The sequence below is a fragment of the Pseudomonas sp. NPDC087342 genome (genome assembly GCF_044744265.1).
Taxonomy (GTDB): Bacteria; Pseudomonadota; Gammaproteobacteria; order Pseudomonadales; family Pseudomonadaceae; genus Aquipseudomonas; species Aquipseudomonas nunensis.
Map to the genome: position 1 here is coordinate 1,102,446 of NZ_JBIUXZ010000001.1, position 230,686 is coordinate 1,333,131.

The 230,686-nt window shown below is 60.0% G+C and carries 196 protein-coding genes, 1 tRNA gene and 4 pseudogenes (1 of these 201 running past the window's edge); 131 read left to right on the plus strand and 70 right to left on the minus strand.

Annotation, left to right across the window (positions count from 1 at the left end; translation table 11 throughout):
- Positions 1 to 925 (plus strand): ATP-binding cassette domain-containing protein (locus ACIOYV_RS05015; RefSeq protein ID WP_401321383.1); only part of this gene is annotated, 925 nt, incomplete at its 5' end.
- 267 nt (positions 926 to 1,192) lie between these two features.
- Positions 1,193 to 2,380 (plus strand): MFS transporter, encoded by a 1,188-nt coding sequence (locus ACIOYV_RS05020; protein WP_401321386.1) that lies wholly within the window; start codon positions 1,193 to 1,195, stop codon positions 2,378 to 2,380.
- A gap of 127 nt (positions 2,381 to 2,507) precedes the next feature.
- On the opposite strand, the gene ACIOYV_RS05025 is transcribed toward ACIOYV_RS05020, so the two are convergent.
- Both ACIOYV_RS05025 and ACIOYV_RS05030 read right to left on the minus strand, forming a co-directional pair.
- Positions 2,508 to 3,545 carry a dienelactone hydrolase gene (locus ACIOYV_RS05025; protein ID WP_163910021.1) on the minus strand — a complete coding sequence of 346 codons (1,038 nt, stop codon included), beginning with the start codon at positions 3,543 to 3,545 and terminating at the stop codon, positions 2,508 to 2,510.
- 263 nt (positions 3,546 to 3,808) lie between these two features.
- Positions 3,809 to 4,420, minus strand: a complete 612-nt coding sequence (locus ACIOYV_RS05030) for an FMN-dependent NADH-azoreductase (RefSeq protein WP_401321390.1) — start codon at positions 4,418 to 4,420, stop codon at positions 3,809 to 3,811.
- Positions 4,421 to 4,550: 130 nt separating this feature from the next.
- On the opposite strand from ACIOYV_RS05030, the gene ACIOYV_RS05035 reads away from it, so the two are divergent.
- Positions 4,551 to 5,459 carry a LysR substrate-binding domain-containing protein gene (locus ACIOYV_RS05035; protein WP_290026322.1) on the plus strand — a complete coding sequence of 303 codons (909 nt, stop codon included), beginning with the start codon at positions 4,551 to 4,553 and terminating at the stop codon, positions 5,457 to 5,459.
- Positions 5,456 to 5,815 carry an MmcQ/YjbR family DNA-binding protein gene (locus tag ACIOYV_RS05040; RefSeq protein WP_054614846.1) on the plus strand — a complete coding sequence of 120 codons (360 nt, stop codon included), beginning with the start codon at positions 5,456 to 5,458 and terminating at the stop codon, positions 5,813 to 5,815. The genes ACIOYV_RS05035 and ACIOYV_RS05040 overlap by 4 nt, the downstream gene beginning before the upstream one ends.
- Positions 5,816 to 5,997: 182 nt before the next feature.
- Here ACIOYV_RS05040 and ACIOYV_RS05045 read toward each other — a convergent pair whose 3' ends face one another.
- Together ACIOYV_RS05045 and ACIOYV_RS05050 are read right to left on the minus strand one after the other, a co-directional pair.
- Positions 5,998 to 6,426 carry a DUF1294 domain-containing protein gene (locus ACIOYV_RS05045; protein ID WP_401321393.1) on the minus strand — a complete coding sequence of 143 codons (429 nt, stop codon included), beginning with the start codon at positions 6,424 to 6,426 and terminating at the stop codon, positions 5,998 to 6,000.
- A complete protein-coding gene (locus ACIOYV_RS05050; protein WP_290026325.1) occupies positions 6,423 to 7,253 on the minus strand; it encodes an undecaprenyl-diphosphate phosphatase in 831 nt (276 codons plus the stop codon). The genes ACIOYV_RS05045 and ACIOYV_RS05050 overlap by 4 nt, the downstream gene beginning before the upstream one ends.
- A gap of 381 nt (positions 7,254 to 7,634) precedes the next feature.
- Here ACIOYV_RS05050 and ACIOYV_RS05055 point away from each other — a divergent pair.
- The 10 genes and pseudogenes from ACIOYV_RS05055 to ACIOYV_RS05100 all read left to right on the plus strand — a co-directional run.
- Positions 7,635 to 8,321 (plus strand): annotated as a pseudogene (locus ACIOYV_RS05055) (cache domain-containing protein); the annotation flags it as partial.
- Between the two features lie 270 nt (positions 8,322 to 8,591).
- Positions 8,592 to 9,179 (plus strand): annotated as a pseudogene (locus ACIOYV_RS05060) (methyl-accepting chemotaxis protein); the annotation flags it as partial.
- 223 nt (positions 9,180 to 9,402) lie between these two features.
- Positions 9,403 to 9,966, plus strand: a complete 564-nt coding sequence (gene pnuC / locus ACIOYV_RS05065) for a nicotinamide riboside transporter PnuC (RefSeq protein ID WP_401321396.1) — start codon at positions 9,403 to 9,405, stop codon at positions 9,964 to 9,966.
- Entirely contained in the window at positions 9,963 to 10,487 is a 525-nt protein-coding gene (locus ACIOYV_RS05070) for an AAA family ATPase (protein WP_401322609.1), read from the plus strand. The genes pnuC and ACIOYV_RS05070 overlap by 4 nt, the downstream gene beginning before the upstream one ends.
- 332 nt (positions 10,488 to 10,819) lie before the next feature.
- Entirely contained in the window at positions 10,820 to 11,257 is a 438-nt protein-coding gene (locus ACIOYV_RS05075) for a hypothetical protein (protein WP_401321399.1), read from the plus strand.
- A gap of 1 nt (position 11,258) precedes the next feature.
- Positions 11,259 to 11,831, plus strand: coding sequence for a hypothetical protein (locus ACIOYV_RS05080; protein WP_054046302.1), 573 nt, complete (start codon positions 11,259 to 11,261; stop codon positions 11,829 to 11,831).
- 56 nt (positions 11,832 to 11,887) lie between these two features.
- Complete coding sequence (locus tag ACIOYV_RS05085; protein WP_401321402.1) at positions 11,888 to 13,174, plus strand: heme utilization protein; 1,287 nt, start codon at positions 11,888 to 11,890, stop codon at positions 13,172 to 13,174.
- Between the two features lie 62 nt (positions 13,175 to 13,236).
- Positions 13,237 to 13,917, plus strand: a complete 681-nt coding sequence (locus tag ACIOYV_RS05090; protein ID WP_054614853.1) for a C39 family peptidase — start codon at positions 13,237 to 13,239, stop codon at positions 13,915 to 13,917.
- A gap of 33 nt (positions 13,918 to 13,950) precedes the next feature.
- Positions 13,951 to 14,772 carry a hypothetical protein gene (locus tag ACIOYV_RS05095; RefSeq protein WP_401321405.1) on the plus strand — a complete coding sequence of 274 codons (822 nt, stop codon included), beginning with the start codon at positions 13,951 to 13,953 and terminating at the stop codon, positions 14,770 to 14,772.
- 46 nt (positions 14,773 to 14,818) lie between these two features.
- Positions 14,819 to 16,099 carry a hypothetical protein gene (locus tag ACIOYV_RS05100; protein ID WP_401321408.1) on the plus strand — a complete coding sequence of 427 codons (1,281 nt, stop codon included), beginning with the start codon at positions 14,819 to 14,821 and terminating at the stop codon, positions 16,097 to 16,099.
- Between the two features lie 169 nt (positions 16,100 to 16,268).
- Here the strand turns inward: ACIOYV_RS05100 and ACIOYV_RS05105 are convergent, their stop codons facing one another.
- Entirely contained in the window at positions 16,269 to 17,594 is a 1,326-nt protein-coding gene (locus ACIOYV_RS05105; RefSeq protein ID WP_054046313.1) for a sigma-54 dependent transcriptional regulator, read from the minus strand.
- 342 nt (positions 17,595 to 17,936) lie between these two features.
- Between ACIOYV_RS05105 and ACIOYV_RS05110 the strand changes: the two genes are divergently transcribed.
- The 3 genes from ACIOYV_RS05110 to nhaB all read left to right on the plus strand — a co-directional run bounded on the left by ACIOYV_RS05110 (position 17,937) and on the right by nhaB (position 21,333).
- Positions 17,937 to 18,203, plus strand: a complete 267-nt coding sequence (locus ACIOYV_RS05110) for a hypothetical protein (protein ID WP_054046315.1) — start codon at positions 17,937 to 17,939, stop codon at positions 18,201 to 18,203.
- Between the two features lie 274 nt (positions 18,204 to 18,477).
- Positions 18,478 to 19,767: a hypothetical protein gene (locus tag ACIOYV_RS05115; protein WP_401321412.1), complete on the plus strand. Its 1,290-nt coding sequence runs from the start codon at positions 18,478 to 18,480 to the stop codon at positions 19,765 to 19,767.
- A gap of 63 nt (positions 19,768 to 19,830) precedes the next feature.
- Positions 19,831 to 21,333, plus strand: coding sequence for a sodium/proton antiporter NhaB (gene nhaB / locus ACIOYV_RS05120; protein ID WP_401321415.1), 1,503 nt, complete (start codon positions 19,831 to 19,833; stop codon positions 21,331 to 21,333).
- Between the two features lie 99 nt (positions 21,334 to 21,432).
- Here nhaB and ACIOYV_RS05125 read toward each other — a convergent pair whose 3' ends face one another.
- The 3 genes from ACIOYV_RS05125 to gnd are packed head-to-tail and all read right to left on the minus strand — an operon-like array spanning position 21,433 to position 24,754.
- Complete coding sequence (locus tag ACIOYV_RS05125) at positions 21,433 to 22,257, minus strand: HAD family hydrolase (RefSeq protein ID WP_401321417.1); 825 nt, start codon at positions 22,255 to 22,257, stop codon at positions 21,433 to 21,435.
- Positions 22,254 to 23,777, minus strand: coding sequence for a glucose-6-phosphate dehydrogenase (gene zwf, locus ACIOYV_RS05130; protein WP_401321420.1), 1,524 nt, complete (start codon positions 23,775 to 23,777; stop codon positions 22,254 to 22,256). The genes ACIOYV_RS05125 and zwf overlap by 4 nt, the downstream gene beginning before the upstream one ends.
- Positions 23,774 to 24,754 (minus strand): phosphogluconate dehydrogenase (NAD(+)-dependent, decarboxylating), encoded by a 981-nt coding sequence (gene gnd / locus ACIOYV_RS05135; protein ID WP_054046325.1) that lies wholly within the window; start codon positions 24,752 to 24,754, stop codon positions 23,774 to 23,776. Before gnd ends, zwf begins: the two co-directional genes overlap by 4 nt.
- Before the next feature lie 273 nt (positions 24,755 to 25,027).
- Between gnd and ACIOYV_RS05140 the strand changes: the two genes are divergently transcribed.
- The 4 genes from ACIOYV_RS05140 to ACIOYV_RS05155 all read left to right on the plus strand — a co-directional run bounded on the left by ACIOYV_RS05140 (position 25,028) and on the right by ACIOYV_RS05155 (position 30,272).
- Positions 25,028 to 25,207, plus strand: coding sequence for a DUF6026 family protein (locus tag ACIOYV_RS05140; protein ID WP_054614859.1), 180 nt, complete (start codon positions 25,028 to 25,030; stop codon positions 25,205 to 25,207).
- Between the two features lie 285 nt (positions 25,208 to 25,492).
- Entirely contained in the window at positions 25,493 to 27,241 is a 1,749-nt protein-coding gene (locus ACIOYV_RS05145) for a phosphoethanolamine transferase CptA (protein WP_401321424.1), read from the plus strand.
- Between the two features lie 298 nt (positions 27,242 to 27,539).
- Positions 27,540 to 29,780 carry a TonB-dependent siderophore receptor gene (locus tag ACIOYV_RS05150; RefSeq protein ID WP_401321427.1) on the plus strand — a complete coding sequence of 747 codons (2,241 nt, stop codon included), beginning with the start codon at positions 27,540 to 27,542 and terminating at the stop codon, positions 29,778 to 29,780.
- Positions 29,781 to 30,065: 285 nt separating this feature from the next.
- Entirely contained in the window at positions 30,066 to 30,272 is a 207-nt protein-coding gene (locus tag ACIOYV_RS05155; RefSeq protein WP_401321429.1) for a hypothetical protein, read from the plus strand.
- An 86-nt stretch (positions 30,273 to 30,358) separates the two neighbouring features.
- Here the strand turns inward: ACIOYV_RS05155 and ACIOYV_RS05160 are convergent, their stop codons facing one another.
- The 5 genes from ACIOYV_RS05160 to ACIOYV_RS05180 all read right to left on the minus strand — a co-directional run bounded on the left by ACIOYV_RS05160 (position 30,359) and on the right by ACIOYV_RS05180 (position 33,965).
- A complete protein-coding gene (locus tag ACIOYV_RS05160) occupies positions 30,359 to 30,850 on the minus strand; it encodes a GNAT family N-acetyltransferase (RefSeq protein WP_401321432.1) in 492 nt (163 codons plus the stop codon).
- Between the two features lie 70 nt (positions 30,851 to 30,920).
- A complete protein-coding gene (locus ACIOYV_RS05165) occupies positions 30,921 to 31,502 on the minus strand; it encodes a DinB family protein (RefSeq protein ID WP_401321435.1) in 582 nt (193 codons plus the stop codon).
- A gap of 18 nt (positions 31,503 to 31,520) precedes the next feature.
- Positions 31,521 to 32,639, minus strand: coding sequence for a cell division protein ZapE (gene zapE, locus ACIOYV_RS05170; protein ID WP_401321438.1), 1,119 nt, complete (start codon positions 32,637 to 32,639; stop codon positions 31,521 to 31,523).
- A 215-nt stretch (positions 32,640 to 32,854) separates the two neighbouring features.
- Positions 32,855 to 33,196, minus strand: a complete 342-nt coding sequence (locus ACIOYV_RS05175; protein WP_054614864.1) for a nuclear transport factor 2 family protein — start codon at positions 33,194 to 33,196, stop codon at positions 32,855 to 32,857.
- Between the two features lie 52 nt (positions 33,197 to 33,248).
- Positions 33,249 to 33,965, minus strand: a complete 717-nt coding sequence (locus tag ACIOYV_RS05180; RefSeq protein WP_401321441.1) for a helix-turn-helix transcriptional regulator — start codon at positions 33,963 to 33,965, stop codon at positions 33,249 to 33,251.
- Positions 33,966 to 34,154: 189 nt separating this feature from the next.
- On the opposite strand from ACIOYV_RS05180, the gene ACIOYV_RS05185 reads away from it, so the two are divergent.
- Positions 34,155 to 35,207: an aldo/keto reductase gene (locus ACIOYV_RS05185; protein WP_401321444.1), complete on the plus strand. Its 1,053-nt coding sequence runs from the start codon at positions 34,155 to 34,157 to the stop codon at positions 35,205 to 35,207.
- A gap of 149 nt (positions 35,208 to 35,356) precedes the next feature.
- On the opposite strand, the gene speB is transcribed toward ACIOYV_RS05185, so the two are convergent.
- Together speB and ACIOYV_RS05195 are read right to left on the minus strand one after the other, a co-directional pair.
- A complete protein-coding gene (gene speB, locus ACIOYV_RS05190; RefSeq protein WP_401321446.1) occupies positions 35,357 to 36,316 on the minus strand; it encodes an agmatinase in 960 nt (319 codons plus the stop codon).
- A gap of 13 nt (positions 36,317 to 36,329) precedes the next feature.
- Positions 36,330 to 37,421 carry a polyamine ABC transporter substrate-binding protein gene (locus tag ACIOYV_RS05195; RefSeq protein WP_401321448.1) on the minus strand — a complete coding sequence of 364 codons (1,092 nt, stop codon included), beginning with the start codon at positions 37,419 to 37,421 and terminating at the stop codon, positions 36,330 to 36,332.
- A 99-nt stretch (positions 37,422 to 37,520) separates the two neighbouring features.
- Here ACIOYV_RS05195 and ACIOYV_RS05200 point away from each other — a divergent pair, with 99 nt between their 5' ends.
- From ACIOYV_RS05200 to ACIOYV_RS05210, 3 genes are all read left to right on the plus strand, one after another.
- Complete coding sequence (locus ACIOYV_RS05200) at positions 37,521 to 38,414, plus strand: LysR family transcriptional regulator (protein WP_401321451.1); 894 nt, start codon at positions 37,521 to 37,523, stop codon at positions 38,412 to 38,414.
- Between the two features lie 224 nt (positions 38,415 to 38,638).
- Positions 38,639 to 40,087: a nucleobase:cation symporter-2 family protein gene (locus ACIOYV_RS05205; protein WP_401321453.1), complete on the plus strand. Its 1,449-nt coding sequence runs from the start codon at positions 38,639 to 38,641 to the stop codon at positions 40,085 to 40,087.
- A gap of 53 nt (positions 40,088 to 40,140) precedes the next feature.
- A complete protein-coding gene (locus ACIOYV_RS05210; protein ID WP_401321455.1) occupies positions 40,141 to 40,797 on the plus strand; it encodes a TetR family transcriptional regulator in 657 nt (218 codons plus the stop codon).
- Between the two features lie 83 nt (positions 40,798 to 40,880).
- On the opposite strand, the gene ACIOYV_RS05215 is transcribed toward ACIOYV_RS05210, so the two are convergent.
- The 4 genes from ACIOYV_RS05215 to ACIOYV_RS05230 form a co-directional block, all read right to left on the minus strand.
- Positions 40,881 to 44,447, minus strand: a complete 3,567-nt coding sequence (locus tag ACIOYV_RS05215; protein ID WP_401321457.1) for a molybdopterin cofactor-binding domain-containing protein — start codon at positions 44,445 to 44,447, stop codon at positions 40,881 to 40,883.
- Between the two features lie 10 nt (positions 44,448 to 44,457).
- A complete protein-coding gene (locus tag ACIOYV_RS05220) occupies positions 44,458 to 44,934 on the minus strand; it encodes a (2Fe-2S)-binding protein (RefSeq protein WP_163909990.1) in 477 nt (158 codons plus the stop codon).
- Between the two features lie 389 nt (positions 44,935 to 45,323).
- Positions 45,324 to 45,806 (minus strand): MarR family winged helix-turn-helix transcriptional regulator, encoded by a 483-nt coding sequence (locus tag ACIOYV_RS05225; protein WP_054046358.1) that lies wholly within the window; start codon positions 45,804 to 45,806, stop codon positions 45,324 to 45,326.
- 193 nt (positions 45,807 to 45,999) lie between these two features.
- Entirely contained in the window at positions 46,000 to 47,052 is a 1,053-nt protein-coding gene (locus ACIOYV_RS05230; RefSeq protein WP_123509603.1) for a 2,5-dihydroxypyridine 5,6-dioxygenase, read from the minus strand.
- Between the two features lie 312 nt (positions 47,053 to 47,364).
- On the opposite strand from ACIOYV_RS05230, the gene ACIOYV_RS05235 reads away from it, so the two are divergent.
- From ACIOYV_RS05235 to ACIOYV_RS05265, 7 genes are all read left to right on the plus strand, one after another.
- A complete protein-coding gene (locus ACIOYV_RS05235) occupies positions 47,365 to 48,513 on the plus strand; it encodes an FAD-dependent monooxygenase (RefSeq protein WP_401321460.1) in 1,149 nt (382 codons plus the stop codon).
- Positions 48,510 to 49,316: an alpha/beta fold hydrolase gene (locus tag ACIOYV_RS05240; protein WP_401321463.1), complete on the plus strand. Its 807-nt coding sequence runs from the start codon at positions 48,510 to 48,512 to the stop codon at positions 49,314 to 49,316. The genes ACIOYV_RS05235 and ACIOYV_RS05240 overlap by 4 nt, the downstream gene beginning before the upstream one ends.
- Positions 49,317 to 49,329: 13 nt before the next feature.
- The gene (locus ACIOYV_RS05245) at positions 49,330 to 50,082 is read left to right on the plus strand and encodes an Asp/Glu racemase (RefSeq protein WP_401321465.1); all 753 of its coding nucleotides are present in this window, start codon (positions 49,330 to 49,332) and stop codon (positions 50,080 to 50,082) included.
- Between the two features lie 12 nt (positions 50,083 to 50,094).
- Entirely contained in the window at positions 50,095 to 50,727 is a 633-nt protein-coding gene (locus ACIOYV_RS05250) for an N-carbamoylsarcosine amidohydrolase (RefSeq protein WP_401321468.1), read from the plus strand.
- 568 nt (positions 50,728 to 51,295) lie between these two features.
- Positions 51,296 to 52,606, plus strand: a complete 1,311-nt coding sequence (locus ACIOYV_RS05255; protein WP_401321470.1) for an MFS transporter — start codon at positions 51,296 to 51,298, stop codon at positions 52,604 to 52,606.
- A 363-nt stretch (positions 52,607 to 52,969) separates the two neighbouring features.
- The gene (locus tag ACIOYV_RS05260) at positions 52,970 to 54,049 is read left to right on the plus strand and encodes a nucleoside hydrolase (protein WP_054046372.1); all 1,080 of its coding nucleotides are present in this window, start codon (positions 52,970 to 52,972) and stop codon (positions 54,047 to 54,049) included.
- Between the two features lie 126 nt (positions 54,050 to 54,175).
- Positions 54,176 to 54,649 (plus strand): LEA type 2 family protein, encoded by a 474-nt coding sequence (locus tag ACIOYV_RS05265; protein WP_163909985.1) that lies wholly within the window; start codon positions 54,176 to 54,178, stop codon positions 54,647 to 54,649.
- A gap of 134 nt (positions 54,650 to 54,783) precedes the next feature.
- On the opposite strand, the gene ACIOYV_RS05270 is transcribed toward ACIOYV_RS05265, so the two are convergent.
- Positions 54,784 to 55,707, minus strand: coding sequence for a carbon-nitrogen hydrolase family protein (locus tag ACIOYV_RS05270; protein WP_401321473.1), 924 nt, complete (start codon positions 55,705 to 55,707; stop codon positions 54,784 to 54,786).
- 85 nt (positions 55,708 to 55,792) lie between these two features.
- On the opposite strand from ACIOYV_RS05270, the gene ACIOYV_RS05275 reads away from it, so the two are divergent.
- Positions 55,793 to 56,710 carry a LysR family transcriptional regulator gene (locus ACIOYV_RS05275; protein ID WP_401321476.1) on the plus strand — a complete coding sequence of 306 codons (918 nt, stop codon included), beginning with the start codon at positions 55,793 to 55,795 and terminating at the stop codon, positions 56,708 to 56,710.
- A gap of 167 nt (positions 56,711 to 56,877) precedes the next feature.
- Here the strand turns inward: ACIOYV_RS05275 and ACIOYV_RS05280 are convergent, their stop codons facing one another.
- Positions 56,878 to 57,129, minus strand: a complete 252-nt coding sequence (locus ACIOYV_RS05280) for a hypothetical protein (RefSeq protein WP_054046380.1) — start codon at positions 57,127 to 57,129, stop codon at positions 56,878 to 56,880.
- 164 nt (positions 57,130 to 57,293) lie between these two features.
- On the opposite strand from ACIOYV_RS05280, the gene ACIOYV_RS05285 reads away from it, so the two are divergent.
- Positions 57,294 to 57,611: a YqjD family protein gene (locus ACIOYV_RS05285; protein ID WP_054046382.1), complete on the plus strand. Its 318-nt coding sequence runs from the start codon at positions 57,294 to 57,296 to the stop codon at positions 57,609 to 57,611.
- A 135-nt stretch (positions 57,612 to 57,746) separates the two neighbouring features.
- Here the strand turns inward: ACIOYV_RS05285 and ACIOYV_RS05290 are convergent, their stop codons facing one another.
- A complete protein-coding gene (locus tag ACIOYV_RS05290; protein WP_401321479.1) occupies positions 57,747 to 58,778 on the minus strand; it encodes an Ldh family oxidoreductase in 1,032 nt (343 codons plus the stop codon).
- A gap of 202 nt (positions 58,779 to 58,980) precedes the next feature.
- On the opposite strand from ACIOYV_RS05290, the gene ACIOYV_RS05295 reads away from it, so the two are divergent.
- Positions 58,981 to 63,759, plus strand: coding sequence for a dermonecrotic toxin domain-containing protein (locus ACIOYV_RS05295; protein WP_401321482.1), 4,779 nt, complete (start codon positions 58,981 to 58,983; stop codon positions 63,757 to 63,759).
- 41 nt (positions 63,760 to 63,800) lie between these two features.
- Here the strand turns inward: ACIOYV_RS05295 and ACIOYV_RS05300 are convergent, their stop codons facing one another.
- Entirely contained in the window at positions 63,801 to 64,070 is a 270-nt protein-coding gene (locus ACIOYV_RS05300; RefSeq protein WP_054046388.1) for a PepSY domain-containing protein, read from the minus strand.
- 152 nt (positions 64,071 to 64,222) lie between these two features.
- Between ACIOYV_RS05300 and ACIOYV_RS05305 the strand changes: the two genes are divergently transcribed.
- A complete protein-coding gene (locus ACIOYV_RS05305; RefSeq protein WP_401321485.1) occupies positions 64,223 to 65,236 on the plus strand; it encodes a FecR family protein in 1,014 nt (337 codons plus the stop codon).
- 60 nt (positions 65,237 to 65,296) lie between these two features.
- On the opposite strand, the gene ACIOYV_RS05310 is transcribed toward ACIOYV_RS05305, so the two are convergent.
- The gene (locus ACIOYV_RS05310; RefSeq protein ID WP_401321487.1) at positions 65,297 to 67,630 is read right to left on the minus strand and encodes an acylase; all 2,334 of its coding nucleotides are present in this window, start codon (positions 67,628 to 67,630) and stop codon (positions 65,297 to 65,299) included.
- A 253-nt stretch (positions 67,631 to 67,883) separates the two neighbouring features.
- On the opposite strand from ACIOYV_RS05310, the gene ACIOYV_RS05315 reads away from it, so the two are divergent.
- Positions 67,884 to 68,288, plus strand: coding sequence for a fe2+ zn2+ uptake regulation protein (locus ACIOYV_RS05315; RefSeq protein WP_401321489.1), 405 nt, complete (start codon positions 67,884 to 67,886; stop codon positions 68,286 to 68,288).
- Here the strand turns inward: ACIOYV_RS05315 and ACIOYV_RS05320 are convergent.
- Positions 68,278 to 68,466 (minus strand): hypothetical protein, encoded by a 189-nt coding sequence (locus ACIOYV_RS05320; RefSeq protein ID WP_163909977.1) that lies wholly within the window; start codon positions 68,464 to 68,466, stop codon positions 68,278 to 68,280. The two genes, ACIOYV_RS05315 and ACIOYV_RS05320, sit on opposite strands and share 11 nt — an antisense overlap.
- Positions 68,467 to 69,048: 582 nt before the next feature.
- Between ACIOYV_RS05320 and ACIOYV_RS05325 the strand changes: the two genes are divergently transcribed.
- From ACIOYV_RS05325 to ACIOYV_RS05345, 5 genes are read left to right on the plus strand one after another with little or no spacing between them, the layout of a single operon-like run.
- Positions 69,049 to 70,272: an MFS transporter gene (locus ACIOYV_RS05325; RefSeq protein ID WP_401321492.1), complete on the plus strand. Its 1,224-nt coding sequence runs from the start codon at positions 69,049 to 69,051 to the stop codon at positions 70,270 to 70,272.
- A 20-nt stretch (positions 70,273 to 70,292) separates the two neighbouring features.
- Positions 70,293 to 71,423, plus strand: coding sequence for an acyl-protein synthase (locus tag ACIOYV_RS05330; RefSeq protein WP_401321494.1), 1,131 nt, complete (start codon positions 70,293 to 70,295; stop codon positions 71,421 to 71,423).
- Between the two features lies 1 nt (position 71,424).
- Positions 71,425 to 73,854 carry an acyl-CoA reductase gene (locus ACIOYV_RS05335; protein ID WP_401321496.1) on the plus strand — a complete coding sequence of 810 codons (2,430 nt, stop codon included), beginning with the start codon at positions 71,425 to 71,427 and terminating at the stop codon, positions 73,852 to 73,854.
- Positions 73,851 to 75,140, plus strand: a complete 1,290-nt coding sequence (locus tag ACIOYV_RS05340) for an AMP-binding protein (RefSeq protein WP_401321499.1) — start codon at positions 73,851 to 73,853, stop codon at positions 75,138 to 75,140. Before ACIOYV_RS05335 ends, ACIOYV_RS05340 begins: the two co-directional genes overlap by 4 nt.
- Positions 75,137 to 76,054 (plus strand): GNAT family N-acetyltransferase, encoded by a 918-nt coding sequence (locus ACIOYV_RS05345; protein ID WP_401321501.1) that lies wholly within the window; start codon positions 75,137 to 75,139, stop codon positions 76,052 to 76,054. The genes ACIOYV_RS05340 and ACIOYV_RS05345 overlap by 4 nt, the downstream gene beginning before the upstream one ends.
- Here ACIOYV_RS05345 and ACIOYV_RS05350 read toward each other — a convergent pair.
- Entirely contained in the window at positions 76,043 to 76,969 is a 927-nt protein-coding gene (locus ACIOYV_RS05350; protein ID WP_401321504.1) for a LysR family transcriptional regulator, read from the minus strand. The two genes, ACIOYV_RS05345 and ACIOYV_RS05350, sit on opposite strands and share 12 nt — an antisense overlap.
- 119 nt (positions 76,970 to 77,088) lie before the next feature.
- On the opposite strand from ACIOYV_RS05350, the gene ACIOYV_RS05355 reads away from it, so the two are divergent.
- Positions 77,089 to 78,084, plus strand: coding sequence for an aldo/keto reductase (locus ACIOYV_RS05355; RefSeq protein WP_401321506.1), 996 nt, complete (start codon positions 77,089 to 77,091; stop codon positions 78,082 to 78,084).
- A gap of 45 nt (positions 78,085 to 78,129) precedes the next feature.
- On the opposite strand, the gene ACIOYV_RS05360 is transcribed toward ACIOYV_RS05355, so the two are convergent.
- Positions 78,130 to 78,648: a hypothetical protein gene (locus ACIOYV_RS05360; RefSeq protein ID WP_054046415.1), complete on the minus strand. Its 519-nt coding sequence runs from the start codon at positions 78,646 to 78,648 to the stop codon at positions 78,130 to 78,132.
- A gap of 386 nt (positions 78,649 to 79,034) precedes the next feature.
- On the opposite strand from ACIOYV_RS05360, the gene ACIOYV_RS05365 reads away from it, so the two are divergent.
- From ACIOYV_RS05365 to ACIOYV_RS05455, 19 genes are all read left to right on the plus strand, one after another.
- The gene (locus tag ACIOYV_RS05365) at positions 79,035 to 81,026 is read left to right on the plus strand and encodes a methyl-accepting chemotaxis protein (protein WP_290025674.1); all 1,992 of its coding nucleotides are present in this window, start codon (positions 79,035 to 79,037) and stop codon (positions 81,024 to 81,026) included.
- Between the two features lie 294 nt (positions 81,027 to 81,320).
- Entirely contained in the window at positions 81,321 to 81,767 is a 447-nt protein-coding gene (locus tag ACIOYV_RS05370) for a DUF411 domain-containing protein (RefSeq protein WP_054046418.1), read from the plus strand.
- Complete coding sequence (locus ACIOYV_RS05375) at positions 81,767 to 82,201, plus strand: YqaA family protein (RefSeq protein WP_401321509.1); 435 nt, start codon at positions 81,767 to 81,769, stop codon at positions 82,199 to 82,201. The genes ACIOYV_RS05370 and ACIOYV_RS05375 overlap by 1 nt, the downstream gene beginning before the upstream one ends.
- A gap of 170 nt (positions 82,202 to 82,371) precedes the next feature.
- Entirely contained in the window at positions 82,372 to 83,394 is a 1,023-nt protein-coding gene (locus ACIOYV_RS05380; protein WP_163909965.1) for an alpha/beta fold hydrolase, read from the plus strand.
- 10 nt (positions 83,395 to 83,404) lie between these two features.
- Positions 83,405 to 84,358 (plus strand): D-2-hydroxyacid dehydrogenase family protein, encoded by a 954-nt coding sequence (locus tag ACIOYV_RS05385; protein WP_401321513.1) that lies wholly within the window; start codon positions 83,405 to 83,407, stop codon positions 84,356 to 84,358.
- Between the two features lie 602 nt (positions 84,359 to 84,960).
- Positions 84,961 to 86,547 (plus strand): glycogen synthase GlgA, encoded by a 1,587-nt coding sequence (gene glgA / locus ACIOYV_RS05390; protein ID WP_054614895.1) that lies wholly within the window; start codon positions 84,961 to 84,963, stop codon positions 86,545 to 86,547.
- 17 nt (positions 86,548 to 86,564) lie between these two features.
- A complete protein-coding gene (gene treZ / locus ACIOYV_RS05395) occupies positions 86,565 to 88,358 on the plus strand; it encodes a malto-oligosyltrehalose trehalohydrolase (RefSeq protein WP_290025682.1) in 1,794 nt (597 codons plus the stop codon).
- The gene (malQ, locus tag ACIOYV_RS05400; protein ID WP_163909962.1) at positions 88,355 to 90,433 is read left to right on the plus strand and encodes a 4-alpha-glucanotransferase; all 2,079 of its coding nucleotides are present in this window, start codon (positions 88,355 to 88,357) and stop codon (positions 90,431 to 90,433) included. Before treZ ends, malQ begins: the two co-directional genes overlap by 4 nt.
- The gene (locus tag ACIOYV_RS05405) at positions 90,430 to 93,225 is read left to right on the plus strand and encodes a malto-oligosyltrehalose synthase (protein WP_401321518.1); all 2,796 of its coding nucleotides are present in this window, start codon (positions 90,430 to 90,432) and stop codon (positions 93,223 to 93,225) included. Before malQ ends, ACIOYV_RS05405 begins: the two co-directional genes overlap by 4 nt.
- Before the next feature lie 21 nt (positions 93,226 to 93,246).
- Positions 93,247 to 93,588, plus strand: coding sequence for a DUF2934 domain-containing protein (locus ACIOYV_RS05410; protein WP_054046434.1), 342 nt, complete (start codon positions 93,247 to 93,249; stop codon positions 93,586 to 93,588).
- A 250-nt stretch (positions 93,589 to 93,838) separates the two neighbouring features.
- Complete coding sequence (gene glgX / locus ACIOYV_RS05415; protein ID WP_054046436.1) at positions 93,839 to 95,998, plus strand: glycogen debranching protein GlgX; 2,160 nt, start codon at positions 93,839 to 93,841, stop codon at positions 95,996 to 95,998.
- 1 nt (position 95,999) lies between these two features.
- Positions 96,000 to 96,989, plus strand: a complete 990-nt coding sequence (locus tag ACIOYV_RS05420; RefSeq protein ID WP_401321521.1) for an acyl-CoA dehydrogenase — start codon at positions 96,000 to 96,002, stop codon at positions 96,987 to 96,989.
- A complete protein-coding gene (locus ACIOYV_RS05425) occupies positions 96,986 to 97,744 on the plus strand; it encodes a PIG-L deacetylase family protein (protein WP_401321523.1) in 759 nt (252 codons plus the stop codon). The genes ACIOYV_RS05420 and ACIOYV_RS05425 overlap by 4 nt, the downstream gene beginning before the upstream one ends.
- The gene (locus ACIOYV_RS05430) at positions 97,741 to 98,340 is read left to right on the plus strand and encodes an SAM-dependent methyltransferase (RefSeq protein ID WP_401321525.1); all 600 of its coding nucleotides are present in this window, start codon (positions 97,741 to 97,743) and stop codon (positions 98,338 to 98,340) included. The genes ACIOYV_RS05425 and ACIOYV_RS05430 overlap by 4 nt, the downstream gene beginning before the upstream one ends.
- Positions 98,337 to 98,996, plus strand: coding sequence for a glycosyltransferase (locus ACIOYV_RS05435; RefSeq protein WP_401321527.1), 660 nt, complete (start codon positions 98,337 to 98,339; stop codon positions 98,994 to 98,996). The genes ACIOYV_RS05430 and ACIOYV_RS05435 overlap by 4 nt, the downstream gene beginning before the upstream one ends.
- Positions 98,997 to 99,175: 179 nt before the next feature.
- Positions 99,176 to 99,934, plus strand: a complete 759-nt coding sequence (locus ACIOYV_RS05440) for a PIG-L deacetylase family protein (RefSeq protein ID WP_401321529.1) — start codon at positions 99,176 to 99,178, stop codon at positions 99,932 to 99,934.
- Between the two features lie 253 nt (positions 99,935 to 100,187).
- The gene (locus ACIOYV_RS05445) at positions 100,188 to 100,952 is read left to right on the plus strand and encodes an endonuclease/exonuclease/phosphatase family protein (protein WP_054047686.1); all 765 of its coding nucleotides are present in this window, start codon (positions 100,188 to 100,190) and stop codon (positions 100,950 to 100,952) included.
- A gap of 150 nt (positions 100,953 to 101,102) precedes the next feature.
- Complete coding sequence (locus ACIOYV_RS05450; RefSeq protein WP_401321532.1) at positions 101,103 to 103,802, plus strand: autotransporter outer membrane beta-barrel domain-containing protein; 2,700 nt, start codon at positions 101,103 to 101,105, stop codon at positions 103,800 to 103,802.
- A gap of 323 nt (positions 103,803 to 104,125) precedes the next feature.
- Entirely contained in the window at positions 104,126 to 105,193 is a 1,068-nt protein-coding gene (locus ACIOYV_RS05455) for an autotransporter domain-containing protein (RefSeq protein WP_401321534.1), read from the plus strand.
- 132 nt (positions 105,194 to 105,325) lie between these two features.
- On the opposite strand, the gene glgB is transcribed toward ACIOYV_RS05455, so the two are convergent.
- From glgB to ACIOYV_RS05470, 3 genes are all read right to left on the minus strand, one after another.
- A complete protein-coding gene (gene glgB / locus ACIOYV_RS05460; protein WP_054614906.1) occupies positions 105,326 to 107,557 on the minus strand; it encodes a 1,4-alpha-glucan branching protein GlgB in 2,232 nt (743 codons plus the stop codon).
- Positions 107,554 to 110,901: a maltose alpha-D-glucosyltransferase gene (treS, locus tag ACIOYV_RS05465; protein ID WP_401321537.1), complete on the minus strand. Its 3,348-nt coding sequence runs from the start codon at positions 110,899 to 110,901 to the stop codon at positions 107,554 to 107,556. The genes glgB and treS overlap by 4 nt, the downstream gene beginning before the upstream one ends.
- Before the next feature lie 178 nt (positions 110,902 to 111,079).
- A complete protein-coding gene (locus ACIOYV_RS05470) occupies positions 111,080 to 113,077 on the minus strand; it encodes an alpha-1,4-glucan--maltose-1-phosphate maltosyltransferase (protein ID WP_401321539.1) in 1,998 nt (665 codons plus the stop codon).
- Positions 113,078 to 113,294: 217 nt separating this feature from the next.
- Here ACIOYV_RS05470 and ACIOYV_RS05475 point away from each other — a divergent pair, with 217 nt between their 5' ends.
- On the plus strand, positions 113,295 to 113,459 hold the full coding sequence (locus tag ACIOYV_RS05475; RefSeq protein ID WP_177331432.1) for a hypothetical protein: 165 nt from the start codon (positions 113,295 to 113,297) through the stop codon (positions 113,457 to 113,459).
- Here ACIOYV_RS05475 and ACIOYV_RS05480 read toward each other — a convergent pair.
- The gene (locus ACIOYV_RS05480; protein WP_163909950.1) at positions 113,449 to 113,955 is read right to left on the minus strand and encodes an MgtC/SapB family protein; all 507 of its coding nucleotides are present in this window, start codon (positions 113,953 to 113,955) and stop codon (positions 113,449 to 113,451) included. The two genes, ACIOYV_RS05475 and ACIOYV_RS05480, sit on opposite strands and share 11 nt — an antisense overlap.
- Positions 113,956 to 114,076: 121 nt before the next feature.
- Between ACIOYV_RS05480 and ACIOYV_RS05485 the strand changes: the two genes are divergently transcribed.
- From ACIOYV_RS05485 to mapR, 3 genes are all read left to right on the plus strand, one after another.
- Positions 114,077 to 114,310 (plus strand): DUF3203 family protein, encoded by a 234-nt coding sequence (locus tag ACIOYV_RS05485; protein WP_054046461.1) that lies wholly within the window; start codon positions 114,077 to 114,079, stop codon positions 114,308 to 114,310.
- A 195-nt stretch (positions 114,311 to 114,505) separates the two neighbouring features.
- Positions 114,506 to 115,936 (plus strand): cytochrome c oxidase accessory protein CcoG, encoded by a 1,431-nt coding sequence (gene ccoG, locus ACIOYV_RS05490; RefSeq protein WP_401321544.1) that lies wholly within the window; start codon positions 114,506 to 114,508, stop codon positions 115,934 to 115,936.
- Positions 115,937 to 116,116: 180 nt separating this feature from the next.
- On the plus strand, positions 116,117 to 117,526 hold the full coding sequence (gene mapR / locus ACIOYV_RS05495; RefSeq protein WP_054046464.1) for a GntR family transcriptional regulator MpaR: 1,410 nt from the start codon (positions 116,117 to 116,119) through the stop codon (positions 117,524 to 117,526).
- Between the two features lie 123 nt (positions 117,527 to 117,649).
- On the opposite strand, the gene ACIOYV_RS05500 is transcribed toward mapR, so the two are convergent.
- The 8 genes from ACIOYV_RS05500 to ACIOYV_RS05535 form a co-directional block, all read right to left on the minus strand.
- Complete coding sequence (locus tag ACIOYV_RS05500) at positions 117,650 to 118,396, minus strand: SDR family oxidoreductase (protein WP_054614910.1); 747 nt, start codon at positions 118,394 to 118,396, stop codon at positions 117,650 to 117,652.
- 184 nt (positions 118,397 to 118,580) lie between these two features.
- Positions 118,581 to 120,662, minus strand: coding sequence for a putative bifunctional diguanylate cyclase/phosphodiesterase (locus tag ACIOYV_RS05505; protein WP_401321547.1), 2,082 nt, complete (start codon positions 120,660 to 120,662; stop codon positions 118,581 to 118,583).
- A gap of 315 nt (positions 120,663 to 120,977) precedes the next feature.
- Positions 120,978 to 122,459 carry an efflux transporter outer membrane subunit gene (locus tag ACIOYV_RS05510; RefSeq protein WP_401321549.1) on the minus strand — a complete coding sequence of 494 codons (1,482 nt, stop codon included), beginning with the start codon at positions 122,457 to 122,459 and terminating at the stop codon, positions 120,978 to 120,980.
- The gene (locus ACIOYV_RS05515) at positions 122,456 to 125,563 is read right to left on the minus strand and encodes an efflux RND transporter permease subunit (RefSeq protein WP_163909944.1); all 3,108 of its coding nucleotides are present in this window, start codon (positions 125,561 to 125,563) and stop codon (positions 122,456 to 122,458) included. The genes ACIOYV_RS05510 and ACIOYV_RS05515 overlap by 4 nt, the downstream gene beginning before the upstream one ends.
- A complete protein-coding gene (locus ACIOYV_RS05520; protein WP_054046474.1) occupies positions 125,560 to 128,664 on the minus strand; it encodes an MdtB/MuxB family multidrug efflux RND transporter permease subunit in 3,105 nt (1,034 codons plus the stop codon). Before ACIOYV_RS05520 ends, ACIOYV_RS05515 begins: the two co-directional genes overlap by 4 nt.
- Positions 128,661 to 129,971: an MdtA/MuxA family multidrug efflux RND transporter periplasmic adaptor subunit gene (locus tag ACIOYV_RS05525; RefSeq protein WP_054046476.1), complete on the minus strand. Its 1,311-nt coding sequence runs from the start codon at positions 129,969 to 129,971 to the stop codon at positions 128,661 to 128,663. The genes ACIOYV_RS05520 and ACIOYV_RS05525 overlap by 4 nt, the downstream gene beginning before the upstream one ends.
- Positions 129,972 to 130,146: 175 nt before the next feature.
- Positions 130,147 to 130,647, minus strand: coding sequence for a thiol peroxidase (tpx, locus tag ACIOYV_RS05530; RefSeq protein ID WP_008030203.1), 501 nt, complete (start codon positions 130,645 to 130,647; stop codon positions 130,147 to 130,149).
- A gap of 232 nt (positions 130,648 to 130,879) precedes the next feature.
- Positions 130,880 to 131,323: a polyketide cyclase gene (locus tag ACIOYV_RS05535; RefSeq protein WP_401321554.1), complete on the minus strand. Its 444-nt coding sequence runs from the start codon at positions 131,321 to 131,323 to the stop codon at positions 130,880 to 130,882.
- A 133-nt stretch (positions 131,324 to 131,456) separates the two neighbouring features.
- Between ACIOYV_RS05535 and ACIOYV_RS05540 the strand changes: the two genes are divergently transcribed.
- The 15 genes from ACIOYV_RS05540 to ACIOYV_RS05610 all read left to right on the plus strand — a co-directional run bounded on the left by ACIOYV_RS05540 (position 131,457) and on the right by ACIOYV_RS05610 (position 149,988).
- The gene (locus tag ACIOYV_RS05540; RefSeq protein WP_054046479.1) at positions 131,457 to 131,882 is read left to right on the plus strand and encodes a YciI family protein; all 426 of its coding nucleotides are present in this window, start codon (positions 131,457 to 131,459) and stop codon (positions 131,880 to 131,882) included.
- Between the two features lie 402 nt (positions 131,883 to 132,284).
- Positions 132,285 to 133,076 carry a hypothetical protein gene (locus ACIOYV_RS05545; RefSeq protein WP_401321557.1) on the plus strand — a complete coding sequence of 264 codons (792 nt, stop codon included), beginning with the start codon at positions 132,285 to 132,287 and terminating at the stop codon, positions 133,074 to 133,076.
- Between the two features lie 10 nt (positions 133,077 to 133,086).
- Positions 133,087 to 134,550: a DUF1254 domain-containing protein gene (locus ACIOYV_RS05550; RefSeq protein ID WP_401321559.1), complete on the plus strand. Its 1,464-nt coding sequence runs from the start codon at positions 133,087 to 133,089 to the stop codon at positions 134,548 to 134,550.
- A gap of 160 nt (positions 134,551 to 134,710) precedes the next feature.
- Complete coding sequence (locus ACIOYV_RS05555) at positions 134,711 to 136,117, plus strand: DUF1254 domain-containing protein (RefSeq protein WP_401321561.1); 1,407 nt, start codon at positions 134,711 to 134,713, stop codon at positions 136,115 to 136,117.
- A gap of 39 nt (positions 136,118 to 136,156) precedes the next feature.
- On the plus strand, positions 136,157 to 137,056 hold the full coding sequence (locus ACIOYV_RS05560) for a transporter (RefSeq protein ID WP_054614920.1): 900 nt from the start codon (positions 136,157 to 136,159) through the stop codon (positions 137,054 to 137,056).
- 28 nt (positions 137,057 to 137,084) lie between these two features.
- On the plus strand, positions 137,085 to 138,122 hold the full coding sequence (locus ACIOYV_RS05565) for a hypothetical protein (RefSeq protein ID WP_401322612.1): 1,038 nt from the start codon (positions 137,085 to 137,087) through the stop codon (positions 138,120 to 138,122).
- Between the two features lie 14 nt (positions 138,123 to 138,136).
- The gene (locus ACIOYV_RS05570; protein ID WP_163909939.1) at positions 138,137 to 139,117 is read left to right on the plus strand and encodes a MoxR family ATPase; all 981 of its coding nucleotides are present in this window, start codon (positions 138,137 to 138,139) and stop codon (positions 139,115 to 139,117) included.
- 8 nt (positions 139,118 to 139,125) lie between these two features.
- Positions 139,126 to 140,064: a DUF58 domain-containing protein gene (locus tag ACIOYV_RS05575; protein WP_401321563.1), complete on the plus strand. Its 939-nt coding sequence runs from the start codon at positions 139,126 to 139,128 to the stop codon at positions 140,062 to 140,064.
- Positions 140,061 to 140,636, plus strand: a complete 576-nt coding sequence (locus tag ACIOYV_RS05580; RefSeq protein ID WP_401321566.1) for a DUF4381 domain-containing protein — start codon at positions 140,061 to 140,063, stop codon at positions 140,634 to 140,636. The genes ACIOYV_RS05575 and ACIOYV_RS05580 overlap by 4 nt, the downstream gene beginning before the upstream one ends.
- Complete coding sequence (locus tag ACIOYV_RS05585) at positions 140,623 to 141,615, plus strand: vWA domain-containing protein (RefSeq protein ID WP_401321569.1); 993 nt, start codon at positions 140,623 to 140,625, stop codon at positions 141,613 to 141,615. The genes ACIOYV_RS05580 and ACIOYV_RS05585 overlap by 14 nt, the downstream gene beginning before the upstream one ends.
- A gap of 1 nt (position 141,616) precedes the next feature.
- On the plus strand, positions 141,617 to 143,200 hold the full coding sequence (locus ACIOYV_RS05590; RefSeq protein ID WP_401321571.1) for a VWA domain-containing protein: 1,584 nt from the start codon (positions 141,617 to 141,619) through the stop codon (positions 143,198 to 143,200).
- Positions 143,197 to 144,606: a hypothetical protein gene (locus ACIOYV_RS05595; protein WP_401321574.1), complete on the plus strand. Its 1,410-nt coding sequence runs from the start codon at positions 143,197 to 143,199 to the stop codon at positions 144,604 to 144,606. Before ACIOYV_RS05590 ends, ACIOYV_RS05595 begins: the two co-directional genes overlap by 4 nt.
- On the plus strand, positions 144,603 to 145,625 hold the full coding sequence (locus ACIOYV_RS05600) for an HAD family hydrolase (RefSeq protein ID WP_401321576.1): 1,023 nt from the start codon (positions 144,603 to 144,605) through the stop codon (positions 145,623 to 145,625). The genes ACIOYV_RS05595 and ACIOYV_RS05600 overlap by 4 nt, the downstream gene beginning before the upstream one ends.
- Positions 145,626 to 145,700: 75 nt before the next feature.
- Positions 145,701 to 147,290, plus strand: a complete 1,590-nt coding sequence (locus tag ACIOYV_RS05605; RefSeq protein ID WP_401321578.1) for an arylsulfatase — start codon at positions 145,701 to 145,703, stop codon at positions 147,288 to 147,290.
- Positions 147,291 to 147,474: 184 nt separating this feature from the next.
- Entirely contained in the window at positions 147,475 to 149,988 is a 2,514-nt protein-coding gene (locus ACIOYV_RS05610; RefSeq protein ID WP_401321580.1) for a fused MFS/spermidine synthase, read from the plus strand.
- A gap of 104 nt (positions 149,989 to 150,092) precedes the next feature.
- Here ACIOYV_RS05610 and ACIOYV_RS05615 read toward each other — a convergent pair whose 3' ends face one another.
- A complete protein-coding gene (locus tag ACIOYV_RS05615; protein WP_401321581.1) occupies positions 150,093 to 150,764 on the minus strand; it encodes a DUF3313 domain-containing protein in 672 nt (223 codons plus the stop codon).
- Between the two features lie 214 nt (positions 150,765 to 150,978).
- On the opposite strand from ACIOYV_RS05615, the gene ACIOYV_RS05620 reads away from it, so the two are divergent.
- A complete protein-coding gene (locus ACIOYV_RS05620) occupies positions 150,979 to 153,339 on the plus strand; it encodes a tetratricopeptide repeat protein (protein ID WP_401321584.1) in 2,361 nt (786 codons plus the stop codon).
- A 160-nt stretch (positions 153,340 to 153,499) separates the two neighbouring features.
- Here the strand turns inward: ACIOYV_RS05620 and ACIOYV_RS05625 are convergent, their stop codons facing one another.
- From ACIOYV_RS05625 to ACIOYV_RS05635, 3 genes are all read right to left on the minus strand, one after another.
- A complete protein-coding gene (locus ACIOYV_RS05625; protein WP_401321586.1) occupies positions 153,500 to 154,468 on the minus strand; it encodes a hypothetical protein in 969 nt (322 codons plus the stop codon).
- A 256-nt stretch (positions 154,469 to 154,724) separates the two neighbouring features.
- The gene (locus ACIOYV_RS05630) at positions 154,725 to 155,204 is read right to left on the minus strand and encodes a DUF934 domain-containing protein (RefSeq protein ID WP_401321589.1); all 480 of its coding nucleotides are present in this window, start codon (positions 155,202 to 155,204) and stop codon (positions 154,725 to 154,727) included.
- Positions 155,201 to 156,874: a nitrite/sulfite reductase gene (locus tag ACIOYV_RS05635; RefSeq protein WP_401321592.1), complete on the minus strand. Its 1,674-nt coding sequence runs from the start codon at positions 156,872 to 156,874 to the stop codon at positions 155,201 to 155,203. Before ACIOYV_RS05635 ends, ACIOYV_RS05630 begins: the two co-directional genes overlap by 4 nt.
- A 395-nt stretch (positions 156,875 to 157,269) precedes the next feature.
- Here ACIOYV_RS05635 and ccoN point away from each other — a divergent pair, with 395 nt between their 5' ends.
- The 4 genes and pseudogenes from ccoN to ACIOYV_RS05655 all read left to right on the plus strand — a co-directional run bounded on the left by ccoN (position 157,270) and on the right by ACIOYV_RS05655 (position 160,748).
- Positions 157,270 to 158,697: a cytochrome-c oxidase, cbb3-type subunit I gene (gene ccoN / locus ACIOYV_RS05640; RefSeq protein WP_401321595.1), complete on the plus strand. Its 1,428-nt coding sequence runs from the start codon at positions 157,270 to 157,272 to the stop codon at positions 158,695 to 158,697.
- A gap of 8 nt (positions 158,698 to 158,705) precedes the next feature.
- Positions 158,706 to 158,927, plus strand: coding sequence for a cbb3-type cytochrome c oxidase subunit 3 (locus tag ACIOYV_RS05645; RefSeq protein WP_401321598.1), 222 nt, complete (start codon positions 158,706 to 158,708; stop codon positions 158,925 to 158,927).
- A gap of 114 nt (positions 158,928 to 159,041) precedes the next feature.
- Positions 159,042 to 159,332, plus strand: a pseudogene (locus ACIOYV_RS05650) (PAAR domain-containing protein); the annotation flags it as partial.
- 1,029 nt (positions 159,333 to 160,361) lie between these two features.
- The gene (locus ACIOYV_RS05655) at positions 160,362 to 160,748 is read left to right on the plus strand and encodes a putative Ig domain-containing protein (RefSeq protein WP_401321600.1); all 387 of its coding nucleotides are present in this window, start codon (positions 160,362 to 160,364) and stop codon (positions 160,746 to 160,748) included.
- Between the two features lie 24 nt (positions 160,749 to 160,772).
- Here the strand turns inward: ACIOYV_RS05655 and ACIOYV_RS05660 are convergent, their stop codons facing one another.
- Entirely contained in the window at positions 160,773 to 161,267 is a 495-nt protein-coding gene (locus ACIOYV_RS05660) for a hypothetical protein (RefSeq protein WP_401321603.1), read from the minus strand.
- Positions 161,268 to 161,337: 70 nt separating this feature from the next.
- Complete coding sequence (locus tag ACIOYV_RS05665; RefSeq protein ID WP_401321605.1) at positions 161,338 to 162,099, minus strand: helix-turn-helix domain-containing protein; 762 nt, start codon at positions 162,097 to 162,099, stop codon at positions 161,338 to 161,340.
- 78 nt (positions 162,100 to 162,177) lie between these two features.
- Here ACIOYV_RS05665 and ACIOYV_RS05670 point away from each other — a divergent pair, with 78 nt between their 5' ends.
- Entirely contained in the window at positions 162,178 to 162,870 is a 693-nt protein-coding gene (locus tag ACIOYV_RS05670) for an aspartate/glutamate racemase family protein (RefSeq protein WP_401321608.1), read from the plus strand.
- Position 162,871: 1 nt separating this feature from the next.
- On the opposite strand, the gene ACIOYV_RS05675 is transcribed toward ACIOYV_RS05670, so the two are convergent.
- From ACIOYV_RS05675 to ACIOYV_RS05695, 5 genes are all read right to left on the minus strand, one after another.
- Complete coding sequence (locus tag ACIOYV_RS05675) at positions 162,872 to 163,393, minus strand: GNAT family N-acetyltransferase (RefSeq protein ID WP_401321610.1); 522 nt, start codon at positions 163,391 to 163,393, stop codon at positions 162,872 to 162,874.
- 433 nt (positions 163,394 to 163,826) lie between these two features.
- Entirely contained in the window at positions 163,827 to 164,807 is a 981-nt protein-coding gene (locus ACIOYV_RS05680) for a LysR family transcriptional regulator (protein WP_401321613.1), read from the minus strand.
- 80 nt (positions 164,808 to 164,887) lie between these two features.
- On the minus strand, positions 164,888 to 166,096 hold the full coding sequence (locus ACIOYV_RS05685) for a DSD1 family PLP-dependent enzyme (RefSeq protein ID WP_401322615.1): 1,209 nt from the start codon (positions 166,094 to 166,096) through the stop codon (positions 164,888 to 164,890).
- Between the two features lie 74 nt (positions 166,097 to 166,170).
- Positions 166,171 to 167,565: a D-arabinono-1,4-lactone oxidase gene (locus ACIOYV_RS05690; protein ID WP_401321616.1), complete on the minus strand. Its 1,395-nt coding sequence runs from the start codon at positions 167,563 to 167,565 to the stop codon at positions 166,171 to 166,173.
- Positions 167,566 to 167,583: 18 nt separating this feature from the next.
- Positions 167,584 to 167,946, minus strand: a complete 363-nt coding sequence (locus ACIOYV_RS05695) for a c-type cytochrome (protein WP_401321619.1) — start codon at positions 167,944 to 167,946, stop codon at positions 167,584 to 167,586.
- Positions 167,947 to 168,317: 371 nt separating this feature from the next.
- Here ACIOYV_RS05695 and ACIOYV_RS05700 point away from each other — a divergent pair, with 371 nt between their 5' ends.
- The gene (locus ACIOYV_RS05700; protein WP_401321622.1) at positions 168,318 to 169,943 is read left to right on the plus strand and encodes an NADP-dependent glyceraldehyde-3-phosphate dehydrogenase; all 1,626 of its coding nucleotides are present in this window, start codon (positions 168,318 to 168,320) and stop codon (positions 169,941 to 169,943) included.
- Between the two features lie 38 nt (positions 169,944 to 169,981).
- Positions 169,982 to 171,019 (plus strand): FUSC family protein, encoded by a 1,038-nt coding sequence (locus tag ACIOYV_RS05705; protein ID WP_401321624.1) that lies wholly within the window; start codon positions 169,982 to 169,984, stop codon positions 171,017 to 171,019.
- Positions 171,020 to 171,022: 3 nt separating this feature from the next.
- Here the strand turns inward: ACIOYV_RS05705 and ACIOYV_RS05710 are convergent, their stop codons facing one another.
- Entirely contained in the window at positions 171,023 to 171,916 is an 894-nt protein-coding gene (locus tag ACIOYV_RS05710) for a DMT family transporter (RefSeq protein WP_401321626.1), read from the minus strand.
- Between the two features lie 134 nt (positions 171,917 to 172,050).
- Between ACIOYV_RS05710 and ACIOYV_RS05715 the strand changes: the two genes are divergently transcribed.
- The 3 genes from ACIOYV_RS05715 (at position 172,051) to ACIOYV_RS05725 (ending at position 173,669) form a co-directional block, all read left to right on the plus strand.
- The gene (locus ACIOYV_RS05715; RefSeq protein ID WP_054046539.1) at positions 172,051 to 172,488 is read left to right on the plus strand and encodes an Lrp/AsnC family transcriptional regulator; all 438 of its coding nucleotides are present in this window, start codon (positions 172,051 to 172,053) and stop codon (positions 172,486 to 172,488) included.
- A 57-nt stretch (positions 172,489 to 172,545) separates the two neighbouring features.
- Positions 172,546 to 172,875, plus strand: coding sequence for a YceK/YidQ family lipoprotein (locus ACIOYV_RS05720; protein ID WP_401321628.1), 330 nt, complete (start codon positions 172,546 to 172,548; stop codon positions 172,873 to 172,875).
- A 107-nt stretch (positions 172,876 to 172,982) separates the two neighbouring features.
- Positions 172,983 to 173,669 (plus strand): hypothetical protein, encoded by a 687-nt coding sequence (locus tag ACIOYV_RS05725; RefSeq protein WP_401321630.1) that lies wholly within the window; start codon positions 172,983 to 172,985, stop codon positions 173,667 to 173,669.
- A 61-nt stretch (positions 173,670 to 173,730) separates the two neighbouring features.
- Here the strand turns inward: ACIOYV_RS05725 and ACIOYV_RS05730 are convergent, their stop codons facing one another.
- Positions 173,731 to 174,402, minus strand: coding sequence for a Bax inhibitor-1/YccA family protein (locus ACIOYV_RS05730; RefSeq protein ID WP_034147218.1), 672 nt, complete (start codon positions 174,400 to 174,402; stop codon positions 173,731 to 173,733).
- Between the two features lie 123 nt (positions 174,403 to 174,525).
- On the opposite strand from ACIOYV_RS05730, the gene ACIOYV_RS05735 reads away from it, so the two are divergent.
- Together ACIOYV_RS05735 and ACIOYV_RS05740 are read left to right on the plus strand one after the other, a co-directional pair.
- A tRNA-Ser gene (locus ACIOYV_RS05735) sits at positions 174,526 to 174,613 on the plus strand.
- A 553-nt stretch (positions 174,614 to 175,166) separates the two neighbouring features.
- Positions 175,167 to 175,292: a hypothetical protein gene (locus ACIOYV_RS05740; RefSeq protein ID WP_401321633.1), complete on the plus strand. Its 126-nt coding sequence runs from the start codon at positions 175,167 to 175,169 to the stop codon at positions 175,290 to 175,292.
- Positions 175,293 to 175,517: 225 nt separating this feature from the next.
- On the opposite strand, the gene ACIOYV_RS05745 is transcribed toward ACIOYV_RS05740, so the two are convergent.
- The gene (locus ACIOYV_RS05745; protein ID WP_401321634.1) at positions 175,518 to 176,336 is read right to left on the minus strand and encodes a putative phage abortive infection protein; all 819 of its coding nucleotides are present in this window, start codon (positions 176,334 to 176,336) and stop codon (positions 175,518 to 175,520) included.
- A 383-nt stretch (positions 176,337 to 176,719) separates the two neighbouring features.
- The gene (locus ACIOYV_RS05750; RefSeq protein WP_401321637.1) at positions 176,720 to 177,808 is read right to left on the minus strand and encodes a GTP pyrophosphokinase family protein; all 1,089 of its coding nucleotides are present in this window, start codon (positions 177,806 to 177,808) and stop codon (positions 176,720 to 176,722) included.
- A 234-nt stretch (positions 177,809 to 178,042) separates the two neighbouring features.
- On the opposite strand from ACIOYV_RS05750, the gene ACIOYV_RS05755 reads away from it, so the two are divergent.
- Positions 178,043 to 178,285, plus strand: coding sequence for a DUF4224 domain-containing protein (locus ACIOYV_RS05755; RefSeq protein ID WP_401322618.1), 243 nt, complete (start codon positions 178,043 to 178,045; stop codon positions 178,283 to 178,285).
- Position 178,286: 1 nt separating this feature from the next.
- Entirely contained in the window at positions 178,287 to 178,610 is a 324-nt protein-coding gene (locus tag ACIOYV_RS05760) for a hypothetical protein (protein ID WP_401321639.1), read from the plus strand.
- Between the two features lie 428 nt (positions 178,611 to 179,038).
- On the opposite strand, the gene ACIOYV_RS05765 is transcribed toward ACIOYV_RS05760, so the two are convergent.
- From ACIOYV_RS05765 to ACIOYV_RS05805, 9 genes are all read right to left on the minus strand, one after another.
- Positions 179,039 to 179,626, minus strand: a complete 588-nt coding sequence (locus ACIOYV_RS05765; RefSeq protein WP_401321642.1) for a peroxidase-related enzyme — start codon at positions 179,624 to 179,626, stop codon at positions 179,039 to 179,041.
- The gene (locus ACIOYV_RS05770) at positions 179,626 to 180,147 is read right to left on the minus strand and encodes a CMD domain-containing protein (RefSeq protein ID WP_401321645.1); all 522 of its coding nucleotides are present in this window, start codon (positions 180,145 to 180,147) and stop codon (positions 179,626 to 179,628) included. The genes ACIOYV_RS05765 and ACIOYV_RS05770 overlap by 1 nt, the downstream gene beginning before the upstream one ends.
- A 67-nt stretch (positions 180,148 to 180,214) precedes the next feature.
- Complete coding sequence (locus ACIOYV_RS05775; protein ID WP_401321647.1) at positions 180,215 to 181,780, minus strand: ABC transporter substrate-binding protein; 1,566 nt, start codon at positions 181,778 to 181,780, stop codon at positions 180,215 to 180,217.
- Between the two features lie 48 nt (positions 181,781 to 181,828).
- Positions 181,829 to 182,842: an ABC transporter ATP-binding protein gene (locus tag ACIOYV_RS05780; protein ID WP_401321649.1), complete on the minus strand. Its 1,014-nt coding sequence runs from the start codon at positions 182,840 to 182,842 to the stop codon at positions 181,829 to 181,831.
- Complete coding sequence (locus tag ACIOYV_RS05785) at positions 182,832 to 183,827, minus strand: ABC transporter ATP-binding protein (protein ID WP_401321652.1); 996 nt, start codon at positions 183,825 to 183,827, stop codon at positions 182,832 to 182,834. Before ACIOYV_RS05785 ends, ACIOYV_RS05780 begins: the two co-directional genes overlap by 11 nt.
- Positions 183,824 to 184,744: an ABC transporter permease gene (locus ACIOYV_RS05790; RefSeq protein ID WP_401321654.1), complete on the minus strand. Its 921-nt coding sequence runs from the start codon at positions 184,742 to 184,744 to the stop codon at positions 183,824 to 183,826. The genes ACIOYV_RS05785 and ACIOYV_RS05790 overlap by 4 nt, the downstream gene beginning before the upstream one ends.
- On the minus strand, positions 184,741 to 185,715 hold the full coding sequence (locus ACIOYV_RS05795; RefSeq protein ID WP_265045383.1) for an ABC transporter permease: 975 nt from the start codon (positions 185,713 to 185,715) through the stop codon (positions 184,741 to 184,743). Before ACIOYV_RS05795 ends, ACIOYV_RS05790 begins: the two co-directional genes overlap by 4 nt.
- A complete protein-coding gene (locus tag ACIOYV_RS05800; protein ID WP_401321657.1) occupies positions 185,712 to 187,172 on the minus strand; it encodes an FAD-dependent oxidoreductase in 1,461 nt (486 codons plus the stop codon). The genes ACIOYV_RS05795 and ACIOYV_RS05800 overlap by 4 nt, the downstream gene beginning before the upstream one ends.
- Positions 187,173 to 187,400: 228 nt before the next feature.
- A complete protein-coding gene (locus ACIOYV_RS05805) occupies positions 187,401 to 188,351 on the minus strand; it encodes a LysR family transcriptional regulator (protein ID WP_401321659.1) in 951 nt (316 codons plus the stop codon).
- 283 nt (positions 188,352 to 188,634) lie between these two features.
- Here ACIOYV_RS05805 and ehuB point away from each other — a divergent pair, with 283 nt between their 5' ends.
- The 5 genes from ehuB to ACIOYV_RS05830 are packed head-to-tail and all read left to right on the plus strand — an operon-like array spanning position 188,635 to position 191,798.
- A complete protein-coding gene (gene ehuB / locus ACIOYV_RS05810; protein ID WP_401321661.1) occupies positions 188,635 to 189,507 on the plus strand; it encodes an ectoine/hydroxyectoine ABC transporter substrate-binding protein EhuB in 873 nt (290 codons plus the stop codon).
- 27 nt (positions 189,508 to 189,534) lie between these two features.
- The gene (locus ACIOYV_RS05815; RefSeq protein ID WP_401321663.1) at positions 189,535 to 189,693 is read left to right on the plus strand and encodes a hypothetical protein; all 159 of its coding nucleotides are present in this window, start codon (positions 189,535 to 189,537) and stop codon (positions 189,691 to 189,693) included.
- Complete coding sequence (ehuC, locus tag ACIOYV_RS05820; protein WP_054614957.1) at positions 189,687 to 190,367, plus strand: ectoine/hydroxyectoine ABC transporter permease subunit EhuC; 681 nt, start codon at positions 189,687 to 189,689, stop codon at positions 190,365 to 190,367. Before ACIOYV_RS05815 ends, ehuC begins: the two co-directional genes overlap by 7 nt.
- Positions 190,364 to 191,014: an ectoine/hydroxyectoine ABC transporter permease subunit EhuD gene (ehuD, locus tag ACIOYV_RS05825; protein WP_401321665.1), complete on the plus strand. Its 651-nt coding sequence runs from the start codon at positions 190,364 to 190,366 to the stop codon at positions 191,012 to 191,014. Before ehuC ends, ehuD begins: the two co-directional genes overlap by 4 nt.
- A complete protein-coding gene (locus ACIOYV_RS05830) occupies positions 191,007 to 191,798 on the plus strand; it encodes an amino acid ABC transporter ATP-binding protein (RefSeq protein ID WP_401321667.1) in 792 nt (263 codons plus the stop codon). The genes ehuD and ACIOYV_RS05830 overlap by 8 nt, the downstream gene beginning before the upstream one ends.
- Before the next feature lie 89 nt (positions 191,799 to 191,887).
- Here the strand turns inward: ACIOYV_RS05830 and ACIOYV_RS05835 are convergent, their stop codons facing one another.
- The gene (locus ACIOYV_RS05835) at positions 191,888 to 192,220 is read right to left on the minus strand and encodes a hypothetical protein (RefSeq protein ID WP_401321669.1); all 333 of its coding nucleotides are present in this window, start codon (positions 192,218 to 192,220) and stop codon (positions 191,888 to 191,890) included.
- 180 nt (positions 192,221 to 192,400) lie between these two features.
- The gene (locus ACIOYV_RS05840; protein WP_401321672.1) at positions 192,401 to 193,285 is read right to left on the minus strand and encodes a LysR family transcriptional regulator; all 885 of its coding nucleotides are present in this window, start codon (positions 193,283 to 193,285) and stop codon (positions 192,401 to 192,403) included.
- Between the two features lie 95 nt (positions 193,286 to 193,380).
- On the opposite strand from ACIOYV_RS05840, the gene ACIOYV_RS05845 reads away from it, so the two are divergent.
- The 8 genes and pseudogenes from ACIOYV_RS05845 (at position 193,381) to ACIOYV_RS05880 (ending at position 201,518) form a co-directional block, all read left to right on the plus strand.
- Complete coding sequence (locus ACIOYV_RS05845) at positions 193,381 to 194,517, plus strand: DSD1 family PLP-dependent enzyme (RefSeq protein ID WP_401321674.1); 1,137 nt, start codon at positions 193,381 to 193,383, stop codon at positions 194,515 to 194,517.
- Positions 194,507 to 194,926, plus strand: coding sequence for a RidA family protein (locus tag ACIOYV_RS05850; RefSeq protein ID WP_401321677.1), 420 nt, complete (start codon positions 194,507 to 194,509; stop codon positions 194,924 to 194,926). The genes ACIOYV_RS05845 and ACIOYV_RS05850 overlap by 11 nt, the downstream gene beginning before the upstream one ends.
- Before the next feature lie 19 nt (positions 194,927 to 194,945).
- Positions 194,946 to 196,130, plus strand: coding sequence for an NAD(P)/FAD-dependent oxidoreductase (locus ACIOYV_RS05855; RefSeq protein ID WP_401321680.1), 1,185 nt, complete (start codon positions 194,946 to 194,948; stop codon positions 196,128 to 196,130).
- 59 nt (positions 196,131 to 196,189) lie between these two features.
- Complete coding sequence (locus ACIOYV_RS05860; RefSeq protein ID WP_401321682.1) at positions 196,190 to 197,047, plus strand: GNAT family N-acetyltransferase; 858 nt, start codon at positions 196,190 to 196,192, stop codon at positions 197,045 to 197,047.
- A 266-nt stretch (positions 197,048 to 197,313) separates the two neighbouring features.
- Positions 197,314 to 198,777, plus strand: a complete 1,464-nt coding sequence (locus tag ACIOYV_RS05865; protein WP_401321684.1) for an aldehyde dehydrogenase family protein — start codon at positions 197,314 to 197,316, stop codon at positions 198,775 to 198,777.
- A gap of 47 nt (positions 198,778 to 198,824) precedes the next feature.
- A pseudogene (locus ACIOYV_RS05870) lies at positions 198,825 to 198,932 on the plus strand (LysR family transcriptional regulator); the annotation flags it as partial.
- A 269-nt stretch (positions 198,933 to 199,201) separates the two neighbouring features.
- Positions 199,202 to 200,101: a glyoxalase gene (locus ACIOYV_RS05875; RefSeq protein WP_401321685.1), complete on the plus strand. Its 900-nt coding sequence runs from the start codon at positions 199,202 to 199,204 to the stop codon at positions 200,099 to 200,101.
- A gap of 4 nt (positions 200,102 to 200,105) precedes the next feature.
- Positions 200,106 to 201,518, plus strand: a complete 1,413-nt coding sequence (locus ACIOYV_RS05880; RefSeq protein WP_401321688.1) for an alginate export family protein — start codon at positions 200,106 to 200,108, stop codon at positions 201,516 to 201,518.
- Between the two features lie 133 nt (positions 201,519 to 201,651).
- On the opposite strand, the gene ACIOYV_RS05885 is transcribed toward ACIOYV_RS05880, so the two are convergent.
- Positions 201,652 to 203,277: a methyl-accepting chemotaxis protein gene (locus ACIOYV_RS05885; RefSeq protein ID WP_401321690.1), complete on the minus strand. Its 1,626-nt coding sequence runs from the start codon at positions 203,275 to 203,277 to the stop codon at positions 201,652 to 201,654.
- Positions 203,278 to 204,775: 1,498 nt separating this feature from the next.
- Here ACIOYV_RS05885 and ACIOYV_RS05890 point away from each other — a divergent pair.
- The 7 genes from ACIOYV_RS05890 to ACIOYV_RS05920 all read left to right on the plus strand — a co-directional run bounded on the left by ACIOYV_RS05890 (position 204,776) and on the right by ACIOYV_RS05920 (position 210,048).
- Positions 204,776 to 205,366 carry an amino acid synthesis family protein gene (locus tag ACIOYV_RS05890; protein WP_401321692.1) on the plus strand — a complete coding sequence of 197 codons (591 nt, stop codon included), beginning with the start codon at positions 204,776 to 204,778 and terminating at the stop codon, positions 205,364 to 205,366.
- A 42-nt stretch (positions 205,367 to 205,408) separates the two neighbouring features.
- Complete coding sequence (locus ACIOYV_RS05895) at positions 205,409 to 206,242, plus strand: alpha/beta fold hydrolase (RefSeq protein WP_401321695.1); 834 nt, start codon at positions 205,409 to 205,411, stop codon at positions 206,240 to 206,242.
- Positions 206,239 to 207,720, plus strand: coding sequence for an aldehyde dehydrogenase (locus tag ACIOYV_RS05900; RefSeq protein ID WP_401321696.1), 1,482 nt, complete (start codon positions 206,239 to 206,241; stop codon positions 207,718 to 207,720). The genes ACIOYV_RS05895 and ACIOYV_RS05900 overlap by 4 nt, the downstream gene beginning before the upstream one ends.
- A gap of 12 nt (positions 207,721 to 207,732) precedes the next feature.
- Positions 207,733 to 208,218, plus strand: coding sequence for a flavin reductase family protein (locus ACIOYV_RS05905; RefSeq protein WP_401321698.1), 486 nt, complete (start codon positions 207,733 to 207,735; stop codon positions 208,216 to 208,218).
- A gap of 33 nt (positions 208,219 to 208,251) precedes the next feature.
- On the plus strand, positions 208,252 to 208,641 hold the full coding sequence (locus ACIOYV_RS05910) for a carboxymuconolactone decarboxylase family protein (protein ID WP_401321701.1): 390 nt from the start codon (positions 208,252 to 208,254) through the stop codon (positions 208,639 to 208,641).
- A gap of 88 nt (positions 208,642 to 208,729) precedes the next feature.
- Positions 208,730 to 209,482 (plus strand): GntR family transcriptional regulator, encoded by a 753-nt coding sequence (locus ACIOYV_RS05915; protein ID WP_401321704.1) that lies wholly within the window; start codon positions 208,730 to 208,732, stop codon positions 209,480 to 209,482.
- Between the two features lie 2 nt (positions 209,483 to 209,484).
- Complete coding sequence (locus ACIOYV_RS05920) at positions 209,485 to 210,048, plus strand: NUDIX hydrolase (protein ID WP_401321705.1); 564 nt, start codon at positions 209,485 to 209,487, stop codon at positions 210,046 to 210,048.
- Between the two features lie 6 nt (positions 210,049 to 210,054).
- Here the strand turns inward: ACIOYV_RS05920 and ACIOYV_RS05925 are convergent, their stop codons facing one another.
- Positions 210,055 to 210,348 (minus strand): DUF1330 domain-containing protein, encoded by a 294-nt coding sequence (locus tag ACIOYV_RS05925; RefSeq protein ID WP_401321708.1) that lies wholly within the window; start codon positions 210,346 to 210,348, stop codon positions 210,055 to 210,057.
- Positions 210,349 to 210,419: 71 nt separating this feature from the next.
- Between ACIOYV_RS05925 and ribBA the strand changes: the two genes are divergently transcribed.
- The 7 genes from ribBA to ACIOYV_RS05960 all read left to right on the plus strand — a co-directional run bounded on the left by ribBA (position 210,420) and on the right by ACIOYV_RS05960 (position 217,811).
- Positions 210,420 to 211,529 (plus strand): bifunctional 3,4-dihydroxy-2-butanone-4-phosphate synthase/GTP cyclohydrolase II, encoded by a 1,110-nt coding sequence (gene ribBA / locus ACIOYV_RS05930; protein ID WP_401321711.1) that lies wholly within the window; start codon positions 210,420 to 210,422, stop codon positions 211,527 to 211,529.
- 250 nt (positions 211,530 to 211,779) lie between these two features.
- A complete protein-coding gene (locus ACIOYV_RS05935; protein ID WP_401321713.1) occupies positions 211,780 to 212,805 on the plus strand; it encodes an ABC transporter substrate-binding protein in 1,026 nt (341 codons plus the stop codon).
- Positions 212,802 to 213,746 (plus strand): ABC transporter permease, encoded by a 945-nt coding sequence (locus tag ACIOYV_RS05940; RefSeq protein WP_401321715.1) that lies wholly within the window; start codon positions 212,802 to 212,804, stop codon positions 213,744 to 213,746. The genes ACIOYV_RS05935 and ACIOYV_RS05940 overlap by 4 nt, the downstream gene beginning before the upstream one ends.
- A gap of 6 nt (positions 213,747 to 213,752) precedes the next feature.
- Positions 213,753 to 214,562: an ABC transporter permease gene (locus ACIOYV_RS05945; protein ID WP_401321718.1), complete on the plus strand. Its 810-nt coding sequence runs from the start codon at positions 213,753 to 213,755 to the stop codon at positions 214,560 to 214,562.
- Positions 214,563 to 214,579: 17 nt separating this feature from the next.
- Positions 214,580 to 215,734: an ABC transporter ATP-binding protein gene (locus ACIOYV_RS05950; protein WP_401321720.1), complete on the plus strand. Its 1,155-nt coding sequence runs from the start codon at positions 214,580 to 214,582 to the stop codon at positions 215,732 to 215,734.
- Positions 215,735 to 216,179: 445 nt separating this feature from the next.
- Positions 216,180 to 216,665 carry a flavin reductase family protein gene (locus ACIOYV_RS05955; protein ID WP_401321723.1) on the plus strand — a complete coding sequence of 162 codons (486 nt, stop codon included), beginning with the start codon at positions 216,180 to 216,182 and terminating at the stop codon, positions 216,663 to 216,665.
- A 102-nt stretch (positions 216,666 to 216,767) separates the two neighbouring features.
- Positions 216,768 to 217,811: an LLM class flavin-dependent oxidoreductase gene (locus ACIOYV_RS05960; protein ID WP_401321725.1), complete on the plus strand. Its 1,044-nt coding sequence runs from the start codon at positions 216,768 to 216,770 to the stop codon at positions 217,809 to 217,811.
- A gap of 144 nt (positions 217,812 to 217,955) precedes the next feature.
- Here ACIOYV_RS05960 and ACIOYV_RS05965 read toward each other — a convergent pair whose 3' ends face one another.
- From ACIOYV_RS05965 to ACIOYV_RS05975, 3 genes are read right to left on the minus strand one after another with little or no spacing between them, the layout of a single operon-like run.
- Positions 217,956 to 218,714 (minus strand): PAS domain-containing protein, encoded by a 759-nt coding sequence (locus ACIOYV_RS05965; protein ID WP_401321728.1) that lies wholly within the window; start codon positions 218,712 to 218,714, stop codon positions 217,956 to 217,958.
- Positions 218,715 to 219,386, minus strand: coding sequence for a response regulator (locus ACIOYV_RS05970; RefSeq protein WP_401321731.1), 672 nt, complete (start codon positions 219,384 to 219,386; stop codon positions 218,715 to 218,717).
- Positions 219,355 to 220,500, minus strand: coding sequence for an ATP-binding protein (locus ACIOYV_RS05975; RefSeq protein ID WP_401321734.1), 1,146 nt, complete (start codon positions 220,498 to 220,500; stop codon positions 219,355 to 219,357). Before ACIOYV_RS05975 ends, ACIOYV_RS05970 begins: the two co-directional genes overlap by 32 nt.
- Before the next feature lie 189 nt (positions 220,501 to 220,689).
- Between ACIOYV_RS05975 and ACIOYV_RS05980 the strand changes: the two genes are divergently transcribed.
- The 8 genes from ACIOYV_RS05980 to ACIOYV_RS06015 form a co-directional block, all read left to right on the plus strand.
- A complete protein-coding gene (locus ACIOYV_RS05980; RefSeq protein ID WP_401321737.1) occupies positions 220,690 to 221,202 on the plus strand; it encodes a dimethylamine monooxygenase subunit DmmA family protein in 513 nt (170 codons plus the stop codon).
- Positions 221,199 to 222,128 carry a PDR/VanB family oxidoreductase gene (locus ACIOYV_RS05985; protein ID WP_401321740.1) on the plus strand — a complete coding sequence of 310 codons (930 nt, stop codon included), beginning with the start codon at positions 221,199 to 221,201 and terminating at the stop codon, positions 222,126 to 222,128. Before ACIOYV_RS05980 ends, ACIOYV_RS05985 begins: the two co-directional genes overlap by 4 nt.
- A 9-nt stretch (positions 222,129 to 222,137) precedes the next feature.
- Positions 222,138 to 223,154 (plus strand): heme-dependent oxidative N-demethylase family protein, encoded by a 1,017-nt coding sequence (locus tag ACIOYV_RS05990; protein ID WP_401321743.1) that lies wholly within the window; start codon positions 222,138 to 222,140, stop codon positions 223,152 to 223,154.
- A gap of 34 nt (positions 223,155 to 223,188) precedes the next feature.
- Positions 223,189 to 224,319, plus strand: coding sequence for an aminomethyltransferase family protein (locus ACIOYV_RS05995; RefSeq protein ID WP_401321746.1), 1,131 nt, complete (start codon positions 223,189 to 223,191; stop codon positions 224,317 to 224,319).
- A 31-nt stretch (positions 224,320 to 224,350) separates the two neighbouring features.
- Positions 224,351 to 225,217, plus strand: a complete 867-nt coding sequence (gene purU, locus ACIOYV_RS06000) for a formyltetrahydrofolate deformylase (RefSeq protein ID WP_401321749.1) — start codon at positions 224,351 to 224,353, stop codon at positions 225,215 to 225,217.
- A 51-nt stretch (positions 225,218 to 225,268) separates the two neighbouring features.
- Entirely contained in the window at positions 225,269 to 226,636 is a 1,368-nt protein-coding gene (locus ACIOYV_RS06005; RefSeq protein ID WP_401321752.1) for an NAD(P)-binding domain-containing protein, read from the plus strand.
- A gap of 15 nt (positions 226,637 to 226,651) precedes the next feature.
- On the plus strand, positions 226,652 to 228,994 hold the full coding sequence (locus ACIOYV_RS06010; protein ID WP_401321755.1) for a DUF1989 domain-containing protein: 2,343 nt from the start codon (positions 226,652 to 226,654) through the stop codon (positions 228,992 to 228,994).
- Positions 228,995 to 229,069: 75 nt separating this feature from the next.
- A protein-coding gene (locus tag ACIOYV_RS06015; RefSeq protein WP_401321758.1) for an APC family permease crosses the window boundary here: on the plus strand, positions 229,070 to 230,686 show its 5' portion. 63 nt of this gene lie beyond the right edge of the window; 1,617 of the gene's 1,680 nt are visible here — the first part of the coding sequence; its start codon is at positions 229,070 to 229,072; the stop codon falls past the right edge of the window.

A 230,686-nucleotide genomic window follows, 5' to 3' on the forward strand; every position in this document is an offset into this window, starting at 1 on the left:
GGCTGACCTGGTTTACGGCGAGCTGCGCCTGTTCCCGGGCAACTACGACGAGTACATGACCGTGGCGACCCAGTCCCGCGAGCAGCTGCTGTCGGACAACGCCAAGAAGAAAGCCCAGATTTCCGAACTGCAATCGTTCGTCAGCCGCTTCTCGGCCAACGCCTCGAAAGCCAAGCAGGCCACGTCCCGCGCCAAGGCGATCGACAAGATCCAGCTGGCCGAGGTCAAGCCTTCGAGCCGTGTGAGCCCGTTCATCCGTTTCGAACAAACCAAGAAGCTGCACCGTCAGGCGGTCATCGTCGAGCGCATGGCCAAAGGCTTCGACGGCAAAACCCTGTTCAAGGACTTCAGCTTCCAGGTTGAAGCCGGCGAGCGCGTTGCGATCATCGGCCCGAACGGTATCGGTAAAACCACCCTGCTGCGCACCCTGGTCAACGAACTGACCCCGGATGCCGGCACCGTGAAGTGGACCGACGCGGCAGAACTGGGCTACTACGCCCAGGACCACGCGCACGATTTCGAAGACGACTGCAACCTGTTCGACTGGATGGGCCAATGGACCCAGGGCGGCGAGCAGATCGTTCGCGGCACCCTCGGCCGGATGCTGTTCTCCAACGACGAGATCCTCAAGTCGGTCAAGGTCATTTCCGGTGGTGAGCAAGGTCGCATGCTTTTCGGCAAGCTGATCCTGCAAAAGCCGAACGTGCTGATCATGGACGAACCGACCAACCACTTGGACATGGAATCCATCGAAGCGCTGAACCTGGCGCTGGAGAACTACCCGGGCACGCTGATCTTCGTCAGCCATGACCGTGAGTTCGTATCGTCGTTGGCCACCCGCATTATCGAACTCAGCCCTAGCGGCGTGATCGACTTCAGCGGTACCTATGACGATTACCTGCGTAGCCAGGGCGTTGTGTTCTAAATAGCGGTTGAAAATGAAAAGCCCTGTCCTGGTGACGGGGCTTTTTGCATTTCAGGGCCGGTGGATGTTCTGGCGCTGACACCTTCGCGGGCAAGCCTCGCTCCTACAGGATTTATGTTTATTATCCGGGCGCCGCGAAACCTGTAGGAGCGAGGCTTGCCCGCGAAGAGGCCTTCAAACACAACGAATATAGTTAGCCTGCTTCCTTTTATTTCCCGCCCACGCCATGATGCAGGTCTCCCACCGCCGCCCGCGAACGAGCCCTTCATGTCTGCGCAGCAACTGCCCCCGCAAAGCTCCATGGCGATCACCCTGCAGATCGTCTCCATCGTTTTCTATACCTTTATTGCCTTCCTCTGCATCGGCCTGCCGATTGCGGTGATCCCGGGGTATGTTCACGAACAGCTGGGTTTCAGCGCGATCATCGCGGGGCTGACCATTGGCTGCCAATACCTGGCCACCCTGCTCAGCCGTCCGATGGCCGGGCGCATGTCGGACAGCGTCGGCACCAAGCGCGCGATTGTCTACGGCTTGTCGGGGATTGTGTTGAGCGGTGTGCTGACGCTGCTGTCGACGTTGTTGCAAAGCTTTCCGTTGCTAAGCCTGTTGATCCTGATCGCTGGCCGGCTGCTATTGGGGATCGCCCAAGGCTTGATCGGCGTCGGCACGATCAGTTGGTGCATGGGCCAGGTCGGCGCCGAGCACACCGCGCGCTCGATTTCCTGGAACGGGATTGTGTCCTATGGCGCCATCGCCATTGGTGCACCGCTGGGCGTGGTGATGGTTGCCGAGTACGGCTTTGAAAGCCTGGGGATTGTCCTGTCGGTGCTGGCGTTGGGCGCGCTGTTGCTGATCCGCAACAAACCGTCGGTGCCGGTGATTCGCGGTGAACGCCTGCCGTTCTGGAACGTGTTCGGGCGCATTGCGCCGTTCGGCGCGAGCCTGAGCCTGGCATCCATCGGCTACGGCACCCTGACCACTTTTATTACCTTGTATTACCTCAACCGTGGCTGGGCCGGCGCGGCGTATTGCCTGACGGTGTTCGGCGTGTGCTTAATTCTGTCGCGGCTGTTGTTCATCTCTGCGATCAGCCGTTTCGGCGGCTTCACCTCGGCCATTGCCTGCATGACCATCGAGACCGTGGGCCTGATTCTGTTGTGGCTGGCACCGTCCACCGGTTACGCGTTGATCGGCGCCGGATTGACCGGGTTTGGCCTGTCGCTGGTGTATCCGGCGCTGGGGGTCGAGGCGATCAAGCAGGTGCCCAATTCCAGTCGCGGCGCGGGGCTGAGTGCTTATGCGGTGTTTTTCGATCTGGCGCTGGCGATTGCCGGACCGCTGATGGGCGCGGTGGCGTTGAACCTGGGGTATTCGTGGATTTTCTTTAGTGCGGCGTTGTTGTCGGTGACCGGACTCGGCTTGACGCTACTGCTGAAACGCCGCGCAATCACCTGACAACCACGATCCACTGTGGGAGCGGGCTTGCTCGCGAATGCGCTGTGTTATTCAACATCAATGTTGACTGACTGGGCCCCTTCGCGAGCAAGCCCGCTCCCACAGGGGGCATGTGGTGTTGATTAGATTACTGATCCGCAGTCTGCATCCCCGCCCGACTCGGTTTGCCCAGCGCATGCGAGAAGAAGCGCCCTGCTTCGGAGATCAAGTTGCGGTGGATGTCTTCGCGATCAACCCCGTCCGCATCGGTGCACAGCGCCGGCATGGCGATGATCTGTTCTTCATTGCACGGCGCCATGAACACGAAGTGCCCTGCCCCGGCCAGCAGCTTGAAGTCCGGCGCAATCGGCAGTTTGCGCGCCAGCGCCGCAGCGTTTTTGTCGAAAGCCACCAGTTTGTCGCCGTCGCCGCTGTACAGCAGCACTGGCACATGCACATCCGCCAACGTATGACGGCCGAACTTGAGGCTCAGCGGCGCCATCAGCAGCAAGGCATGAACACGTGGGTCGGCCACTGGCTGCAGATCATCACGATCGACAATCAACTCGCCCTGGGTGTTGCAGGCATCACGGTCATCCGGGCGTTCCTGGCAATAGCGGCGCAGACGATCCAGATCAGGCGTCGCACCGGACAGGATCAACGCGGTTTCACCGCCCGCCGAGTAACCAATCACCCCGACCTGATCCGCGTTGACGAAAGGCGCCAGCATCGCGTCGCCCAAGGTGGCGGTGATCGCTTCAGAAATTTGCAGGGGCCGGCCGTACAGGTTGCTCAAGGTGCCGAGACGGCTGTGATCCTTGGAGTTGTCGCCGGGATGAATCACCGCGACAACCACAAAACCCTTGCGGGCCAGCGAGGTAGCGAGGTCGTGCAGGGCCAGCGGGGTGCCGACGTTGCCGTGGGACAGCATCAGCATCGGGAAACGGCCGATGGCAACGCGGGCGTCTTCACTGGCTTCGACGGTGTAGCCTTCGAGATTGCTGGTGTGATCCTTGTCGCTGGACGGATAAAAGGCGATGGCGCGCATCGGCTGCAAATCCAGCGGATCGAGGAACGTCATCTCGTGATAACCGACGCCCCAGTGGGAATGCAGGCCAGGCGCAGCGTGCACTGAAATCAGGCTGCTGAGCAGGCACATCAGTAACGTTGCACAAAGACGCACCATGGGATGCCCCACCTTTGTTACTAAACTGAAAAGCCCGTAGTGCTCCGGGATACGGAGAACGCGGCCTTGTGCCAGTGTTGGCGGCCACCAAGGTCATTGCGCAACGGGGACGTTAACCCTCGACTGCATAACCTGGGCCACAACATAAAAAACCTTCAAAAACAAAAAAACTCTGTAACTGATCATTACGATGATCAGAATACAGAGTTTTTCGGGTATTGCCTGAGCCGTTTAGTATTTTTTACGCAGGCCTTACACAGGCCTTATGCCGCGGCGAACAGTTGCTCGCTGATTTGCGTGTGAGCATCGCTCAGGGCTTTGGTGCGCACTTCGTCACCGTAAGCCAGGCCATGGGCGCGGACGAACTCAATATCAGTGATGCCCAGGAAACCGAACAGCAGTTTCAAATAGTCTTCGTGAGCAACACCGGTCGCTTGACCGGCATGCAGGCCGCCAGCAGTCGAAACAATCACCAGTTTCTTGCCACCGCACAGGCCTTCAGGGCCGGCTTCGGTGTAGCGGAAGGTCTGACCGGCAACGGCGATGCGGTCGATCCAGGCCTTGAGTTGGGTTGGAATGGTGAAGTTGTACATCGGCGCGGCAATCACGATGGCATCAGCGGCGATGAATTCGGCCAGGGTCGAAGCGCTCAGCTCGGCTTCGTGCTGTTGTGCGGCGTTGCGCAATTCAGCGCTGGTGCCGGCAGCGACCAGGGTCGTGGCGGAGAAATGGCTGATGGCGTCAGCGGCCAGGTCACGGTAAGTCACGACGGCCGAAGCGTCAGCGGCTTGCCAGGCTTTGACCACATCGCCACTCAGCTTACGGGAGGCCGAGTTGTCACCCAAAATGCTCGAATCGATATGCAACAGTTTCATAAAGGATCTCCAGGTGAGGATCGCCGCTGGGGCGATCTGATGGAGGAGATCCTACAGATGAATCTAATAGCTGATTAGCCCGCAACAATGCGATAGTTCGTCTCACTGATAGAACAATCGAGTTCACGCCATGCAAGACCTGAATGATCTCTACTATTTCGCCAAAGTGGTCGAAGCCGGTGGTTTCGCCGCGGCTGGACGGCTGCTGGGGATTCCCAAGTCGCGGCTTTCGCGGCGTATTGCCGAGTTGGAAGAACGCCTGGGCGCACGACTGCTGCAACGCACCACCCGGCAACTCAAGCTGACGGCCGTGGGCGAGCGTTACTTGCGCCATTGTCAGGCGATGCTGCTGGAAGCGGAGATGGCCGACGAAGCGGTGGCCAGTATGTCCAGCGAGCCTCGGGGAAGATTGCGGGTGTCGTGCCCGGTGGGCCTGGCCCATCACATGTTGCCGACAGTGATCAGCGATTTCCTGGAGAAATACCCGCAGGTCCAGTTGGAAGTCTTGCTGCTCAACCGCCGGGTGGATCTGGTCACTGAAGGTGTCGATGTCGCGCTGCGGGTTCGTGAACTGGGAGATGAAGACCCGTTGCTGGTCACCCGGCGCTTGCGTCAGGCGCAAACGATGATCGTCGCCAGCCCCGCCTTTCTGCATGGCCGGGAGATCAATCACCCGGAAGACCTCAAGGGTTTGCCGGTGCTCGGCGCACTGGAGCCGGACCGCATGGTGCATATCCGCATGCTCGATCAGCACGGCAAAAGCTATGATTTGGCGCTGGAGGCACGGCTGGGCATCGACGACTTTATTGTGCGCCGGGCCTGCGCCCTCGCCGGCCAGGGCTTTACGGTCCTGCCGATGATGTATTGCGAACAGGAAATCGCCGACGGCTCGCTGATCCAATTGTTGCCTGACTGGTCATTGCCTGGCGGCTGGTTGCAAGCGGTGTACCCTCATCGGCGCGGGGTGATGCCGGCGGTACGCGCGTGGCTTGACCATTTGATCGAATCATTCAATGCCTGTGGGGACCGTTTGATATGAAGGCTGGACGCATGAGCGAAGCGGATGTCGCAGACTTTTGCCTGGGGCTGCCCGGTGCGCGGGAAGACTACAAATGGGGCGGCGTGCGAGTGTTTTCGATTGCCGGGAACAAGATGTTTGCACTGCAAAATTTGCGGGGCGACTCCTTGGCGTTCAAGGTCGACAAGGATTTGTTTCTCGGTCATTGCGACCGTCCGGGCATTCACCCGGCGCCGTACCTGGCTCGGGCGCAATGGATCATCATGCAGACGCCCTACCCGCTGGGCGCCGAAGAACTGCAGGCCTTGCTGCAACGCTCCCACCAATTGGTGGTGAGCAAATTGCCCAAGCGCACCCAGGTCGGGTTGCTTCTCTAAAAACTGCCAAGCCTGCGTTCGGCTCATGTAGCAGCTGGCGAAGCCTGCGTTCGGCTGCGAAGCAGTCGTGAATCCAGACGACGCGGTGTATCAGAAAAACCTCGTGCTCAGGTTTTACGACTGCTTCGCAGCCGGACGCTGCCTCGCGGTGCTCGACAGCTGCTACATGGGCCTGTGGGTGTTTAGAAGAGGGTCGTTACATTGGCTCCAAGGAACAACTGGTCGATCCAGAACACCTGGTGCAGCAGCACGATGAGCCAGAACACCAGTTGGAACGAGACTTTGCGGGTCTTGTGTCGAAACACTTGCTGGGCCAGCAACGCACCTGGCCAGCCACCGGCCAGTTGCACTGCGTGCAAGACGTTTTCCGGGGTGCGCCAGGTGTCGGCGCGCGCCTTGCGCTTGTCGCTCCAGTAAAGGAAAAACGCGATCAGGCTGACCACGCCGTAAGCGGCCAGCGCAATCACCGAATTCCCGCGCAGCCACAACATCAACGAGCCATACAACGGCAGCGCGCAGAGGACCGCGAACACCAGCAACTTCAAGCGAGGATGCTGGATCTGCCCTCCGGACGGTTTTCCGGAATTGTTCCGCGCGCTGGAATCACTCATGGCTTGGCGGCAGCCCAATCAACCCAACCGAACTGCCAGGTCGCCAGAATCACCAGGCCGAACGCGATGCGGTACCAGGCAAACGCTGCATAGCTGTGGCTGGCAATGAACTTGAGCAACGCCTTGACCGCGATCATCGCGAAGATAAACGCGGTGATGAAACCGATAGCGAATACCGGAAAGTCTGCTGGCACGAACAGGTGACGGTATTTGAATCCCGAATACACCGCCGCTGCAACCATGGTCGGCATCGCCAGGAAGAACGAGAACTCGGTTGCAGTCTTGCGCGACAGCCCGAACAGCAGGCCGCCAATGATCGTCGAGCCGGAACGCGAGGTCCCCGGGATCATCGCCAGGCATTGGGCCAGGCCGACTTTCAGTGCGTCCTTCCAGGTGATGTCGTCGACCGTTTCGGCATGCACTTCATGCTGACGTTTCTCGGCCCACAGCATGATAATCCCGCCCACGACCAGCGCCGCCGCCACGGTAATCGGGTTAAACAAGTAGTGATGGATCAAGTCGGAAAAGATCACCCCCAACACCACAGCCGGCATAAAGGCGATCAACAGGTTCGCGGTGAACCGGCGCGCGCTCGGCTGAGTCTTCAGGCCAGTCACCACATCGAGGATCTTGCGGCGAAACTCCCAGACCACGGCCAGGATCGCGCCTAACTGGATAATGATGTTGAACGCAATCGCGCGTTCACCACCAAAGTCGAGCAAGTCCGCGACGATAATCTGGTGTCCGGTACTCGAAATGGGCAAAAACTCCGTCAGCCCTTCTACAACTCCTAGAATCAGTGCCTGAAAGGCAGTCCAAAGATCCATCAATCCCCCAAAGACAGTGCGCAAAGGCCTGCCCCGTTAATATTTTTAATACGTCCACCGCGCTGAGCGTAGCTGAAGTCCGGCGCGCACAGGATCCCTACGAAACCGTAAAAATTCCGTGAAAAATCAACTTGGATTCAGGTTTTTCCGCGCGAGGCCGAAATCCTATCAGAGATGCCTGATTAACGCGGCTGCGTTATTGGACTTGCGTCGCATGGTACTGACCGGCAAAGCGTGTTTGGATGCTGGCGGTCGTTTATGACAAGAATAAGAATTCGGAGTGACAGCGTTATGAACAGCTTGCGCAGTGTGTCGATCAGCCGACGCTTGTGGCTCATCTTGATCGTGGCCATCGTGATGTTATTGACCCTGGGCATGCTCATGCTCAAACAGATCCACGATGACCTGTACCACGCCAAAGTGCAGAAAACCCAGCATGTGGTGCAGACCGCCAGTGGCATTCTGACGTACTTCCATGACCTGGAAACCGCCGGAACCCTCACCCGGGAAGCCGCGCAGAAACAGGCGCTGACGGCGGTGCGCGGCTTGCGCTATGACCAGAACGACTACTTCTGGATCAACGACCTGACGCCGGTGATGATCATGCACCCGGCCAACCCGAAACTCGAAGGCCAGAACCTCTCGACGATCCGCGACCCGGACGGTTTTGCGCTCTTCAACGAAATGGTAGTGATCGCCAAGGCCAAGGGCGCCGGCATGGTCGATTACCGGTGGCCGAAACCGGGCGCCAGTGCGCCGGTGGAAAAAACCTCATACGTCAAACTGTTCGAGCCTTGGGGCTGGATCATCGGTTCCGGCGTGTACATCGATGACATGCAGGCCGAGTTCTACGGCCAGGTCTGGAAAGCCTCGTTTATTGGCCTGGCGATTGCGCTGATCATGGCGCTGCTGGTGATCATGATTGCCCGCAGCATCGTGCGGCCGTTGCAGGAAACCGTGAATGCCATGGCCAACATCGCCAGCGGCGAAAGCGACCTGACCCGCAGCCTCGACACCCACGGCCAGGACGAAGTCACGCAACTGGCGCGGCACTTCAATGCCTTTACCGCCAAGTTGCGCCTGGTGGTCGGCCAGTTGCAGGAGTCCGCGAGTGCTCTGGGCCAGTCGTCCAGTGACCTCGGCAACGACGCCGCCCAAGCCCAGCAACGCAGTCAGCAGCAGTCCCAGCAAATGGAACTGGTGGCGACGGCGATCAATGAAGTGACCTACGGCGTGCAGGACGTGGCCAAGAACGCCGAGCACGCGGCCAGCGAAATGCGCGATGCCGAGTCCCAGGCGCAGCAAGGCCAGGTCAACATTGATGGCAGCTTGCAGCAGATCGACAAGCTCTCGGGGACCATTGATCAAGCGGTCGAAGTGATTCGCACCCTGGCCGCCGAAAGCAACCAGATCGGCAGTGTGCTCGAAGTGATTCGCTCGATTGCCGAACAAACCAACCTGCTGGCCCTCAACGCCGCGATTGAAGCCGCCCGGGCCGGCGAACAAGGGCGCGGGTTTGCGGTGGTAGCCGATGAGGTCCGCCTGCTCGCGCAGCGTACCCAGAAGTCCACGGCGGAAATCCAGGCGATGATCGAACGTCTGCAAAACCACTCCGAAGCGGCGGTCAAAGTGATCGGCGACAGCAGTCGCGCGTCGCAACTGACCATCGAACAGGCCGGCCTCGCCGGTGCGAGCCTGAGCGCTATCGGCCAGGCCTTGCGCAACCTGAATGGGCTGAACGCTTCGATTGCCAGCGCCACCCTGCAACAAGCCCATGTGGTGGAAGACATCAACCAGAACGTCACCCAGGCCGCCGGTTTGTCCCACAGCACGGCACTCGCGGCGGAACAGTCGAGCCTGGCCAGTGTTCACCTCAGGGAGTTGAGCGAACAGTTGAACGGGCTGCTCAAGCAATTCCGCGTCTAAACGATCCCCGTAGCAGCTGCCGAGCAGCGCGAGGCTGCGTTCGGCGGCGAAGCCGGCGCAAACCCTGCAATCACGGTCTACCTGATACACCGCGATGGCTGATTTTACGACGGCTTCGCCGCCGAACGCAGCCTCGCGCTGCTCGGCAGCTGCTACGTGGGTTTGCGCTGGCCGGTCCTACGGCTACAATCCGCTCCTCTTTTGACTCCCCCAAGGTACCGCCATGTCCGGGCTTGAACTGTTTGCTGCCGCCCTCGGCGTGATCGCCGTCTGGTTGACGGTCAAACAGAATCCCTGGTGCTGGCCGATCGGCCTGGTGATGGTGCTGCTTTATAGCTGGATCTTCTTTGAGGTGAAGCTGTATTCGGACATGCTCCTGCAGGTGATCTACGCCGCGCTGCAGGTCTATGGCTGGTGGCAATGGACCCGCGCCGGCGATGCCCGTCATGGCCGCCAAGTGACTGAACTGAGTGCGCGTCCAATCCTGCTCGGGTTAGCCGCGGGTGCGGTCGGCAGCCTGCTGCTGGGTGCAGCCATGGCCCATTGGACCGATGCCGCGCAACCCTGGCTCGACGCCGCACTGACCGGTTTCAGCCTGGTGGCGCAGTTATGGATGGCGCAAAAACGTGTGCAATGCTGGCCACTTTGGATCGTCCTGGATGTGATCTTTGTCAGCCTGTTCATTTATAAAGGCCTGTACCTGACCGCCGCTCTCTACGGCTTATTCACGTTGATCGCCGTGCAAGGCTGGCGTGAATGGCGTGCCGATCCGGCGTTGCACGCATGAAAGTGCTGGTGCTTACAGGTCCCGAATCCAGCGGAAAGAGCTGGCTTTCGAGTGAGATTCTCGCCAATTTTGGCGGCATTTTGGTCAATGAGTACGTTCGACACTTTATCGACAGCGAAGCCCGTGAAACTAACTACGATGACATTAATTCCATCGCACATGGCCAACTGGCCTGGGAAGATGAAGCACGGGCGAAACGTCCGTCACTGTTGATTCTCGATACTCATCTTTTGAGCAATATCCTTTGGAGTCGTACCCTGTTTGGCGATTGCCCGACATGGATCGAGCAAGCCTTGCTGGCGCGTCACTACGACCTGCATTTGCTGCTGAGCCCTGAAACCGTGGAGTGGCATGACGACGGTCAGCGTTGCCAACCGCAACTGGCAGAACGCCAGGCGTTTTTCCAGGCCAGTCATGATTGGCTAGACCTGCACCGCCAGCCTTTTCAGGTCCTGCACGGTGATTGGAAGCAGCGTAAAGACTCAGCATTCGAGGTGGTCACGCGCTTGCTCGAAGCCTGACAGAAGCCCCTCCACCCCGCCACAACTGTCCATTTGTGAAACACCCCCTCCTGAGCGGACCCGCGAATTAAAGCGGTCCGTGCACTTGCGAACGAAAATGTTAAACCACTGATACACCCCTCCCTTTCAGCGCCCTGGCAAGCTCTGCTGCCCGCACGGACGCCGTTTTCGCGCGTCTCTGTCTCAGCGGTGTTACATAATTTTTTTTGTTATTTCGAGAAATAAAGTCAACCCACTGGTTTTAAAGGAAAAACCAAAACCGGCACACCTTCTGCTCTCTTCCTCGCAACGCGGATACGGGCCAGCGTTTAATCACAGAAGGAATTGCCGCCGTGGGGAAAATTGATAATCGCATTTATAGCCTCCTGCTGATTGGATGCGCATTGGGCTCAAGTGTCAGTCTGCCTGTCCAGGCTGACAACGGCATCATCACGATCAAACGTGACGTCCAGACGCGCAACGCAACGATTCCGCCGCTGATCCCCGATCCTCACCCCACCACCGTCAACGCCAACCCGTCCAAACAGATCCTCAATCAAACGAACGAGTTGAGCGACGGCGACTTTGCCGGTGTCGCCAGTGGCGCAGGCATCAGTAACCTGGTGACTCAAAACACCAACAACCTGGGCGGCAATATCAGCAACCAGCAGCAACTGTCCAACCTTCCCGGCGGACGTTCGGGCAACTCGGGCAGCGGCATTGCCAACATGGTCAATTCGAACGTCCAGCAAGGCCTGGGTGCTCTGAAAATCATAACGGGAGACCGTTAGAATGAATCGTTCGCTGCTGATTATCGCCATGTTTTGCAGTGCATCGTCCTTTGCCCAATCTCCCGTCATCGACAACGCCGACATCGACAGTTCGGGCGCGCAGTACCAAGGCAACCTCGGGGTCAACCAGGCGGCGGGCGACCAGCAACAACAGGTCAACGCCCGGGCCATCGCCATTGGCAACAACGCCAATGCATCCACACAGATTCGCCAACGGCTGCATTCACCCGCGGACCCCCGCATCGACGCCAGCTCCAGCATTCAGGGTAACGCCTTCAGCAACGGTAACGGCGTGCTGGGCGTCAACCAGAGCGCGGGCGCCAACAACCAGCAGGCCAATGCCCTGCGGATAAGCATCAGTACTCAGCCGCAAAGTATCGACGACAGCGTCCTCCTGCAACAGAACGTGGCGCTGATCAACAACTCCGATCCAACTGACTCCGCACCAGGCTATCGCCGGGTCGCCACAAGCGATCAGGCCTTCACCGGTAGCCGTGGAGTCATTCAGTTGAATCAGAGCGCCGGGGTGGGAAACCGAACGGCCAACACCGTGAGCGTACGGGTCGCGGATTGACCCAAAACAGGTAAAAAAAAACAACACTTAACCTAAAATCAGTACGGAGAATCACCATGAAACCTTCGATGGCAATCAAGCCTCTGGTTTTCGCAATTGCTGCGGTCATGGCTGTTGCTGTACAAGCTGGGCAGCGTGATGACGATCACCATGGTCACCACAATGGCCATAATAACAACGGTCAACACACCCCTCCTCCAACCAGAATCCCTGTGTACGCAACGGCGAATGCTTGGGATACCCAAAGCAGCACCAACAACCGCATCAGCAATAACGGGACGGTCAATGAAGCCGAGATGAACAACTCGGCTACCGGCACCAGCGGCAACGTCGGGGTCAACGTGGCAGCCGGCGACGGCAACCAACAAGACAACGCGGCTGCCATTGCCAACGCCGCCGCTGCCGCTCCCGACAACGCGTTCGTGTTCGGCACTGCCAGCGCCACCGCCGAGGTCACTCAAACCAGCAGCAATAACCGCGTCAACAACTATGGCAGCACTGCTTCTGCCACGATGAGCGGATCGGCTAATGGCGGCAGCGGCAACATGGGTGTCAACGTTGCTGGCGGCGACCTTAACCAACAGAAAAACACCATGGCCATTGCTAACACCAATGCTCCACTGGGTAACGCAACCGCTACTGCCTCTGCCAATCAAAGTGGTCCTGGCTTGACCGTGAATAACGACGCCGACCGTACCTACCGTGTGGATACGCTGACGTTTACTAAGTCGGCGAGCGGCAGTGCCAACTACGCCAAGGCGAGCGCAGCGTCCGGCAGTAAAAGCTCTTCTTCGAGCTTTGACGTGAGCGGTTCGAAAAGCTTCGATGCCAGCGGTTCAAAAAGCTTCGAGAAGAGCAGTTCTTCTAACTCTTCTTTGAATGCTTCGTTGAACGCTACGCTGGATGCTTCCGCCGAGGCTTCGAGAAACGCTTCCTGGGACTATGGCCGTCACCACTCGGGCGAAAGCAGTTCGTCTTCCGATGCTTCTCTGAACGCATCGCTTGATGCAACGCTCAACGTAACGATCGATAAATCGCACGAAAAATCGGGCAGCTCGTCGTTCGATAAATCGTTCGATTCGTCGTTCGAAAAATCGGGCAGCAAATCCCACGAGTCTTCGTATGACAAGGCGAAAGCCTACGCTGAGAGCAGTTCATTTGATCTGAGCAACACCTATTCCTATCAAGTGCTGACTGCAACTGGCTGGGCCAACCCTGTAACCAACACTGCAACCCTGAGCGGTTCGGTGAATGGTGGCAGCGGCAACCTGGGCGTCAACGTGGCTGCTGGTGTGGGCAACCAACAAAGCAACTCGCTGGCCATTTCCAACAACTCGTTCTAATGGCTGTCTTTGGGGCCCCCTCACGGGGGCCTTTTTCAGCAACAACCAGAAGGCGTCCCACCATGCGCATGATTGCCTTGGCATTTTTGCTTTGCGTGGCCAGTGTGAGCGAGGCTGCACGCATGCCGCTTTCCGTCCTGCCGGGCGGTGCGGTGGTGTACAAGCCGATCCAGAGCGTACGCGAACGTAAATTTGAGGACCTGGTTCAACAGAAAACCGACTTCAGTTGCGGCGCAGCTGCCCTGGCGACCGTATTGCGCCAGGCCTATTGGCTGGACGTGACTGAAAATCAGATCATTGAAGGCATGCTGGCCCACTCGGATCAAAATCTTGTCCGCGTCCAGGGCTTCTCCATGCTCGACATGAAGCACTACGTGGAAAGTATTGGCATGCGGGCCCGTGGCTACCGGGTAGCGACGGAAACGTTAAGCGAAATCAAAATTCCGGTCGTAGTACTCATGGATATCCGTGGCTACAAACATTTTGTAGTCCTGCAAAGAGTTCATAAGGGCTGGGTCTATATCGGAGATCCGGTACTCGGTCATAAACGTTTCAGCGTCGACGACTTTGTCAAAGGCTGGAACGGCATCATCTTTGCGGTCATCGGCCAGGGCTACGACAAAAACAATGCGTTGCTCGACCCACCCATGCCTCTGACTGCCAAGAACCGCATCAACAATTTCAACCCGGTGCAAGACGCAGAGTTGATGGATTTCGGATTCATCCAAAGCGACTTCTTCTAATAACAAGGGAGCACGAAGCTCCGGGAGCATCCAATGAAAACTTCAACCTGGCTGGCTGTCGTTTGCCTGGCCGCCAGCCTGCCAACCCAAGCAGAGATATTCAAACCCATTGAATTGAAAGATCAGGAATTGGCGACCCTGCGAGGCCGGTATGTCATGCCGGGACGAATCGTCAGCTTTGGCATCGTCATGACCACTACTTGGCAGAACGCCAACGGTGCGCTGATCGGTGCGACCTCCGCGATGCAAGTCCAGCAAAACACTATCAAGCCGCAGTTCTATGTTTCGATGATCGATGAAAAACCCGCTAGTCCAACGAGCTCGCAAAGCTCCGTCGCAAACACAAACACAAGCACTAATACCAACCTCAACACCAACACCAACACCAACACTAATACCGGGACCGGTATCGTTTCTGGCGGCAACGGCCTCAACAGCACCGAAGGCGTAACTCAAGTCGTGCGCGCTGCGGGCGACAACAACACCGCCTACAACAACGTTGATATCAACGTCGCGAAAGCCAGCCAGGTCAATCAGGCACCGGTAACGCAACCACAGGGCCAGGCATTGACCGCAGGGTCGACGCTGGTCGGCAACAATGAAGCGGGCTCGCTCGCGGTTTCCTCAACCAACTCAGGAGTGCAACTCAACATCGTCGCAAACAACAACCAGGGCAGTACCGTGCAACGCCTGGCCCAGGGTGGACTGATGCAGAACACGACTTTGCTCGGCAGCAGCAACCAGGTGCGCAACCTCACTTCCCTCAATGTCGTGCTGCGTGACAACGTACCGACAGCCGGGGCGTTGAGCGGCAATCTGGACCAGCTCAAAGGTCTTCGCACAATCGGATTCTGATCTACGCTCAGTCTCATCGGATCTAATCAGAAGGGACGGCTAACCCATGCACCGATCGTTAACGTTCAGAGCTATCGTCTGTTTGAGTAGCCTGACCCCGGCGACACTGCTATACGCAGCCCCGGACCCTCAGGTCGAAGCACTAAAACAAGAACTCACGGAGTTGAAACAGCGTTACGAAGCACAACAGAACGCGCTGATGGTCCTTGAGCAGCGCGTTCGCCAAGTCGAAGAAGCACCTGCGACACCGGCTCCCAAACGCCTGACCAAATCCCCAGCCCAGCCGGCCAAGGGTGGCCAGACGGTGGCCGCCGGTGCGCCCGGCACTTCAGGCAGTTCGTACGGCCAATCGCTCAAGGATGATTCGGAGCCAGCACAAAGCGTTTCCAACCTGTATGACGAAGCGAGCGGCTTCTTCGGTGGCGGCAAGTTCAGCCTCGAAACCGGCGTGACCTACACGCACTACGATACCCGCGCGTTAACGCTCAACGGCTTCCTGGCACTGGATTCGATCTTTCTCGGCAACATCAACCTCGACCGCATCAAGGCCGACAACTGGACCCTGGACCTGACCGCCCGCTACAACGTGGCACAGCGCTGGCAGTTCGACATTAACGTCCCCGTGGTTTATCGCGAATCGACGTATTCCTCCGGTGGCGCTGGTGGCGCAGGCCCGGTGACGTCGGATGCAACCGTGACCCGGGACCCGACCATCGGGGACGTGAACGTTGGCGTGGCTTACAAGTTTCTGGATGAGTCAGCCAACTGGCCCGACGCGGTCGCGACACTGCGCGTCAAGGCCCCCACCGGCAAGGACCCTTACGGCATCAAGCTGGTCAGTGACCCGACCAACGATAACCTCTCGGTACCCGAGGACTTGCCTACCGGCAACGGTGTCTGGTCGATCACCCCGGGGATCTCGCTGGTCAAGACCTTCGACCCGGCCGTGCTGTTCGGCACCCTGGCCTACACCTACAACATGCAGGACTCTTTCAGCGATATCAGTCCTCAGGTCGGCTCAAAGGTGAAAGGCGATGTGAAACTGGGTGATTCCTGGCAGGTTGGCGCCGGCATTGCGTTCGCCTTGAACGAGAAGATGAGTATGTCGTTTTCGTTCACCGATCAGTTCGCCCGCAAGAGCAAGATCAAGCCGGACGGTGGCGAGTGGCAATCGATTTCCAACAGCGATTACAACTCGGCCAACTTCAACATCGGCATGACCCTGGCGGCTACGGATAACTTGACAATCGTGCCTAACCTGGCCATTGGCCTGACCGAGGACTCGCCAGACTTTTCCTTCAGCCTGAAATTCCCTTACTACTTCTGATCCATAACAAGCAAAGCCCCGCTGCGACTTAATCGTAGCGGGGCTTTTTTTGGATTGGTCTATGGGAAAAAGATCGCAGCCTCGTTTCACTCGACAGCTGCTACAAGGAGAACGCGCAAACCCGTAGGAGCTGTCGAGTGAAACGAGGCTGCGATCCTTTGATCTTGGTCTAACGTATCTGATGCTTGTGCAACAACCGGTAGAAGGTAGGCCTGGAGATCCCCAACACCTTGGCAGCGATACTCAAGTTATCGCTATGGCGGTTCAGCACATCGCACAAGGCCTGGCGCTCGGCGCGGGTCTTGTAATCTTCCAGCGTGCCCATCGGCGCGGCAATTGTCTGTTGGCTGATCAGCCCCAGGTCCCGCGCTTCGATCTGGCGTCCTTCGGCCAATACCAGCCCGCGACGTACCCGATTGGCCAACTCGCGAACATTGCCCGGCCAGTCATGCTTGCCCATGGCGATCAACGCGTCTTCGCTGAAGCTGCGCGGGCGGCGACCGGTTTCATGGCTATAGAAATGGGAAAAGTGGTTGGCCAGCATCGAGAGGTCACCGTGGCGTTCACGTAGCGGCGCGGTGACCACTTGCAGCACGTTGAGGCGATAGTACAAATCTTCGCGAAAGCGTTTCTTCTCGATGGCCGCCTCCAGGTCGACGTGAGTCGCCGCCAATACCCGCACATCCACCGGAATCGGCGTACTGCCGCCGACATGCTCGATGTGTTTTTCCTGCAGGAAGCGCAGCAGATTGGCTTGCAGTTCCAACGGCAGATCGCCGATTTCATCAAGAAACAGCGTGCCGCCGTTCGCGGCTTCGATCCGCCCGATCTTGCGTTGATGCGCACCGGTGAAGGCGCCTTTCTCGTGGCCAAACAGTTCAGACTGGATCAGATGTTCGGGAATCGCGCCGCAGTTGATTGCCACGAACGGCTTGTTGTGGCGTTGGGATTGCCGGTGCAGGGTGCGGGCGACCAATTCTTTACCGGTGCCGCTTTCGCCGCGGATCAATACCGGCGACTCGGTGGGCGCCAGTTTGCTCAATAACTTGCGCAGCTCGCGGATCGGTTTGCTGTCACCCAGCAACTCGTGTTCCGGCTGATCGATGTGAATCGTGCCCTGCCCGCGCAGCCGCGCCATGCCGAATGCGCGGCCCAGGGTCACCTGGACCCGGGAGACGTCGAACGGCAAGGTATGGAAGTCAAAAAACCATTCGCATACAAAATCCCCGACGTTTTGCAGTCGCAGGACTTCCTGGTTAAGCACGGCAATCCATTCGGTGCCGCTGCGGCTGATCAATTCCTTGACGGCTTCGGGCCGTTCCAGGTGGAACGGCTGCAATCGCAAGAGGCCGACATCGCAGGTCCGATCGGCGGCGTTTTCCAGCGTGCAGCTGTCAACGTCCCATCCTACAGAGCGCAATCCCGGCAAAAGACGATGGCAATCGTCGCAAGGATCAACCACTAACAGACGTCGTAAGGCAGGCGCTTCGATCATGACTGTTCCTTGGCGCCAAATTTAAGGAAATATTATTAAAAACAGTCATTTGGCGGACCTGGCTGTAACATTAGCAAGAATTTGACGGCACCTTGTATCGTTTGATTATAGGAGTCTTAACTAATTAGTTATAAGAAGGAAGTTTGTTAGTTACCTAACGACTGAAGCTTTCAGCCAGCTTTCAAAAACTGCCTGAATATTGAGTATATGAAAGAAAGTTGAATTTTCTTTGGATTGTGTGTGACCCAACCCCCCATTGAGGGCATCAGTACAAGTAACCAGCCGAACGGTAAGCCCAACCGACGGCACATCACTTGATTGGGCATATAGAGAGAAGATCCCATGACCGCCCCGCTCCGTATCAACGAAGCTCTTTTGATTGCCGACCGCGCGTTCAAGCCATTTCAATGCGTGGCTTGGGCCCCACAAGACGGCAACGGCGAACTCTGCCTGAGCGTGATCGACCGCACCAATACCCGCATTGGCCGCGCGCAGATCCCAAGCAGCGCTTATTCCGATCCGGTGCAACTTGAACATCTGCTGGAACAGGCGCGTGCTGCACTCAGCGAAGATGGCTACACGTTGCAATCGTGGTCCATGCCTCATTAATTAAAGATCAAAAGATCGCCGCCTTCGGCAGCGCCTACATTGGAATATGCGTTTCCTTGTAGGAGCTGCCGAAGGCTGCGATCTTTTGCTTTATAAAGGCTCGATTGTTGGCACCCTCTTCAGTGGTTCCAAAAGACACTGTTCTGGCAAAAAGCGACCCTCCGCCTGTTAGTTATGACAGTTGTGCATCCAGGCATTCAGGGATTGAATGTTTCGCATGCACAGTCACCCTCCCGGTTACCGGGATGAGGTCGACTGGCAAGGAGATGCGTGCATGTCAAACCAGACCGCTTTCGCCTGCCCCGCCACGGTAAATTCAGCCGGGCACCTCGATCCGGAATTTGCCGCTGCCGGCAAGACCCAAGTCTATTTCGCCGGCAGTTCCTCAAGCATGGCCAACGGTGTCGCCATCGATCCGCAAGGCCGTTTGCTGGTCGCGGCCAAGGTCGGCACTCATGCGGGCAGCCGCTTTGGCCTGGCCCGCTTGCTGGAGGATGGCTCGGCGGACCTGGGTTTTGGCAACCAGGGCAGCCTGATCGGCCAATTCGCCCTGGGCTTTGAAGCCATGGGCAGCAAGGTGCATGTCTTGCCCTGCGGCTCTATTTTGCTAGCTGGCCTGCACTACGAAGATGCTCACCGTACCCTGCCCGCTCTGGCGCTGTTCGACCCCGAAGGTCAGCCGGTTCGAAGCTTTGGCGACAATGGCCGCCAGGTTGTGCGCCTGCCTGGCGAGCTGTCCCGGGGCTTGCGCGACGACTGGCTGCCACCGGGCGTACCGGGCGCCGAGGCCTGCGATATCGCCGTACAGCCGGACGGTCGAATCCTGCTGGTGGCCAATCATCATTTCGAACTTGCCGATCACGTCGGCCTGCTGATCCGCCTGAATGTCGACGGCAGCCTGGACCGCGATTTCAACGGTCGTGGTTTCGTGGTTGTCAGGCATTTGATGATGAACACCTGGCTTGCCAGCCTGATGCTGCAACAGGACGGGCGAATCCTGGCGGGGGGCTCGATCAATTTCCCTGCCGAAGGTTTGCTGGCACGCTATCACGCCGATGGACGACTGGACGACAGCTTCGCCGTGGATGGTTTCATGACCTTCAAGGCACTGGGGCGCAGCGCTCAGGTCAGCCAGATCGTCCAGCAGGACAATGGCGACTTGCACTGTTTCGGCAGCAGTCGCGACCCGATGCATTGCCTGTCGCTGAAACTGCACAGCAACGGTCGCCCGGACAAGCATTGCAACGGCGGTCAACCGCAACACCTGGAAATCGGCCACAGCGGCAGCCAATGGACCGCCGCCCAGGTTCAGGCGGATGGCAGCGTACTGGCGGTCGGCGCCACGATCGGCGGGGTCGAAGCCGATTTCATCCTGGCCCGCTATCTGCCCCAAGGTACGCTGGATCGCAGCTTTGCCAATGGCCTCGGCTGGGTTCGTACCCGACTGGGCCGCAGCCTGAACACCGCCACTTCCCTGGCCGTGCAGGACAACGGTCGAATTGTCGTCGGCGGTTACTCGCTGGACGGTAACTATCGCGCGGTGGTTGCGCGTTACCTGAGCTGATACGGGTTGATCTTCATCGACGCTTCCGGCAAGTTGCGCGCTTCTTAATACAAGGAGTAGCCGATGTCCGGTTCAATGGCCCAGGCGTTCGCGCATAATTTTCTCGGGCACTCGCCCCGCTGGTACAAGGCGAGCATTGTCGGCTTCCTGATTCTTAACGCGCTGGTGCTGTGGACCGTAGGGCCGGTGGCGGCGGGTTGGTTGCTGGTCCTGGAGTTTATTTTCACCCTGGCCATGGCGCTCAAGTGTTATCCACTGATGCCCGGCGGTCTGTTGCTGATCGAAGCGCTGCTGTTGAAGATGACCACGCCTCAGGCGCTGTACGACGAACTGGTGCACAACTTCCCGGTGATCCTGCTGCTGATGTTTATGGTGGCAGGCATCTACTTCATGAAAGACCTGTTGCTATTTCTGTTCTCGCGCCTGTTGCTCGGGGTGCGCTCCAAAGCATTACTGGCCTTGATGTTCTGTTTTCTGTCAGCGTTTCTCTCGGCGTTTCTAGACGCCTTGACCGTCACGGCGGTGATCATCAGCGCGGCGGTGGGATTTTACTCGGTGTATCACCGCGTCGCCTCGGGCAACGATCCGCGTCAGGACAGCCAATTCAGCGACGATCAGCACCTGCCGACTCTGCACCATGAAGACCTCGAACAATTCCGCGCCTTTCTGCGCAGCCTGCTGATGCATGGCGCCGTGGGCACGGCACTCGGTGGTGTGTGCACGCTGGTTGGCGAGCCGCAGAACCTGTTGATCGGCCATGAGATGGGTTGGCATTTCGCCGAGTTCTTCCTGAAGATCGCCCCGGTTTCATTGCCGGTATTGGCCGCTGGCCTGGTGACCTGCGTGCTGCTGGAAAAGCTGCGCTGGTTCGGTTACGGCACGCTGCTGCCGGACAATGTGCGCGCGGTACTGGCCAACTATGCCGCCGAAGACAATGCCGAACGCACCGCGCGCCAGCGTGCGGCGCTGCTGGTCCAGGGCGCGGCGGCGTTGATCCTGATTGCCGGGCTGGCGTTTCACATTGCAGAAGTCGGGCTGATCGGTTTGATGGTGATCGTGTTGATCACCGCGTTCACCGGCATCACTGACGAACATCGCATTGGCAACGCGTTTAAAGATGCGATGCCGTTCACCGCGCTGCTGGTGGTGTTCTTCGCCGTGGTCGCGGTGATTCATGACCAGCAACTGTTCACGCCGCTGATTCAGTGGGTGCTGGCCCTGCCGGCGGAGCAACAGCCGGGCATGCTGTTTATTGCCAACGGTTTGCTATCGGCGATCAGCGACAACGTGTTTGTGGCGACGATTTACATTACCGAAGTGAAACAGGCGTTTATCGCCGGGCACATGAGCCGCGAGCATTTCGAGACATTGGCGATCGCGATCAATACCGGAACCAATTTACCGAGTGTGGCGACACCGAATGGTCAGGCAGCGTTTCTGTTTTTGCTGACCTCGGCGATTGCACCGCTGATTCGCCTGTCGTATGGGCGGATGGTGTGGATGGCGTTGCCGTATACGGTGGTGATGGGGGTTTTGGGGTGGTATGCGGTGAGTTTCTGGCTTTGAGGCGGCAGGTCTGACGACTTCGCGGGCAAGCCTCGCTCCTACAGGGATCGCGCAACTTCTGTAGGAGCGAGGCTTGCCCGCGAAGAACGATAACGCGGTTTAACGTGCGCTCAGGATGTACCGCTCAATCGCCTGCGCCGCGCCGTCTTCGGTGTTGGCGCCGGTGACCACATCGGCCTGGCGCTTCACCGCTTCTTCCGCCTGCCCCATGGCAATCGACAACCCGGCGCGATGGAACATCGCCGGGTCATTGCCGCCGTCGCCCAGTGCGGCGGTTTGCTCCAGCGGCACGCCGAGAAACTCGGCCAGTGTCGCCAACGCCGCGCCCTTGTTGGCTTGCATCGCGGTCACGTCCAGGTAAATCGGCTGTGAGCGGGACACCTGGGCCTGGCCTTCGACCTTGGGCAGCAACAGCGCTTCGAGTTCGATCAACAGGTCAGTGTTGTTGCTGGTGGCGACTATCTTGTCGATGCGCTCCAGATACGGCTCAAAACTCTCGACCACCACCGGCGGATAACCCAGACCGTGCTGTTCACGAGGCACCATCGGGCCGTTCGGATCTTTGAGCAGCCAGTCGCCACCACTGAACACCCAGATTTCGATGTCCGGCCGATCAGCGAACAGCGCCAGTGCAGTCAGCGCCGCGGTGGCCGGCAAATAATGCGCGACCAGCAAACTGCCGTCCGGGTTGACGATGGTACCGCCGTTGAACGCGGCGGTTGGCAGGTCGACGCCCAGGGCTTCGATCTGCTGCAACATGGCTTTCGGCGGCCGGCCGGTAGCCAGGCTGAACAGCACGCCGGCCTCACGCAATGCGCGAACCGCGTCGATGGTGCGCTGGCTCAAGCTGTGATCGGGCAGCAGCAGGGTGCCGTCCATGTCACTGAGCAGAAAACGGATGGGTTGTTTCAGCGCTTCACTCATCCGAGGCTGTGCCAAACGCGGCCATCGCGGGTCAGCAGGTCTTCGGCGGCTTGTGGGCCGTTCTCACCCGCCGGGTAGCTCTGCACGCTCGCGTCCTGCTGCCAGGCGTCGAGGAACGGTTGCACGGCGCGCCAGCCGTTCTCGATGTTGTCGGCGCGCTGAAACAGCGTCTGGTCGCCAGTCAGGCAATCGTAAATCAGGGTTTCGTAGCCGGTGGACGGCTGCATCTCGAAGAAGTCCTTGTAGGCGAACCCCAGCTCGATGTTGGCCATCTTCAGCGCCGGCCCCGGCCGCTTGGCCAGCAGGTCAAACCACATGCCTTCGTTGGGCTGGATCTGGATTCGCAGATAGGTCGGCTGCAACTCCTCGACTTCGGTGTCGCGGAACTGCGCGTACGGCGCCGGTTTGAAGCAGATGACGATCTCGGTGTCGCGCACGCTCATGCGCTTGCCGGTGCGCAGGTAGAACGGCACGCCGACCCAGCGCCAGTTGTCGATCATGACTTTCAGCGCGACATAGGTTTCGGTGTTGCTGTCCGGCGCCACGTTGCCTTCCTGGCGGTAACCGGCCAATGGCTTGCCATCGACTTCGCCAGCGGCGTATTGGCCGCGCACCGAGTTGGCCCGCGCATCTTCAACCGACCATGGGCGGATCGCGCCGACCACTTTGGCTTTTTCGCCACGTACCGCATCGGCGCCAAACGCGGCCGGCGGCTCCATGGCCACCATCGCCAGCAATTGGAACAGGTGATTGGGCACCATGTCCCGCAAGGCGCCGGTGTGTTCGTAAAAACTGCCACGGGTTTCCACGCCAACGGTTTCGGCGGCGGTGATCTGCACGTGGTCGATGTAATGGTTGTTCCAGAACGCTTCGAACAGGCTGTTGGAGAACCGGCTGACCAGAATGTTCTGCACGGTTTCCTTGCCCAGATAGTGATCGATCCGGTAGATCTGCTTTTCCGACATGACCTTGAGCAAGCAAGCGTTCAAGGCTTCGGCGGTTTGCAGGTCGGAGCCGAACGGTTTTTCGATCACCACCCTTCTGAAAGCTTCCGGGGTTTCTTCGAGCAAACCGGCGCTGCCGAGTCGGCGCACCACTTCACTGAAGAAACGTGGCGCGGTGGCCAGGTAGAACACCGCATTGCCAGTGCCGCTGTCGGCGATTTTTGCCGCCAGGGCTTGATAGGTGCTGTCGTCCAGGAAATCGCCCTGGACGTAGCTGATGCCTTTGGCCAATTTGGCCCACAAGTCCGGATCAAGGGCTGTGTCGCCCTTGCCGATCTTGGCGGCCGCTTCGGTGCGAATGAAGTCTTCGAGCTTCTGCGCGAAGGCTTCATCGCTGATGGCGTTGTGGTCAACGCCGATGATCCGCAGTCCATCGCCAAGCAGGCCGTCGCGACTGAGGTTGTACAGGGCCGGCATCAACAGACGCTTGACCAGATCACCATGGGCACCGAACAGGAACAGCGTGGTCGGTGGTGCGGGTTCTGCCTTGGATTTCCTGCGGATCGTATTACTCATTTTTTCGATGTCTCCACATGGCCGCCGAAGCCGAAGCGCTGGGCCGAGAGAATTTTGTCGCCAAAGGTGCCTTGACCGCGGGAACGGTAGCGCGAGAACAGCGAGTTCGACAGCACCGGCACCGGCACCGATTGCTCCATGGCGGCTTCGATGGTCCAGCGACCTTCACCGCTGTCAGCCACGGAACCCGAGTAACCGTCGAGTTTCGGGTCGCTGGCCAAGGCGTCGGCGGTCAGGTCGAGCAACCAGGACGACACCACGCTGCCACGACGCCAGACTTCGGCAATGTCAGCGACGTTCAGGTCGAAACGCTGGTCTTCCGGCAGGTTTTCGCTGGATTTGGTCTTGAGGATGTCAAAGCCTTCGGCGAAGGCCTGCATCATTCCGTATTCGATGCCGTTATGGATCATCTTCACGAAGTGGCCAGAGCCTGCCGGGCCGGCGTGGATGTAGCCGCGTTCGGCGCGATCGTCGTCGGACTTGCGGTCCTTGGTGCGCGGGATGTCGCCCAGGCCCGGGGCCAGGCTTTCAAACAGCGGATCGAGGCGCTTCACGGTCTCGGCGTCGCCGCCGATCATCATGCAGTAACCGCGCTCCAGGCCCCAGACGCCGCCGGAGGTGCCGACGTCAATGTAGTGCAGGCCTTTTTCCGACAGGGTCTTGGCCCGGCGGATGTCATCTTTATAGAAGGTGTTGCCGCCGTCGATGATGGTATCGCCGGCTTCGAGCAGGTTGCTCAGGGTGTCGATGGTGTCTTCGGTCGGTGCGCCGGCCGGCAGCATGACCCAGATCGCACGCGGTTTAGCCAGGCCTGCGACCAGCGCCGGCAGGTCGGCAACGCCGGTGGAGCCTTCTTTGGCCAGGTTCTCGACGAAGGCGGTATTGCGGTCGTAAACAACGGTGGTATGCCCGTTGAGCATCAGGCGCCGCGCAATATTACCGCCCATGCGGCCCAGTCCAATAATCCCGAGTTGCATGTGCTGATGCTCCTTACTGCAAATAATGTGTGTCAAAGGTTATAGCCCAACGCGACTAATGTGGGTTAGTCCAGAGCGCCGGGATGAAGTTTCCGGGCATTGTGCCCGATTCACACTGATAACGTCGGGAATCGTGTTGAAGACACACCGACCATGAAAAATAAAAAAGTTCCCATCATGGGCAAAAGAAATCAAAATCGGTGCCGATAGTGTTTATGTCGCTCGCAAGAACGGCACAACCACAGTTGATGCAGGCCATTTGCGAGGTGAGCAATGGACACAATCGTTACCGCACGTCCCCCACAAACTCTCTACGTCACGATTCGTCGTGATGAACTGCGCCAATTGAAAGATGAGCGTGACACCTTGAAGACTCAGGTGGCCCAGCTCAGGCAATTGTTGCAGCAACAGGCTCAACTCTCCGGGCAACCGATGCCTTCGCTTAGCGCCTGATTCCCCTCAGCACCCCCGCCATCCCCTGTGGGAGCGGGCTTGTGTGGCGAGGGGGCAAGCCCCCTCGCCACAGAAAAGCACCTTCTCCATATCAGCCCGCTCCCACATGAAAAGCCATCGACGCCTGCGCTTCCTGTCGCGTTCCTGAACGAAACTCACAAAGTTTTCACATCCCTCTAGCGATACTCCCGATCCTTGTGGCTGTTCGGTTCTCGGGCAGCGGTTTCTCGTGGGTTCGTTTGATGACGCCGGTGACTCCATGACGCCGGTGGGAGTACGTACTTAATGGCATTGCTCAAACGCAGCAAAACGTCTGCGACAGGTTTCGATTGGGCCGGTTTCATCTGGCTATTTGTCTTCTTCTGGTACTTCTCCGGCATTACCCAGTTGCTGATCCAACTGACCGGCACCTCCGGTTTCACCGGGTTTCGCCAGGCGTTTGTGATGAGTGCCATCTGGCTGGCGCCGATGCTGCTGTTCCCCAAGCGCACCCGTCTGATGGCCGCGCTGATCGGCGTCGTGCTGTGGGCCTGTTCGATGGCCAGCCTGGGTTACTTCTTCATCTATCAGCAGGAGTTTTCCCAGAGCGTCATCTTCATCATGTTCGAGTCGAACATCTCTGAAGCCGGCGAGTACATGACCCAGTACTTTGCCTGGTGGATGGTGGCGGCGTTCCTCGCTCACACCGCGTTCGCCTACTTCCTGTGGACCCGCTTGCGCCCGGTGTATATGCCGCGCGGAAGAGCGCTGGTCGCTGCGACCGCCATCCTGGTGGCCGTAGTCGGTTATCCGCTGATCAAGCAAACCGCTCGCACCGGCAGCCTTGCCGGCGGTTTCGAGAAATTCGAAACTCGTATCGAGCCAGCCGTGCCTTGGCAGATGGCCGTGGCGTATCACCGTTACCTCGACACCCTGGCCGGCATGCAAGACATGCTCGACAGTGCGAGCAAGATCGCGCCGCTGAAAAACCTCAAGAACACCATGGCCGACCAACCGTCGACCCTGGTGCTGGTGATCGGCGAGTCCACCAACCGTCAGCGCATGAGCCTGTATGGCTACAACCGCGAGACCACGCCGGAACTGGACAAGCTCAAGGATCAACTGGCGGTCTTCAATAACGTCATCACCCCGCGCCCCTACACCATCGAGGCGTTGCAACAGGTGCTGACCTTCGCCGACGAAGAGAACCCGGACCTGTACCTGACGACGCCGTCGCTGGTCAGCATGATGAAACAGGCAGGCTACAAAACCTTCTGGATCACCAACCAGCAGACCATGACCAAGCGCAACACCATGCTCACCACGTTCTCCGAACAGGCTGACGAGCAGGTGTACCTGAACAACAACCGCAACCAGAACGCCGCCCAGTACGATGGCGACGTGATCGAGCCGTTCAACAAGGCGCTGAGTGATCCGGCGGCGCACAAGTTGATCGTCGTGCATCTGCTCGGTACGCACATGAGCTACCAGTACCGTTACCCGCCGACCTTCGACAAGTTCAAGGACCGCACCGGGGTTCCGGCCGGCGTAAAAGACGCCGAAGTGCCGACCTACAACAGCTATGACAACGCGGTGCTGTACAACGACTTCGTGGTGTCGAGCCTGATCAAGGACTACGCCAAGGTCGATCCAAACGGCTTCCTGATGTACCTCTCCGACCACGGCGAAGACGTCTTCGACTCCCCAGGCCACAACACCCTGGGGCGCAACGAAAACAAACCGACGGCGCCGATGTACACCATTCCGTTCATGGCCTGGGCTTCGCCAAAATGGCGTGACACCCACGACTGGAATTTTGCCGCCGACCTGAGCCGCCCTTACAGCAGCTCGCAGTTGATCCACACCTGGGCCGACATGGCAGGCCTGAGTTTCGATGAACTGGACCACAGCAAGAGCCTGGTCAGCGACAGCTTCAAGCCGCGACCGCTGATGATCGGCAACCCGTACGAGCGTCAGCAGCGTCCGCTGATCGACTTCAGCCTGATGAAACCCAAAGCCGCCGTGACGGAAGTGCCAGCGGTCGTCAAGCAGTAACACTGCAATACCCCCTGTAGGAGCAGGCTTGTGTGGCGAGGGGGCTTGCCCCCGTTCGGCTGCGAAGCAGTCGTAGAACCATTCAACGCGTCGTGCCTGTTACATCGCGGTTTCAGGTTTGGGGCCGCTTCGCGACCCAACGGGGGCAAGCCCCCTCGCCACAAGCCCGCTCCCACATTTTTTTGCGCGTTGAAACATCCAGAGATGACAATTATTCTCGTTTAACGCTAAATCCCCCCGCTCCCCTTCGTCTTTGAGCAAACGGAATTTTTCCCTCGAAGACAAGGAGTCGGCTGCGATGTTCGCGCCTATCACCCGTTCCATGACCTTGACCCTTGGGCTGTGCAGTGCAGCCTTGAGCCCGGACTTGCTGGCCGAAACCGATCCCGACAAGGATCCGGCTACCAGTGCCCTGGAACTCGCCAGCACCAGCGTCACCGCCGAAGGCTTGGGCAGCACCACCGAAAATACCGAGTCCTACACCACCGGCGCCATGAGCACCGCCACGCGGCTGAACCTGTCGATCAAGGAAACGCCACAATCGGTGTCCGTGGTCACTCGCCAGCAAATGGACGACTTCAAGCTCGGCACCCTCTCCGAAGCCATGAGCCAGACCACTGGCGTGGTGGTCCAGCACAACGACTCGGACCGCGTCAGCTATTCGTCCCGTGGCTATGAGATCAACAACTTCCAGATCGATGGCATGCTCAACACCTTCGGGCGTATGAAGTCCGATTCCGACACCATCATCTACGACCGCATCGAAGTGGTTCGCGGCGCCACCGGGTTGACCACCGGCGCGGGCGACCCATCGGCCACCATCAACATGGTGCGCAAGCGACCGACCGCGCAATGGCAAGCCCAGACCGGGGTCAGTGGCGGCAGCTATGACGATTACTACAGCTACGTGGATGTTGGCGGCCCGTTGGCGTTCGACGGGCGTTTGCGCGGGCGCAGCGTGCTGGCCTATCGCGACAGTCAGTCGTTCCGCGATCATTACCAGATGCAACGGGAAGTCGGTTATGGCGTGCTGGAAGCCGATCTCACCGACGACACGCTGCTGGCGGTGGGTTACGACTATCAGGATAAACAGGTCCAGGGCACCTCCTGGGGCACGGTGCCGTATTGGAACTCGTCCGGTGGCAAGGCCAACCTGGGGCGTTCGACCCACATGGCGACGTCGTGGAGTTCCTGGCCGCTCAAGGACAAGACCGCTTTCGCCAACCTCGACCAGCAATTGGGCGGCGGCTGGCACCTGAAAGCGGCCTACACCCACCGCGACAGCGATACCGACGGCAAGGTCTACTACGGCGGCGGTGGCTTCCCGAATGACGATCGCAGCGGCATGAGTGCTTACAGCAGCCACATGCTCGGCACGCAGAAAATGGACACCTATGACATCAACGTGGCCGGCCCATACGCGCTGTTCGGGCGGGAACACGAATTGATGTTCGGCTACGGGGAAGCGGAGCGCAGTTCAGAATCACCCCACACCGTGGGCGGCGCCGTGCCTGCGGGCTACGGCAACATCCCCGACTGGAAATACATGGGTGGCATCGCCAAATTTCCCGACACCGTCACCAGCCTCACCGGCGCATCGGACAGCACTCGGCAAAAGGCTGGCTACCTGGCTACGCGCCTGAGCCTGACCGAGCGCTTTCACGCGGTACTCGGCAGCCGATATGGCAGCTGGAAAACCTCGAACAAGAACTACAGCTACGATAAAAACCTGCAACTGACCGGCGTCGAAATCACTGCCCAGCAACAAAGCGATATCTGGACGCCGTACGCCGGGTTGCTCTACGACCTCACGCCCGAGTACACCGTCTACGTCAGCTACACCGACATCTTCAAGCCTCAGGACAATCGCGACGCCAACCGCAAATACCTGGAACCGGTGGTTGGCAGCAACTATGAACTCGGTCTGAAGGGCAGCTTGCTGGAGGAGCGATTGAACGTTGCGACGGCGTTGTTCTGGAGCAAGCAGGATAACGTCGCCGAACTCGACGACTCGGTGCCGCAAGACCCGCTTACCGGCGAGCAGTTCTATAAATCCGGGGGCAAGGGGCAGAAGGTCCAGGGCTTCGAAGTCGAAGTCTCCGGCGAAGTCATGACCGACTGGAACATGACCGCCGGCTACACCTACACCCACGCGGCGAACGGCGATAAGCAGCGCGCGAACACCAATGAGCCGTTGAACATGCTGCGACTGTCTACGGCCTATCGCCTGCCCGGTGACTGGCATGCGCTGACCGTGGGCGGTGCGGTGAACTGGCAGAGTGATATCTGGGGCAATTCCAATCGCCCGATCGGTCGGGACGCCCAGGGAGACCTGATCACCGAAAACGCGAAGATCCGCCAAGGCGCCTACACCGTGGTCAAGTTGATGTCGCGTTATGAGTTCGACAAGCACCTGTCGGCCTCGCTGAACGTGGATAACCTGTTCGACAAAAAGTATTACGACAACGTCGGCTTCTACAACGGCGTGTTCTGGGGCGACCCGCGCACGGTGACGTTGAGCCTAGACTGGAAACTCTGAGCTGTAACCGCAATCTACCGAGGGAGTGAGCTTGCTCACTCTCACAGGGATTGAAGTTGGATGCAGTAGCTGCGTTCACAACAGATCCACTGTGGGAGCGAGCCTGCTCGCGAAGGCGGTGTGTCAGTTGATGGAGATGTTGGCTGACAGACCGTCTTCGCGAGCAGGCTCGCTCCCACACGTTGATTGGCGTTAATTCAGACTTAATAGGGTCTGCCGATACTGCGCCCACGCCCTTTAATCACGGATGAAAGGCACCCCGTCATTCTTAGTGGGAGATACACCATGAAACGAGTCAGCCTGATCTTCGCCGGCCTGCTGCTTGTCGGTTCCGCCAGCGCGTTTGCCGAAGGCGGCGCAGAGCGGATGAAGCATCATTGGGACAACTTTCCGGTCCACACGGCGCAAAGCCAGACCGATCAACGACAAAGCCAAGAGCTGCGGGTCCCGGACGATCAAACCGCGCAAGTGACCGAATATTACAAACCCTGAACCCATGGACCTCTGACGGCCCCTGCTCCGCCGTCAGAGCTGACACTTCGGGCGTCCTGATGGACGCCCTTTTTTATGCCCGGGATTTACAGGGTCTTGATCCAGAACAGCATGCGCCCATGGGCGGGATCAAACATGCCGGGCGCAAAACCGAACTTGGCATACGACGCCTGGGCGACGTCGTTGCCTTCCAGAACTTCGAGGGTGATCTTGCAGCAGCCGCGCTGACGGGCGATGTCTTCGACCTTTTGCAGCATCTTCTGGCTCAGCCCCAAGCCGCGAAACTTTGGCACCACCGCCACATCGTGCACGTTGACCAGTGGCCGGCAGGCAAAGGTCGAAAAGCCTTCAAAGCAATTGACCAGCCCCGCCGGTTCGCCGCCGACGAACGCCACCACGCTGAACGCAAAGGATCGCTTGGCCAATTCCGCCGGCAGTTGCCGCAGGACCTCGGCGTCCAGCGGTTCACCGCCGCCCATCGGGTCTTCGGCGTAGCTGTTCAGCACCAGACAAATGGCCTCGGCATGTACTGGGTTGGTGTAGCTGGCTTGAAGGACAAGTATTTCTGCGGATTCCATTTCCACCCTCGATCACACATCAAATTGGCCACGGACATTAGCGTGGCGTTGTCGCGGCGACAACCGGATCTTAATGTCCCCACACCAATTCTTCAGTCCAACCCAACTCGGCAAAATCCTCTGCCCGCAACCCCGCCTCCCCGGCACAGAAAAACTCGTCCAGTTGCGGCGGTTTGACTGAAGTGCCGCTGAGCATGGCGTGAACCTGCCCACGGTGATGAATCTGGTGTTCAAACAGATGAGAAAGCATGCGCAACCGGCTGTCGTGTTGTGGCGTATCCCGCGCGATGGTCACCATCTGCCCGAGATCCGCGTCACGCAGTTGTTCGCAATAAGCGATCAGCCGTCGGTCCACGCTGGCCTGCTCGTGCTTGAGGTCATCGACGTCCGTGAACGGCTGCTCATCCTTGAAAAACACGTAGCAATCGGGATGCGGTACATCACCGCGCAACTCACGTTCCAGGGCGTCCACGTAGAACCAGTCACAGGTCAGAATGTGGTTGAGGGTCGCACAAATGCTCGGGAAAAAACTGACACGCGGCGCCGCCAATTCCGACGCGCTCAACTGGCCCCAGGCCTTGGCCAGTCGATGGTTGGCCCAGGCATTCTGGTAGGCCATGGTCAGTAAATGGTGAGACAGAGGCTGATTCATCGTCGCTCCTCCTGGTGCTCAAACGTCGGCAAAGCGTTGCAGCTGCATTTCCTGCAAACGGCTGAGGGTGCGGCGGAACGGGAATTCCAGGTAACCCTCGGTGTACAAGGCGTCCATCGGCACCTGGGCTTCGAGGTACAGCGGCACCTTGCGGTCGTAGCATTCGTCCACCAGCGCGATGAAGCGCCGCACGCCGTCGTCATGCACCGACAACTGAGGCAGCTCACGGTCACCGGCCACCACCCGTTCCACCCCGTCTTCCGTGCCCCTGGCAATCCGCCCTTCGCGTTTTTGCGCGCTGAGGTTGGGCACTTCACTCATCAGGATAGCGCTGAAGGTGTCGCACAGGGCCATGAAGTCCATGGCGGCGAAAGGTTGCTCGCACAGGTCGGCGTAGCGACACCAAAGCACCGTGGCGCTGGCCTGCACCACGTGGACGCTGCGGTAGCCGACCTGGATCGGATCAGTTGACACCGACTGGCCAGCGGTCAGGGCCTTGAACGCTTCGGCCAGGCCGCTGGACTGATCGAGTGCCCCGACCCAATACCGCTGCAACGCCGTACCGGGATGCAGGCGATGATCTTCCCCGCCATCCACCGCGATCACTTGCATGTGCTGCTTGATCGCCTCGATGGCCGGGGTAAAACGGTCGCGGTTGAAGCCGTCGGCATACAACTGGTCCGGCGGCTGGTTGGAGGTGCTGACCACCACCACGCCTTCCTCGAACATCACCTGGAACAAGCGGCCGAGAATGATCGCGTCGCCGATGTCGTTGACGAACAGCTCATCGAAACACAACACCCGGACTTCCTGAGCCAACTCTTGGGCCAAGGCTTTGAGCGGGTCGGCGGTGCCGGTCAGTTGGAATGAACGCTGATGCACCCAACCCATAAAATGGTGGAAATGCTGGCGCCGGGCGGGCACCCGCAGGCTTTCGTAGAACTGATCCATTAACCAGGTCTTGCCGCGACCGACTGGCCCCCAAAGGTAAACGCCAGTGATCGACTGATGCCCCTCGTGCAAGGCTTCGTGACACTTTTGCAGGGCCCAGACGGCATGTTCCTGGGCCTCGTCCTGGACGAAGCCCTTCTGTTCAACGGCGTATTGCCAAGCGCTTAACGGGGAGTCGAAAGTCATGAGGGCCGCGCTTCAGGTCTGAAGCCACGCAGTATGCCAGCCGCCCGATTATTTGAAACACCACAAACATCCCCTTGTAGGAGCGAGGCTTGCCCGCGAAGGCGTTGTAACAGCCAACAAAGATGTTGAATGTGAAGGCCCCTTCGCGGGCAAGCCTCGCTCCTACAAGTAAAGGTTCGCCCACAAATACCCGTTCCCACAGGGGTTGGGCAGTGTCAGAGGGAAATGTCCAACCGCGCAATCTTGCCCTGTTCGTTCAGGCGAAAGGTATAGCGCAATTCCAGCGGGCTACCAGGAAACGTCCCGGAAATCAGGTTATGCACCAGCACCTTGCCGGTGCGCAGTTGCACGTCGAGCACTTCGACCCGAGGCTGGTAGCGTTGCGCGGTGTCTTGCATCCATTGGGCGATGGCCTGGGTGCCGACCTGATGCTCGCCTTCATCGAAGACGTTGGCATCCTCAGCGAAAAAACTGGCGACCCGCGAGGTGTCACGGGCATTGGCGGCGGCGATGTAATCGGCGATGGCCGGTGCCAGTGAAGAGGCTGGATTAGACATGTTGAAGGCTCCTTGTTGTTTGATTCTGGAGCCATGTTAAGACACGCCTGTGTCAGTTCTTGTCAGGAGTGAATCGCCCGGTTTCGTCCAGTTGCATCTGCTTGCGCCAGGTGCGCAGCAAGTCGCTACGACGGCCCGGATAGCGATCGCCCTGCTCGCTCGCGGCGGAAATACGGTCCGTGCGAAAGGTCCGGTAGGCACCGCGCAATTCACACCAGGCAACGATGATCCGCACCTCATTGAGAAACCCCAGGGCCAGCGGCCAGATCAGGCGCTGGGTCGGCACCTGATTGGCATCGGCGTAATCGATGTGCAACTTGGCCTGATTACGGATCGCCTGGCGAAACACATTCAACGGTACAGCGTTTTTCGCAAATCCAAATCCCGGCGGGCCGGGCAAGACCGTCGGGTTGTGCAAGGCGTCCAGTGCCTCTGGCGCCAACACGGCGGCAATCTTGGCCAGCGCATCCGCTGCTGCTTTGCTCAGGACCTCATCGCCACGCTGATCGACATAACGTAAACCGAGCACGATGGCTTCGGTTTCGTCGGCGTTGAGCATCAATGGCGGCAGGAACAGACCGCTGCGCAACACGTAGCCGATCCCCGCCTCGCCATAAATCGGCGCGCCGAGAGCCGTCAGTTCGGCGATGTCGCGGTACAGCGTGCGTTCGGAAATCTCCAGTTCGCTGGCCAGGGTTGCGGCGGTCGCCGGACGGCTTTTACCCCGCAGCACTTGCAGCAAGGTCAGTAATCGGGTGGTTCGCGACACGATCGGCACTCAGTGCGGAAAAGTGCCCGCAGCTTAGCAAAGGCTGCTGTCAGAAACTGGCAGGAGCGAAAATGCCAGTGGTCACTCCCTGAAAAAGCGTCTTGACGCTGGATATTACTCGCATCATATTAAATACATGTCGCTGACCATTTATATTTAACCCAAGCGTATTTCCTCAGGAGTGATCCCATGCATTACAAAGTCTTCGGCCGCAAAACCGGCCTGCGGGTTTCGGAACTGGCGTTGGGCGCTGGCAACTTCGGCACCGGTTGGGGCCACGGCGCGGAGCGCGATGAAGCCAAGCGGATTTTCGACGGCTACCTGGAAGCCGGCGGCAACTTCATCGACACCGCCAACGGCTATCAGAACGGTCAGTCCGAAGTGATGCTCAGCGAGTTCATCGCCGCAGAACGGGATCGTCTGGTCATCGCCACCAAATACACGATGGGCACGGATCGGGTCGCGGGCATTTCCTTCACTGGCAACAACCGCAAGAACATGGTTCGCTCCGTGGAAGAGAGTCTGAAGCGGCTGAATACCGATCACATCGATCTGTTCTGGGCGCACATCACCGACGGCGTCACGCCGATGGAAGAAATCCTTCGCGGTTTCGATGATTTGGTGCGCGCCGGCAAGATCCATTACGCCGGGCTGTCGAACTTCCCGGCCTGGCGCATCGCCCGCGCTGACGTGCTGGCCGAAGTGCGCGGTTTCTCGCCGATTGCCGCGATCCAGACCGAATACAGCCTGGCCGAGCGCACCGCCGAACGTGAATTGCTGCCGATGGCTGAAGCTCTGGGCCTTGCCGCAACCCTGTGGTCGCCGCTGGGTGGTGGCTTCCTCACCGGCAAGTACCGCACCAACGACGAGAACAACCGCGCGGCCAAACTCGGCATGTTGATCCACGCCGAGAAAAGCGCCCGGGAAACCGCCCTGCTCGATACTTTGCTGGCGGTCGCTGCAGAACTGGAATCGACCCCGACGCATGTGGCGATTGCCTGGTTGCGTGAGAAAGCCAAGCGTTCGACCACAGCGCTGATTCCGATTCTGGGATCGCGGACGCGTGAGCAACTGGATGCGACGCTGGGGGCATTGGAGGTGGCGTTGAGTGATGAGCAACTCGCGCGGCTGGATGGGTCGAGTGCTGTGGAATTGGGTGTGCCACACGCGATGATTACCGGGTCGGCGGCGCGGTATACCGGGGTTGAGACCCTGGATTTGCCGAAGATTCCGGTGGCCTGAAAAAGCTTCGCGGGCAAGCCTCGCTCCTACAGGGACTGTGGAGATCCTGTAGGAGCGAGGCTTGCCCGCGAAGGCCGCTTAACATTCAACAGAGATGCTGACTGAACCACCGCTTTCGCGAGCAGGCTCGCTCCCACATGGACTGTGTTCTACCTGTCGACTTTGTGTTTGGCTGCATACAGGCACAGCATCTCCATCGCCAATGTCGCCGCCGCCAGCGAGGTAATGTCCGCGCTGTCATACGCCGGCGCGACTTCGACCACGTCCATCCCCACCAGATTGATCCCGCGCAAACCGCCGAGGATTTCCAGCGCCTGCACCGTGCTCAAACCGCCGCACACCGGGGTTCCGGTGCCCGGAGCAAACGCCGGATCCAGGCAGTCGATATCAAACGTCAGGTACACCGGGTTATCGCCAACCCTCGCCCGAATCGCCTCGACAATTGCCTCGCAACCCTGGCGATGCACCTGCCGCGCGTCCAGCACCTGAAAGCCCATGTGATCGTCGTTGGTGGTGCGTAAACCGATCTGCACCGAACGCGACGGATCCACCAGCCCCTCCTTCGCTGCGTGCCAGAACATCGTGCCGTGATCCACACGCTTGCCCTCCTCGTCCGGCCACGTGTCGCTATGAGCGTCGAAGTGGATCAGCGACAACGCGCCATGTTTGCGCGCATGGGCCTTGAGCAGCGGATAGGTGATGAAGTGATCGCCTCCGAACGTGAGCATTGCGCTGCCGGCATTCAATATGTGCTCGGCGTGGCCTTCGATGCTTTCCGGCACCGACTGCGGCGTGCCGTAGTCGAAGTCGCAGTCGCCGTAATCAATCACCGCCAAGTGATCGAACGGGTCGAAAGTCCACGGCCAGTGGCGTTCCCAGGCAATCCCGGTGGAAGCCGCACGAATCCCGCGTGGTCCGAAACGCGCTCCGGGGCGGTTGCTGGTGGCGGTGTCGAACGGCACGCCGCTGACGGCCACATCGACCCCGCGCAAGTCGCGGCTGTAGCGCCGGCGCATGAAACTGGTGATACCGGCATAGGTGCTTTCGGCGGCAGTCCCGTAGAGGCTGTCGCGGGTCATGGCCTGGTCGTTTTGCACAGGGACATCCATGGTGAGTTCCTTATTATTGACGGCTACGGAAAGTGGTCCAGAGACGGGTGCGCTGGCGCATGTCCTTGAGGTTCATGTTTTGGTCGGCGTACAAGCGGTCGCGCACATCGGCGGGAGGGTAAATATCCGGGTTGGTACGCACCGCCTCATCCACCAGCGATGTTGCGGCCTGGTTCGCGTTGGCAAAAAACAGGGTGTTGGTCACCCCTGCGACGGATTCGGGGCGCAGCATGAATTCGACAAACGCCTGCGCTGCTTGCGGGTGCGGCGCGTCTTTAGGGATCGCGAGGTTGTCCTGCCAGACCAGCGTGCCGTCCTTGGGAATGCGGTACGTCACTTCGAACGGCTTGTTGGCTTTTTGCGCCTGGTCGGCGGCGATGCTGGCGTCACCGTTGTAGGCCAACGCCAGGCAAATACTGCCGTTGGCCAAGTCGCTGATCTGCCGGCCAGTGGCGACGTACAGCACATTCGGCTGCAACTGATGCAACAACGCCTCGGCGGCTGTCAGATCGGCCTTGTCGCTGCTGTAGGGATCTTTACCGAGGTAGTGCAGCGCCAGACCGATCACTTCCTGTGGGGAGTCGATTATCGCGATGCCGCAATCTTTCAACTTGCTGGCGTATTCAGGCTTGAACAACAGGTCAAGGCTGTTGAGCGGCACGTCCGGCAGGCGCTTTTTGACTGCCTCGACATTCAACCCCAAACCCAAAGTACCCCAGGTATACGGCACGCCAAAGCGGTTGCCAGGGTCGGTAGCGGCGGCTTTTTTCAGTAAGTCCGGGTCGATGTTCGCGTGGCCCTTGAGGCTGTCGAGGGGAATCGGCTTCAACGCATTGGCGGCAATCCCGCGTGCCATTACGCTGGAAGAAGGCACCACGACGTCATAGCCGCTGCCTCCGGTCAGCAGTTTGGTTTCCAGGACTTCGGAGCTATCGAAGGTGTCGTAACGCACCTGAATGCCGGTTTCCTTCTCGAATTGCTTGATGGCCTCGGGAGCAAAATAATCCTGCCAACTGTAGAGGTTGAGAGTCTTTTCCTCGGCCTGGGCCGACACGGCAACAGCAAGTAACAGCGCGGGAAAACACAGCTTGAAGAGAGGAGCCATGACAAACACCTGACCAGTTGGAGTGGTTGCAGCGTGCGCCCTCGGATACATTGGTGAAATATCAAGTTTGTTAACCTGACTTTATCCTGGAGTAATGTGATGCTCGGCCAACTGCATGATCTGGACCTGCAATTGCTGCGGCTGTTTGTCAGCGTGGTCGAGTGCGGCGGCTTCAGTGCGGCGCAGGGCGAACTGGGGCTGAGCCAGTCGAGCATCAGCCAGCAAATGGCCAAGCTCGAAACCCGCCTCGGTTATCGCCTGTGCAGTCGCGGCAAGGGTGGCTTCCGCATCACGCCCAAGGGCGAGCAACTGCTGATCGCCATCCGTGGACTGTTCGAATCCATCGAAGCCTTTCGTCATCAGTCCAACGGCGTGGCCGGACGGTTGATTGGCGAGGTGCGTTTGGGTTTGTCCGAAGCCCTTGATCAATCGGTGCTGCAACGGGTGGCGGACGCGATCCGACGCTTTCGCGAGCGGGACGAGTCGGTGCGTATCGAGTTGATCAGCGCCATGCCGGGAGAAATGGAGCGGCTGATGCTGCAGCAGCGGCTGGACTTGGCGATCGGCTATTTCTCACAGGTGCAAAGCGCTTTTGACTACCGCGAGTTGTTCACCGAAACCCAGCATTTGTATTGCGCGCCGGGGCATCCGTTGTTCAGCAACGAGGCGCCGGATGATCAGGCGTTGCAGGCCAGCGACCGGGTGGATCATCCGTATCGGTTCTTGCGCAGTGATGAGCCGTTTCAGGGCAAGTTGTGTTCGGCGCGGTCGGAGCAGGTTGAAGGCACGCTTGCGTTTATTTTGTCCGGTAAACATGTCGGATATTTGCCGAGCCACTTTGCTCGTAGCTGGGAGGACAAGGGATTGCTGCGGGCGGTGCGGGTCGGGGAAATGAGTTTTGACGTGGGATTTCACCTGGCCCGGCATCGGGCGCAGGTGCCGGGGGAAGCACAGAAGGCGTTTGAAGAGGATTTGCTGGCGGCGTTTGCTTGAGCACACCGCAAATTCCCCTTGTGGGAGCGAGCTTGCTCGCGATGGCGTCCTATCAGCCAACAATTCTGTTACTGACACACCGCTATCGCGAGCAAGCTCGCTCCCACAGGGGTTTTGCATAGGGGGTTTTGCATAGGGGGTTTGCCACAGGGATTTGTGTCAGGTTGTAAGTTTTCTGGCATCCTGCGCCTCCATTTTCTGACCTGGCCCCTGGCGCTTTCCTCGTGACCCCATCTGAACACGCAAAACCCCAGCCCCGCTCCGACCTGATCTATGGCCTCAACGACCGCCCTCACCTGACCGCCACGGTCTTCGCCGCCCTGCAACACGTGCTCGCCAGTTTCGTCGGCATCATCACCCCGACCCTGATCATGGGCGGCGCGCTGGGGCTGCAAAGCGAAATCCCCTACCTGATCAGCATGGCGCTGTTCGTCTCCGGCTTGGGCACCTTCGTTCAGGCACGGCGCTTCGGCCCGGTGGGTTCCGGTTTGTTGTGCCTGCAAGGCACCAGTTTTTCCTTTATCAGCGTGATCCTCAGCGCCGGGTTCATGGTCAAGGCCCGGGGTGGCGGCACCGATGAGATCCTGTCGACGATCTTCGGCGTGTGCTTTTTCGCTGCGTTTATCGAAGTGGTATTGAGCCAGTTCATCGGCAAGCTGCGAATGCTGATCACCCCAGTGGTCACCGGGACGATCATCACGCTGATGGGCCTGTCGCTGATCAAAGTCGCGATGACCGACATCGCTGGCGGCTTCGGCGTGGCGGACCTCGGCGCCAGCCATCATCTGCTGTTGGCTGCGTTGGTCTTGGGCACCATCATCGTATTGAACCGCGTCGATGTGCCGTTCCTGCGCCTCGGCGCGATCGTGATTGGCCTGACCCTCGGCTACGTGGTCGCCTGGCTGATGGGCGACGTCGATTTCGCCAGCCTGCCCGCCGTGCCGCTGGTGAGCGTGCCGGTGCCGTTCAAGTACGGCTTCAACTTCGATTGGGTGGCGTTTGTGCCGGTGGCAGTGATTTTCCTGGTGTCGCCGCTGGAAGCTGCGGGCGACCTGACCGCCAACTCTATGATTTCCAAACAACCGGTCAAAGGCCCGATCTACATTCGTCGGATCAAATCCGGGCTGCTCGCCGATGGCCTCAACTCGGCGATGGCGGCGGTGTTCAACAGCATGCCGATGGTCACCTTCGCCCAGAACAACGGCGTGATCCAACTCACTGGCGTGGCCAGCCGTTACGTGGCGTTCTTTATTGCCGGCCTGTTGGTGTTGCTGGGCCTGTTCCCAATGATCGGCGCGGTGCTGCAACTGATGCCCAAACCGGTGCTCGGCGGCGCGGAGCTGGTGATGTTTGGCACCGTGGCGGTGGCCGGGATCAAGATCCTCGCCGAAGCCGGACTGCATCGACGCAACATGCTGATCGTGTCGATTTCCCTGGGCATGGGCCTCGGGATCGCGGCGGTGCCGGAAGTGTTGCGCGAATTGCCGCTGGCGCTGCACAACATCTTCGAATCGCCGATCACCGTCGGAGCGCTGTGCGCGATCCTCCTCAACGTGTTCCTGCCGGAAGAATTCATGGAGCTGGAAGAGGATGATTTCGACCCGGAAGCCTCGATCCTGCAAGTCATGGAAAACCCGCAGGCCAGCGAATCGGCGCCAAGCCTGAACCGCTGAAAGGACCGTGCTACATTCGCTACGACTCTGTCTGGCACAAGGTTGACCGCACGTTGAACAAGAAGACCGGTATCCGGGCCGCCCAGGCCCAGCAGACCCGCACACGGATCCTCGAAGCAGCGGTGAAAGTATTCACCCGCGACGGTTATTCCGGGGGGCGGGTCGAAAGCATTTCCCGGGAAGCCGAATCCAACGACCGCATGCTCTATTACTACTTCGGCAGTAAGGAGCAGCTGTTTATCTGCGTGCTGGAACACACCTACGAGCAATTCAACAAGGCCGAAAGCCGATTGAAACTGGACCTGAGCCAGCCGCTGGTGGCGTTGCAGGATTTGGTCGCGTTCGTCTGGCATTACTACGTCAAGCACCCGGAATTCGTCGCGATCCTGAGCAATGAAAACCTGCACAACGGCAAGCACGCGCAGCAGTCCAGCGAATTGCGGCGGTTGTCGGGGGAAGCGGTCGGGGTGTTGCGGCCGATCATTGAAGCGGGTCAGGCCCAGGGCTTGTTTCGCGAGGTGCTGGACATCAAGCATGTGTATTTGATGATTGCCTCGCTGTGTTATTTCTATAACTCCAACCGGCATACGCTGAGTTCGTTTCTGGGGGAGGATTTGGCGGACAAGGGGCAGCAGCAGGATTGGCTGGGGTTTATTCAGGATTTGGTGGTGCGCGGGGTGATGAAGTTGCCCGAGCCGGATTTGCGGTGATTCGGCGGGCCTCTTCGCGGGCAAGCCTCGCTCCTACAGGATGTGCGTACCCCCTGTAGGAGCGAGGCTTGCCCGCGAAGCTCTTAATGGCTCCCCGGATTAGCCCTGAGATACGCGACCTTATGTTCCAACCCTTCCCACCCCGGCGCATTCCCCGCAAACCGGCTCCGCAAATACGCCGCCAATTCCGCCACCTGAGTGTTCGACAGACTGTCCTTGAACCCCGGCATATACCCCAGATCCTTGGTCGCAGGCGTATCGATACCCTGCAAGATCACCTTGATCAAATTGTCCGGCAGATCACTGTGCACATTGGTGTTGGTGGCCAGCGACGGACTCACGCCAAACAATTTCGGCCCCAGGCCATCGGCATGACAGGCCTTGCACGAACCTTCGAACACTCGCTGGCCGTTGCTCAATGAAAGACTGGGCGCCGGGCGCGTGGCTTTCTCCACCACTTGCGCCTCGGCCTGCGCGCCATTGAGTGACGCCAGGTACACCGCCATCGCCCGGATATCATCCTTAGGCAACTTCGCCAATTCCGTGACCACCGGCCCCATCGGCCCGGTCGCCACGCCATGTTCGGCGGAATAACCGGTGCTCAGGTAACCGAACAACTGATCCTCGGTCCACGGTGTCGGCGATTTGGACAACCCATTCAACGCCGGCGCCTCCCAGCCATCAACCATCCCGCCCGCGAGGAATGCAGCACCGCCCTTCTCCGCGCCCATCAAATTGCGCGGCGAATGACACGCCGCGCAGTGACCCAAACCATTGACCAGATACGCGCCGCGATTCCATTGCTCGCTGCGTTCAGGCTGCACGCTGATTTCCCCTTTGCGCAGAAACAACGCATTCCACCCCGCCATCAACGGCCGCAGGTTGAACGGGAAGCGCATGTCGTTGGCTTTCGCCGGTTGACTGACCGGGGCCTGCGACATCAGGTACGCGTACAACGCCTGCATGTCCGCATCGTTGATGTTGCGAAACGCCGTGTAAGGAAACGCCGGGTACAGATTGCGCCCGTCGCGACCAATGCCATCGCGCATCGCCCGTTCGAACGCGGGATAGGACCAACTGCCGATCCCGGTTTTCACGTCGGGTGTGATGTTGCTGCTGTACAGCGTGCCGAACGGCGTCTGCATCGCCAGGCCACCGGCATTGGTCGCGCCGCCGGGCGCGGTGTGGCACACCGCGCAATCGCCGACCGCCGCCAGCAAACGTCCGCGTTCCAGGGTCGCGGCTGACCAAGTGCCGGCGCTCGGCGGGGCAATCGGCGCGATTTCAGCGTGGAATGGCCACGCGGTCGCGGCCATGCCAAGCACTGCGCCGAACGCGGCAAACAGTGAACCGAACAGCCATTTCGAACGCTTGGTCGGGGACTTCGGCGGTTCGTCGCAAGTGCCGGCATTCAGCGCCGCCAAGACCCGTTCCGGTGTGATCGGCAGTTCGCGAAAACGAATCCCGGTGGCGTCGTAGATCGCATTGGCAATCGCCGCCGCGCTCGGCACCGAAGCCGATTCCCCGGCGCCCATCGGTGGCTGATCCTGACGCGGCATCATCAGCACGTCGATCTGCGGCACCTCCGGGAAAGTCAGGATCGGGTAACCGCCCCACTCCTTGCTCGCCACCGTGGATTCTTCGAAGGTCACGCGCTCCTTGAGCACGCGGCTGGTGGACTGGATCACGTTGCCGTGGATCTGATGCTGCACGCCTGCGGGATTGATCATCATCCCCGAGTCATGGCCGATCACCACGCGGGTGACCGAAACATCGCCGGTCGTACGGTCAATCGCCACGTCCGCCACCCACGCCGCCCACGCCGCGCCGAAACCGGGGAACTTGCTGTGGATGTAGCGCGCGTAGGCAAAGCCGCGACCGCGCAATAACTGGTCCTCATTCGGGGTTTGCATCGGGGCGGTGCGCGGGGTCCAGGCCGCGCGTTCGGCGGTGGATTTGACCAGGTCGATGGCGCGCTCGTCGTGCAGATAGCGCAAGCGGTATTCCACCGGATCGACGCCAGCGGCGAAGGCCAGTTCATCGATATACGACTCATGGGCGAAGGTGTTGGGTAGCGCTGAAACCCCGCGCATCCACGAGGCGCGGACGATCGGCGCCATGTCGTTGATGGTCACGCGCATGTGTTCGTAGTCATACGGCGGGATCGAGGTGCGGTCGCCCATTTCGAACATCGCCGCCACCGGCTCGACTCGCCCGGTCAGCAGCAAGGCCAGGGTCGGTGCGCCGTTGGACGGGTAGCTGGTCTGGAAGTCATACGCGGCGACGCTGCCATCGGCGTTCAAGCCGCCATCGACGTCCATCAGTTGCGCAGTGCCTTTGGGTTCCCACAAATGCTCTTGCTCGCGGGTCAGTTGCACCCGCACCGGTTTGCCCACGGCGCGGGACAACAGCAACGCATCGGCGCACACGTCATCGGCGCAGTTGCGCCCATAGCAGCCGGACGCTTCCATGCGAATGATCTCGATGGCTTCTTCTTCGCACTCCAGCAGCCAGGCCAGGTCGGCCCGCAACAGATGTGGATTCTGGCTGCCGGACCACACGCGAGAACCCGACAGCTGATAATCCGCCACTCCACAGGACGGGCCGATCGAACCGTGCATCTGATACGGCCACATATAGGTGCGCGGCATGCGCTGGGCGGCGTTGGCAAGGGCGTCGTCGACGTTGCCCTGATCCAGCACGACCCGCTGCACGCGCGGGTTGTCGCGGATGGCCTGCTCGACATTGTTCAGATCCGGCAGCCCTTGGTTCCAGGCTTTCCAGGTGATTTTCAACGCCTGGGCGGCCTTGATCGCCTGTTCTTCGCGCAACGCCACTACGCCGACGAAATCGCGGATCACCACCACGGCGACGATCCCGGCGATGTGCGCGATGGAGGATTCGTCGACTTCCAGCAGGCTGTTGCCGACGAAATCGCCGCAATCGAGCCCGGCGTACGGCGGACGAATCACCCGGCCGTGGAGCATGTCCGGCACGCGCATGTCGTGGACGTAGGTGAGTTCGCCAGTGGCTTTGGCCGGAATATCCACCCGTGCCGCGCCCTTGCCCACCAGTCGATAGTCGGCGGCGGGTTTCAGCGGCGCGGTGCCGGAGATGCGCAGTTCAACGTGTTCGCCGCTGACCAACTCGGCGTAAGTCGCGGTTCGACCGTCCGGCGCGAGAACCACCCCGGCTTCGATTTCCAAAAGATCAGGCTGCACAGCCCAACGTTCAGCCGCTGTGTTCAGCAGATAGCGCCGCGCTTCAGCAGCGGCATTGCGCAGCGGAATCGCGGAAATCTGCAGCGTCGCACTGGCAATCGTCGCGCCCTGATTCGGCGCGCGCTCAGTGTCGCCGAGCACCATGCACACCTGATCCAGTTGCAGGTCGAGTTCCTCGGCGACGATCTGCGCCAATGAGGTGCGGATGCCGGTGCCGAGGTCGACGTGTCCGTTGAACGCGTACACGCGCCCGTCGTCGCTGATGGCAATGAACAACCCCAATTCCTTGGGCTTGATCAGCGGCGTACCGCCCTTCGCCACCGGGCCGGATGGCGGCAGGATATCGTCGACGATCAGCAGCACGCCGGTCTTGGCCAGCAGTTGGTCGCGGGTTGGTGTGGAGAGCGGGATGGAGTCAGTCATGGTCATTGATCCACCTTCAAGGCATTTGGCGGGCGGCACGCAGCACCGCGCGGAGGATTTCGATGTGGGTGCCGCAGCGGCAGAGGTTGGCCGAGAGTTCGTTGCGGATCTGGGTTTCGCTGGGGTGCGGGATGCGGTCGAGCAAGGCCTTGGTGGTCATGATCATGCCGTTCAGGCAATAGCCGCATTGCGCCGCTTGCTCGTCGATAAAGGCTTGTTGCACCGGGTGCGGATCGGCGCGGGTGCCGAGGCCTTCGAGGGTGACGATGTGCCGATCCACGGCGCCGGCCAGGGGAAACACGCAAGAGCGCGCCGCGACGCCGTCGATGATCACCGTGCACGCGCCGCACTCGCCCAGGCCGCAGCCGTACTTGGGGCCATTGAGGTGCAGGTCATTGCGCAAGATCAGCAATAACGGGGTATCCGCCATGGCGGTGACGGTGGTGGTGAGGCCGTTGACCTCAAGCGCTACGGTGATTTCCTGGCTGCTCATTCGCTTCGCCTGCTAAGTTTGATGAAGTGGCTACTACACCAAAAGGTCGAAAAAAACGTCGCGGGCCGGATGGGTTGTGGCGTCGCGACACACTCGACTGGTGAAGTGGCTACTACATGAAACAAGAGCAAAAACGATGCCAACGGCACATGCAAGGTCTGTAGCAGCTGCCGAGGTACGAGGCTGCGTTCGGCTCATGTAGCAGCTGGCGAAGCCTGCGTTCGGCTCGTGTAGCAGCTGGCGAAGCCTGCGTTCGGCTGCGAAGCAGTCGTGATATCAGCCAGCGCGGTGTTTCAGGAAGACTGTGTGCTCAAATTTCACGACTGCTTCGCAGCCGAACGCAGCCTCGTACCTCGGCAGCTGCTACACAGAGCGCGTTTAGCCTGAGATCAGTCCTGCGGGTCGTCGATCATTTTGCGCAGCAGGAACAGCACCGCAACTCGTTCGGCCGGGTTGAGGTTGCTCAGGGTCAGTTCGGTGATTTTCCCGGCGCAGGGCACGGTTTGCTGCACCAGGCGATCACCCGCTTCGGACAGGCCGACGATGACTTTGCGCCGGTCTTGCGGGTCGGGTTCGAGGGTGATCAGTTCCCGGGCCTTGAGTCGTTCGACGATGCCGCGAATGGTCGCCTGGTCCACGGCGGTGGCCTTGACCAGTTCAGTCAGGGAGCTGGGACCGTGATCGCGCACGGCGCACAGGGTCACGAATTGCACTGCCGTGAGCTGTGAATCACCGACATTCTGCTGAAAAATCGCCATGTGCCGCTGATAGGCCTTGCGCAGCAAATGCCCGACTTGTTCGGAAAAAACATAGGAAGAATCAGGAGTTTCAGGCACGGCGGACTCGAAAGACGATGAGTGGTGGGGAGGCATGATGGACAGGTTGGGGGGCGGACTCAAGGGTGAAGTAAACCTCAAGGCATAGCAAAAACCCTGTGGGAGCGAGCTTGCTCGCGATAGCGGCATCACATTCACCATCAATGTTGACTGATCTATCGCTATCGCGAGCAAGCTCGCTCCCACAGTTGATTGATGTTGCCCTCAGGATTTGAGCCTGTCAGTTGTATCAGCGAACTCGCGAAGCCTCCGGCGCCACCACATCCCCGCCAATCACCACCGCCTGGTCATCCAGGTACACATCGCAATTGCGCAGCGGGATGTCCAAATGGCAGGGGGTTTTGCGCTTGCCGCCGACTTCGGTGTTCGGCCCGGTGGAGAACAGGAAGTTGCCATAGAACGCCCGGGCGTCCATGCACATGCCGTCGTTCTTGTCGTGCAGGCCCATCGCGGTCCACTGGGCTTTTGGCTGCAAGCCCCAGCCGATATGGGAGATGCCGTACACCTCCGGATCATTGAAATACTTCATGTAGTCGCGCAGGTATTCAGCCTCGAAGCCGCCGTGGATCGAGGTGATGAAACCCTTCTCGATCTCCAGGGTGATCTTCTCCCGGGTGTAGGTCTTGAACGGCAGCACGATGTCGCCGATGTCCAGCACCAGCACGCCTTCGGCGGTTTCTTCGTTGGGCCAGGAGAACAGGAAACCGCTGGGCCAATGGTCCCAGCGCCCTGGTTCATCGGCGAAACCGTATTCGGTGACCGCCGGATATTGCCCCAGCGCCGCACGGAAATCGCTGCCGGCGCGTGAGGTGACGTGGATCGAGCGCGCCTGGGTCAGCAGCTTTTCCGCCGCCATCACCCGCACCTTGTCGGCCTCGGTCGGCAGCATTCGCGCCAGCACCTCCGGGGGCTCCACGGCCAATAGGATGCGGGTGCCGGTCTTGAGGATCTGCTCCTGTTCCGGCGAATGCAGCAGCATCATCGTGTCGACAATCAGGTCCGCCGCTTCCAGCGCCCGTTGCGCCGCAATATTGCCGGTCAGCGCGGTGTCGCCGCAGTAGGCGGTCATATCGTTGCCCATGGCCGTCGGGTGGTTGAACGACGGCAATTCCACCGCGTAGACCTTGGCCCCCAGGCGCTGCGCGGCGTCCATCGCGGCGCGCACGGTGCGCGGGTCGGAATAGTGGCTCTTGAGCACGGCGACGCTCTGGGTCGCATCGACCTTCGACAGCTTCAACACGTGCTCGAACATCTGGGTCAGTTCGCAATCGCTTACCGGCATTTTCCTGTCTCCTCAATCGTCTGCTGCGCACCAAGTCGAGGCGCCCTGCCTCACCCTAGTGCATTTTTATAGCGTGTACGCCATTTGTTATCGATAAGACATCAAATGCGAGCGGACTGCAAGTACCAGACCACAACGTTACAAACCCACACAAACCCAACAAACAAAGGTTACATTCGGTGTCATTCGCAAAAAACCGCTTAAAATTAATTTTTACCAGCGGCTCTTTCTTTTTGAAAAATACAGCGTATACACTTTAAAAACCTTGCGGCGACCCAGCCAGCGACCATTCGAAGAAGAGGAACAAGCCCCATGGCCAATACGCAAAAAATCGCCATCGTCGGTGCAGGTCTTGGCGGTGCAGCCGCCGCGACGTTGTTGCAACAAGCCGGGTTCCAGGTGGACATCTACGAACAGGCCCCGGAGTTCTCCCGCCTCGGCGCCGGGATCCACATGGGCCCCAACATCATGAAAATCTTCCGTCGCATGGGCATCGAGCAGCAGCTCGACCTGATGGGCTCGCACCCGGATCACTGGTTCAGCCGTGACGGCTTGAGCGGCGACTACCTGTCGCGCATCCCGCTGGGGGACTTCGCCCGCAAGGAATACGGCGCGTCCTACGTCACCGTGCACCGCGGCGACCTGCATGCCTTGCAGATGTCGACGATCAAACCGGGCACCGTGCACTTCAACAAACGCCTGGAAACCCTCGAAGAAACCGACACCCAGGTGCGCCTGACTTTCGCCGACGGCGAAGTCACCTACGCCGACATCGTCATCGGCGCCGACGGGATCAATTCGAAGATTCGTGAAGAGTTGCTCGGCGCGGAAAAACCGCTGTACAGCGGCTGGGTCGCGCACCGCGCATTGATCCGTGGCGATCAACTGGCCAAGTACGATTTGAAGTTCGAGGACTGCATCAAGTGGTGGACCGAGGACCGGCACATGATGGTCTACTACACCACCGGCAAGCGCGACGAGTACTACTACGTCACCGGCGTGCCGCACCCGGAATGGGATTTCCAGGGCGCGTTCGTCGATAGCAGCCGCGAAGAAATGTTCGAAGCGTTCCAGGGTTATCACCCGACCGTCCAGGCGCTGATCGAGTCCACTGAAAGCGTGACCAAATGGCCGCTGCGCAACCGCAACCCATTGCCGCTGTGGAGCCGGGGTCGCCTGGTGTTGCTCGGCGACGCTTGCCACCCGATGAAACCGCACATGGCCCAGGGCGCCGGCATGGCCATCGAAGATGCCGCGATGCTGACCCGTTGCTTGCAGGAAACCGGTCTCGGCGACTACCGCACCGCGTTCGATCTGTATGAAGCCAACCGCAAGGAACGCGCCTCCCGCGTGCAGTCCGTGTCGAATGCCAACACCTGGCTGCGCACCCAGGAAGATCCGGCCTGGGTCTACGGGTATGACCTGTACGCCCAACCGCTGAAATCGGGGGTGGCCGCGTGAGCACTTTCGTCCATGGCGGCAACGTCCAGGCCAACGGCATTCGCCAGCATTACTTGCGCTACGGAGGCAAAGGCCCGGCGCTGGTGCTGATTCCCGGCATCACCAGTCCGGCGATCACCTGGGGTTTTGTTGCCGAACGCCTCGGCGAGCATTTCGATACTTACGTGCTCGACGTGCGTGGCCGCGGCCTCTCCTCCACCGGCCCGGATCTGGATTACAGCGCTGACACCTGCGCCGACGATATCGGCGCGTTTGCCGAAGCGATGAAGCTCGACAGTTATCACTTGGTCGGCCATTCCATGGGCGCTCGGTTTGCGGTGCGCAGTGCTGTGAAGCATCCGGCGGGCGTGAACCGTCTGGTGCTGATCGACCCGCCTGTGTCCGGCCCCGGTCGTCGTGAATACCCGAGCAAACTGCCGTGGTACGTCGATTCGATCCGCCAGTCGTTGATCGGAATGAACGCCGAGGCGATGCGCGCCTTCTGCGCCACCTGGACCGATGAGCAATTGCAGCTGCGCGCCGAATGGCTGCACACCTGCTACGAACCGGCGATCGTGCGCGCCTTCAACGATTTCCATGACGTGGATTTCCATCAGGACCTGCCAAAACTCCAGCAACCCGCATTGCTGATGATCGCTGGCCGTGGCGGTGTGATCCAGCCCGAGGACGAAGCGGAAATCCTCGACCTGCAACCGAACATTCGCAGCGTCCACGTCGCCAACGCCGGGCACATGATTCCGTGGGATGACCTCGACGGTTTCTTTGCGGCATTCGGCGATTTCCTCGGCCCACGTCTGAATTAACTGGGAGATTTTTATGCTCAAGCCTTACCGCATCGGCCAGATTGTGCCGAGTTCCAACACCACCATGGAAACCGAGATCCCAGCGATGCTCACCGCGCGCCAGTTGATCCGCCCGGAGCGCTTCACCTTTCACTCCAGCCGCATGCGCATGAAGCAAGTACGCAAGGAAGAACTCGCGGCGATGGACGGCGAGTCCGACCGTTGCGCCGTGGAATTGTCTGACGCCAAGGTTGATGTGCTGGGTTATGCCTGTCTGGTGGCGATCATGGCCATGGGGCTCGGTTATCATCGCCAGTCCGAACAGCGGCTGCGCAACGCTACCGCCGACAACGACGCGAATGCCCCGGTGATCACCAGTGCCGGCGCCTTGATCGAAGGGCTGAAAGTCATGGGCGCGAAACGCATCGCCATCGTCGCGCCGTACATGAAACCACTGACCGAACTGGTGGTGGATTACATTCGCGAAGAAGGCTTTGAAGTGGTGGATTGGCGTGCTTTGGAGATCCCCGACAATCTCGCCGTTGCGCAGCACGACCCGGCGAACCTGCCCGGCATCGTCGCTGGCATGAATCTGGAAGGTGTGGATGTGATCGTGCTCTCGGCCTGTGTGCAGATGCAGTCGCTGCCGGTGGTGGCGCAAGTCGAAGCGCAAACCGGCAAACCGGTGCTGACCGCCGCCATCGCCACCACCTACGCCATGCTCAAGGCCCTGGACCTGGAACCGATCGTCCCAGGTGCCGGCGCCCTGCTCTCCGGCGCTTATTAAGAGGTGCGCGACATGAGCGAACAAACCGCCAACGACAACTATCAAGGCGTGTGGGGCCAGCGCATCGGGTTCGGGCAGAAAGCCGCGTTGCTGATGATCGATTTCATGCGCGGCTACACCACAGAAGGCGCGCCGCTGTTTGCGCCCGGCGTGGTCAGCGCGGTGGCTGAAAGTGTTGAGTTGCTGGCCAGCGCCCGGCGCGTTGGCATCCCGGTGGTGCACACCAATATCCGCTACCATCCCGGCCATTTCGCCGATGGCGGGATCTGGGTGAAAAAAGCCCCGGTGATGAAGGACATGATCGAGGGCAATCCCTTGGCGGCGTTTTGCGAAGAGGTGTTGCCTCAGGAAAATGAAGTGGTGATCAGCAAACAATACGCCAGTGCGTTTTTCGGCAGCAGCCTGGCCTCGATGCTGCACGCCCAAGGCATCGACACCGTGGTGCTGGCCGGTTGCTCGACCAGCGGCTGCATCCGGGCGACGGCGGTGGATGCGGTGCAACACGGTTTCCGCACCATCGTCGTGCGCGAGTGCGTCGGCGACCGGCACCCGGCGCCCCACGAGGCCAACCTGTTCGACATCGACAGCAAGTACGGCGATGTCGTCAGCAAACAGGAGGCTATCGCCCACTTCGAAAAAATGTAATGCGTGCCACAAGAACCGCGCCATTTAGAGCGTTGGTCTTGGTAAAAAACTGAGGCCCGCCCCCTGTAGGAGCGAGGCTTGCCCGCGATGGCGATTTCAAGGACGCCTTCGCCAGCAAGCTGTGCTCCTACAAGGTAGGCGACCTGTAGGAGCAAGGCTTGCCCGCGATGGCGATTTCAAGGACGCCTTCGCCAGCAAGCTGTGCTCCTACAAGGTAGGCGACCTGTAGGAGCGAGGCTTGCCCGCGATGGCGATTTCAAGAACGCCTTCGCCAGCAAGCTGTGCTCCTACAAGGTAGGCGACCTGTAGGAGCGAGGCTTGCCCGCGATAGCGATTTCAAGAACGCCTTCGCCAGCAAGCTGTGCTCCTACAAGGTAGGCGACCTGTAGGAGCGAGGCTTGCCCGCGATGGCGATTTCAAGGATGCCTTCGCGAGCAAGCTTCGCTCCTACACAGGGTGTGGGACCTCAGTCTTCTGACACTGCCTTTGGACGTCGCTTTTGCAGCGCGCCAGAGCGCTGGAAAAAGCGGCTGTATAAAAACCATAAGTCACCGCCAGGAGACATCCGATGCCCATTGCGAACGCAGCACCCGCGACCACGGTCGCCGACCCGATTCAAGCGCTGTACCACAAGATCACCTGGAAGCTGATTCCGTTCCTGTGCTTCTGCTACCTGGCCGCGTACCTCGACCGGATCAACATCGGCTTCGCCAAACTGCAGATGCTCGATCAACTGCACTTCAGCGAAACCGCGTTCGGCCTCGGCGCCGGGCTGTTCTTTGTCGGCTATATCCTGTTCGAAGTGCCGAGCAACCTGGTGCTGGAAAAGGTTGGCGCGAAGATCTGGATCGCCCGGATCATGATCACCTGGGGCCTGCTCTCGGCCTGCACCATGCTTGTGACCTCGACCACCCAGTTCTACGTTCTGCGTTTCCTGCTGGGCGCGGCCGAAGCAGGTTTCCTGCCGGGTGTCCTGTATTACCTGACTACCTGGTTTCCGACCTATCGACGCGGCCGCATCATCGCGCTGTTCATGATCGGCCTGCCGCTGTCCAGCGTGATTGGCGGGCCATTGTCCGGTTGGGTGATGAGCCATTTCGACAGCCTCGGCGGTTTGCGTGGCTGGCAGTGGTTGTTCCTGATCGAAGCGGTGCCCAGCGTATTGCTCGGGGTGCTGACGTTCTGGGCGCTGCCGAACAGCTACCAACAAGCCAAGTGGCTCAACGATGATGAGAAAGCCCTGCTGGAACAGGAACTGCGCGCCGACGAAGCGAGTGCCGGCGACAGTAAACACAGCTTTCGCGACGGCTTCTTCAACCTGAAAGTGTGGATGCTCGGTGGTATCGATTTCTCGATTCTGCTCAGCGCCTACGCCATGGGTTTCTGGATGCCGACCTTCATCCGCAACGCCGGGATCGTCGACACCTTCCACATCGGCATTCTCACTGCATTGCCGAGCGTCGCTGCGCTGCTGGGCATGCTGCTGATCGGCGCCAGTTCGGACAAACACCGCGAACGCCGCTGGCACATCATCGTGCCGTTCCTGGTCGGCGCGGCGGCCATGGCCACTGCACCGTTCTTCGTGCACAACGTGGTGGCGACCGTGGTGCTGTTCGCCATTGCTTCGGCGGCGATCATCGGCGCGGTGCCGGTGTTCTTCAGCCTGCCGGCGACCTTCCTCAAAGGCACGGCGGCGGCCACCGGGTTTGCGCTTGCCTGCTCGCTGGCGAACATTGCCGGGTTGGTCAGCAACTCGCTGATGGGTGTGGCGATTGATGTCACCGGCAGCAGCGCCGGGGCGCTGTGGTTCTTTGCCGGGTGTTTGATCCTCAGCAGTTTCCTGGTGATTGCGTTGCCGGCCAAACTGGTAAACCGCTGACACACCAATGCTTTTGTAGGAGCACGGCTTGCCGGCGAAGGCGATTTCAAGGACGCCTTCGCGGGCAAGCCTCGCTCCTACAGGTTTTGCGCCCATCTGTAGGAGCGAAGCTTGCTCGCGAAGGCGATCTCAAGGACGCCATCACCAGCAAGCCTAGCGCCTACAGGTTTTGCGCCCATCTGTAGGAGCGAAGCTTGCTCGCGAAGGCGATCTCAAGGACGCCATCGCCAGCAAGCCTAGCGCCTACAGGTTTTGCGCCCATCTGTAGGAGCGAAGCTTGCTCGCGAAGGCGATCTCAAGGACGCCATCACCAGCAAGCCTAGCTCCTACAAGCGAACATCCCAATTACCCAGGTGAGTATCCATGCAAGGTTTGATCAAACGCTGTGCCCTGCTTGTCGCCGCCGGCCTGTGCGCCGGTTCTTTGCAAGCCGCGGAAAAAGTCATTTTCGACACCGACTTCAACGTCCTGAACGATGACGGCCAGGCCTTCATCATGCTCGCCCAATTACACGCGCAAAAACGCATCGACCTGCTCGGCATGACCCTGGTCAGCGGCAATGCCTGGGTCGATCAGGAACAGGTCGATGCGCTCAAGGCTGTGGAGCGCATGGGTGTGGAAAAGGACATCGGCGTGTATTCCGGCGCGGCGTATCCGCTCCTGCATGACTTCGCCACGTATCCGCAGGAGCAAGCCCTGTTCGGCGCCGGTTGGCCGGGAGCGTTCAAGGCGCCGCGTCCGACCTCCGCCGCGCAATTGGTCGCACCACCGGACGGCCTCGCTACCCACACGAAACTGCGCAAGGAAACCGCCGCGCAGTTCATCGTCGACAGCGTGCGCGCCAATCCGCATGAAGTGACGTTGCTGGCGGTCGGGCCGCTGACCAATATTGCGCTGGCGATCCGTTCCGCGCCGGACATCGTGCCGCTGATCAAACGCATCGTGTACATGGGTGGCGCCCTGGAGATTCCGGGCAACACCACGCCGGCTGCCGAGTTCAACTGGTGGTTCGACCCCGAGGCGGCGAAGATCGTCCTGCGCTCGCCTGTCGAACATGTGATCTTCCCCAATGATGTCTGCGAGAAGGTCACGTTCGATGCGTCGGTTTACAAACGGGTGATCGCGAAACCGGGGGCCATTGCGGACCTGTACAAGCACGAATTCGGCCCGCTGTTCGACAAGGATCCGGCGTATCACAGTTTCACCTGGGACAGCCTGCCGGCGCTGTTCCTGGTGCAACCGGACATCGTCACCGAATCCCGGGATTTGTGGGTCGATGTCGACGCGCAGTTCGGCGCCGATTACGGCCGCGCGCTGGGCTACAAGAAAAGCCCGCCGGTGGGCACGCAAAAAGCCAAAGTGGTGTTCGCCATCGACCAGCAGAAATTCTGGGACGGCTACGTCAACCTCGTGACCTTGCCGACCCCGGTCAAGGGCCGCTGAAACCGCTGGCAATGATGAACAAGTGACAGCCTTGGGCGAACCCCTCACAGTGAACGTGGTCGCACAGGTGAACCGCCAGTTTTTGCCCGATGGCGGTTCAGTCCCTTTTTCTGTCGAGAGCCCTTCATGCGCAGACTTCTTGCCCTGTCCCTTTCACTGCTGTTGCTCTCCCTGAGCGCCTGCGCGCTGTTCCCGAATCGCGATCCGTTGAACATCAATGTGGTTGGCATCGAACCGCTGCAAAGCCAGGATCTGGAAGTGCGTTTCGCAGTGAAGATCCGCGTGCAGAACCCGAATGAAACCGCCATCGACTACAACGGTGTGGCGCTGGATCTGGAAGTCAACGGCCAGCCATTGGCGTCCGGTGTCAGCGATCAATCGGGGACGATCCAGCGGTTTTCCGAAACCGTGCTGACCGTGCCGGTGAGCGTCTCGGCGTTCTCGGTATTGCGCCAGACCCTCGGGCTGAGCCAGACCCAAACCCTCGACAACCTGCCCTACGTGCTGCGCGGCAAACTGGCGGGCGGGTTGTTTGGCACGATGCGGTTTGTGGATACCGGGAAGCTCAGGTTGCCGGGGCCGAGCGCGGCCACCTGGTAATCCCGCCGAGCGGCGTCCCTCGTAGGAGCGAGGCTTGCCCGCGAAGGCGGTGTGTCACCCGACATCAATGTTGGATTGATATTACGCCTTCGCGGGCAAGCCTCGCTCCTACAAGGGTTGTGGCAAGCCATGGGTTATGCGGTGAAGCGCACGCCCGGCTTGGCCTTCTCATCCACACTCAGCTCAAACACATCCGGCCGCGCATAGTGCCCCACCACGTCGAAGTCGTAGCGAGCGCGGATCAGTTCGTCAGTATCGATTTCCGCCGTCAATAACCCGGGCCCACCCCGCAACGGCCCGGCCAACACATCCCCCATCGGCCCGACAATCACACTGCCACCCGCAATCAGCGGCCGATCCGCCGGCCAGTTGGCGATCTCTAAACCCAAGGCTTGCGGCGAATCCTGCACCTGGCACGCGCTGACCACAAAGCAGCGGCCTTCATGGGCGATGTGGCGCATGCTGACCTGCCACATCTCGCGCTCATCCACGGTCGGCGCACACCAGACTTCCACGCCTTTGGCGTACATCGCGGTGCGCAGCAGCGGCATCATGTTTTCCCAGCACACCACCGCCGCGAGGCGCCCGACCTGGCTGTCGATCACCGGCAACGTCGAACCGTCGCCCTTGCCCCAGATCAGCCGTTCGGTGCCGGTCGGCATCAATTTGCGGTGCTTGGCGACCAATCCAGCAGCAGGGTCGAAATACAGCGCGGTGCAATACAACGTGCTGCCCGCGCGCTCGATCACGCCAATCACCAGGTTGGCCCCGGTGCGCGCCGACAGCCCGGCCAACGCTTCGGTTTCGACGCCCGGCACATCGATGGCATTGGCGAAGTACCGCGCAAACGCTTCACGGCCCTCCGGCAGGCGATAGCCCAACTGCGTGCCAAAAGCTTCACCTTTGGGATAACCACCCAGCAGCGCTTCCGGCATCACCACCAGCGCGGCGCCGGACTCGATGATCGCGTTTTCCCAGGCGAGAATCTGCTCCAATGTTTCGCCCTTGCCACCGGGCAAGGCGCCGATTTGCAGGGCGGCAACGATTGACTTGGACATGTCTGTAACTCCGACGGCAATGAGGTGTTGCTGATTTTCCGCCCACGCCGGATCATGAATAAAGCCCCGTTCACTGCTGAATGATATGAACACCATGAATATCGCCGCCGTCGACCTCAATCTGCTCAAAGTCTTCGAAGCCCTGCACGAAGAATCCAGCGCCAGCCGCGCGGCCCTGCGCCTGGGCGTTACGCAATCGGCGGTGAGCGCTGCGTTGCGGCGTTTGCGGGAGTTGTATGGTGATCAGTTGTTTGTACGTACTGGCCGGGGACTGGCGCCGACGCTCAGGGCCAATCAGTTAAAACCGGTGGTCAGTGATGCGCTGAACAAATGTCGGCAGAGCCTGGCGATGATCGACCCGGCCGCCGATCACTACGAAGGACGTTCGGTCACCCTGGGTTTGTCAGATGATTTCGAGATTGCCTACGGGCGGCGACTGATGGAGGAAATCGCTCGTCGCGCACCGAAACTGCGACTGATTTTCCGCCAGACCCACAGCCAGATCGTCGCCCATGCGTTGCTGGATCGCAGTATCGACCTGGCCATTACCGCTGGGGGATTTGCCGAGCGTTTGCTCAGCCGTCAGGTGTTGGGCGAAGGGGGATATTTGTGTTTGGTGGACCCGCTGAGTCTGGCTGAGGGACAGCAAGACATCAGCCTGGACGAGTTCGTCGCGCGGGAACACATTCTGGTGTCGTCGGGTGGTTTTATCGGGATCACCGATGAGGGATTGGCGGCGCTGGGCCTGAGTCGGCGGGTGTGCGCCTCGACCACGCATTTTGCCGCTTTGCCGCATCTGCTCAAGGGCAGTCAGGCGGTGGCGACCATTCCGGCCCACGCCGCGCAAAGCATCGCGGCGCTTACAGGCCTGGCGCTGCAGCCCTGCCCGCTGGCGTTGCCGCGTTACCCGATCGAACTGGGCTGGCGCACCAGCACGCAACTCGATCCGGTGGTATTGAAGGTGCGCGAAGCGATTGTCGCGAGCTTCGACGCGCCCCTGTAAACGACATGCCCTTGTAAACGACACGCCCGTGTAGGAGCGAGGCTTGCCCGCGAAGGCGTCCTTGAGATCGCTATCGCGGGCAAGCCTTGCTCCTACAGGTCGTGGCCTTGAGATCGCCTTCGCGGGCAAGCCTCGCTCCTACAGACAGGGATCGGGGTTATCGGAAATTATTTGGCGGCCATCAAGCGGTTCACTTCGCTGCGCACCATGTTGGCGTATTCGGGCGGTGACAGAAGGTCGAGCTCGGAACGGACCCATTCGGCCCATTTGCCTTTGCGTTTGGCCCGTTCGCCGAACAACCGTGCGGCTTCGCCCTTGGACTTGCCCAGGTTGCTTTGCCAGAGGTCGAACAGACGGGATTTTTCGTCTTCAAGCGCAGCGCGCTCGGCAAGGGGTTTGTCGGCCAGATTGAAGCTCATGGGAAATACCTGCGGCGTAAATAGGCGACATCTTACACTGTAGGAGGATTCCTCCGACCCTGGATTTTTCTCCGGGGTTGAGTCTGCGCGCAAATTCACTGCAACTTTTTCAATCGCCGCAGACTCCATTGTTCACTGCCCACTTACCCGCAAGGAGTTACTCAATGGCCCGCAAAACAGCCGTACAAACCGCCGCAGACCAAATCAAGGACCAGGCATTCAGTGAACTTCAGGCGCTGATCGAAGAATCGGACAAACTGCTCAAGAGCAGCGCGTCACTGGTCGGTGAAGAAGCCGATACGTTGCGTGGGCAAGTCGCCCAGAAGCTGCAACTGGCACTCGAATCCGTCACCAGCGTGCGCGAGCGCACCAAGCCTGCGGTCGATGCCACTGAATCCTACATCGGTGGCCATCCGTGGCAGACCGTAGCGATCTCCGCCGGTTTCGGCCTGGTGGTCGGGTTGCTGCTCGGTCGTCGCTAAACCTTTCGGTTAGCCACATCTCCCTGTGGGAGCGGGCTTGCTCGCGATAGCGGTCGATCAGTCAACATTGATGTTGAATTCAAGGCCGCCATCGCGAGCAAGCTCGCTCCCACAGTTTTTGGACCTCGGAATACTTCAGAGCCCGGCGAGTTCCCGCAGATTCGCCAACACTTCCGGTTCCAACCGAATCCCTTCAGCCGCCGACTTGGCACGCTGATGATGTCGCCGATCCCCCGGCAAACGCTTGAGCCCAACCCCATGCATCTGCCGCACCAGTTCCTGGCTGCGCTCGGCGAAGCTTTGCCCGGCGGCCTTGCTCGGGTCGATCACGATCAGCAATTGACCGGTCCACGGCGTCTTGGCGCCCGGATGGTTCGACCAATCGAACTCGAAAGAGAAATTGCCGCCGGTCAACGCCGCCGCCAACAACTCGACCATCATCGACAACGCCGAACCCTTGTGCCCGCCAAACGGCAGCAATGCACCGCCTTCAAGAATCGCTTTCGGGTCCTGGGTCGGCTGGCCGAGGCTGTCCACGCCCATGCCCGGCGGCAAGCGCTCGCCCTTGCGTGCGGCGATCTGTACGTCGCCATGGGCGATGGCGCTGGTGGCCAGGTCGAAGACAATTGGCTCGCCGTCGGCCCGTGGCGCGGCGAAGGCAATCGGGTTGGTGCCGAACAGCGGACGGTCGGCGCCATGCGGCACTACGCAGGTCATGCTGTTGACCACGCTCAACGCCACCAGGCCTTCATAGGCGAAGGGTTCGACATCCGGCCAGAGCGCGGCGAAGTGATGGGAGTTGCGGATCGCCAGCACGGCAATCCCTGCGCTACGGGCCTTTTCCATCAGCAAGCCGCGGGCAGCGGCGAGCGCGGGCTGGGCAAAGCCGTTGGCGGCATCGACCCGGACAAACCCCGAGGCCACGTCTTCGACCACCGGCACGGCTTGACCATTGACCCAGCCGCTTTTCAGCGTCGACACATAACCGGGAATGCGGAACACACCGTGGCTGTGGGCACCGTCGCGCTCGGCACCGGCGCAGTTGAGGGCCAGGGTCCTGGCAACGTCGGCGGAGGTGCCATGGCGCAGGAAGACATGTTCGAGCAACACAACGAGTGAATCGAAATCAAGGAGTTCGGTGTTCGAACTGACGGGTGTTGCGGTCATCTGAGGCTCCAGTTTTATTATTGAGTTCGGGCTACAGGCTGAAATGGGGTTGTGCGGCAACCCGGTAATACATCGGCGATTAATCGCTGTTCTGGAGGGCTCCTGTCAAGCCTCGGCGACAGGATCGACTCAAGCAATATGTACCGCACCAAGGCTTCGCGCCGGCCTTACTGTTTTTCCTCAACCTAACCGAGGAAAAACCATGACAGCTCCCCCGCTCCCGTATTTTTTTGACGAGGCCGAAACGGCAGCCATCGCCCGGCAACCCGGCGATCGCGAAAAAGCCCTGAACTTCAGCATCGACGACCTCAAGTGGCTGAAGGCGGTTTACCTGGCCACCGACACGGCTCGCGTCGCCCATAAGCCCGGCATGCAGGTGCACAGGCTGATGCTGACACCGGACAAAGGGGCGGCGATTACCCTGGCCGGGGCTTTTTCCATGGGCCGGTTCAACGATGGCGAGGCCACGCTCTACACACCGTGGAAAGGCTTGATCAAATACGCGGACATCAACGACCTCAAAAACACAGTGAAACGTTGGCTCGGCGAAACGGCCGGCAAACGCGAGTTGCTGCGCTATCTGTCCATCGAACAGCGCTGCACTGTCCTGGCCGCCAGCACTCTGAGCGTTTCAACCCAGTCGATCGACGGTGCAGTTTTCCAGGATCAGCAGACCGTGATCGAGCGCAATCAAAACCACAACATCACGACGATGCTGGCCGAACTGATCAAGTGCCCAAGCCTGCGCACCATGCTCGATGACGTGCTCAAGAATGCCCTGGCCCGACGTTTTCCGGGGCTGGACCAGCGTCGCACGCGACTGGACAGCTTTACCGGCAATGCCCCTCAGCGCCAACTGTCCTCACTGTCGCTGAGCGAAGCAGTGCTGCACTACTACCTGAACAACCAGTGGCCGGACGGCGACACCCGGGTTTTCGTCCATCCTGCCCGTAATGCGAACATCTACGCCGACAATCTGGCGTGGGAAGTGGCGATCAAGGAGATCGCGCAAAGCCTGACGCCGCACTTGCGCAGCCTGCTGGACACCTTCTGGAACAGCTCCATGGGCAACGGCCTGGCTCGCTCGGAATTTTTCGCGCAAAGCCTCGGCGACACCTACTGCGTGGACCTCCTGCTCAAACGCCAGCAAGGCATCCTGAGCAGCGAGGAATACCTGCGGCTGATGGACGTCACCCTCGCGGGCACCGACGATCTGCCCGCCTCGAACGATCCCGTGCGGATCGAGAAAGTACGGATCACGGCGCCGCTCAGACACCACGTCGAACCGGCCTGCACCTTGATGATCGGCACCGACAAGGCCAACGCGTTCCTGTACACCCAGACCAGAGGGGTCGAAACCAGCGGCAACCTTGGCCAGATCAAGAACACCTTGCTGGGCATGATGAAAAGCGAGGGCCACGATGACAATCTGTTCAACTTCCTGGCCCTCGAAGAACGTGGCCTGTTTCTGTCACTGGAGGAACAACAACGGCTGATTGTCGGAGCACCGATTGTCGGCCCGGTGTTCGCGCACTTGATGGCGGACGTAGTGGCCAAGCAACGGCAGAACCTGACTTACGCCCTGAGCCGTTACCGTGAAAGCGCCGGTGTTCTGGACCCGCATGCACTGCTCGACAACGCGCTGGATGTACGCGCCCTGATTGATAAACGGCTGCTGCCCGTCGAAGCCAATGGTCGCTGGAGTACCCGCGCCGATCAGCGCTGGAGCGCGCAACCGGCCACCGTGCGCGCGGACTCGGCCAAACAACAGTTGGCGCTGCTGTCCAGCGTCGAAAACTCCCTGGAACAACAACTGCAAAAACACCCGGCCATTCCCGGCGCCGCCACCACGCTCGCGCAGGCTGAAGACGGTGTTCGCGCTTCGCTGGAGCTGCTCAAACCCAAGTTCGCCCATACGCTATCGACGGCGTTACGCAGCGAACTCAAATTGTGCAGCCTTGCCCGCACGCTCGGCAGCGTGGAACAGACGATGGTGCAGAGCGTTCTCGATACACCGGTGCGCCTCAAGCGCGCTGCCCTGAACGGTTTCCTGCCGGATGTATTTAGTCTGGCGCTGAAGACCGACGGCGCTGACCCGTTGAAATTGGCCAGTTGTTTCGCGCTCACCGAACGGGGCGGCCTGGATCCTGAGCATTCCGGCAAAACCGTCCTGTGGACCCCGGCGCTGGGCTTCGAAGCCTTCCCGGCACTGACTCCGATGCGGGCTGAACTCAACCGACGCCTGCTCAGCGAGCATGAGCGCCACGGGTTGCTGGAGAATCTGCTGCGTAGCGAACGCGTCGCTGGCCGCGTCTTTACCCTCGCGCCGCTGCAACTGATTCATGAGGATTTTCTCGAGCACGTGCAACAGCCTCATATTCGGCTGGATAACCACTTCCTCGAGCACGTACTCGCCTCCAACCTGCCCACCCGTCATCGCGCTGATCTGTTGAGCCTGACCGCACTGGCCGTGCCCAAGACCGGCCTGCAACGGGCGACGGCAGTTGCTCAGTCCCTGATCACCCGGCAGAAGCTGCCGGCATGGCTGGCCAATGCGTCGCTGGAAGATCAGATACTGCATACCGAACTGTTGATGCAGTATTTGAACAATGCCGAGGACGACAAGGACTACCTGAGCGGCATTCGTTCCCTGGAGCGCACGGCTCACCATGAACTGCACAAACAGCTCAGGGCCGACAAACACGACATTGACCCGGACACGATTGAAATCCGCATCAGCCCCCGCGCAACGTCCGATGCACAAACGCAAGCCCTGCCGACCTTTGCCTTGATTCACCTGCACGACCTGGACGCACTGAGCTTCAAGTCCGCCTCGCTGACCAATAAGCCGCTGCCTGCCACTCTCGACGAGACCTACGTCAAAAACCTGATCCGCAACCTAAAGCCCGGGGAACATCAGCGCACCGAGCTGAGCAAGGCCTTCGCCGATTCCCATGCCGATGCCGCGACCCGCAAAAAACGCTTCGCCAAGCAATTGCCCTGGCAACTGCTGCATTACGCCCATTCCGAGAAACTCCAGGAACGCTTGAGCGCAAGCGGGTTTGACCTGATTCGGCAAGTCATCGACATGCCCGACGCGATTGCCCGTGACGCGGTGAACGGCAGCAACGCGATTATTCGTCCACTTGAACTGCTAGGCACTCGCCATGAATCGGCGATCAACGTGCCGGGTGTCTACCTGATCGGGCCAAAAAAGGACGCGACCGGGCCGCAAGTGCTGCTGGCGCCGTACAGTTCGGAACACGGGATCAAGGAATATGAAAACGAAAGTGCGCTGCTGAGCGAGCTGAAAACCAACGGCGCGTTGCAGCGTTGGGTGCTCAACTGCCTGACCCCGACAGACCGGGCCCTGTGCAAAACCCGTCTGGCCGGCCCTGCTAGCGTCAAACTCGCCTCCAGTCCCGTCAAAGGGCCGTTGTTCATGCAGTTGTTTAAAGACAACGCCGACCTGTTGGCCCGGTTGCTGGGCTGCCAATCGAGTACCGACGGGCAAAGCGAATGGGCAACCATCAAACGTGTCTTGGGCGAAGACCTGGACCAGGCGCTGACCTTCGTGTCGGGCAAACTGGCCTACCCCGTCACCGTATGGCGCAGCTATCGCGACATCAAGGCGTCGGCTGAAGACCTGCAAGAACATCAATGGGGGGCGGCGTTGAAAGCTTTCATCCGCGGCATGGCGCAGCTGGCCATGTTGCGCGAGTCGATGGACAGTCGCGAGCCTTCGCCACCCGCCTCCGATGCCGTCACGGACTGTGAACGGATCGACATCACCGCCCCCGAACGCACACGGTTGCAACGTCACGAAAGCACCGATGTTGACCTCGGCGCCCTGACGCAGGACAGCAAGCTTGGGCTCTACGCAAACACCGCCACGCAGCAGCATTACGCGCCGATTGACGGCAAGGTCTACCCGATCCAGAAGCGCGGCAGCCGCTGGATCATCCGTGGCGATAAGGTCGATGGGCCATATGCGCTACAAAACGCGTCGAAAAAATGGGTACTGGACACAGAAGCTCAGGCGCCGCGCTATAACCTGCTCCGGCGCTTGAAGACTTGGGACACGGTCAACGCAGGGATGAATGTCCAGGCCGATGGCATGACTGAGATCCGCCAGCTGTTTCCGGTCCGGGCCAGACTGATCGATGAAGGGCTCGACCTGGCAACCACCTACGCCTGGAACAGCTTTCGCAATCTGCAGTTGTTGAAGACCTCGTCCACTCGAACGACGCCGGTCAATTTGTTGATCAGGGAATTTATGGATGTACCTGAAGTGCTGCCCGAACACGTGACGATGATTGAAAAAGTCGTGGAAGAGATCCTCGGGGCGCTGCTCGATCCGACGCTCAGGCAAGAGAAATCCACACGGTTTGTCATCGGCAAGGCCAAGGATGAAGCAGAACACGTTTTGGCGTTTGCGATTCCGAAAGATCAGAGGAACAAGATCTACCTTGCGGAGAAGTTCTTCTTCACCAACTTTGACTTCTACCGTAATTACCTGAAAGACGCCTCTTTCCCGATCAACACCCATGCGCGGGCGACCACGCTGATCCATGAGCTGTCGCACATGATCTGCAAGACCGAGGACATTGCGTACCTGGACGCGTCGCGGCCCTTTGTCGACCTGATGGAAACCACCACCCTGCGAGCGGTAGAACTCAAGAACGCCCTGTCAGACGTTCAGAACAAGGCACTCTCGACTCAAACTCCGCTGACGGAATTGTTCACAGTTTTCAATTTCGAAAACAATACCTGGGAAGATTTTGGCGATACGACGCTTGAGATTACCGAGAGGCCCTTGAGACATGTGTTGAGTTTGACCGGTAAAGATACCCTGGACGAGGCCAGGACGATTTTCATGAGCGATGCAACGGTGAGGCTGGCGGTGCAGTTGGGTAATGCCGATTCGGTGTCCTGGCTGATCAGCCATCTCGGACGTCAGGTCCATACCCGTACGCCATAAAGTAAATGCCAGGGCACTGTGGTTGCAGTGCCCTGAGCGGTTCAGTCCTTCTGATCGCGCAGGATATTCCCCGAAGCGCCATCAATGCGGAACTCATAAACCACGCCATCGGCCTTGCGGCCCTCACCTTTCCAATAACCGTTGTTGTCGGCTTCTACTTCATAGACCTCGACATAACCTGCCTTGGTCTTCGCGGTTTCAATGGCCTTCTCGATCGAGATCCAGCCGGCCCCCGGACGATCAGCCATGGCTGCGCCAGCGCTCAACAACGTTGCAGCAGCAATGACGGCAGCAAAGGTTTTCTTGATCATTTTTTCACTCCATTTGTGGATACTGTGTATTGAGGTCCTATTTTTAGGGCCTTGCGGGGAAAAATAAGTTCCACTTTGATGGGTAATTGCCATGACGGATGTTCTCGATACGTTGCCCTCAAGGTTAGAATGCAGCAAATCAGGATGAGTCAATGACCGAACACACCTTCTCGGAAGCCGAATACGACGCCGTCACCGATGCCGCTGCGCACTGGTGCATGCGTCTGCACGCTATCGACTGCACAGCCGAAGAGCGCCAGGCGTTCGAGCAATGGCATGATGCGCATCCGCTGCATGCATTCGAATACGAAGCCATGCTGGAGATCTGGGACGTTGCCGGCGATTTACCGCGTCCAGAATCCGCCGCCGCGCCTCTGCACGTGCCCCTGCCCAGCAAGCCCTCGACTTCCTGGCGCACCTTCGGCCTCAGCGCCGCAGTCTGTGCCCTGGCGCTGCCGCTGGCGGCGTACACCGGATGGAACCTTGGCTGGTTGCCCAATTCCTATCAGCATTTCGAATCCACTGACAACGTGCGCCAGGTCACCCTGAGCGACGGCAGCCAGGTGGAACTGAACCTGAGCAGTGAGCTGACCTTCAGCAACTACAAGGATGAACGCCGGGTCACGCTGAAAAAAGGTGAAGCCTTCTTCAGCGTCAGCCACGACATGAAACACCCCTTCATCGTCAAGGCAGCCGAAGGCCGGATTCGGGTGACCGGCACCAAGTTCAACGTCTGGCTGTATGAAGATCAGGTGCGTGTGAACCTGATCGAAGGCTCGGTGCTGGTGACCAGCAACGACGCGCTGAACGGCGACGGGCTGCGCCTTGGGCCGTCGATGCAGGCGCGTTTCCGCCACGGCGACTTTATGCCGCAGATCAGTGAAACCTACGCCAACGACAGCTCCCTGGCCTGGCGCAGCGGCAAACTGGTGCTCGATGACCTGCCGCTGAGCGAGGCATTGCCACTGATCAATCGCTACTTGGCCAAACCGGTGATGGTTGCCGATAAAAGCACCGCTTCGATCCGCCTCGGCGGCATCTACAACATCAAGGAAATCAACAATCTGGTGGCGACCCTGCCCCGGGTGTTGCCGGTGTACCTGACTCGCAACGAGAACGGCAACCCGGTGCTCAATGCAATTCCCAGGCAAACGCCAAAAAGCTGAAGGCCGCTACCCCTAAGGGGTGCGGCCTTCATGTTTGCTACAGACAGATAGAGCGGCGTTTTACTGCGTCGCCACCTTCCCGGCTTTCTCATCCGACTCGCGAATGGTCTGCACCTGATACTGCGGATCAGCCTTGATCTGCTGCTCGGTGAATGGCAACACACTCAACTGTTTCTTCGAGAAGGCCAGCGTCTGGTCCCGGGCGTACTTCGACGCCGGATCACTGGACAACGAGAACGCCAGCAAGCCTTGCGCGTGCGGACCTTTTTCATCAAAGGTCACGATTTGCAGGTAACTGGTGCCGCTGACCACTTCCAGCTTGCCGTCGGTTCTCGGCACGCTCTGGATTGCGTTGTAAATCCCTAGCGGGCCAGGCCCACCATGGATCGACGTTTGCTGCCCGCCGCTGCTCACCACTTGAATATCACCCCAACGGGTGTCCGGCGTGAGCCCCATTTTCGTGGTCAATTCAGCCGACGCGAGCATCGCTTCGCGTATCGCTTTGGCGACTTCCGGCCGTTCGAACGCCAGTCCGCTCGGGGTGTGTTGCGCGTCTTTCGGATCGAACGCCACACGCCAGATGTCCGGCGACTGTTGCAGCGTCTGCATGACATTCTGGAAGTGCACCAGTCCCGGACCGCTGTCCAGATTCGCCCGGCCATCCCACGCCTTCAGGCTGGCACACACCGATGCCTGCGCGGCTGCCTCGGCACTGCAGAATTTCAGCAAGTCTGGCAACACCTGCGCCGCCAGATACACCTGATCATCCATCACCATGTGTTGCAGATCCGCGGCGGCCAGCTTCCCGGCCTTGGCCAGCGCACCCAGGCGATCCAGGGCAAATCGCGAACGCAGGCCCAGCGGCTGGCTGTCCTGACTGATCAATGGCGAGAAACCGGTCAGCGGTTGCGCCGGGTTGGCCAGCCACGCGGAATCGTTGGAGTGCTGTACAAAGTCTTTGCGCAGTAATTGCGGCAATTGGTCCGCCGCATAAATGCCTTTTTGCGCGGCGTTCGGATCGATGTCCCAGGCGCAGGCACTGTTGGAGCCATCGAGCACGATCATCTTCAGCCCGATACGCGGATCGCTGCACTTGGCGAGCTTGTCGGCACTCACATTCGGCACCACCGACAGATTCATGTAGAGCGTCTGCCCCTGATCGTCCGCCGCCAAGGTGTTGACCCACGGAATGCCCTGGATCTTGTGCACCGACGCCTGCAAATCCTTGAGGCTGGTGGCGCGGTTCATCGCGTACCACTGCTGCAAGACGCGGTCGTTTTCCAGGTTGGCATCGCGCAGGCTATAGGCGAACTGATTGTCCCAGTCGAGCTTGCCGGGCCATTGCACGATCGGGCCGAACACCGAACTGTAGACCACGTGGGAAACCGGTTTGACCTGGCCATCCGGCTGTTTCACCTGCACCGTCAGGGTCTGTTTATCCAGCGGCAACGACTTGCCATCCAGCAGGTAGCGGGTCGGATCCTTGGGGTCCAGTTGCAGGCGATACAAGGTGAAATGCTTGGACGAATCCACCGTGTGGGTCCAGGCCAGGTGCTGGTTGAAACCGATATTGATCATCGGCAGACCAGGCAACGCGGCGCCCATCACATCCAGTTTGCCGGGAATGGTCAGGTGCATCTGGTAGAAGCGCATCCCGCCGACCCAAGGGAAATGCGGGTTGGCCAGCAACATGCCGCGACCGTTGAACGAGCGCTCGCTGCCGATGGCCACCGCGTTGCTGCCACGGTCCAGCGCGAAACGCTGCTGACGTTCGGCGGCCAGCAGGAACGACTGCGCGCCGCCCACCGCTTGAGCGACCGCCGCCGGTGGCGTGGCGCCGGCCAAGGCTTCGGCAAACTGCCCGACGCCGCCTTCTACCAACAGGCGTCGCGTGAGTTTCACCAGGTCCTCGGCGGCAATCGGGCGCACCCAGTCGCCCTGGCATTGCGCCGGTAAACCCTGGGCCTGACGTTCGGCCAGCGAGCGGTTGTAGCCCGCCACGTAACCGTCGATCAGATCGCGCACTTCCGGGGTTTGCGCCTGCCAGAAACCGGCTACCGCTTGTGGAGTATTCAGCCAGTTGAAAAACAGGTCGCTGGCCGGGTTCGCGCGTTCTTCGAGGGTGAATTGATCCGGGCCGAAATACCGCGAACGCTCGCCGTTGACGGTGACGATCTCGTTGGCCATCAGGCACAGGTTGTCCTGGGCGTAGGCGTAGCCGATGCCGTAACCGAGCCCGCGCTCGTTCTCTGCACGAATGTGCGGCACGCCGAAACTGGTGCGGCGAATATCCACGGACGAAGGTTCCGGCGCACTGCGCGCGCTTGCCGCAACACTCAGCCCCAGCAACACACCTGCAAGACTCAACCGGGTTAACTGCCTGCTAATAATCACGCTCGCTCCTGATGGACATGGCCTGGAAAAATCACACCCGCGTTCTACACGGAATGTGCCTGTCCTCAGGAACGAATAAATCATCAGCAAATTTAGGCGGCGCAACGGTTTGCCGATGCCGAATCACATGGCGATCACATGCCATCGACAAATTTTCTACATCAAAGCCTTCATGATTTGTCGTGCTCGTTCGTCTTAATGATTGAGAGCACCATCACCCTTTCCTGATCAGGCTCTGAAAAGGAGTTTTTGAATGTACAACTCGCAACTGCCAACGGACGGTAGCCATGCGCCAAAAGGTATTTCCATGACCCAGGGTGCAGGGATCTTCGAACAACGGGCCGAGCGCCACGGAAACGAACGAATCAGAGTACTGCTCAAGAGCTTTGGCCTGCGCACCAGCCTGATTCGCCTGAAAGTCATCGACGCCTTGCTGAGCGCCGCCGAAAGCGAGCGCAACCTGGGCGTGCGCGGCGTGCACACGTATTTGCTGGACCTGGATATTCCCCTGTCCTTCCTGAGTGTGCGGGAAGTGTTGAAGCGGTTATGCAGTGAGGGCGTGATCACGCTCAATCCGGACAAAAGCTACAGCCTGCATCCGCAGGCTATTGCCATTCTCTACAGCGAGTCAGCCTCGGGCGCGTCGCTCAAGGCTTGACCTTGCGGCGCATCACGCCGTTGACGACCACGACGATCACGGCCACGCCAATGGCGATGTACTGAAACAGCTTCTCGCTGATGATCCCTGCGTTTTGCAGATACGAAAGGCCGAACATGATCCCCAGGACCAGCAGGGAGATCAGAATCGAGTATTTCAAACGTTGCGACTGGGTCATTGCGGGTTCCTGAATCTTGAAATGTATCCGGTTTGTATCCGTTTGCATGCCAAGCCCCTACCTTCGGGCGGGGATAAACGCCGGCAAACGCAGTCTCATGTTACAGCCGATGAAGAGTTTTGGCTTCATTGCGGCGATAACCATGAGGATTTTGAAATGCTCCGTCGAATCACACTGCTGATTCCCCTGATCGCTCTGCTTTCCTTGAGCGGCTGTATCATTTTCCCCCACGGCGGCTGGCACGGTGACCACCATTACGATCGTGGCGGACCGGGTTATTACCAACATCGGTAGTCCCGACTGTTAAATCCCGTGTAAGACAAAACAACCTTTTTGATTAAACCTGAACAAATGCCCGCCTTGTCGCGGGCATTTTTCGTACAGCGGATTGTTCGCACTTATGTAAGTTTGGATCCATGTCACCCTGGATTTCCCGCCTGCTGCTGACACTCGCAATACATGGCAAACCGTTGAAACCCCCCGTCTCAATCGCTTTATAGAGCGCCGCGCCCTTGATGATTAGTCTTTCGGTACACCGTTACAGGAGCCCCCTCCTCAAACTTTAAGTATCGACAGGAAGTCATGCCTACATCATCCATCACTATCCGTCCTATCCGTTTAACCGGTTTTTGCCTGGCCATCGCAGCCTTCGAACTCCTGACCTATATGGCCAGCGACTTGATCATGCCCGCCATGTTGGGCGTGACCGAGCAGCTTGAGGCCGATCCCGGGCATGTCCCATATGCCTTCACGCTGTATTTGACTGGCGGTGTCCTGCTGCAATGGCTGGTCGGCCCGTTATCCGATCACTATGGGCGTCGTCCGCTGCTGCTCATGGGCAGCGGGCTATTTGCCGTGGCGTGCGGCGCGGCGTATTGGGTGCAGGGCATCGAGGTGTTCAATGGCTTGCGATTGATTCAGGGCATGGGCCTGGGTTTTGTCATCGCGGTCAGTTATCCCGCCTTGCAAGAGGCGTTCTGCGAGGCCGATGCCGTGCGGATCATGGCGTGGCTGGGGAACATCGCCCTGCTATCTCCACTGTTCGGCCCCTTGCTGGGCAGCCTGCTATTGCAGTGGTTGTCGTGGCGCGAAATGTTCCTGGCATTGGGGATCGCCGCCCTCGCCGTCTGGCTGGCTTTGTATGCGTTCATGCCGCAAAGACCCGGCGCCCAAACCAGCGCCAAACCCTTCGACTTGCGCGACACTCTGCACCGCTACGGACTGTTGTTGCGCAACTGGCCGTTCGTGCTGTCGTCCCTCGCCCTGGGGCTGATGAGCTTGCCGCTGATTGCCTGGATCGGCCTTGCGCCACTGCTGTTGATCCACGGCCAGGGTATGTCGTCGTTGCAATACGGGCTCTGGCAGATCCCGGTGTTCGGCGCGGTGATTCTCGGCAATCTGCTGCTCGACCGATTGATTGCCAGGGTGGCGCTGGCGCAGTTGATTCGCTATGCGCTCTGGCCATTTTGCGCGGGGCTCGTTGCCCTGCTGATCGTCGGCTTGTATGGCGCTGCAACGGATTGGTTGGTCGGCTGTCTGGCGCTCTACGCCTTGGGCCTCGGCATGAGCAATGCCGCATTGTACCGGCTGGCGCTGTTTTCCAGCGCGGACAGCAAAGGGCTGGTGTCAGCCATGATCGGCATGATTTCAATCTCGATCATGGGCGGCGCCGGGTCAGTGATCGCGGCGCTCGGTGGCGGCGACAGCCTTGAGTCATTCGCCATCATCGCCAGTATCGCCGGGCTGGCCTGCCTCGTGCCGCTACAACCTTTCCTGCGTCGCTGCCATCTCACGGCCGCCGCCTGATCAAATCAAAAGGACTTTTGATGATTCACCTTCCCTACACCGACGCACTGTGTGCGCTGGCGCAGCCTTACGAGCCGGATTCGGTACCACCGGGGCTGTTCGACCGCGCCATGGCTGAAGTCAGCCTGTTTCATTGCCACCACACCCCTGGCTACGAACGCTGGCTGAACAGCCATGGCCTGGATGAAAAAGCCCTCGAAGCGCTGGATAACTGGTCGCAACTGCCGCCGATCTTCGCCAATTTTTTCAAGCAGCAACTGCTGTTGAGTCCGAGCGGTGAAGACGCGCTGGAGCTTACTTCGTCCGGCACCAGCGGCCAGAAAAGCCGCATGCGTTACGACGCTCGCAGCTTGGCCGCCGCCCAAGGCATGGTCACGCGGATTTTCCAGCACTATGGCTGGGACACCCCGGACACGCCGTGCAACTACCTGTTGCTGAGCTACGAACCTGAAGCCGACAACCGTCTGGGCACCTCTTACACCGACCAGTTTCTGTGCCGTTATGCGCCGGTCAATCAGGTTGTCTATGGCCTGCGTCGTACCGGCACTGGCCATGAGTTCGATCAATTCGGCGTGATCCGTGCCTTGCAGGCGTTCGCCGAACAACAACTGCCCGTGCGCATTTTCGGCTTCCCGGCGTTCCTGTGGCAGGCGTTGCAACGCATGCAGGCGACGGGTATTGCGCCGCTCACATTGCCGGTGGGGTCGTTGGTGTTTCTCGGCGGCGGCTGGAAAAACCATGCGGCGCAGGAGATTCCCCGGACTCATCTGTATGAACGGATCGCGCGGCAACTGGGTATCGATCCGGCCCGCTGTCGCGACGGCTACGGCGCGGTCGAGCACGCGGTGCCCTATATCGAGTGTGCCCATCATCATTTTCATGTACCGGTTTACTCGAAGGTTTTCGTGCGCAATCCATCCGACTTCAGCGTCCAGCCCTACGGCCAACCCGGCCTGTTGGGCTTCGTATCGCCCTATATCTCGTCAAGCCCGGCGCATGCCGTGGTCATGAGCGACCTGGCCACGCTGTACCCCGGCGCGACATGCGGCTGTGGCCTGTCCAGTGACTGGTTCCAGTTGCACGGGCGCGCCGGCACCAGCGCCGGGCGCAGTTGCGCGATGGCTGCGGCCGAATTGATCGGGAGGGTTTGAAATGTTCCTGATCAATGGCCAATTGCACGCCGGACTTTCCCTCGAAAGCGCTCTGGACACCCTGCACCACGCCTTGCCGCGATTGCTGATGTCGCCCATCGACAGCGACACCGTCGTGGCCGCCGCCGCTCGCTTTGCCGAGCAATTGCAGACGCTCGAACTGGATGTGGGCCTGGCGGAGGAGCAACGCCTGGGGCTGATCGATTTCTGCCAGCCTGGGCACCTGATCGACAAACTGCAGCGCGAACTGGGTGTGCAGGCGCGCTCATTGAGGCGCATCGATTACCGACAATCGCGCTTCGAGAGTTGGCACCCGTTGGGGCTGGTGGTGCACATCACGCCAGGCAATGCACCGATGTTGGCATTTTGTGCGGTCCTCGAAAGCCTGCTAGCCGGCAACATCAATTGGCTGCGCCCCAGTTCCAGCGATCAAGGGCAAACAGCGCGCCTGCTGCACGCCCTCGCCCAGTGCGACAGCAGCGGCAGGCTGGCGGACTTTATCGCGGTGTTGCCGGTGGACACCGCACACATCGGGCGCCTCTGTACCCGGGCCGATGGCGTGGCAGCGTGGGGCGGCGAAACCGCGCTCAAGGCCATCCGTCAGCAACTGCCCGGCGGCTGTCGCTGGATCGACTGGGGGCATCGGATCAGTTTCGCGTACCTGAGCCCCGAGGCTGCACAACCGAGTGCGCTCGATACCTTGGTCGATGAAGTCTGTCGTCTGGATCAACAAGCGTGTTCCAGTCCGCAATGGGTGCTGGTGGACAGCGATGACCCGGCCGTTCTGCGGGATCTGGGTGCGCGTCTGGCCGAGGCGTTCGAACGGCGCCATGCGCAGTGGCCGGCGCTGCTGCCCACCGATCAGGAAGCCTCGGAAATCACCACTCGCTGCGCGATGGCCAAACTGGAGCAATGTTTTGCCGGGCACACCGGTGAAGTCTGGACCGGCGCCGGATGGCGGGTGATCTGGGAACATCATCGGACCCTCGCGCCTTCACCGCTGTTTCGCACGTTGGTGCTCAAACCGGTGCCGCAGCCGCTGATTGCCGAAACCATGCTGCCCTGGCGCACGGTTCTGCAAAGCTGTGCCTTGATCTGCCTACCAGCGCAAACCCCGGCGCTGGTACGCAGCCTGATCAATGCCGGCGTCACGCGCATTGCGCCTGCCGGGTCGATCCATGATGGCTACGCCGGTGAGCCTCACGATGGCGTCTATGCGCTGACACGCCTGAGTCGCCGGCTCTCGGTGAGCCTGTCCGCTGGCGTGCTGAGCAGCCATGCGAGCCTTGATGCACTGCCCGCAACCCCGGACATTGCCGGTCTTGCGATCATGGACAAAACCGCGTTCCAGGCCCAACCCATAGACCCCACGGCGCAGTTGTACTTCCGTTCTGGAGGTAGCAGTGGCCCCCCGGCGCTGGCTGGTTTCAGCTACCGCGACTTCCATCGGCAAATGCGCGCAGCGGCTGACGGGCTATTCGCTGCCGGGCTGGATCCGTCGCATGACCGGGTGATGAACCTGTTCTACGGCGGCAACCTTTACGGCGGCTTTTCGAGTTTTTCCTGGATCCTGCAACAGATGGGCGCCACGCATTTCCCCATGGGCGCGCCCCATGACGATGACTTCAGCGAAATCGCGCAAATGATCGTGCAACAACAGGTCAGCGTGTTGATCGGCATGCCGAGCACCCTGCATCGTCTTTTTCTCAGTGAGCAAACGACCCTGCGCGGGTATGCAGGCATTCGCAAAGTGTTTCTCGGTGGCGAGCATACGGGATTGGCCAGCCGCCAATTGATGGAAAGTTGCGGCGTCTCGACGATCCGCTCGGCGATTTACGGCTCCGTCGACGCCGGCCCCTTGGGCCACGCTTGCGCCGCGACCGGCGATGGCATCTTCCATTTGATGTGCGATACCCAACATCTGGAAATCGTCGATCTGGAACAGGACATGCCGGTCCGCAACGAAGAGGTCGGGCGCCTGCTGTTCACCTCACGGGCCCGCCAAGGTCAGAGCGTCCGTCGCTACGAAGTAGGCGACACCGGCCGCTGGGTGACCGGCCCATGTCCGTGTGGATTGAGTTCACCACGCTTCCAGTTGCTGGAGCGCCATGGGCAATGGCTGCGGATCGGCACCGAGTTCATTTCCCCTGCACAGCTCGCTCAATACGCAGGCGTGCCTGTTCAGATGGTGCTCGATCATACAGCCAACGGGGTCGAACGCTTGGTAGTGCGGGCCGAGGCCGACGCTGATCAGGTTCACCAGCAATTGCTTTGCGACACAGCACTTAAAAATGCCGTGGACGCTGCACTGCTGGTGCTGGAAATAAAGACCTGCGCCGCCACTCAATTCGAGCGCAATAAACACAGCGGCAAAATGCCGTTGGTGATCGACCGGCGGCAACGCCCAATAACGGAAAAGGAATTCCAATGAACGAGCTACTTACGCTAGAGCAACTGGTGCAATACCTGCGCGAACACTCGCGTTTTTATAACAAGCACCTTGAACACTTGCCGTTGCAGGGATTTACCTCGGGCGATATCCCCTTGATCGACGGCAACACTTATTGGGCCGGCAGCCACGACCTGGCGCAGTGGCCCGTCCTTACAGCCCCGGTCGACGATGCACTGTTGTTTAAAACCGGGGGCACCACCAGCCAGGGCAAACTGGCGGTCTACACCCACGCGGAATGGCAAACCCTGGTCACGGCATTTGGCAAAAGCCTCTCGGCGCAACTGAACGGCGGTGACCGGGTGGCCAATCTGTTTTTCTCCGGCGACCTGTGCGCCAGCTTCCTGTTTATCCACGACTCGCTGGCCCACGTCAGCGTTCCGATCAGCGAATTCCCCTTCACCGGCAACGCTGATTTTTCAGGGTTGGCGGCGGCAATTCGCGACCATCGAATCAATGTGCTGGCAGGCATCCCGGCGCAGTTGCTGAAGTTCGCGGCTTACCTGACCGAGCACAACCAGGTATTGCTCGGCGTCGACACGCTGCTGTATGGCGGGGAAAGCGTATTTGCCGGGCAACTGACGATCTTCGCCCGAGTCTTTCCGAATGCCCGCGTGACTTCCATCGGCTATGCCAGCGTTGACGCCGGATTGATCGGCGGCAGTGATCGTGACTGTGTCCTGGGTGAACATCGGGTGTTCGACCAGCACACCTTGCTGGAAATCATCGACGAACACAGCGGCGAGATCATCGAAGAATGCGACCGTGTGGGGCTGTTGGTGGTGACCAATCTGAGTCGTCGCCTGATGCCGCTGTTGCGCTACCCGGTGGGCGACCGCGCTTGCTGGCTCGAACCCGTCGCCAGCCCGAGACGCAAGTTCGCCCTCAGAGGCCGCAGCGCCCATAGCCAGCGAGTACGGGTCGGCGTGATGTCGCTGCAGACGGACGAGATACACCAAATTGTCCAGCAGGTAACCGGCGGTGATCAGTGGCAAATACGCATTGAACAGGTGGAATACGTCGACCAATTGAGCGTGAACTGGGTGCCCGACACCGGTGCTTCGGCCATCGAGCACGTGAGTGCTGCGCTGCACGATGCACTGGTCGCCCACTACCCCTCCATCAGCACGTTGAGCCATGACGGCTTGCTGGTTTTCCAGGTCAAGCCGTGTGCCGCCACCGAACTCGCGTTGCATCCGCGCTCGGGCAAACAATTGCGGGTCCTGGACTTGCGGGTATACACGTGCGCGTCGCAGGTCGGGCCATGATTTTCCGCCCCTTCAGGGCCGCCGACGCCCAGGCTGTCAGTCAGCTGTTTCGCCTGGTCTACGGCGAACTTTACGTGCAGCCGGACGTTTATCTGCCGAAGCTGATCACCCAGCACAACGCCGACGGTCGCTGGCAATCCATGCTCGCGGTGCAAGGTTCACAGGTGGTCGGCCACGCGGCGTTGTGTCGCGACAGGCTCCCGACCGCCAGCGCCGAACTGGCCCTCAGCGTGGTGCACCCGGCGGCCCGTGGCCAGAGCATCGCCACTCGCCTGGGCCGCGAGGTGCTGGAACACGCAAGCGCGGTCGCGGGTCGCTGCGTGCTGATCAAGCAAGTCACCCATCACCCGTACACCCAGCGCATGGCGCAAACCCTGGGGTTCCACTGCACCGCAATATTGCCCGACTACGTGCCGTCGCCTTTCGCCGGGGCATCGGCGGAAAGCATCGTGGTCGGTGTCCACCCACTCGACGGCCACGCTTGCCGGCTCCCGGACATTGCCTGGCCGGACAGTTGCCGTGGGTTCATGCTGCATCTGGGTTCGGTGTTTGGCAGCGGCAAGAGCGCGGCGGTTTACCCGGCTCACCCTGTGCACATGCAACAGCATCAGCAAAGGTTCGATGTGGTCATTGAGCGGCTGGACAAACGCTTGCTCGATCAGCTGATTCAACTGCCGGCGGCCTGGCTGATTTCCCTGAGGCTGGCCCTGTCACCGGGCTTTGCCGAGGACTGTCAGCGTTTGAGCATCAAGGATTTTGTGTTCACTGGGGTGATGCCCGCACCCGATCAGGGGCGATGGTTCGCCTTGTTCCATCGCGGTGCCCGTAAAAGGGAGCTGCAACTGCACTGCCCGCACATGCAACGACTGCATGACCACTTGCAAGGGGCCGAGGCCGATCAGTCAGCCGCCTGAATCACTTCGATAAAACTCCTGGCCCGGTTGCGCACAGAGTTCAACCAGCCAATCAACGAATACCCGCACCCGCCGGGATAACTGGCGGTGCGGCGGATACAGCGCCGTCAACGGCATCCCCGGCGGCGGCGCGTCCTTGAGCACCTCGCACAGGCGTCCTTCGCTCAATTGTCGGGCAACGTGATAGTACGGCGCCTGGACCAGACCATAACCGGCCTCACACGCGGCCATGTAGCCGTCGGCGCTGTTGACCGACACCTGCTTGGGCAGATTGACTGCTTGCACCTGCCCCGCCACCACAAACTCAAGCCCGAAGCGCGTGCCGGTGGTCGCGGAGAAATACTCCACCATCTGATGGCCGTGCAGGTCCGCAGGATGCTCGGGCACGCCATGAAGTTTCAAGTACTCGGGGCTGGCGCAGGTCACCTGATCGAGCATGACCAGTGGCCGCGCCACCAGAGAGTCATCCAGCGGCGAGCCACCGCGCAACACGCAATCCACGCCTTCGCGAATCAGGTCAATCGTGCGGTCGTTCAAGCTGATTTCCAGTTCGATCTGCGGATACCGGGCGGTAAATTGCGGCAATGCCGGAATCACGATCAGCCGCCCGATTCCCGCCGGCATGTCGACCCGCAGCAAGCCCTTGGGATTGTGTCGGGCGGCGGAAAACACCGCTTCGGTTTCCTCAAGGTCCGCAAGCAATTGCACGCATCGGGGGTAATAGGCCGCGCCGTCGAGAGTCAGGCTGATATGCCGGGTGGTGCGCTGCAACAGTTGCACCCCCAGGTGCGCCTCTAGTTGCTTGATCAGAATCGTCACCGAAGCACGGGGCATTTGCAGGCTGTCCGCCGCCTTGGCGAAGCCGCCCAGCTCGACGATCCGGGTAAACACGCGCATGGCGTTGAGACGGTCCATGGTTTTGCCGCACCTGCCGATTATTTAGAAATCGTGAATAGTGATAGCAGTTTTAGCCGGTTTATCTTGTTTCTGTCGAGGGGAACAATGGCGACTCACATTTTCAAGGAGCTGAACTCATGCAAACACGTCAACTGGGCAAGAACGGACCACAGGTGAGCGCCATCGGATTGGGCTGCATGGGCATGACCGATTTCTACACTACCGGCACCGATACCCGCGAAGCCACCGCGACCCTGCACCGGGCGCTGGAACTGGGCATTAATCTGCTCGATACCGCCGACATGTACGGCCCGCACACCAATGAAGAACTGATCGGCAAAGCCATTGCCGGCAAGCGCGAGCAGGTGTTCCTGGCCAGCAAGTTCGGCATCGTTCGCGATCCGGCCAACCCGACTGCACGCGGTGTCGATGGCCGTCCGGAATACATTCGCCAGTCCATCGACGGCACTCTCAAGCGCCTCGGCGTGGACACCCTGGATTTGTACTACCAGCACCGGATCGATCCGCAAGTCGCCATCGAGGAAACCGTCGGCGCCATGGCCGAACTGGTGAAGGCCGGCAAGGTGCGTTACCTAGGATTGAGCGAAGCCTCAGCGGCCACACTGGAACGGGCGAACAAGGTGCATCCGATCAGCGCCCTGCAAAGTGAATATTCATTGTGGAGCCGTGACCAGGAAGACAACGGTTGCCTGGCCGCGTGTCAGCGCCTGGGTATCGCGTTTGTGCCTTATAGCCCGTTAGGCCGTGGCTTTTTGACCGGCGCACTGAAAAGCCCGGACGACTTTGCCGCCGACGATTACCGGCGCTTCAGTCCGCGTTTTCAAGGGGAGAATTTCGCGAAAAACCTGCTGCTGGTGCAGCAAGTGCAAACGCTGGCCGCCGACAAAGGCGTGACCGCCGGGCAACTGGCGTTGGCCTGGGTGCTGGCGCAAGGCGAGTTCCTGATCCCGATTCCCGGGACCAAGCAGCGTAAATACCTGGAGGAAAATGTCGCGGCGCTGGAGGTGAAACTGAGCGCCGGCGAGCTGCAAGCGCTGGAGGCTATCTTCCCGGCCCACGCCACGGCCGGCCTGCGTTACCCGGAAGCGGTGATGCAAATGCTCGACCGCTGATTGCGCGACTTCTGCCCCGCTCAGCGCAGTGAGCGGGGCAGACAATCATTTGTCCTTTTTCTTGACCGTAGAACCGTTACCTTCACCGTAGGTTTTCAGGTTCTGCAGCACGTAGATCGCTTTCTTGAACTCAGGCACCAGGTAGTTGGCGTACTTGTTGCCCTTGAGGTTGTTGCTCTGGATCGAATCCAGCTGCGTGGCGAAATAGTCCAGCGCATTGAATTTGGCATCCGGGTCGTTCGGGATACCAAACTTGTCGAATTTGTCGCCAGCGTTGAGCAAGGTCAGCGCGGTCACATCGCCGATGATGCCGTTCTGCTTGAGGAAGGTGCTCATGTTGCCCAGCTGCTTGGCCGAGATGTTCGACGGATCGAAGCCCTTGACCTGTTTGAACAGTTGCAAGCTATCCATTTTCGCCCGATCGAGGATCGTCGGGTTGGTGCCGACCATGGTCAGGATTTCCCGCACCTTGGCGCTCTGGGTCACCGGTTTCGCATTCTCCGAACCCTGGCGCACCAGCAGGCCCGATTTGGCAGTCCAGTTGCCGACCAGACCAATTGTCATGACCGTACTCCTTTCGACTGGAACATAGAAAATCCTTGTTTTGAGCGAGATGATTGCGGGGAAGTATCGGCGTGAAACGACAGTACACCTATTAATATTTCGTCTTTTTACAAATTTCGTACATTTTCGATACAAATCGCCAAGTGCCCGGTTTCATTGGCCTATATGAAATTTTTGATCTTGGTCTAGCCGCTCTATCGATTGTCATTTATTACAGAATCATTGCGTTTGTAGCGGTCTCGACACTCGCCTGATCTTGACCGTCTGTCCCCCTGACTGATTTCTTGTACGCCCGTACTAAAGCTCGCCCCCGCCAGGCCGATAAGCCCTGGATAGCCCCACTTCCAGAACCCAAACAATAAAAACGCAGCACAAGGACCGGTCCCATGCCCGCATTCCGTACCATTCAGGCTCGCTACACGCTGTTTCTGGTCCTGTTCATCCTGCTGCTTTCGGTGCTCACGGTGGTGGGCATCAGCCAGTTGGTCGCGCCGAAACTGCGCCAGACCGAAGAACAGGTGGCCCTCAACCGCATTGCTGAAGTCGCCGAGCAAATCCAGGGCGAACTGAACAAGGTCCAGGCCCAACAACGCAGCATCACCCAGACCATTCCCCTGCTCGACAGCGCCGCCATCGATACGGTGTTGCCCGGTCTGGTGGACCAGTACGGCGAGCTGAAAGTGTTCGGCGGCGGGATCTGGCCATTGCCCGGTCAGCGTGAAGCGGGCCGCAACAAGTTCAGCACCTTCTGGCACCGCGACAGCTCCGGCAAACTGGCGGTGAACACCTTCTGGAACAGTGACGCGGCACCTAACTACTACGACCAGACCTGGTACAAGGGCGGCATGGCCACCCCGCGCGGCCAGTGCGCCTGGGCTGCGGCCTATAAAGATGACGCGAGTGCCGAACCGCGCACCAACTGCGCCATGGCCATCCAGAAAAATGGCGCGGCTTACGGCGTGTCGACCATCGACGTGACCCTGGGCTTCTTCAACGACCTGATCGCGCGCAAGGAAAAAGACCTCGGCGCGGAAATGCTGATCGTCGAGTCTGACGGCAAAATCATCAGCAACAGCTCGCGCATCAGCGGGCCGATCGTGTTGAAAAACATAAGCGAACTGGCCGGCAACTCGCCGTTCGCCAGCCAGGTCAAGGCTGGCCTGCAAAACCGCGACAAGGCCCAGCGCGTCGAATTCGACAACAACGGCGAAGCCAGTACCTTCTTCATGCGCCCGATCGAAGGCACGCCGTGGTACCTCGCCACCGCCCTGCCGACCAAGTTGATCACCGCTCAGCGTGACGATGTGCTGAACACCTTGAGCCTGTTGCAGATCCCGATGGTGATCCTGCTGGTGCTGTTGCAGATCTATGCGATCCGCCAGTTGATCCACCGCATGAAAATCCTCAAGACCAACATTGACGCACTCTCTGCCGGCGACGCCGACCTGACCAAGCGCATCACCATTCGCGCCGAGGACGAACTGGGGGCCATCGGCCATTCGGTCAACGCCTTCATCATCTACTTGCAGAACATGATCGGCGAAGTGACCCAGGCCACCGGCGCCATGGCGTCGAGCCTCGACAACCTGCAACGGACCTCGGAGCACACCAGCCAGATCCTGGTGCGTCACGCTTCGGAAACCGATCAGACCGTTACCGCCATCACCGAAATGAGTTCCACCGCCGACAGCGTGGCGCAGAACGCCGCCGAAACCGCCTCGTTCACCCAGCGCGCCAGCGAACACGCGGATCGCTCGCGGGTGGTGGTCGGTGAAGCCTCCAGCAGCGTGGTCGCGTTGATTGAAGAAGTGGCCAGCGCCACGCATAAAGTCGAAAACATGCAGCAGGATGCACAGCGGATTACCGAGATTCTCGGTGTGATCGGTGCGATTGCCGGGCAAACCAACCTGTTGGCGCTTAACGCTGCGATTGAAGCGGCACGCGCCGGTGAGCAGGGTCGTGGTTTTGCGGTGGTGGCCGATGAAGTCCGCGCCCTCGCCGCCCGGACCCAGGCCAGCACCTCGGAAATCAACGAAATGCTCAAGCGCCTGACCCAGGGCGTGAGCTCCTCGGTGGCCGCGATGGAAAACACCCAGGCCAGCTGCCAGTCCGCCGCCGATGCGACAGCCCGGGTGAACTCCGGCCTGGATGAAATGGCCGGCTCCGTCAGCCACATCAACAGCCTCAGCACGCAGATCGCCACCGCCGCCGAACAGCAAAGCGCAGTGACCGAAGAGATCAACCGCAGCATGGTGCAAATCCGCCACATGGTGGATGAACTGGTGAAAAGCGGTCACGCCAGCGAACTCAATACCCAGCAATTGCTGGAAGCGAATAGCCGGGTGAGCGCAATCATGGGCCGGTTCAAGGTTCGCTGATCCGCGAACCCTCCCTTTGTGGGAGCTCCCCTGTGGGAGCGGGCTCTGTGGCGAGGGGGCTTGCCCCCGTTCGGCGGCGAAGCCGTCGCAAGACCTGGGCGCTGGATTTATCTGAAGAAATGTAGAGGGCTGCTTCGCAGCCCAACGGGGGCAAGCCCCCTCGCCACAGCAAACTCGCTCCCACAGGTTTTGCGCCTACTTTTGCATTACTTCGAAACACTCTCGCCCCGCGCGGTCGGTTAAAGTCGTCAAAATGCGTCTTTTTTTGACCGCCACCCGAGTCGAGATCCTCCCATGCGAACCCACCTGCGTCTGGTCGCCCTGAGCGCCCTGTTCCTCTCCTCCCTGGCCCACGCCGCCGCCCCGATCCCCATCGAAGTCCACCGCGACGCCAACTGCGGTTGCTGCAAAAAATGGATCAGTCACCTGGAAGCCAACGGTTTCAAGGTCGAGGACCATGTCGAAGCCGACATGAGCCAGTTCAAGCAACAGCACGGCGTGCCACCGCGCCTGGCGTCGTGCCACACGGCGCTGATCAACGGCAAATTCGTCGAAGGCCATGTGCCGGCCGAGCAAGTGCTGGCCCTGAGCAAACGTGACGATCTGCTGGGAGTCGCCGCGCCAGGCATGCCCATGGGTTCGCCGGGCATGGAAATGGACGGCATGAGCGACGCCTATCAAATCATCGGCCTGAAAAAGGATGGGACTGACACGGTGGTAGCGGACTACCCCGCCCATTGATGTCCGGCGCACTTATCGGGCTGTTTCTGGCGGCGTTCGGGGCCGCGACGTTATTGCCGTTGCAGTCCGAGGCGGTGCTGGTCGGGTTGTTGCTCAGCCATCGTGATTGGCTCTGGTCGCTGCTGGCGGTCGCGACGCTGGGCAATGTGCTTGGCTCGCTGGTGAACTGGTGGCTGGGTCGCGGCATCGAACGCTTTCGTGAACGGCGCTGGTTTCCGGTCAAGCCACGGCATCTGGAAACAGCGCGAAAACATTATCAGCGCTATGGTCACTGGTCATTGCTGCTCAGTTGGCTGCCGGTGATCGGTGATCCGCTGACCCTGGTCGCTGGCGTGATGCGCGAACCGCTGTGGCGATTTCTGTTGATCGTCAGCCTGGCCAAAGGCGCGCGTTATGCGGTGTTGGCCCTGGCAACCCTCGGCTGGATGAGTTAACCCTGTGGGAGCGAGCCTGCTCGCGAAAGCAGTGCATTAGTCAACATCAGTGTTGCCTGACACTCCCTCTTCGCGAGCAGGCTCACTCCCACATGGATTGCATTGGTTGTATTTAATCTCGCCCTAATCATGCCGATCCAGCATCGACGAATTTCCCATGGAGTCCACCTATGTCCCCTTCCCGCTGGCTGCCCGGCCTGCTGTTGACCGCCGCCCTGCCGATGCTGGCTCATGCCGAAGGTCCGGAGTACGGCCCGGAGCTTCAGGGCTTCGAGTATCCCTACACGGTCAAGCACTTTGCCTTCCAGTCCCAGGGCAAATCCCTGCAAATGGGTTACATGGACGTCGCCGCCCATGGCAAGGCCAACGGGCGCAGCGTGGTGCTGATGCATGGCAAGAATTTCTGCGGCGCCACCTGGGACAGTTCGATCAAGGCCCTGAGCGAGGCCGGTTACCGGGTGATCGCGCCGGACCAGATCGGCTTCTGCACCTCCAGCAAACCGGACAACTATCAATACAGCTTCCAGCAACTGGCGACCAACACCCAGCAGTTGCTCAAAGCGCTGGGCATCCAGAAAGCCACGTTGCTCGGGCACTCCACCGGCGGCATGCTCGCCACCCGTTATGCGTTGCAGTACCCGGAACAAGTCGAGCAACTGGCGCTGGTCAATCCCATCGGCCTGGAAGACTGGAAAGCCCTCGGCGTGCCCTATCGCACGGTTGATCAATGGTATCAACGCGAGCTGAAAGTCAGCGCCGACGGCATCCGCGAATACGAACGCAGCACCTATTACGCCGGACACTGGAAGCCTGAGTTCGACCGTTGGGTCGACATGCTGGCGGGGCTCAGCAAAGGTCCCGGCAAGACTCAGGTGGCATGGAACTCGGCGCTGATCTACGACATGATCTTCACCCAACCGGTGTACTACGAGTTCAAGGACTTGAAGGTGCCGACGCTGTTGCTGATCGGCACCTCCGACACCACCGCCATCGGCAAGGACATCGCGCCACCGGCGGTGAAGGCGAAGATTGGTCACTATGAAGTGCTCGGCAAGCAGGTTGCCCAGCTCATACCACAATCGACGCTGATCGAATTTCCAGGCCTGGGCCATGCGCCCCAGATGGAAGAACCGGCAAAATTCCACCAGGCCTTGCTTGGCTGGCTGACTCAATACAACCCTGTTCGCGGATGAGGTAAGGCTGATGGCAGTGCAGATTGCGGTGATCGATGACTGGCAGGACGTGGCCAGCGGCGTGGTGGATTGGTCGGTGCTGGAAAGCATTGGCCAAGTGAGTTTTCTGCATGACTACCCGGCGGACAACGACACGCTGGCCGAGCGTTTGGGCGGGTTCGAAGTGATTTGCGTGATGCGCGAACGCACACGGTTCGACGCAGACCTGCTGCGCCGTTTGCCGAAACTCAAACTGCTGGTCACCGGCGGCATGCGCAACGCAGCCCTGGACTTTAAAGCGGCCGCGGCGCTGGGCATCCAGGTCAGCGGCACCGACAGCTACAAACACGCCGCCCCGGAACTGACCTGGGCGCTGATCATGGCCGCCACCCGCAACCTGGTGGCCGAAGCCAACGCGTTGCGCGCCGGCCAGTGGCAACAAAGCCTCGGCGGTGACCTGCATGGCAAGACCCTGGCGATCCTCGGCCTGGGCAGCATCGGCCAGCGTGTCGCGCAGTTTGGTCAGGTCTTCGGTATGCGGGTCATCGCCTGGAGCGAAAACCTCACTGCCGAACGCGCCGCTGAAGTGGGCGTGAGCTATGTCAGCAAGCAGGAACTGTTCGAACAGGCCGACGTGCTGTCGGTGCATCTGGTGCTCAGCGAGCGCAGTCGCGGGATCGTCGACGCCCAAGCGCTGGACTGGATGAAACCCACTGCCCTGCTGGTCAACACGGCGCGCGGGCCGATTGTCGATGAAGCGGCGCTGATCAAGGCCTTGCAGAAGAATCGCCTGGCGGGCGCGGCGCTGGATGTATTCGACGAGGAGCCATTGCCCGAACTGCATCCGTTCCGCACGCTGGACAATGTGCTGGCCACGCCGCATGTCGGGTATGTCAGCCGACAGAATTACCAGCAGTTCTTTTCGCAGATGATCGAAGACATACAGGCTTGGGCGGCGGGTGCGCCGGTTCGGTTGTTGAATTAAGACCGCGTTACCGTTCTTCGCGAGCAGGCTCGCTCCCACAGGGATTTCTGGTGACCACACGTTTTGTGTACACCCCCCGGTCCACTGTGGGAGCGAGCCTGCTCGCGAAGAGGCCCTCCGCAACACCAACCCTCTTCAAACATTGCGCACCACAACAGTGCAAAACCCTTTTCCCCCTCGCACACCCATGTGACTCCCACGTGACATTTTGGCCCGTCATTTCAAAAAAACATGCCCTTCGTCGGTGCGTTTGCCCTCCGTATTTGCACGTCCGTACCTCTTTAAACCGATTGTCGAACAATTTTGCCATTTGGTCCGTGCCGCTCTAAGTTCTGGCCTAGACTGATTTTCGCAGGCTGAAACCGGTCGGTCACAAAGCGGGAAAAAACTCGAAACTTTTACCTGTTGTGCAGAGTCCTCTCTAAGACAGGTGCGTTCCGACTGGTGCAATCCTTGCAACAGCCCCTTCACCCTTTGTGCTTTAGCGTATCGGGCAGCCATTGCTCCTTGATGCGTAGCGCGTTTGCGCCCGGCCACAGGATTTGGCCACGAACACCGTTTGTGCCAAGCCTAGAATTAGATCAACAACACGGGAGATTCATATGATCAGTGCGGCTTTAGATATTCAGGGAGAACGTGCTCATCAGCAGGTCGGCGAATCGAGCGCCGTGAATGCCCCGAGCAGCAAGACAGTCAGCGTCCCCGGCACCAAGACGCTGGCACCGGTCGCCAGTCAGAACCCCAACCGGAAGAAAGTCCTGTTTGTCACATCGGAAATCGCCGACCTGGTGAAGACTGGCGGTCTGGGCGACGTTTCTGCAGCGCTACCGCGCGCCATGGCTCATCTGCACGATGTTCGTGTGCTGATCCCCGGTTATCCGCAAGTGCTGCACAGCGAAAACCCGATTCACATCATTGGCGAACTCGGCGGTCATGCCGCATTGCCGCCCTGCAAGATCGGGCGCATGGACATGCCGGACGGCCTGGTCATTTACGTGTTGATCTGCCCCGAACTCTACGAGCGCGAAGGTTCGCCTTACGGCGCCAACAACGGTCGCGACTGGCCGGACAACCATATTCGTTTCGCCCGCCTGGGCCTGGCCGCTGCTGATATCGCCGCCAACCTCGCACAAATTCACTGGTGCCCGGACCTGGTGCACGCCCATGACTGGCCAGCGGGCCTGGCCCCTGCCTACATGCACTGGCGTGGGCAGCGCACGCCGACCCTGTTCACCATCCATAACCTCGCCTATCAGGGCGTGACCAGTCTTGGCTCTTGCCCGGAGCTGGGCATTCCAATGCACGCACTGCAACAGGAAGGCATGGAGTTCTACGGCAAAATGTCGTTCCTCAAGGCCGGCATGGCTTACTCGAGCCATATCACCACGGTCAGCGCCACCTACGCCCAGGAAATCACTACCCCGGACTTCGGCTGCGGCCTCGACGGTTTCCTCGCCGCCAAGACCCAGCAAGGCCTGCTCAGCGGGATTCCCAACGGCATTGACGAGAGCTGGGACGCGGCCACCGACCCGCACCTGTTCTGCCCGTTCACCATCGGTGACTGGGACGGCAAAGCGGTCAACGCCGCCCACGTCCGCGAACTGTTCGGCCTCGAAGACTCCGAAGGCCCGCTGTTTGCCGTGGTCTCGCGACTGGTTTATCAGAAAGGCCTGGACCTCACTGAAGCCGTGGCTGACTACATCGTCGAACACGGCGGCCAGATTGCAATCATCGGCCGTGGCGAGCCGGAAGAAGAACAAGCCATGCGTGAACTGGCCCTGCGTTTCCCAGGCCAGGTTGGCGTGCGTATCGGCTTCAACGAAACCGACGCCCGTCGCATGTTCGCCGGCAGTGATTTCCTGCTGATGCCTTCGCGTTACGAACCTTGCGGCCTGAGCCAGATGTACGCCCAGCGCTTCGGCTCGTTGCCGGTGGCACGCAATACCGGCGGCCTGGCTGACACCATTGAAAACGGTGTGACGGGTTTCCTGTTCGACGAATCCACCGTCGAAAGCTACCGCGAAGCCCTGAGCCGCGCGTTCAAGGTCTTCGCTTTCCCCGATCTGCTTAACGCAATGCGCTGCCGCGCGATGGCCGCACCTTTCAACTGGTGCAAAGCCGTCGAACCCTACGCCGAACTCTACGAAAAACTGGTGGGCAAAGCCTTGGGCAAATCGGGCCACAAATAACTCAGAGGCTTTCAACAATGCCGTTACGGACCCTTGAGACCTGGCCCCACGGCGCAATCATGCTGGACGCTGAACACACGCGTTTTGCCTTGTGGGCGCCAGATGCGTTAAACGTCAGTCTCGAACTGGATGATGGACAATCAATACCGCTACTGCCCCAGGCCGACGGCTGGTTTGTGATCAAGACCCGCTGCCCGGCCGGCACGCGATACCGCTACAACATCGACGCTGAACTGCAAGTGCCGGACCCGGCCTCCCGCGCCCAGGCCGGGGACCTCGACCGCCACAGCGTGGTGGTCGATCCCCTCGCCTATCACTGGCAAAACAGCCACTGGCAGGGGCGGCCGTGGAATGAAGCGGTGATCTACGAATTGCACGTCGGTGCCCTCGGCGGTTTCAGTGAAGTCGAGCAGCACCTGGCGCGCCTGGTCGAATTGGGCATCACCGCTATCGAACTGATGCCGCTGGCGCAATTTCCCGGTGAGCGCAATTGGGGCTACGACGGGGTTCTGCCCTACGCGCCCCAAGCCTCCTACGGTTCCCCCGAACAACTCAAACACCTGATCGACACCGCCCATGGCCATGGTCTGGCGGTGATTCTCGACGTGGTCTACAACCACTTCGGCCCCGACGGCAATTACCTGCATCACTACGCCAAAGGCTTCTTTCGCGAAGACAAACATACCCCGTGGGGCGCGGCCATCGACTTCCGCCGCCGCGAAGTGCGGGAGTTTTTTATTGAAAACGCCTTGATGTGGTTAATGGAATACCGCTTCGACGGTTTGCGCCTGGACGCGGTGCACGCCATCGAAGACCCGGACTTCCTCCAGGAACTGGCGCAGCGAGTGCGCGAGCAGACTGCACCGGGCCGCCACGTCTGGCTGAATGTGGAAAACGAACATAACCAGGCCAGTCTGCTGGAACAAGGATTCGACGCGCAGTGGAACGACGACGGCCATAACGCCTTGCACGTGCTGCTGACCGGCGAAACCGACGCCTACTACGCCGACTACGCCGAGAACCCCACCGAACAACTGGCACGCTGCCTGAGCGAAGGCTTTGTGTTCCAGGGCCACATCAATCGTCACGGCGAGGCACGGGGCGAACCCAGCGGCCATTTGCCGCCGAGTGCCTTCGTGCTGTTTCTGCAGAACCACGACCAGATCGGCAATCGCGCCTTTGGCGAACGCCTGCATCAACTGGCGCCGACCGACGCGTTGAAAGCGGCGACTGCGCTGCTGCTGTTGTCGCCGATGATCCCGCTGATGTTCATGGGCGACGAGTTCGCCGCCGAGCAACCGTTCCTGTTCTTCACTAGCCACCACGGCGAATTGGCGGAACTGGTGCGCGAAGGTCGGCGTAATGAATTCAAGGCCTTCAGCGCGTTCAAGGATCCGCATAAACGCGAAAAGATCCCCGACCCGAACGCGCCAAAAACCTTCGAAGCGTCGCAGCCCAAACCTGCCGGCGAACCGGCGCAGCAAGCGATTCACGAGTTGTATCGGCAACTGCTGAAACTGCGTCACGAGCACATCATCCCGCACCTGAGCGGCGCCCGCGCGCTGGGGGCCGAGGTGCTGGCCGACGGTGCTGTAAGCGCTCGCTGGCGGCTCGGCAACGGCAACCTGCTGCGCATTGACCTGAACCTCAGCGACGCGCCTGTGGTCCACCCTCCACAGGCCGATGCTTCGCTGTTGTTCGAACACCCACCCGCGTCCGGCCTGTTGAACCAGAGCAGCCTCGCCCCTTTTTGCGTGCTCGTCAGCCTCACGGCTGCAAACCCTTTGCTACCTGATGGAGAGCGCCTATGAGCGATGCGCAACTGGAAATACTGGCCAGCCGAGCTGGCCTGGCAGTCGACTGGATCGACGCCAACGGACGCCCACAGAAAGTCGCCCCGGCCGTATTGCGCGCAGTCCTGATCGGCCTTGGCCATCCGGCCGGCACGACTCAGGAAATCGACGCCAGCCTGCTGCAATTGCAGCAAGTGCAACAAACCCGCCACCTGCCGCCGCTGATCACCGCGGACGTGGGCAAGGGCCTCGACCTGGCCCGTTATTTCGAGCCTGAAACCCCGTGCGAAGTGCACCTCGAAGACGGCGCGCGCCTGAACCTGAAACTCGATGCCAATGCGATCCTGCCGGGCCTGATCCCGGTCGGCTATCAGCACGTCAGCATCGATGGCCAGTCCTTCACGCTGGCCGTGGCCCCCGAGCGCTGCTACAGCGTCGGCGATGCGGTCGACAGTCCGATCCCGCGCACCTGGGGCTTGAGCGTGCAACTGTATTCGCTGCGACGCCCCGGTGACGGTGGCTTTGGCGATACTCAGGCCCTCGAAGACCTGGCCCGGGTCGCCGGTGAACGCGGTGCCGAAGCGCTGGCGATCAGCCCGATGCACGCGATGTTCAGCAGCGACACCCACCGCTACAGCCCGTATTCGCCGTCGAGCCGCTTATTCCTCAACAGCCTCTACGCCGCGCCGGGAGCGATCCTTGGTGAGCGCGCCTTACGCGATGCGATTGATGCCACCGGGCTGGCCGAACAACTGCAAGAACTTGAAGCCCTGCCATTGATCAATTGGCCGGTGGCCGCCGAAGCCAAACATCGGCTGTTGCAGGCGCTCTACGAAGGCTTTGTCCAGGGTGAACATCCCTTGCATGAAGACTTCAGCAGCTTCCGCCATGCCGGCGGTGAAGCGCTGGAAAACCATTGTCGCTTCGAAGCCATCCAGGAAGCCCGCGCCGCTCGCGGTGAAGACCTGGACTGGCGTCACTGGCCGGAACAATGGCAAGACCCGCGCAGCGCCGCCCTCGCCGACTTCGCCGAAGAGAACGCCGGACGCATCGGCTTCTTCGCCTTCTGCCAATGGCTGATCGACCGTTGCCTGGCCCGCGCGCAAAGTGCAGCGCTCGGTGCCGGCATGAGCATCGGTTTGGTAGCCGATCTCGCAGTTGGCGCCGATGGCGGTGGTAGCCAGGCCTGGAGTCGCCAGGACGAATTGCTCGCCTCCCTGACCGTCGGTGCGCCACCCGACATCCTTAACCGTTCCGGTCAGGGCTGGGGCATCTCGGCGTTTTCCCCGGAAGGTCTGGTGCGCAACGGCTTCCGCGCATTCATCGAAATGCTGCGGGCCAACTTCGCCCACGCCGGCGGCCTGCGCATCGACCATGTGATGGGCCTGCAACGCTTGTGGGTGATCCCCAACGATGCACCGCCGGCCGATGGCGCGTACCTGTACTACCCGGTGGACGACATGCTGCGTCTGCTGGCCCTCGAATCCCATCGACATCAAGCGATTGTGCTCGGCGAAGACCTCGGCACCGTCGCCGACGGCCTGCGCGAAAAACTCATCGCTCGTTCGATCCTTGGCATGCGTGTGTTGCTGTTTGAACAAGACAACAGCCACTTCAAGTCGACGCTCGAATGGCCGGACAACGCGCTGGCGACCACCAGTACCCATGACTTGCCTACGCTCAACGGCTGGTGGCATGGCCACGATATCGACTGGAATGCCCGTCTCGGGCTGGTCGATGCGAATGGCGAGATCGAGTGGCGTCATCACCGTGAACGCGAGCGCGAAGGCCTGCGTCGGGTGTTGAGCGAGGACCCGCAGAACTTCCGCGAAGAGTCCCATGAAACCGATCAGGTGCTCGATGCCGCGATCCGCTTCCTCGGCCATACCCGCGCGCCGCTGGTGTTGCTGCCGATGGAAGATGCCCTGGGCATCGAACAGCAAGCCAACCTGCCCGGCACCATCGACACGCACCCTAACTGGTCACGGCGTTTGCCCGGTGACAGTGAAGCGTTGCTGGATGACCCGGACGCGGCCCGACGCCTTGAACTGCTCGCCTGCGCGCGACTCCAGGCGGCCGAGCGTGACCAATGAACCAGGCCTTGATCCAACCGCTGCGGGCGACCCTGCGGCTGCAATTTCATAAAGGTTTTACCCTCGACGATGCGGTGCCGCTGGTGCCGTACTTCGCCAGCCTGGGTATCAGCCATGTTTACGCGTCGCCGCTGCTCAGCGCCCGCGCCGGTTCGATGCACGGCTACGACGTGGTCGACCCGACCACGGTCAACCCTGAACTCGGCGGCGAGGCGGCGCTGCGCCGTCTGGTCGATGCGTTGCGCCAGCAGAAGATGGGGCTGATCCTCGACATCGTGTCCAATCACATGGCGGTCGGCGGTGGCGATAACCCTTGGTGGCTGGACTTGCTGGAATGGGGACGTCTGAGCCCTTACGGCGAGTTTTTCGACATCCAGTGGCATTCCCCCGACCCGTTGATGGAAGGCCAGTTGCTGCTGCCGTTTCTGGGCAGCGACTACGGCGTGGCGTTGCAGGACGGCACCCTGCCCCTGCGATTCGATGCCGAACACGGTGCGTTTTATGTCGAGCACTACGATCATCACTTCCCGATCTGCCCGACCGGCTACGGTGAGTTGCTCAAGCCTGACGATCAACTGAATGCCGAACAGAGCGAGCAACTGAAGTTTCTCGCCGACCGTTTCGCCGCCCTGAGCTACCAGACCGATGCGCATAGCCTGGCGATTCCCCTGCAAGAGGAACTGCGCGAGTTGGCCCGCGACCCGGCCATGCTGCACGCCATCCAACAGCACATCAGCACTTATGACTCGCTGACGACAGAAGGCTTTCAAAACCTGCACAACCTGCTGGAGCGCCAGAGTTATCGGCTGGCCAGTTGGCGCACGGCGGCGGACGACATCAACTGGCGGCGTTTTTTCGATGTGAATGAACTCGGCGGCCTGCGGGTTGAACGCCCGGCGGTGTTCGAGGAAACCCACGCGAAGATCTTCGAACTGATTGCCGAAGGTCTGGTGGACGGCTTGCGCATCGACCATATCGATGGTCTCGCCGACCCACGCGGTTATTGCCGCAAACTGCGGCGTCGGGTCGATAGCCTGTCCCCGCAGCGGCACCTGCCGATCTACGTCGAGAAGATCCTCGGCGAAGGTGAAACCCTGCACCGCGACTGGTCGGTGGACGGCACCACCGGTTATGAATTCATGAACCAACTGTCGTTGCTGCAACACGATCCCGCCGGCGCCGAAACCCTCGGTGAACTGTGGAGTCGCCATAGCGAACGGCCCGCCGAATTCATCCAGGAAGCGCAACTGGCGCGCCAGCAGATCCTCAACGGTTCGCTGGCCGGGGATTTCGAAAGCGTCGCCCAGGCCCTGCTGCAAGTGGCCCGGGATGATGTGATGACCCGCGACTTGACCCTCGGCGCGATCCGTCGGGCATTGCAGGAACTGATCGTGCATTTCCCGGTGTACCGCACCTACATCAGCCCGCGTGGTCGCTCGGCCGAAGACGATGTGTTTTTCCAGCAAGCCATGGACGGTGCACGGCAGACCTTGGGCGAGGCCGACTGGCCGGTGCTCGATTGCATCGCCGGCTGGCTCGGCGGCGAACCCTGGCGTAAACGCCCGGTGGGCCGCCAGCGCAAGATCCTCAAACACGCTTGCGTGCGCTTCCAGCAATTGACGTCACCGGCGGCGGCCAAGGCCGTCGAAGACACCGCGTTCTATCGTTCGGCGGTGTTGCTGTCGCGCAATGACGTGGGCTTCAGCACCGAACAGTTCAGCGCGCCGGTCAGCGATTTCCACGACGCTTGCCTGCAACGCCTGAAAGCGTTTCCCAACAACCTGCTGGCCACCGCGACCCACGACCACAAGCGTGGCGAAGACACCCGGGCGCGTCTCGCGGTGTTGAGCGAGCGCAGCGGCTGGTACGCCGAACAGGTCGAGCACTGGCGAAACCTGGCGCGAGAACTGCGCACCGACGACAGCTCACCCTCGGCCGGCGATGAGTTGATTCTCTATCAAGCGATCCTCGGCAGTTGGCCGCTGGAATTGCGCAGCGATGATCAACCGGCACTGGAGGACTACGCCAAACGTCTGTGGCAGTGGCAGCAAAAAGCTCTACGCGAAGCCAAGTTGCAAAGCAGCTGGAGCGCGCCGAACGACGCTTACGAACAGGCTACCGAAGCCTTTCTCAATCGCTTGCTGCTGAGCCCCGAAGGTCAGCCGTTGCGTTCGGCCCTGGGCGAAGCGGCACAGGCGATTGCTGCGCCCGGCGCGTTGAATGGTTTGGCGCAAACCTTGCTGCGCATGACCGTGCCGGGGGTGCCGGATCTGTATCAGGGCAACGACTTCTGGGACTTTACCCTGGTCGATCCGGACAACCGCCGGCCGGTGGATTACGCCGCTCGACAACAGGCTTTGCAGGCACCAATTGACCTGTCCGGGCTGTTGGCGAATTGGCGTGACGGGCGCATCAAACAACGGCTGGTCGCCCATACGTTGAACCGTCGGGCCGAGTACGCCGAGCTGTTTCGCCAAGGGGCCTATGCGGCCCTTGAAGTGGTCGGCAGCGAGGCTCATCGCGTGTTGGCGTTCATGCGTTCGCTGGAAGGCCAACGCGCCATCGTGATCGTGCCGATACGCTGTGCCGGGTTGCTGGAAAACAGTGCCGCGCCTCAGGTGGACGCGCTGCGATGGGGCGATACGCGGGTCAAATTACCGTTCACCACCCCGAACGAAAACCTGAAGGGACTTTTTTCAAACGCCGCAGTCACAAAAAACATGGAGCTGGAAATCAGCGCCGCGCTGGGGGACTTCCCGGTCAATCTCTTTATCCAAACTATCGACACTTGAGTTCAGTTCAGGAGCATTGCGATGAGTACCGAAGATAAACGCGTTCGCGAATTTGCCTATCAAATCTGGGAGTCGGAAGGGAAACCCGAAGGCCAGGAAGAGCGCCACTGGGAGATGGCGCGCAAGCTGGCCGAAGCCGAAGCCCTGGCGCCGAAGAAATCTCCGAAAGCTGCCGGCAGCAAGGCTGCTGCGGCCAAACCGGCTGCCGCCAAGGCTGACAGCAAGCTCAACGGTCAGGCCGATGGCAAGGCTGCGGCGTCCAAAGCCAAGGCCAAACCTGCTGCGGCCGCCAAAGTAACCCCGCCGGGTGAAAAGGCCCCCGAGAAAAAACCACGCGCCGCGAAAAAACCGCCAACGGTTTAACGCTTCACGCCTTGTCCTGATTGATCTCGTGGCGAGTTCACTCGCCACTGTGGGCGCACTCGCCCGGAATAAAGAGCTTCGTGAACTGAAACACTGCAATCCCTGTGGGAGCGAGCCTGCTCGCGAAAGCGACCTGTCAGCCGGCATTGATGGTGCTGACACACCGTTTTCGCGAGCAGGCTCGCTCCCACAGGGTCTGCACCAGACCGACTGACATCACCGTACTCGTACCCCATTTGCAGGAGCATTTATGACCAATCCAAAAAAAGCCGCGCCAGAACCTCAAGCCGAGGCCTCGCGAATTCGTGAAGGCTTGCCCTTCCCGCTGGGCGCGACCTGGGATGGTTTGGGGGTTAACTTCGCACTGTTTTCCGCCAACGCCACCAAGGTTGAACTGTGCATCTTCGACGACGCCGGCGAAGTCGAACTGGAACGCATTGAGCTCCCGGAATACACCGACGAGATCTACCACGGCTACCTGCCCGACGCCCATCCGGGGCTGATCTACGGCTACCGTGTCTACGGTGCCTACGACCCGGCCAACGGCCATCGCTTCAACCACAACAAACTGCTGATCGACCCGTACGCCAAGCAATTGGTTGGTGAGTTGAAATGGTCCGAAGCGCTGTTCGGCTACACCATCGGCCACCCTGACGCCGACCTCAGTTTCGATGAGCGCGATAGCGCACCGTTCGTGCCGAAATGCAAAGTCATCGACCCGGCGCATACCTGGGGCAACGACCATCGCGTCAGCGTGCCGTGGGACAAGACGATCATTTATGAGACTCACGTGCGCGGCATCAGCATGCGTCACCCTTCCGTCCCCGAGAATCTGCGTGGCACCTTCGGCGGGTTGATGGTCGATGACGTACTCGAACACATCCGCAAGCTCGGCGTGTCGTCCGTGGAATTGCTGCCGATCCACGCCTTCGTCAACGACCAGCATCTGCTGCACAAAGGCATGACCAATTACTGGGGCTACAACAGCATCGCCTTCTTCGCCCCGGACCCGCGCTATCTGGCCAGCGGCAAGATCGCCGAGTTCAAGGAGATGGTCGCGCACCTGCACGAAGCCAATCTGGAAGTGATCCTCGACGTGGTCTACAACCACACCGCCGAGGGCAACGAACAAGGTCCGACCCTGTCGATGCGCGGTATCGACAACGCCTCCTACTACCGCTTGATGCCCGATGACAAGCGCTACTACATCAACGATTCCGGCACCGGCAACACCCTGGATTTGAGTCACCCGTGCGTACTGCAAATGGTCACCGACTCGTTGCGCTACTGGGCCACGGAAATGCACGTGGACGGTTTCCGCTTCGACCTCGCGACCATTCTCGGGCGCTACCACGACGGTTTCGACGAGCGCCACAGCTTCCTCGTTGCTTGCCGACAGGACCCGGTGTTGCGCCAGGTGAAAATGATCGCCGAGCCTTGGGATTGCGGCCCCGGTGGTTATCAGGTCGGTGGCTTCCCGCCGGGCTGGGTCGAGTGGAACGACAAGTTCCGCGACACCGTGCGCGCCTTCTGGAAAGGCGATGACAACCAACTGGCGGATTTTGCCAGCCGCATGACCGCGTCCGGCGAGATGTTCAACCAGCGTGGACGGCGTCCGTATGCGTCGGTGAACTTCATCACCGCCCACGACGGTTTCACCCTCAACGACCTGGTGTCGTACAACGACAAGCACAACGAAGCCAACGACGAAAACAACCAGGACGGCAGCAACAACAACCTGTCCTGGAACCATGGCGTCGAAGGCCCGACCGACGATCCCGAGATCAACGAACTGCGTCAGCGCCAGATGCGCAACTTCTTCGCCACGCTGCTGCTGTCCCAAGGTACACCGATGCTGGTCGCCGGTGACGAGTTCGCCCGGACCCAGGACGGCAACAACAACGCCTACTGCCAGGACAGCGACATCGGTTGGGTCAATTGGGATCTGAGCGAAGACGGCAAGGCGCTGCTCAAGTTCGTCAAACGCCTGATCAAGTTGCGCCTGGCCTATCCGATCCTGCGACGCGGACGCTTCCTGGTCGGCAATTACAACGAAGACATCGGCGTCAAGGATGTCACTTGGCTGGCCCCGGATGGCAGCGAGATGAGCACCGAACAATGGCAGGAAGCCCACGGTCGTTGCCTGGGCATGCTGCTTGACGGCCGCGCTCAGGAAACCGGGATCCGCCGCAAGGGTGGCGATGCGACGTTGCTGCTGGTGGTCAACGCGCACCACGACATCGTCAATTTCACCTTGCCGGAAGTCCCGGACGGCGGTCACTGGACCTGCATGATCGACACCAACCAGCCGTCGATTCGCGGTCAGGAACGCTTCGAGTTTGGTCACGAATATTCGGTCACCGGCCGCTCGCTGCTGCTGTTCGAATTGCAGCATGAGGAAGAAGAGTGAAATGGACCTTCAGACGTTTCTGCAACAGCAGCCCACGGACTACGCCGATACACAGGCGCTAGGCCGTTGCCTGCGGGCGTTGGTGGAGGCTGGTCTCGACCAGCTTCCGCTGCCCGGCAGTGGCGAGACGCTGGAACGCTTCCAGCGCCTGGCCGAGGTCGGTGGCCACGACCTCGGGTTGTGCAAATTATACGAAGGGCACACCGACGCGCTGGCGATCATCCAGCAACTCGGTGGCTCGCCGACTCCCGCCAGCACCTGGGGCATGTGGGCCGCCGAACCGCCGCAAGCCAAGGTTCGGGTCAGCCCTTCGGGGCACATGGTGTTACTCAATGGACGCAAGGCCTGGTGCTCCGGCGCGGCGGTACTCAGCCATGCCTTGCTCACCGCTTGGGATGATCAGGACCGCCAGCAATTGGTCGCGGTCGCGCTGGATCAGCCGGGGGTGAACGTCACCGCTGACGGCTGGCATGCCGTGGGCATGGGCGCCACCGGTAGCGTCGAAGTGTTGTTCGAAGGTGCGGAAGCCCAAGCCATCGGCAACCCCGGCGACTATTTGCAACGGCCAGGTTTCTGGCAAGGCGGGATCGGGATTGCCGCGTGCTGGTACGGCGCGGCGCAGAGCATTGCCGTGCGCTTGCGCCGTCACTGCGCGCAACGACCCGAACCGCATGCCCTGGCGCATCTCGGCGCGGTGGACAGTGCGTTGCATGCAGCAGCGCAAGTGTTGCGGGTCAGTGCCTTGACCATCGACGCTACGCCGCTGGAAGACGCCGAATTACTCGCCCGGCGCGCTCGTGCGGTGGTCGAGCACAGCGCCGAACTCGTCATCCAGCACGTCGGCCATGCCCTCGGTGCCGGGCCTTATTGCAAGGATCGACAGTTCGCCCGATTGATCGCTGATTTGCCGGTGTTCCTGCGCCAAAGCCACGCTGAACGGGACCTCGCCGCCCTCGGCGAACAGGTGGTCAGCGGAGGGTGGACGCTATGAAAGCCAACCCCATCGTCGGCCAAGGCACGCCGCTGCATCTGTGGCAAACCTCCCAACAACTGGCGCAATTGCCGGTGATCGACATTCTGGATCTGGTGCCCGAAGGCTCGCGCGCCGTGATCATCGCCCCACACCCGGATGACGAAGTGCTCGGCTGCGGCGGCTTTCTGCAACTGCTCGCCGACGCTGGCCGGGCGTTGCAGTTGATCTCGGTCACCGACGGCAGCGCCAGTCACCCGGGCTCCCGGCGCTGGCCCGTAGAACGCTTGAGCGCCGTGCGGCCGCAGGAATCCGCCGAAGCCCTGCGCCGGCTCGGCTTGCCACTGCACAGCCTGAAATGGTTGCGTGGCGGTTTTGCCGACAGTCAGGTAGCGGCGCGGGAAGCCGAGTTGAGCGCGTTCATCGAGCGTCACTTGCGACCCGACGACGTGGTCTTCACCACCTGGCGTGAAGACGGCCATTGCGACCACGAAGCCGTGGGCCGGGCCAGTGCCGACGCGGCCAATCGGGTCGGCGCGAGTTTGCATGAACTCCCCGTGTGGACCTGGCACTGGGCAACCCCGGAAGACAGCTTTGTACCTTGGGATCGCGCACGCAAGATTCTGCTCGACCCGCACCTGGTCGCCCGCAAGCGCCACGCCATCCATGCTTTCGCCAGTCAACTGGAAGGTGATCCGCAAGTCGGCCTGCCGCCCGTTCTGGCGCCCTATGTGCTGGACCGACTGCTGCAACCGTTTGAAGTGGTGTTTCTATGAGTGTCGAGGATCGTTATTTCGACGGGTTGTTCTCGGGCAACGACGACCCTTGGGCGTTTCGCCAACGCTGGTACGAACAACGCAAACGTGCGATCACCCTCGCCGCCCTGCCCCGGCCGCATTACCGCGCGATCTTCGAACCGGGCTGCGCCAACGGTGAACTGAGCGCTGAACTGGCCAGCCGCTGCGATCGTCTGCTGTGCTGCGACACCGCAGCCGCCGCCGTCGGACTGGCCCGTACACGCCTGAGCCTGTTCGACCACGCCGAAGTCCGCCAAAGCCGTTTGCCGGGCGAGTGGCCTGAAGAAAAATTCGACCTGATTGTGATCAGCGAGATCGGCTACTACCTGGACGCCGACGACCTCAAACGCCTGATCGTCCTGGCCGAACAATCGCTGACCGCCGACGGCCAACTGCTGGCCTGCCACTGGCGCCCGCCCATCGACGGCTGCCCGCTGAACGCCCGCCAGGTCCATGACCTGCTCCACGAACATTTGCATTTGCCGCGCCTGGTCCTGCATCAGGAAGCGGATTTTCTGTTGGAACTCTGGAGCCGAGAACCCCGCTCCGTGGCGGCTCTGGAGGGCTTGCGATGATTGGAATCCTGATCCCGGCGCACAACGAAGAAGACTTGCTCGAACCCTGCATCCGCGCAGCCCTGCGCGCCGGTTGCCATGAGCGGCTGGAGGGCGAACCGGTGATGGTGCTGGTGGTGCTCGACAGTTGCACCGATCGCTCGGCGCAGATCGTCGCGCAATACCCGGTGCACAGCCTGGAGATCGAAGCCCGTAATGTCGGGGAAGCCCGGGCCGCCGGGGCGCGTTATCTGCTGGAACAGGGCGCGCGCTGGATTTCCTGCTCGGATGCCGACAGCCTGGTTTCAAAGGACTGGCTGGTGGCGCAACTGGCATTGGGTGCCGATGCGGTGTGCGGCACGGTCACGGTCGATCAATGGCACGCCGATTTCGATGAGCCGGCACAAATTCGCTATCACCAGCATTACCAGGCCCGGGACGGTCACCGGCACATCCACGGCGCCAACCTGGGCATCAGCGCCGAGGCGTATCAGCGTGCTGGCGGCTTCGAGCCGCTGGCCTGCGATGAGGATGTGCAACTGGTGCGGCAGCTAGAACTCTGTGGCGCGAATATCGCCTGGAGCCACCAGCCACAGGTGCTGACCAGCGCGCGTCTGGACAGTCGGGCCCGGGGTGGCTTCGGTGATTTTTTGCGGAACATGGTGCAAGTCGAGTAAAAAAACCGGATCAGATGCAACAGTGAGGCGACGAATACCGTTGTATGAGCAATACTCTTGTTCGCTGCAATCCAGGGTTCGGAGCGCGGCACATTGCTATCAACCAGCCTTCACGGGTCTGCCAGGCTTGAAATCAAGCAACGCATGACTGAGGGCGAGACACAACAAGGACGTAACCCATGAAACCGGTTTACCTCAACGAAAGTACCCTGCCTTCACAGATCTGGAACAACGCGCCGCAACTCGACAACATCCCGGTGATCAACACCCAGACCCTGGTTCCCGAAGGCGCACGCGCCGTGCTGATCGCCCCCCATCCCGGCGATGAAGTGGTGATGTGCGGCGGTTTGCTGCAGCTGTTGTCCACCCTCGGCCACCCCTTGCAATTGATCTCGATTACCGACGGTAGCGCCAGCCACCCAGGCTCGCAGCAGTGGTCGGAGAAACGCCTGAGCGTGTTCCGCCCCCAGGAAAGTGTCGAAGCCTTGCGCCGTCTGGGTTTGCCGATGCACAGCCTGAAATGGATTCGTGGCGGCTTCACTGATAACGCCCTGGCTGAACGCGAACAACAACTGAGCCACTACATCGCACGCTACCTGCGACCGGGGGACGTGGTGTTCAGCACCTGGAGTGAAGACGGCATCGATGACCATGATGCGGTGGGCCGGGCTGCCGCCAGGGCGGCGGCGATTGTCGGTGTGACGTACCACGAAATCCCGGTCTGGGCCTGGCACTGGCCGATGCGCGAGCAAGGGCAGATCCCATGGCACCGGGCGCGCAAGGTCCGTCTGGACACCTGGACCATCGCCCGTAAAAGCCACGCCACCCATGCCTACGCCAGCCAGCTCGACGGCGAACCCGCCATCGGCATCGCCCCGCTACTGCCCAGGGCGCTGCTGGAACGGATACGATTGCCGTATGAAATCGTGTTTGTCTGAGAGCGCTATTCTCCAAACAACGATGTACCCCTGTGGGAGCGGGCTTGCTCGCGAAGGGGCCGGCACATTCACCATCAACGGCGACTGACACTCCGTCTTCGCGAGCAAGCCCGCTCCCACAGTTGATCTGCGATGGCTGCTTTATCCACGTTATCCCGGCAATCGGGCTGAACTGCCCGCCCCCGCATCAGTCGCATTACTTGAGCAGCCCTGATTTAGAGGAGCCAACGTGACCAGCGATTCGCTCAAGACCATGCCACTGAACACCCCCACAGCGATTCATCGACTGCGAGTGCTGACGGTCAATACCCACAAAGGCTTTACCGCGCTCAACCGGCGTTTCATCCTGCCAGAGCTACGCGAGGCGGTGCGCAGTACCTCGGCGGACCTGGTGTTTCTGCAGGAAGTGGTCGGTGAACACGAGCGGCACTCTTCCCGCTACAACGAATGGCCGCAGATGTCGCAATACGAATTCCTCGCCGACAGCATGTGGAGCGATTTCGCCTACGGCCGCAACGCGGTGTACCCCGACGGTCACCATGGCAATGCGCTGCTGTCGAAGTACCCGATTCGTGAATTCCGCAACCTCGACGTTTCGATCACCGGCCCCGAGCGCCGCGGCTTGCTGCACTGTGTGTTGGACGTGCCGGGGCACGCCGAAGTGCATGCGATCTGCGTACACCTGAGCCTGCTCGAAAGCCATCGCCAGTTACAGTTGCAGTTGCTCTGTCAATTGCTCGAATCCCTGCCCGACGATGCGCCGGTGATCATCGCCGGTGATTTCAACGACTGGCAGTTGCAAGGCAATGCCGCCCTCGCCCGGCGCGATTATCTGCATGAAGCCTTCGAACGTCATCATGGCCGGCCCGCGAAGACCTACCCGGCGCGCTTCCCCCTGCTGCGCCTGGACCGGATCTACCTGCGCAATGCCAGCAGCCATAACCCCCGAATACTCGGTAATAAGCCCTGGACGCATCTGTCGGATCATTTGCCGTTGGCGGTTGAAGTGCATCTGTGATCAGCCCCACGACCTGATTGATCAACGCTGCCCCTCCACCTGTCATGTCTGACAGTAGCGACGCTGTAAGGCGGTTGCTACGCTGTGCCTGTCCATATCGGACCACCGCACAGCCAAACGCACTTTGGCCGGCACTGTGGGGAGACGAGCATGATTTCTTCGACAGAACGACCAAAGTACGGGGTCTGGATTGCTTCAGCCTGCTTATGCCTTGGCGGGTCCCAAATCTCTTACGCCAGTTGCACGCTCACGCCGACGTCCGGCAATGACTCCTTCATCTGCGACAGCGGCACCAGCGGCCCATTGACCGACCTGGCGGGCAACAACAGCCTGAGCTTTCCCGCCAACGGCGCCGGGCGCGTCAACGGCAACGTGACGTTCGGCGCCGGTATCGACTCGGTGCAGATGGACTCCGGCACCCTCGCCGGCGCACTGGATCTGGGCAACGGCAACGACAGCCTGCGCATCACGGGCGGGCAGATCACTGGCGCCGTCAGCCAAGGTAATGGCATCGATGATTTCGTCATGAGTGGCGGGACGATCCAGTCCCTCGCCCAGGGCGACGGTCGCGACACGTTCCTGATGACTGGCGGCACAATCAACGGCGCGTTCGAGGACGGCGACGTGGCGAGGATGACCGGCGGCAGCATCGGCCGGGTCGACATGAAGCTCGACAACAATATTTTCGACCTGTCCGGCGGGCAGATTCTCGGCAACCTGGTAACCGGTTTCGGCACCGACACCATCATCGTCTCGGGCGGACGCATCGGCGGCAACCTCAGCGTCAGCGGCGGCAACGACAGCATCACCGTGACCGGCGGCGAGATCGTTGGCGAAATCCGCGCCAGTACCGGCGACGACAGCCTGATCTGGAATGGCGGCGGGATTATTCGCTCGGCGATCCTGATGGCCGACGGCAATGACCGCGCAACCCTGAGCAATCTGGACGAAAGCACCCTCGCCTTCACGCCGAGCCTCGACGGCGGCCCCGGAAACGATCTGCTGACCTTCGACCACACCACAACCTCCAGCGCCGCGCGCTATATCAACTGGGAAACGGTCAACCTGAGCAACGGCTCGCAATTCGACCTCGCCGGCAACCTGGTGTTGGGCGACAGCGCCAGTGGCACCGGCGTGTTCAACATCGACGGCAGCAGCACCCTGACTTCCGTCCAGGGCAACATTCGGCCATTCGCCGCCGGCCAGTTAGCGACGTTGAACAACGCCGGTGTGATTGACCTCATGCGCAGTAACAGCCGCACCGACGACAGCCTGACGGTGCAAGGCAACTACGTCGGCAACAACGGCCAACTGCTGTTGCAAAGTGTGATCGGCGACGACAATTCCCCAAGCGACAAACTGGTGGTCAATGACGGCACCTTGACCGGCAGCACTGTGATCAGTGTCAGCAACCTCGGCGGCCTCGGCGGCCTGACCCAACAGAACGGCATTCCGTTGGTGTTGGCCCAAGGCACGGCCGTCAGCGAGAACAGCGCGTTTGTCCTTAGCGGTCCGATATCCGCCGGCGCCTACGACTACCGTCTGTTCAAGGGTGGGGTGACCGTGGGCACCGAGAACAGTTGGTACCTGCGGTCGGCGGTGGTCGCACCAGCGGTCATAAGCGTTCCCAATCCCGATCCGGCCTTGCCACCGATCATCGTTCCGCTCGCGGCGACACCCGTGGCAGCCGAGACGCCAACGATCGTGAGCATTCCCAACCCCGACCCGACTTTGCCTCCGATCCTGGTTGCGGCCGCCGCGACGCCGACGGTCATCAGCATTCCCAACCCTGACCCAGCGCTGCCACCGATCCTGATCACGGTACCGGCGGCTCCGGTCGGCAGTTCGCCGCTGCCGGTAGTGCCTGCCGCGATACCGGGCGCGGCGCCGATCCCCTTGTACCGCCCGGAAGTCCCGACCTGGTCTGTGTTGCCACCCGCCGCCGCGCAACTGACCCTGAGCGCCCTCGGCACGTTCCATGATCGTCAGGGCGATCAGCGCCTGCTCACCGAAACCGGGGCATTCGGCGCCGGTTGGGGACGGGTCTATGGCAAGAACTTCGACCAGACCTGGGCGGGCACGGTGACGCCACGCCTCAACGGTTCGCTGAACGGTTTTCAGGTGGGCAACGATCTGTACAGCTCGCAAACCTCGGGCGGGCAAACCCAGCGCATAGGCATCTTTGTCGGCCACACCCGTTTGCAGGGCGATGTCGATGGTTTCAACCAAGGTTTTGAAGGCAAGCGCGCCGGCAGTGTCGAACTGGAAGGCGACAGTTATGGTGTGTACTGGACGTTGACCGACCCCAAGGGCTGGTACGTCGATACGGTGGTCATGGGCACCCGGTTCGACAGCGACAACCGTTCCGAACGCGGCCTCAAACTCGACAACCGTGGCCACGCCCTGACGCTCTCGGCCGAGGCTGGCTACCCGCTCGCGCTGGCGGGCAACTGGGTGGTGGAGCCCCAGGCGCAAGTGATCCACCAAAAAATCTACCTGGACAGCCAGGATGACGGCATCTCCCGGGTGTCCTTCGACTCGGACGGCGCCTGGACCGGCCGCCTCGGCGCTCGTCTCAAGGGTCGCTACGAACTCAGTGGCCGGCCGCTCGAACCGTACCTGCGGACCAATCTGTGGCAGACCTTTTCCGGAACCGACACGGTGACCTTCGATCACGTCGACCGGATCGAGAGCCAACAGAAATCCTCCAGCGCCGATCTTGGTGTCGGAGTGATCCTGAGCCTCGCCTCCTCCGTCAGCGTGTACGCGAGTGCCGATTACACCCGCAATATTGACAGCAATCAGCAGCGTGGCGTCGTCGGCAACCTGGATATCAGGATGAGTTGGTAGGTGTTTAGCCAACTATCAAAAACGCGTGTCTCAACGGTTTGCTGATGATTTTTTGTACAAACAATCACTTATGGACACGCCGGAAAACAGACACTTGTAATCGCTAAAATAGCCCTACCACTTATCGGCCATTTTCTTGACGCAGGGTCGCGGGTCTTCTTAGCTACACGTTACTACCCCCGGAAACACAACCCGGGACAAACCTTCAGACACCCGTTAAAACGGGCGGCCACAGGCTTGCCCCACTCCATTCGGTCGCCCCTCATTCGGGGTAGGAGAGACGCCAAAAGCGAGAACGGCATGCGTGTGCAAGGTAGACCTCCATGAAAACTTCATTCACCCCACAAGAGATCAAAATCACTTTTTGCACCGTCTCGAGCACACTCCTGCTCTGTTCGTCGATGGACGTACAGGCCGGCCCTGCCGAGGATGACACCGCCCCCTGGTATCGCCAGGAGGTCCCGACACTGACCTTGCCCAATGTCGCCGCCACCTACCCGGGCCGCTACACCTTCAGCCCGGACTTGCGAAGTACACACTTGACCACCGAAGACGCCGCACCGGCGGCCTGGGACCAACTCTATGGGCAGGCGTCACGCCAGGCCCAGACCGATGTACAGTCCGCGGGGTTTGCGACCCCCGGCTCAGATGATTTCAAAGGTCCGGCCCTGCTGACCCTGCAAAGCGGCAGTGGTCATGTGCAGCGGGTCGGGCTGATCGGCGGCATCAGCCAGTACCAGGGCAATAGCGATGGTCTGCTGACCAGTCGCGCGATGGTCGACCCCGGCAATGACACCCTCAACCTGCAAGGTCAAAGCCTCGGCGCCTACTGGAGTCTGACCGGGCCCCAAGGCTGGCACGTGGATTTGACCGCCAGCGGTGGCCGGGTCAATGGCTACAGCCGTGACGCCCAGGGCATGCGGCAAACCGCCGAGGGCAGCGCGATGACCGTGTCGGTGGAAGGTGGCTTCCCCATCGGCCTCGGTGAGAACTGGGTAGTCGAACCCCAGGCGCAATTGATCAATCAGCGCATCACCCTGGACACGCCTTATGCCGGCGCCAACAACGCGAGCTCCAGCGACCTGTCCTCCTGGAGCGGCCGGGTCGGTGCGCGGTTGAAAGGTAGTTACGCCATCAATGGCCTGCCGGTCGAACCCTATGTGCGGACCAACTTGTGGCACACGGTCTACACCGGCAATACCCTAACGCTGGACCAGGTGGACAAGATCAGCAGCAGCCGCAATTCGTCTACGGTCGAATTGGGTTTGGGCCTGGTCGCCAGGGTTTCGCCCACAGTCAGCCTGTACGTCAGTGCCGATTACAGCAGTGATGTGGATGACAACGATTTGAATGGATTGATCGGGAGTCTGGGGGTTCGGATGCGGTGGTGAGGATCAGGCTTCAGGAGATGGTTTGCCTGGGCTGACGCCTTCGCGGGCAAGCCTCGCTCCTACAATTTGGAATGCATTCCAACCTGTAGGAGCGAGGCTTGCCCGCGAAGGGAGCGACGCGGTGCTAGAGGATCAACCCTCCGGCCGCAGGATCAACACCGCCAACGGCGGCAGGTTCAACACCAGCGACAGTGCCTGGCCATGGCTCGGCTCTTCCTCGGTAAACGCCCCGCCGCCATTGCCATAGTTGGAACCGGCATAGGTGTCGGCATCGCTGTTGATCAGCTCGGTCCAGCGCCCGGCGAACGGTACGCCGATGCGATAAGCCTGACGCGGCACTGGCGTGAAGTTGGCCACGACCAACGCCGGCCGGCCATCCTTGCTCCAGCGCATAAACGCATAGACGCTGTTGACCGCATCATCGCCGATCAACCACTGGAAGCCCTGCGGCGCATCGTCCTGATCGTGCAGCGCCGGTTCTTCGCGGTACAACCGGTTGAGGTCGCCAACAAGTTTTTGAACACCTTTGTGCTCGGAGTACTGCAACAGGTACCAGTCCAGTTGCTGATCGTGATTCCACTCGCGCCACTGGCCAAACTCGCAGCCCATGAACAACAGCTTCTTGCCCGGATGCGCCCACATGAAACTCAGGTAAGCGCGCAGGTTCGCGAATTTCTGCCAGCGGTCGCCGGGCATCTTGTCGATCAGCGAATGCTTGCCGTGCACCACTTCATCGTGGGAGATCGGCAGGATAAAGCGCTCGGACCAGGCGTAGACCAGGCCGAAACTCAGTTCGTTGTGATGATGCGCGCGATACACCGGATCCTGCTGGATGTAATGCAGCGAATCGTGCATCCAGCCCATGTTCCACTTGTAGTCGAAACCGAGGCCACCCTGTTGCGTATCCTGGCTCACGCCTGGCCACGCGGTGGATTCTTCGGCAATCACCAGCGCACCCGGCGCTTCGAGATTGACCACGTCGTTGAGGTGACGCAGGAAGTCGATGGCTTCCAGGTTCTCGCGACCGCCATGGCGGTTCGGCACCCACTCGCCGGCCTTGCGCGAGTAGTCGCGATAAAGCATCGACGCCACAGCATCGACCCGCAGGCCATCGACGTGGAAATGCTTGAGCCAGTGCAGCGCCGACGCCAGCATGTAGCCGTGCACTTCGGTGCGGCCCAGGTTGTAGATCAGCGTGTCCCAATCCTGGTGAAAACCTTCCATCGGGTTGGCGTATTCATACAGCGCCGTGCCGTCGAACTGCGCCAGACCATGGGTATCGGTCGGGAAATGCGCCGGCACCCAGTCGAGGATCACGCCGATGTCAGCCTGGTGGCAGGCGTTGACGAAGGCGGCGAAGTCATCCGGCGAACCGTAACGGGCGCTCGGGGCAAACTGCGACAGCAACTGATAACCCCAGGAACCGCCGAACGGGTGTTCCATGATCGGCATCAGTTCGATGTGGGTGAAACCGAGTTCCTTCACATACGGAATCAGCCGTTCGCCCAATTCGTGCCAAGTGTACTGGCGCGCGACTTCGCCCAGATCATCCAGCTCGCATTGCCACGAACCGGCGTGCAATTCGTAGATCGACAGCGGTGCACTGGGCTTGTGCTTGTCAGCGCGAGCCTGCATCCACTCGTGATCCTGCCAATCAATGCTCAGCGGCGCAGCGACTTTCGAGGCGGTGTCCGGCGGCAATTGCGTGGCCAGGGCCATCGGGTCAGCCTTGAGCGGCAGAATCCCTTGCGAGCCGAGGACTTCGTACTTGTACGCTTCCCCTGCTTGCAGACGCGGGATAAACAACTCCCAGACGCCGGTCGGATGGCGCAGGCGCATCGGGTGACGGCGACCGTCCCAGACGTTGAAATCACCTACCACAGACACCCGCTTCGCATTCGGCGCCCACACGGCAAACCGCACGCCATCGACGCCATCCACGTTCTTCAGTTGCGCGCCGAGGCAGGCACTGAGATCGCGGTGATTGCCTTCGGCGAACAGGTACAGGTCCATCTCGCCGAGCAGCGGCCCGAAGCTGTAAGGATCTTCCGCGACTTGCTCGCCACCGGCCCAACGGGTACGCAGCACATACGGCTGCGCCCGGTCGAAGTGGCCGACGAACAGCCCCGGCGTCTGGGTGGCTTCAAGGCTGCCCAGCTCTTCGCCGGAATCCTTGGCCAATACCTGAACGCTCAGGGCGTCAGGCAGATAGGCACGAATGAATTGGCCGCCATGGTCGTCGGCGTGAGGGCCGAGGATTGAAAACGGATCGTGGTGTTCGGCGCGTACGAGCGCGTCAATGTCACGCGCCTTGGGCAACAGCGCTTCTTTGTGATGCCCCTGTTCCTTGTTCGAGAAACTCATGAATACTCTCCACCAAGATCGGAAAAGGGTTTAAGCCCACTCAATAACCCATATAAACCGTGCAGCGGCACCGGCAGCCAAGTGGGGCGATTCTCCGCCTCATAAGCCACCTCATAGGCCGCCTTCTCCAGGCCAAACAATGCCAGCGCGGCATCCTCGCCTTCAGGATCTTGCCACGCATGAGCAAGACTAGCTGCCGCCAACCGATAAGCGTCGATAAATGCCTGTTGTGCTTCATTCAGATAGCGATCAGCCACCCGTTGCCGCGCCGCTTGGGCATCGGCGGTGTTGTCAACGTTGTGCACGTTGATCGCCATCGCGGCGGCGTAGTCGAAGGAACGCAACACGCCGCTGACATCCTTATACGGACTGTGCTTGCCGCGACGTTCGCTCAGCGGCCGTGCCGGCTCGCCTTCGAAGTCGATCAGGTAAGCATCGCCCTTGATCACCAGCACCTGGCCCAAATGCAAATCGCCATGGACCCGAATGCGCAAACCACCGGCAGCCTTTTTGCCCAGTTCCTGGACATGACTGATGATGATTTTTTTGTTGTCCAGCAAGCGAGTGACCAGTGCTTTGTCCGCCGGGTTCAATTCGTTTTGATGCTGCTTGAGCAGCTTCAATGAATGTTCCAGTTGCGCCGCCACGTCCTTGGCCGAGGCCAGGGCTTGTTTCTCCGTGGTGACCTGCGGGGCGAAATCCGGGTTGTCGGTGGTCGAAGCCAGCACCACGTGCATTTCCCCCAGACGCTGGCCGAGCATGCCGGCGAAATCTTTCAATTCACCCAAGGCGTTGTAGTGCTGCTCCTGCTCGGACATGGCATCGGCCATTTCATCGCGCAGTGCGCGTTCGAGGTTGTTCTGGGTCCATTCCCAGGCATCGCCCTGATTGCTTAAGTAGCCCTGGGCAATCATCAGCAGGTTGTCTTCGCCCTGAGCGTCGCGGCGAATCACCGAACCCAGCAACGGCGAAATGTTGGCGAACCCGGCGTTGGTCAGGTAGGCGCTCATCTCCAGTTCCGGGTGCACGCCTGAGGCGACTTTGCGGATTAACTTGAGCACCATGCCTTTGCCGACCACCACCGAACTGTTGGACTGTTCGGCGGACAGGTAACGCACTTCGGATTCCGCCGTCAGGCCCAGCTTGGCCAGTTGCGCGGTCGGTTCGAAACGGATTTCGCCACCATCGGACGGCAACACGGTGTTGCTGTGCATGCCCTGCACCACCGCGCGGATAAAGTTCTCCAAGGCAAACGCGTCGGTGATCAAGCCGACCTGCGGCCCGCGTCGAACCCGGGACAGCGCCAGTTGTTGCGGCAACGGCGCACCGACCTGATCTTCGGCGATAAAACCGAACGGCAATTGATAACGGCTGGTCTGGCCGCCGCTGGTGACTTCGATTTCGCTCAGCAGCACCGGATGCTGCGGATCGCCGAAGCGCACGCCATAAGCGATATTGACTTGCTCGATCGTCGCATCCTTGCCGGCGAACCAGCGACGGTTTTGCAGCCAGTTCGGCAGGATGCCCTGCTCCAGCGTGCCGCGAGACGGCGCTTCGAGCAGTTCTTCCATGCGTTTCTTCAGCACCAGAGTGGTGAAGTCCGGCAGGCTTTGCGCCGGTTCCACGTGCCAGCTCGGCATTTGATTCTCCGCTGCCAGTACAAACCAATAGAAGCCGTACGGCGCCAGGGTCAGGAGGAAATTCAACTGGCCGATCGGCGGAAAGGCGTTACCGCCCAACATTTCCACCGGGACCATGCCGGCGTAGGCCGACAGGTCGAGTTCGGCCGCTTGCGCACTGCGCGACACGTTGGCCACGCAGAGGATGATTTCGTGCTTGCCATCGGTGCCGGTGAATTCACGGGTATACGCCAGAATCCGCCGGTTGCTCGGCGAGAGCATTTTCAGCGTGCCACGCCCGAAGGCCTTGGATTGCTTGCGCACGGCAAGCATGCGTCGGGTCCAGTTCAGCAGCGAATGCGGGTCGCCGGCCTGGGTTTCAACGTTGACCGACAGGTAGCCGTATTGCGGGTCCATGATTGGCGGCAGCACCAGGCTGGCTGGGTCGGCGCGGGAGAAGCCGCCGTTACGGTCGATGGACCATTGCATCGGCGTGCGCACGCCATCGCGGTCGCCGAGGTAGATGTTGTCGCCCATGCCGATTTCATCACCGTAATACATCGTCGGCGTGCCGGGCATCGACAACAGCAGGCTGTTGAGCAGTTCCACACGGCGGCGATCACGCTCCATCAATGGCGCGAGACGGCGGCGAATCCCCAGATTAATCCGCGCCCGACGGTCGGCCGCGTAGTAATTCCACAGGTAATCGCGCTCTTTGTCGGTGACCATTTCCAGGGTCAGCTCATCGTGGTTGCGCAGGAAAATCGCCCACTGGCAGTTGGCCGGGATCTCTGGGGTCTGGCGCAGGATGTCGGTGATCGGGAAGCGGTCCTCCTGGGCCAGCGCCATGTACATGCGCGGCATCAGCGGGAAGTGGAACGCCATGTGGCATTCGTCGCCGTTCAGGCCTTTTTTATCGGTATCGCCGAAGTACAGCTGCGTGTCTTCCGGCCATTGATTGGCCTCGGCCAGCAACATGCGGTCCGGGTAATTGGCATCGATTTCGGCACGGATCTGCTTGAGGACGTCGTGGGTCTCGGGCAGGTTTTCGTTGTTGGTGCCGTCGCGTTCGATCAGGTACGGGATCGCGTCCAGGCGCAGGCCGTCGATGCCCATGTCCAGCCAGTAACGCATCACCGACAACACCGCTTTCATGACTTGCGGGTTATCGAAGTTAAGGTCCGGCTGGTGGGAATAGAAGCGGTGCCAGAAGTATTGGCCGGCGACCGGGTCCCAGGTCCAGTTGGACTTTTCGGTGTCGAGGAAAATGATGCGGGTGCCGTCGTACTTTTGATCGTCATCGGACCAGACATAGAAGTCCCGCGCCGCCGAGCCTTTCTTGGCCTTGCGCGCACGCTGGAACCAGGCGTGCTGGTCGGAGGTGTGGTTGATGACCAGCTCGGTGATCACCCGCAAGCCGCGCTTGTGCGCCTCGGCGATAAAACGCTTGGCGTCGGCCATGGTGCCGTAGTCGGGGTGCACGCCACGGTATTCGGCGATGTCGTAGCCGTCATCGCGACGCGGCGAAGGATAGAACGGCAACAGCCAGATGGTGTTGACGCCCAGGTCGGCAATGTAATCGAGTTTGGCGATAAGACCGGGAAAGTCGCCGATCCCGTCATTGTTGGAGTCGAAAAAGGATTTAACGTGAACCTGGTAAATCACAGCGTCCTTGTACCAGAGCGGATCCTTGATGAACGTTGTGGCCTTGGGTTTCTTCGCCATTTGAAACTCCTGTTGAATTCAATAGAGCCACTTCGGCTCTTTGTGGCGAGGGAGCTTGCTCCCGCTGGGTTGCGCAGCAACCCCATGCAGTTCGTCAAATGCACCGCGATCGCCGGGTTTGCGACTGCTACGCAGCCGAGCGGGAGCAAGCTCCCTCGCCACAGGGAACGCGGTGTTTTCAGGAAGTGGTAATCCGCCAAATCCCGAACGGCTGGTGGGCCGGGTCGATGCGCATGGACTGGTACTTGCCGTACCACGTCCAGCGATGGCCGCTCATCAAGTCTTCGCCTTGAGTCTGGGCATCATCGGGCAAGCCCATTTCCCACAGCGGCAGTTCGAAATTGGCTTCCTGGACGTTGTGCGGGTCCAGGCTGACGGCCACCAGAATGAAGTTGCTGCCATCGGCGCTGCGCTTGCCGAAATACAGGATGTTGTCGTTCCAGGCGTTGTAGATCTTCAGCCCCAGGTGCGTGTGCAGCGCCGGGTTCTGCCGGCGGATGCGGTTGAGCTGGGCGATCTCGGCAATGATGTTGCCCGGCGCATTGAAGTCCCGAGGGCGGATCTCGTACTTCTCGGAGTTTAGGTATTCCTCTTTGCCCGGGATCGGCGCGGCTTCGCAGAGTTCGAAGCCCGAATACATGCCCCACAGGCCGGAGCCCATGGTCGCCAGTGCCGCGCGAATCAGAAAACCGGCGCGCCCGGATTCGTGCAAGAACGCCGGGTTGATGTCCGGGGTATTTACGAAGAAGTTCGGCCGGAAGCACTCACTCCAGGGCGACTCGTTGAGTTCGCTGAAGTAGGTCGCCAACTCCGCCTTGGTGTTGCGCCAGGTGAAGTAGGTGTAGCTCTGGGAGTAACCGACCTTGCCGAGGCGCGCCATCATCGACGGGGTGGTAAAGGCTTCGGCGAGGAAGATCACTTCCGGGTGCAGCGCCCGCACATCGGCTATCAGCCATTGCCAGAACGGCAGCGGTTTGGTGTGCGGATTGTCGACGCGAAAGATCTTCACGCCCTCCTCGACCCAACCGACCACAATGTCGCGCAATTCCACCCAGAGGCTGGGGATCGCGTCGGCAGCGTAGAAGTCGACGTTGACGATGTCCTGGTATTTCTTTGGCGGGTTCTCGGCATATTTGATCGTGCCGTCGGGACGCCAGTTGAACCAGCCTGGATGCTGTTGCAGCCATGGGTGATCCTGGGAACACTGGATCGCGAAGTCGAGGGCGATTTCCAGCCCATGGTCCGCCGCTGCAACCACCAGCCTGCGGAAGTCTTCGCGGGTGCCGAGTTCGGAGTGAATCGCCTCGTGGCCACCTTCGGCGCTACCGATCGCGTACGGGCTGCCCGGATCGTCAGGGCCGGCAGTCAGCGAGTTGTTCGGGCCTTTGCGATAGCTGCGGCCGATCGGGTGGATCGGCGGAAAATACAGCACGTCAAAACCCATGTCCTGGATCATCGGCAGCCGCGAGTGCACATCGTTGAACGTGCCGTGACGAGCCGGATCGTCGGTGATCGAGCGGGGAAACAACTCGTACCAACTGGCGAACTGGGCGATTTCCCGCTCGGCATCCAGCGGGAATTCTTGGCTCAGGCTCAGGTACGCGCGGTGATCGGCCTCGGCCATCAGGTCGGCGCTACGCTGGTGCAGGAACAACGCGACCTGCTCGGTTTCGAGCAGCGCGGACAATTCATGGTGCAGCCCGGCGAGTTGTTCGCTGAGTTGCCCTTCGCTGCGCTCGGCGGCTTGCTGGACCATGGTCCGGCCTTCCTGCAGTTCCAGGCTCACCGGCACGCGTGCTGTGTGTTTCTTTTCCAGCTCATAACAGAAGCTGGCGAACTGATCGATCCAGGCTTCAATGCAGAACACATGACGGCCCTGGCGTTCGACGCGGAACCGGCCCTCCCAGCCATTGTTGCCCAGGTCTGCCATGGTTTCGCTGTGCCAGGATTCTTCGCCCTCGCCACGCCAGCGGATGCGCACGGCCAGTTTGTCGTGACCGTCGGCAAAGACTTTGCCGGTGACCAGCACGTCCTGACCCACCACGGCTTTGACGGCAAACAGTCCGCCATCGAGGGTCGGCATCACGTTTTCAATCGCAATGCGCGGCAGCAATAAAGCCTGCGACAGCGGCATGTGCGGGTTGTAACTGAGTTCGGTCGGTTTTTCAGCGATCATCGAGCATCTCTCCTTTACGCCCCAAGGACGCTCTTTTGCTTGATGTCCATCCACATGGGGCGTTCTGTCCCGGAATGAACTCACTTAGGTTCCGAGCGACAGGCGCCGGTAAAAGTTCACGGGGATTTGCCTGAGTATTAGCGGGAATCAAATCCTCTGTGCGGTGGTCAACAAACTTAAGCACGAGTTACGCCATGTGCCACAAGGAGGCTTCACGATGAGCATACCGATCCCCGCAGAAACGCCAGATCCGAACATCGACAACCCGACGATTCCGCCGACAGAGCCGGACCCGGTGCCCGAGCAAGAGCCGCCGGGCACCACCCCGCCGCCGATGGAAGAGCCACCGGCCACCATGCCGCCAGTGATCGTCAGTCCTTAGGGCTACGATCTCTGTCGAGCATGCGCACCACCGCTGGCATGACGCTGAAGATCGCCAATGCCAGCAACGTACTGAGCACCGCCGTCGCTTCGCGCCCCAACCCGGCGGAAACCCCAATCGCCGCGGTCATCCACAACCCGGCGGCGGTGGTCAGGCCTTTCACGTGCCCCTCGTCGCCCTCGGTGTTCTTCAAAATCGTCCCGGCGCCGAGGAAACCAATCCCGGCGATCACGCCTTGCACCACCCGACTCATGGCATCCGCCTGGGAGCCGGACATCTGCGGCACCAGCACAAACAGCGCCGCGCCCAACGCGACCAGCATGTGCGTGCGCACCCCGGCGGCCTTGCCCTTTTGCTCGCGCTCGAAACCGAGAATACCGCCCAGCACAGCGGCCATCAGCAACCGCACGGTAATGCGCGTCAGCTGCGAAGCGTCGCCAACGTCGGCGAACTCCGCTTGCAGCGTCACCCAAACTTCATGCCACCAGGCGTCCATGGCGCAGTCCTTGTAATGATTGATAGAAGGTGGACCACGCCGACCATTAATCGGTTGCACAGAACGATGACCGTCCCGGGCGACCTAACGTTTTAGTCTCCGCTGAAAAAAGGACAGTCCCATGACCGTGCGCATCGAAAACCAGACCTGCTTTTTCACTGTCGAAAACGGCGAAGAAATTCGTCTGTGCCCCGACGTCACCATCATCACCGACTCGGAAAAAGCCATGTCAGCCGTGGAGCTCAACGGCCAGCGTGTCTACATTACCGAAGCAGAAGCCGACGCATTAACCGTAGCAGGCGCTGTGGACGGTCGTAAGCATTTGAAGGCCACCGACAGTGATTCGGTGATTTGACTGACCCGGATCAACAAGCGCTGCGGACGCCTGGGATAGGCGCCCGCAGCCTGCGTTGGCGGGTGCATCAAGTTGTCGCAGGGATTCGTTCAAAATCCATCTGATCCGCTTTTTATTGCGATACCTGAGTCTGTTATGCAAACAGATCGCCGCTCATAGTGCACCCGCCTGATGGAGGCTGATGAGCGAACGACCATGAGCGAGAGAATCCCCGTCCGAACCGTAGAAAGCGCCCCGGCAGTCCAGCGCTATGAGCCTTCGCGTCCAAAGATGAAGGCCAAATCCAGCGACAATCTGATCCACACCCGCAGCTTCACCGGCCTGTACCGCAGCCTGCGCATGAGCGGCGCCGGTTTTCTGTTCCTCGCCTTCTTCGGCACCGTATGGCTGAACTGGGGCGGTCGTCAGGCGGTGCTCTGGGACTTGTCTGAAAGCAAATTCCACATTTTCGGCGCAACCTTCTGGCCGCAGGATTTCATCCTGCTTTCGGCGCTGCTGATCATTGCCGCGTTCGGCCTGTTCGCAATCACCGTGTTCGCCGGCCGGGTCTGGTGCGGCTACACCTGCCCGCAAAGCTCCTGGACCTGGATCTTCATGTGGTGCGAAAAAATCACCGAAGGCGAGCGTAACCAGCGGATCAAACTGCAAGCTGCGCCGTGGAGCCTGAACAAACTGCTGCGCCGTTCGGCCAAGCACACATTGTGGCTGGGCATCAGCCTGCTCACCGGCCTGACCTTTGTCGGCTACTTCACGCCGATCCGGCCGCTAGCCGAAGAACTGCTGACCTTGCAAATGGCCGGCGTCAGCCTGTTCTGGGTGATCTTCTTCACCGGCGCCACCTACATCAATGCCGGCTGGCTGCGCGAAGCGGTGTGCATGCACATGTGCCCGTATGCGCGGTTCCAGAGCGTGATGTTCGACAAGGACACCCTGACCATTTCCTACGACGTGGCCCGTGGCGAAAACCGTGGCCCGCGCAAACGCGAGGTGAAACCGGCGGACGTCGGCCTCGGCGATTGCATCGACTGCCAGGTCTGCGTGCAGGTCTGCCCCACCGGCATCGACATCCGCGACGGCTTGCAGATGGAATGCATCGGCTGCGCGGCGTGCATCGACGCTTGTGATTCGATCATGGACAAAATGGGCTACGCTCGCGGCCTGATCAGCTACACCTCCGAGCATGAATTGCAGGGCGGCAAGACCCACCTGTTGCGGCCACGGCTGATCGGTTACACGGCCGTGTTGCTGGTGATGATCGGCGCATTGGCATTGGCGTTGGTGGAACGGCCGATGGTGTCGCTGGACGTCACCAAAGACCGTGGCATGTATCGCGAGAACAGCGAAGGCCAGATCGAAAACATCTACAGCCTCAAAGTCATCAACAAGACCCAGCAGCGCCAGGATTACCGCCTGAGCCTGAAGGATGGCGAAGGTTTCCAACTGCAAGGCAAGACCGAGCTGAGCCTGGCGCCGGGCGAGATTATCGACGTCCCGGTGTCGGTGGCGATGACCACGGAACGGCCGAGCAGCAGCTCACAAACGATCAGTTTCAAGATTGTCGACAGCGATGAGCCGGACATCTACAGCGTGGCCCAGAGCCGGTTTGTTGCGCCGATGAATCGTTGAGCCGTTAAGATGCCGGCCATTGTGGCGAGGGGGCTTGCCCCCGTTCGGCTGCGCAGCAGTCGTAAAACCAGGCTGCTTGGTATGTCTGGAAAAATGTAGGGGGTTGCTTCGCGACCCAACGGGGGCAAGCCCCCTCGCCACAACGGCGCATCACATGAATAACTTGAACCCAGGCACCCGATGAAACGCTACGAAAAATTCGCCGATGACATCGCTGAACTGATCCGCTCCGGGGTGCTCGGCCCCGGCCAGCGTGTGCCGTCGGTGCGCTACGCCAGCCAGACTTACGGGGTCAGCCCGTCCACGGTGTTCCAGGCCTATTACCTGCTGGAACGTCGCGGCCTGATCCGCGCCCGGCCGCGCTCCGGCTACTTCGTCAACACCCACGCGCCGAGCCCGTTCTCGGAGCCGGTGATCAGCAGCCAGGTCAACGAGTCCACTGAAGTCGACGTCAGCGAACTGGTGTTCTCGGTCCTCGACTCGATCAAGGACCCGACCACCGTGCCGTTCGGCTCGGCGTTCCCCAGTCCGACGCTGTTCCCGTTGCAACGGCTGTCCCGTTCCCTGGCCAGTGCCGCCCGGGAGATGGACCCGCGCATGGTGGTTACCGACATGTCGCCGGGCAACCCGCAACTGCGCCGGCAAATTGCCCTGCGCTACATGGTTGGCGGGCTGATGTTGCCGATGGAAGAACTGCTGATCACCAACGGCGCCCTCGAAGCGCTGAACCTGTGCCTGCAAGCCGTCACCGAACCCGGCGATCTGGTGGCCATCGAAGCCCCGGCGTTCTACGCCAGCCTGCAAGTGCTGGAACGCCTGAAGCTCAAAGCTGTGGAAATCCCGGTGCACCCACGTGACGGCATCGACCTCGGCGTGCTCGCGCAAACCCTGGAACGCCATCCGATCAAGGCCTGCTGGTGCATGACCAGTTTCCAGAACCCGATGGGCGCGACCATGCCGGAGGCGAAGAAGCAGGAATTGGTGGAGTTGTTGCGCAGCCATCAGGTGCCGCTGATCGAGGATGATGTCTACGCCGAACTCTATTACGGCCAGCAAGCACCGAAACCGGCGAAGGCGTTCGACACCGAGGGGCTGGTGATGCACTGCGGCTCGTTCGCCAAGAGCCTGGCCCCCGGTTACCGCATCGGTTGGGTCGCCGCAGGGCGGTATGCACAGAAAATCGAACGGCTGAAACTCATGACCTCACTCTGCGCCTCGATGCCGGCCCAGGCCGCGATTGCGGACTACCTGCAACATGGCGGCTATGATCGCCACCTGCGCAAACTGCGCTACGCCCTGGAAGAACAGCAAAGCGCCATGCTCGCCGCCATCGCCCGTTATTTCCCGGCACAGACGCGCGTCAGCCAACCGGCCGGCGGCTATTTCCTGTGGCTGGAACTGCCACCGCAGATGGACTCGCTGAAGTTGTTTCAGATGGCGCTGGCTCAAGGCATCAGCATCGCGCCGGGCCCGATCTTTTCACCGACCCAGCGCTTCAGGAATTGTATTCGGTTGAATTACGGCAGCCCTTGGGATGAGGCGGCGGAAAAGGCGATGGAGACGTTGGGCAGGATCGTCAGGTCGTTCTGACAGTGCGATGTCGTCTGGGCTATCGCCTTCGCGAGCAGGCTCGCTCCCACATGAGAATGTGATCAACTGTGGGAGCGAGCCTGCTCGCGAAGAGGCCCGCTCCGGCAACGCAAACCTCAAGGACTAACGCCCACCCCCAAGATCAACGAAAGTACCGGTCGCATAAGAAGCCTTATCCGACAACAACCACACAATCGCCTCAGCCACTTCATCCGGCCGTCCGCCCCGAGCCATCGGAATCGCTGACTCCAGCTTGCTGACCCGATCCGGGTCGCCGCTCAATGCATGGAAATCGGTATAGATGTAGCCAGGCCGGACTGCGTTGACGCGAATCCCCTCGCCCGCCACTTCTTTGGACAGCCCCAGGGTGAAGGTATCCAGCGCGCCTTTTGAGGCGGCGTAATCGACGTATTCGCTCGGTGCACCCAGGCGGGCCGCGACCGACGATACGTTAACGATGCTGCCACCCTGCCCGCCATGTTTGGGCGACATGCGCAGGATCGCGTGCTTGGCGCAGAGGATCGGCGCCAGGACGTTGGTCTTGAGGATTTTGAGAATACGGAATTCGGACATTTCGTCGACCCGGGACTTGTGCCCGACGGTGCCGGCGTTGTTTACCAGCGCGGTAACCCGCCCCAGCTCGGTGTCGACGCGGTGGAACATCGCGATCACCTCGTCTTCGATGCTGACATCGGCTCGTATCGCTATGGCTTGCGCACCAAGGGCGCGGACTTGCTCCAGCACACTCTGAGCCGCGACTTCGTCAGCCAGATAGTTGATACAGATCCGATAGCCTTGCTCGGCGGCCAATAATGCAGTCGCAGCGCCAATGCCACGGCTGCCTCCGGTGATGACGATGACTTTTTCCATGCTGACGTTCCCCCGTTTCAAGCTTAAGCAGTCGGGGGCAAGAATAACCGTCATTGATGGGTTTTGCATGGGCTCTGTGGTGTACGGGAGGACGCCTTCGCGGGCAAGCCTCGCTCCTACAGGGTCAGCGCATGCCTTGTAGGAGCGAGGCTTGCCCGCGAAGAACGATAACGCGGTCTGCCAGTCAACCCGCCGCCATTCGCTCGCCACGATGGATATCGTGCATGAAGCGCTCCGCCGGCAGCGGATGCCCCAACAGATAACCCTGCAGCGAATCACACCCCAGTTTGGTCAGGAAGTCCTGCTGCACACCGGTCTCGACACCTTCCGCCACTATCCGCAAACCCAAGGCCTGGCCGAGCGCGACGATGGCCGAGACAATCGCGGCGTCATCGCTGTCATGCTCCAGATCCCGGACAAAACCACGGTCGATCTTCAGCTCATTGGCCGGCAAACGCTTGAGGTACATCAAGCTCGAATAACCGGTGCCGAAGTCATCGATGGACAAATCCACGCCCATGTCCGACAGCTCCTGCAGCACCGTCATGCTCGCATCGGCGTCGCTCATGGCGGTGGTTTCGGTGATTTCCAGGGTCAGGCTGTTGGCTGGCAAATGGTGCGTCGCCAACGCCTTGGCCACGCTCTGGACCAGGCCGACGTGGCAGAACTGCAAGGCCGACAGGTTCACCGCAATACGCCAGTCGGTGTAACCGAGCACATACCATTCGCGCATCTGCCGGCAGGCTTCGTTCAACACCCACTCGCCAATTGGAATGATCAGCCCGGTCTTTTCCGCAAGGTCGATGAACTTGTCCGGCAGCAACATGCCTTGGGTCGGGTGTACCCAGCGCAGTAACGCCTCGGCACCCACCGGGCGGCCATTGCTGGCGTCGAATTTAGGTTGGTAATACAGGCTGAATTGTTGGTGCTCGAGGGCGGCGCGCAAGTCTTGCAGCAGTTGCAACTGTTTGCGGGCGTTGCTGTTCATCGAGGCGTCGAAGAAGCTGTGGCCGTTTTTCCCGGCGCCTTTGGCGTGGTACATCGCGGCGTCAGCGTTCATCAGCAGTTCTTGCGCAGTCTGGCCGTTGCCCGGATACAGCGCGATGCCGACGCTGGCGGAAATCTGCAGGTCATGTTCGGCCACGCGGAACGCGCGTGAGATCAGGTTGACCTGACGTGCCGCCAGGTTGAGGGCGTCGTCGGGTTCGCTCAGGCGCACCAGCAACACAAATTCGTCGCCACCGATCCGCGCCAGGGTGTCCTGGCTGCGCAAGTCCTCGCGCAGTCGCAAGCCGACCTCACGCAACAACTGGTCGCCCATGTGGTGGCCGAAGGCATCGTTGACCGGTTTGAAGCCGTCCAGATCGATGAACATCAACGCAAAACAACCGCCCTGTTCTTGCACCTTGGACATGGCCAACTCGATGCGGTCGGCCAGCAACATGCGGTTCGGCAGGCCGGTCAGGGTGTCGTGCAAGGCCAGTTGCGTGAGTTCGCGATTGGCCTCGGTCAACGACCGCGCAAGATCAGCGGTACGAGCTTCCAGGCGCGCATCGAGAATTGAGGTCAACAAGGCAATGCTCAGCACCGCCAGCGTGGTGATCAACACCAGATTGTCCAGGCCCTTGCCGCTCAAGCCATCGAGGGCGGCGCCACAGAAGCTGCCGTCAGGAAAACGCGCCGCCGCCATGCCGGTGTAATGCATGCCGACGATGGCGAAGCCCATGATTATCGCGGCACCGCCACGGAACAGGCTGACATAAGGCGAGTGCTGGCGCAGGCGGAACGCGATCCACAACGCCGCTGCCGATGCACCGACGGCAATCAGCAACGACGCGCTAAACAACGTCGGGTCGTAATCGATCCCCGGTTGCATCAGCATGGCGGCCATGCCGGTGTAATGCATGGCGCTGATGCCGCTGCCCATGACCAGCGCACCAAATGCCAGTTGCCACAGTGGCAGCTTCGGCTGGCTGACCAGCCACAGGGCAAAGCCGCAGGACAGCATGGCGATTAACAGCGACAGCACGGTGAGGCTGAGGTCGTAACCCAGATCGATCGGTAATTTGAAGGCGAGCATGCCGATGAAATGCATCGACCAGACGCCAATGCCCATGGCGACCGCGCCGCCGGCGGTCCACAAATGAACAGCCCGGCCCTTGGTCGTGGCGATCCGGCCAGTCAGGTCCAGCGCGGTATAGGAAGCGAGAATCGCCACGCACAGCGAGATGAAAACCAGCGTGGGGGAAAAGGTGCCGATGAGCATGATATTTCTCGTGACCGCCCCACCGTACTGCGTCCGTTCTCGGGGGGCAAAGTCGGCGATTGTACTGATTGCGCGGAAGAACGCACTGACAAAATTATCAAATGGCCATCAACCCGATGAAACGCTTGTTTGACACCTCATAACCCCCTCACCCGTAGCAGCGGTCGAGCTCCAGCGAGGCCGCGTTCGGCGGCGAAGCCGTCGTAAAATCGGGCTATGCGGTGTTTCAGGTTAACCGCGAACTAAGGGTTTACGACGGCTTTGCCGCCGAACGCGGCCTCGCTGGAGCTCGACCGCTGCTACGCCGCCAGGCGGTTATTCCTTATCACTTACCTGCAACTGCCCATCCCACCCGCCGCCCAACGCCGCAATCAACTGCACGCTGGCAATCAACCGGGCCTGCAACACGTTCAACACGCTTTGCTCATTGCTCAGCGCGGTGGCTTGCACCACCACCACATCCAGATAAGCAATCAACCCGGCCTTGTACTGGTTCTCGGTCAGGCGCAAGGAATCACGGGCGGCGTCCAGCGCTTCCTGGCGCACCGCCGCTTCGTTCTCATAGACCTTGAGCTGCACCAGGTAGTTTTCCACCTCGCGGAAACCATCGAGCACGGTCTGGCGATACTTGGCCACGGTTTCGTCGTAGAGCGCTTCGTTGCGATCGACTTCCGCCGAGCGTGCGCCACCGTCGAACAGTGGCAAGTCAAGTTTCGGACCCACCGACCAGAAGCGGTTCGGCAAACTGATCAGGTTGCTCGACGTACTGCTGCTGTAACCGCCACTCAGGCTCAGGCTCAAGTCCGGGTAGTACGCAGCTTTCGCCACGCCGATATTGGCGTTGGCCGCAATCACCGAACGTTCCGCAGAAGCAATGTCCGGGCGGCGTTCGAGCAGTTGCGATGGCAGGCTCAGGGGAATCTGCGGCAGTTTCGGGATGTCCTGGGTTTCCGCCAGGTTGAACTCCGCCGGAGCCTTGCCGATCAGCACGGCAATCGCGTTTTCGAACTGTGCGCGTTGCCAGATCAGGTCCACCAGATCAGCCTGGGTGCTTTTCAACTGCGCCTGGGCCTGGGCCACCGCGTCACGCCCGGAGACGCCGGCGCGGTACTGGTTCTGGGTCATTTGCAGGGAGCGTTCATACGCCGCGACTGTCGACTCCAGCAAGCGCTTCTGCTGATCGATCACCCGCAGTTGCAAATAGTTCTGCACCAATTCGGACTGCTGGCTCAAGCGCATGGCGGCCAGATCGGCGAAGCTTGCCTGCGCGCTGGCGGTATCGGCTTCGAGTCCGCGACGCAGCTTGCCCCAGATGTCCGCTTCCCAGCTGACCCCCAACTGAGTGGTGTAGGTATTGCGAATACCGCTGGCCGAACTGCTCAGGCTTGAACTGCTGCTGCCGGCGCCCTGGCTGGAGCGGGTCTTGCCCGCACTCAGGTCAACCGTGGGGTAAAACGCCGCACGGGCGCTTTCCACCAAGGCTTGCGACTGACGATAACGGGCGTCGGCCTGGGCCACAGTCTGGTTGGCGCTGTTGAGTTGCTCGATCAAGCCATTGAGCTGGCGGTCGCCGTACAACTCCCACCAGGCACCCCGGGCCAGGGAATCGCTCGGACTGGCCTGACGCCAGCCTTCGGCTTCCTTGTACTGCGCCGGCTCGGCGGTTGCCGGACGCTGATAGTCCGGGCCGACGGCGCAGGCGCTGAGCATCGCCACACACAGCGCCAGGCTCAACAGGCGCGAGCCCCGGGCCGTGGCAATCGGTGCTGCCAGAGTGATAAGCGAACGGTCAGTCATAGCGGAGTTTCCAGAGCTGCATCGGTACGTACCCCACGCCATTTATTGAAGCGATGGCGCAGTTTGTCGAGATAGAGGTAAACCACCGGGGTGGTGTAGAGGGTCAGCACCTGGCTGAAGATCAGCCCGCCGATGATGGTCAGGCCCAACGGCTGGCGCATTTCCGCGCCTTCGGCACGGCTGAGCAGCAGCGGCAGTGCGCCGAGGATCGCCGCCAGGGTGGTCATCAGGATTGGCCGCAGACGTTGCAGACAGGCGCTGCGAATCGAATCCAGCGGCGTCATGCCCTGATGCCGCTCCAGCTGCAACGCCAGGTCGATCATCAGGATGGCGTTTTTCTTCACCACGCCGATCAACAGGAACAGCCCCAACAGCGAGATCAGGCTGAACTCCCCGCCCAAGGCATAGATCGACAGCAACGCGCCAACCCCGGCCGACGGCAAGGTCGAGAGAATCGTCAGCGGGTGAATGTAGCTTTCATACAGCACGCCCAACACCAGATACACCGCCACCAGCGCGCCGAGAATCATGAACGGCTGGCTCTTCTGGGTCGCGGCGAAGGCGTCGGCGGTGCCGGCCATTTTCACGATCACGTCTTCCGGCATGCCAAGCTTGGCAATCGCCCGCTCGATGGCCGCCGTGCCCTGCTCCACCGTGACGCCTTCGGCCATGTCGAAGGAAATACTCTCGGAGGCGAACTGGCCTTCGTGGCTGACCCGGTCGTCTTCCAGGCTGTTTTCGTAGTGCGCGATGGTCGACAACGGAATCCGCGCGCCGGTGGAAGTGATCACCTGCACCTGCTTCAGCGTAATCGGGTCCTGGGCGTATTTCGGATTGACCTCCATCACCACTTGATACTGGTTGAGGCTGTCGTAGATCGTCGAAATCTGCCGCTGGCTGTAGGCGTTGTTCAGCACTGCGGTGACCATGTCCATGTCGACACCCAGGCGTTTGGCCTGGTCGCGGTCGACAATCAGCGTCACTTGTTGCGCGCCGCGTCCTTCACGGGCGTCAATCGCGGTCAGCTCTGGCAAGGCCCGCAGCGCGGTGACGACTTTCGGGTACCACTCGCGCAACGAGCCGAGGTCGGCGCTTTGCAGGATGTAGGAATACTGCGAAGTGGTCTGCTCACGACCGCCGCCGAATTGCAGGTCCTGATCCGCCATCAGCATCAGCTGTGCACCGGCGACTTTGGGCATTTCCTTGCGCAGGCGCTCGATAACCTTTTGCGCCGAGATGTTGCGTTCCTTGATCGGCTTCAAGCGCACCAGCATGAAAGCGTTGTTGGTGCCGTTGGTGCCGCCGATGAACCCGGCCACGCTTTGCACTGCTTCGTCCTTGAGCACGGCGCGGCGGAAGATTTCCATCTTCGGCTGCATCACGCTGAACGACAGGCCATCGTCGCCACGCACAAAACCGATCAACTGGCCGGTGTCCTGCTGCGGCATGAAGGTTTTCGGCACTACCACGTACAGCGCGACGTTGACGCCAACGGTTACGATCAAGCTGAGCAAGGTCAGTCGGCGGTGGCGCAGCACCCAGTCGAGGCTGGTGGCGTATTTGCCGACCATCCATTCGTTGGCACGCTGGCTCCAGCGCTGTAAACGGTTTTCCTGCCCCGGCGTGTGCGGCTTGAGCCAACGCGCGCAGAGCATCGGCGTCAGGGTCAACGACACAATCAGCGAGACCACGATGGACGCCGCCAGGGTGATGGAAAATTCGCGGAACAAGCTTTCAATGATCCCGCCCATAAACAGAATCGACAGGAACACTGCCACCAGCGAGACGTTCATCGACAGCAAGGTGAAGCCGACTTCCTGGGCGCCGAGGTACGCGGCCTTCATCGGCGGCACGCCTTCGTCGATGTGCCGGGAAATGTTCTCCAGCACCACGATGGCATCGTCCACCACCAGCCCTGTGGCAAGGATCAGCGCCATCAGCGACAAGTTGTTCAGGGAGAAACCGTAGAGGTACATCACCGCAAAAGTGCCGACCAGCGAAACCGGCACCGCCAGCGTCGGAATTAGCGAAGCGCGGAAGTTACCGAGAAACAGGAACACCACCAGAATCACCAGGGCCACGGCGATCAGCAGGGTCATTTCCGCTTCGTGCAACGTGGCCTTGATCACTGGCGAGCGGTCCATGGCCAGGTTCAGTTTGACGCTGGCCGGCAACACCGCCTGCAACGCAGGCAATTGCGCCTTGATCTCGTTGACGGTCTCGATGATGTTGGCGCCGGCCTGGCGGTTGATCACCAGCAACACCGCCGCGTCGTCGTTGAAGAAACCGCTGTTGTAGCGGTCCTCGACGCCGTCGCTGACCGTCGCCACATCCTTCAGGCGCAGGGCCGCGCCGTTGTTGTAATGGATGATCAGCGACTCGTAGTCCTTGGCCTTTTCCAGTTGATCGTTGGCCTGCACCTGCCACAAACGCTGGTCGTCCTCGACCGAGCCTTTCGGCCGGCGCACGTTGGCGTTGGCGATGGTGTTGCGCACATCGTCCAGGGCCACGCCGTACTGGTTCAGCGCCTGAGGTTCGAGTTCGATGCGCACGGCCGGCAAAGAGCTGCCGCCGATCTGCACTTCACCTACGCCCTGTACCTGGGACAGGCTCTGGGACAGGATCGTCGAGGCCAAATCGTAGAGCTGGCCTTTCTCCAACACATCCGAGGTCAGCGACAACACCATGATCGGCGCTTGCGACGGGTTGACCTTCTTGTAGGTCGGCATGCTGCGCATCCCGCTCGGCAGCAGGTTGCGCGAGGCGTTGATCGCCGCTTGCACTTCCCGCGCCGCACCGTTGATGTCGCGGTCGAGGTCAAACTGCAAAATCACCCGGGTCGAGCCCTGGCTGGAGCGGCTGCTCATGGTGTTGACCCCGGCGATGGCGCCGAAGGATCGCTCCAGGGGCGTGGCCACGGTCGAGGCCATCACTTCCGGGCTCGCACCCGGCAAACTGGCCTGGACCACGATCACCGGGAAATCCATCTGCGGCAGCGGCGACACCGGCAACAGGCCGAAGCTCACGCCGCCCAGCAGCATGATCGCCAGGCTCAGCAACATGGTCGCGACCGGGCGCTTGATGAAAGGTCCGGACAGGTTCATGGCTGTTCTACCGCTTCCACGGTTTCAGACTTGCGACCCCAGCGCCGGCCGAGACGGTCGAAATACAGGTAGATCACCGGGGTGGTGAACAGCGTCAGCACCTGGCTGACCAACAGGCCGCCGACCATCACCAGACCCAAGGGTTGACGCAGTTCCGCGCCGGAACCGGTGGCCAGCATCAGCGGCACCGCGCCGAACAAAGCGGCCAGGGTGGTCATCAGGATCGGCCGGAACCGCAGCAGTGCCGCTTGATAGATCGCCTGCTCCGGGGCCATGCCCTGATTGCGCTCGGCGTCGAGGGCGAAGTCGATCATCATGATCGCGTTCTTCTTCACGATGCCGATCAGCAGGATGATGCCGATGATCGCGATCATCCCCAGGTCATTGCCGGTCAGCAGCAGCGCCAGCAAGGCGCCGACCGCCGCCGAGGGCAAGGTCGAGAGGATGGTGATCGGGTGAATGTAGCTCTCGTAGAGCACGCCGAGCACGATGTACATGGTCACCACCGCCGCGAGGATCAGCAGCAAGGTGCTCGACAACGAGGCCTGGAATGCTTCGGCCGCGCCCTGGAACTGGGTCTGCACGCCAATCGGCATGCCGATGTCTTTCTGCACCTGATCGATGACCTCGACCGCATGCCCCAGCGCCACGCCGGGCGCCAGGTTGAACGACATCATCACCGCCGGAAACTGACCGATGTGAGTGATCGCCAATTGGGTCTGGCGCTGCTCGACATGCGCGAGACTGGACAGGCGAACCTGACCGCCATCGGTGGTCTTGACGTGAATCTGGTTCAGCGCATCAGGGCCGATCTTCTCGCCGGACTGCGATTGCAGAACCACGCGGTACTGGCTGGCCTGGGTGTAAATCGTGGAAATCTGCCGCTGGCCGAAGGCGTCATACAACGCATCGGTGATGTTCGACACCGACACCCCGACCCGTGACGCCGCATCGCGGTCGATCACCAGGTACACCTGCAACCCCTTGTCCTGCAAATCGCTGGCAACGTCGGTCAGTTCCGGGCGCTGGGCCAGGGCTTCCACCAGACGCCCGCTCCACAGACTGAGCAATTCCGAATCTGGTGAAGACATGCTGAATTGGTATTGCGTGCGGCTGACCCGGTCTTCGATGGTCAGGTCCTGCACCGGCTGCATGAACAGACGGATGCCGATCAGCTTGTCCACTTCCGGTTGCAGGCGCGCAATGATCTTGGTCGCGCTGAGATCCCGCGCACTGTGGGGCTTGAGGTTGATCAGCATGCGACCGCTGTTCAGCGTCGAGTTGTCGCCGTCTACACCGATGTAAGACGACAGGCTTTCGACCGCCGGGTCGGCGAGAATCACTTTCGCCAGTTCTTGCTGACGTTCGCTCATCGCCGCAAAGGAAATCGACTGCGGCGCTTCGGAAATGCCCTGGATCACCCCGGTGTCCTGCACCGGGAAGAAGCCCTTGGGCACGACCATGTAGAGGAAAACCGTCAGCCCAAGGGTTGCGATGGCCACCAGCAAAGTCAGCGGCTGGTGCTTGAGCACCCACTGCAACTTGCGCCCGTAGGCGGCGATCATCCAGTCGATGGTCGCGCCACTGGCCCGGTAGAAACGGCCCTGCTCTTCTTCCTTGGGTTCACGCTTGAGCAACCGCGCGCACATCATCGGCGTCAAGGTCAGGGACACCACCAGGGAAATCAGGATCGCCACCGCCAGGGTGATAGCGAACTCGCGGAACAGGCGCCCCACCACATCGGCCATGAACAGCAGCGGAATCAACACCGCGATCAGCGACAGGGTCAGGGAAATCAGGGTGAAACCGATCTGCTTGGCGCCCTTGAGCGCCGCATTCAGCGGCGTGTCGCCCTCTTCGATAAACCGGGAAATGTTCTCCAGCATCACGATCGCATCGTCCACCACGAAACCGGTGGCGATGGTCAGGGCCATCAAGGTCAGGTTGTTGACCGAGAAGCCGGCGAGGTACATCACGCCGAAAGTGCCGATCAGCGACAACGGCACCGCAACCGATGGAATGATCGTCGCGCTGGCCCGGCGCAGGAACAGGAACGTCACCATCACCACCAGTGCGATGGCGATCAGCAGTTCGTGTTGCACGTCGGTGACCGAAGCGCGGATGGTCTGGGTGCGGTCGGTGAGGACCGTGACGTCAAGACCGGCCGGCAGGTTGTCGGTGATGCTCGGCAACAGCGCCTTGATCCGGTCAACCACTTCGATGACGTTGGCGCCGGGCTGACGCTGGATGTTCAGCAAAACCGCCTGGTTTTCATTGGCCCACGCCGCCAGTCGCTCGTTTTCGGCACCGTCGACAATCTCCGCCACGTCCTTGAGCCGCAATGGTGCGCCGTTGGCATAAGCGAGGATCAGGTTGGCGTAGTCCTTGGGCGAAGTCAGTTGATCGTTTGCATCCAGCATCGAGACCCGGGTCGGGCCGTCGAAGTTGCCCTTGGGCTGGTTGACGTTGGACGCGCCGATCAAGGTGCGCACGTCCGACAGGTTCAAGCCATTCGCCGCCAGGGCCTCCGGGTTGACCTTGATGCGCACGGCCTGACGCTGGCCGCCGGCAATGCTGACCATGCCGACGCCGCTGATCTGGGCGATTTTCTGCGCCATGCGCGTATCGACCAAATCATTCAGTTTGGGCAGCAGCATGGTCTTGGAGGTGATGGCCAGGGTCAGCACCGGGGTGTCCGCCGGGTTGACCTTGTTGTACACCGGCGGTGCCGGCAGGTCCTTGGGCAGCAAATTAGTCGCGGCGTTGATCGCGGCTTGCACCTGCTGCTCGGCGACGTCCATGTTGATGTCGAGGCTGAAGCGCAGGGTCAGCACCGAGGCGCCGCCGGAACTGGTGGACGCCATTTGGGTCAGGCCGGGCATTTGCCCGAACTGGCGCTCAAGCGGCGCGGTTACCGCACTGGTCATCACGTCCGGGCTGGCGCCGGGATACAGCGTCATGACGCGGATGGTCGGGTAATCGACCTGGGGCAATGCCGACACCGGTAGCAAGCGGTAGGCGATGATGCCGGCCAGGATAATGGCCAGCATGCTCAGGGTCGTGGCGACCGGGCGAAGGATGAACAGCCGCGAGATGTTCATGCGCCCTTCTTCACCTTGTCGTTGGCGGTCGCTTCAGTGGTTTTCGCCGCGGATTTGCCTTGCAGGTGTTCGGTCGGGGTGGTCGGCACATCCTGGCTGTCGTTGACCACTTCCACTTCGCTGCCTTCCTTCAGGCGGTCGGTGCCTTCCAGGACCACGCGATCACCGACGGCCAGGCCTTCGGTGATCACGGTGTTGTCGCCGTCACTGGCGCCGACTTTCAGTTGACGAATCTTGACCTTGTTGTCCCCGTCCATGGCGTAGACGAAAGTGCCGTTGGTGCCGAACTGGATCGCCGCCGACGGTGCGAGCACCACGCCTTTGAGGGTGTCGGCCAGCAGGTGCACGTTGACGAACTGATTCGGGAACAGGCTGAGGTCGCGGTTATCGTAGCGCGCCTTGAATTTCAGAGTGCCGGTGGTGACGTCGATCTGGTTGTCCAGGCTCTGCAACACGCCGCTGGCCTGCATTTTCATGTCGCCACGATCCCAGGCTTCGACGGGCAGTTTGGCGCCGGTGTGATAGCGCGCCAGAACCGTGTCGAGGCTGTTTTCCGGCAGCGTGAAGACCACGCTGATCGGTTGGGTCTGGGTGATGATCGCCAGCGCGGTGGTGTCGTTGGCGGCGACGAGGTTGCCGACATCGAGCTGACGCAAGCCGACACGCCCGGTAATCGGCGCGCGGATCTTGGTGAATTCGAGATTGAGCTTGGCGTCATTGACCGCCGCCTGGTTGGTCTTGACCGTGCCCAGGTATTGGCCGACCAGCGCCTCGGCGGTATCGAGAGTCTGCTTGGCGATGCTGTCTTCTTTAAACAGGCCGCGATAACGCTCGACATCGACCTGGGCGTTTTTCAGTTGCGCCTGGTTTTGCAGCAGGGTGCCTTCGGCCTGGAGCAAGGCATTCTGGTAAGGACGCGGATCAATCTCGGCCAACAGGTCGCCAGCCTTGACCATCTGCCCTTCCTCGAAGGCAATCTTCATCAACTCGCCGGCCACCCGGCTGCGCACATTGATGGTGTTGAGCGCCGTGACCGTGCCCAGCGCCTTGTAATACAGCGGGAAGTCACCCTTGACCGCCGGGGCCACTCGCACCGGGATCGGCCCGGTCGCACCGCCAAACCCAGGACGCATGCCCCCTGCCTTGCCCGTATGCCCGGCGACGGCTTTCGGCTTTTCGCCCGTTTTATGGTCGGTGCCGGCGGGCCAGAATTTCCAGCACACGGCAGCGACGACCAACAGGACAAGCAGGCCGAACAGCCAGCGACGGGGACTACGGGAGGAGGATTGCATTGAATGATCAACCATTGGGCGCGTGGGCTTCTTCTACGGGAGGCTGAACGATAAGCACTGGAGGACATTAAGCAAAGCGCCTTTACCGGCAATTTACCTTCGGCTTACGTAACAGGAGATTTATCTAAGACACTGAAGCACAAATGAAAACGGCCTGGACAGAGCCAGGCCGTTAACAATTGTAAAAACCTTACTTCAGAACAGCGAGTGCTGCTTCGTAGTTCGGCTCTTCTGCAATTTCCTTAACCAGTTCGCTGTGCAGCACGTTGTCGTTTTCATCCAGCACGACGACGGCACGGGCGGTCAGGCCTTTGAGCGGGCCGTCAGCAATGGCCACGCCATAGTTTTCGATGAACTCGGCGCCACGCAGGGTCGACAGGTTCTGGACGTTTTCCAGGCCTTCGGCGCCGCAGAAACGGGCTTGAGCGAACGGCAGGTCAGCGGAGATGCACAGCACCACGGTGTTGGCAACGTCGTTGGCCTGGGCGTTGAACTTCCGTACCGAAGTCGCGCAGGTCGGGGTGTCGACGCTTGGGAAGATGTTCAGCACTTTGCGCTTGCCGGCGAAGCTCGCCAGGGTCACGTCCGACAGATTGCCGGCAACCAGGGAAAAGGCTGGCGCCTTGGAACCGGCTTGTGGCAGTTGGCCGTTGACTTGAACCGGGTTGCCTTTAAGAGTGACTTGAGCCATGAACGGAGTCCTTCTGATGGTGTTGTTGGAAATCTGAAGAGGCCGAAGTTAACCACGAAATGGCCCGACGACCTATGGCCAGATACAAATTGTGAAGTGTCGGCGCACAAATTGGATACAACACACGCCCCCCTGTAGGAGCGAGGCTTGCCCGCGAAGAATGCTACTGCGGTCAGCCTGGTACACCGGGGTGCGCCCTTCGCGGGCAAGCCTCGCTCCTACAGGGACGTTTTCAGCCCAGCAAGCGCAACATATTGCGATGCCGCGCCTCGAAAATCCGCCGCATATAGGCATTGACCAGCAACCACTCCAGCGCCGCGCCGCCAATCGCCGCATACGTCACGCGGTCGGTATATAGCGTACCGCCCTCTCCCGCCGCCACCCGGTGTTCATGACGAAAGGCAGCCATCGGCCCCTTGAGCATTTCGTCGATGAAATGCGTGTCGCTGACCTCACGGATCACCACTGTCCAGTTCGACGGAATGACGTTGAACATCCAGTGCCGGAAACGGAACTGGCGACCGGCTTCGATACGCAGGTTATTGATGTCGATATCGCCCAGTGGCGTAACGCGCTCGGGAAAGATCTTCGGGAAGTTGACGCCTTCCAGGCAGAAGTCCAGGACCTGCGCCGGTGTGCGGTCGGGGATCAGCGTTGTGAGTTCAAGAACGGGCATGGGCATTCCATTGACGAGTGGCGTCGCAGCGCAGGAATACTAAATAACGAAAATAATGTCGAAGAATTTGTCGATTCCGCAAACCGCCATTCGACTAGGCAGTGAATCACTCACCTCCAGCGGAGATAACACCATGCAATTCATGATCATTGTCAAAGCCAGCCCGGACTCCGAGGCCGGCGTCATGCCCACCGAGGAACTGCTGACCGCGATGGGCAACTACAACGAAGAACTGGCCAAGGCCGGCATCCTTCTTTCCTGCGATGGCCTGCAACCGAGCAGCAAAGGCGCGCGGGTACGTTTCTCCGGCGAAAAACGCACGGTGATCGATGGGCCGTTTGCCGAGACCAAGGAGTTGATTGCCGGTTATTGGCTGTGGGAAGTGAAGTCGAAAGAAGAAGCCATCGAATGGGTCAAACGCTGCCCGAACCCGATGCCGGGGACGGAAGCCGAGATCGAGATTCGTCCGGTATACGGGCCTGAGGATTTCGGTGCCGAGTTCACACCTGAGTTGCGCGAGCAGGAAGAGCGGATACGGGCGCAGGCGAAAAAGCACTGAATAACTGAATAGATGCCCAACCTGTGGGAGCGAGCTTGCTCGCGATGACGGAGTATCAGGCAATACAAGTCGTGAATGTAAAACCGTCATCGCGAGCAAGCTCGCTCCCACAATAAATCTTGGGAGCACTCAGCATTTATGCCCCTTTCGCCCCTATGAAATCTGATATCCCGCATCAACCATCACCTCCAACCACCTGATTCGTATTAACTTTTTAGTACAAAGAAAAAACGCCAATTCGCGCACAAAACAAAAGAATTAATCCATTCGACTGGATAACCCGTGGTTTGCTGCTAGCTTCAAATGACGTGTCCTACAGGCTTGATTAGGAAAGAGACTACGCAGTAAAGGCCAAAAATATGGCCAAGTTCGTCCACTGAGCCACCAAGGAACCGGGGAATCATGTCGAAAATTCAGGGAGCGCACGCCTGTTTGCTGGCGGCACTGTTGACGTCTGCGTTTTGTGCACACGCCGATAACGCCGAGGAAGCCAACAAAAGCAACAACCCGCTGAACCTGGCGCCGGGCGCCAATTTGCAGGACTACTACACCCCCAAACTCTACGACACCAACGTCCACACCAATGACGCGTTGCTACGTGGCACTTTGCCGGTTGCGCCCAACGACTTTATCGGCGTGCCGCAGTTACTCCGCGCGACGTTGCCGATCAGCACCCGCCCAGACCCGCACAACGGTTACAGCACCGGTATCGGTGACCTGAACCTGTTCGATATTTTCCTGCTCAAGACCGACGGCATTCAGCTCGGCATCGGCCCGCAGATCACCGCGCCTACCGCCGAACAGGATGAGTTGGGTACCGGCAAGTGGCAGGCCGGCCTGGCCGCCATTGCTATCGACTCTTCGCCGCGTGGCCTGTTGGGTGCGCTGGTGCAATACCAGAGTTCGTTCGCTGGCGACCATGATCGCGCCCACGTCGAAACCGCGACGATGCAGCCCTTCATCATTCATAACCTGGCCAAGGGCTGGTACCTGCGCTCGACCGGCACCTGGACCTTCGACCTGAAGAACGACACCCATTACATCCCCATCGGTTTCGGTGGCGGCAAGGTCTGGAAATCCGGGACCAACATTTTCAACGCCTTCGTCGAACCCCAATGGACCGTGCAACGCAAAGGCGATGGCCTGCCGCAGTTCACGCTGTTCGCCGGGATCAACGTCACTTTCGGTAAATAAGGACATTCTTATGCACATTGCACTGCGTGCCGCCGGGTACAGCATCATGGCGATGTTCGTGAGTTGCGGTGTGGGCGCGCAAGCGCAAGCCCAGGACCTCGACACCCGGATCGGTAAAGTCGCCATGGAAGGCGAACTGCCGACCCATGAGTCCATCGCCAAGCTCTACGCCGAACTGGATTTCCAGCAGGCAACTCAAAGTTATTTATGGGCCTTGCCGCTGGTGTCCTACGCCCAGTGGCAGGAAGAATTTCGCGACAAGCTCGGTGCCCACAGCGGCGACTTGATGGTGCTCAACAGCTACGAAGACAAGCTCGGCGTGATCACCGCCAACGCCACCACGCCGTACATCCTCGGCTTCGTCGACCTGAATGAAACCGGGCCGCTGGTCATCGAACTGCCACCCGGCCCGACTGCCGGCGGTATCGGTGATTTCTGGCAACGGGCGATCATCGACATGGGCCAGACCGGCCCGGACAAAGGCAAGGGTGGCAAGTACCTGGTGCTGCCACCGGGCGCCGAACCACCGGCCGACGCTGGCAAGTATTACCTGGCCAAGTCGGAAACCATGAACGTGCTGGTGGGCTTTCGCGTCCTTGACCCAGACCCGGCCAAGGGCAAGGCGCTGGTCGAACAATTCAAGATGTACCCCTACGCCAAGCGCGCCGAGCCGAGCAAAACCAAACTGCTGTCCCCCGGCGGCAAGGCCTGGTCCGGCACCCAGCCGCGTGGCCTGGCGTACTGGGAGCGGCTGCACCAGATCATCCAGAAAGAGCCGGTCAACGAACGCGACCGTTTCTACATGGCGATGCTCGCCAGCCTGGGCATTGAAAAGGACAGACCGTTCAACCCCAACGACAAGCAACGTGCGGCATTGGAACAGGGTGCGCAAGTCGGTGAACTGATCGCCAAGGCTAACACCTTCGCCAAGCGCTTCCCGGATGCGCAGTATTGGAAAGACCGGCAGTGGGACACCGTGCTGAACATCGCCGAGCCGTCCCAGCGGGTCGCTTACTACGACCAGTTGTGGGAACGCAGCGCCTGGTTCTACGAGGCGGTGACCAACACCAAAGGCATGGTGTCGAAAACCCCGGGCCTGGGCCAGACCTACCTCGGCGCCTATACCGACGCCAAGGGCAACTGGCTCGACGGCGGCAAGAGCTATCGCCTGCACGTCGGCGCCAACCCGCCGGCCAAGCAGTTCTGGTCGATGACTGTGTACGACATCGACAGCCGCTGCCTGATCGACAACCCGCAGCGCAAGGCCGATCTGTCGTCCCGCCAGGACCTGAAAAAGAACGCTGACGGCTCGGTGGACCTGTACTTCGGCCCGACGGCGCCCAAGGGGTTTGAGAACAACTGGGTGCAAACGGTGCCGGGCAAGCACTGGTTCAGCTACTTCCGTTTGTATGCGCCGACCGAGGCCTATTTCGACAAGAGCTGGAAGCTTGATGACATTGCGCTGGTGGAGTGAAAACCGATGCCTGACATCACTCAGCCCCCCTGTGGGAGCGAGCTTGCTCGCGATGGCGATCTATCAGCCAGCATCAATGTTGAATGTGAAGCCGTCATCGCGAGCAAGCTCGCTCCCACAGGGACTGCGGCTTACCTGAATGACTTTGAAAGGACACCCCATGCACATTAAGAAAGCCCCCCGCCTGATGCTCGCCAGCCTTTCGCTCCTGCTGAGTTGCAGCGCCTGGGCCGACTTCACCGCCACCCCGGAGGAAGCCCGGGGCATTGCCAAGGAAGCCTACCTCTACGGCTTCCCGGTGGTGGAGATGTACAAGACCCTCTACACCCAGGCCGTGGACAAGGCCGGTTCGAACTTCAAGGCGCCGTTCAACAAGATCGGCAACACCGCCAAAGTCTTCACCCCGGCGGATACCGCGTTTGTCACGCCGAATTCCGACACGCCCTACTCCTTCGTCTGGATGGACCTGCGCGCCGAACCGGTGGTGCTGACCCTGCCGCCAATTGCGGAAAACCGCTATTACTCGGTGCAGTTGATCGACCTCTACACACAGAACTTCGCCTACCTGGGCACCCGCAGCACCGGCAACAAGGGCGGCACCTACATGATTGCCGGCCCGGACTGGCAGGGCCAACAGCCGGTGAATATCGACCGGTTGGTGCGCAGCGAAAGCAACATCGCTTACGCGTTGTACCGCACGCAGTTGTTCGACAATGCTGACCTGGCCAAGGTCAAGCTGATCCAGAACGCCTACAAGGTCCAGACCCTCAGCCAATACCTCAAGCAACCGGCGCCAGCCGCCGCGCCAAAGGTCGATTGGCCGAAGCCGACCGCCGACATGAGCGACACCCCCGACCTGTTCCGCTACCTGAATTTCATGCTCGGTTTCGCCCCGCCGCAGGACGTGGAAAAAGACCTGCTGGCGCGCTTCGCCAAGATCGGCATCGTCGGCGGCCAGCCGTTCAAGCTCACCACCCTTACCGCAGACCAACGCAAAGCGCTGGAGGACGGCATCGCGGACGCCAAAGCTGAATTCGCACAGTTCAAGAAAGACAAGGTCGACACCCACCAGGTCACCAGCGGTGATTTCTTCGGCACCCGCGATCACCTGAAGGGTAACTACCTGTATCGCTACGCCGGCGCCAACATGGGGATCTTCGGCAACTCCGCCGAAGAGGCAAATTACATCGGCTACTTCGTCGACAACCAGGGCAAACCGGTCAACGGTGCGCGTCACAGCTACACCCTGCACTTCAACAAAGACGAACTGCCGCCAGCCGACGCTTTCTGGTCGCTGACCATGTACGACGGCAAGACCAAGTTACTGGTTGCCAACCACATGAAGCGTTACCTGATCAACTCGCGGATGTTGCCCAAGCTCAAGCTCGACGCCGACGGTGGCCTGACCCTGTACGTGCAGCATTCGGAGCCAGTGGGCGACAAGAAACACAACTGGCTGCCAGCCCCCCACGGGCCGTTTTATGCCGTGCTGCGGGTCTACCTGCCGAAGCCGGAAATGGTCAGCGGCCAGTGGCAAATCCCGTTGCTGACGCCGATTGGCCAGTAAGCTGTAACCCGTCATACAGAACTTTGCAGGAGCACAAGCATGCGTTTGAACACATCAAGGATGACGGCACTGACGTTGGCCATGACCCCACTGCTGAGCCAGGCCGATAACGCCCGTGACTGGCAGAACCTGCCGACCGACCTGAACATGGTGTTCGGCTATTACAACCGCATCGACACCAACACGCCGATCGACACTGCGCTGCCGATCGATGGCCTGTCCTTGAACGCTGACCTGTACATCGCCCGTTATGCCCGCTCGTTCGCGGTGGACGGGCGCAACAGCGCGATCCAGATTCTGCAACCCTACGCCGACATTTCCGCATCGTTCGACAACGCGCAGTTTTTCGACGGCACCAAGCACAACGGCGGCATGGCCGACACCCAGTTTGTGCTAGTGCATAACCTGTTCGGCGGCCCGGCGCTGACCAAGGAAGAGTTCGCCAACTGGACCCCGGAAACCTTTCTTACCGGTGCCATCTGGATCACCGCGCCCACCGGGGATTACGACAAGGACCGGATCATCAACATCGGTTCCAACCGCTGGGCGTTCAAACCGGAAATCGCCTTTGGCACGCCTATCGGCCCGACCTGGCTCGAGTTCAACACCTACGTGTCGATGTACGGCGACAACAACGACTACCACGGTGACGGCAAGCTCGAGCAAAAGCCGCTCTACGCCATCGAAACTCACTACAGCTACACCATCAACCGTGCGTTGTGGGCGTCCCTGGATGCCACCTATAACCGTGGCGGCGAAACCAAGATCAACGGTGACTGGCAGGACAACAAACAGGAAAACGGCCTGTTCGGCGCCAGTGTCGGCTTCATGCTGTCGCCGCAGTTCGGCGGGCTGATCGCCTACTCGGACACGGTGTCGGAGCGTACCGGCTCGCCGGACGTGAACACTTGGACCTTGCGCCTGCAATACGCCTGGTAACGGAGGCTGATCGATGATCACGGCATGGATGCGCACAAACCTGACCCTCTGCGGGGCAATGCTCAGCGGCATGGCCTGTGCCGCCGGCAACTTGCCGGCCCTCGGCAGCACTCCCGCGCAACCGGTCGGCAAGGGCGATCCGGAAACCTGTCATCGATTGCAGCAAGATTTCGACATCGACCTGAAAAAAGTCGTGGCCGCCGGCTGCGATCCGTCCACCGAGCAAATCGCCAAGTTGATGGACAACCCGGTGGGCAACCTGGTGTTGCTGTTCAACCAATACGACTACACCGCGCTCAAGGGTCCGCACAGCAACAGCACGCGGATGCTCGGCAAGTACAGCTTTATGCCGACCTTCCCGATTTCCATCGGCGAAGACTGGAACCTGATCAACCGCTTGCCCATCAGCTACGTCAGCGCCCCGGTCAACCACAAGGCCGGCAACCTGATCGGCATGGGCCCGAATGAGTTGCTGCATGATCGCGGCGACTTCACCTCGGTGGTACAGGACCCGTTCGACCGCACCAGCGGTTTCGGCGACCTGGCGTATGTCGGGGTGTTCTCGCCCAAGGAGCCGATCCGCTTCGCCGGGGGCGGCAAAATGGTCTGGGGCTTCGGCCCGACCGCGATGTTCCCCACCGCTGAATACGACGTGCTCGGCACCGGCAAATACTCTCTCGGCCCGGCGTTCGTCGCTGCGTACCTGGGCGAAGACTGGACCCTCGGCCTGTTCCCGCAGCACTGGTGGTCGGTGGCGGGCGATAGCAAGCGCAAGGACGTGAGCCTGACCAACATCCAGTATTTCATCCAGCGCACCATCCCCGGCCCGGAGCAATGGCGGGTCGGCATGACGCCGAACGTCACGGTCAACTGGAAGGCCGAGGGCGGCAACAAGGTCACCTTCCCTATCGGCATCGGCGCCGGGCGAATCTTCAACTTCGGCAAGTTGCCGGTGCGGATTTCCGGCGAGATTCAGTATTCGGCGATTCACCCGGAAGACCTGATCAGCAGCCGCTGGAATTTCCGTTTGTCCTTCATCCCGGTCATTCCGACCTTTATGTTTTGAGCCAGGGAACTGCCATGACCGCACTCAACGATCTCAACGCCCTGCAAGCCAGCATCGCCGAATCCGTACTCGGCCAGGATCAAGTCATCCGGCAGATCCTGCTCGGTCTATTGGCGAACGGCCATTTACTCCTGGAAAGCCTGCCCGGCCTGGCCAAGACCCGCACGGTCAAGGCTTTGGCCAAGCACCTGGACGCGAAGATGAGCCGCATCCAGTTCACCCCGGATTTGCTGCCGTCGGACATCACCGGCGCCGAGGTGCTGCATCAGGTCGAAGGCAAGAATGAAATCCGCTTCCAGCCCGGGCCGCTGTTCGGCAACTTGATCCTGGCCGATGAAATCAACCGCGCTCCGGCCAAGGTCCAGGCTGCGCTGCTCGAAGCCATGGAAGAACGGCAGATTACCGTGGCCGGTAACAGCCATGTGTTGCCGGAACTGTTCATCGTGGTCGCGACCCAGAACCCGATCGAACAGGAAGGCACGTACCCGTTGCCGGAAGCGCAGATGGACCGTTTCCTGATGAAAGTGCTGCTGGATTACCCGAGCGCGGAAAACGAAAGTCAGGTGCTGCGGCTGCTGCGCGAGGAAGAGTTTGCCTTGGGTGCCAAAACTGCGCCGGTGCCGGGGTTTGCGCTGTCGCAGGAGGTGATTTTTGCCGCACGCCGTGAGGTCAGCGGCATTCATGTGTCCCCGGCCATCGACACCTACTTGGTCGACCTGATCAATGCCACGCGCCACCCGGCGGATTACGACGCCGACCTCGGCCGCTGGATTTCCATCGGCGCCAGCCCACGAGGCGGCATCGGCCTGGACCGTTGCGCCCGCGCCGATGCGTGGTTGCAAGGGCAGGATTTCGTCTCGCCGGACAACGTGCGCGCCGTGGTGCACCCGGTGCTGCGCCATCGCCTGCAACTGAGCTACGACGCGGTGGCTGACGGTGTGACAGCGGATCAAGTGCTCGACCGCTTGCTCGATAAAGTGGCGATTCCCGCCTGAGGTTGAAAATGAATAGTGCCGACGGGCTGGTCTATGTCTCTCTCGCGCAATTGATGGCGCTGGAGTTCAAGGCCCGTGACCTGAGTTTCCTTGCGCGCCAGCCCCAGGGCAGCATTCTCGCCGGCAACCATGCCTCGCGATTGCGGGGCCGTGGCTTGAATTTCGATGAGCTACGCCGCTATCAGCCGGGGGACGACTTGCGCCATCTGGACTGGCGCGCGTCCCTGCGCACCGGCAAACCGGTGGTGCGCACCTTCACCGAAGAGCGCGACCGCCCGGCGTTGATTCTGGTGGACCAGCGCATGTCGATGTTCTTCGGCTCACAGCGCAGCTTCAAATCGGCCGCCGCTGCCGAACTCGGCGCGTTGGCGGCGTGGATGGTGTTCAACGCCGGCGACCGGGTCGGCGGTTTGGTGTTCAACGACCAACGCATCGACAGCATCGCCCCGCTACGCAGCCGCAAACGGCTTGAAGCGCTGTGCAGCCGTATAGCTCAGCAGAATCAGGAACTCAACGCCGGCAACCCGGACGCCGAAGATGAAAACCAGCTCGACAAGGTCTTGCAGCATTGCCTGGCGGTGGCCGGGCACGATCATTTGATCTGCATCGTCAGCGACTTTGCGGGGGCTGGCGAACGCACCTTGAAACTGATGCGACAACTGGCCGCGCACAACGATGTAATCGCGATGCAAGTCTACGACCCATTGGCGCTGAACCTGCCGAAAAACGGCCGTTTGCTGGTGACACAGGGCCAGTTGCAAGTCGAACTGGCGGTGGAACAGCGCCGGGTGCATGAGCCGTTGGTGGATTTCCTCAGTGGCCGGTTCAAGGATGTCGCCACGCTGCTGCGCCGAAGCCAAGTGCCGCTGATGATGTTCAGCACAGCTACCGAGGCGCATGAACAATTGCGGGTTGAACTGGGCAAGCTCAGCGGTGGCCGGCGATGAATCCGAATATCCCGAGCATCGAACAACTCAAGGAGTTGGGATTGCCCGCGCCGGTCAGCTATGCACCGCAGACCTGGGGTTGGTGGGTGTTGCTGGGGTTGTTGGTGCTCGCGGTGGTGCTGGTGAGTGCGCGCAAGGTGTGGCAATGGCGGCGGGACCGGTATCGGCGGGAAGCGTTGGTGCGGCTGGCGGAGTTGCAGCGGCGCAGTGATGATTTGAGTGCGTTGCGCGAACTTCCGGAATTGCTGAAGAGAGTGGCCCTCTCAATCCCCGATCCTGTAGGAGCGAAGCTTGCTCGCGAAAGCCATAACGCGGAGCCTCTGAAAGACAGTGTCATCGTTCTTCGCGGGCAAGCCTCGCTCCTACGGGGGGTTGGCGCATTGGGCGGTGAAGAGTGGCAAGCCTTTCTGGAGGCGCACAGCGCCAAGCCTTTACCCGCAGATTTCAGCCAACACCTCGCCCAACTGGCCTACGCCTCGGACGCCACCCTGCGCGCCCTGCCCGCCGAACACCGCCAGCAGCTGTTCGACACCTGCAAACTTTGGGTGGAGCATCATCATGTGGCAGCTTGATTACCCCTGGCTGTTACTGCTGCTGCCGTTGCCGTGGTTCGGTTATCGCTACCTGCCCGTGTATCGCGAGGCCCGCAGCGCGGTGCGCGTGCCGTTTTTCAGTGCCATGAGCCGCGCGGTCGGCCAGGCACCGAGTGCGCCGGGTAGCCGCAGTAACGTCTGGCAGTTGCTGCTGAATTTGCTGGTCTGGGCTTTGTTGCTGGTGGCAGCGGCACGGCCCGTGTTCGTGGAAAAACCCATCGAGCGCCAGCAACCGGTACGCGACCTGATGCTCGCCATCGACATTTCCCAGTCCATGGAAACCACTGATTTCACCGACGCCAACGGCCAGAAGATCAATCGCCTCGCTGCTGTTAAAGAAGTCGTCCACGGCTTTATCGACAAGCGCAAAGAGGATCGCCTGGGCCTGATCGTGTTTGGCAGCGGCGCCTATGCGCAAGCGCCGCTGACCCTCGATCATGCCAGCCTTTCGCTGTTGCTCGACGACACCGGCATCGGCATGGCCGGACCCAACACCGCGATTGGCGATGCCATCGGCCTGAGCCTGAAACTGCTGGATCAAGCCCACGAACAAGAGAAAGTGCTGATCCTGCTCACCGACGGCAACGACACCAGCAGCGCCATCATCCCGGACCACGCCGCAGCCATGGCGGCGGCCAAAGGCGTGGTGATTCACACCATCGGCATCGGCGACCCGACCGCCGAAGGCGAAGCCAAGGTCAACCTGCAAGGCTTGCAGCAAATCGCCGAGGCCACGGGCGGTAAATTCTTCCGTGCCGAAGATCGCACGGCGCTGGATCAGGTCTACAGCACCCTCGACAAACTCACCCCGCATCAGGTGAAAACCCTCAGCCATCAGCCGAAACGGGATTTGTTCTGGTGGCCATTGGGCGCTGCAATCGGCTTGCTTGCGCTCTATCACCTCGGCGCCCTGCTGCGTCCGCGCCTGTCGATTGCCCGCCAGCGGCAGGAGGCTTGAGATGGAGATCAATCTCAGCGATTTCCACTTTCTGCGCCCACTCTGGCTATTGCTCGCACTGTTCGGTGCGTTGCTGCCGTTGCTGTGGCGCCGCAGTCATGACTTGCAACGACGCATGCGCGGCAATATCGCCGAGCACTTGTTGCCGCACCTGTTGATCACGCCACAGGATCAACAGCGGCTGCGTCCGGTGCATCTGGTGTGCGCGCTGTTGATCCTCGGCGCGCTCGCCGCTGCGGGGCCGACCTGGGAACAGGATCGCCCGGACTTCCTGGAAAACCGCGCGCCGTTGATCATCGCCATCGACCTCTCGCCATCGATGGACGCCACCGACGTGCCACCGAGTCGCCTCGAAGCGGCGAAACACAAACTCCACGACCTGATCCAGCGCCGTGCCGGTGCTCGCACAGGTTTGATCGCCTATGCCGGCAGTGCGCACCTGGTGTTGCCGCCCACCGATGATCCGGCGTTGCTCGACACCTTTATCCAGGCGCTGAGCACCGACCTGATCGGCAAATCCGGGAAAGACGTCAGCGCGGTGATCGAGCAAGCCAAGCGCCTGCTGGCCGCCGAGAAAACCCCGGGCACGCTGTTGCTGATTACCGATGGCGCCGACACCGCGCAACTCAGCGGCCTCGACAAACAACTAGATGACAGCCAACTGCAAGTCCTGATCCTCGCCGTGGGCAATGAAGACGGCGGGATCATCCACGACGCCAATGGCCAACCGCGTACCGACAGCAACGGTCGCCCGACGCTGGGCAGTTTCGATCAGGCCGCGCTCAAACAACTGGCTTCCGCGCTCGACGCACCGCTGGGCAGCCTGACGCTGAATAACGACGATCTGGACTGGGTCGAGTTGCACGCCCAGCAGCATTTCCAGAGTGCCAGCGATGAACAACGGGAATTGCACTGGAAAGACGCCGGTTACTGGCTGTGCTGGCCGTTGCTGCTGATCGCGTTCTTCAGCGTGCGCAAAGGCTGGAGCCTGAACTGGATGGCCGGTGTGCTGTTGGCGTTGGGCATTGGCCTGCAACCGAGCACAGCCGAAGCCAACGCCCTGACCGACGCGTTTTTCACCAAGGATCAGCAAGGTCGCTGGGCCTTCGAGCATGAGCATTTGCCCCAGGCTGCGGCGTTATTTGTCGACCCGTACTGGAAAGGCATCGCCGCCTACCACGCCGCCGATTACGACCTGGCACTGGCGAGTTTTGCGCGACTGCAAACACCCGAGGCGTATTTCTACCTGGGCAATATTTACGTGAAACGTTTCAAGTTCGATCAGGCGATTGCAGCGTATACCCAGGCGTTGAAATTGCGCCCGCAGTTCCCGGAAGCCACGGCCAATCTGGCGCTGGCGATTGCCTTGCAGAAAGACACTGACAGCGCCGAGCAGAACGCGCCGGAGACCAAGCCGGACGAGATCAAGATGGACAAGGCCCCGGGCAAAGGCCAGAGCAAAGCGGTGCAGACAGAGCAGGCGGGGTCGGATGCGTTGTGGTTGCAGAACCTGAGTACCTCGCCGGCGAAGTTCTTGAAGCAGAAGTTCAGTTTGCAGGATCAGGTCGGGGGTAATAAGCCATGACCCTTCTTGACCGAGTTGCCGCCTTCGCGAGCAGGCTCGCTCCCACATTTGGAATGCATTTCCCCTGTGGGAGCGAGCCTGCTCGCGAAGAGGCCAGCCCAGCCACTACAAAACTCTGCACCCTGCTCCTCTGCCTGCTCAGCACCCAAACCCTGGCCGCCGAACTCCAGATCCAGTCCCGCCTGCAACCCACCGATTCAATCATGGTCGGCAGCCTGGTCGAACTGCAACTCGACGTGCTCACCGACACTTGGTTCACCGATGCCCCGACCCTGCCTGACCTCAAGCTCAACGGCGCACTGGTCATGCCGCCCAACGGCCACGCCCAGCACCTGAACCAGACCATCGACGGCAAATCCTTCAGCGGCATGCGCTACAGCTACCTAATCACGCCGAACTTGGCCCAGGGTTTCGACATCCCGGGGTTGACCGTACGTGCCACGCCCGCGCAAGCCAGCGCCGAGCTCAGCGCCCAGAGTCAGCCGCTGCACTTCAGCGCCGCGCAACCGCCAGGGTTCAGCGCCGGTGAAGCGGTGCTGGTGGCCAGCGGAGTGCGTTTCACGCAAAAAACCTTCAACTCCGCGATACCGTTGAAGGTCGGCGACAGCCTCACCCGGCAACTGACCCTGCAAGCCGACGGTGCGCTGGCGATGGCGCTGCCAGTCCCGACATTGGCCGACGTCCCAGGTCTGAGCCGCTACCCAAAAGCCCCGCAGGTCAGCGCCATGGACGACGGTCGCGGCAACTTCAATGGCGGCCAGCGTATCGATACCGCCACTTACCGGATCGACACCGAAGGCAGCCACACCCTGCCCGCCATCGAGGTGAAATGGTGGGACAGCGGCAGCCAGCAGACCCGCACCGCCCAAGTGCCGGCCATTACCTTTGAAGCAGCGCCAAACAGCGCTTATCGCCCGGTGTTTTCCATCAGCGAAGACCTGAAGAAACTTAGCCAGCAACGCAGTCTGCATCTCTCCGGACATTGGTTGGGCTGGCTGGCAATCCTCGTGATCGTCGCCCTGCTCGGCTACTTCGCCCGTCCACTCATCCGTCGCACCTGGCTCGGCTGGCAGGCGAAACGCCAAGCCCGGCACGCTGCGTGGCTGCAATCGGCGGACTGCGCCTGGCAGCAGATTCCCGCACAAATCGAAGGCCGACCGGCGCAACTGAGCGCCCTGTACCTGTGGGTCAGGCGCCGTGGCAAAGGCCTGAAACTGACCAACCTCGGCCCACGCCTGCAAACCCTACTGCGCGCTTGTTACGGCCGCACACCGACCGAAGATCAGGCGCTGCGCCAACTCCAGCAATCCTTGGCTACGCTGCATAGTCAGGCCGAGCATCACCGGGCCCCGGCGCCTCCCGCGTTACGGCCACTCAACCCCGTCCACGAGAAGGAATTCCCATGACGAACCCGTTATCGATCCGCCACCGCTACGGGCTGACCCTACTGCTCACCTTGGCCCTGCCGCTGCTGGCCCAAGCCAACGAACCGCTGCCTTCGTGGAACGACGGCCCGGCGAAAAAAAGCATCATCGAATTCGTCCAGGCTGTCACCGATCAAACCAGCAAGGACTTCGTCAAACCTGCCGAACGCATCGCCGTGTTCGACAACGACGGCACCCTGTGGAGCGAGCAACCGGCGTATTTCGAGTTGTTGTTCGCCTTCGACGAGGTCAAGCGCACCGCGCCGCAACACCCGGAATGGAAAACCACCCAGCCCTTTAAAGCGGTGCTGGAAAACGATCACCAGGCGTTGGCCGCATCGGGCATGGAGGGCATCCTGAAAATTTTTGGCGCCACCCACACCGGCATGACCACCGAAGCCTTCGATGACTACGCCAAGACCTGGCTGAGTCAGGCCAAACACCCGAAGACCGGCAAGCCCTACACCGAGATGATCTTCCAGCCAATGCTGGAAATGCTCGACTACCTGCGCAGCCAGCAATTCAAGACCTACATCGTGTCTGGCGGCGACACCGCGTTCATGCGTGCGTTTGCCGAGAAGGTCTACGGCATCCCGCCGGAGCAAGTGATCGGCACCACGTTCGTCACCGCGTTCCAGTTCAAGGACGGCAAGGCGTCGATCGTGCGCACGCAGAAACTGGCGCACAACGACGATGGCCCGGGCAAACCGGAAAGCATCGATGCGGTGATCGGTCGGCGACCGATCCTGGCCTTCGGCAACTCCGACGGTGACCTGCAAATGCTCCAGTGGACCGCCGCCGGCAGCGGTAAACGCTTCATGGGCCTGGTGCACCACACCGACGCCAAACGCGAGTGGGCCTACGACCGCCAATCCTCGGTCGGCAAGCTGGACAAGGCGCTGGACGAAGCAAAATCCCGTGGCTGGACTATCGTGGACATGGCCGCCGAATGGCGCCGGGTCTACCCGTTCGAGTCCGCCACACCCGAGCAAGTGCAATAACAAAAGCGTTACGCAGGACCGCAAAAAACGTATGTCGCCTTGAGGCGACGCAAGTGAGCAAAAGGAGCAAGTCAGATGACTCGCATACGCAAGTGGCTACCGAAACTCGCCCTGGTGGCAGCCTCGGTCATGGCGATTTCGGCAACTGCCGGGGCCGCTGAAAAACCCAACATTCTCGTGATCTTCGGCGACGACATCGGCCAGACCAACATCAGCGCCTATTCCATGGGCGTGGTCGGGTACAAGACTCCGAACATCGACCGGATTGCCAAGGAAGGCATGATGTTCACCGACTACTACGCGGAGAACAGCTGCACCGCAGGACGGTCATCCTTTATCACCGGCCAGACGCCACTGCGTACCGGCCTGTCGAAAGTCGGCATTCCGGGTGCCCCGGTCGGCCTGCAAAAACGTGACATCACCATCGCCCAGGCGCTTAAAGGCCTCGGCTATTCCACCGGCCAGTTCGGCAAGAACCACTTGGGCGACCGGGATGAATACCTGCCGACCAATCACGGTTTCGACGAGTTCTTCGGCAACCTGTACCACCTCAACGCCGAAGAAGAACCCGAACGCCCGTACTGGCCCAAGGACGACCCTGAGTTCGTCAAGTCCAACACCCCGCGCGGCGTGATCCACAGCTTCGCCGATGGCAAGATTGAAGACACCGGTGCGCTGACCACCAAGCGCATGGAAACCATCGACGACGAAACCACTGCCGCCGCACAAGCGTTCATCGAGAAACAGGCCAAGGCGGACAAGCCGTTCTTTGTCTGGATGAACACCACGCGCATGCACGTGTTCACCCACGTACGCGATTCGATGAAGGGCCAGAGCGGCATGCCCGGCAACGAATACGCGGACGGCATGCTTGAGCATGACGGCGACGTCGGCAAACTGCTGAAAACCCTCGACGACCTGAAAATCGCCGACAACACCATCGTCGTCTACACCACCGACAACGGCCCGAACCAGTTCTCCTGGCCGGACGCGGCGACCACGCCGTTCCGCAACGAGAAGAACTCCAACTGGGAAGGCGCTTATCGGGTGCCGGCGATTATTCGTTGGCCGGGCAAGGTCAAGGCCGGCGAAGTGTCCAACGAGATGTTCTCGGGCATGGACTGGTTCCCGACCTTGCTCGCGGCGGCAGGCGATAACCAGGTGAAAGACAAACTGCTCAAGGGCTGGGCCCCCACGGCTGGCGGTACCAACTTCAAAGTGCACCTGGACGGCTACAACCAACTGCCGTACCTGACCGGCCAACAGCCTAAAGGTGAGCGTAAGGAGTTCTACTACTTCAACGATGACGGTGTGCTGGTTTCCATGCGCTTCGACAACTGGAAAGTGGTGTTCTGTGAACAGCGCCAACCGGGCGGCTTCAGGGTCTGGAGCGAACCGTTCGTGTGCCTGCGGGTGCCGAAAATCCTCAACCTGCGGATGGATCCGTATGAACGGGCCGACGTGGTGTCCGATCAGTTCTACGACTGGAACACCAAAAACGTCTACCTGGCAGGCGTCGCGGTGACCAAGTCTGCGGAATTCCTGCAGACGTTCATCGAGTATCCACCGAGCCAGAAACCGGCGAGCTTCAGCATTGACCAGATCCGTGCTGCGGTAGATGCCAAAATCGCAGAAAAAATGAAAGCGGCACCGGCTGCACAGTAAGACGCTTGAACGCCGCCCGCCCTCATCGGCGGGCGGCCTTATTCTTGGCTTGGGACCGTGTTGGCCCTTTCGCGAGCAAGCTTTGCTCCTACAGGTTCGGAGTCGCTCTTGTAGGAGCGAAGCTTGCTCGCGAAGAGGCCAGTACCGTCACAGGTTTTTTCAGATCGGAACAAGGCAACCCGCAATGTCCTCACGTGTCGCCAGCAAGTCGTCGGCCATACCCACTCCTCAAGTCGCCTCACCGGCGCTGTTGATCCCCGCCCTGCTGCTGTTCGTCTCCGGCGCGGCAGCGTTGGTGTATCAGGTGTTGTGGATCAAGCAACTGTCGCTGGTGGTGGGCGTCGAGGTGTATGCGATCACCACCGGGATCAGCGCATTTTTTGCCGGATTGGCACTCGGTGGTTTGCTGTTCGGGCGCTGGGCGGATCGCTTGCAGCAGCCGGTTCTGCTGTATGCCGGACTGGAAGTGCTGGTCGCCGTGATCGGCGTCGGTGCGACGTTCGCCATGAGCCTCGCCGCGAGTCCGTTCGCCTGGCTGGAACAGCACGTCGGCCTGTTGGCCTGGATGTTGCCGTTTGCCTTGGTCGGCATCCCGGCGCTGCTGATGGGCGGCACGCTGCCGGTGTTGGTGCGCTCGTTGGCCGCCGACCCGCAGCAATTGGGCAAGGCTGGCGGTCAGCTGTATGCGGCCAACACCGCTGGAGCAATCGCCGGCACCCTGCTCGCCGCGTTTGTGCTGATCGCCACCCTTGGCGTGCGCGGCAGTGCGCTGGCCGCCGCGATGCTCAACCTGCTGGCCGCTGCCGGTGCGCTGTGGTTCCAACGCCAGCGTTCGACGCCGCCCGCCGCACCAGTGAAACATCACGCGGACAAAGCCTCGGATCGCCTGGCGCTGTGGTTGTATTCCATCGCGGGCGGCGTGGCCTTGGGTTATGAAGTGGTCTGGTCGCAGTCCATCGTGCAATTCATGAGCACCCGCACCTATGCGTTTGCCGTCGTGTTGGCGACGTACCTCACTGGTCTGTTTCTCGGCAGTGCATTGCTGGCCCGTCGGGTCGAACGCATTCGTGATCCGTGGGGCGTGTTTGGTTTGCTGATAGCCGGTGCAGGGTTGATCGCACTATTGGAAATCGCCCTGCTCGGACGCTGGCTGATCGTCGCGCAAAGTGTCGCCGAAGCCTGGGTGCTGTCGTTGGGCGCCAGTGAACTGCTGGGCATGAGCACGCGGTTTGCGGTGGCGGCGCTGAGCATTGTGTTTGTGCCAACGTTGCTGCTGGGCGCGGCGTTTCCCCTGGCGCTGCGCTTGAGCGTGGGTCGCGAGCGGATCGGCCAGGATGTCGGCGCGGTGGTGGCGTTCAACACCCTTGGCGGGATTGTCGGGGTGATGCTTTGCGGCTTTCTGCTGATCCCGTTGCTGGGGCTGGTGCGCACTCTTGGGCTACTGGCGATTGTCGCCGCCGGGATCGGTTATTTCGCGGTGCGCAAAGGTCATCATGTGAAGAAAGGCCGGCGTCAGGCCGTGGTCGCGATTGGTCTGTTGTCCTTGGCGCTGGCGGTTTTCACCCCGGTCAACAAACTCGCGAGCCTGCTGCCCGGTGCACGCAATGCGACCTTGGCTTTCTATGAAGAAGGACGCGGCGGCACCGTAGCGGTGGTCACTCAGGGCAAGGGCGCGAAGGCCTTCCAGCGCTTATACATTCAAGGCGTGTCCAACACTGGCGACGCCATGCCGTCCCTGCGTTACATGCGCATTCAGGCGCTGTTGCCGCTGCTGATTCACAACAGCGAACCGCGTTCGGCGCTGGTGATCGGTTTCGGCACGGGCATTACCGCCGGAGCCCTGACCCGCTATCCGGGGCTGGAACATCGCGTAGTCGCCGAGTTGCTGCCGTCGGTGGTCAAGGCTGCGCCGCTGTTCAAGGGCAACTTCAATGCCGCCAGCGTTCCGGGCGTCGATGTGCGCTTGCGCGATGGCCGTCAGGAGCTACTGCGCAACCCGCAGACCTACGACCTGATCACCCTCGAACCACCACCGCCCTCTGCTGCCGGGGTGGTCAATCTCTATTCCCGGGACTTCTACCAATTGGCCGCCAGCCGTCTGGAGAAAAACGGACTGGTCGCCCAATGGTTGCCACTGCCGACCCAGAACATCGACGACTCACGTTCGCTGGTGCGCAGCTTCCTCGACGTCTACCCCTACGCCACCTTGTGGACCAGCGAGTTCCACGAAATGCTGCTGGTGGGCTCCATGCAGCCGATCGAACTGGATGCAGCGAAAATCACCCAGCGCTTCCAGCAGGACAGCGTTCGCAGCACCTTGCAGGACGTGGGCATTGGCTCGGCGGCGGCGTTGCTCGCGACCTGGGTAACCGACCGCGCGGGGCTCGAACGCTTTGCTGCTGACGCTGCACCGGTGACCGACGATCAACCGCGCATCGAGTACGCGCCGTGGGTCCGCGCCAAGGAAATCAGCCGCGTGTTGCCGGCGCTGCTCGACCTGCACGTCGCGCCACCGTTGGTGAATGCCGATGCGGGGTTCAATGAGCGGATGAACACCCACCGCCAGCGCCTGATGCAGTTTTATCGGGCGAGTTTGCATGCCTATGACGGCGACCGTGATGCCTGGGCCAGGGATATTGGCGAGGTGATGCGCGGGGATGGGGGGAATCCGTATTATCGGTGGTTTGTCGGGGAGTGATGCGGCGCCTGACAGATCGCCTTCGCGGGCAAGCCTCGCTCCTACAGGTTTACATATCCGTAGGAGCGAGGCTTGCCCGCGAAGGGGCCCTCAGCCTCAATACATTACTTGGACTTGAGTTTCAGATACGACTGATGCAAATCCGAAGCCCAGCCATCGATCACGCTTTTAACGTCATCGGCCTTCATCACCTGAGTGTCATTCTCCAGCGGTTTGCCGGTGCCTTTACGCACGACCTGGGCCACTACGCTGTTGTTGCCGCCATCGAGAAACACCGCTTCCGTGGCCAGGGTAGTTTCCTGATCACGAATCCCGCTGGCCGTGCTGACCGCCGCTGCCACTAACGCAATCGGGATCACTTCATAAGGCTTCAGGCCTTCGGTCTTGCTGCTGACCGCTGTAATCGCCGCACGCACCACGATCACGCCAGGCCCGGGACCGGCGGCCAATGGCAGGGATTTACCCAGTTCGCGCTTGAGCGCCTGGTCGTAGTAACCGGTGATGCCGTTAAGCGTGGCCTGGGGGATTTTCACCGTGGCTTGCGGCTTGGGATAGAGCTGGGTCGGCTCGATGTAGACGCTGGTGAATTTATCGACTTTGAGTTTAGGGTCCATCCAGCGCATGACCTCGGCGCCCGACGGCGACTTGGCTTCCTTGAGCTGGCTGTAGTCCTTGAGAAACCCCGAATACTGGTCAGGTTCGACCACTTTACTGGAGCAGCCGACCACCCCGATCGAGGCGATGCACAGTGTGCTCATCATTAACGCAAGCTTCATGCTGTAACTCCTGTAAGAGGATCGATAACGCAACGGGACTAGGTAGTTATAGCCAAATATCAATTATCTGCCGCCAACATCACGGAAGATTCATCTAAGGCTGTGGCTCAGCGCACAAAGCTCATTTGACAGACGCGTGCCATCCGGCAAAGCTGCACCGAGCTTCAAAAAGCGCGCCCTCAGCGGCCAACGCACTCGGACTATGGAAGTCGCAATGCCGAAGCATAAAAATAAAGCTGTAAACCCTAACCCTGATTCGCCACCGACCCTGATTAACCGCTACCTGTTTCCCGTCACCATCGGCGTCTTGCTGCTGGCCGTGGCGGCGATTGGCTGGTTTCTGTTCCATAGCAGCACACCGGCTCCGCCCAAGCCTGTCGCGGTCAGCGCGCCGGTCGTGCAACCGGTTAAACCGGTGGTGGCTGTGGCCCCGGCGACGATGGTCGATGAACAGCAATGCCAGGGTTGCCACACCGAGCAGGTCAAGGACTGGCAAGGTTCCCATCACCAATTGGCGATGCAACCGGCCACGGCCGAGACGATGCTGGGGGACTTCAACAACGTCACCTTCAAGGCCGAAAAAGAGACCACGGTGTTTTCGCGCAAGGGTGAGGATTTCTGGGTCAACACGCCGGGGATCGACGGCAAGAATGCCGACTTCAAAGTCGCCTACACCTTCGGCATCGCGCCGCTGCAGCAATACCTGATCGAGGTCGGCGAAGGTCGCTTGCAAGCCTTGGGCGTGGCCTGGGATACCGAGAAGCACCGCTGGTTTCATCTGTATCCGGGCCAGGGGGTGAACTTCAAAAACCCGCTGCACTGGAGCAAACCGAGCCAGAACGCCAACTTCATGTGCGTCGAGTGCCACACCACTGGGTACAAGCGCAATTTCGATGCGGCAAAAAACACCTTTGAAAGTCACTGGAACAGCCTCGGCGTCGGCTGCCAGGCGTGCCACGGTCCCGCGTCGAATCACCTCGAATGGACGGCGAAAAAAACCGATCTGATCCACGCCGGGTTTGCCGTCGATCTCAAGGACAAGAACGCCACCGTCGAGCTGGAAACCTGTGCGCGCTGCCACTCGCGCCGCGCACCGTTGGGCGATGGCTACACCGTCGGCAAGCGCTTGATGGATGACTACCTGCCGAGCACCCTCACCCGCGAACTGTATGCGCTGGACGGCAAGATCAAGGACGAAGTGTTCGAACACGGCTCCTTCGCCCAAAGCAAAATGTTCGACAAGGGCGTGCGTTGCAGTAACTGCCACAACCCGCACAGCACCGAGCTCAAGGCTCCGGGCAACGGCGTGTGCCTGCAATGCCACAACACCGCCGGCAAGACCGCAGTGGAAGGCGTCGATGGCAAAGGGCTGCTAGCAAAGAACTACGATTCCATCGAACACACCCGCCACACCATGGGTCAACCGGGCTCGCAGTGCGTGGATTGCCATATGCCGGGCAAGTTTTACATGGGCAACGACTTCCGCCATGACCATAGCTTCAGTATTCCCAACCCTGGGCGGGCGGCGAAACTCGGTACGCCGGACGCTTGCCTGACCTGTCACCAGGGCAAGGCCGGGGACAAGGTCACCGAGCAGTTCAAACTGTGGAACACAGCCAACGCTTCGCCGGTTCAGGCGCCGCGCTACGACGAAAGCCTGTGGCTGATCCGCAACGGTCAACCGGGCGCCGCGCAAGCTTTGTATGAGCAGTTACAGCGCAGCAACCTGCCGGCGATCCAACGGGCGACCCTGCTGGCCGAGCTGCCGCTGTACCCGAGCGACCAGGCGCTGAAACTGGCAACCCAGGACCTGAGCAGCCCGGCGCCGCAAGTGCGTGAAAGCGCGGTGCGGGCGATCAGTGCGTTCCTGCCGCCAGCCGAGCGCGCGCCGCTGCTGACGCCATTGCTCGGTGATCCGGTGAAAGCGGTACGGATTGTCGCTGCCCGGGATCTGCTGAACGTCGCCCGCAATGGTTTGGGCAACGCCCAGGCCAACTGGAACGCGGCCATTGCCGAATACGAGGACGTGCAGAAAAGCCTGGCAGAACGCGCCGAGGCCAACCTCAATCTGGCGATGCTGTATCAGGCCAGTGGTCGTACGGAAGAAGTCGAACCGCTGCTTCGCGCCGCGCTCAAGCGTGATCCGGACTTTTACCCGGCGCTGGTGACGCTGGTGCAATGGCTGGAGGCCAGTGGCCGCGGTTCTGAAGCGCAAACGCTGCTGGAGCAGAGCGTCAAGGATCACCCGGACGCCGCCCTGCTGGTACACACCCAAGGCCTGTCGCTGATTCGTGCGGGGAAAACCGCGCAAGCCATGCCGCTGCTGCACAAAGCCGCCACGCTGGAGCCCCAGAGTGCGCAGTACGGGTATGTGCTGGCGGTGGCGTTGCATGACAGTGGCAAGGTGGATGAGGCGTGCCTTGAGCTGGAAAGGTTGTTGAAAGTGCAGCCGGCGAATCGGAATGCGCGGTTGTCGTTGATCCAGTATTACCTGGAGAACGGCCAGGAGCCCAAGGCCCAGGTGTTGTTGCAGGGTTGGAAGAAAATGAACATGGGGGATCCGGCGTTGAAATAACCCGCCCCGTAGCAGCTGTCGAGCACCGCGAGGCAGCGTTCGGCGGCGAAGCCGTCGTGAAATCAGGCGGCGCGGTTTTTCAGGTAAACCGCGTGCACAGGTTTTGCGACGGCTTCGCCGCCGAACGCTGCCTCGCGCTGCTCGACAGCTGCTACGGGATTCACCAGGTCGACCCACTCCGCGCCGCCAATTCCCGCCGGCTATTGGCTCGCATCGCCTTCACCAGCGACACCGTTCCCACCAGCAAAATCGCTGAGCCAAACAAAAAGTCGATGTTGTACAACTGGAAGTCCTGCAACGGCCCCACCAGCAACACCCGGACCGCAGCAACCCCCACCAGCGTGGCCAAAAAGTCGATTCCCGGTTCATCGCGATAAAACACATGCATCAGCGGCAGGCAGATCACCAGCAACAACAGCAGCACAATCACCTTGAACGAGCCTTTGCGCTCGACGCTGAACGCGCATTCAGTGGTCGCGTAAGGCTTGTAATCCTCATCGCGCACCAGCGAACTTTTCTCGTTGATGTATTCCGCGCGGTTGTATTTCTGGATCGGCGTAAAGGTGTTCGACATCTCCATCACGGTGGTGATGTGGCGGAAACGCAGGTCGATGCGCTCGTTACCCTTGAGGTAATACAGCACCGGCTTGTAACCATAGCGGTAAGTGTCGAAGGGAAAGTCGGTGGTGCGCCCCTGCACGCCGATCGGTCGCGACTCCAGTTCGGCGTAGGCACTTTTGTTGTCGGCGGCGAGGTTGCGGCTCAGGGGTTTGATCCTGACCTGCTCAAGGAAGATCGGCGTGGCGCCGAACGACCATTGCAGTGGTTCCAGGCGCAGGCGCAGTTCGTTGCGGCCCAGGTCATAGCGATTGAAGGTACGCTCGGAAACGATCACCGAACCGCCGAGCATGAACTCGCCACGCAGGTTATTGGTGACGCGCAGGGTCAGTTGATCCTTGCCCAGGGACAACGCGTCGGCCGACGGCGGCGTGCCGCACCAGGCGGTGCTGTCGTAGGCGCCGCCCAACTGCCCGCCACGGTTTTCCTGGAATACGTAGATGTAGCCGCCCCACAGGGTCAGCATCAGCAGAAATGCCGTCAGCCCCAAAATCTTTTTGCCGAAACTCACAACGCCAGACTCCCTTCTTGATTTCGTCCATGTAGCCAATGCAGCGGACTCTACCAAAATGCCAGTACTGGCCCAAGCAAAAACACTCCCTGACTACGCCCTGTAGCAGCTGAGGAGCAACGCGAGGCAGCGTCCGGCGGCGAAGCCGTCGTGAAATCACCTAACGCGGTGTATTAGGCTGACCGTGAACGCAGGGTTTACGACGGCTTCGCCGCCGGACGCTGCCTCGCGTTGCTCGACAGCTGCTACAGAAAGCTCAGCGGCGCCGGAATAATGGCCTAGGCTCAATCACCGAACGCCCATACAACACGCTCATCCCCGCCAGCCCTTTAAGCGCATCTTCAGCCGACTTATCCTCACGCACCGCAAAACTATCAAAACCGCATTGCCGCATATGACTCAGCTGATCGCGCAACACATCGCCAATCGCACGCAATTCACCGGTCCACCCCAGTCGAGTGCGCAGCAGATACGCCTGGCTGTAACCACGACCATCACGAAAACTCGGAAAATCCAGCGCAATCAATGGCAGCAGGTTGAAGCAGGATTTCAGGCTTTCAACCTCATCGTCCGGCCCAAGCCAGACAGCATGCCGCGCCGGGTTATCCAGCCAGCGGGCCAGCGGCAGAATCAAGCGTCCCGCCGGCAGTTCAGCGTCGATCTCCCGCACCAATGTCCACGGGTCATCCAGATCAATCCGCGCCACACCCTCCTCCAGCCGCAACAGATTGTTCATGCCGACGCCTCCAGCACTTTCGGATAAACCCGTTCCTTGAACGGTTCCAGCCCAATGCGTTGCACCGTATCGACGAACAACTCCTCACTTTCGCGGTAACGCACGAAGGTGCTGATGATCCGCTCAATCACATCCGGCACTTCAGCCGCGCTAAAGGACGGCCCGATCACTTTACCCAAAGCGCTGTGCTTGCCCTGGGCGCCGCCGAGGGTGATCTGGTACCACTCGCTGCCATTCTTATCGACGCCCAGGATGCCGATATTGCCAATATGGTGATGGCCGCAGGCGTTCATGCAGCCGGAGATGTTGAGGCTGATCTCGCCCAGATCGTGAAGGTAATCCAGGTCTTCGAATCGTCCTTGAATGGCTTGGGCGATAGGGATCGACTTGGCGTTGGCCAGCGCGCAAAAGTCGCCGCCAGGGCAAGCGATGATGTCGGTCAGCAAGCCGATATTGGCGCAGCCCAGGCCTTGGTCGCAGGCCAGGCACCACAGCGTATACAGGTCAGCCTTGGTCACGTCCGGCAGCACGATGTTCTGTTCGTGGGCGATGCGGATCTCGCCGAAACCGAACTGCTCGGACCAGTCGGCCACCGCGCCCATCTGCTCGGCCGTGACGTCCCCCGGCGGAGACGCGATGCCCGGCTTGGTCGAGAGCACCACGCTGGCGTAACCCGGCACTTTGTGCGGCTGCACATTGCGCGCGACCCAGCGGGCGAAGGCCGGGTTCTGCGCCAGGCGCGTGCCGAAATCCAGGTCGGTGCCCGCCAGCGTTTGATACAACGGCGGCACGAAGGCACTGGCCACGCGCTCATATTCGACGTCGGTCAATTGCGCCGGACCGTCCTTGAGATGTTGCCACTCCTCTTCCACTTCCTGGGAGAAGGCGTCGATACCCAGCGCCTTCACCAGAATCTTGATCCGCGCTTTGTACTTGTTATCCCGCCGACCGTGGCGGTTGTAGACCCGCAGCACCGCCTCGACGTAGGACAACAAATGCTGCCATGGCAAGCCTTCGCGAATCTGCAGACCGAGGATCGGCGTACGCCCGAGGCCACCGCCGACGATCACTCGCAAGAGCATTTGCCCGTCGGTGCCGGGGTAAAGATAGAGGCCGATGTCATGCATCATGATCGCCGCGCGGTCCTGTTTCGCCGAACAGATGGCAATCTTGAACTTGCGCGGCAGGAACAGGAATTCCGGGTTGATGGTCGACCACTGCCGGAGGATTTCCGCCAGCGGGCGCGGGTCGATCAGTTCGTCCGCCGCGACCCCGGCGAAGGCTTCGGTGGTGATGTTGCGCACGCAATTGCCAGAGGTCTGGATCGCGTGCATTTCCACCTGGGCCAGGCGTTCGAGGATGTCCGGCACCTGAGCCAGTTCGATCCAGTTGAACTGCATGTTCTGCCGGGTGGTGAAGTGACCGTAACCACGGTCGTAATCCCGGGCAATGCTCGCCAGGGTACGCATCTGCCCGGCGCTCAACGTGCCATAGGGAATCGCCACTCGCAGCATGTAGGCGTGCTTTTGCATGTACAGGCCGTTTTGCAGGCGCAGCGGCAGGAACTCTTCTTCGCTCAATTCACCGGCCATGAAACGCTCGACCTGATCGCGAAACTGCGCGACCCGTTCGAACACCAGCGCCCGGTCATAGTCGTCGTACTGATACATCTCGCTACCTCATCAGGGTTGACCCGTAGCAGCTGTCGAGCACCGCGAGGCTGCGCTCGGCGGCGAAGCCGTCGTTAAATCAGGCGACGCGGTGCATCAGGCAGACCGCGAACAAAGGGTTTGCGACGGCTTCGCCGCCGAACGCTGCCTCGCGTTGCTCGACAGCTGCTACGGGGTTTATGGCAGCGACTATGAACCTGCGGCGCAGCGCGTTACAGATCCACCTGAAAGCTAAAAAACCGTATCAGAGCGCGGCAGATGGCCGCAGGTATGCCCCGTATCTGATCCGCATAAATCGAGTTTTCCTGAGTCTGTTTTGTTTCCTGCGAGGTTTCTACAGTGCATCCCATGCCAGACCGGGTGGCCTGGCAAGACTCTGCATGGATGAACTGACCATGAGCACAGCAACAATTGGACAGGCCTACAACTACAAGGTCGTCCGCCAATTCGTCGTGGCAACCATCGTCTGGGGCGTGGTGGGCATGGCCATGGGTGTGTGGATCGCCTCGCAACTGGTATGGCCCGAGATGAACCTCGACCTGCCGTGGACCACCTTCGGCCGCTTGCGCCCGCTGCACACCAGCCTCGTTATTTTCGGCTTCGCAGGCAGCGCGCAATTCGCCGCCAGTTACTACGCGGTACAGCGAACCTGCCAGGTACGGTTGTACTCGGACACACTGGCAGCGTTCACCTTCTGGGGCTGGCAATCGGTGATCGTGATCATGTTGATCACGCTGCCGCTGGGCTACACCACCACCAAGGAATACGCCGAGATCGAGTTCTCCGGCGCGGTGTGGATGACCGTGGTGTGGGTCGCCTACGCCATCGTGTTCTTCACCACTGTGGTGCAGCGCAAGACCAAGCACATCTACGTCGGCAACTGGTTTTTCGGCGCGTTCATCGTGGTGATCGCCATGCTGCACGTGGTCAATCATCTGTCGATTCCGGTGGACTGGTTCAAGTCCTACCCGGTGTATTCCGGGGCCACCGACGCCATGGTGCAGTGGTGGTACGGGCACAACGCGGTGGGCTTTTTCCTGACCACCGGGTTCCTCGGGATGATGTATTACTTCGTGCCGAAACAGGTGGGCCGCCCGGTGTATTCCTACCGGTTGTCGATCGTGCATTTCTGGGCGCTGATCACCCTGTACATCTGGGCCGGTCCGCACCATTTGCACTACACGGCGCTGCCGGACTGGGCGCAATCCCTCGGCATGGCGATGTCGCTGATTTTGCTGGCGCCGAGCTGGGGCGGGATGATCAACGGGATGATGACGCTGTCCGGCGCCTGGCATAAGTTGCGCACCGACCCGATCCTGCGTTTCCTGGTGTTGTCGCTGGCGTTCTACGGCATGTCCACATTCGAGGGGCCGATGATGGCGATCAAGACGGTGAACGCCCTCTCCCACTACACCGACTGGACCATCGGCCACGTCCACGCCGGGGCCCTCGGCTGGGTGGCGATGATCACCTTCGGCGCGATCTACCACATGGTGCCGAAAGTCTTCGGCCGCGAGCAGATGTTCAGCACGCCGCTGATCAACCTGCACTTCTGGCTGGCGACGATTGGCACGGTGCTGTACATCGCGTCGATGTGGGTCAACGGCATCACCCAGGGCCTGATGTGGCGCGCGATCAATGACGACGGCACGCTGACCTACTCCTTCGTCGAAGCCTTGCAGGCCAGTCATCCGGGATTTGTCGTGCGGTTTACCGGCGGCGTGTTCTTCCTCAGCGGCATGCTGCTGATGGCCTACAACACCTGGCGCACCGTGCGAGTGGCGGACGTATCCATGGCCGAGCGCGAAGCGCAGATTGCGTGAGGTTTGAGATGATCGAGATGGCGTTGAATCTGTTGGGGGTCGTCGGGTTTTGGCTGGCGATCGAGTATTGCCTGAAACACCAGACGCCCGAGAGCCTCGAGGACGCGAGCCTGATGCCATTCGCCGATGACCCGGAGGTGGCGCGGCGGGTGGAATTGGCGACGGGGAAAAAGGTGAAGGTGGTGGCGCCGGAAGAAGCGAAGCCGGGATGGGGGAATTTGGAGGTTTGAATGCCCGGCTTGCGGGGAGGATCGATGTATTCGCCGACAAGGCGTTGAAAGACGCTCGTTCCTGAACAGTTGATTGGTCTAGACTCTGCCCACTCAAAACAGGGAAGTATCAATATGAGCGGAAAACCAGCGGCCCGAGTGACAGATCCGACCACGTGCCCCCTCCCCGGACACGGAACCAATCCCATTGTCAGCGGATCAACCGATGTCTTTTTCGACGGTCTGGCTGCTGCAAGACAGAGTGACCTGTCTGCCTGCGGTGCCGCGATCGTCAGCGCCGTGTCACAGACCGTTTTTATCAACGGACTGAATGCCGCAGTTGTCGGCAGTACGGGCGATCACGGCAGTGTCGTTGTGGGCGGTTCCGGGACAGTCATAATCGGCGATACCGTAGTGACCGCTCCGGTAGGCGCTATCAAGGCAATGGCAGCGACAGCCGCAGTTTCCCAGGTTACGCCTGTTGCGGCGCAGCCGGCAGCACTGGCACCTTCTTCGCCAGCTCCGCCAGCAGCCGCCACCTCGGCACCTGCCAATCCGATCAAGGCGTCAGTAGAAATCCTGGCCGCCTTCGGCAACAGCACTGACACCAAGCGCGTGTTCAATGATCCGGCTCATCCCATCGGGACGCCGCAAGACCCATTCGAAAAAAACAAGATCTACGAACAACTCAAATCGCGTGTCGCCAAGGCGCATGGCTATACGGTCCAGAGCACGTCAAACCCGTCCAGCTACCCCAATCAACTGGAAACCAGCCTGTGTGGCCCGGCAACCTTTTTCTATGCGTTGCTGATGGATCGCCCCGATCTGTACACAAAGGCCATTATTGATTTATGGGAAACGGGAGAAACTACAATCGGGCAGTTGCATATCAAGCCGAGCCACGGTGCTTGTAACCCGAAAAATCTTAGCCGCAAGAATGAAAACGACCGTATCTGGGGCATTGACTGGATATCACTGGCCAGCCTGCGCGACAGTGAAAACCTGTTCATGGACTACGACTCGCCGGACGATCAGGTTGCAGGCATCACGCTGCCAGGAAAAATCGCAGATTGGTTCAAGCAAGCGGGTGCGAGCGTGGTCTTCGACAACGTTCAGTTCACCTCCCATCTCAACCAGCAGCAATTGATTGAATTGTTCGGACATATCAGCCCTCAACACCATGTCGCGACGCTAATTGGTGCCGGCATGCTGGCCGGTGGCGAAGGATTGATGAAGGATCATTGGATCACCTGGGAACAAGCGCCTTCGACGGCAGCGGGCGACATCACTGAAACGACGGCACCGGGCGACAAAATCACTCAATCGAAGCTGTTCACTTGGGGCCGGGTTGGCCATCTTGTGGCACCCGATTCAACCTTGCAAAGCGTACTCAAGCACCTTTATGGCGGCCTTGTATTCAGCAAAATTCCTTGATTCCTAATAGAAGAACTCACCATGAAACGTGCTCTTTTCTCGATTATCGCGCTCTCTTTGCTGCTGAGCGGCTGTGAGCTAAGCACTCTGGCGAGTTGCTCTGGGCGTGCACCGCTGACGATTCAACCCGACAACCTCGTCAGTGCTACAACCGGCAAACCTTATCGCGTCAGTGTCGAGGTAGAAAGACCGAACGTTGCCGTCGCCGGGTTCTACGTCGACCCGGCGCAGCCACTGCCTGAAGGATTGAAACTGGTTTATGAAGAGGGTCAGAACCATGCCGATATCGTCGGCACACCGACGAAACCCGGACGCTATGAAGTCTCGATCTACCTCAACACTTACGGCACCCAGTGCACCGGCCAAGCGGCGCAACGGACCTACACTTTAAACGTCGATAGTGATTAAGACCCCACAGCGCCAAGTACTCGATCAGCCGCGCTCGCGGGGGATCAGGCTCTGCAACTGCTGCGCCAGGAAGTTCGCGTCGAAGCTAAAGGTGTCCGGGTCTTTCAGCCCGTTGGTCTTGCGCCATTGCCAGCTCGCTGACGGCGGCAGGCACACCAGGGAAATGCTGCCGTAACGCGCAGCGGTCAGACCCATCACCGCCAGGGATATCTGGCCTCCGGCGCCCATCACGTCCGGCACGAATTCCACCGGTTTGCCGGCGATCACTACCGTCAGTTTCTCGGTCTTGAAGGTCGAGGTCTCGACCGGCAGGCTTGGGCCGGACGCGACGTACACTTCGCGGCTCACTTCCAGCAGGTTCGGCGTCTGGACCGGTTCCAGCCAGTGCTGGATCTGATCGAACAGCTCACCAATGCGCGTCGCCCACACGGCCGATTGCGATTCAAACAATTGCTTCTTGTGCGCTTCGCTTTCTGCGTAGTGACGAAGCATCTCGCCCAGTTGCTGTACGTTGTCCATTGCCATGTTCCTTTGGTTGAAGCAGTGCTGCGGACTTTGAGCATGGCAGATGCCGGCGGCCGGCGTACGACTAAAAGCGTGAGCGGTACTGGCTGGGGGTCATGGCCAGGTGTTTGCGAAAGGCGCTGCCCATGTGCGACTGATGGGCGAACCCGGCGTCGAGGGCGATGCTGGCAAGGGGCAGATCGGTTTGCTCAATCATCCGGCGGGCGGCCTGGAGCCTGACTTCGATCAGGTAGGCGTGGGGTGTGAGGCCGATGGTGCGGGTGAAGTCGCGCAGAAACCGCAGCTCGTTGTGTCCGTAAGTCACGGCCAACTGCTCCAGGCTCAGGGGTTGATGGAACTGCTCGGCGATTTGATCGAGGACTCGGGTGAAGGCTTTGGGTGTGGTTCGGGAATCGACGTGCACACTCGCCTGCCCCACCAACTGCAATGCCGCTTGTTCGAGCGCCAGACCGTCAGGTTGCGGGTTGAGCATCAAGCGGCGCAATGTCCGAGCCAGCCCCAGCGCCTGAACGTGCCCCGGTGACTGCACCCGATGGCTAATCGCAGGCAGATGCTGCCGGGCAAACGGTTCATCCAGCCGCAGCAACAGGTATTCGCCGCCACTCGCGGATTCGGAAAACACTTCCACGCCAACCGGGGTATGCGCCAGGACGCCGGGCAGCGTGTCGAAGTCCACCCGATGGTCGGAATCAATGGCGTGCACGCCTTGTTGGCGCTCCAGAGTCACGCCGAGCGTGTGCCACTGCGCCGGGTCCCGGGCGCTGTAAGCGGCGCGCGGCAGCAGGTGCAGGCCGATTTTGTCGCCCAGCAGGCTTTGGCTCAGCATGTGAAATTTCCTGATAGATCGAAGCGCGGATCCACGGGAGACTCTCTATCAAAGGGTTGCCAAAAACAGGAGCACAGCATGCGCACCATCGGCCTTATCGGCGGCATGAGCTGGGAGTCCAGCGCCGAATACTATCGCCTCATCAACCAGCAGGTCCGGGACCGTCTCGGGCCGTTGCGCTCGGCGCAATTGCTAATGTACAGCGTCGACTTCGGGCCTGTCGAACAGGCCCAGCACGCCGGGCGCTGGGACGATGCGGCGGCGATCCTGGTGGATGCCGCGCGCAGGCTGGAGGCCGGTGGCGCCGAGTGCGTGGTGTTGTGTACCAACACCATGCACAAAGTGGCCGCGCAGATTCAGGCGGCGATCGGCATTCCGTTCCTGCACATCGCTGATCCGACCGGTCAGGCCGCAGTCGATGCCGGCGCGCTGAAAGTCGGGTTGCTGGGCACCGCGTTCACCATGGAGCAGGACTTTCTCAAGGATCGCCTGATAGCCAAAGGGCTGACGGTGCTGGTACCGGAAGCCGAGGAACGTCAGGCCGTGCATCGAATTATCTACGACGAATTGTGCGTCGGCGTGATCAGCGACGCGTCACGCCAAGTCTACCAGCAAGTCATCGAATCGCTGACCCGACGTGGCGCCCAGGCGATCATCCTCGGCTGCACGGAAATCGGCCTGCTGATCAAACCCGAGCACAGCGCCCTGCCCCTGCTCGACACCACCGAACTGCATGCGCAGGCGGCGGTGGCGTTCGCATTAGGCGAGTGACTCAACCGGCCTTGGGCGTGGCACGCAGGCGCGCCATGCTCAAGGCATCCACCAGCACGCCGTCACGCACGGCATAGTCGCGAAACAGGCCTTCGTCTTCGAAACCGAACTTGCGGTACAACCCGATGGCTGCGGCGTTGTCGGCATACACCGAGAGTTCGACCCGGCGCAGGTTCATCCAGTTGTCAGCGATGTCCAGCGCCGTGGCCAGCAATGTCGAACCGACACCCTTGCCCTGCCATTCCCCGGCGACACCCATGCCAATGTTGCCAGCGTGGCTGCGGCGGATCCGCGAGAACTGTTCCAGCCCGATATTGCCGATGACCGCGCCCTGATACAGCGCCACCAGTTGCACCACCCGCTCGTTGTCCGGCATCAGGCGTTTGCGCCAGACTTCGGTGGACTGAAAGGGCATTTGCAGCACCTGACGGGTAATCGCCGGGTCGTTGTAGAGCGCGGTGATGCCGTCGATGTGGGATTCGTTGAAGCGCTGGAGGGTGATACTGGGGTCGATGGTCGGCATAGCGATTCTTCCTTGAATGGCCGCTCACTCTAAACCGCACCAATCCATTGTGACTAGAACCCTGTGGGAGCGAGCTTGTTCGCGATAGCGGCCGACCAGTCACTGTCTATTTTGAATGTGCTGGCCTCATCGCGAGCAAGCTCGCTCCCACAGGGGATTTGGGTTGGTCACAGATACTGCTTCCTCTGGAGATCCAGTGTGGGAGCGAGCCTGCTCGCGAAGGCGGTGGGTCACGCAATATCAATGTCGACTGGAACACCGCTTTCGCGGGCAAGCTCGCTCCCACAGGGGATTCGGGTTGGTCGCAAATACTGCATCTTTTGGAGATCCAGTGTGGGAGCGGGCTTGCTCGCGAAGGCGGCGTGTCAGGCAATATCAATGTCGACTGGAAGACCGCTTTCGCGAGCAGGCTCGCTCCCACAGGGGATGTGCGTCAGCTTTCGAACCAATCCTGCCGCTCATGGAAGGTGTGGCGGATGAGTTCGGCGAGTTCTTGCACTTCGGTCTGGCCTTGGGATTCGGCATTCACCGCCAGCCACGCCTGGCGCTGCATCGGTTCGCTGAACAACCCCGGCAACGCAATCAGCGCGCGGTCAAAACGGCTGATGTAGTTGGGCAACAGGCCGATGCAGGCGCTGCACCGAATCATTTCCAGCATCAGTTCGTAGGATTGCAACTGCACGACCCCGGCCAGACGTTGTTCCACCAGACGATTCCAGGGCCCGAAGCTGTCGATTTGCCGGTCGTGCTGCCAGTGCACCAGCATGAAATCCGCGAGTTCATCGAGGCTTTCCGGGCGGGACGTGACCCGTGAATAGCGTTTGGCGATGTGCGGGAAATAGTCCAATTGCGCGAGACGTTGTGGCTCATCGATGGCAAACGTCGGCCCGGGCAACGGTGTGTCACCGGTGCCCAGCCACAGCACCACATCGGCGCTGACGGCTTGCAAGGCGAGTTCGCTGTCCAGCGAGATGATCTCCAGGCGCACGCTGGCATTACGCCGTAGCAGCGCGATCAGGTCGCGGCCGAGGATGTCATGCAGGATCGACTCGGCCACCGCCAGGCGGATCAGCGGCTGTTCGACCAGCGGCAAGGTGCGCTCATGGGCCAACGCGATCAGTTGCGCATGCAGTTGCAACCCTTCGCGGCTGAGGCTCAGGTTGCTGCCCTGAAAGTTGAACAGGGTGCGCTGCAACTGCGCCTCCAGTTTCGCCAGTTGTTTGCGCAGCAACGTCGTCCTGACGTTGAGGCTGCGCGCCGCTTGCATGAAACAGCCGCACCGGGCGCTGACCATGAAGTACTGCGCCACCTCGGCCTCGATCCCGGCTGCCAGCGCCAGCCAGGAATCGGATTTCACCTCGGGGTAGCGGTAATCGCTCGTGTTCTGAGCTCCTGCTGGTTCTGCAAATGCCATCGATGACTCCCTGTCGTGCTTGTTCGTCGAGCTTCCTCTGCTGATTGTTAACGAAACATTGCTGCACTTGTGTTTCAGGCTCAGGAATAAACCGGCCACACGTCGACAATCCTGCCGCCCCGCACCGCCAGCAAATCACCGAACTGCAACAACACCGATTCCGTCTGGGTCGGCCGCAGGAACACTTGGTCTTCCACTGCCAACCCCACGGCGCTGGAGCCGTTGACCATTTCCTGATTGGAACTGCGCCCGTACACCCCGTTGCTCTGCAAACCCTGAGGCGATTCGAACTCGGCCATCCAGTTGCCGCCATAGATGAAAAACGTTTCGCGCTGATTGGCGTCCCACCACGAGAACAGCTTCGACTTGCCATCCAGCGCCGGAATATTCACCGCCCCGGTGCTTTTCAACACCGGCGTGGCGATGTACGCCGCTGGCACATGGTCCACCAGCGACGGCAAGTCGTAGTGCGTCGGCTTGAGCATCGCCGTACCGACCGAGACTTCGCTGCTCAGTTTTTCCTGCTCGTGCATGCGATAACTCGGGCTGCCGGCGGTGTTGAGCGTCAACCCTTCGCGCCACAGGCCGGGATATTGCTGACGGGTGAAATCGACGCAACGGTTGTAGATCACCATGACTTTGGCAAACAGTTCTTCGGGCGAGCCCAGGATCCCCGGCACGCCCATGCCGACGAACGGGTCGTAGCCCATGAACCCGGCGAACTCCAGGTGTTGCGGATTGGCGCTGATCAACGTCAACATTCGCCCGAGCACGCCCACATCACTGACGCCGCCACGGTGCAGGCCGACGTCGAGTTCGATGTTCACCCGAAGTCGCGTGCCCAAGCCTTGCGCGAGTGCAAGGTATTGCTGGAGCCGCTCGGGGGTGTCGAGCAGCCACTGCAACTGCTTCGCCGGGTCGAACGGCCCTTTGTGCGTTTCATAAAACAACTGCGCCGAACGCACCGGCAGCGGTTTGCCCAGCAGGATATCCGCGTCGGGAAACTGCACGGCGTCATGGTTGAGAAACGGCTGGTGAAACGACATCAAGCGCTTCGTGCCGGCGCGCTGGGCGATGTACGTCAGAAGCCCTGGCGCCGGCAGGGATTTCTCCACCAGACGCAGGTGTTTGCCGGCACGCTGGACTGACTGCATCACCACATCGATGTTGTGATCAAGGCGATCCAGGTCGATCAGCATCACCGGACGCATCGGGCCGTGGTCCTTGAGTTCGAGGTTCAGCGCTCGAAAATAATCGCTGTAAGGACCGCCCCGATCCCCCGGCCGCAGCCAAGCACCAACCCCCACCAGCAAGGCGCCCACGCCCAAACTCCCGAGCAGGAAATTGCGACGATTCACGGCCATCAGTTCACTCCCAGAATCGACATTAAATGCGCGTTGAGAAACTTGCCGCTGGGGTCCAGCGCCTGGCGCACCTCAACGAATTCGCGCCAGCGCGGGTACAGCGGCTGCAGGTTTTTAGCATTCAAGGTATGCAACTTGCCCCAGTGCGGCCGCCCGTTGTACTTCCAGAAAATCGGCTCAACGGCGGCGAAGAAGTTGTGATGGTCCATCTGGTAATGCTGGTGGACCGAGATCGAGCAACTGTCTCGGCCTTCGAACATGCTCAGGGGGATGTCGTCGGCCTTGACGTAGCGGTATTCGATGGGAAACCAGGTGCGCAGGTCCTTGTCCTGAATCAGCTTGAGGATCTCGCGCAGGCAGGCCGGGCCATGTTCCGCCGGCACCGAATATTCCATCTCATTGAAGCGCACGGTGCGCACGTTGGCGTAGATGTCGAACGAGTCGCCGACCCGGTCATCGAAACTCGCGAGGTGGCGCAGGTTGTTGAGCAGCGTGCGGCGCAGGTCGGGGAAATCGCTGCCGTACTTGTCGATCTTCTCGATCAGGGTCACGAACTCGTTGCCGCCCTCTTCCTCCGGCGGAATCGGCGGCGTGGCCGGGTCAGTGGTTTCGTTGAGGGCGATCGACAGCGCGTAGTCGGAATGGGTCACCACGAGCATTTCCCAGTGCTGGTTTTCCCGGGTGTTCTTGTCGAGGTCTTCCAGCAGCTCTTCGGTCTTGGCGATCCACTGGCGTTCTCGCAGGCGATAGGCCGGGCGGTTTTGCAGGCGGATTCTGGTCGCCACGCCCAAGGCGCCGAGGGAAACCCGGGCCGCGCTGAAGACTTCGGGATGACGATTGCTGTCACAGTCCAACACCTCGCCGCTGGCGGTCACCAACTGCAAGCCGCAGACGTGGGCGGAATAGGATTGAAAAGTTTTGCCGGTGCCGTGGGTCGAGGTGGAGATCGCTCCGGCGAGGGTCTGATAGTCGATGTCGGCCATGTTTTGCAGAGCTTGTCCGATGTCCTTGAGCGGTGTGCCCATGCGTGACATCGGCGTGCCGGCGGCGAATTCGGCCTGCAAGGTGTTGGGGTCGTGGTCGAGCAATCCGGTGAAGTAGCTCAGGGACAACAACGTGCCGTCGGTGGGCACCAGCGCGCTGAAGGAATGGGCCGAGCCGACCGGTCTTATTTTGCCGGGGGCCTGGCGGATGACCTGGGTGAGCTCATCGAGATTTTTCGGCGCCAACCGCGCGGCCGGCAGGCAACTCTGGCCACCCGACCAGTTGCGCCATGGAATCAACCGTGGTGCGCGCAGCAGCTCGGCCAGCGCCGGGCTTGAGCCGAGGGCGGTGAAGGCGCCGATGACGCTTGCCCGTTGCAGTAACTGACGTCGAGTCAGGTCCATTGTCATGAAGTGCACCTGCCGTTCTTATTGTTGGATGGACTGACCGGACATAAACGAAATCAACGCGAGGAATTCTTCCTCAGAGCACTGCATGCACAGCCCCATCGGCGGCATGCCGTTGTAGCCGTTGATCGCGTGATCGAGCAGCGTGTCGGCGCCCTGCTGCACACGCGGTTCCCAGGCTTTTTTATCGCCGGTCAGTGGTGCGCCGGCGGCAGGATTGGCGTGGCAGAGCTGGCAGCTGTTGGCGTATACCTGGGCCAGTGCGGCGTCGCTGGGTGCTGAATTGGCCGCTTCGTTGCGGTTGGCCGTGGGTTTAGCTTCTTCGCCGCAGCCGCTGAGCAACGTGGCGATGAGCAGAAGCGCCGCGTACCTGTTTGTCGGCATAGCCATCCTCTCGTTTGGTGCTCCGGCCAGCCGGGTGCACATTGTTATTGTGATCAAGGAGAGGCCACGTTAAGCCAGGCGAGTCGCGGGGTTGAGGGCATTGCGGGACATAAAGGGGGGCTTCTGAGGCCACCGAAAAACCCTTGTGGGAGCGAGCCTGCTCGCGAAGGCGGAGTGGCATTCAACATTGATGTTGGCTGGTGCACCGCTTTCGCGAGCAGGCTCGCTCCCACAAGGGTTCAGTGTCGATTAATGCCAGCAGCGTCTATCTTGAATAAGCGACGCTCACCTGCGATGGGTCATGACAAGCGAGGCCCAGGTCTGCTAAAACGATTCATCAACGCCTTACCGAATCCAGACGGGGTAGCGACATGACCACAGCACACATCCTTGGCAATCTGTTTCCCGACAGCAGCGACATCCCGGAAAAATACCGCCTCGACGGCCAGACCGAGCAGCGCGAATACCTGGTCGATGGTCAATTGCGCACCTGGGACGGCCCGCTCGCCCAGGTCCGCAGCCCGGTGTACCTGACCGGCGAGAATGGCGACGAACAAGTGATCCTCGGCAGCACGCCGCTGCTGGATGCCGAAACCGCGCTGACCGCCCTCGACGCCGCCGTGCGTGCCTACGACCGTGGCCAGGGCCTGTGGCCTACCATGCGCGTGGCTGAACGCATTCAACACGTCGAAGCCTTCCTCGGACGCATGCGCCAGCAGCGTGAGGCCGTAGTGAAGCTGCTGATGTGGGAGATCGGCAAGAATCTCAAGGACTCCGAAAAAGAGTTCGACCGCACCTGCGATTACATCGTCGACACCATCAACGCCCTCAAGGAACTTGACCGCCGCTCCAGCCGTTTCGAGCTGGAACAGGACACCCTCGGCCAGATCCGCCGCGTACCGCTGGGCGTCGCCTTGTGCATGGGGCCTTACAACTATCCGCTGAACGAAACCTTCACCACGCTGATTCCGGCGCTGATCATGGGCAACACCGTGGTGTTCAAACCGGCCAAGCTTGGCGTTTTGCTGATTCGGCCGCTGCTGGAAGCCTTCCGCGACAGCTTCCCGACCGGCGTGATCAACGTGATCTACGGCAGTGGCCGCGAAACCGTCAGCGCGCTGATGGCCAGCGGCAAGATCGATATCTTTGCGTTTATCGGCACCAACAAGGCTGCCAGCGACCTGAAGAAACTCCACCCAAAACCACACCGTTTGCGTGCCGCCCTGGGCCTGGATGCGAAAAACCCCGGCATCGTGCTGCCTGAGGTCGATCTGGACAATGCCGTCAGCGAAGCGCTTACCGGCTCGCTGTCGTTCAATGGCCAGCGCTGCACCGCGCTGAAAATCCTTTTCGTCCACGAAGACGTGGTCGAGTCATTTATCGAGAAATTCAACGCCAAACTCGCCAGCCTCAAACCCGGCATGCCGTGGGACAGCGGCGTGGCCCTGACACCGTTGCCGGAAGCGAGCAAGGTTGATTACCTGCATTCGCTGGTGGCCGACGCAGTGAGTAAAGGCGCGACTGTGGTCAATCCCAATGGCGGCGAAGCGCGCGCGTCGTTCTTCTACCCGGCGGTGCTGTACCCGGTGAACCCGCAGATGCGCGTCTATCAGGAAGAACAATTCGGCCCCGTGGTGCCGATCGTGCCGTACCGGCATCTGGACACGGTGATCGATTACGTCCTCGAATCGGACTTCGGCCAGCAACTGAGTATCTTCGGCACCAACCCGGTGGCGGTCGGCCGGCTAGTCGACACCTTCGCCAACCAGGTCGGGCGCATCAACATCAACGCCCAGTGCCAACGCGGCCCGGACACCTTCCCGTTCAACGGTCGCAAGAACTCCGCCGAAGGCACCTTGTCGGTACATGACGCATTGCGGGTGTTTTCGATCCGCACACTGGTGGCGACCAAGTTCCAGGACAGCAACAAAGCGCTCATCAGCGAGATCATTCGCGGGCGGGATTCGAGCTTCCTGACCACTGATTACATTTTCTGAGGAGAACCGATCTGAGAGCTTATCGCCTGCCACCGCTGATGCGCCGATTGCTACGTCCGTTACTGGACCCGTATCGGCGTTATCGCAATGCCCGGGTGATCCACGCGGTGCGGGTGTCGCTGGGGCTGCTGGCGACGATCCTGCTGACCACCGGCATCCACCTGCCCCACGGCGAGTGGGCGTCGGTGACCATGCTGGTGGTGATTGGCGGTTTGCAGCACCACGGCAATATCGGCAAAAAAGCCGCCGAGCGAGCGATCGGCACCTTGATCGGTGCCGGGGTCGGCTTGCTGCTGGTGGCGCAACAAGCCTGGCTGGGTATGCCTTGGCTGACCTATTTTGCGATGTCGGTGGTGTGCGGGTTTTTCTCGTATCACGCCATCGGCAAGGGCGGCTACACGGCGCTGCTGTCGGCGATTACCGTGTTTATCGTCGCCGGGCATGGCGACAATCCAGTCACTGACGGCTTGTGGCGCGGGGTCGACATTCTGATCGGCATCGCCCTGGCCCTGGCGTTTTCCTTCGCCCTGCCGCTGTACGCGGTGTTCTCCTGGCGCTACAACCTGGCCGATGCCTTGCGCGATTGCGCGACGATCTACGGACGCATCATCAATGGCCAACCGGTCACCGATGACGAACACCTGAAACTCATGGGCCGCTTGAACGCGGTGATGGTACAACTGCGCTCGCTGATGCCGTCGGTGTCCAAGGAAGTGCGGATTTCCATGACCGAACTGGATGCCATTCAACGCAATCTGCGCATGTGCATCAGTACCCTGGAAATCCTCGGCAATACGCGCCCGGATGCCAGTGATCCGGCGGCCATGGCCCATCTGCAAACAGCGTTGAAGGCAGAGCACCGGCAGATTCGCGTGCAATTGATCGGCATGGCCCGGGCGTTGAAGTCCGGAGCGTCCCAGCGGCTCAACCGGCCGGCAGAGTTGCCGGACGCCAGCCTCGACGCGCCGGTCTACAGTCCGCTCGACGGCTACCGTTTATTGACCCGGCAACTGGCCGCCAACATCGGTGACATGCGTCAGCGCTTGGCCAAGACCGCGCCGCGCTGGAATCTCTGAGGCTTACGGCGTGGCCACTCGGCGCAACTTCAAGCCCCAACCCTGTTGCATGCCGGCGGCGGCCAGCAGAATCGCCGCCACACCGAGCCATTGCAGCGGTTCCAGGCGATGGCCGAACGCGAACCAGTCAACGAAGATCGCCGCAATCGGGTAGATAAACGACAGCGCACCGGTCAATGCCGTCGGCAGTTTTTGAATGGCGCCGTAGAGCAGCACGTACATCAAACCGGTGTGCACGATGCCCAGCGTCACCAGACTCGCCCAGGCACTGGGCGCTTGGGGCAATGCCGAAAAGTGCGCAAAAGGCGCAAGTAACAGTATGCCGGTGCAAACCTGAATCAACGCGATCAGATGCGGCGGTGTGCCGGTCAGGCGTTTGATGATCAGCGCGGCAATCGCGTATAGCAACGCCGCGCCCAGCGCCAGGCCGATCCCCATCAGGTAATCATTGCCACCGGCGCCCTGCTCGCCGTGGGCACTGACAATCGCCAGCATCCCGAGGAACGAGACGCCCAGCCAGAACAGCTTCTGCAGGGTGATTTTCTCCCCGAGAAACAGCGCGGCCAGGCCGACCAGCATAAACGGTTGAACGTTGTAGACCGCCGTGCCGATGGCAATCGACGCGCGGGAGTAAGACGCGAACAGCAACACCCAGTTGCCGACAATCGCCGCGCCGCTGAGCACTGCCAGCAAGAACGTGGTGCGGGTCAGAATGCCTGGGCGCAGGAAGCCGAATGCGGCGCAGATCAGCAACAAGGTGCCGGCGCCGAACACGCAGCGCCAGAACACCACGTCCAGCACCGGTTGCCCGGACACCAGCACGAACCAGCCGATGGTCCCGGAAATGAGCATGGCGGCGGTCATTTCGAATGAGCCGCGACGTAGTGTTTTGTCCATTTCAACCTCCAGTGTTTGAGGCCAAATTATGCCAATCGGCTAAGGGCCTTCTCCAGCGCAAAAATCAGGCTAAACTCGGTTTTTGCCTTTTTTATCGAGGCCGTTTTGTTCAATTGCCTAATCGAGGTTTCGCCATGACCGACGACATTGACCAAGTGCTGATCAGCGCATTGATGGAAGACTCACGGCGTTCGCTCAAGGCACTGGCGCAAATCAGCGGCTTGTCATCGCCCAGCGTTGCCGAGCGCCTGCGTCGTCTTGAGGAACGCGGTGTGCTCAAGGGCTACACCGTCGAAATTGATCCAAAATGCTTCGGCTATCAACTGCAGGCCATCGTGCGCATTCGCCCGTTGCCGGGGCAATTGCAGGAGGTCGAGCGGCAGATCCAGGCAATCCCCGAGTTCACCGAGTGCGACAAGGTCACTGGCGATGACTGCTTTATTGCGCGCCTGCATGTGCGTTCGATGGAACAGCTGGACACCCTGCTCGACCGCCTCAACACCCACGCCGAAACCAACACCGCGATCGTCAAGAAAACTCCGGTCAAGCGCAGATTGCCGCCGATGGCGTGAATGTTGTTTTGCCCGGATCGGCGTAGATTGATAATTTTACAGCTAAGGAATGGCGGTATGAAAACTCTGGTAATGATGTTGGCGGCGCTGATGCTGACGGGATGCGGCACCGTTCAAACAGTGATGCGCGGTGACGAAGTGGCTGCCAAGAGTCTCAAGGATCAAAAAAGTTACTGCGGCGCAATTCCCAGGATTTACAGCGGCGTGACCTACGATTTTTGCAGCTTGAATGCGCCACTGGAGCAGGGGCGCGATCCGCAGACCTACACCAACGACCCTGCCTGGGTATTAATCGATGTAGTCCTGTCAGGAGCCCTCGATACCTTGCTCCTGCCCTATACCATCTACCGCCAGAATGCCGATGGCAGCATTTTCGTGGCGGAGTAAGGAGCGTCCCTTTTCTGACAACAGTAGGTTTTACGCTTTCACCACTCTCCATACGCCGTTAGAGTGCGCACCCCATTGCCGCCCGGCAAAATTACAAGGAAGTATTTATGCGCCCCCTACTACGGCACCTCAGTTCCAGCGCCGTACCTCGTTCCGTCCGCAACTTGCTACTGGGAAGTGTGATTCTGCAAGTAACAGGCTGCGCGATGCTTTCCAATCACGTGACACTCAAGACCGAGGTTCCCGCACAGTATGCTGTGGACGTGACCGCCTCCTACCGTCCGCTGTTCACAAGTGTCTGCATCTTGCCCGACGATTACGACGGAGAGCCCAATCCTGACAAAGCGAGGTTTTACAGTCAGCTGTACCCTACGCCCCACACTTCTGAATTCGAGGTTGAGCTAGGCAAAAGAGTCGGCGATTGCACGCTGGTGCTCTACAGTTTTGATTTCTCGATCCGGGATCGGTCACAGACCGGGCGCAATACGTTTGACACCTCCACCGTTGGGCTGGAAGTCGAAACATTCCTTAAGGAAGACGAACAGCTAGCGACCAGGCTTGACGAGCAATTGCTCGAAGTACGCTGCCATTGGGAAGACGCGGGCGCCATGAGTCACTCTGAACGAAAACTTGAATGTCATGGCCTGGATGCCAATAGGCAGGAACGAAAGGGCTGGCGGCTGGGCATGTTAAAAATGAGGCAGTTACAGGGTCTGACATTGAGGCTGAAAGTCAGCGCCGCGGACATCGCTGAAAAACCCCAACCTCTGAAATCAAGCATACCTACCCGGTAGTCAAAGAGGCGATCATAAAAAAACCCGCCGAAGCGGGTTTTTTATTGCTCATGGCTAGCGATCAATCATCGCGGCTCATGATGCCGAAGAGCTGCAACAAGCTGATGAACAGGTTGTAGATCGATACATACAGGCTGATGGTCGCCATGATGTAGTTACGCTCACCGCCGTGAATGATGGCGCTGGTCTGGAACAGAATGCAGACCGAGGAAAACAGCACGAAACCTGCGCTGATCGCCAGTTGCAGACCGCTGATCTGGAAGAAGAAGCTCGCCAGCGTCGCGCCCAGCAACACGAAGAACCCGGCAGTGATGAAACCACCCAGGAAGCTCATGTCCTTGCGGGTGATCAGCACATAGGCCGACAGACCACCGAAAACCAGCGCAGTCATCGCGAAAGCGGAACTGACCACTTCAGCGCCACCCTGCATGCCCAGGTAACGATTGAGAATCGGGCCGAGCAGGAAACCCATGAAACCGGTCAGGGCAAAGGCAGATACCAGGCCCCACGCCGAGTCACGGAGTTTGTTGGTCAGGAAGAAAAGGCCATAGAAGCCGATCAGCACCACGAAAATGTTCGGGTAACCGACACGCATCTGCTGAGCAACGAACGCCATCACACCGCTGAATGCGAGCGTGAGGGCGAGCAAGCCGTACGTATTGCGCAGGACGCGGCTAACCTCTAGCTGCTCAGCCTGCACGCTGTTATTAACTGCGTAATCCTGTTCGCGCATGGCGACACTCCTATTGGTTTGAAACGTTCAGTCGCAAAGATCATAACAGACGCTCTGTAACAAGCCATGCAGAGAGTTTGACAGTGTGTTTCATTCAGGTATTATGGCGCCCGCAACGCAAACGGAGGTGTGGCCGAGTGGTTTAAGGCAACGGTCTTGAAAACCGTCGACTGTAACAGGTCCATGAGTTCGAATCCCATCGCCTCCGCCATCTTGAATACGTTAGAGCCCTGATTAGTCAGGGCTTTTTCGTTTCTGGGGTTTGGGTATTTGGCACGTCATAGACGCGGTCGTTTCCGCATCTTTTCAGCTATTTTCCGCCCCCCTCAGAAATTTCCCGCAATCATTTAACGAAAGCGCCCGCCTACGGCGTCCTGCCGGTCTCAATAATCACCCTCAAAAAACGCCTGTCGTGTCGGTTGGAAACATGAAGCCGAGCATGAACTGACTGAGGAGCCAGTCTGGGCGCGCTTTGAACGTGGCGACAAGTTAGGCTGGCAAACTCCTGCCGAACTGCAGCAAGCCATCGTTCAAGGTCGTGGTCGATGCAGTCAGGTCAAACACTGATCCTCTGTTGTCGGTCGCGCCTCCGATTGATGCTGAATTGGTCGCGGCCATTCAGCGAGATGCTTTGCCGAGCGCTGATAACTAACCACTCGCTCGACTTTCCGGATTCGACCTGATGCGCAGGATGGGCCGAGTGCAGCAACGCAAACGACAAACCTGGCTGGCGCTGTCGGCCAGTGGCATAGAAGAGATTGGCCATGGCCAAGAGCGAACAAGAGCGATCGGCGGAGGTCGCCGAGAAGCGGATAGAGTATGAAGAGAAGGAATTGCGGCATCGCTGCCGACTTGGCAAGCGGCAGAAGTTGGAAGAACTCATGGTATAGAAAGAAGATACAGAGCAGGCTTCAATGATTGAAGGTTGCCTTCGCCATGTGCACTCGCTTGGATCGGAAGGGGCGCGCGAGGCGCTGAGGGTGCGCCACATCATCGTAATTAGCGATAACGTGGCGATGGAATTTCACAATCAGAGCCTGATCGAAATTCGAAAAAACTAGGCGATGAAATTGTTGACCCGTAAACCCTCTCACCGCACCAATCCTGAATGAGTTTTACTTATTAGTGTATGCAGCCTCTCTGATTTTTAATGCGAGCTGGTTTTCACCTAACGATGCTCTATCCGCATGAGCCACGTGCTCAATTTTCAGCAGTCGCTGAACATCCAAATTATCAAACAAAGCATACTCGATTGCGAAACGATTGAATTTTCTTCCTTTTTCACTAAGGCAATTATAAAAAATAAATACAAGCTCATAATCAGACAGCAAAGAGCGCATGACTGCTCCTAAATGTTTTCTTTGCGAAGTATCCACACCATCAAGAAATCTAAATACAGAATAGAGACTTCTGAAGTAAAGCCCTAAATCACCCTGATGAGCTCTGTATATTTTTTTAAAGGCTTCAACTCCTCGAGTAATATCTGGCTTTCCTTGAAATTCCAGGCTTAGAGCGACGTACCGCGCCTGCATCTTTCGCCTCCAATCGCGGAAGCAATCTCGCCCCTGTATCGTATGGGCATCTGGACCACTACGATGTAAATCAAACCCTTGGACAACTTGCTGCTGAAGTGCAAGCATATTGTAAAACTGTGACTCTGTTTGCTGCTTAGCGTTTTGAGTATGGCTCTCCTTTAAATCCTTTCTCTGAAAATAAAGCGTAATTAGTACACCAGAGAATGCCAAGCCTGAAAAAAGGGCATTTAGGGCACCGAATGCATCTCCAAATGTCCCACTGCGAACTCCCTTCAAATCAGAAATATCCACCGACGAGGAATAACCTGAGTACAAAAAATAATAATAGCCAACATACGCTACAAATACTGCCGATACACCGCCAGCGATCATCGCGCCAGCACTAATTTTTTTCTTCATATACTTTTACCTACCTGACCCGGCTCCATGCCGGTCAACCGTAATACCCCAACCCAAACCAAATTGCCACCACCGGTCACGGATGGCGGCACCTTTTTGGAAAATCACTTATGACCCCTTCCCGCTAGATACTGGTCGGCGACTGCATCGATATGATACAGACCTTGCCCAACCAGTCAGTGCAGTGAGATACAGTGCAGTTCAAGCGCAAAAAGCACGACTACCGCGTTGGGATGCGGGTCTGCGTCGAATCTCAATACTTCGCTTGGGAGTTCTACGCCATCAAGGAAGCAATCCTCAATGGCACGCGGACCTATACGTCGAAGTTGGCCGCATGAAGCGAATCTACCTCAGCAGGCCAATGACTAGTCTGCCCGGCCTCACTAGTCACTCTCTCCTACTTCAGTACTGTTTCTTGAAATCAAATCTGCTCCAAACTCCATCAGATAAGTGACAAACTCCTCACTCCAATCATTAAGTGCGCAGTAAGCTTTTGCGAGTTCCAAATTTTGAGATTTAGCGACAATTACTTGATGTAGGAAAAACACACATACGCCCCGACCAATATCAGCTAATGGTAGCCCAGCTCTGGACTCCGCAACAATTTCAGCTCGGAGTATTATAGCCGCCCGATTCTCGTTTAATTGCTGACTCAAAATACCAAGTGTTGGTATTTCCAATAAAGCGCAAACTGCCAAACACTTCTCAGTCTCGATGATCTCCACGAGCTTGTACCTACAACTTTCCGCCACCACTTTATCCAAGCCAAGACAATCGCTATCATTTAATACATAACTGGTATAAGTCACCTTGTCAAGAAGAGCTTCCTCAGTACTCTCTTTACCTTCAATACTGTTCTCATAGGCATCCAAATCCGTCCGAATAGATACGAACTCCTGATCGGCAAGCTCTAGAAGCCCCGCTAACCTGGAAAATTTTCTGCGTATATGGCGTGGAACTTGAACAGTACTTTTATAACCTATGTCGTGCTCGATTTCCGCCCAAGTATGCTGAAGAATAGATCTGACCTGAATCTCAACCTTCAGCCCTCTAAATGCAGAATACTCTCTAAGCTTAGATCTCTCCGCATTCATCGACGCTACATAGTGCAAGGACAAATATCCAAACCGATCAGGATCCAGCGCAACTCGCTTATCTATTGAATTATCAGTATCAATAGAAAACTCGGACTCGACCAAAACTGCAACTCGATCAACATCATCTGAGTAGTGAGTTATGACTCGAACGCCCGCTAAGTCGGTAATGTGTGCGAGTGATGGATATGAAGGTTTGGCAGTAATTTTTTTTTCGAGACTCGCAACTTCTTTACAGCGAAAAGATATCGAATGGACACCAATTTCTTCTGCCTTCAACAATCGTTCAAGCAAACCGCTCACGGTAGCAGCGAACGACTCATAACGCGCCCTCTCGAGCTCAAAATCCTTTACTAACCCCCCGTCCTTCAGATCCATTTACTGCTCCAACGCTCCAGTCAAGTTCACAAATCATACAACAGCAGCGTCCGAAAGCCGCATTGATTACAAAAGCAGCGCAAAGGCCGGATGTGGGATAGGGCCGAATCCCTTCACGACATCACCAACAACATCTGCAGGGGCTACCCGTAGCCATCCCGAGTGAACTCATCCAGCTGTAAACCCAAACCTAATAACTCCCTTCTGCCGCCACGCGCGGCGCGGAGCACCAATATAGAAACAGAAATTCTCTCGGATGAAGAGTTGGCAGACATCACCGACTACAAGGCCCGAGCCTACCAACTCTGCTGGCTGGTTGATCGCCACTGGGTGTTCATCGAAAGCCGCGGCAAGCGACCACTGGCTAGCCGCATGTACGCCCGCATGAAGCTGGGCATGCTCTCCCCGACCATCATGGACCCCAACCCACCGCCGGCGGCGCCGGCATGGACGCCTGACTTCTCGCGAGTGAACTGATATGCAACTCCGCAAGGCCGAAACACGCAATTTGCCGTCCCGGATGTATCAATGGACGCGGCCACGGAAAAGCGGAAAGGACTGGATCGCCTGTTACTACTTGGATCCGATTGGTAAGGCGATTCCTTTGGGCAAAGACCTGGACCTGGCTGGGATCAAATGGGCTGAACTCGAGACCAAGGACAAGTCACTCGACCTGCTCACCATGAAAGGCATATTCGATCGGTACATCCACGATCGTTTCGAAGCAAGCTGCGCGTACTCAGAAGGACAACCTGGCGGAAATCAAGCAGCTCAGGCCGATGTTCGACAGCGCGCCAATTGACTCAATCACCCCGGCCACGACTGCTGGGTTAAGAGAAAGGCAGCTCAAGAGCTGAAAGACGCGATGGAACAGGCGTATCTGACCGGCCAGCGGCGAGCGGACGTTCTGGTCATGCGGAAGGATCATGTCGATGGGGAAATACTTGGGCGTGCAGCCGAACATGGCGCACAAGAAGCTGCGCCTCCAGATGACTGAAGGCGATGAGGCCAACAGCCTGGGCCTGCTGATCGCAAAAAAAGGCCGAGCGTAATGCTCAGCATGTTTGCAGCTATCTGATCCTGAGTGCGCGCGGTACATGCCCAACAAATTACACACAAACAAGAACGCCGCTCAAAGAGCGGCGTTTTGCGTATGGGGCAGAAAACGAGACTCGCCTCTGGCGTCCGCCCCAAACAAGGAGCTATCCAAGCTAACGCGATCAAGCACTGTCATGACGCGCCAAACACCGGCTCCCCCAAATTCAACATCAGTCGATTGGCCCAGGCGAAAATCGAGATCGCGTGGATCAAATCCAGCACCTGTCCATCATCCAGCCCCTGATCACGCAGCGCATGAATATGACTGGCGTCCAACGACGCCGGCTCCAGTGTCAGGTCAATGGCGAATTGCACAATGGCTTTCTCGCGATCGGTCGTGCCGGCGGTTGCAGGGTCGGCAAACACCTGGGCGATCACATCGTTGCGCTTGGCCAGTTGTTCGAATCGTTGCGCATGCACCGAGGCGCAGTACACGCACTGATTGATCCGCGACACGACCGTACTCGCCAGTTCGCGCTCGGCGCGGGATAAGCCGCCTGGGGCGTACATGATGGCGTTGAATGCCTGGGAACGCTGGCGAAGGATGTCCGGGTGGTGGGCCAGCGTCAGGTAGTAGTCGGACGTCTTGGCCTGCGGATGGCTCTCTTGCAGTACGTCGATTTGTTCCTGTGTGGCGCGGGTCAAGTCGACGGTGGGCAGCCAGGCTTTCCAGCCCAGCACTTCGTTGGTGAATCCGTTGCTGCGAATAAGCTCACTCATCAGGCTGCTCCGGCGGACAGTAACGCGCCGAGCCCAGCGGCCAGACGCATTTGGTAGGACAGGAACGCAATCAGTTGCGCCAAGACGACGATTTCGGCGGTGCTCAAGCCTTGCTGTTGTAGCGCTTGCAACGCCGCCTGATCACCGTGGACCGGGGATTCGATCAAGGTGCGGGTGAAACTCAAAATCCCGCGCAGGCGCGCGTCATCCAACGTTTCAATGGCAGCGGAATCGATGGCCGCCCGCACGGTTTTATCCGCGCCCAGCGCCTGCAACTGCTCGAGATAGTGCGCAGCCAACGTCGCGTGCGGTGTCAGTCGCGCGGCGTAGTAAGCCACCCATAGGCGCTCACTCAATGACAGGTTGTTTTCCAGTGCCTGATCAAAAAACAGGTCGTGGCTGCCCTGCGTCGCCGAGGCGACCTTGTTCCTGGCATCGCGCACGGCGTGCAGATGCGTTCCCGGCTGGATGCCCAGCAAGCTGTTAAGCAGATCGGCATTGGGTTCAACGGTGGAGGTCATGACAAATCCTGTAAGGCTGTGGGCAAGCGTTGCGCGCAGAGCCCGTCGGGCTCTGGCGCACACCGATTCAAGGTTGTTCGGTGACCATCGTCGCGGCCGTGCGGTCGCTGACCAGCGGCTCGACTTTCAGGCCTTTGCGGGCGGCCCAAATGTTCTGGTAGTGGAACAGCGGAATGATGCCTACGTCGTCACTGACCACCTTGACCGAGTCCTGGAGGATCTTGCGGCGCTTGGCTTCATCAAACTCTGCGGTCGAATCCACCAGCGCCTTGTCCACCAGCGGGTTGCTGTAGTGACCCCAATTCGAGGCGCCCTGCCCTTTGTTGCTGTCCACCGTGGTCAGGATGTTGGTCAGCGCATACGCTGCTTCGCCGGTGCCGTTGCCCCAGGCAATCACACTGATCGCCAGCTCATTTTTGTTGGCCTTGCCGGCATACACCGCCCACGGCAGCACCTCGAGCTGGACCTTGACGCCGATCCGCGACCAGAACTGCGCCACCGCCTGCAGCGCTTCCGGCGCCTGCGGATAGCGATCGCCCGGCACATGCACGGTCAACTGGAAGCCGTCGGGGAAACCGGCCTGCGCCAGCAGTTCCTTGGCCTGTTTCGGATCGAAAGGAATGTTCTTCACGTCCGGGTTGTAGCCGAACGTGTTGGCCGGCATCCATTGATTGGCCTCGGTGACGGTGCCCTGCATGATCCGTTCATCAATCGCCTGACGGTTGATCGCCAGCGACAGCGCCTTGCGCACGCGAACATCGCGCAGCGGGTTCTCTGGCAGCGGCTTGCCGGCGTTATCGCGAATGAACTCGTTGGGGCCTTCGCGGAAACTCGGCTGGATAATCAGCGCCCGCAAGCCTTGATAGGCGAAGACATTGACGTTCGGGGTCTTGCGCAGACGCTCGACATCCGTGGGCGATACCTTATCGATCACGTCCACGTCACCGGCGAGCAAAGCCGCAGTGCGGTTGGCAGCGTTGGCGATAAAGCGGTAGTCAACCTTGTCCCAGGTCGGCTTGGCGCCCCAATAGGTATCGTTTCGCTCGAAGATCGTCCGGTCACCCGGCACGTAAGACACGAAACGGTACGGCCCCACGCCCACCATGGCCTTGCCCGAGTTGTAATCGGCGCTGCTGGCATTCGCGCCGGCATGCCGGCTGACGATGTAGATCGAGTCCACGTCCGGCAGCAGGTTCGCGTTCGGCGTGCGGGTCTTGATGATCAGCGTGTGATCGTCCTTGGCCGTGACCGATTCCACCGTGCGTGTGGCCCCGGCATACGACGCCACGCTGCCCGGCACATTGCGGGCGCGCTCGAACGAGAACACGAAGTCATCGGCAGTCAGCGGCGTGCCGTCCTGCCATTTCACGTCGTCGCGCAGGGCAAATTCCCAAGTCGTGTCATCGATGACTTTCCAGCTCTTGGCCAGGCCCGGCAGGGTTTTGTCGTCGCGCCGATTGACCAGCGATTCGAAGGCATGCAGCGCCACCGAGCGGTCACCGGCGTATTTGTTGAGTTGCGGATCGAGGGACGACACAGGGTCGGCGTAACCGATGCGCAGGGTCTGCGCGGCAGCACTGCCGGCCGCCAGGATAAGCGCCGAGGCTAACAGTGAACGAACAAGTGGCTTCATGGGTAATTCCTTGCACGCAATGGGCATGACGAGCGTCATAGCGCTCGTTCAAAAGTGGTCGTTGAGGTGACACGCGCTCAGGTGGTTCGGCGAAACCTCCCTGAGTGCTGGAACTTCGTTGCGGCAGCGCGCGGTGGCGTGTGGGCAACGAGGATGGAAATGACACCCGGCGGGCGGGTTCAGCGGGCTGGGGATTTCCCCTTTGATCGCGTCATAACGGGTGCTGCGGACATCGAAACGCGGGATTTGCGCCAACAGGGCCTGGGTGTAGGGATGGTTGGCGCGGGCAAACAGGTCATCGACCGACGCGCTCTCGACCACCCGTCCCAGGTACATCACCACGACGCGGTCGCACAGGTGCTCGACAACGCCCAGGTCATGGCTGATGAACAGATAGGTCAGGCCCAGCTCATCGCGCAGGTCCATGAACAGATTGAGAATCTGCGCCTGGATCGACACGTCCAGCGCCGCCACTGACTCATCGCAGACCAACAATTGCGGCTGCACCGCCAGCGCCCGGGCAATGCCGATGCGTTGACGTTGACCGCCACTGAATTGATGCGGGTAACGCTGACGCAGCTGCGGACTGAGCCCGGCGCGTTGCAGCTGCGCACTGACGTAATCGTCAAAACCTTGCTTGTCGGTCAAGCCATGCAGCAACGCGCCCTCGCCGACGATACGGTCGACTCGCAGGCGCGGATTGAGGCTCGACGACGGATCCTGGAAGATCATCTGCACCTTCAGACGGACAGCCTGACGCTCATCCGCCGTCAGGTTGTCGAGGGATTTGCCATCCACCCACGCCGTGCCCGATGACACCGGCAGCAGCCCCGCCACCATGCGCCCGAGGGTTGATTTGCCACAGCCGGATTCACCGACCAGCCCAACCACTTCGCCACGGTTGATGCGCAGGTCCACGGAATCGACGGCATGGGTCACAGGCTTGGGCTGCGTCAGGTGCAAGCGTTGCATCAGGTGCTGAATTGAATGTTCTTGCACCGGTTTGCCGAACGTCTTGCTGACTTGGCGCAGTTCAATCAGTGGGATTTGATCAGTACGCATCAGCGGCTCCCGGGTGAAAACAACGAACCGTCTGGCCGGGCAAGATCTCACGAGGTTCAGGCTCCTGGGTACAGAGCGCCGACGCTCGACTGCAGCGTTCGGCGAATGCACAGCCGGTCGGCATCGAGGACAGGTCCGGCGCCATCCCGGGAATCTGCCGCAGACGCTCACCGCGTTTATTACGGCTCGGCAGGCTGTTGATCAGGCCTTGGGTGTAAGGGTGTTGCGGACGATCAAGCACATCGGCAACCGAACCCTGCTCGACGATGCGCCCGGCGTACATCACGGCCACGTCGTCGGCCAACCCGGCCACCACCGACAGGTCATGGGTAATCCAGATCAGCGAAGTGCCCTGCTCGCGCACCAGTTTCTGCACTTCGCTGAGGATCTGCGCCTGGATCGTCACGTCCAGCGCCGTCGTCGGCTCATCTGCAATGATCAGGTCAGGCGAATGCAGCAGTGCAATCGCAATCGCCACCCGCTGACGCATACCACCGGACAACTGATGGGGATAAGCGCGCAGGCGTTCTTCAGGGCTGGCGATGCCCATCAGCGCCAAGGTGCGACTGGCGTGTTCACGGGCTTCGCGCTTGCTCAGTGAACGATGGGCCTGCACCGCTTCGATCATTTGCGTGTCGACGCGCAGCACCGGATTGAGGGTCATCATCGGGTCCTGGAAAATCATCGCGATCCGATTGCCTTGTAATGCGCGCAGTTGGGAAGCCGAGAGTGTTGTGAGATCACGTCCCTTGAACAACACCTGCCCGCCACTGATACGCCCGGGCTCATCCACCAGCCCGAGAATGGAAAACCCGGTCACTGATTTACCCGAGCCCGACTCGCCCACCAGGCCCAGGATTCGACCTGGCTGAACGTGTAGCGACAGATCACGCACCGCCGGCAGCACACCGGCCCGGGTGTAGAACGAGGTGCACAGGCCGCGCACCTCCAAGGTCGGCAGCAGCGGCATTTCAGGCAGGCTCATCGTTGCAACCTCGGGTTCAGGACATCGCGCAATCGGTCGCCGACCAGATTGATCGCGACGATGGTGATCAACAGCGCCAGCCCCGGAAACAGACTGATCCAGTATTCGTTGCTGAGCATGTACTGGAAGCCGTTGGCGATCAGCAGGCCCAGGGACGGCTCCGTGACCGGCACACCGAGACCGAGAAATGACAAGGTCGCTTCCAGGGTGATCGCGCGGGCAATCTGCAAGGCGCCGATGACAATCAACGGTGGCAGGCAGTTGGGCAAAATGTGTCCGATGACGATGCGCAACGGACCAATGCCCTGCCCCCGTGCGGCGTCGACGTATTCCCGACGGCTTTCGGTCAATGCCTGGCCCCGGGCGGTCCGGGCGTAGTAGGCCCATTCCAGCAGGACTAACGTGAGCATCACGTTGCCGACACCCTTGCCCAGCCAGGCGAGGATCATCAGCGCCATGAGAATCACCGGGAACGACAGCAGCAGGTCCACCAGGCGCATCAACAACGCATCGACCCAGCCACCGACATACGCCGACACCAGGCCGAGTAAAGTGCCGATCAATGCCGCGATCAACGCCGAACCGATCCCGACCCACAAACTGATGCGCAAGCCATACAGGATCGCCGAGACCAGGTCGCGGCCCTGGCCATCGGTGCCGAGCCAATAGGTGTAGCCGCTGTCCATATTGACGCTGCCCGGTGCCAGGCGTGCATCCATTACGTTGAGCTGCATCAGGTCATAGGGGTTCTGCACCACGATCCATGGCGCAAAAACCGCAACCAGCACGATAGCCAATAACAGCAGCAGCGCAATGACTGCCGTCGGCGAACTCATGAACTCGACGGACACCCGACGCCAGGGCGACTGGGCCTGCAAACCTACGCGGGCGGTTGAGGTTTTTTGAACGGCATTCATCGGGAGGCCTCGACGCGCACACGGGGGTCGAGCCAGTAATACAGGCAGTCGACAATCAAATTGAGCACCACGAAGATCACCACGACCACCATCAGATAAGCCACCACCACCGGCCGATCCAGCGTGTTGATGCTGTCCAGAATCAGCTTCCCGGCGCCGGGCCAGGAAAAGATGCTTTCGGTGACCACGGCGTAGGCGATGGTCGATCCCAGTTCCATCGCCAGCACCGTGACCAACGGGATCATGGTGTTGCGCATGACGTGCATGCACATCACCCGCATCGGAGAGAGGCCCTTCGCGCGGGCAAATTTGACGAACTCTTGTGGCAGCACTTCACGCACGCCTGCACGGGTCAGGCGCAATACCAGCGAGATTTTGAACAGCGCCAGGTTCAGCGCAGGCAACAGCAGATGTTGCAGGCCATCAAGGGTCAGCCACGACCACTGCACCCCCAGCCACTCGCGGGTCTCGCCGCGCCCGCTGGCGGGCAGCCAACCCAATTTGATCGAGAACAACATGATCATCATCAACGCCACCCAGAACGCGGGCAGTGAAAAGCCCACAATGCTGCAGGCCATCATCAGGCGCGAGAACGGGTGATCGGGATAGGCGCCGGCAAACATGCCCAAGGGAACGCCAATCACCACAGCCAGGAACAGCGCGCTGAAGGCCAGTTCGAAGGTGGCTGGCAGTCGTTGCAGAATCAGGCGCATGGCGTCTTCGTGATAGACAAAACTCTGCCCCAGGTTGCCGTGGACCGCGCCCTTGAGAAAAATCAGGTATTGCTCCCACAACGGCTTGTCCAGCCCCAGGTGTGCGATGGCCTGCAAGCGTTCGGCCTGATTGAGGTCTTCGCCCACCAGAATATCCATGGGATTGCCAATGGCGTTGAGGCCGACAAATACCACGAGGGTCATCAGCACAATCACCAGCAACGACTGAGTCAATCGTCGCAGCGCCCAGCCGATCATTGCCGCAGCTCTTCAGCGGTCGGCTGGGCTGGTACCCATTCGTCGCCCAGCAACTCGGGGTCTGCATAGCTGCGCATGGCTTCGAAATGCAGCGCAATGTCGTCGTTGAACAACTGGCCGACCAACGCGTGCGCCAGGCGTTTTGAGCCTTCGCTGATGGCCGGGATGTCACCGGACACCGCGCCATAGGTCAGTGCCGCGGGATAACTGAAGCAATGGATATGGTTCAACCCCGGGCAGGTGCCGAGTGTCTTTTCCTTGAATTCGAAACAGTCGCCCAGGTCCGGTAGTTCGGACAATTCGGCATCGAGCTCCGTGGAAGGGGCCTCGAAGCGATCCCGCCAGATACGGATGTGCGAGGCGAACGGCGCGAATTCCGGGCGTTGCTGAAAGTCCGTGCGAAAACCGGTGGCGAACACCAGGAAATCCGCTTCGATCCGCGCAGTGGGCGTGTGCAGCCAGAGGCCGCCCGCCGGGTTTTGTTCCACCGAGATCACCGGACTGCTCAACAGGAACCGCGCTTTGCCGGAGTTGGAAACCCTAAGCGTACTGCCGCGTGGCGGAGGCACTTGCTGCGTATTGAGGTAGTTGCGGATCCGCCATTTCCAGGCGTCCGGCAGACGCCAATAGCCGTGGATCATCCCCGGATTGCCGGCGCCCTTGCCTTTGTTGATGCGCGGCAACTCTGCACGGCGGATCAGCAGGTCGACGCCCTTCGCGCCTGCTTCCAGCGCAGTGGCGGCACTGTCCATGGCAGACGCCCCGCCACCGATGACCGCAACGCGCTTGCCTTCGAACCATTCGTTCTGCAAACCGTCCGCCGAATGCGCCCAAAGATGACCCGGAAGTTGCCGAGCGAATTCAGGCACCCAAGGTCCGCCCAGACCGTCGCGCCCGGTGGCGAGTACGACATGACGCGCCAATAGATTTTGCGTGTGCGCGGGCGTCACGATCTCCAGTTCAACCAACCCGTCGGCTCTTGGCGCGACCCGGCTGACGCGGTGTTCATTGCGCACGTCCAGCGCCAAAACCTTGCGATACCAACGCAGGTAATCAGCCCATTGCAGACGCGGAATCTTGTCCAGCGCGGCCCAGCCCTCGGCGCCAAATTGCGCTTCGTACCAGGCGCGAAACGTCAACGCCGGCAAGCCCAGTGCCGGCCCGGTCAGGTGTTTGGGTGAGCGCAAGGTTTCCATGCGGGCGGTGGTCGCCCAAGGTCCTTCGAAGCCTGCCGGCGACTGATCGAAAATCACCGCTGCAACGCCGAGGTGGCGCAGCTCGGCGGCAAGCGCCAGACCGGCCATGCCGCCGCCGATGATTGCCACATCGAGTACCGCTGCGCCTGCGCTGACGCGTGGCTTGACCCATGGATTGGCCGGCAGGTCGAGCCAGGCGAGGTCCTGGCGCAAGCGTGCTTCAAGGGCCGCAAGGTCGGCAGGTGGGGTGGCATCGGACATTGATTGCTACTCGATGACGATCGAGAGCAATTCACTCGACCCTTTGTTGAAATCACTTCAAAAAGCATTCAAGGCCGACAAGAAATGAATTCTAAAGGCCATTGAATGCTTAAAGTGAATACTAAAAGGGGTTTTTTATTCTAACAACGCTCAAAAAAACATATTGATATTCATAAATGGAATTAACGAGCGACGAAACGCTAGACCAAGACCTGCGACTAACCTGCCTTACTCCGCGTAGATGCTCTGCAACAAAGCGTCGTGAGCGCTGGCCTCATGCATGACCATCTCCGGCAGCAGCAATTTTGCCGATGTGGCGATTTCGTCGATCAGCGCCCGCGTCACGTCGGACAACGGGCTGGCGAACGCCGAAATCAAGCCAAAGAAAAACGGGATGTTGCAGGCAATCGGCCTGACCACCACGCCTTCCAACGGCACGCCCATCGCGGTAAAGGGATCGACCAGCGCAACGCCCAATCCGACTCTGGCCATCTGCATCGCGACCAGCGAGGTGTTGGTGTCGAGCATGCGCGTCGGTGGCCCGCCGGCATCGTGGAAGGCTTTGTCGACACGTCGACGAAACCGGTACGGATTGGCCATGGTGATCAAGGTCTGTTGCGCCAGCAGTTCCATGGACAGCACGTCGTGCGACGCCAATTCGGAACTGGCTGACAACACCGCGACGCAGGGCGCCTCGCCGATCCAGTGAATCTCCAGCCCGCGATGTTCCAGCGGCAGGCTCACGGCGCCCAGGTCCATGGTTTTCGACAGCACTGCCTGCACCACATTTTCCGGCGACATGCTCTGCAACTGGATCTGCTGCGGACGCAGGCTATCCGGCAAACGTGCCAGCGCCGCAGGCAACAGCCCAAGCGCCAACGCCGAGATCGCGACCAATTTGATCTGATGGTTTTCTTCCAGCGCGATGTGCTGCGCGCGCTGGCGAATGTTGCGAATGCCCAGCAGTGCGCTTTCGACTTCGGCGTACATCATGAACGCCTTGTGGGTAGGCGTGACCTTCGGCCCGCTGCGTTCGAACAAGGCAAAGCCGAGCTCTTGCTCCAGTTCCTGAATGACCCGGGTAACCGAAGGTTGGGAACGGCCGAGCATCTTTCCCGCTGCGGTGACACTGCCCGCCGACATCACAGCAGCGAAGGCTTCAAGCTGACGCAGATCCATAAACACGCCTTGATCAATACGGAGACTGACAGGAGCACAGCACATAAGGCTCCCAAGTTCGAAGCGCGAAAGTCTACACACAGTTCACACATATATCGCGTCAGCAGCCCTCGTGTCCGGCCTCTCGACGCCAAGACCCTGCCCTCTGCGCCATTGACCTCGATCTATAGATATTCCCCAACGATATTTAAAAAATGATTTTTATATCTATAGAGTCGGCGAAAGTGCCATCTGCTGAATCGGTTAGCCCAGCCCCTTTATCACCACCCTGACGAGTACATCAATGAAAGGCATCAAACTTCGTTCGTTGTCAGCCACCCTTGGTTCGGCCGCTTTGCTGAGCGCAGTGTTTGCCTCATCTGCCATGGCTGGCCTGTTGGAAAAAGGTCGCAGCAGCGGGCTCACCGCGGGCATCGCCAACGAGCAGCCCTATGCGTATATCGGCACGGATGGAAACGTCACTGGTGCCAACGTTGAGGTGCTGCAGGCCATTTTGAAACCACTGGGCATTACCAAAATTGACACGCCTATTACCGATTTCGGCTCGCTGGTTCCAGGACTCGCCGCCGGGCGTTTCGATCTGATCGGCGCCGGTCTGTTCATCAACCCCGCTCGCTGCAAAGTCATTGGCTACTCCAATCCCGTCACCCATTCCGGCGGTGCGTTTATTGTCAAAGCGGGCAACCCGCTGAACTTGCACAGCCTCAAGGACGTCGCCGCCAACGCAAAAGTACGCCTGGCCACGCAGACCGGCACCAATCAGGTTCAGGAAGCCAAGGACACCGGCATTGCCGCCAGCAACGTCATCCTGTTCGACAAAGACACCGAAGCACTGGCGGCGCTCCAGGCCGATCGCGTCGATGTGGTGTATTTCCCCGATGCCGAGATCATCAGTCTGGTGAAAAAAGCCAATAGCCCGGCGATCGAACGCGCCCTGCCCTTCAATCAGATTCCCGATGCCCAAGGCAAGCCGACCTGGAATTACCACGCCTATGGCCTGCCGAAAAACGATCCTGAGTTCACCCAGGCGTTCAACGATCAACTGGCGAAACTGCGTGCGTCCGGCGAACTGTTGAAGATTCTGCAGAAATACGGCTACACCGAAAATGAACTGCCGGAAGCCGATGTGACTGCTGCACAACGCTGCACACTCTGACACTCATCGCACTGAGAGAACTTCGTTTTGCACAAGCACATCATCGGCGAAATCAGCACGTTGAGCTGGGGAACGCTGACCTTTGATAAGCCCTTGCTGGCGGATCTGCAACTGCCGTATTTCGACATCCAGGCGCCGTTGCCCGGGCCGAAACTGGCGATCATCGCCGGCATGAGGCCATGTTGATCGAACCCGCAACGCTGGATACCGCCACGTTCATTGCCCGGCAGTTGGCCAAGGGTGCGTTGACGACACTGGAAATTACCGTCCTTGCGGAGCTGGTGGTGTTGCTGATGTCCTTCGTCATCGCGCTGATGCGTCTTTCATCGTCGCGAGCCCTGCGCTGGATCGCCACGATCTATGTCGAAGTGCTGCGCGGCATCTCCGCACTGGTGCTGTTGTTCTACCTGTTTTTCATTTTGCCGTTGTTCGGCATCAGCCTGTCGCCCATGACCACTGGGGTGATCGGCCTGGGCCTGACATTCTCGGCCTATGGATCGGAAATCGTCCGCTCGGCGCTGATCAACGTCAGCCACGGACAGCGCGATGCGCTTCGGGCTTTGGACTTTGGCCCTGTGACGGCATTTCGCCGCATCCTGCTGCCCCAGGCCCTGCCCTTCATGTTGCCGCCGTTGGGCAATCAGTTGGTGGAACTGATGAAAACCACCTCGCTGGTGTCATTGATTACCCTGAGCGACCTGACATTTTCCGGCGGGCAACTGGTGACCACCCTGGGCCAGCAGACGCTGATCTGGAGCATCGTGCTGGTGTGCTATTTCGTCATGGCCTGGCCAATGAGTTGGCTGGTTCGGCGTTATGAGCAACATGTCACTGCGTGGCGACAGGACCGCACATCATGAATTTCGACTACGACTTTGCCTGGTCAATTCTGCCGGATCTGTTGCGAGGCCTGCTGGTCACCCTCCAAGTAGTGGTGCTCGGCTTTCTGCTCGCGGTGTTGTTGGGTCTGGTGTTGGCCATGGCCCAGCGATCGCGGGTCGCCATCGTCCGTGCCGTGAGCACGGGCTACCTGAGTTTTTTCCGCAACACGCCGTTGATGGTCCAGTTGTATGTGCTGTTCTTTGCCTTTCCGCTGGTGGGGATCACCCTGCCCGCGATCTCTACCGGGGTCATCGGACTGGGACTGTATTACGGCGCCTACATCGCCGAGGCCTATCGCGGAGCCATCGACGGTGTGCCGGCCGGACAATGGGAAGCCGCCAAGGCACTGGATTTCGATACCGCGACGACGTGGCAAAGGATCGTCCTGCCTCAAGCGTTGAAACCCATGCTGCCGGTCCTCGGCAACTACCTGATCGGCATGTTCAAGGAAACCCCGCTGCTCGCCGTCATCACCATTCCGGAACTGTTTCAGGCGGCCAAGCAGATCGCCGGCATGACCTATCGCTACAACGAACCCTATACCGTCATGGCCCTGATGTTTCTCGCGATCAGCGTGCCGACTTCCCTATTTTTCAGATACCTCGAAAGGCGCAGCCATGACTGATCTCGCACACGCCCAAAGCCTCGCGCCGGTGCAGATTTCGCTCAAGCAGGTGGTAAAGAATTTTGGCAACACACGGGTCATCGACCACCTCGACCTGAGCATCCCGCAAGGCCAGAAAGTCGCCTTGATCGGCCCCAGCGGCTCAGGGAAATCCACGGTTTTGCGTTTGATCAAAGGGCTCGAAACGTATCAGCATGGCAGCATTGAAGTCGCTGGCGCAGCGGTGCCAGTCAAACGCTCGGGCTGGCGCTGGCCAGGCGCAGCAAGAGCACCCGTGGTGCATCGCGTGGGCATGGTTTTCCAGCAGTTCAACCTGTTCCCGCACCTGACGGTTCAAGAAAACATCACCGAGGCGCCCTTCCGGGTGTTGAAACTCAGCCGCGAAGAAGCCAACGCCCGCGCAGAGCAATACTTGGGGCTGGTCGGTTTAAGCCACAAGGCCGACGCGTTCCCGAGCCAACTGTCAGGTGGCCAACAGCAACGCGTGGCGATTGCCCGAGCCCTGGCGATGCGCCCGCAAGTCATGCTGTTCGACGAAGTCACCTCGGCGCTGGACCCGGAACTGGTCGGCGAAGTGTTGGCGGTCATCCGCGCCATCGCTCATGAGCAGCAGATGACCATGTTGTTGGTAACCCATGAAATGAAGTTCGCCCAGGACATCGCTGATCGAGTGTTGTTTATGGAGGCCGGAAAAATTGTCGCCGATGGCTCGCCGAGGCAAATATTGGTCAATCCTGACAATGAGCGGACACGACGCTTTCTGAATCTGGTCGAGCAGCGTTAATGCTTGATCACGGTTGCTGAAGCTCTTTTCCCACTCATGACTACGACGAAAGTCGGCCCATCAACCCTGGCCCTACCAGGGGAAAATCACTACATCGACTTGATCGAAACCACCTCGACAAACCGAAATTTTTTCCTGGCGGCCTTGGTAGCTTCTTGCTCAGCCAGGAGCGTACTCAACGTATCGACCTCATGGACCAACTCATACGTCTTGCCTTCAAATTCATTCCCCACCCGCAGTGTGACCTTCAGTCTGGGCGTGAATGCTTTCGCGACTTTCGTTTTCTCAGCTTTTTTCGCCGACGGCGTGATCACGTTCTCCGATAACGACTTCTGCACGGAAGGCGTACTGCCCTGCGCCACTTGCTCTACGCCACCGAATAACGCCCGGCGCATCTCTTCTTCAGTTAATTCTGGGTTCATGCCAATTCTCGGAGGGATGTTATGAGTCGCCAGCACGATTCTATCAGGGTGACGAATTTCTCCCGCAGCCTACCCCGCTGACCAGCGCTAAACCCTTGGCAACCGCGCGGAGGCGCCAATAACAGGTTGATCCTCGAAAGGAAAAATGTGCGCCCATCAACCGACACCTGAAAGCGCTGGTCAGGCTTTCAATGCAGCCTCCAGAAACCCCACTAAAGCCTGTACCCGCGCGCTGCGCAGTTTGCGTGAGGGCACCAATAGGTTGATCGGTGCGCTGTCGAACTCCCAATCCGCCAACACCCGGATCAGGCTGCCGTTGGCGACTGCATCACTGATATCCCATTGCGAACGCAGCACCAACCCCAAGCCTTGCTCGGCCCAACGCCGGGCTACGCTGCCATCGTTGCTCAACAGTACGGGTTCGATGCGCAGCGTTTTGCGAGCCGACCCCTTACGCATATGCCAGAGAGTGACATCTTCATCATTTTCACGAATGCAAATGCAGCGATGTTCGGCGAGTTGATCAGGCGAAGATGGTGTGCCGTACTGCTCCAGATAGGCCGGGCTGGCGCATAACCAGCGGTTGTTTTGCGTGAGGGGCCTGGCGATCCAGAGGCTGTCGTTGAGGTTGCCGATATGAATCACAGCATCGCTGTCGTGACGATCAGGCCACGGCGTTTCGCGCAAATCGAGGTGTAGGCAAAGCTGTGGGTGCAACCTGGCAAAACGGGCCAGCAGAGGTGCAATGCGCTGTCGCCCATAACCGAACGGCGCCGCCAGCCTGAGTGTTCCAACCAGCCGCTCGTCTTGTTGCTTGAAGGATTCCGGCAAAGCCTCCAGCTGTTCCAGCAAGAGCGCGCTTTCACGGGAGAAACGCTCGCCATCGGCAGTAAGACTCAGGCGGCGGGCATCGCGATTGGCCAGGGTCAGACCCAGCAGCGTCTCCAGCTTACGCAGACGCATGGAAAGCGCCGGTGGCGAGACATTCAAAACTCTGGCGGCAGCGCTTAGAGATTCGGAGCGCGCCAGCGTGACGGCCAGACGTAGGTCTTCGACGGAGATCATTCAATTTTACTTAATGATTGATGACAGTTCATTGAACCACAACTTCATGATGGCTGAGTAGAGTGGGCTCCGTACCCATCCACCCGAGTCCTGTCATGTCCGCCCCTATTGCCTTTCTCGACACCCCCGCTGCAATAGTCGATATCCCGCGAATGCAGCGCAATATCCAGCGCATGCAGCAACGCATGGACACCCTGGGTGTGCGTTTGCGTCCGCACATCAAAACCAGCAAGTGCCTGCCCGTGATCAAGGCACAGATCGCCGCTGGTGCAAGCGGTGTCACGGTTTCCACCCTGAAAGAAGCTGAGCATTGTTTCGCTGAAGGCATCAGCGACATTTTCTATGCCGTTGCAATAGCGCCAGGCAAATTGCCCCAGGCACTGACACTCAGGCGCAAAGGCTGCAACCTGAGCGTACTCACCGACAGTGTCGCTGGGGCTCAGGCCATTGTCACCTTCGGACAGAAACACGACGAACGATTCGAGGTCTGGATCGAGATAGATTGCGACGGCCATCGATCAGGTCTGAATGCTGAAGACAATGCACTCCTGGACGTCGCACGCATTCTTTGCGAAGGGGGTATGCAACTGCGAGGCGTGATGACCCATGCCGGATCCAGTTACGAACTCGACAATCATGAAGCGCTACAGATCCTGGCCGAACAAGAACGCTTCGTCTGCGTCAGCGCCGCTGAAAGAATCCGCGACGCGGGGTTGGCGTGCCCGCAAGTCAGCATCGGCTCCACTCCCACGGCACTGTCGGCGCTGAGTCTGGAAGGCGTCACAGAAGTACGCGCAGGCGTCTACGTATTCTTCGACCTGGTGATGCACAACATTGGCGTCTGCCAGACACAAGAGTTGGCACTGAGCGTGCTGACCACCGTCATCGGCCACCAGCAAGATAAAGGCTGGATCATCACCGATGCCGGGTGGATGGCCATGAGTCGTGATCGCGGCACGCAGCGCCAGCGACAGGACTTTGGTTACGGACAAGTGTGTACCGAAGCTGGCAACTGGATCGAGGGCGCGCTGGTTACTGGCGCCAACCAGGAACACGGCATCATCACACTTGGAGCGGCCGAGAGCGCCAACATCGTAGCGCGCTTCCCCATCGGCAGCCGTCTGCGCATTCTGCCCAACCATGCATGCGCTACAGGCGCGCAATTCCCGGTCTATCACGCCTGCGACGCCGAGGGCGTCGTGCACACCTGGAGTCGCCTGCATGGCTGGTAATCAAGCAAGTTCGATCAAGCTAATCCACACGGCTAACGCAGCAGCACCGGGCGGACATTACTCCCAGGCGGTCTTACACGACGGAGTTTTATATGTGTCCGGGCAACTACCGGTACGCGCGAATGGCGACCACAGTGCCGACCAACCGTTTGAGGTTCAAGCATCAATCACCCTCGAAAACCTGATAGCAATTCTCAGCGAAGCGGGCCGGAGCACGGGTGACCTCTTGAAGGTCACTGTCTATATCGCCGGGATAGAACATTGGCCCGCCTTCGATCGAATTTATGCCCATTACCTGGGCGAACATCGACCAGCACGCGCCGTGGTGCCCGTTCCGGGCTTGCATCATGGTTACTTGATCGAAATCGAAGCTCTGGCCCGCGGCGAACAAAAGGAAACCTGCCTATGACGATCATCGAGGAGCTCTCATGAAACCGCAAAAAAGCGATGTCCTGATTATCGGCGGCGGCATCATGGGCTCGACGTCGGCGTTTTTCCTGCGCCAGCATGGGCACTCCGTCACCCTGCTGGAGCGCGACCAGATCGGTCAGTACGCCAGCGGCGTGAACTTCGGCAACGTGCGACGCCAGGGGCGTTACCTCGGGCAACTGGAACTGGCCAACCGCTCCTGGGCTTTGTGGAAACGCTTGCCGGAACTGATCGACGATGATCTGGAATTCATCGCCAGCGGGCACATGCGCGTGTGTTATCGCGAAGATGAAATTGCCGAGCTGGAGGCGTATGCCGCTGCTCCCGAAGCGGCGCAACTGGACCTGAAGATTTATCGCGGTGCCGAGTTGCATCAGCGCTTTCCATTTCTCGGGAAAGACGTGAAGGGCGGCTCCTACGCGCCCCACGATGGTCACGCCAACCCGCGTCTCGCGGCCCCGGCCTTTGCCCGTGCAGCCCGACGCCTGGGCGCGCGAATCGAAGAGCGCACCGAAGTCGCCGAGGTGCAGAAGGTCAATGACGAATTCCACGTTACGACCGCCGATGGTCAATTGTTCGTCGCCCATCAACTGCTGATCACCGCAGGCGCCTGGGCCGCCAAGCTGTCCGAGCAATTCGGCGAACCGGTACCGTTGGAACCCAATGGTCCACAGATGTCGGTGACCGAGCCGGTGCCCTACGCCTTGCCGACGGTGATCGGCGTGTTTACCAAAATCAAGGAAGAGGTGATTTATTTCCGGCAAATCCCTCGCGGCAACATCATCATCGGCGGAGGTAACCGCTGCAAACCGGACATGCTCAACCGGCGTGCCTACTTCCAGCCGGAAAGCCTGCTCAACCAGATGCGGCAAATGCGCCGTCTGTTGCCGGGGGCCGAGAAGCTGAACATCATCCGGGTGTGGAGCGGTATCGAGAGCTACACGCCGGACTCCCTGCCGGTCATCGGCCCCAGCGGTACCGTCGAGGGATTGTTTTATGCCTTCGGCTTCTGCGGCCATGGCTTCCAGCTTGGACCGGGCGTCGGCGATGTGATGGCCGAACTGATCAGCACCGGCAGTACCAGCACCTTGATCAGTCCATTCGATATCCGTCGCTTTACTGACCCATCCGCGATTGCGATGCCGTTGTCTACGAGCCTCCACAGCACAGGCAAACTTATATGAGCCGCGCACCGCAACTCTCTGATCGCTGCGCCAAAAATCGCCAATCTCAAGGAGTCTCCATGCCTGCAACGTCAGAGTCCGCCTATCTGTACCGCACCGTTACCGCCGCAGATATGCCCGCAGCACACGCGCTCTCCGTGCACCTGAAATGGCCTCACCGAGAAGAAGACTGGGCCATGGTGCAGCGCACGTCGGAAGGCTTTGTCTCGGAACATAACGGGCAATTGGTCGGCGTCGCATTCGCCTGCCATCAAGGCGCTTATTCCTCCATTGGCCTGGTGATCGTGAGTGATGAGCACCAAGGAAAGGGAATCGGACGTCGACTGATGAACCTGTGCCTGGAGGCCTCTGCGCCTCGCACGGCGATTCTCAACGCCACCGAGTCGGGCGCGCCGCTCTATGCAAGCATGGGGTTCGTCGACTTCGCACGAATCCAGCAGCATCAAGGCGTGCCACAGACACCGGCGCTGATCCCTTTGAGCAAAGGCTCGCAGTGTCGCGCATCAGGTCCGGCCGATTACCCGAGGCTGATTGAATTGGCCAATGCTGGAAGCGGCCTGGACCGCACAACGGTACTCAACGATTTGCTCCCGATGGCCGAGCACGTGGTCGGTGTAGACGTGGATGGAAAACTCCAAGGTATCGCCCTGCTCCGTCGCTTTGGCCGTGGCCATATCATTGGTCCGGTTGTCGCACAAAACCTGGAACAGGCCCAACACTTGATTGCCCACCTTCTGCGCTTGATACCTGGTGCTTTTGTTCGCTTCGATATTCTGGCCGATTGCGGGTTGGCCGGCTGGCTGGAAAGCCTGGGGTTGCAGTGCGTTGACAGAGCGCCGCGAATGGTTCTCGGGACGCCCCCGCAATCAAGCGACGGTATCAGGCAATTTGCTCTGGTGACTCAAGCTATCGGCTAGCGATCACAATCGCCAGCAAGGGTTTTATGGGATGCAACACCAATGTCAGCGGCTCAATTGCATTGATGCAACGTTAGCCTGGCAGATACAGCAGATAATCCCTTGCCAACTCGAACAACGGCATATTTTGCCTGGGGCGTTTTGTTAGCTTATTGAGACAAAAGGGCTTAGGGATGCACTGGGCGCCACGGCGATACTCTGGTGACTCGCTGCCTCATCGGCGCTGCTGTTCGCAGCGCCCATTACCGCTCCAGGGAGCTAGTTGGATGACAACACAATCTTCGAATAGCTACAGCGTTGATCCGCAATCGTCTGACAAATTTTATATCAACGGCTGTTGGTCTTTCCCTGCAGTCCCGGCTAGTTTGCCTGTGGTCAATCCGGCAAGCGAAGAGGTTATTGCGCAGGTCGCGCGAGGTTCCGCCGAGGATGTTGATCGGGCAGTCGCTGCGGCGCGTGCAGCGTTTCCTGGTTGGTCCGCGTCCTCGCCAGAGTCGCGTGCGCTTATCCTTGGAAAAATCCATGACCTCATGCTTGAGCGAAAAGAAATTCTTGCGCAGGCCCTCACGCTGGAGATGGGCGCTGCAATCAGTTTCGCTCGGGCGATGCAGGTACCTCTTGCGGCCGAACACGTTCGGGTAGCACGTGATCTTGTGTCCACCTATCGTTTCCAAACGGTTGAAGGCGGCACCGCGATTGAACGCGAACCCATTGGCGTTTGCGGCCTCATCACCCCGTGGAACTGGCCCCTTTATCAAATCACCGCGAAAGTTGCCCCGGCGATTGCTGCAGGATGCACCGTGATCCTCAAACCAAGCGAACTGTCGCCTCTGAGCGCGCTTCTTTTTGCACAACTGGTACATGATGCAGGTGTACCACCCGGCGTATTCAATTTGGTGAACGGAAGTGGTCCCGAGGTCGGCGCAGCCATGGCGGCACATCCCGATATCGATATGATTTCGATCACCGGCTCAAATCGCGCGGGCGCACTGGTTGCACAGGCGGCCGCCCCAACGGTGAAGCGCGTCACTCAAGAACTGGGTGGCAAATCGCCGAACCTGCTACTTCCCGACGCCGACTTCGCCAAAGCCGTTCCGCAGGGAGTCATGTCGGCATTTCGCAACGTCGGACAATCGTGCAGCGCCCCGACAAGAATGATCGTTCCAAAGGACAGGCTGGCCGAAGTCGAATCACTGGCTGCCGCCACTGCCAATGCAATCATCGTTGGTGATCCGCAATTGGAAAATACGGTACTCGGTCCTATCGCCAACGAGGCCCAATACAAGCGTGTGCAAGCAATGATCGAGTTGGGCTTGAATGAAGGTGCAAAACTCGTTTGTGGCGGACCAGGACCTGTAGAGGGCTATGAAAGGGGCTTCTACACCCGACCGACTGTTTTCTCCGAAGTAAATTCCGCAATGCGGATCGCTCAAGAAGAAATTTTTGGTCCGGTGCTGTGCATCATTCCGTATGAAACGATCGATGAAGCCGTCGACATCGCCAACGATACGGTATATGGGCTGGGAGCCCATGTTCAAGCTCAGAACCTGGTTCTCGCACGTGCAGTAGCCTCTCGCATCCGCGCCGGACAGGTGCATCTGAACTACCCCGCTTGGAATCCAATGGCTCCGTTCGGTGGCTACAAGCGATCTGGCAATGGTCGTGAGTACGGTGTCCATGGCTTTGAAGAGTACTTGGAAACCAAAGCAATCATTGGGTTTGGCGAATAGCCCGATTGCCCTTCGCACATGGATACCTGCCTGGGTTACACACGATAGGGATTGGTTTGTTGGCCGGATTCTCGGCCATCGACGACCTGCGTTCGGGCAGGCTCGTGCGAGTTCTGCCTGAGTACCAGACCTACGAGCGCAATGTTTACGCCGTTTAAACTTCTCGCCAGTTTGTCGATGCGAAGATAATCGTCAAACATTGCACGCCCAAACGCTCCCACGCCAAGTCCGGGTTACCGGAACTCTGAGTGAGACTATCAGTAACGTGATCGTGAGAGCGTTAGTCCACTTCTGAGCACGCGCGTACAATCGCCTCCCCCCCACGCCCCCTAAGCTGCCCATGTCTACCAAGCCAAAACTCGTGGAAGCGTGAGTTACCCACGACGGCAGAGGACGCTTCGTTGATGAGTTCTGGAGAATGGGCATGCAAGTAAAGTTGATCAAAGTATCCCTGGTATTGACGCTGCTGGCCGGCCAAATGATGGGCAACGCCTGGGCGAGCGCTTCACCGGAGGTGGCCGTTGCGCCGCAATACGACACCAGCCATGTCTACGTTGCGCCGGCCGATGTCGACCGCTTCGTTAAGAGTTTCCTCGCTACCTTCGGGGGACAAAGCACCCCGCAAGTAGTGGTGAATGTGCTGCCCACGCCCAGTAGCACCACATCGCAATTACTGCAGACACCGGCAGGTACTGTTTCCCTGTTTGGCTTTACCACCCCAGTCCCACACCCTTTCGGCCAGGAACGTAACGGCTATCTGGTCAAAGACCTCGATGTGGCGATCAAGTCCGCGAGACAGAACGGCGCCGACGTGATCGTCCACGACTTCCCCGATCCCATCGGGCGTGACGCGGTCATTCAGTGGCCAGGTGGCGTCAATATGCAACTCTACTGGCACAGCAAGACACCGTCCTACGCGGCGTTCCAAACCATTCCCGAAAACCGCGTGTATGTCTCAAGCGATCGTGCCGACACGTTTATCAAATCTTTTCTCGGCTTTTCCCACGGTAAAGTACTGGTCGATGACAAGCATGCATCGGCCATTGATATCGGACGGACCACCGACACCTACCGTCGTGTCGACATCGAGTCGACGTTCGGCCGCATGATGGTGCTGGTCACCGACGGTCACCTGCCCTACCCCTTTGGTCATGAAACCACCGGCTATCAGGTGGTCGACCTCCCCGCCACGCTGGCCAAGGCAAGCGGCTCCGGCGCCAAGGTATTGATCGAACCGTTCAGCACCAAGGGACGACGTAGTGCGATGGTGGAATTCCCGGGCGGCTACATCGCCGAGCTTCATCAACTGAATCCCGCCCAGTGAATTCATGCCGATGACGATAAGTAATGGGGAACGCGTGCTGGGATGGAGCCTGGCGCTGCTTTGGCCGCTGCTCAATGGTAGCGTCCTCGCTGACGACCAGCCGACAAGACCCGCGATCAAGGCCAATCGATGGCAGGAAGACTGGTCCACGCTCAAAGATCCGACGCTGCGCACCGAGCCACTGGACAGTTTGAAATACATATCCCTGTCCGATGACAACCCGCTCACCTATCTGTCACTGGGCGCGACGCTGCGCGAGCGATTTGAGATGAATGACGCCAGCGGGTTTGGCATCAAAAACGTCGACCGTGACCGCTACCTGATTCAGCGTTTCCAGGTCCACGCAGACCTGCACCTGAATGAAAACTGGAGGTTGTTCACCCAGCTCGAAGATGCACGGGCCTACGACAAGACGTCAGTGGGTGGCGCGGATCAAAACCGCACCGACTTGCGGCTGGCCTTTGCCGAGTATGTCAAAACCTTCAGTGGCGGGACCCTGAAAAGCCGTGTGGGCCGACAGGATTTCGCCTTTGACTTACAACGCTTCATTTCATCGCGCGATGGCCCGAATGTGCGGCAATCCTTTGATGCACTGTGGGCCGACTGGGAAACCAGTGACTGGCGCTTCATCGGCATTGCAAGCCATCCGGTGCAGTACTTGGATGAACGCAATTTCGACGACAAATCCAACAGCGACCTGCGCTTTCATATGCTGCGAGTCGAACGGCTGGTGGGTGCAAAGAATGAGCTTTCGGCCTACTACGGTCTCTATGAACGCAGCGACGCCCATTATTTGAGCGCCGATGGCAACGAGACCAGGCACCTGTTCGATATTCGCCTGGGCGGCGCAGCTTCGGGCTTCGATTGGGACATCGAGGGCATGCTACAAAGCGGCTCAGTGGGCAGCAAAGATATTCGTGCCTGGGCCACTGGTAGCCGTGTCGGCTATACGTTCGAGACTGTAACCTGGAAACCGCGCATCGGCTTTCAAACAGACGTCGCCTCGGGCGATCGACATGCCGGCGACGGCACGGAGGGTACATTCAATCCGCTCTTCCCCAACGGCTACTACTTTTCACTCGCAGGCTACACCGGCTATACCAACCTGATTCACGTCAAACCATCGATCACCGTCAAACCCGCTGACAAGCTCAGTATTCAGACCGCTATCGGCCTGCTATGGCGCCAGACCACCGCCGATGCGGTATACACCCAACCGAACCTTCCCGTCGCGGGAACTGCAGGAGAAGGTGAGCGCTGGACAGGTGCCTATGGCCAGATCCGCACTGACTATGTCTTTAACCCCAACCTTACAGGCGCGATCGAGGCCGTCCACTACGCCATCGGCCAGACGCTGCGAGAAGCTGGCGGGCAAGACAGTAATTACCTGGGTGTCGAACTCAAATTCAGTTGGTGAGCCGCAAACACTTTCAAATACGCACAGCTGTTCAAGTCATGAATGGACATTTCGGGAAGAGTGCCTATCGAAGGCTGGCGCTACCTCAAGTCCAACCTGCGAGTCTTACACCCATGCGCACGTTTTGCCGCGCTTACAAACTAAAGCGGCTCAAGCTGACCTCCAACCCGGCGGACATTGCCTTCAGTGCCTGAGTCGCTTGCACAATCCCCCCCTGAGCAGCGGAATTCTGTTCAACGATCTGCGCTACTTGCTCCACGTTATAGGCCACCTGATCACTGGCGGCACGCTGCTCCTGCAGCGACAGGGAAATGAAACTGACAGCCTCCATAGATTCATCCAGTGCCTTTTTTATAGTGACCATCGAAGCGCCGGCGCTTTCCACAAGTTGAAGCCCATTGGTCACTCGCTCGCAGCCGGCGGCCATGCTTCCTTTAGCTTTGAGCATACCGTTTTGTATGGCATCAACCAGGGTAACGATCTCCTTCGTCGACTGTGCCGTGCGACTTGCCAGGTTGCGTACTTCATCGGCCACGACGGCAAAGCCGCGACCTTGTTCACCCGCCCGCGCTGCTTCAATGGCGGCGTTGAGGGCCAGCAGGTTGGTCTGCTCGGCGATGCCGCGAATCACACCGACAATCTGGCTGATGTCGTTTGACTGGATTGCCAACTGGTCGATATCGGAAGAACTTTGCGTCACCAACTCGGCAATCTGACTCATTTCATGGATCGATTTGCGCATCACCCCCATGCCTTCATCGGTGATCTGCCCCGCCCTCTGCGCCGTACTCTGGGCCTGGCGAGCGTTGTCGGCGATGTGATTGATGCTTACCGAAAGCTGCTCGACCGTAGCCGCCATGGACGATGCTGTATCGCTTTGCAAGGAAGCACTGCTCAGCCCTTGTTCAGACGAGAGAGCCAACTGCCGGGTAGCGCTCTCGATTTGCACCGAAGCCTGGTTGATGTTGCCGATCATAGCCCGCAGGCTCTGGCGCATGCCTTGCACCGAATGCAACACGCCGGTCGGGTGTTTACCTTGATCGAGCACAGAGCTGGCCAGATGCCCCTCAGCGATGCTTAAACTCATTGCTGCCAGCTCGCCTGGTTCCGCTCCCAGTTGAAGACTCAAGCGTCTTGAGAAATAGAACGCATAAACGCCGCCCAGAACCAGGGCTAGCGACAAGATCAACAAACCGAGCTTTACGTAGGCACGATAGGCAACCTGTCCTTCTTCGAAGTGACGCATGGCTTCGCTCAGTTGCACCTCGATCAATTCGGAAAACTTCTCCGATAATGGATCAATCAGCGGGTAAAGCCGCTTTGCCGCGAACTGCGCCAAACCTGCCTCATCACTTTGGCTCAGCATGGCTTGGAGCTCCATCAACGGACCTTGAGTGGCATCCATCAGCGGTGTGATCTGCCCGATCAAACGAGTTTCTTCAGCGATTAGTTCAGTCGACTTATAGGTCAACCACGTGCTGGCTATCTCAACTTGAGCTTGCTTGATCTGGGCCAACGCATGAGCCTTGGTGTAATTGCCGTTGTGCGCCTTGTGAGTGGCGTCAACAATGTCCACCGCATACAGATCGGCGATTTTTTTCAAATCCCTTAGTGGAACCACTCGATCCAGGTAAACGGTTTCCAGACCATGTAACGTAGAGCGCATGCCATACAGCCCGAGTCCACCCACACACAGCAATCCAAACATTAAAAATCCGGCAAGCAAAAAAAGATGAGTTCTAACTTTCCAACTTTCCATGGTGCGTACTTCCTTGGGTTGGCGATCCTGCAGGGATAAAGCGGACAGCGGGCAAATCAGATCGGAGCCTTCGAGAGTGGACGTATGGCCAGGCATGGCGGGTAGGCGAAGCGCCTTAATTGGCATCGCCACAATAGTGAAAAGACTCGTCAAGAGTAGACACAAACAGGCTCACCGCCTCCACCCGGCGTAAAGAAAGTTACAGCTTAATTTTATGCGTTCAGCAGGCCACCTACTCTGCAAAGTACTTAGGCTCCTTACTATAGTTAGAGCGTCCTTGAATTTAATACTAGCGCATAGAAAACTTTACGAATAGAAGTTTCCCGAATACGTGCGACCACTCAAATGCCAAAATCACCAGAACAGAAGCTAGCACAGCCATCAAGACGACTTTATGATAGCTAAAAATATTTACCGAAACGTGGAAACTTCACACCAAATAATAAATACCTAGCCAACTAACATAATCATTATTGCTACAACATTTTGAGCCAGGCTCTATTATCAATAGGACCTTAGTAGCGATTTCAACCACAAAAGACTCACTTCCCTGGTGCAAATTAAAACCCAAAAAATTCCCGCATATTTATGCGGAAGTTTATTTAAAGCTCCTTCTCAAACACAAGAACTCGCTGTCTCGGGCAGCGACCACGGCCAATGGATTGGATCAAGAGATAGAGACCGTCGCCGTCGAAAGGATTGTAGGCACGCCTGCTGGCTTAGCTAAACGCCGAGTGGCATTGGTAATGCGAAGCAGTTATGCGCAACATTCCAGAAGAATGGGCAAGCATCCGACGGAACGCTAAAACGAAAAAACCCGCCAGAAGGCAGGTTTTTCAAGGCTTCCACAGAACTCAAACGCGCTCAGTGGAATGCAGTTGGGCACAGCGTAGACGAAAATATCCCGGGTGTTTTTTCGTTCCTCGTGAAACTCAGTCAAACCCATGGAGCAATATTTGTAGCGGGAAACGAGACTCGCATCTGGCGTCCGACCTATTGAAGTCCAAGGAGTTTCTTTTATTCCTGAAGCAGGAAAGGACTTGATTCTGGACTTATTTTCAGGGTGTACCAAGAGCAAAAAAGAAGTGAATCCACGCCACGCTATTGGATTCTACCTATAGCAAATTGACGATTTTGGCGGCTACAAAGCGAGCTTTGCGCTCGGCGTCATCGAGATTGGCTGCAAAGCTCGCAAGTTCTTCGACCTGTAGTCTAAAAATCCTTAGCCGCTTTGCGGCAAGCTCGACGTAACTCCTCCAGTCGCGCCCGCCAACCAACCCCATACGAAGGTCAGAGTGGTACGTCCAGCGTGATCAACGCCGACTTTGCCACGAATAGAACCAATCCTGCGGCAAGCGATGAACTCCGAGCAACCATCGTAGTAGCCCTCCCCCCTTTTATCGCCTTCCGACCAGAAACTCATTTCAGGGACTTGTGCTGCCGGTATTATGGTATACCATCATACGCACAGACACTCTCACCCTAAACGGAGCAGCTCATGAGTTTCGAAATCCGCAAGATCGTCAGCTATGTCGAAGAAACCTTTATCGAAGGCGGCAAGGCGACCGACAAGCCAGTGACCATGGTCGGTCTGGCCGTTGTGATAAAAAACCCTTGGCTGGGTCGCGGCTTTGTCGAAGACCTGAAACCGGAAATTCGCGCCAACTGCTCCGACCTTGGTGCGCTGATGGTCGAGCGCCTGGTCGGCATCATCGGCGGTGCCGAGAAGATCGAGGCGTACGGCAAGGCTGCTGTCGTAGGCACCGACGGTGAAATCGAACACGCCTCCGCCGTCATCCACACCTTGCGTTTTGGCAATCACTACCGCGAAGCGGTGAAAGCCAAGAGCTATTTGAGCTTTACCAACAAGCGTGGCGGCCCGGGCACTTCGATCCAGATTCCGATGATGCACAAGGACGACGAAGGCCTGCGGTCGCACTACATCACCCTGGAAATGCAAATCGAAGATGCACCGCGTGCCGACGAAATCGTGGTCGTACTGGGTTGCGCCGATGGCGGCCGCCTGCACCCACGCATCGGCAACCGTTACATCGATCTGGAAGAGCTGGCCGCTGAAAACGCCCAGTAATCAAGGTCGGCAAGAACAACAAAAGGCATGCAGGAGCGCTCCATGATTCGGCTCACCGCTGAACTCACCCCGGCTGGCACCAGTTACCTGGCGACCGGCCAAGGCCAGCCCGTGGTTTTGATCCACGGCGTGGGCCTGAACAAAGAAATGTGGGGCGGCCAGGTCGTTGGCCTGGCCACGAAGTACCGCGTGATTGCCTACGACATGCTGGGCCATGGCGCCAGCCCGCGCCCGGAAAGTGGCACCCCGCTACTCGGCTATGCCGACCAGTTGCTGGAGCTGCTTGATCACCTGCAATTGCCCCAGGTGACGGTGATCGGTTTTTCCATGGGCGGGCTGGTCGCGCGGGCGTTTGCCTTGCATTACCCGCAACGCCTGCAAGGTCTGGTGGTACTCAACAGCGTGTTCAATCGCAGCCCTGAACAGCGTGCTGGCGTCATCGCACGCACCGCTCAAGCGGCGGAGCACGGACCGGATGCCAACGCCGAAGCCGCCCTGTCGCGCTGGTTCAGCCGCGAATATCAGGCGGCCAATCCGGCGCAGATTGCGGCCTTGCGCCAAACCCTGGCAAACAATGACCCGCAGGGTTACCTGACCACCTATGAGCTGTTCGCGACCCAGGACATGTACCGCGCTGACGATCTGGGCAGCATTCAGGTGCCGACACTGATCGCCACCGGTGAACTGGACCCGGGTTCCACGCCGGAAATGGCCGAGCAATTGGCCACACGCATTCCCGGCGCGACAATTGCCGTGCTCGCCGAGCAGCGGCATATGATGCCCGTAGAATCACCGCGCCTGGTCAACCAGCTGCTGCTGGAGTTTCTCGAAACCGCGCACTCCCGACAAAACCAAATAAAGGGGATCGTTGCATGACACTCGCACGCTTCCAGATGTGCATCGGCGGTGAATGGGTCGATGCCCTGTCCGGCAAGACTTTTGAAAGTCTGAACCCGGCCCTGGCCCAAGCCTGGGCCGAACTGCCCGATGCCGACGAAGTCGACGTCGAACGCGCTGTGCAAGCGGCGCAAACGGCCTTCGACAGCCCGGCGTGGCGCGGTCTGACCGCCACCGCCCGCGGCAAACTGCTGCGGCGCCTGGGCGATCTGATCGCTGAAAACAAGGAACACCTGGCGCAGTTGGAAAGCCGTGACAACGGCAAGCTGATCCGCGAAACCCGCGGGCAGGTCAGCTACTTGCCGGAGTTCTTCCACTACACCGCGGGCCTGGCCGACAAACTCGAAGGCGGCACCCTGCCCCTCGACAAACCGGACCTGTTTGCCTACACGGTGCACGAAGCCATGGGCGTGGTCGCCGCGATCATTCCGTGGAACAGCCCTCTTTATCTGACCGCGATCAAACTCGCGCCGGCCCTGGCCGCGGGCAATACCATCGTGATCAAACCGTCGGAGCACGCCTCGGCGACCATTCTCGAGCTGGCCCGTCTGGCGCTGGAAGCCGGCATCCCGCCGGGCGTGGTCAACGTCGTCACCGGTTACGGCCCAAGCACTGGCGCGGCCCTCACCCGCCATCCGCTGATCCGCAAAATCGCCTTCACCGGTGGCGCCGCCACGGCGCGGCATGTGGTGCGCAGCAGCGCCGAGAACTTTGCCAAGCTGTCGCTGGAACTGGGCGGCAAATCGCCGAACATTATCTTCGCCGACGCCGACCTCGACAGCGCGATCAACGGCGCGATTGCCGGGATCTACGCGGCCTCCGGTCAGAGTTGCGTCTCCGGTTCGCGATTGTTGGTGCAGGACGAAATCTACGATGAGTTCGTCGATCGTTTGGTCGAACGCGCCAAACGCATACGCATCGGTAACCCGCAGGAAGACAGCAGCGAAATGGGCCCGATGGCCACCGCGCAGCAACTGGCGGTGGTTGAAGGCCTGGTCGCCGATGCCATCGCCGAAGGTGCGCGCCTGCGTTTGGGCGGTAAGCGTCCGCAGAATCTGGGCGATGGCTGGTTCTACGAGCCGACCCTGTTCGAATGCGACCGCAACTCGATGAAGATCATGCAGGAAGAAGTCTTTGGTCCGGTGGCCTCGGTCATCCGCTTCAAGGATGAAGCCGAAGCTTTGGCGATTGCCAACGACTCGCAGTTCGGCCTCGCCGCCGGCATCTGGACTCGCGATCTGGGCCGCGCTCATCGCCTGGCCCGGGACGTGCGCTCCGGGATCATCTGGGTCAACACCTACCGCGCGGTGTCGGCCATGGCGCCGATCGGTGGTTTCAAGAACAGCGGCTATGGACGCGAGAGCGGTATCGATTCGGTGCTGGCCTACACCGAGCTGAAAACAGTGTGGATCAACCTCTCCCAGGCACCGATGCCTGACCCCTTCGTGATGCGCTAGGAGATTGACGAAATGATCGAACCCGGCATTTACAAAGACGTCATGAGCTCGTTCCCATCCGGGGTCACGGTGGTCACCACCCTGGACCCGAACGGCGGCATCGTCGGCATTACCGCTAGCGCTTTCAGTGCGCTGTCGATTGATCCGGCACTGGTGCTGTTCTGCCCTAACTATGCCTCTGACACGTACCCGATCCTGCGCGATAGCAAGCAGTTCGCAATTCACTTGCTGTCCGCCGACCAGACCGCCGAAGCCTATGCATTTGCCGGCAAAGGCAAGGACAAGGCCAATGGCATCGACTGGCACTTGAGCGCGCTGGGCAATCCGCTGCTGGGCAACGCCACGGCGATCATCGAGTGCGAACTGTGGCGCGAATACGACGGCGGTGACCACGCAATCATCGTCGGCGCGGTGAAGAACCTGATTCTGCCCGAGCAAGCGGTGACGCCAATGATCTATCACAAAGGCAAGCTGGGCCCCTTGCCCACCCTGGCCTGAATGGTCTACACAACCCCCTGTGGGAGCACAGTGATGAGTAACGAGAAGTACGAAAAAGGCTTGAAAATCCGCACCCAGGTGCTGGGCGAAGCCTACGTGAAAAGCTCCATCGAGAACGCCGACGACTTCACCCGGCCGCTGCAGGAAATGGTCACAGAGTACTGCTGGGGCCATGTCTGGGGCCGTGCGGGTTTGTCGCTTAAAGAGCGCAGCATGATAAACTTGGCCATGATTTCGGCCCTCAATCGGCCTCACGAACTCAAGCTGCATGTACGTGGCGCCTTGCGTAACGGACTGACTCGTGAACAAATACGCGAAATTCTGCTTCAGGTCGGTATTTATTGCGGTGTCCCCGCTGCCGTAGACAGCTTCCGGCTCGCCCGTGAAGCGTTCGCCGAAGCCGATGCCGATGCCTCCAGTTAACCCTTGGCTGTTTGATCTGACCGAGCACGGAGATTCTTGCAATCAAAGTGCTCTTTTTGCATGGACAGCCACATTCAGAGCGGACCCCATGAAACGCCTGCCACTCGACGACAGCTTCAAGGTCAATCGCAACCCCGTTACCCTGCGCGAAATCGTGCTGGATAAACTGCGAAGCGCCATCATGAATTTCCAGCTCATGCCGGGAGACCGTCTGGTCGAGCGCGATCTGTGCGATCGCCTGGGGGTCAGTCGCACTTCCGTTCGCGAGGCCTTGCGTCACCTGGAATCCGAAGGCCTGGTGGAGTTCGCAGACGCCAAAGGCCCCAGGGTCGCCATCATTACGCTGGCCGATGCGGTCGATATCTATGAACTGCGTTGTGTGCTTGAAGGCTTGATCGTCCAGTTGTTTACCCTGCGCGCCAAGGCCAAGGACATCAAGGCCCTGGAAAAAGCCCTCGAGGAAAACCGCAAGGCCCTCAAGGAAGGCGAGCTGCAACAGGTCATCGATTCAGTTCAGGGTTTCTACGATGTACTGCTCGAAGGTTCCGGCAACCATGTCGCGGCGTTGCAATTGCGCCAGTTGCAGGCGCGTATCAGCTACTTGCGGGCGACATCGGTGTCCCAGGAAAACCGTCGTGGTGCCAGCAACCAGGAAATGGAGCTGATCGTCGAAGCGATCAAGAGCGGCGATCCCCTCGCCGCCCACCAGGCCTGCGTCAACCACGTACGCGCTGCCGCAACCGTCGCCCTAGATTACCTCAAGCGCAAACAGGAAGAGACCGGGAAAATTCCTGAGATCACCCTGCCGATCGCGCTTAAAGAACCGCGCATAGGTCGCTAAAGATGTTCAGCCCGAGCTTTTGTCCAAAGTGCGGCGGCAACGACCTAAGGTCTCAGCTGCCACCGGGCGATACGCACGAGCGCCTGATGTGCGGCGGTTGCGGCTACATCCATTACATCAATCCGAAAATCATTGCCGGCTGCATCATCGAACAGGACGGCAAGTATTTGCTGTGTCAGCGCGCCATCCCGCCGCGCCCAGGCACCTGGACGCTGCCGGCCGGCTTCATGGAAGGTGGCGAGACCACCGAACAAGCAGCGCTGCGCGAAGTCTGGGAAGAGAGCGGTGTGCGCGCGGAAATTCTCTCGCCGTACTCAATCTTCAGCGTGCCGAAGATCAGCGAGGTGTACATCATCTTCCGCGCCATTGCGTTGGAGATCACCGACCAGTACGGGCCGGAAACCCTCGACTACAAATTCTTCGCGCCCGAGGACATTCCTTGGGACAGCATCTACTACCCGGCGATCCGGCAGATCCTCGAACGCTATATCGAGGAACGCCAGGCCGGGGTTTATGGCATCTATATCGGCAACGACGATACCGGCAAAATTCACTTTATTCGCTGACAGCCCTCAGGGCGCCACGCCCTCGACAATAATAATCTCGGCCCGGGCCACGCCCTCACGGTGCCGTTTCGCCTCCTGATATTCCTCCGACTGGTAGCAGGCCAGTGCCTGTTCGTACGAGTCGAACTCAATGACCACGTTGCGTTGCGGCGTGGGCCCGCCTTCCAGCGCTTCGCTGCGCCCGCCCCGAGCCAACAACCGCCCGCCATACAACGCGAAGGCCGCCGGTGCCCGCTGGGTGTATTGGCTGTATTGATCGGGGTCGGTGACATCTACATGAGCAATCCAGTACGCCTTCATAGTGACCTCTCGGTTAATTTTGTATTATGGTATACCACAAAGTATTTCCATCAAACACTGAGAATCCTGACATGGCCTTCAACAGCATCGAAGAAATTATCGAAGACTATCGCCAAGGCAAGATGGTGCTCCTGGTCGATGACGAGGACCGTGAAAACGAAGGCGACCTGCTGATGGCTGCCGATTGCTGCACGGCCGAGACCATCAGCTTCATGGCCCGCGAAGCGCGTGGTCTGATCTGCCTGACCTTGACCGACGACCACTGCCAACGCCTCGGGCTGGAACAGATGGTGCCGAGCAATGGCAGCGTGTTCAGCACCGCTTTCACTGTGTCAATCGAGGCCGCCGTCGGCGTGACCACCGGCATTTCCGCCGCCGACCGGGCGCGTACCGTTGCAGCCGCTGTCGCGGTCAATGCCGGGCCTGCCGACCTGGTGCAACCCGGCCATATCTTCCCGTTACGCGCCAAGGAAGGCGGCGTGCTGACTCGCGCCGGTCATACCGAGGCCGGTTGCGACCTGGCACGCCTGGCCGGCTTCACACCGGCCTCCGTGATCGTCGAGGTGATGAACGATGACGGCACCATGGCCCGCCGTCCGGACCTGGAAGTGTTCGCACGCCAGCACGGGATCAAGATTGGCACCATCGCCGACCTGATCCACTATCGCCTCAGCACCGAACACACTGTGGTGCGTATCGGTGAACGCGAACTGCCTACGGTGCATGGCACCTTCCGCCTGATCACCTTTGAAGACCGCATCGAAGGCGGCGTGCACATGGCAATGGTCATGGGCAAGTTGCACCGGGACGAACCGACGCTGGTGCGCGTGCATGTGATCGATCCACTACGCGATCTGGTGGGCGCCGAATACAGCGGACCTTCCAACTGGACGTTGTGGGCAGCTTTGCAGCGCGTGGCCGAGGAAGGTCGTGGCGTGGTGGTGGTGCTCGCCAATCATGAATCGTCACAGGCGCTGCTTGAGCGAGTGCCGCAGTTGACGCAGCCGCCACGTCAGTTCAGTCGTTCGCAGTCGCACATCTATTCTGAAGTGGGTACCGGGGCGCAGATTTTGCAGGATCTTGGTGTCGGCAAACTGCGCCACCTCGGCCCGCCATTGAAATACGCCGGTTTGACCGGTTACGACCTGCAAGTGGTAGAAAGCATCCCCTTTACCCAGTGATTGCGAGGTGCTGTCCCTCGCCACAAAAACGCTTTTGGCTGATAGCCGGTAAGGCAAAGTGCTTGCACAAAGTTTGGAATACCATAATATGATATTCCATAGACCGAACGCTTCAGCCAAGTGCGCCCGACAGGGAAAGCACCAACAACAGCCCTTGGCACGGTCGCCTTTAAAGGCCATATGGACCTACTGCTCCCGATAGGCGGGCACTACAAAGCCCGCTCAAAACACAACAAATGAGGGCGTGAAAATGGTGTTGAACAAACGTGCAACCGCAGTACTGTTCGCGGGTTTACTGGCCACGGCCAGTCACGTGGCAATGGCGGCCGAAAGCGTCAACTTCGTCAGTTGGGGCGGTAGCACCCAGGATGCGCAGAAGCAGGCCTGGGCCGATCCGTTCAGTAAAGCCAGCGGCATCACCGTGGTCCAGGATGGTCCGACCGACTACGGCAAACTCAAAGCCATGGTCGAAAGCGGCAATGTGCAGTGGGACGTGGTCGACGTCGAAGCTGACTTCGCCTTGCGGGCCGCCGCCGAAGGCCTGCTCGAACCCCTCGATTTCTCAGTCATCCAGCGCGATAAAATCGACCCACGGTTTGTCTCCGATCACGGCGTCGGCTCGTTCTTCTTCTCCTTCGTCCTCGGATACAACGAAGGCAAGCTCGGCGCTGGTAAGCCTCAAGACTGGTCCGCGCTGTTCGACACCAAGACCTACCCCGGCAAACGCGCCCTCTACAAATGGCCAAGCCCCGGCGTGCTGGAACTGGCCCTGCTCGCCGATGGCGTAGCCGCCGACAAGCTCTACCCGCTGGACCTGGACCGCGCCTTCAAAAAACTCGACACCATCAAGAAAGACATCGTCTGGTGGGGCGGCGGCGCGCAGTCGCAACAGCTGCTCGCCTCCGGTGAAGCCAGCATGGGCCAGTTCTGGAACGGCCGGATCCATGCCCTGCAAGAAGACGGTGCACCGGTCGGTGTGAGCTGGAAACAGAACCTGGTCATGGCCGACATTCTGGTTGTACCAAAAGGCACGAAAAACAAAGCCGCCGCCATGAAGTTCCTGGCCAACGCCAGCAGCGCCAAAGGCCAGGCTGACTTTTCCAACCTGACCGCCTATGCGCCGGTCAACGTCGACAGCGTGGCGCGCCTGGACTCAGTGCTGGCCCCGAACCTGCCGACTGCCTACGCTAAGGATCAGATCACTCTTGATTTCGCGTACTGGGCCAAAAACGGTCCGGCCATCGCGACACGGTGGAACGAATGGCTGGTCAAATGAAAATGACGGCAACTGCGTCCCGCCAAACCACGCAGACCGGGAGCGCCACTGGCGCTGCCGGCTCGGCACTCGGCAAGGCGGCTGCGATGAACCAATCCCCTTCACTGGCACAGCGCTGGCGTGGCGCAAGCAACCTGATTCCGGCCCTGCTGTTCCTCGGCTTGTTTTTTCTGGCGCCGCTGATTGGGTTGCTGTTACGCGGCGTGCTGGAGCCGGTGCCGGGGCTGGGCAACTACGAGCAGCTGTTCGCCAACTCGGCGTACGCCCGGGTCTTGCTCAACACCTTTTCGGTGGCCGGGCTGGTGACCGTGTTCAGCCTGCTGCTCGGCTTTCCATTGGCCTGGGCGATCACCCTTGTGCCCAAAGGCTGGGGTCGCTGGATCCTCAGCATCGTGTTGCTGTCGATGTGGACCAGCCTGCTGGCGCGGACTTATTCCTGGCTGGTGCTGTTGCAGGCCTCCGGGGTGATCAACAAGGCGCTGATGGCCATGGGCATCATTGATCAGCCGCTGGAAATGGTGCACAACCTGACCGGTGTGGTGATCGGCATGAGCTACATCATGATCCCGTTCATCGTCCTGCCGTTGCAGGCGACCATGCAGGCCATCGACCCGATGATCCTGCAGGCCGGCTCGATCTGCGGCGCCAGCCCGTGGACCAATTTTTTCCGGGTGTTCCTGCCGCTGTGTCGGCCGGGCTTGTTCTCCGGTGGATTGATGGTGTTTGTGATGTCGCTCGGGTATTACGTCACCCCGGCGTTGCTGGGCGGCGCACAGAACATGATGTTGCCCGAGTTCATCATCCAGCAGGTGCAGTCGTTCCTGAATTGGGGCCTGGCCAGTGCCGGTGCCGCGTTGCTGATCGTGATTACGCTGGTGTTGTTCTACTTCTATCTGAAGCTTCAGCCGGAATCCCCGGTTGGCGCCAGCAACGCGAGGTAAACCGTCATGCTCCTGACCCCCAATGCCATGAGCCGGCGCATGCGCTTCGGTTTGTATGCGACCACCGGGCTGATCGGTCTGTTCCTGCTGTTGCCGATCGTGTTCATCGTGCTGCTGTCGTTCGGTTCCTCCCAGTGGCTGGTGTTCCCGCCGCCGGGCTGGACGCTGAAATGGTACGGCCAGTTTTTCTCGAATGCCGACTGGATGAACGCCGCGTTCGCCAGCCTCAAGGTCGCGGTGCTGACCACCATTTGCGCCGTCGCCCTCGGCCTGCCGACCGCGTTCGCCCTGGTGCGCGGACGGTTCCCCGGCCGGGAAATGCTCTACGGTTTGTTCACCCTGCCGATGATCGTGCCGCTGGTGATCATTGCGGTAGCGGTGTACGCGCTGTTTCTCAAACTCGGCTACACCGGGACGATGTTTGCCTTTGTCGTCAGCCATGTGATCGTCGCGTTGCCGTTCACCATCATCTCGATCATCAACTCGCTGAAATTGTTCGATCAGTCGATTGAAGATGCGGCAGTGATCTGCGGTGCATCGCGCTTGCAAGCGGTGTTCAAGGTGACCTTTCCGGCGATTCGTCCGGGCATGGTCGCCGGTGCGCTGTTCGCCTTCCTGGTGTCGTGGGACGAGGTGGTGCTGAGCGTGATGATGGCCAGCCCGACCCTGCAAACCCTTCCGGTAAAAATGTGGACCACCCTGCGTCAGGACCTGACACCCGTGATCGCCGTCGCTTCGACGTTGCTGATCGGCTTGTCCGTGCTGGTCATGGTGATCGCCGCCGCCCTGCGCCGGCGCAACGAAATCAGCGCCTGAGCGCCCAGGAGATAACAATGAGTGCCGTGATCAAAGACCCCGCGCAGCAGGACAACAAAACCCTGGTCAGCCTGCGTAACCTGAACAAGCACTACGGCGACTTTGCCGCCGTGGACAACATCTCACTGGACATCCAAGACGGTGAATTCCTCACGTTCCTCGGCTCCAGCGGTTCCGGCAAAAGCACGACGTTGTCGATGCTCGCCGGCTTCGAAACCCCGAGCAGCGGCGAGATCCTGGTCAGCGGCCAATCGCTGGTGAACGTGCCGCCGCACAAGCGTGACATCGGCATGGTGTTCCAGCGCTATTCGCTGTTCCCGCACTTGTCGGTGCGCGACAACATCGCCTTCCCTCTGGCGATTCGCAAATTGGCCGCTGCCGAACGCGAGCGCCGGGTCGATGCGATGCTCAAACTGGTGCAACTGGAAGAATTCGCCCATCGCCGCCCTTCGCAACTGTCCGGCGGCCAGCAACAACGGGTGGCCATCGCAAGGGCATTGGTGTACGAACCACGCATCTTGCTGATGGACGAACCCCTCGGCGCACTGGATAAGAAGCTGCGTGAGGATCTGCAAGATGAGCTGCGCCAACTGCATCGGCGCCTCGGCATCACCATCGTCTACGTGACCCACGACCAAGAAGAAGCCATGCGCCTGTCCCAGCGCATCGCAATTTTCAGCCACGGCAAGATCGTTGGTTTGGGCAGTGGCTACGACCTGTACCAAAACCCGCCGAATGCCTTTGTCGCTTCATTTCTCGGCAACTCCAACTTCCTCAAGCTCAAGGCTCAGGGCAATGCGGTCGCTACGTTTGAAGGGCAATCGCTGTCGATTCGACTGACCGCAGGATTGCAAACTGATCAGGATGTACTGCTGATGGTGCGTCCGGAAAAAGCCTTGGCGTTGAGCGTCGAGCAAGCCCGTCAGGAACCGCTGGCGGCAGGCTGGAATGAAGTCTCGGCCATTGTGGGCGAAGTGCTGTTCCTGGGTGAAAGCCAGACCTGCACGGTGATGACTTCCGGCGGTACCTCGATGACCGTCAAGGCGCTCTCCGCCGCTGGCATGGCACTGAAGACCGGCGACCCGGTGCGCGTGCGCTGGGCCACGGCGGACGCCTGCGTGTACACCGAATGGGCCGAAAGCGATCTGAACAAGGCTGCGGGCGCCCATTGACCCTTGCCGGCCCATGCCAGTGGGTCGTGATTCAACTGTCACCCTCAGGCCGCTGCAACGTCGGGTTGCAGCGGCCTTTTTTGTTCTCACTACCCCCTCCGCCTGGTACGTGGCGAAAAACGGCCGGGCGATTCCGATATCCGCCGGGAGGTAACGCGAGTTCGACACATGATGCTGCTCTTTGGCTATCCCTCAGATGCCGGTCATCTTATGGTATTCCATCTTTCGAACAAGGCTGACCCGGTCTCTGAATGTTCATCCGAGCCGCAATCCTGCCGCATAAACGCGCACCCTTCCTAGCTAAAAGCTCCGTAAACATTGGCTTTAAGACCGGAGGTGCACGTTTATCGGTCTGCAGAAAAAGCCCTTGCAAACTATGTATTACGGTATACCATCAGACCTACAAACACATAAAAACCGCATTACACCGTCAGAGGACCGTCCCATGATCGATGCCACCATCTATAAACAAGTGATGGGTTCGTTTCCTTCCGGGGTGACTGTGATTACCACGCTGGATGACGACGGCCAAATCGTCGGCCTGACCGCCAGCGCCTTCAGCTCGCTGTCCATGGACCCGGCACTGGTGCTGTTCTGCCCCAACTACAGCTCCGATTCCTATCCGGTACTGATCAAGAACAAACGCTTTGCCATTCACGTCCTGTCCGGCGGACAGCAGAGCGAAGCCTACGCTTTCGCGCGCAAAGGCAAAGACAAGGCGCAAGGCATCGAATGGACCTTGAGTGAGCTGGGCAACCCTATTCTGGCTAACGCCGCAGCGGTGATCGAATGCGAGCTGTGGCGCGAATATGAAGGGGGCGACCACGCAATCATGGTCGGTGCGGTGAAGAACCTGATCGTGCCCCAGCAGAGCGCCGGGCCACTGGTGTATTGCCACGGGAAGATGGGCGCCCTGCCTGTGCTCGCCTGATCCAGAAAATATTCTGCGCATATTACGAATTTCGATACTCCAATATTCAGCCAGCCGACTCCCGATCGACAGGCCGACAATAAAAGATCCGAGGTAAGCGTCATGAAGTTTTCCCTGTTCGTGCACATGGAGCGTTGGGACGAAAGCGTCAGCCACCGTCAGCTGTTCGAAGACTTGACCGAACTGACCCTGATGGCCGAGGCCGGCGGTTTCAGCACCGTCTGGATCGGCGAACACCACGCCATGGAATACACCATCTCGCCGAGCCCGATGCCGCTGTTGGCCTACCTGGCCGCCAAGACCACCACCATTCACCTCGGCGCCGGCACCATCATTGCGCCGTTCTGGCACCCGCTGCGGGTCGCCGGCGAATGCGCACTACTGGACGTAATCAGTAACGGTCGCATGGAAGTAGGTCTGGCCCGTGGCGCGTATCAAGTTGAATTCGACCGCATGGCCGGCGGCATGCCCGCCTCCTCCGGCGGTCAAGCACTGCGCGAGATGGTTCCGGTGGTGCGCGCCTTGTGGCAAGGCGATTACGCCCACGATGGCGACATCTGGAAATTCCCGACATCCACCAGCGTGCCAAAGCCGATCCAGAAGCCTAACCCGCCGATGTGGATCGCCGCCCGCGACCCGGATTCACACAATTTCGCCGTGGCCAACGGCTGCAACGTCATGGTCACGCCGTTGATGAAGGGAGACGAAGAAGTGCTCGACCTGAAGAACAAGTTTCAGGCCGCGCTGGATAGCAACCCGGACGTGCCACGCCCGCAACTGATGGTGCTGCGTCACACCCATGTTCACGCTACGGATGATCCCGAGGGCTGGAAAGTCGGAGCCAAGGCGATCTCCAGGTTCTATCGCACCTTTGATGCCTGGTTCGGCAACAAGGAAGTGCCGGTCAATGGCTTCCTGGCGCCGAGCCCGGAAGAAAAGTTCGCCGCTCGCCCGGAGTTCGAACTGGAGAGTCTGCACAAGACCGCCATGATCGGCACCCCGGAAGAAATCATCCCGCGTATCAAGTATTACCAGGAACTGGGTGTCGACGAATTCAGCTTCTGGTGCGATAACAGCCTGCCCCACGCGGAGAAGAAAAAATCCCTGGAGCTGTTCATCAAACACGTGGTCCCGGCGTTCCGCTGAGAGCCCACCACCCTGCCCCTCGGACGCGAAGCCCAGGGGCTGATTCACGTGTAGGATCGATTCCAATCGATCGATGATCGCAGCCCATCACTCGCCCTTCCCTTCGGCGCCGAGCAGGTTTACCCGGACGGCGCAACGGTGTACTCAGCGCACTCGCCGATCCATGCTGCGCTCGAAAATCGCGCCCTCGATACCCAGCACCTCCCGGGTGTCGGCATAAATCCCCACACCCTTTTCCCAAACATGCTTGATCGACTGATCTGCGCAGCGTATCCGGTAATTGAGTTCGAACGGTTCCTGCCGTGACAGGGCATATTGCACTTCGCGCCAGACGTAATCGGCATCCTGGGCCAGGATCAGGCTGCTGTAGGTGAACTCATGGTTGTCCACCAGCCGCTCCGGTGGATACCCGGTCAGTTGCAGGCAACCGGCACTGACGAATTCCATGGTCCAGTCGCGGTTGTTTCGACCGCGATAGATCAGCCCCGGCATGCTGTCGAGCAGGCTCATGCTGCTGCGCTGGCTGGCCTGCAGGGCAATCTCGCGCCGCTTGTGCGCAGTGATGTCGCCGGCCACCAGATAGAAAGCCTGAAGCCCGCGCTTCAGGCTGACGTCGAACCAACGCAGTTCGCCCGAAGGGTGAACAAAACGCAACCGCTGGTTGAAAGAGGTTTCGGGGTGCCGACGCAGTTCATGCAGGGCCTGACGCCACAACGAACGGTCTTCGTGGTGCACATAGTCGATGAGGTTGCGTTCCGTACCCGGCAGATCCATCAGCTCGACCCAGGCCAAATTGAAATGGGCGATCTGACCGTTATCGCGCAGTTCAAGCAACGCCGCAGGAAAGCGATCCATCAGCTGCGAAGGCAATGTCTGCACTAATGCCTCTGGCCGTTCCATCATCTAATGACGCTCCTCGTGTCTTACTGATGCGCCGTTGTGCACCCACGCCGCCAGCTCCAGGCGCGAGTGCAGGCTGAGCTTCTGCAAGAGATTCCTCACATATATTTTGACCGTGCCATCGCTGATTCCCAGTTCCCGACCGATCTGCTTGTTGCTCATGCCAGCGGCGATCAGGGCCAGGGTTTGCCCCTCGCGCTCGGTCAGGTTGCCGGTGTCGAGCGGATCCGAATCGTGCGTGGGCCGGGTCACTGACCCGCCCTGATCAGCCAGAAGCGCAATCAGGGTTGAATCCAGAACGATCGCGCCCTTGTGGCAATTGCGCATGTAGGCCAACAACGCATCGGGCTCGGTTTCCTTGAGCACATAACCACTGGCGCCCAGGCGCAGGGCTGTCAACAGCTCCGCCCGGTCCATCGATGCGGTGAGCACCACCACCTGACAGTCGAGGCGCAACTGACGCAGTTCGTCGAGCACCTGCAAACCGCTCAAGCCGGGCATGTGCAGATCCAGCAAGACCTGCTGCGGCGCCAGGCTCACCGCCAGGTTGATGCCTTCGCGGCCGCTGGCGGCCTGCCCCACCACTTCAAAGTCGTCGCTGGCGCTGAACAGCTGTGCAAGGCCTTTGCGAAACAACGGGTGATCATCGATCAGTAATAAGGTCGTGCAGTCCATCGAAACTCCCCTGTGGCAGGTCTTGGTGACGACGAAGGCCAAGGTGTACGCGGACCCCGTGCGGGCGGATCGCGTCAATGGTCAGTCGGGCGCCAATGCTCGCGGCGCGCTCGCGGATAATCGCGAGGCCGAAATGGTTTTCCTCCCCTGACGCCGGGCTCAGTCCGATGCCGTCATCCTCCACCGAAACGCAAGCATCACCGTCCTGGTTTTGCCGCAACTCGATGCGTACATGCCGTGCATGGGAATGGCGAACCGCGTTGGCCAGGGCCTCGCGAATGATCTGCAGAATCTGCAATTCGGTTTCCGGACTCAAAGCATCATCAGCCAGGCGATTGTCCAGTTCAAAAACGATGATGCAGCGCCGTGAGAACTCAGCGACGGAGTCGGCCAGGGCCTGACGCAGCGAGCGCCCGTCCATGGTCAGACGAGCGCTGGTAATCAGCTCCCGCACCTGACGCTGCAACTGACTCAGGCCGCCGCACAGTTCCTGTAACGCCGCGGTGGCCTGCGCAGGCTCGCCCAACTGCGACTGCAGCAAACGCGCCTGGAACGACAGATAACCCAACTGCTGTGCCACCGAATCGTGCAACTCACGAGCCAGGGCGCCGTGCCGGGAGGTCGCCTGTTTGCGCTGTTGCTCACGGGTGTAGCAGCGCAAGCGCACGGTGACGCCGACCGCCTGCGCCGCCTCTTCCAACAACTGGCGCCAGCTTGCGTGGACCGGTTGAGGGGTATCCAGCAACAACACCCCTTTGCTCGAATCGTCACTTTGCGGCAAGGCACACACCAGGCGATGAACGCCCCGTTGCCGACAAGGGCCACAGACCTGAGCCGCATCATCCAGTGTTGAGTCGCGCCAAGGGCAGCGTTCCACGTCCTGGCAGCCCTCGATCAATTCGCGCCGCGCCGGCCCCAGGTCTTCGCCGCCCAGGATCAGATTCAGTTTGCAGGTCGGTAACACTGCTTCGAAACGGTCCAGAAAACCTGACAAGGCACCGTCAGCGTGCACCTGACACAAAGGTAATCCAGTCAGCAGTTTGCGCACGCTGCGTGCCTGTTCGGGGCGGATACGCCCCAACCAGAGCGGCCACCACTGCGGTCGTGTTCGCACTATCGATAACTCCCCGTCCGGTTGCTCAACCTTGAGCAAAGACCAGCAACTTCCATGCCCCGGACAGGCGTTATTCAGGGCTTATCTCCAAAGGCATAGCCCTTTTTCCGGATTGAGAAGATTTTCCCCATAGGAAATTATCTTCCCCAACAGGAAACAAATTCCCAGTTCAACGCCAGGAAAGCCCACATGACGGATAGACACAGCGCTGCCCCGGACCGACTTCACAGCCTCCCGTGCTATCGCCAACCGCTGCCTCGTGAAAGCGTCACCCGGCACATCGTGGTCACGCAATCGGCGGCCGTCTGCACGCCCTTTTTCGGGGAACTGGAACAGCCCTTGGTGCTGAATGGCGAGAGCGCCGACTTTTCCCGTCGCCTGCATCAGGTGCTGGTTAGCGCCACCGTCGGCAGCCATCTCTACATCATGGGCGACGAGGCCTTTATCTGGCGTATCCACGGCGAGGCCCGCAGCGCCGGACTGGAAGATGACGAGATCGACATCACCCGTACGATTACCGGCCAGCGCCAGGTGTATTGCGTGCACTGCGGCCTGACCCAGGCCGCCGGGCCGGAGCCGCTGCTGAGCTGCATCGGTTGCGCAGTCGGGCTGGAAGTCCGGGAGCACTTTTCCCGCCGCCTCGGGGCATACCTCGGCGTCTGCACCAACCCCGACCAGCCTTACGCCGGAGTCCGGTCATGAGCGCCGTCATCAAGGTGCGGGTCAGTGCGGCAAGGATGCTTACCCCAGTGGTGCGCGAGTTCACCCTACAGACGTGCGCCGGGCCCCTGCCGGCTTTCTCCCCCGGCAGTCATGTGCAGGTTCACCTGCCGCTGGCCGGGGGCAAGGTGCGCAATGCCTATTCACTGACCGGCGACCCCGCGGACAGCCAGCATTACCGTATCGCCGTACGCTTGCAGGAAGCCTCCCGCGGCGGCTCGCACTACCTGCATCGGCAGGTCCAAATCGGCGACAGGCTGGAGATCTCGCCACCGGCCAATCTGTTCGCCCTGCACTCGACCGCCAGTCTGCACATCCTGATCGCCGGAGGCATCGGCATCACGCCGTTCATGGCCTATATCGCGGCCCTGGAACAACGCCAGGCTCACTTCGAATTGCACTACCTCTGTCGTCCGGGCCTGAGCGATGCCTATGTCGAGGCGTTGCAACAGCGACTGGGATCGCGCCTGCACACCTACGCCAGCCGCCCGGACCTGAGCCGGATCCTGCGTGATCGACCGCTGGGCAGCCACCTTTATACCTGCGGCCCGCAACCGTTACTCGACGCAGTTCGGCAACAGGCCAAGGCACTTGGCTGGCCGTCCAGTCGCGTGCACTGGGAGGCGTTCAATGCCGCACAACCGGGCCGACCCTTCGAGCTGGAACTGCTGCGCAGCGGCCGGCGCCTGCGGGTCGGCCCCGATCAAAGCCTGCTCGAAGCCCTGGAATCCGCCGGGCTGCAGATCCCCAACCTGTGCCGTGGCGGGGTCTGCGGCCAATGCATGACCCGCCACGTGGGCGGCGATATCGAACACCGCGACAGTTTCCTGAGCCCCGCCGAGCAGGTCGACTTTCTCATGCCCTGTGTCTCCCGCGGTTGCGGGCCTACCGTTTCGCTGGATCTTTAGGAGTCGACCATGACCGTTCAACCAGGCCCCGTGCAAAGCTATCGAGACGATTTCAGTTTTCACAACAGCCCCGCCGCCATCCGTCGTTTCCCCTTCCCCTTCACCGAAGACAGCTACTTGTATTCGGTGAACATCGAACCGGCGACCTCCCGGGATCCCGGCTCGATTTACCAGCACGGGTTCGACATCGACGAACACTATCGCTCGGAAATGGCCGAACGCGCCCTGGTGCTGGACAAGGATCCGCGCCGCTATCTGGTACTGCCGCACATGCAAGTGGCGGCCTGGGATGCGCTGCAAATGCTGATGGAGCACCTGGCCGCCGACTATCCGCAGTGGTTCACCCTTGAGCGTGACGCTGAACACTGGCATTGGCGCAACACCCTGCTGGATATCGATCAGCGCTTTGTGTTCGGTGATGCCGCGACCCTGCCTTGCGAACCGCTGGAGTTCATTGGCCGACAGGTGCAGGGGGATTTCGCCCTGCTCGATCAACGCGACGGCGATCTGTACATGGACGCCGGCCTGGTCACCAGCCCGGCCGACTGGTCCCTGGCCTTCGACGCCGGCATGAGTTTCAAGCAGTGGCATTCGCCGGTGCCCATGGCCCACCAGATGGGCATCTTCGACCGCGCGCTGAAGTACCTGCTCAACCTGCAGGTGGGGCAGCCGGTGCGACGCCTGAACTGGACGCTGACCATCAACCCGCGCCTGGACTCGTCCCCCGAGACTTTCCATGAATGGGGCGCCGACCGCGGCCGCATCACCGCCGAAAACGTCGGGCAACAGGTTCACTTGCGGGTCGAGTTGCAAGTGATGGCCCGTCTGCCCCGCAGCAACGCGGTGATGTTCAGCATCCGCACCTACCTGATCAGCATGCAGGAGCTGGTCACTCAGCCCGGCTGGGGCTGCCGCCTGCACCGTGTGCTGCGCGACCTGCCCGAGCCGATCGCCGACTACAAGGGCATGAGCCGCTACCGACAGACCCTGGTCGAGTGGCTGAGCCGCTTCGACCCGCAAGCCTGAACCCTGACCCACTTTCACCGACAAGGATCTTCACATGGCGCATTCATGGCGTATTTCTGCACTGGCCGAACGGCACCGCGCACTCGGCTCGAACCTCGAAGACTGGAACGGCATGGGCACTGCCTGGACCTACGACAGCGACCTGGCCGATCACCATCAAGCGATCCGCACACGGGCCGGGCTGATGGATGTGTCCGGGCTGAAAAAAGTCCACTACGTCGGCCCCCACGCCGAGAGCCTGCTGCAATGGGCGACCACCCGCGACATCGCCAAGCTCTACCCCGGCAAGTCGGTGTACGCCTCGATGCTCGACGAGGAAGGCAAATTCGTCGATGACTGCATCGTCTACCGCACCGGTCCCAACGCCTTCATGGTGGTGCACGGTGCCGGCAGCGGCCACGAAATGCTGGTGCGCTCATCGCAAGGCCGGCAAGTGGCGGTACTGTTCGATGACGACCTGCACGACCTGTCGCTACAAGGACCGCTGGCGGTGGACTTTCTCGCCGAGCACGTGCCCGGCATCCGTCAACTGCCTTACTTCCATCACCTGCAAACCCGCCTGTTCGATCGCCCGGTGATGATCTCTCGCACCGGCTACACCGGCGAGCGCGGCTACGAAATCTTCTGCAAGGCCGCCGATGCTCCGGCGCTGTGGGACAGCATCCTTGAACAAGGCGCGGGCCTGGGCATCATCCCTTGCGCCTTCACTGCCCTGGACTGGTTGCGGGTGGAAAGCTCGCTGATGTTTTTTCCCTACGACAACTCGCAGATGTACCCCTTTGCCGATCAGAAGGCTGGCGACACCCTGTGGGAAATGGGCCTGGATTTCACCGTGTCCCCGGACAAGCGTGAGTTCCGTGGCGCCGAAGAGCACTTTCGCCTGCGCGGCCAGGAGCGCTTCAAGATCACCGGCGTATTGCTCGATGGCGTCCGCGCCGCGGAGGCCGGCGACACCCTGTGGCAAGGCAACCAGCAAGTCGGGGTGATCACCTGCGGCATGTATTCACGCTTGAACAAACGCTCGATGGCCATCGCCCGCATGAGCGTCGCCTGCTCGGTCCCAGGCATTGCCCTGCAGGTGCGCGGCAGTCAGGAAAGCGCCGCCGTGACCCACACCCTGCCCTTCGACGATCCGGAAAAAACCAAGCGCACGGCCAAGGGCTGAGCCTCCAACCACTTAATCCAAGGGATCTTCGATGGACACTTCCAGCGAACATTACATTCTCAAGATCAATTGCCCGGCGGCGTCCGGCATCGTTGCCGCGATCACCACCTGTCTGGCGGGACAGCAGTGCTACATCAGCGAGCTGGCGCAATTCGACGACGAGTTCACCGGGCAGTTTTTCATGCGCGCGGTGTTCCGCTTCAACACCGGCGTGATCGGCGATATCGGTGCTCTGCGCGAAGGTTTGGGCGGCCTGGCCGGCGGCTTCGACATGCAGTGGCAGCTGTTCTGCAGCAGTCAGCCGACCCGCGTGCTGCTGATGGTCAGCAAGTTCGATCACTGCCTGACCGACCTGCTGTACCGCCACCGCAAGGGCGAGATGGACATGCACATTACCGCCGTGGTTTCCAACCACCTGGACCTGCGGGCCATGGCTGAACGCGAAGGTATTCGCTTCATCTACCTGCCGGTCGACAAGGACAGCAAGGCCAGTCAGGAAGCCGAGTTAATGCGCATCGTCGAGGACACCCAGACCGACCTGGTGGTACTCGCCCGCTACATGCAAATTCTGTCTGACGGTCTGTGCCAGCAGCTGTCCGGCCGGGCCATCAATATCCATCACTCGTTCCTGCCCGGTTTCAAGGGTGCCAAACCCTATCACCAGGCCTACGACCGTGGCGTGAAGCTGATCGGCGCCACCGCCCACTACGTCACAAGCGACCTCGACGAAGGTCCGATCATTGAACAGGAAATCCAGCGAGTCGATCACACCTACCTGCCCGAAGCGCTGGTCGCCATCGGCCGCGACACCGAAACCGTAGCGCTATCCAAAGCCCTGAAATACCACCTGGAACACCGGGTATTCATCAACCAGGACAAGACGGTGATTTTTCGCTGAGCGAGCCCTTTTCCGATCCATAGCCACGAGACACAGCCACGAGAGACGACCATGACCACACGCGTAGCAATCATCGGCGCCGGCCCTTGCGGCATGGCTCAACTGCGGGCATTTCAATCGGCCAGGGACCAGGGAACGCCCATTCCAGAGCTGGTCTGCTACGAAAAACAGCAAGACTGGGGCGGCATGTGGAATTACACCTGGCGCACCGGCCTGGATGAAAACGGCGAACCGGTCCACGGCAGCATGTACCGCTACTTGTGGTCCAACGGCCCGAAAGAGTGCCTGGAGTTCGCCGACTACAGCTTCGAGGAACATTTCGGTCGCCCTATCGGCTCGTATCCGCCACGGGAAGTGCTGTGGGATTACATCAAGGGGCGCGTCGAAAAAGCCGGGGTGCGCGACTACATCCGTTTCAACAATGTGGTGCGCCAGGTCACCTTTGACGAAGAGACTCGCCGCTTCACGGTGGTCGCCCACGACCACGACAGCGATACCCGGACCTCGGAAGAGTTCGATTATGTGATCAACGCCTGCGGGCACTTTTCGACGCCCAAGATGCCGTACTTCCCCGGATTCGAGCAGTTCGGCGGGCGCATCCTGCACGCCCATGATTTCCGCGAAGCGCTGGAGTTCAAGGGCAAGGATCTGCTGATTGTCGGTAGCAGCTATTCCGCCGAAGACATCGGTTCCCAGTGCTACAAATACGGCGCCCGCAGCATCACCAGTTGCTACCGCACCGCGCCCATGGGCTATGACTGGCCCGCCAACTGGGAAGAAAAGCCGCTGTTGCAACGCCTGGAAAAAAACCGCGCGTACTTTATCGACGGTTCCCACAAGCACATCGATGTGGTGATCCTCTGCACCGGCTACAAACATCACTTTCCCTTCCTGCCGGACGAGCTGTGCCTCAAGACCGACAACCGACTGTGGCCGATGAACCTGTACAAAGGCATTTTCTGGCAGCCCAACCCGCAACTGATCTACCTCGGCATGCAGGACCAGTGGTACTCGTTCAACATGTTCGACGCCCAGGCCTGGTACGCCCGCGACGTGATCCTGCAACGCATCGCTCTACCCGACCAGACACAAAGGGCCGCCGATATCCAGGAATGGCATGCCCGCGAACAGCAGCTTGAAACCAACCAGCAGATGTTCGAATACCAAGGTGCCTATATCCAGCAACTGGTGGACGCCACCGACTACCCGAACTTTGATATCGCCGGGGTCAACGACACCTTCCTGCACTGGAAGCACGACAAGGCCCACAACATCATGGGTTACCGAGACAAATCCTACCGATCGCTGATGACCGGCACCCAGTCGCCACCCCACCACACGCCTTGGTTGCATGCCCTGGACGATTCCATGGCGGCGTACCTCGCTGAACCGCCGATGTCCGTCAAGTCGATCGGTTGACCCGGGAGCCCCACCATGAATGCACCTCGTGTTTCCCGCCCGCGGGAGCCTGGACTCTTTGCTCGGGCCCCGGCCCTGGAGCGCTATCGGGTGGCCGCCGGCGGCCTGACCCTTGTCGCGTTGCAGCCCGGCGACAGCCTGCAAGTGATCGACCTCGAAGGCCGGCAACCCTGCGAATTGCTGGCCGTCGATACGCTGGGCCGCTGCGCCCTGGCGGCCTGGGCGCTGAGCGGTTCGACGGCCTGCGGGTTCATCGGCGCACGGCTCGCCGAGCCGACCTTGCAATCGCGTCGCATTGGCCAGGCGCTGAGCCGACGTGCGATTGACCCACACCACCTGCCCAGCGCCGCGTCACTCTGGGACGAGGAAAGCCCTGCCGGCTTCAGCCGCCACTTCGTCGCCAGCGATGAGCTGCTAGTGATCGTCGCGGCACCCGCCGGGCCAACGGCCGTCGACCGCCAGTATCGGCCCAGCGAGCTGCGACTGCTGGTGACACGGGCCAATCCCTCGCCCCTGCTGCTGCCACACTTGCCCGAGCCGCTGGGTGAGCTGCTGGACGAGTTCACCCTCAGCGCCGGCACCGCCCACGGCTACACCGTCGGCAAAGGTCAGTATGTGCAGGTGCTGGATGTCGCCGGTCGCCAGTGCTCGGACTTCGTCGCTCTGGATCGACGGGCACTGGATCACGGTCTGGAACTGGACCTTGACCAGACCGTGACCCGCACCCTGAACGGCAGCGCCTACCCGGCACCGGGACTGTTCTCAAAGTTTTTCGACCGACAGATGCAACCGATGCTCGAGGTGGTGCGTGACACCGTCGGCCGCCACGATTCCTTCGCCCTGGCCTGCGCCGCGCGCTACTACGAGAGCCATGGCTACTTCGGGCACGACAACTGCAGCGACAACCTCAGCCGAGTGCTCGCCTCCCATGGGGTCAAGGCTCGCAATGGCTGGCCTGCGATCAATTTCTTTTTCAATACCGGAATCGACGCACACCAGCAGATGACCCTGGATGAACCCTGGTCGCGTCCCGGTGATTACGTGCTGCTGCGGGCCATGACCGACCTGCTGTGCGGCAGTACCTCGTGCCCGGATGACATCGACCCGGCCAATGGCTGGAACCCGACCGATATCCATGTCCGCATCTACAGCGAAAAGGAGCGTTTTTCCATCGCCATGAGCACTCGAACCACGGCCGATGCCGACCCGATACTCACCCGTGAGTCCGCGTTTCACTCACGCACCAGCGCCTTGACCAACAGCTTCGTCGACTACCGCAACTGGTGGCTGCCGCTGCGCTATGACGGCTATGGCGCAATCGAGGAATACCTTGGTTGCCGCGAGCGAGTGGCGGTGATGGACCTGACCGCCCTGCGCAAATTCGAAATCATCGGCCCGGACGCGGAAGCCTTGTTGCAGTACTGCCTGACCCGCGATGTGCGGCGCCTGGCGGTGGGTCAAGTGGTGTATTCGGCGATGTGTCACGAGCACGGCGGCATGCTCGACGACGGCACCCTGCTGCGCCTGGGCCCGGACAATTTCCGCTGGATCTGCGGCGAGGATTATGCCGGCGTCTGGCTGCGCGAACAGGCGCAAAAGCTCGGCATGAAGGTCTGGATCAAGTCCGCCAGCGAGCAGATTCACAACCTGGCGGTGCAAGGCCCGATGAGCCGCGAGCTACTCAAACAGATGGTCTGGACCGCGCCCAGCCAACCGAGCCTGGAAACCCTGGGCTGGTTCCGTTTCCTGGTGGGCCGCCTGGACGGTTACGACGGCTGCCCGTTGATGATCTCGCGCACCGGCTACACCGGCGAACTGGGCTACGAAGTCTGGTGCCAGCCCGAGGATGCCGAGCGGGTCTGGGACCGGATCTGGGCGCTGGGCCAACCCTTGGGCCTGGTGCCGCTGGGCCTGGAAGCGCTGGACATGCTGCGCATCGAAGCCGGGCTGATTTTTGCCGGTTACGAGTTCAGCGACCAGACCGATCCCTTTGAGGCGGGCATCGGTTTTTCCGTGCCACTGAAAAGCAAAACCGACGATTTCATTGGCCGCGACGCTCTGCTACGGCGCAGCGCGCATCCCGCTCACAAACTGGTGGGTCTGCAACTGAGCGGCAACGAAGGCGCCCACCACGGCGACCCGGTGTACCGCGGCCGAGCCCAGGTCGGGGTCATCACCAGTGCCTGCCGCTCGCCGTTGCTGGCCAGCAATATTGCGCTGTGCCGGGTGGACGTAGCCTGCGCCGACGTCGGCACTGCGTTAGAGATTGGCAAAGTCGATGGCCTGCAGAAGCGCATCAGCGCCACGGTCACCGCAGCGATTTTCTACGACCCCGACAAGAGCCGGGTACGCAGCTGATCGATCACATGAGCTTAAGCGCCACCCGACTTTGACTGCCCCACTACCCCTCTACTCAGACATGGGAATACGAAGATGGAAGCGACTACGTTCGAGGCCGTACCGCAGGCCGCCAGCTCAGTGGGCAGCCTGCACCGCAAGATCGATTGGCGCGGGGCTTTCTGGGTCGCCAGTGGCGTGCCCGCCCTGGTGCTGTTCTCTATCGGCGCGATTGCCGCCACGGTAGGCAAACCGGCCTGGATCGTCTGGATTGTGTCGATTCTGTTCGGCTTCATCCAGGCCTTCACCTATGCCGAAATCGCCGGATTGTTCCCACACAAATCTGGTGGTGCGTCGGTCTACGGTGCAGTCGCCTGGGTGCGCTACAGCAAGCTGATTGCGCCGGTCTCGGTGTGGTGCAACTGGCTGGCCTGGTCCCCGGTTTTGTCCATTGGTTCGGGGCTGGCAGCCGGTTACATCCTCACCGCATTGTTTCCCGCTGATGCGCTGATCAATACCTGGCAACTGACCCTGCTTGACCTGGGCTGGGTCAAGAGCGGCCTGTCACTACGGATCAATGCGACGTTCGCCATCGGCCTGTTGATTTTACTGACGGTGTTCGCCGTGCAGCATGGCGGCATCTTGCGTTCGGCACGTTTGACCCTGGTGCTTGGCGTGACCTCGCTGATTCCTTTGTTGCTGGTGGGCGTGGTGCCGTTGTTCACCGGGGACGCAGCCCAAGCTAATTTTCTGCCGCTGTACCCGCTGGCCCATGACGCAGCCGGGCAAGTGATCGACGGGCCTTGGGATATTTCCGGGTGGTCATTGATGGCCGGCGGCCTGTTCATGGCCGCATGGTCCACTTACGGCTTCGAAACAGCGGTGTGCTACACCCGGGAATTCAAGGACCCCAAGCGTGACACGTTCAAGGCCATTTTTTACGCCGGCCTGCTGTGCATTCTGGTGTTCACCCTGGTGCCCCTCGCGTTTCAGGGCAGCCTCGGACTCGGACAGCTGGTGACCCCGGCGGTGCTCGATGCCAGCGGCGCGGTGGTCACACCGGCGGTCTATAACGGTCTGCTGTCACCCGCGATCTACAGCGGCATGGGCGTCGGGCAGGTCATGGCGGACAGCATCGGCGGCGGCAAGCTGGTGGCCAATATTGTACTGATCATGTTGGTCCTCGCCACCTTGCTGGCGATCATGACCTCGATGTCCGGCTCCTCGCGCACTCTGTATCAGGCATCGGTGGATGGCTGGCTGCCGAAATACCTGGGGCGCACCAACGAACACGGCGCGCCTACCGCAGCGATGTGGACCGACTTGTCGTTCAACCTGCTGCTGTTGCTGATGTCCGATTATGTGTTCGTGCTGGCCGCGTCCAACGTCAGCTACATCATCTTCAATTTTCTGAACCTCAATGCCGGCTGGATCCATCGCCTGGACCGTCCCGACTGGATACGCCCGTACAAGGCCCCGACCGTGCTGTTGGTCGCGGGCGGCGTACTGAGCTTCGTCAACCTGGCGTGCATGGGGCTGGGAGCCGATATCTGGGGCGCCGGTACGCTGGTGACCGGCCTGTTGCTGGCGTTGTTGATTCTTCCGGTGTTCTGCTACCGCCATTATGTGCAGGACAAGGGAAGCTTCCCGGAAGCGATGCTCAGCGACCTTTACATTCAGACCGATACCGGTCAAAAACGCGCCGGCTGGTTG

What these genes read in the sequence shown, in the direction of transcription:
- ACIOYV_RS05790 (WP_401321654.1), bottom strand. Translation starts at nt 184,744, where the DNA reads ATGAATGCCGTTCAAAAAACCTCAACCGCCCGCGTAGGTTTGCAGGCC.
- nhaB (WP_401321415.1), top strand. Translation starts at nt 19,831, where the DNA reads ATGTCCGGTTCAATGGCCCAGGCGTTCGCGCATAATTTTCTCGGGCAC.
- ccoG (WP_401321544.1), top strand. Translation starts at nt 114,506, where the DNA reads ATGAGCGAGAGAATCCCCGTCCGAACCGTAGAAAGCGCCCCGGCAGTC.
- ACIOYV_RS05195 (WP_401321448.1), bottom strand. Translation starts at nt 37,421, where the DNA reads ATGGCTCCTCTCTTCAAGCTGTGTTTTCCCGCGCTGTTACTTGCTGTT.
- ACIOYV_RS05105 (WP_054046313.1), bottom strand. Translation starts at nt 17,594, where the DNA reads ATGATCGAAGCGCCTGCCTTACGACGTCTGTTAGTGGTTGATCCTTGC.
- ACIOYV_RS05765 (WP_401321642.1), bottom strand. Translation starts at nt 179,626, where the DNA reads ATGAGTGAGCTTATTCGCAGCAACGGATTCACCAACGAAGTGCTGGGC.
- ehuC (WP_054614957.1), top strand. Translation starts at nt 189,687, where the DNA reads ATGTTGATCGAACCCGCAACGCTGGATACCGCCACGTTCATTGCCCGG.
- ACIOYV_RS05140 (WP_054614859.1), top strand. Translation starts at nt 25,028, where the DNA reads ATGGACACAATCGTTACCGCACGTCCCCCACAAACTCTCTACGTCACG.
- ACIOYV_RS05875 (WP_401321685.1), top strand. Translation starts at nt 199,202, where the DNA reads ATGCAAGTAAAGTTGATCAAAGTATCCCTGGTATTGACGCTGCTGGCC.
- treZ (WP_290025682.1), top strand. Translation starts at nt 86,565, where the DNA reads ATGCCGTTACGGACCCTTGAGACCTGGCCCCACGGCGCAATCATGCTG.
- ACIOYV_RS05250 (WP_401321468.1), top strand. Translation starts at nt 50,095, where the DNA reads ATGAGCGAACAAACCGCCAACGACAACTATCAAGGCGTGTGGGGCCAG.
- ACIOYV_RS05610 (WP_401321580.1), top strand. Translation starts at nt 147,475, where the DNA reads ATGTCCTCACGTGTCGCCAGCAAGTCGTCGGCCATACCCACTCCTCAA.
- ACIOYV_RS05655 (WP_401321600.1), top strand. Translation starts at nt 160,362, where the DNA reads ATGAAACGTGCTCTTTTCTCGATTATCGCGCTCTCTTTGCTGCTGAGC.
- ACIOYV_RS05565 (WP_401322612.1), top strand. Translation starts at nt 137,085, where the DNA reads ATGCGCACAAACCTGACCCTCTGCGGGGCAATGCTCAGCGGCATGGCC.
- ACIOYV_RS05345 (WP_401321501.1), top strand. Translation starts at nt 75,137, where the DNA reads ATGATTTTCCGCCCCTTCAGGGCCGCCGACGCCCAGGCTGTCAGTCAG.
- ACIOYV_RS05085 (WP_401321402.1), top strand. Translation starts at nt 11,888, where the DNA reads ATGAAACCTTCGATGGCAATCAAGCCTCTGGTTTTCGCAATTGCTGCG.
- ACIOYV_RS05025 (WP_163910021.1), bottom strand. Translation starts at nt 3,545, where the DNA reads ATGGTGCGTCTTTGTGCAACGTTACTGATGTGCCTGCTCAGCAGCCTG.
- ACIOYV_RS05405 (WP_401321518.1), top strand. Translation starts at nt 90,430, where the DNA reads ATGAACCAGGCCTTGATCCAACCGCTGCGGGCGACCCTGCGGCTGCAA.
- ACIOYV_RS05570 (WP_163909939.1), top strand. Translation starts at nt 138,137, where the DNA reads ATGACCGCACTCAACGATCTCAACGCCCTGCAAGCCAGCATCGCCGAA.
- ACIOYV_RS05325 (WP_401321492.1), top strand. Translation starts at nt 69,049, where the DNA reads ATGCCTACATCATCCATCACTATCCGTCCTATCCGTTTAACCGGTTTT.
- ACIOYV_RS05125 (WP_401321417.1), bottom strand. Translation starts at nt 22,257, where the DNA reads ATGAGTGAAGCGCTGAAACAACCCATCCGTTTTCTGCTCAGTGACATG.
- ACIOYV_RS05850 (WP_401321677.1), top strand. Translation starts at nt 194,507, where the DNA reads ATGGCTGGTAATCAAGCAAGTTCGATCAAGCTAATCCACACGGCTAAC.
- ACIOYV_RS05235 (WP_401321460.1), top strand. Translation starts at nt 47,365, where the DNA reads ATGGCCAATACGCAAAAAATCGCCATCGTCGGTGCAGGTCTTGGCGGT.
- ACIOYV_RS05160 (WP_401321432.1), bottom strand. Translation starts at nt 30,850, where the DNA reads ATGGAATCCGCAGAAATACTTGTCCTTCAAGCCAGCTACACCAACCCA.
- ACIOYV_RS05605 (WP_401321578.1), top strand. Translation starts at nt 145,701, where the DNA reads ATGACTCGCATACGCAAGTGGCTACCGAAACTCGCCCTGGTGGCAGCC.
- ACIOYV_RS05840 (WP_401321672.1), bottom strand. Translation starts at nt 193,285, where the DNA reads ATGATCTCCGTCGAAGACCTACGTCTGGCCGTCACGCTGGCGCGCTCC.
- ACIOYV_RS05525 (WP_054046476.1), bottom strand. Translation starts at nt 129,971, where the DNA reads ATGGTTGATCATTCAATGCAATCCTCCTCCCGTAGTCCCCGTCGCTGG.
- purU (WP_401321749.1), top strand. Translation starts at nt 224,351, where the DNA reads ATGGACACTTCCAGCGAACATTACATTCTCAAGATCAATTGCCCGGCG.
- ACIOYV_RS05680 (WP_401321613.1), bottom strand. Translation starts at nt 164,807, where the DNA reads ATGGCATTTGCAGAACCAGCAGGAGCTCAGAACACGAGCGATTACCGC.
- ACIOYV_RS05445 (WP_054047686.1), top strand. Translation starts at nt 100,188, where the DNA reads ATGCCACTGAACACCCCCACAGCGATTCATCGACTGCGAGTGCTGACG.
- ACIOYV_RS05540 (WP_054046479.1), top strand. Translation starts at nt 131,457, where the DNA reads ATGCAATTCATGATCATTGTCAAAGCCAGCCCGGACTCCGAGGCCGGC.
- ACIOYV_RS05785 (WP_401321652.1), bottom strand. Translation starts at nt 183,827, where the DNA reads ATGAGCCTGCCTGAAATGCCGCTGCTGCCGACCTTGGAGGTGCGCGGC.
- ACIOYV_RS05705 (WP_401321624.1), top strand. Translation starts at nt 169,982, where the DNA reads ATGCGCCGATTGCTACGTCCGTTACTGGACCCGTATCGGCGTTATCGC.
- glgB (WP_054614906.1), bottom strand. Translation starts at nt 107,557, where the DNA reads ATGAGTTTCTCGAACAAGGAACAGGGGCATCACAAAGAAGCGCTGTTG.
- ACIOYV_RS05800 (WP_401321657.1), bottom strand. Translation starts at nt 187,172, where the DNA reads ATGTCCGATGCCACCCCACCTGCCGACCTTGCGGCCCTTGAAGCACGC.
- ehuB (WP_401321661.1), top strand. Translation starts at nt 188,635, where the DNA reads ATGAAAGGCATCAAACTTCGTTCGTTGTCAGCCACCCTTGGTTCGGCC.
- ACIOYV_RS05885 (WP_401321690.1), bottom strand. Translation starts at nt 203,277, where the DNA reads ATGGAAAGTTGGAAAGTTAGAACTCATCTTTTTTTGCTTGCCGGATTT.
- ACIOYV_RS05690 (WP_401321616.1), bottom strand. Translation starts at nt 167,565, where the DNA reads ATGACAATGGACCTGACTCGACGTCAGTTACTGCAACGGGCAAGCGTC.
- gnd (WP_054046325.1), bottom strand. Translation starts at nt 24,754, where the DNA reads ATGCAACTCGGGATTATTGGACTGGGCCGCATGGGCGGTAATATTGCG.
- ACIOYV_RS06005 (WP_401321752.1), top strand. Translation starts at nt 225,269, where the DNA reads ATGACCACACGCGTAGCAATCATCGGCGCCGGCCCTTGCGGCATGGCT.
- ACIOYV_RS05145 (WP_401321424.1), top strand. Translation starts at nt 25,493, where the DNA reads ATGGCATTGCTCAAACGCAGCAAAACGTCTGCGACAGGTTTCGATTGG.
- ACIOYV_RS05080 (WP_054046302.1), top strand. Translation starts at nt 11,259, where the DNA reads ATGAATCGTTCGCTGCTGATTATCGCCATGTTTTGCAGTGCATCGTCC.
- ACIOYV_RS05475 (WP_177331432.1), top strand. Translation starts at nt 113,295, where the DNA reads ATGAGCATACCGATCCCCGCAGAAACGCCAGATCCGAACATCGACAAC.
- ACIOYV_RS05555 (WP_401321561.1), top strand. Translation starts at nt 134,711, where the DNA reads ATGCACATTAAGAAAGCCCCCCGCCTGATGCTCGCCAGCCTTTCGCTC.
- tpx (WP_008030203.1), bottom strand. Translation starts at nt 130,647, where the DNA reads ATGGCTCAAGTCACTCTTAAAGGCAACCCGGTTCAAGTCAACGGCCAA.
- ACIOYV_RS05175 (WP_054614864.1), bottom strand. Translation starts at nt 33,196, where the DNA reads ATGTCTAATCCAGCCTCTTCACTGGCACCGGCCATCGCCGATTACATC.
- ACIOYV_RS05920 (WP_401321705.1), top strand. Translation starts at nt 209,485, where the DNA reads ATGTTCAGCCCGAGCTTTTGTCCAAAGTGCGGCGGCAACGACCTAAGG.
- ACIOYV_RS05905 (WP_401321698.1), top strand. Translation starts at nt 207,733, where the DNA reads ATGATCGAACCCGGCATTTACAAAGACGTCATGAGCTCGTTCCCATCC.
- ACIOYV_RS05665 (WP_401321605.1), bottom strand. Translation starts at nt 162,099, where the DNA reads ATGCTGAGCCAAAGCCTGCTGGGCGACAAAATCGGCCTGCACCTGCTG.
- ACIOYV_RS05230 (WP_123509603.1), bottom strand. Translation starts at nt 47,052, where the DNA reads ATGCCGGTAAGCGATTGCGAACTGACCCAGATGTTCGAGCACGTGTTG.
- ACIOYV_RS05845 (WP_401321674.1), top strand. Translation starts at nt 193,381, where the DNA reads ATGTCCGCCCCTATTGCCTTTCTCGACACCCCCGCTGCAATAGTCGAT.
- ACIOYV_RS05985 (WP_401321740.1), top strand. Translation starts at nt 221,199, where the DNA reads ATGAGCGCCGTCATCAAGGTGCGGGTCAGTGCGGCAAGGATGCTTACC.
- ACIOYV_RS05915 (WP_401321704.1), top strand. Translation starts at nt 208,730, where the DNA reads ATGAAACGCCTGCCACTCGACGACAGCTTCAAGGTCAATCGCAACCCC.
- ACIOYV_RS05095 (WP_401321405.1), top strand. Translation starts at nt 13,951, where the DNA reads ATGAAAACTTCAACCTGGCTGGCTGTCGTTTGCCTGGCCGCCAGCCTG.
- ACIOYV_RS05775 (WP_401321647.1), bottom strand. Translation starts at nt 181,780, where the DNA reads ATGAAGCCACTTGTTCGTTCACTGTTAGCCTCGGCGCTTATCCTGGCG.
- ACIOYV_RS05270 (WP_401321473.1), bottom strand. Translation starts at nt 55,707, where the DNA reads ATGTCCAAGTCAATCGTTGCCGCCCTGCAAATCGGCGCCTTGCCCGGT.
- ACIOYV_RS05910 (WP_401321701.1), top strand. Translation starts at nt 208,252, where the DNA reads ATGAGTAACGAGAAGTACGAAAAAGGCTTGAAAATCCGCACCCAGGTG.
- ACIOYV_RS05425 (WP_401321523.1), top strand. Translation starts at nt 96,986, where the DNA reads ATGAAAGCCAACCCCATCGTCGGCCAAGGCACGCCGCTGCATCTGTGG.
- ACIOYV_RS05575 (WP_401321563.1), top strand. Translation starts at nt 139,126, where the DNA reads ATGAATAGTGCCGACGGGCTGGTCTATGTCTCTCTCGCGCAATTGATG.
- ACIOYV_RS05110 (WP_054046315.1), top strand. Translation starts at nt 17,937, where the DNA reads ATGACCGCCCCGCTCCGTATCAACGAAGCTCTTTTGATTGCCGACCGC.
- ACIOYV_RS05435 (WP_401321527.1), top strand. Translation starts at nt 98,337, where the DNA reads ATGATTGGAATCCTGATCCCGGCGCACAACGAAGAAGACTTGCTCGAA.
- ACIOYV_RS05380 (WP_163909965.1), top strand. Translation starts at nt 82,372, where the DNA reads ATGTCCCCTTCCCGCTGGCTGCCCGGCCTGCTGTTGACCGCCGCCCTG.
- ACIOYV_RS05385 (WP_401321513.1), top strand. Translation starts at nt 83,405, where the DNA reads ATGGCAGTGCAGATTGCGGTGATCGATGACTGGCAGGACGTGGCCAGC.
- ACIOYV_RS05515 (WP_163909944.1), bottom strand. Translation starts at nt 125,563, where the DNA reads ATGAACCTGTCCGGACCTTTCATCAAGCGCCCGGTCGCGACCATGTTG.
- speB (WP_401321446.1), bottom strand. Translation starts at nt 36,316, where the DNA reads ATGGATGTCCCTGTGCAAAACGACCAGGCCATGACCCGCGACAGCCTC.
- ACIOYV_RS05295 (WP_401321482.1), top strand. Translation starts at nt 58,981, where the DNA reads ATGACAGCTCCCCCGCTCCCGTATTTTTTTGACGAGGCCGAAACGGCA.
- ACIOYV_RS05335 (WP_401321496.1), top strand. Translation starts at nt 71,425, where the DNA reads ATGTTCCTGATCAATGGCCAATTGCACGCCGGACTTTCCCTCGAAAGC.
- ACIOYV_RS05300 (WP_054046388.1), bottom strand. Translation starts at nt 64,070, where the DNA reads ATGATCAAGAAAACCTTTGCTGCCGTCATTGCTGCTGCAACGTTGTTG.
- ACIOYV_RS05940 (WP_401321715.1), top strand. Translation starts at nt 212,802, where the DNA reads ATGAAAATGACGGCAACTGCGTCCCGCCAAACCACGCAGACCGGGAGC.
- ACIOYV_RS05340 (WP_401321499.1), top strand. Translation starts at nt 73,851, where the DNA reads ATGAACGAGCTACTTACGCTAGAGCAACTGGTGCAATACCTGCGCGAA.
- ACIOYV_RS05550 (WP_401321559.1), top strand. Translation starts at nt 133,087, where the DNA reads ATGCACATTGCACTGCGTGCCGCCGGGTACAGCATCATGGCGATGTTC.
- ACIOYV_RS05225 (WP_054046358.1), bottom strand. Translation starts at nt 45,806, where the DNA reads ATGCCTCCCCACCACTCATCGTCTTTCGAGTCCGCCGTGCCTGAAACT.
- ACIOYV_RS05020 (WP_401321386.1), top strand. Translation starts at nt 1,193, where the DNA reads ATGTCTGCGCAGCAACTGCCCCCGCAAAGCTCCATGGCGATCACCCTG.
- ACIOYV_RS05410 (WP_054046434.1), top strand. Translation starts at nt 93,247, where the DNA reads ATGAGTACCGAAGATAAACGCGTTCGCGAATTTGCCTATCAAATCTGG.
- ACIOYV_RS05070 (WP_401322609.1), top strand. Translation starts at nt 9,963, where the DNA reads ATGAAAGTGCTGGTGCTTACAGGTCCCGAATCCAGCGGAAAGAGCTGG.
- ACIOYV_RS05505 (WP_401321547.1), bottom strand. Translation starts at nt 120,662, where the DNA reads ATGCTCATCGGCACCTTTTCCCCCACGCTGGTTTTCATCTCGCTGTGC.
- ACIOYV_RS05780 (WP_401321649.1), bottom strand. Translation starts at nt 182,842, where the DNA reads ATGCGTACTGATCAAATCCCACTGATTGAACTGCGCCAAGTCAGCAAG.
- ACIOYV_RS05730 (WP_034147218.1), bottom strand. Translation starts at nt 174,402, where the DNA reads ATGCGCGAACAGGATTACGCAGTTAATAACAGCGTGCAGGCTGAGCAG.
- ACIOYV_RS05615 (WP_401321581.1), bottom strand. Translation starts at nt 150,764, where the DNA reads ATGAAGCTTGCGTTAATGATGAGCACACTGTGCATCGCCTCGATCGGG.
- ACIOYV_RS05370 (WP_054046418.1), top strand. Translation starts at nt 81,321, where the DNA reads ATGCGAACCCACCTGCGTCTGGTCGCCCTGAGCGCCCTGTTCCTCTCC.
- ACIOYV_RS05220 (WP_163909990.1), bottom strand. Translation starts at nt 44,934, where the DNA reads ATGAGCAGCCAGGAAATCACCGTAGCGCTTGAGGTCAACGGCCTCACC.
- ACIOYV_RS05770 (WP_401321645.1), bottom strand. Translation starts at nt 180,147, where the DNA reads ATGACCTCCACCGTTGAACCCAATGCCGATCTGCTTAACAGCTTGCTG.
- ACIOYV_RS06010 (WP_401321755.1), top strand. Translation starts at nt 226,652, where the DNA reads ATGAATGCACCTCGTGTTTCCCGCCCGCGGGAGCCTGGACTCTTTGCT.
- ACIOYV_RS05455 (WP_401321534.1), top strand. Translation starts at nt 104,126, where the DNA reads ATGAAAACTTCATTCACCCCACAAGAGATCAAAATCACTTTTTGCACC.
- ACIOYV_RS05260 (WP_054046372.1), top strand. Translation starts at nt 52,970, where the DNA reads ATGCAAGGTTTGATCAAACGCTGTGCCCTGCTTGTCGCCGCCGGCCTG.
- ACIOYV_RS05510 (WP_401321549.1), bottom strand. Translation starts at nt 122,459, where the DNA reads ATGACTGACCGTTCGCTTATCACTCTGGCAGCACCGATTGCCACGGCC.
- ehuD (WP_401321665.1), top strand. Translation starts at nt 190,364, where the DNA reads ATGAATTTCGACTACGACTTTGCCTGGTCAATTCTGCCGGATCTGTTG.
- ACIOYV_RS05675 (WP_401321610.1), bottom strand. Translation starts at nt 163,393, where the DNA reads ATGCCGACCATCGACCCCAGTATCACCCTCCAGCGCTTCAACGAATCC.
- ACIOYV_RS05115 (WP_401321412.1), top strand. Translation starts at nt 18,478, where the DNA reads ATGTCAAACCAGACCGCTTTCGCCTGCCCCGCCACGGTAAATTCAGCC.
- ACIOYV_RS05150 (WP_401321427.1), top strand. Translation starts at nt 27,540, where the DNA reads ATGTTCGCGCCTATCACCCGTTCCATGACCTTGACCCTTGGGCTGTGC.
- ACIOYV_RS05285 (WP_054046382.1), top strand. Translation starts at nt 57,294, where the DNA reads ATGGCCCGCAAAACAGCCGTACAAACCGCCGCAGACCAAATCAAGGAC.
- glgX (WP_054046436.1), top strand. Translation starts at nt 93,839, where the DNA reads ATGACCAATCCAAAAAAAGCCGCGCCAGAACCTCAAGCCGAGGCCTCG.
- ACIOYV_RS05245 (WP_401321465.1), top strand. Translation starts at nt 49,330, where the DNA reads ATGCTCAAGCCTTACCGCATCGGCCAGATTGTGCCGAGTTCCAACACC.
- ACIOYV_RS05880 (WP_401321688.1), top strand. Translation starts at nt 200,106, where the DNA reads ATGCCGATGACGATAAGTAATGGGGAACGCGTGCTGGGATGGAGCCTG.
- ACIOYV_RS05720 (WP_401321628.1), top strand. Translation starts at nt 172,546, where the DNA reads ATGAAAACTCTGGTAATGATGTTGGCGGCGCTGATGCTGACGGGATGC.
- ACIOYV_RS05635 (WP_401321592.1), bottom strand. Translation starts at nt 156,874, where the DNA reads ATGTATCAGTACGACGACTATGACCGGGCGCTGGTGTTCGAACGGGTC.
- ACIOYV_RS05860 (WP_401321682.1), top strand. Translation starts at nt 196,190, where the DNA reads ATGCCTGCAACGTCAGAGTCCGCCTATCTGTACCGCACCGTTACCGCC.
- ACIOYV_RS05715 (WP_054046539.1), top strand. Translation starts at nt 172,051, where the DNA reads ATGACCGACGACATTGACCAAGTGCTGATCAGCGCATTGATGGAAGAC.
- ACIOYV_RS05740 (WP_401321633.1), top strand. Translation starts at nt 175,167, where the DNA reads ATGGCCAAGAGCGAACAAGAGCGATCGGCGGAGGTCGCCGAGAAGCGG.
- ACIOYV_RS05590 (WP_401321571.1), top strand. Translation starts at nt 141,617, where the DNA reads ATGGAGATCAATCTCAGCGATTTCCACTTTCTGCGCCCACTCTGGCTA.
- ACIOYV_RS05360 (WP_054046415.1), bottom strand. Translation starts at nt 78,648, where the DNA reads ATGACAATTGGTCTGGTCGGCAACTGGACTGCCAAATCGGGCCTGCTG.
- ACIOYV_RS05500 (WP_054614910.1), bottom strand. Translation starts at nt 118,396, where the DNA reads ATGGAAAAAGTCATCGTCATCACCGGAGGCAGCCGTGGCATTGGCGCT.
- ACIOYV_RS05890 (WP_401321692.1), top strand. Translation starts at nt 204,776, where the DNA reads ATGAGTTTCGAAATCCGCAAGATCGTCAGCTATGTCGAAGAAACCTTT.
- malQ (WP_163909962.1), top strand. Translation starts at nt 88,355, where the DNA reads ATGAGCGATGCGCAACTGGAAATACTGGCCAGCCGAGCTGGCCTGGCA.
- ACIOYV_RS05900 (WP_401321696.1), top strand. Translation starts at nt 206,239, where the DNA reads ATGACACTCGCACGCTTCCAGATGTGCATCGGCGGTGAATGGGTCGAT.
- ACIOYV_RS05045 (WP_401321393.1), bottom strand. Translation starts at nt 6,426, where the DNA reads ATGAGTGATTCCAGCGCGCGGAACAATTCCGGAAAACCGTCCGGAGGG.
- ACIOYV_RS05470 (WP_401321539.1), bottom strand. Translation starts at nt 113,077, where the DNA reads ATGATCGCTGAAAAACCGACCGAACTCAGTTACAACCCGCACATGCCG.
- ACIOYV_RS05955 (WP_401321723.1), top strand. Translation starts at nt 216,180, where the DNA reads ATGATCGATGCCACCATCTATAAACAAGTGATGGGTTCGTTTCCTTCC.
- ACIOYV_RS05970 (WP_401321731.1), bottom strand. Translation starts at nt 219,386, where the DNA reads ATGGACTGCACGACCTTATTACTGATCGATGATCACCCGTTGTTTCGC.
- ACIOYV_RS05450 (WP_401321532.1), top strand. Translation starts at nt 101,103, where the DNA reads ATGATTTCTTCGACAGAACGACCAAAGTACGGGGTCTGGATTGCTTCA.
- treS (WP_401321537.1), bottom strand. Translation starts at nt 110,901, where the DNA reads ATGGCGAAGAAACCCAAGGCCACAACGTTCATCAAGGATCCGCTCTGG.
- ACIOYV_RS05035 (WP_290026322.1), top strand. Translation starts at nt 4,551, where the DNA reads ATGCAAGACCTGAATGATCTCTACTATTTCGCCAAAGTGGTCGAAGCC.
- ACIOYV_RS05375 (WP_401321509.1), top strand. Translation starts at nt 81,767, where the DNA reads ATGTCCGGCGCACTTATCGGGCTGTTTCTGGCGGCGTTCGGGGCCGCG.
- ACIOYV_RS05185 (WP_401321444.1), top strand. Translation starts at nt 34,155, where the DNA reads ATGCATTACAAAGTCTTCGGCCGCAAAACCGGCCTGCGGGTTTCGGAA.
- ACIOYV_RS05950 (WP_401321720.1), top strand. Translation starts at nt 214,580, where the DNA reads ATGAGTGCCGTGATCAAAGACCCCGCGCAGCAGGACAACAAAACCCTG.
- ACIOYV_RS05560 (WP_054614920.1), top strand. Translation starts at nt 136,157, where the DNA reads ATGCGTTTGAACACATCAAGGATGACGGCACTGACGTTGGCCATGACC.
- ACIOYV_RS05305 (WP_401321485.1), top strand. Translation starts at nt 64,223, where the DNA reads ATGACCGAACACACCTTCTCGGAAGCCGAATACGACGCCGTCACCGAT.
- ACIOYV_RS05365 (WP_290025674.1), top strand. Translation starts at nt 79,035, where the DNA reads ATGCCCGCATTCCGTACCATTCAGGCTCGCTACACGCTGTTTCTGGTC.
- ACIOYV_RS05265 (WP_163909985.1), top strand. Translation starts at nt 54,176, where the DNA reads ATGCGCAGACTTCTTGCCCTGTCCCTTTCACTGCTGTTGCTCTCCCTG.
- ACIOYV_RS05630 (WP_401321589.1), bottom strand. Translation starts at nt 155,204, where the DNA reads ATGAACAATCTGTTGCGGCTGGAGGAGGGTGTGGCGCGGATTGATCTG.
- ACIOYV_RS05995 (WP_401321746.1), top strand. Translation starts at nt 223,189, where the DNA reads ATGGCGCATTCATGGCGTATTTCTGCACTGGCCGAACGGCACCGCGCA.
- ACIOYV_RS05935 (WP_401321713.1), top strand. Translation starts at nt 211,780, where the DNA reads ATGGTGTTGAACAAACGTGCAACCGCAGTACTGTTCGCGGGTTTACTG.
- ACIOYV_RS05290 (WP_401321479.1), bottom strand. Translation starts at nt 58,778, where the DNA reads ATGACCGCAACACCCGTCAGTTCGAACACCGAACTCCTTGATTTCGAT.
- ACIOYV_RS05030 (WP_401321390.1), bottom strand. Translation starts at nt 4,420, where the DNA reads ATGAAACTGTTGCATATCGATTCGAGCATTTTGGGTGACAACTCGGCC.
- ACIOYV_RS05165 (WP_401321435.1), bottom strand. Translation starts at nt 31,502, where the DNA reads ATGAATCAGCCTCTGTCTCACCATTTACTGACCATGGCCTACCAGAAT.
- ACIOYV_RS05745 (WP_401321634.1), bottom strand. Translation starts at nt 176,336, where the DNA reads ATGAAGAAAAAAATTAGTGCTGGCGCGATGATCGCTGGCGGTGTATCG.
- ACIOYV_RS05700 (WP_401321622.1), top strand. Translation starts at nt 168,318, where the DNA reads ATGACCACAGCACACATCCTTGGCAATCTGTTTCCCGACAGCAGCGAC.
- ACIOYV_RS05430 (WP_401321525.1), top strand. Translation starts at nt 97,741, where the DNA reads ATGAGTGTCGAGGATCGTTATTTCGACGGGTTGTTCTCGGGCAACGAC.
- ACIOYV_RS05520 (WP_054046474.1), bottom strand. Translation starts at nt 128,664, where the DNA reads ATGAACATCTCGCGGCTGTTCATCCTTCGCCCGGTCGCCACGACCCTG.
- ccoN (WP_401321595.1), top strand. Translation starts at nt 157,270, where the DNA reads ATGAGCACAGCAACAATTGGACAGGCCTACAACTACAAGGTCGTCCGC.
- ACIOYV_RS05040 (WP_054614846.1), top strand. Translation starts at nt 5,456, where the DNA reads ATGAAGGCTGGACGCATGAGCGAAGCGGATGTCGCAGACTTTTGCCTG.
- ACIOYV_RS05855 (WP_401321680.1), top strand. Translation starts at nt 194,946, where the DNA reads ATGAAACCGCAAAAAAGCGATGTCCTGATTATCGGCGGCGGCATCATG.
- ACIOYV_RS05595 (WP_401321574.1), top strand. Translation starts at nt 143,197, where the DNA reads ATGACCCTTCTTGACCGAGTTGCCGCCTTCGCGAGCAGGCTCGCTCCC.
- ACIOYV_RS05645 (WP_401321598.1), top strand. Translation starts at nt 158,706, where the DNA reads ATGATCGAGATGGCGTTGAATCTGTTGGGGGTCGTCGGGTTTTGGCTG.
- ACIOYV_RS05895 (WP_401321695.1), top strand. Translation starts at nt 205,409, where the DNA reads ATGATTCGGCTCACCGCTGAACTCACCCCGGCTGGCACCAGTTACCTG.
- ACIOYV_RS05200 (WP_401321451.1), top strand. Translation starts at nt 37,521, where the DNA reads ATGCTCGGCCAACTGCATGATCTGGACCTGCAATTGCTGCGGCTGTTT.
- zwf (WP_401321420.1), bottom strand. Translation starts at nt 23,777, where the DNA reads ATGAGTAATACGATCCGCAGGAAATCCAAGGCAGAACCCGCACCACCG.
- ACIOYV_RS05750 (WP_401321637.1), bottom strand. Translation starts at nt 177,808, where the DNA reads ATGGATCTGAAGGACGGGGGGTTAGTAAAGGATTTTGAGCTCGAGAGG.
- ACIOYV_RS05480 (WP_163909950.1), bottom strand. Translation starts at nt 113,955, where the DNA reads ATGGACGCCTGGTGGCATGAAGTTTGGGTGACGCTGCAAGCGGAGTTC.
- ACIOYV_RS05350 (WP_401321504.1), bottom strand. Translation starts at nt 76,969, where the DNA reads ATGGACCGTCTCAACGCCATGCGCGTGTTTACCCGGATCGTCGAGCTG.
- ACIOYV_RS05960 (WP_401321725.1), top strand. Translation starts at nt 216,768, where the DNA reads ATGAAGTTTTCCCTGTTCGTGCACATGGAGCGTTGGGACGAAAGCGTC.
- ACIOYV_RS05695 (WP_401321619.1), bottom strand. Translation starts at nt 167,946, where the DNA reads ATGCCGACAAACAGGTACGCGGCGCTTCTGCTCATCGCCACGTTGCTC.
- ACIOYV_RS05600 (WP_401321576.1), top strand. Translation starts at nt 144,603, where the DNA reads ATGACGAACCCGTTATCGATCCGCCACCGCTACGGGCTGACCCTACTG.
- ACIOYV_RS05545 (WP_401321557.1), top strand. Translation starts at nt 132,285, where the DNA reads ATGTCGAAAATTCAGGGAGCGCACGCCTGTTTGCTGGCGGCACTGTTG.
- ACIOYV_RS05795 (WP_265045383.1), bottom strand. Translation starts at nt 185,715, where the DNA reads ATGATCGGCTGGGCGCTGCGACGATTGACTCAGTCGTTGCTGGTGATT.
- ACIOYV_RS05660 (WP_401321603.1), bottom strand. Translation starts at nt 161,267, where the DNA reads ATGGACAACGTACAGCAACTGGGCGAGATGCTTCGTCACTACGCAGAA.
- ACIOYV_RS05580 (WP_401321566.1), top strand. Translation starts at nt 140,061, where the DNA reads ATGAATCCGAATATCCCGAGCATCGAACAACTCAAGGAGTTGGGATTG.
- ACIOYV_RS05980 (WP_401321737.1), top strand. Translation starts at nt 220,690, where the DNA reads ATGACGGATAGACACAGCGCTGCCCCGGACCGACTTCACAGCCTCCCG.
- ACIOYV_RS05100 (WP_401321408.1), top strand. Translation starts at nt 14,819, where the DNA reads ATGCACCGATCGTTAACGTTCAGAGCTATCGTCTGTTTGAGTAGCCTG.
- ACIOYV_RS05620 (WP_401321584.1), top strand. Translation starts at nt 150,979, where the DNA reads ATGCCGAAGCATAAAAATAAAGCTGTAAACCCTAACCCTGATTCGCCA.
- mapR (WP_054046464.1), top strand. Translation starts at nt 116,117, where the DNA reads ATGAAACGCTACGAAAAATTCGCCGATGACATCGCTGAACTGATCCGC.
- ACIOYV_RS05050 (WP_290026325.1), bottom strand. Translation starts at nt 7,253, where the DNA reads ATGGATCTTTGGACTGCCTTTCAGGCACTGATTCTAGGAGTTGTAGAA.
- ACIOYV_RS05330 (WP_401321494.1), top strand. Translation starts at nt 70,293, where the DNA reads ATGATTCACCTTCCCTACACCGACGCACTGTGTGCGCTGGCGCAGCCT.
- ACIOYV_RS05585 (WP_401321569.1), top strand. Translation starts at nt 140,623, where the DNA reads ATGTGGCAGCTTGATTACCCCTGGCTGTTACTGCTGCTGCCGTTGCCG.
- ACIOYV_RS05805 (WP_401321659.1), bottom strand. Translation starts at nt 188,351, where the DNA reads ATGGATCTGCGTCAGCTTGAAGCCTTCGCTGCTGTGATGTCGGCGGGC.
- ACIOYV_RS05535 (WP_401321554.1), bottom strand. Translation starts at nt 131,323, where the DNA reads ATGCCCGTTCTTGAACTCACAACGCTGATCCCCGACCGCACACCGGCG.
- ACIOYV_RS05670 (WP_401321608.1), top strand. Translation starts at nt 162,178, where the DNA reads ATGCGCACCATCGGCCTTATCGGCGGCATGAGCTGGGAGTCCAGCGCC.
- ACIOYV_RS05485 (WP_054046461.1), top strand. Translation starts at nt 114,077, where the DNA reads ATGACCGTGCGCATCGAAAACCAGACCTGCTTTTTCACTGTCGAAAAC.
- ACIOYV_RS05830 (WP_401321667.1), top strand. Translation starts at nt 191,007, where the DNA reads ATGACTGATCTCGCACACGCCCAAAGCCTCGCGCCGGTGCAGATTTCG.
- ACIOYV_RS05320 (WP_163909977.1), bottom strand. Translation starts at nt 68,466, where the DNA reads ATGACCCAGTCGCAACGTTTGAAATACTCGATTCTGATCTCCCTGCTG.
- ACIOYV_RS05255 (WP_401321470.1), top strand. Translation starts at nt 51,296, where the DNA reads ATGCCCATTGCGAACGCAGCACCCGCGACCACGGTCGCCGACCCGATT.
- ACIOYV_RS05945 (WP_401321718.1), top strand. Translation starts at nt 213,753, where the DNA reads ATGCTCCTGACCCCCAATGCCATGAGCCGGCGCATGCGCTTCGGTTTG.
- ACIOYV_RS05725 (WP_401321630.1), top strand. Translation starts at nt 172,983, where the DNA reads ATGCGCCCCCTACTACGGCACCTCAGTTCCAGCGCCGTACCTCGTTCC.
- ACIOYV_RS05420 (WP_401321521.1), top strand. Translation starts at nt 96,000, where the DNA reads ATGGACCTTCAGACGTTTCTGCAACAGCAGCCCACGGACTACGCCGAT.
- ACIOYV_RS05355 (WP_401321506.1), top strand. Translation starts at nt 77,089, where the DNA reads ATGCAAACACGTCAACTGGGCAAGAACGGACCACAGGTGAGCGCCATC.
- ACIOYV_RS05965 (WP_401321728.1), bottom strand. Translation starts at nt 218,714, where the DNA reads ATGATGGAACGGCCAGAGGCATTAGTGCAGACATTGCCTTCGCAGCTG.
- ACIOYV_RS05760 (WP_401321639.1), top strand. Translation starts at nt 178,287, where the DNA reads ATGCAACTCCGCAAGGCCGAAACACGCAATTTGCCGTCCCGGATGTAT.
- pnuC (WP_401321396.1), top strand. Translation starts at nt 9,403, where the DNA reads ATGTCCGGGCTTGAACTGTTTGCTGCCGCCCTCGGCGTGATCGCCGTC.
- ACIOYV_RS05155 (WP_401321429.1), top strand. Translation starts at nt 30,066, where the DNA reads ATGAAACGAGTCAGCCTGATCTTCGCCGGCCTGCTGCTTGTCGGTTCC.
- zapE (WP_401321438.1), bottom strand. Translation starts at nt 32,639, where the DNA reads ATGACTTTCGACTCCCCGTTAAGCGCTTGGCAATACGCCGTTGAACAG.
- ACIOYV_RS05835 (WP_401321669.1), bottom strand. Translation starts at nt 192,220, where the DNA reads ATGAACCCAGAATTAACTGAAGAAGAGATGCGCCGGGCGTTATTCGGT.
- ACIOYV_RS05090 (WP_054614853.1), top strand. Translation starts at nt 13,237, where the DNA reads ATGCGCATGATTGCCTTGGCATTTTTGCTTTGCGTGGCCAGTGTGAGC.
- glgA (WP_054614895.1), top strand. Translation starts at nt 84,961, where the DNA reads ATGATCAGTGCGGCTTTAGATATTCAGGGAGAACGTGCTCATCAGCAG.
- ACIOYV_RS05990 (WP_401321743.1), top strand. Translation starts at nt 222,138, where the DNA reads ATGACCGTTCAACCAGGCCCCGTGCAAAGCTATCGAGACGATTTCAGT.
- ribBA (WP_401321711.1), top strand. Translation starts at nt 210,420, where the DNA reads ATGGCCTTCAACAGCATCGAAGAAATTATCGAAGACTATCGCCAAGGC.
- ACIOYV_RS05315 (WP_401321489.1), top strand. Translation starts at nt 67,884, where the DNA reads ATGTACAACTCGCAACTGCCAACGGACGGTAGCCATGCGCCAAAAGGT.
- ACIOYV_RS05925 (WP_401321708.1), bottom strand. Translation starts at nt 210,348, where the DNA reads ATGAAGGCGTACTGGATTGCTCATGTAGATGTCACCGACCCCGATCAA.
- ACIOYV_RS05865 (WP_401321684.1), top strand. Translation starts at nt 197,314, where the DNA reads ATGACAACACAATCTTCGAATAGCTACAGCGTTGATCCGCAATCGTCT.
- ACIOYV_RS05280 (WP_054046380.1), bottom strand. Translation starts at nt 57,129, where the DNA reads ATGAGCTTCAATCTGGCCGACAAACCCCTTGCCGAGCGCGCTGCGCTT.
- ACIOYV_RS05710 (WP_401321626.1), bottom strand. Translation starts at nt 171,916, where the DNA reads ATGGACAAAACACTACGTCGCGGCTCATTCGAAATGACCGCCGCCATG.
- ACIOYV_RS05275 (WP_401321476.1), top strand. Translation starts at nt 55,793, where the DNA reads ATGAACACCATGAATATCGCCGCCGTCGACCTCAATCTGCTCAAAGTC.
- ACIOYV_RS05440 (WP_401321529.1), top strand. Translation starts at nt 99,176, where the DNA reads ATGAAACCGGTTTACCTCAACGAAAGTACCCTGCCTTCACAGATCTGG.
- ACIOYV_RS05215 (WP_401321457.1), bottom strand. Translation starts at nt 44,447, where the DNA reads ATGACCATGACTGACTCCATCCCGCTCTCCACACCAACCCGCGACCAA.